This window comes from Pyxidicoccus sp. MSG2, from assembly GCF_026626705.1.
Classification (GTDB): Bacteria; Myxococcota; Myxococcia; order Myxococcales; family Myxococcaceae; genus Myxococcus.
Genome location: NZ_JAPNKC010000001.1, coordinates 4,877,542 through 5,108,227 on the forward strand (window position 1 = coordinate 4,877,542; position 230,686 = coordinate 5,108,227).

At 71.0% G+C, this 230,686-nt stretch carries 188 protein-coding genes and 2 pseudogenes (2 of these 190 running past the window's edge); 93 read left to right on the plus strand and 97 right to left on the minus strand.

Translation table 11 applies throughout. The features are described 5' to 3' along the window. Positions 1-928 carry the 3' portion of an ATP-grasp domain-containing protein gene (locus tag OV427_RS18875; RefSeq protein WP_267857514.1) on the plus strand. It extends 17 nt beyond the left edge of the window, so the window shows 928 of its 945 coding nt (coding positions 18-945); its start codon lies off the left edge, out of view; the stop codon is at positions 926-928. A gap of 3 nt (positions 929-931) precedes the next feature. Here OV427_RS18875 and OV427_RS18880 read toward each other — a convergent pair whose 3' ends face one another. From OV427_RS18880 to OV427_RS18905, 6 genes are all read right to left on the minus strand, one after another. Then, complete coding sequence (locus OV427_RS18880; protein WP_267857515.1) at positions 932-1,117, minus strand: hypothetical protein; 186 nt, start codon at positions 1,115-1,117, stop codon at positions 932-934. Between the two features lie 3 nt (positions 1,118-1,120). Next, on the minus strand, positions 1,121-3,340 hold the full coding sequence (locus OV427_RS18885) for a peptidase domain-containing ABC transporter (RefSeq protein WP_267857516.1): 2,220 nt from the start codon (positions 3,338-3,340) through the stop codon (positions 1,121-1,123). 127 nt (positions 3,341-3,467) lie between these two features. Further along, complete coding sequence (locus OV427_RS18890; protein ID WP_267857517.1) at positions 3,468-4,712, minus strand: MlaD family protein; 1,245 nt, start codon at positions 4,710-4,712, stop codon at positions 3,468-3,470. Next, positions 4,709-5,530 carry an ABC transporter ATP-binding protein gene (locus OV427_RS18895; protein ID WP_267857518.1) on the minus strand — a complete coding sequence of 274 codons (822 nt, stop codon included), beginning with the start codon at positions 5,528-5,530 and terminating at the stop codon, positions 4,709-4,711. Before OV427_RS18895 ends, OV427_RS18890 begins: the two co-directional genes overlap by 4 nt. 6 nt (positions 5,531-5,536) lie before the next feature. Then, entirely contained in the window at positions 5,537-6,343 is an 807-nt protein-coding gene (locus tag OV427_RS18900) for an MlaE family ABC transporter permease (RefSeq protein WP_267857519.1), read from the minus strand. Continuing rightward, positions 6,340-6,837, minus strand: coding sequence for a hypothetical protein (locus OV427_RS18905; protein WP_420718269.1), 498 nt, complete (start codon positions 6,835-6,837; stop codon positions 6,340-6,342). The genes OV427_RS18900 and OV427_RS18905 overlap by 4 nt, the downstream gene beginning before the upstream one ends. Before the next feature lie 308 nt (positions 6,838-7,145). On the opposite strand from OV427_RS18905, the gene OV427_RS18910 reads away from it, so the two are divergent. Then, a complete protein-coding gene (locus tag OV427_RS18910) occupies positions 7,146-7,538 on the plus strand; it encodes a hypothetical protein (protein WP_267857521.1) in 393 nt (130 codons plus the stop codon). 4 nt (positions 7,539-7,542) lie between these two features. On the opposite strand, the gene recF is transcribed toward OV427_RS18910, so the two are convergent. The 5 genes from recF to OV427_RS18935 all read right to left on the minus strand — a co-directional run bounded on the left by recF (position 7,543) and on the right by OV427_RS18935 (position 14,738). Beyond that, positions 7,543-8,682, minus strand: coding sequence for a DNA replication/repair protein RecF (recF, locus tag OV427_RS18915; RefSeq protein ID WP_267857522.1), 1,140 nt, complete (start codon positions 8,680-8,682; stop codon positions 7,543-7,545). A gap of 40 nt (positions 8,683-8,722) precedes the next feature. Further along, positions 8,723-11,185 (minus strand): hypothetical protein, encoded by a 2,463-nt coding sequence (locus tag OV427_RS18920; RefSeq protein WP_267857523.1) that lies wholly within the window; start codon positions 11,183-11,185, stop codon positions 8,723-8,725. Next, positions 11,182-11,994, minus strand: a complete 813-nt coding sequence (locus tag OV427_RS18925; protein ID WP_267857524.1) for a CsgG/HfaB family protein — start codon at positions 11,992-11,994, stop codon at positions 11,182-11,184. Before OV427_RS18925 ends, OV427_RS18920 begins: the two co-directional genes overlap by 4 nt. Before the next feature lie 173 nt (positions 11,995-12,167). Then, entirely contained in the window at positions 12,168-12,611 is a 444-nt protein-coding gene (locus OV427_RS18930) for an OsmC family protein (RefSeq protein WP_267857525.1), read from the minus strand. Between the two features lie 87 nt (positions 12,612-12,698). Next, positions 12,699-14,738 (minus strand): ATP-binding protein, encoded by a 2,040-nt coding sequence (locus OV427_RS18935; RefSeq protein ID WP_324289969.1) that lies wholly within the window; start codon positions 14,736-14,738, stop codon positions 12,699-12,701. A 197-nt stretch (positions 14,739-14,935) separates the two neighbouring features. Between OV427_RS18935 and OV427_RS18940 the strand changes: the two genes are divergently transcribed. Beyond that, on the plus strand, positions 14,936-16,045 hold the full coding sequence (locus tag OV427_RS18940; protein WP_267857526.1) for a DNA alkylation repair protein: 1,110 nt from the start codon (positions 14,936-14,938) through the stop codon (positions 16,043-16,045). 66 nt (positions 16,046-16,111) lie between these two features. After that, a complete protein-coding gene (locus OV427_RS18945) occupies positions 16,112-16,486 on the plus strand; it encodes a hypothetical protein (protein ID WP_267857527.1) in 375 nt (124 codons plus the stop codon). A gap of 15 nt (positions 16,487-16,501) precedes the next feature. Here OV427_RS18945 and OV427_RS18950 read toward each other — a convergent pair whose 3' ends face one another. Beyond that, positions 16,502-16,786 (minus strand): hypothetical protein, encoded by a 285-nt coding sequence (locus OV427_RS18950; RefSeq protein WP_267857528.1) that lies wholly within the window; start codon positions 16,784-16,786, stop codon positions 16,502-16,504. Between the two features lie 76 nt (positions 16,787-16,862). Between OV427_RS18950 and OV427_RS18955 the strand changes: the two genes are divergently transcribed. From OV427_RS18955 to OV427_RS18970, 4 genes are all read left to right on the plus strand, one after another. Next, positions 16,863-17,555: a DUF1990 family protein gene (locus OV427_RS18955; RefSeq protein ID WP_267857529.1), complete on the plus strand. Its 693-nt coding sequence runs from the start codon at positions 16,863-16,865 to the stop codon at positions 17,553-17,555. Continuing rightward, positions 17,548-18,801 (plus strand): DUF1990 family protein, encoded by a 1,254-nt coding sequence (locus tag OV427_RS18960; protein ID WP_267857530.1) that lies wholly within the window; start codon positions 17,548-17,550, stop codon positions 18,799-18,801. The genes OV427_RS18955 and OV427_RS18960 overlap by 8 nt, the downstream gene beginning before the upstream one ends. A gap of 100 nt (positions 18,802-18,901) precedes the next feature. Beyond that, on the plus strand, positions 18,902-22,147 hold the full coding sequence (locus OV427_RS18965) for a type 2 lanthipeptide synthetase LanM family protein (protein ID WP_267857531.1): 3,246 nt from the start codon (positions 18,902-18,904) through the stop codon (positions 22,145-22,147). Between the two features lie 49 nt (positions 22,148-22,196). Continuing rightward, a complete protein-coding gene (locus OV427_RS18970) occupies positions 22,197-22,445 on the plus strand; it encodes a mersacidin/lichenicidin family type 2 lantibiotic (protein WP_267857532.1) in 249 nt (82 codons plus the stop codon). An 18-nt stretch (positions 22,446-22,463) separates the two neighbouring features. Here the strand turns inward: OV427_RS18970 and OV427_RS18975 are convergent, their stop codons facing one another. The 4 genes from OV427_RS18975 to OV427_RS18990 form a co-directional block, all read right to left on the minus strand. After that, positions 22,464-23,657: a hypothetical protein gene (locus OV427_RS18975; RefSeq protein WP_267857533.1), complete on the minus strand. Its 1,194-nt coding sequence runs from the start codon at positions 23,655-23,657 to the stop codon at positions 22,464-22,466. A 208-nt stretch (positions 23,658-23,865) separates the two neighbouring features. After that, complete coding sequence (dnaN, locus tag OV427_RS18980; protein ID WP_267857534.1) at positions 23,866-24,972, minus strand: DNA polymerase III subunit beta; 1,107 nt, start codon at positions 24,970-24,972, stop codon at positions 23,866-23,868. A 95-nt stretch (positions 24,973-25,067) separates the two neighbouring features. Beyond that, positions 25,068-25,643 carry a hypothetical protein gene (locus OV427_RS18985; protein ID WP_267857535.1) on the minus strand — a complete coding sequence of 192 codons (576 nt, stop codon included), beginning with the start codon at positions 25,641-25,643 and terminating at the stop codon, positions 25,068-25,070. After that, entirely contained in the window at positions 25,640-25,888 is a 249-nt protein-coding gene (locus OV427_RS18990) for a hypothetical protein (protein WP_163993950.1), read from the minus strand. The genes OV427_RS18985 and OV427_RS18990 overlap by 4 nt, the downstream gene beginning before the upstream one ends. 122 nt (positions 25,889-26,010) lie before the next feature. On the opposite strand from OV427_RS18990, the gene OV427_RS18995 reads away from it, so the two are divergent. After that, positions 26,011-26,508 carry a DUF6748 domain-containing protein gene (locus OV427_RS18995; RefSeq protein ID WP_267857536.1) on the plus strand — a complete coding sequence of 166 codons (498 nt, stop codon included), beginning with the start codon at positions 26,011-26,013 and terminating at the stop codon, positions 26,506-26,508. A gap of 16 nt (positions 26,509-26,524) precedes the next feature. Here the strand turns inward: OV427_RS18995 and OV427_RS19000 are convergent, their stop codons facing one another. From OV427_RS19000 to OV427_RS19010, 3 genes are read right to left on the minus strand one after another with little or no spacing between them, the layout of a single operon-like run. Next, positions 26,525-27,130, minus strand: coding sequence for a peptidase (locus tag OV427_RS19000; protein ID WP_267857537.1), 606 nt, complete (start codon positions 27,128-27,130; stop codon positions 26,525-26,527). Then, complete coding sequence (locus OV427_RS19005) at positions 27,130-27,939, minus strand: ActD-like protein (protein WP_267857538.1); 810 nt, start codon at positions 27,937-27,939, stop codon at positions 27,130-27,132. Before OV427_RS19005 ends, OV427_RS19000 begins: the two co-directional genes overlap by 1 nt. Beyond that, positions 27,936-28,421, minus strand: a complete 486-nt coding sequence (locus OV427_RS19010) for an RNA polymerase sigma factor (protein ID WP_267857539.1) — start codon at positions 28,419-28,421, stop codon at positions 27,936-27,938. Before OV427_RS19010 ends, OV427_RS19005 begins: the two co-directional genes overlap by 4 nt. Positions 28,422-28,687: 266 nt before the next feature. On the opposite strand from OV427_RS19010, the gene OV427_RS19015 reads away from it, so the two are divergent. The 4 genes from OV427_RS19015 to OV427_RS19030 all read left to right on the plus strand — a co-directional run bounded on the left by OV427_RS19015 (position 28,688) and on the right by OV427_RS19030 (position 32,305). Further along, the gene (locus OV427_RS19015; RefSeq protein ID WP_267857540.1) at positions 28,688-30,214 is read left to right on the plus strand and encodes a sensor histidine kinase; all 1,527 of its coding nucleotides are present in this window, start codon (positions 28,688-28,690) and stop codon (positions 30,212-30,214) included. A gap of 101 nt (positions 30,215-30,315) precedes the next feature. Beyond that, complete coding sequence (locus tag OV427_RS19020; RefSeq protein WP_267857541.1) at positions 30,316-30,807, plus strand: type II TA system antitoxin MqsA family protein; 492 nt, start codon at positions 30,316-30,318, stop codon at positions 30,805-30,807. A gap of 67 nt (positions 30,808-30,874) precedes the next feature. Then, positions 30,875-31,798 carry a DUF2381 family protein gene (locus OV427_RS19025; RefSeq protein ID WP_267857542.1) on the plus strand — a complete coding sequence of 308 codons (924 nt, stop codon included), beginning with the start codon at positions 30,875-30,877 and terminating at the stop codon, positions 31,796-31,798. A gap of 9 nt (positions 31,799-31,807) precedes the next feature. Next, positions 31,808-32,305: a serine/threonine protein kinase gene (locus OV427_RS19030; protein ID WP_267857543.1), complete on the plus strand. Its 498-nt coding sequence runs from the start codon at positions 31,808-31,810 to the stop codon at positions 32,303-32,305. A 72-nt stretch (positions 32,306-32,377) separates the two neighbouring features. On the opposite strand, the gene OV427_RS19035 is transcribed toward OV427_RS19030, so the two are convergent. From OV427_RS19035 to OV427_RS19045, 3 genes are all read right to left on the minus strand, one after another. After that, positions 32,378-32,947 (minus strand): hypothetical protein, encoded by a 570-nt coding sequence (locus OV427_RS19035; RefSeq protein ID WP_267857544.1) that lies wholly within the window; start codon positions 32,945-32,947, stop codon positions 32,378-32,380. A gap of 3 nt (positions 32,948-32,950) precedes the next feature. Then, on the minus strand, positions 32,951-33,409 hold the full coding sequence (locus OV427_RS19040) for a hypothetical protein (protein WP_267857545.1): 459 nt from the start codon (positions 33,407-33,409) through the stop codon (positions 32,951-32,953). A gap of 136 nt (positions 33,410-33,545) precedes the next feature. Beyond that, positions 33,546-36,098: an ATP-binding protein gene (locus OV427_RS19045; protein WP_267857546.1), complete on the minus strand. Its 2,553-nt coding sequence runs from the start codon at positions 36,096-36,098 to the stop codon at positions 33,546-33,548. A 259-nt stretch (positions 36,099-36,357) separates the two neighbouring features. Here OV427_RS19045 and OV427_RS19050 point away from each other — a divergent pair, with 259 nt between their 5' ends. The 4 genes from OV427_RS19050 to OV427_RS19065 are packed head-to-tail and all read left to right on the plus strand — an operon-like array spanning position 36,358 to position 41,304. Continuing rightward, positions 36,358-37,020, plus strand: coding sequence for a cobalamin B12-binding domain-containing protein (locus tag OV427_RS19050; protein WP_267857547.1), 663 nt, complete (start codon positions 36,358-36,360; stop codon positions 37,018-37,020). Between the two features lie 6 nt (positions 37,021-37,026). Next, a complete protein-coding gene (locus tag OV427_RS19055) occupies positions 37,027-37,734 on the plus strand; it encodes a hypothetical protein (RefSeq protein ID WP_267857548.1) in 708 nt (235 codons plus the stop codon). Continuing rightward, on the plus strand, positions 37,731-39,782 hold the full coding sequence (locus OV427_RS19060) for a hybrid sensor histidine kinase/response regulator (RefSeq protein ID WP_267857549.1): 2,052 nt from the start codon (positions 37,731-37,733) through the stop codon (positions 39,780-39,782). The genes OV427_RS19055 and OV427_RS19060 overlap by 4 nt, the downstream gene beginning before the upstream one ends. Further along, positions 39,775-41,304, plus strand: coding sequence for a response regulator (locus OV427_RS19065; RefSeq protein WP_267857550.1), 1,530 nt, complete (start codon positions 39,775-39,777; stop codon positions 41,302-41,304). Before OV427_RS19060 ends, OV427_RS19065 begins: the two co-directional genes overlap by 8 nt. A gap of 25 nt (positions 41,305-41,329) precedes the next feature. On the opposite strand, the gene OV427_RS19070 is transcribed toward OV427_RS19065, so the two are convergent. Further along, on the minus strand, positions 41,330-41,701 hold the full coding sequence (locus OV427_RS19070) for a helix-turn-helix transcriptional regulator (protein ID WP_267857551.1): 372 nt from the start codon (positions 41,699-41,701) through the stop codon (positions 41,330-41,332). A gap of 424 nt (positions 41,702-42,125) precedes the next feature. Here OV427_RS19070 and OV427_RS19075 point away from each other — a divergent pair, with 424 nt between their 5' ends. Next, positions 42,126-43,784 (plus strand): methyl-accepting chemotaxis protein, encoded by a 1,659-nt coding sequence (locus tag OV427_RS19075; protein ID WP_267857552.1) that lies wholly within the window; start codon positions 42,126-42,128, stop codon positions 43,782-43,784. Here OV427_RS19075 and OV427_RS19080 read toward each other — a convergent pair. From OV427_RS19080 to OV427_RS19125, 10 genes are all read right to left on the minus strand, one after another. Further along, positions 43,744-44,061: an imm11 family protein gene (locus OV427_RS19080; protein ID WP_267857553.1), complete on the minus strand. Its 318-nt coding sequence runs from the start codon at positions 44,059-44,061 to the stop codon at positions 43,744-43,746. The two genes, OV427_RS19075 and OV427_RS19080, sit on opposite strands and share 41 nt — an antisense overlap. A 58-nt stretch (positions 44,062-44,119) precedes the next feature. Beyond that, complete coding sequence (locus OV427_RS19085; protein WP_267857554.1) at positions 44,120-44,725, minus strand: pentapeptide repeat-containing protein; 606 nt, start codon at positions 44,723-44,725, stop codon at positions 44,120-44,122. A 10-nt stretch (positions 44,726-44,735) separates the two neighbouring features. Then, positions 44,736-46,208: a hypothetical protein gene (locus OV427_RS19090; protein WP_267857555.1), complete on the minus strand. Its 1,473-nt coding sequence runs from the start codon at positions 46,206-46,208 to the stop codon at positions 44,736-44,738. Positions 46,209-46,360: 152 nt separating this feature from the next. Beyond that, the gene (locus OV427_RS19095; RefSeq protein ID WP_267857556.1) at positions 46,361-47,257 is read right to left on the minus strand and encodes an alpha/beta hydrolase; all 897 of its coding nucleotides are present in this window, start codon (positions 47,255-47,257) and stop codon (positions 46,361-46,363) included. 136 nt (positions 47,258-47,393) lie between these two features. Then, positions 47,394-48,284, minus strand: coding sequence for a cation diffusion facilitator family transporter (locus OV427_RS19100; protein ID WP_267857557.1), 891 nt, complete (start codon positions 48,282-48,284; stop codon positions 47,394-47,396). Between the two features lie 46 nt (positions 48,285-48,330). Further along, positions 48,331-48,672 carry a P-II family nitrogen regulator gene (locus tag OV427_RS19105; protein ID WP_267857558.1) on the minus strand — a complete coding sequence of 114 codons (342 nt, stop codon included), beginning with the start codon at positions 48,670-48,672 and terminating at the stop codon, positions 48,331-48,333. After that, a complete protein-coding gene (locus tag OV427_RS19110; RefSeq protein ID WP_267857559.1) occupies positions 48,669-51,830 on the minus strand; it encodes an efflux RND transporter permease subunit in 3,162 nt (1,053 codons plus the stop codon). Before OV427_RS19110 ends, OV427_RS19105 begins: the two co-directional genes overlap by 4 nt. 11 nt (positions 51,831-51,841) lie before the next feature. After that, the gene (locus OV427_RS19115; RefSeq protein ID WP_267857560.1) at positions 51,842-53,074 is read right to left on the minus strand and encodes an efflux RND transporter periplasmic adaptor subunit; all 1,233 of its coding nucleotides are present in this window, start codon (positions 53,072-53,074) and stop codon (positions 51,842-51,844) included. After that, positions 53,071-54,207, minus strand: coding sequence for a TolC family protein (locus tag OV427_RS19120; protein WP_267857561.1), 1,137 nt, complete (start codon positions 54,205-54,207; stop codon positions 53,071-53,073). Before OV427_RS19120 ends, OV427_RS19115 begins: the two co-directional genes overlap by 4 nt. A gap of 408 nt (positions 54,208-54,615) precedes the next feature. Beyond that, positions 54,616-54,948 (minus strand): hypothetical protein, encoded by a 333-nt coding sequence (locus OV427_RS19125; protein ID WP_267857562.1) that lies wholly within the window; start codon positions 54,946-54,948, stop codon positions 54,616-54,618. Between the two features lie 508 nt (positions 54,949-55,456). Between OV427_RS19125 and OV427_RS19130 the strand changes: the two genes are divergently transcribed. Next, positions 55,457-55,873, plus strand: coding sequence for an EamA family transporter (locus OV427_RS19130; RefSeq protein WP_267857563.1), 417 nt, complete (start codon positions 55,457-55,459; stop codon positions 55,871-55,873). A gap of 9 nt (positions 55,874-55,882) precedes the next feature. Here OV427_RS19130 and OV427_RS19135 read toward each other — a convergent pair whose 3' ends face one another. Further along, a complete protein-coding gene (locus tag OV427_RS19135; protein WP_267857564.1) occupies positions 55,883-57,328 on the minus strand; it encodes an HTTM domain-containing protein in 1,446 nt (481 codons plus the stop codon). Then, positions 57,321-58,544: an imelysin family protein gene (locus tag OV427_RS19140; protein ID WP_267857565.1), complete on the minus strand. Its 1,224-nt coding sequence runs from the start codon at positions 58,542-58,544 to the stop codon at positions 57,321-57,323. The genes OV427_RS19135 and OV427_RS19140 overlap by 8 nt, the downstream gene beginning before the upstream one ends. A gap of 224 nt (positions 58,545-58,768) precedes the next feature. On the opposite strand from OV427_RS19140, the gene OV427_RS19145 reads away from it, so the two are divergent. Both OV427_RS19145 and OV427_RS19150 read left to right on the plus strand, forming a co-directional pair. Continuing rightward, positions 58,769-60,301, plus strand: a complete 1,533-nt coding sequence (locus OV427_RS19145; RefSeq protein WP_267857566.1) for a hypothetical protein — start codon at positions 58,769-58,771, stop codon at positions 60,299-60,301. 119 nt (positions 60,302-60,420) lie between these two features. Continuing rightward, positions 60,421-62,817, plus strand: coding sequence for a TonB-dependent receptor family protein (locus OV427_RS19150; protein ID WP_324289970.1), 2,397 nt, complete (start codon positions 60,421-60,423; stop codon positions 62,815-62,817). Here the strand turns inward: OV427_RS19150 and OV427_RS19155 are convergent. Genes OV427_RS19155 through OV427_RS19165 form a run of 3 tightly spaced genes read right to left on the minus strand, consistent with a single transcriptional unit; the run spans position 62,801 to position 68,381 of the window. Further along, positions 62,801-65,878, minus strand: a complete 3,078-nt coding sequence (locus OV427_RS19155; protein ID WP_267857567.1) for an efflux RND transporter permease subunit — start codon at positions 65,876-65,878, stop codon at positions 62,801-62,803. The genes OV427_RS19150 and OV427_RS19155 overlap by 17 nt on opposite strands. A gap of 18 nt (positions 65,879-65,896) precedes the next feature. Next, entirely contained in the window at positions 65,897-67,072 is a 1,176-nt protein-coding gene (locus OV427_RS19160) for an efflux RND transporter periplasmic adaptor subunit (protein ID WP_267857568.1), read from the minus strand. After that, on the minus strand, positions 67,065-68,381 hold the full coding sequence (locus tag OV427_RS19165) for a TolC family protein (protein ID WP_267857569.1): 1,317 nt from the start codon (positions 68,379-68,381) through the stop codon (positions 67,065-67,067). Before OV427_RS19165 ends, OV427_RS19160 begins: the two co-directional genes overlap by 8 nt. Positions 68,382-68,527: 146 nt before the next feature. On the opposite strand from OV427_RS19165, the gene OV427_RS19170 reads away from it, so the two are divergent. Genes OV427_RS19170 through OV427_RS19185 form a run of 4 tightly spaced genes read left to right on the plus strand, consistent with a single transcriptional unit; the run spans position 68,528 to position 72,344 of the window. Then, complete coding sequence (locus OV427_RS19170) at positions 68,528-69,184, plus strand: response regulator transcription factor (RefSeq protein ID WP_267857570.1); 657 nt, start codon at positions 68,528-68,530, stop codon at positions 69,182-69,184. Positions 69,185-69,230: 46 nt separating this feature from the next. Next, on the plus strand, positions 69,231-70,529 hold the full coding sequence (locus OV427_RS19175; protein WP_267857571.1) for a sensor histidine kinase: 1,299 nt from the start codon (positions 69,231-69,233) through the stop codon (positions 70,527-70,529). A 10-nt stretch (positions 70,530-70,539) separates the two neighbouring features. Then, the gene (locus OV427_RS19180; RefSeq protein WP_267857572.1) at positions 70,540-71,214 is read left to right on the plus strand and encodes a response regulator transcription factor; all 675 of its coding nucleotides are present in this window, start codon (positions 70,540-70,542) and stop codon (positions 71,212-71,214) included. Continuing rightward, positions 71,211-72,344, plus strand: coding sequence for a sensor histidine kinase (locus OV427_RS19185; RefSeq protein WP_267857573.1), 1,134 nt, complete (start codon positions 71,211-71,213; stop codon positions 72,342-72,344). The genes OV427_RS19180 and OV427_RS19185 overlap by 4 nt, the downstream gene beginning before the upstream one ends. On the opposite strand, the gene OV427_RS19190 is transcribed toward OV427_RS19185, so the two are convergent. Continuing rightward, positions 72,259-73,809 carry a glycosyltransferase family 39 protein gene (locus OV427_RS19190; RefSeq protein WP_267857574.1) on the minus strand — a complete coding sequence of 517 codons (1,551 nt, stop codon included), beginning with the start codon at positions 73,807-73,809 and terminating at the stop codon, positions 72,259-72,261. The genes OV427_RS19185 and OV427_RS19190 overlap by 86 nt on opposite strands. A gap of 382 nt (positions 73,810-74,191) precedes the next feature. Between OV427_RS19190 and OV427_RS19195 the strand changes: the two genes are divergently transcribed. After that, complete coding sequence (locus tag OV427_RS19195; protein ID WP_267857575.1) at positions 74,192-74,782, plus strand: hypothetical protein; 591 nt, start codon at positions 74,192-74,194, stop codon at positions 74,780-74,782. A gap of 137 nt (positions 74,783-74,919) precedes the next feature. Then, positions 74,920-75,498, plus strand: a complete 579-nt coding sequence (locus OV427_RS19200; protein ID WP_267857576.1) for a DUF2378 family protein — start codon at positions 74,920-74,922, stop codon at positions 75,496-75,498. A 38-nt stretch (positions 75,499-75,536) separates the two neighbouring features. Here OV427_RS19200 and OV427_RS19205 read toward each other — a convergent pair whose 3' ends face one another. From OV427_RS19205 to OV427_RS19235, 7 genes are all read right to left on the minus strand, one after another. After that, positions 75,537-75,884 (minus strand): hypothetical protein, encoded by a 348-nt coding sequence (locus OV427_RS19205; RefSeq protein ID WP_267857577.1) that lies wholly within the window; start codon positions 75,882-75,884, stop codon positions 75,537-75,539. Positions 75,885-75,948: 64 nt separating this feature from the next. After that, positions 75,949-77,253 carry a TolC family protein gene (locus OV427_RS19210; RefSeq protein WP_267857578.1) on the minus strand — a complete coding sequence of 435 codons (1,305 nt, stop codon included), beginning with the start codon at positions 77,251-77,253 and terminating at the stop codon, positions 75,949-75,951. Then, the gene (locus tag OV427_RS19215; protein WP_267857579.1) at positions 77,253-78,485 is read right to left on the minus strand and encodes an ABC transporter permease; all 1,233 of its coding nucleotides are present in this window, start codon (positions 78,483-78,485) and stop codon (positions 77,253-77,255) included. Before OV427_RS19215 ends, OV427_RS19210 begins: the two co-directional genes overlap by 1 nt. Next, positions 78,482-79,231, minus strand: a complete 750-nt coding sequence (locus OV427_RS19220; protein ID WP_267863445.1) for an ABC transporter ATP-binding protein — start codon at positions 79,229-79,231, stop codon at positions 78,482-78,484. Before OV427_RS19220 ends, OV427_RS19215 begins: the two co-directional genes overlap by 4 nt. A 153-nt stretch (positions 79,232-79,384) precedes the next feature. Then, the gene (locus OV427_RS19225) at positions 79,385-80,707 is read right to left on the minus strand and encodes an efflux RND transporter periplasmic adaptor subunit (protein WP_267857580.1); all 1,323 of its coding nucleotides are present in this window, start codon (positions 80,705-80,707) and stop codon (positions 79,385-79,387) included. Between the two features lie 58 nt (positions 80,708-80,765). Then, the gene (locus OV427_RS19230) at positions 80,766-82,274 is read right to left on the minus strand and encodes a HAMP domain-containing sensor histidine kinase (protein ID WP_267857581.1); all 1,509 of its coding nucleotides are present in this window, start codon (positions 82,272-82,274) and stop codon (positions 80,766-80,768) included. Further along, positions 82,271-82,999 carry a response regulator transcription factor gene (locus tag OV427_RS19235; protein WP_267863446.1) on the minus strand — a complete coding sequence of 243 codons (729 nt, stop codon included), beginning with the start codon at positions 82,997-82,999 and terminating at the stop codon, positions 82,271-82,273. The genes OV427_RS19230 and OV427_RS19235 overlap by 4 nt, the downstream gene beginning before the upstream one ends. A 336-nt stretch (positions 83,000-83,335) precedes the next feature. Here OV427_RS19235 and OV427_RS19240 point away from each other — a divergent pair, with 336 nt between their 5' ends. Further along, entirely contained in the window at positions 83,336-83,866 is a 531-nt protein-coding gene (locus OV427_RS19240; RefSeq protein WP_267857582.1) for a hypothetical protein, read from the plus strand. A gap of 207 nt (positions 83,867-84,073) precedes the next feature. Here the strand turns inward: OV427_RS19240 and OV427_RS19245 are convergent, their stop codons facing one another. Both OV427_RS19245 and OV427_RS19250 read right to left on the minus strand, forming a co-directional pair. Continuing rightward, positions 84,074-84,199, minus strand: coding sequence for a hypothetical protein (locus OV427_RS19245; protein ID WP_267857583.1), 126 nt, complete (start codon positions 84,197-84,199; stop codon positions 84,074-84,076). Beyond that, positions 84,177-84,893: an SDR family oxidoreductase gene (locus OV427_RS19250; RefSeq protein ID WP_267857584.1), complete on the minus strand. Its 717-nt coding sequence runs from the start codon at positions 84,891-84,893 to the stop codon at positions 84,177-84,179. Before OV427_RS19250 ends, OV427_RS19245 begins: the two co-directional genes overlap by 23 nt. Before the next feature lie 74 nt (positions 84,894-84,967). Here OV427_RS19250 and OV427_RS19255 point away from each other — a divergent pair, with 74 nt between their 5' ends. Further along, positions 84,968-85,843: a LysR family transcriptional regulator gene (locus OV427_RS19255; protein WP_267857585.1), complete on the plus strand. Its 876-nt coding sequence runs from the start codon at positions 84,968-84,970 to the stop codon at positions 85,841-85,843. Positions 85,844-85,851: 8 nt separating this feature from the next. On the opposite strand, the gene OV427_RS19260 is transcribed toward OV427_RS19255, so the two are convergent. Both OV427_RS19260 and OV427_RS19265 read right to left on the minus strand, forming a co-directional pair. Next, positions 85,852-87,369, minus strand: coding sequence for an acyl-CoA synthetase (locus OV427_RS19260; RefSeq protein WP_267857586.1), 1,518 nt, complete (start codon positions 87,367-87,369; stop codon positions 85,852-85,854). Between the two features lie 84 nt (positions 87,370-87,453). Beyond that, positions 87,454-89,061 (minus strand): LVIVD repeat-containing protein, encoded by a 1,608-nt coding sequence (locus tag OV427_RS19265; RefSeq protein WP_267857587.1) that lies wholly within the window; start codon positions 89,059-89,061, stop codon positions 87,454-87,456. A 206-nt stretch (positions 89,062-89,267) separates the two neighbouring features. Here OV427_RS19265 and OV427_RS19270 point away from each other — a divergent pair, with 206 nt between their 5' ends. Continuing rightward, complete coding sequence (locus OV427_RS19270) at positions 89,268-90,683, plus strand: serine hydrolase (protein ID WP_267857588.1); 1,416 nt, start codon at positions 89,268-89,270, stop codon at positions 90,681-90,683. A gap of 67 nt (positions 90,684-90,750) precedes the next feature. Then, positions 90,751-90,957: a hypothetical protein gene (locus OV427_RS19275; RefSeq protein ID WP_267857589.1), complete on the plus strand. Its 207-nt coding sequence runs from the start codon at positions 90,751-90,753 to the stop codon at positions 90,955-90,957. Positions 90,958-90,965: 8 nt separating this feature from the next. On the opposite strand, the gene OV427_RS19280 is transcribed toward OV427_RS19275, so the two are convergent. Further along, positions 90,966-92,003, minus strand: coding sequence for a synaptic vesicle VAT-1 family membrane protein (locus OV427_RS19280; RefSeq protein ID WP_267857590.1), 1,038 nt, complete (start codon positions 92,001-92,003; stop codon positions 90,966-90,968). A 149-nt stretch (positions 92,004-92,152) separates the two neighbouring features. Between OV427_RS19280 and OV427_RS19285 the strand changes: the two genes are divergently transcribed. Beyond that, entirely contained in the window at positions 92,153-93,190 is a 1,038-nt protein-coding gene (locus OV427_RS19285; protein WP_267857591.1) for a lipase, read from the plus strand. Positions 93,191-93,460: 270 nt separating this feature from the next. Further along, positions 93,461-93,844, plus strand: coding sequence for a hypothetical protein (locus tag OV427_RS19290; RefSeq protein ID WP_267857592.1), 384 nt, complete (start codon positions 93,461-93,463; stop codon positions 93,842-93,844). Between the two features lie 66 nt (positions 93,845-93,910). Here the strand turns inward: OV427_RS19290 and OV427_RS19295 are convergent, their stop codons facing one another. From OV427_RS19295 to OV427_RS19330, 8 genes are all read right to left on the minus strand, one after another. Then, positions 93,911-95,095, minus strand: coding sequence for an alpha/beta fold hydrolase (locus OV427_RS19295; protein ID WP_267857593.1), 1,185 nt, complete (start codon positions 95,093-95,095; stop codon positions 93,911-93,913). A gap of 2 nt (positions 95,096-95,097) precedes the next feature. Then, positions 95,098-96,753 carry a hypothetical protein gene (locus OV427_RS19300; protein WP_267857594.1) on the minus strand — a complete coding sequence of 552 codons (1,656 nt, stop codon included), beginning with the start codon at positions 96,751-96,753 and terminating at the stop codon, positions 95,098-95,100. A 235-nt stretch (positions 96,754-96,988) separates the two neighbouring features. Further along, positions 96,989-97,615 carry a hypothetical protein gene (locus tag OV427_RS19305; protein ID WP_267857595.1) on the minus strand — a complete coding sequence of 209 codons (627 nt, stop codon included), beginning with the start codon at positions 97,613-97,615 and terminating at the stop codon, positions 96,989-96,991. 93 nt (positions 97,616-97,708) lie between these two features. Beyond that, positions 97,709-99,262 (minus strand): acyl-CoA synthetase, encoded by a 1,554-nt coding sequence (locus OV427_RS19310; RefSeq protein WP_267857596.1) that lies wholly within the window; start codon positions 99,260-99,262, stop codon positions 97,709-97,711. 26 nt (positions 99,263-99,288) lie between these two features. Next, a complete protein-coding gene (locus OV427_RS19315; RefSeq protein WP_267857597.1) occupies positions 99,289-100,284 on the minus strand; it encodes a 3-oxoacyl-ACP synthase III family protein in 996 nt (331 codons plus the stop codon). 12 nt (positions 100,285-100,296) lie between these two features. Further along, on the minus strand, positions 100,297-101,013 hold the full coding sequence (locus tag OV427_RS19320) for a TetR/AcrR family transcriptional regulator (RefSeq protein ID WP_267857598.1): 717 nt from the start codon (positions 101,011-101,013) through the stop codon (positions 100,297-100,299). Positions 101,014-101,143: 130 nt separating this feature from the next. Continuing rightward, positions 101,144-103,261, minus strand: coding sequence for a protein kinase domain-containing protein (locus OV427_RS19325; RefSeq protein ID WP_324290064.1), 2,118 nt, complete (start codon positions 103,259-103,261; stop codon positions 101,144-101,146). A 165-nt stretch (positions 103,262-103,426) separates the two neighbouring features. After that, complete coding sequence (locus OV427_RS19330) at positions 103,427-104,068, minus strand: hypothetical protein (protein WP_267857599.1); 642 nt, start codon at positions 104,066-104,068, stop codon at positions 103,427-103,429. Between the two features lie 151 nt (positions 104,069-104,219). Between OV427_RS19330 and OV427_RS19335 the strand changes: the two genes are divergently transcribed. The 8 genes from OV427_RS19335 to OV427_RS19370 all read left to right on the plus strand — a co-directional run bounded on the left by OV427_RS19335 (position 104,220) and on the right by OV427_RS19370 (position 112,421). Beyond that, positions 104,220-105,686, plus strand: a complete 1,467-nt coding sequence (locus OV427_RS19335; protein ID WP_267857600.1) for a hypothetical protein — start codon at positions 104,220-104,222, stop codon at positions 105,684-105,686. Between the two features lie 61 nt (positions 105,687-105,747). Continuing rightward, entirely contained in the window at positions 105,748-106,311 is a 564-nt protein-coding gene (locus OV427_RS19340; protein WP_267857601.1) for a hypothetical protein, read from the plus strand. Between the two features lie 91 nt (positions 106,312-106,402). Beyond that, complete coding sequence (locus OV427_RS19345; protein WP_267857602.1) at positions 106,403-107,875, plus strand: hypothetical protein; 1,473 nt, start codon at positions 106,403-106,405, stop codon at positions 107,873-107,875. 22 nt (positions 107,876-107,897) lie between these two features. After that, positions 107,898-108,500, plus strand: a complete 603-nt coding sequence (locus OV427_RS19350; protein WP_267857603.1) for a hypothetical protein — start codon at positions 107,898-107,900, stop codon at positions 108,498-108,500. A gap of 54 nt (positions 108,501-108,554) precedes the next feature. After that, a complete protein-coding gene (locus tag OV427_RS19355) occupies positions 108,555-109,496 on the plus strand; it encodes a TraB/GumN family protein (protein WP_267857604.1) in 942 nt (313 codons plus the stop codon). 284 nt (positions 109,497-109,780) lie between these two features. Next, on the plus strand, positions 109,781-110,257 hold the full coding sequence (locus tag OV427_RS19360; protein ID WP_267857605.1) for an Lrp/AsnC family transcriptional regulator: 477 nt from the start codon (positions 109,781-109,783) through the stop codon (positions 110,255-110,257). 3 nt (positions 110,258-110,260) lie between these two features. After that, positions 110,261-111,478: a PLP-dependent aminotransferase family protein gene (locus OV427_RS19365; RefSeq protein WP_267857606.1), complete on the plus strand. Its 1,218-nt coding sequence runs from the start codon at positions 110,261-110,263 to the stop codon at positions 111,476-111,478. Positions 111,479-111,674: 196 nt separating this feature from the next. Continuing rightward, a complete protein-coding gene (locus tag OV427_RS19370) occupies positions 111,675-112,421 on the plus strand; it encodes an SDR family oxidoreductase (RefSeq protein ID WP_267857607.1) in 747 nt (248 codons plus the stop codon). 62 nt (positions 112,422-112,483) lie between these two features. On the opposite strand, the gene OV427_RS19375 is transcribed toward OV427_RS19370, so the two are convergent. Further along, complete coding sequence (locus OV427_RS19375; protein ID WP_267857608.1) at positions 112,484-115,261, minus strand: transglycosylase SLT domain-containing protein; 2,778 nt, start codon at positions 115,259-115,261, stop codon at positions 112,484-112,486. A 308-nt stretch (positions 115,262-115,569) separates the two neighbouring features. On the opposite strand from OV427_RS19375, the gene OV427_RS19380 reads away from it, so the two are divergent. Then, complete coding sequence (locus OV427_RS19380; RefSeq protein WP_267857609.1) at positions 115,570-117,024, plus strand: tail fiber domain-containing protein; 1,455 nt, start codon at positions 115,570-115,572, stop codon at positions 117,022-117,024. Between the two features lie 25 nt (positions 117,025-117,049). Here the strand turns inward: OV427_RS19380 and OV427_RS19385 are convergent, their stop codons facing one another. Together OV427_RS19385 and OV427_RS19390 are read right to left on the minus strand one after the other, a co-directional pair. Then, entirely contained in the window at positions 117,050-117,712 is a 663-nt protein-coding gene (locus tag OV427_RS19385) for a TVP38/TMEM64 family protein (protein WP_267857610.1), read from the minus strand. Between the two features lie 138 nt (positions 117,713-117,850). Further along, positions 117,851-119,083, minus strand: a complete 1,233-nt coding sequence (locus tag OV427_RS19390) for a hypothetical protein (protein ID WP_267857611.1) — start codon at positions 119,081-119,083, stop codon at positions 117,851-117,853. Between the two features lie 220 nt (positions 119,084-119,303). Between OV427_RS19390 and OV427_RS19395 the strand changes: the two genes are divergently transcribed. Beyond that, on the plus strand, positions 119,304-119,696 hold the full coding sequence (locus tag OV427_RS19395) for a RidA family protein (RefSeq protein ID WP_267857612.1): 393 nt from the start codon (positions 119,304-119,306) through the stop codon (positions 119,694-119,696). Positions 119,697-119,778: 82 nt separating this feature from the next. Here OV427_RS19395 and OV427_RS19400 read toward each other — a convergent pair whose 3' ends face one another. The 3 genes from OV427_RS19400 to OV427_RS19410 form a co-directional block, all read right to left on the minus strand. Beyond that, entirely contained in the window at positions 119,779-121,479 is a 1,701-nt protein-coding gene (locus tag OV427_RS19400) for a YtxH domain-containing protein (RefSeq protein ID WP_267857613.1), read from the minus strand. 397 nt (positions 121,480-121,876) lie between these two features. Further along, a complete protein-coding gene (popD, locus tag OV427_RS19405; protein WP_267857614.1) occupies positions 121,877-122,311 on the minus strand; it encodes a PopC secretion inhibitor PopD in 435 nt (144 codons plus the stop codon). A gap of 63 nt (positions 122,312-122,374) precedes the next feature. Further along, positions 122,375-123,799: a S8 family peptidase gene (locus OV427_RS19410; RefSeq protein ID WP_267857615.1), complete on the minus strand. Its 1,425-nt coding sequence runs from the start codon at positions 123,797-123,799 to the stop codon at positions 122,375-122,377. Between the two features lie 600 nt (positions 123,800-124,399). Here OV427_RS19410 and OV427_RS19415 point away from each other — a divergent pair. Continuing rightward, entirely contained in the window at positions 124,400-125,209 is an 810-nt protein-coding gene (locus tag OV427_RS19415) for a prolipoprotein diacylglyceryl transferase (RefSeq protein WP_267857616.1), read from the plus strand. A 190-nt stretch (positions 125,210-125,399) separates the two neighbouring features. Next, entirely contained in the window at positions 125,400-125,978 is a 579-nt protein-coding gene (locus OV427_RS19420) for a class I SAM-dependent methyltransferase (RefSeq protein ID WP_267857617.1), read from the plus strand. Between the two features lie 20 nt (positions 125,979-125,998). Here the strand turns inward: OV427_RS19420 and OV427_RS19425 are convergent, their stop codons facing one another. Then, positions 125,999-126,985, minus strand: coding sequence for a sigma-70 family RNA polymerase sigma factor (locus tag OV427_RS19425; RefSeq protein ID WP_267857618.1), 987 nt, complete (start codon positions 126,983-126,985; stop codon positions 125,999-126,001). 3 nt (positions 126,986-126,988) lie between these two features. Further along, positions 126,989-128,385: pseudogene (locus OV427_RS19430) on the minus strand (phytoene desaturase family protein). 573 nt (positions 128,386-128,958) lie between these two features. Between OV427_RS19430 and OV427_RS19435 the strand changes: the two are divergent. Continuing rightward, a complete protein-coding gene (locus OV427_RS19435) occupies positions 128,959-129,900 on the plus strand; it encodes an alpha/beta fold hydrolase (RefSeq protein WP_267857619.1) in 942 nt (313 codons plus the stop codon). A 72-nt stretch (positions 129,901-129,972) separates the two neighbouring features. On the opposite strand, the gene OV427_RS19440 is transcribed toward OV427_RS19435, so the two are convergent. Next, positions 129,973-130,881: a DMT family transporter gene (locus OV427_RS19440; protein ID WP_267857620.1), complete on the minus strand. Its 909-nt coding sequence runs from the start codon at positions 130,879-130,881 to the stop codon at positions 129,973-129,975. Between the two features lie 76 nt (positions 130,882-130,957). Then, positions 130,958-131,239 (minus strand): rhodanese-like domain-containing protein, encoded by a 282-nt coding sequence (locus tag OV427_RS19445; RefSeq protein WP_267857621.1) that lies wholly within the window; start codon positions 131,237-131,239, stop codon positions 130,958-130,960. Between the two features lie 86 nt (positions 131,240-131,325). Here OV427_RS19445 and OV427_RS19450 point away from each other — a divergent pair, with 86 nt between their 5' ends. Further along, the gene (locus tag OV427_RS19450) at positions 131,326-131,841 is read left to right on the plus strand and encodes a GreA/GreB family elongation factor (protein WP_267857622.1); all 516 of its coding nucleotides are present in this window, start codon (positions 131,326-131,328) and stop codon (positions 131,839-131,841) included. Positions 131,842-131,941: 100 nt separating this feature from the next. Continuing rightward, on the plus strand, positions 131,942-134,506 hold the full coding sequence (locus OV427_RS19455; RefSeq protein ID WP_267857623.1) for an ATP-binding protein: 2,565 nt from the start codon (positions 131,942-131,944) through the stop codon (positions 134,504-134,506). 55 nt (positions 134,507-134,561) lie between these two features. Here the strand turns inward: OV427_RS19455 and OV427_RS19460 are convergent, their stop codons facing one another. Next, the gene (locus OV427_RS19460; protein ID WP_267857624.1) at positions 134,562-136,298 is read right to left on the minus strand and encodes a PAS domain-containing sensor histidine kinase; all 1,737 of its coding nucleotides are present in this window, start codon (positions 136,296-136,298) and stop codon (positions 134,562-134,564) included. A 223-nt stretch (positions 136,299-136,521) separates the two neighbouring features. On the opposite strand from OV427_RS19460, the gene OV427_RS19465 reads away from it, so the two are divergent. From OV427_RS19465 to OV427_RS19475, 3 genes are all read left to right on the plus strand, one after another. Then, complete coding sequence (locus OV427_RS19465; RefSeq protein WP_267857625.1) at positions 136,522-139,389, plus strand: PAS domain S-box protein; 2,868 nt, start codon at positions 136,522-136,524, stop codon at positions 139,387-139,389. A gap of 131 nt (positions 139,390-139,520) precedes the next feature. Beyond that, complete coding sequence (locus OV427_RS19470) at positions 139,521-140,948, plus strand: vWA domain-containing protein (protein ID WP_267857626.1); 1,428 nt, start codon at positions 139,521-139,523, stop codon at positions 140,946-140,948. 16 nt (positions 140,949-140,964) lie between these two features. Beyond that, positions 140,965-142,068, plus strand: a complete 1,104-nt coding sequence (locus OV427_RS19475; protein ID WP_267857627.1) for a hypothetical protein — start codon at positions 140,965-140,967, stop codon at positions 142,066-142,068. Here OV427_RS19475 and OV427_RS19480 read toward each other — a convergent pair. After that, positions 142,065-142,385, minus strand: a complete 321-nt coding sequence (locus OV427_RS19480) for a hypothetical protein (RefSeq protein ID WP_267857628.1) — start codon at positions 142,383-142,385, stop codon at positions 142,065-142,067. The two genes, OV427_RS19475 and OV427_RS19480, sit on opposite strands and share 4 nt — an antisense overlap. A gap of 301 nt (positions 142,386-142,686) precedes the next feature. On the opposite strand from OV427_RS19480, the gene OV427_RS19485 reads away from it, so the two are divergent. From OV427_RS19485 to OV427_RS19500, 4 genes are all read left to right on the plus strand, one after another. Then, the gene (locus OV427_RS19485) at positions 142,687-143,517 is read left to right on the plus strand and encodes a sterol desaturase family protein (RefSeq protein WP_267857629.1); all 831 of its coding nucleotides are present in this window, start codon (positions 142,687-142,689) and stop codon (positions 143,515-143,517) included. A gap of 144 nt (positions 143,518-143,661) precedes the next feature. Then, positions 143,662-144,057, plus strand: a complete 396-nt coding sequence (locus tag OV427_RS19490) for a BlaI/MecI/CopY family transcriptional regulator (RefSeq protein WP_164011083.1) — start codon at positions 143,662-143,664, stop codon at positions 144,055-144,057. Beyond that, on the plus strand, positions 144,054-146,255 hold the full coding sequence (locus OV427_RS19495) for a M56 family metallopeptidase (protein ID WP_267857630.1): 2,202 nt from the start codon (positions 144,054-144,056) through the stop codon (positions 146,253-146,255). Before OV427_RS19490 ends, OV427_RS19495 begins: the two co-directional genes overlap by 4 nt. A 111-nt stretch (positions 146,256-146,366) precedes the next feature. Then, positions 146,367-147,437, plus strand: coding sequence for a 4-hydroxy-3-methylbut-2-enyl diphosphate reductase (locus OV427_RS19500; protein WP_267857631.1), 1,071 nt, complete (start codon positions 146,367-146,369; stop codon positions 147,435-147,437). 27 nt (positions 147,438-147,464) lie between these two features. Here OV427_RS19500 and OV427_RS19505 read toward each other — a convergent pair whose 3' ends face one another. Next, positions 147,465-147,872: a hypothetical protein gene (locus OV427_RS19505; RefSeq protein ID WP_267857632.1), complete on the minus strand. Its 408-nt coding sequence runs from the start codon at positions 147,870-147,872 to the stop codon at positions 147,465-147,467. Between the two features lie 451 nt (positions 147,873-148,323). Between OV427_RS19505 and OV427_RS19510 the strand changes: the two genes are divergently transcribed. Continuing rightward, positions 148,324-148,737: a fibril protein gene (locus OV427_RS19510; protein WP_267857633.1), complete on the plus strand. Its 414-nt coding sequence runs from the start codon at positions 148,324-148,326 to the stop codon at positions 148,735-148,737. Positions 148,738-148,744: 7 nt separating this feature from the next. Here OV427_RS19510 and OV427_RS19515 read toward each other — a convergent pair whose 3' ends face one another. Beyond that, entirely contained in the window at positions 148,745-150,436 is a 1,692-nt protein-coding gene (locus OV427_RS19515) for a DUF885 domain-containing protein (protein ID WP_267857634.1), read from the minus strand. 153 nt (positions 150,437-150,589) lie between these two features. Then, positions 150,590-151,540, minus strand: a complete 951-nt coding sequence (locus tag OV427_RS19520) for a GRAS family protein (protein ID WP_267857635.1) — start codon at positions 151,538-151,540, stop codon at positions 150,590-150,592. Between the two features lie 498 nt (positions 151,541-152,038). Here OV427_RS19520 and OV427_RS19525 point away from each other — a divergent pair, with 498 nt between their 5' ends. Further along, complete coding sequence (locus OV427_RS19525; protein ID WP_267857636.1) at positions 152,039-152,455, plus strand: hypothetical protein; 417 nt, start codon at positions 152,039-152,041, stop codon at positions 152,453-152,455. 334 nt (positions 152,456-152,789) lie between these two features. Further along, positions 152,790-155,498, plus strand: a complete 2,709-nt coding sequence (locus OV427_RS19530) for an AsmA family protein (protein ID WP_267857637.1) — start codon at positions 152,790-152,792, stop codon at positions 155,496-155,498. A gap of 224 nt (positions 155,499-155,722) precedes the next feature. On the opposite strand, the gene OV427_RS19535 is transcribed toward OV427_RS19530, so the two are convergent. After that, the gene (locus tag OV427_RS19535; protein WP_267857638.1) at positions 155,723-157,831 is read right to left on the minus strand and encodes a c-type cytochrome; all 2,109 of its coding nucleotides are present in this window, start codon (positions 157,829-157,831) and stop codon (positions 155,723-155,725) included. 246 nt (positions 157,832-158,077) lie between these two features. Here OV427_RS19535 and OV427_RS19540 point away from each other — a divergent pair, with 246 nt between their 5' ends. From OV427_RS19540 to OV427_RS19570, 7 genes are all read left to right on the plus strand, one after another. Further along, a complete protein-coding gene (locus OV427_RS19540) occupies positions 158,078-159,340 on the plus strand; it encodes an NAD(P)/FAD-dependent oxidoreductase (protein WP_267857639.1) in 1,263 nt (420 codons plus the stop codon). 55 nt (positions 159,341-159,395) lie between these two features. Next, on the plus strand, positions 159,396-160,700 hold the full coding sequence (locus OV427_RS19545) for a sigma-54 interaction domain-containing protein (protein WP_267857640.1): 1,305 nt from the start codon (positions 159,396-159,398) through the stop codon (positions 160,698-160,700). A 250-nt stretch (positions 160,701-160,950) separates the two neighbouring features. Next, positions 160,951-161,649: an MBL fold metallo-hydrolase gene (locus OV427_RS19550; RefSeq protein ID WP_267863448.1), complete on the plus strand. Its 699-nt coding sequence runs from the start codon at positions 160,951-160,953 to the stop codon at positions 161,647-161,649. A 141-nt stretch (positions 161,650-161,790) separates the two neighbouring features. Beyond that, on the plus strand, positions 161,791-162,396 hold the full coding sequence (locus OV427_RS19555; RefSeq protein ID WP_267857641.1) for a rhodanese-like domain-containing protein: 606 nt from the start codon (positions 161,791-161,793) through the stop codon (positions 162,394-162,396). Beyond that, complete coding sequence (locus OV427_RS19560) at positions 162,396-163,265, plus strand: sulfite exporter TauE/SafE family protein (protein ID WP_267863449.1); 870 nt, start codon at positions 162,396-162,398, stop codon at positions 163,263-163,265. Before OV427_RS19555 ends, OV427_RS19560 begins: the two co-directional genes overlap by 1 nt. Before the next feature lie 120 nt (positions 163,266-163,385). Beyond that, positions 163,386-165,041 carry a formate--tetrahydrofolate ligase gene (locus OV427_RS19565; RefSeq protein ID WP_267857642.1) on the plus strand — a complete coding sequence of 552 codons (1,656 nt, stop codon included), beginning with the start codon at positions 163,386-163,388 and terminating at the stop codon, positions 165,039-165,041. A gap of 25 nt (positions 165,042-165,066) precedes the next feature. Beyond that, entirely contained in the window at positions 165,067-166,212 is a 1,146-nt protein-coding gene (locus OV427_RS19570) for a YybH family protein (RefSeq protein WP_267857643.1), read from the plus strand. Positions 166,213-166,294: 82 nt separating this feature from the next. Here the strand turns inward: OV427_RS19570 and OV427_RS19575 are convergent, their stop codons facing one another. From OV427_RS19575 to OV427_RS19590, 4 genes are all read right to left on the minus strand, one after another. After that, on the minus strand, positions 166,295-167,896 hold the full coding sequence (locus OV427_RS19575; protein WP_267857644.1) for a methyl-accepting chemotaxis protein: 1,602 nt from the start codon (positions 167,894-167,896) through the stop codon (positions 166,295-166,297). A 553-nt stretch (positions 167,897-168,449) separates the two neighbouring features. Then, complete coding sequence (locus OV427_RS19580) at positions 168,450-168,944, minus strand: PTS sugar transporter subunit IIA (protein WP_267857645.1); 495 nt, start codon at positions 168,942-168,944, stop codon at positions 168,450-168,452. A gap of 164 nt (positions 168,945-169,108) precedes the next feature. Then, positions 169,109-169,414 (minus strand): hypothetical protein, encoded by a 306-nt coding sequence (locus tag OV427_RS19585; RefSeq protein WP_267857646.1) that lies wholly within the window; start codon positions 169,412-169,414, stop codon positions 169,109-169,111. 210 nt (positions 169,415-169,624) lie between these two features. After that, positions 169,625-170,017: a hypothetical protein gene (locus OV427_RS19590; protein ID WP_267857647.1), complete on the minus strand. Its 393-nt coding sequence runs from the start codon at positions 170,015-170,017 to the stop codon at positions 169,625-169,627. Between the two features lie 267 nt (positions 170,018-170,284). On the opposite strand from OV427_RS19590, the gene OV427_RS19595 reads away from it, so the two are divergent. From OV427_RS19595 to OV427_RS19610, 4 genes are all read left to right on the plus strand, one after another. Continuing rightward, positions 170,285-171,634, plus strand: coding sequence for a sigma-54-dependent transcriptional regulator (locus OV427_RS19595; protein WP_267863450.1), 1,350 nt, complete (start codon positions 170,285-170,287; stop codon positions 171,632-171,634). Positions 171,635-171,812: 178 nt separating this feature from the next. Beyond that, on the plus strand, positions 171,813-172,280 hold the full coding sequence (locus OV427_RS19600) for a hemerythrin domain-containing protein (protein WP_267857648.1): 468 nt from the start codon (positions 171,813-171,815) through the stop codon (positions 172,278-172,280). Positions 172,281-172,430: 150 nt separating this feature from the next. Beyond that, positions 172,431-172,931, plus strand: coding sequence for a helix-turn-helix domain-containing protein (locus tag OV427_RS19605; protein WP_267857649.1), 501 nt, complete (start codon positions 172,431-172,433; stop codon positions 172,929-172,931). Positions 172,932-173,011: 80 nt separating this feature from the next. Next, the gene (locus OV427_RS19610; protein ID WP_267857650.1) at positions 173,012-173,590 is read left to right on the plus strand and encodes a PIN domain-containing protein; all 579 of its coding nucleotides are present in this window, start codon (positions 173,012-173,014) and stop codon (positions 173,588-173,590) included. A 15-nt stretch (positions 173,591-173,605) separates the two neighbouring features. Here OV427_RS19610 and OV427_RS19615 read toward each other — a convergent pair whose 3' ends face one another. The 11 genes from OV427_RS19615 to OV427_RS19665 all read right to left on the minus strand — a co-directional run bounded on the left by OV427_RS19615 (position 173,606) and on the right by OV427_RS19665 (position 188,478). Next, positions 173,606-175,441, minus strand: a complete 1,836-nt coding sequence (locus OV427_RS19615; RefSeq protein WP_267857651.1) for a HAMP domain-containing sensor histidine kinase — start codon at positions 175,439-175,441, stop codon at positions 173,606-173,608. Then, entirely contained in the window at positions 175,438-176,601 is a 1,164-nt protein-coding gene (locus OV427_RS19620; RefSeq protein ID WP_267857652.1) for a sensor protein KdpD, read from the minus strand. Before OV427_RS19620 ends, OV427_RS19615 begins: the two co-directional genes overlap by 4 nt. An 82-nt stretch (positions 176,602-176,683) precedes the next feature. After that, positions 176,684-177,337, minus strand: a complete 654-nt coding sequence (gene kdpC, locus OV427_RS19625; protein WP_267857653.1) for a K(+)-transporting ATPase subunit C — start codon at positions 177,335-177,337, stop codon at positions 176,684-176,686. Positions 177,338-177,349: 12 nt separating this feature from the next. Beyond that, positions 177,350-179,410 (minus strand): potassium-transporting ATPase subunit KdpB, encoded by a 2,061-nt coding sequence (gene kdpB / locus OV427_RS19630; protein WP_267857654.1) that lies wholly within the window; start codon positions 179,408-179,410, stop codon positions 177,350-177,352. Positions 179,411-179,412: 2 nt separating this feature from the next. Then, entirely contained in the window at positions 179,413-181,134 is a 1,722-nt protein-coding gene (gene kdpA, locus OV427_RS19635; RefSeq protein ID WP_267857655.1) for a potassium-transporting ATPase subunit KdpA, read from the minus strand. Between the two features lie 9 nt (positions 181,135-181,143). Further along, positions 181,144-181,233: a K(+)-transporting ATPase subunit F gene (kdpF, locus tag OV427_RS19640; protein ID WP_163993749.1), complete on the minus strand. Its 90-nt coding sequence runs from the start codon at positions 181,231-181,233 to the stop codon at positions 181,144-181,146. A gap of 137 nt (positions 181,234-181,370) precedes the next feature. After that, on the minus strand, positions 181,371-182,486 hold the full coding sequence (locus OV427_RS19645) for a porin (RefSeq protein WP_267857656.1): 1,116 nt from the start codon (positions 182,484-182,486) through the stop codon (positions 181,371-181,373). Positions 182,487-182,673: 187 nt separating this feature from the next. Beyond that, on the minus strand, positions 182,674-183,495 hold the full coding sequence (locus tag OV427_RS19650; RefSeq protein ID WP_324289972.1) for a double-CXXCG motif protein: 822 nt from the start codon (positions 183,493-183,495) through the stop codon (positions 182,674-182,676). Then, positions 183,441-184,157, minus strand: a complete 717-nt coding sequence (locus tag OV427_RS19655) for a TIGR02269 family lipoprotein (RefSeq protein WP_267857658.1) — start codon at positions 184,155-184,157, stop codon at positions 183,441-183,443. Before OV427_RS19655 ends, OV427_RS19650 begins: the two co-directional genes overlap by 55 nt. Before the next feature lie 154 nt (positions 184,158-184,311). After that, positions 184,312-185,709 carry an ATP-binding protein gene (locus tag OV427_RS19660; protein WP_267857659.1) on the minus strand — a complete coding sequence of 466 codons (1,398 nt, stop codon included), beginning with the start codon at positions 185,707-185,709 and terminating at the stop codon, positions 184,312-184,314. 168 nt (positions 185,710-185,877) lie between these two features. Next, entirely contained in the window at positions 185,878-188,478 is a 2,601-nt protein-coding gene (locus OV427_RS19665; RefSeq protein WP_267857660.1) for a right-handed parallel beta-helix repeat-containing protein, read from the minus strand. 223 nt (positions 188,479-188,701) lie between these two features. On the opposite strand from OV427_RS19665, the gene OV427_RS19670 reads away from it, so the two are divergent. After that, positions 188,702-189,379, plus strand: coding sequence for a cytochrome b/b6 domain-containing protein (locus OV427_RS19670; protein WP_267857661.1), 678 nt, complete (start codon positions 188,702-188,704; stop codon positions 189,377-189,379). Then, positions 189,372-190,064, plus strand: coding sequence for a molybdopterin-dependent oxidoreductase (locus OV427_RS19675; RefSeq protein ID WP_267857662.1), 693 nt, complete (start codon positions 189,372-189,374; stop codon positions 190,062-190,064). The genes OV427_RS19670 and OV427_RS19675 overlap by 8 nt, the downstream gene beginning before the upstream one ends. A gap of 7 nt (positions 190,065-190,071) precedes the next feature. On the opposite strand, the gene OV427_RS19680 is transcribed toward OV427_RS19675, so the two are convergent. Then, positions 190,072-190,506 carry a hypothetical protein gene (locus OV427_RS19680; RefSeq protein ID WP_267857663.1) on the minus strand — a complete coding sequence of 145 codons (435 nt, stop codon included), beginning with the start codon at positions 190,504-190,506 and terminating at the stop codon, positions 190,072-190,074. A 31-nt stretch (positions 190,507-190,537) separates the two neighbouring features. Further along, the gene (locus OV427_RS19685; RefSeq protein ID WP_267857664.1) at positions 190,538-191,326 is read right to left on the minus strand and encodes an alpha/beta fold hydrolase; all 789 of its coding nucleotides are present in this window, start codon (positions 191,324-191,326) and stop codon (positions 190,538-190,540) included. A gap of 193 nt (positions 191,327-191,519) precedes the next feature. On the opposite strand from OV427_RS19685, the gene OV427_RS19690 reads away from it, so the two are divergent. Then, entirely contained in the window at positions 191,520-192,266 is a 747-nt protein-coding gene (locus OV427_RS19690) for a DNA methyltransferase (RefSeq protein WP_267857665.1), read from the plus strand. Between the two features lie 41 nt (positions 192,267-192,307). Here OV427_RS19690 and OV427_RS19695 read toward each other — a convergent pair whose 3' ends face one another. Both OV427_RS19695 and OV427_RS19700 read right to left on the minus strand, forming a co-directional pair. Next, on the minus strand, positions 192,308-192,982 hold the full coding sequence (locus OV427_RS19695; RefSeq protein WP_267857666.1) for a hypothetical protein: 675 nt from the start codon (positions 192,980-192,982) through the stop codon (positions 192,308-192,310). 115 nt (positions 192,983-193,097) lie between these two features. Then, a complete protein-coding gene (locus OV427_RS19700) occupies positions 193,098-193,973 on the minus strand; it encodes an EamA family transporter (RefSeq protein ID WP_267857667.1) in 876 nt (291 codons plus the stop codon). 296 nt (positions 193,974-194,269) lie between these two features. On the opposite strand from OV427_RS19700, the gene OV427_RS19705 reads away from it, so the two are divergent. From OV427_RS19705 to OV427_RS19730, 6 genes are all read left to right on the plus strand, one after another. Next, positions 194,270-195,067 (plus strand): hypothetical protein, encoded by a 798-nt coding sequence (locus tag OV427_RS19705; RefSeq protein ID WP_267857668.1) that lies wholly within the window; start codon positions 194,270-194,272, stop codon positions 195,065-195,067. Between the two features lie 101 nt (positions 195,068-195,168). Further along, entirely contained in the window at positions 195,169-195,486 is a 318-nt protein-coding gene (locus OV427_RS19710) for a hypothetical protein (RefSeq protein ID WP_267857669.1), read from the plus strand. Then, positions 195,483-196,832, plus strand: a complete 1,350-nt coding sequence (locus tag OV427_RS19715) for a sensor histidine kinase (RefSeq protein ID WP_267857670.1) — start codon at positions 195,483-195,485, stop codon at positions 196,830-196,832. Before OV427_RS19710 ends, OV427_RS19715 begins: the two co-directional genes overlap by 4 nt. Beyond that, the gene (locus tag OV427_RS19720; protein ID WP_267857671.1) at positions 196,829-197,566 is read left to right on the plus strand and encodes a hypothetical protein; all 738 of its coding nucleotides are present in this window, start codon (positions 196,829-196,831) and stop codon (positions 197,564-197,566) included. Before OV427_RS19715 ends, OV427_RS19720 begins: the two co-directional genes overlap by 4 nt. Further along, positions 197,563-198,438, plus strand: coding sequence for a methyltransferase domain-containing protein (locus tag OV427_RS19725; RefSeq protein WP_267857672.1), 876 nt, complete (start codon positions 197,563-197,565; stop codon positions 198,436-198,438). Before OV427_RS19720 ends, OV427_RS19725 begins: the two co-directional genes overlap by 4 nt. 142 nt (positions 198,439-198,580) lie before the next feature. Then, entirely contained in the window at positions 198,581-198,838 is a 258-nt protein-coding gene (locus tag OV427_RS19730) for a hypothetical protein (protein WP_267857673.1), read from the plus strand. Positions 198,839-198,910: 72 nt separating this feature from the next. Here the strand turns inward: OV427_RS19730 and OV427_RS19735 are convergent, their stop codons facing one another. Beyond that, entirely contained in the window at positions 198,911-200,047 is a 1,137-nt protein-coding gene (locus OV427_RS19735; protein WP_267857674.1) for an aminotransferase class V-fold PLP-dependent enzyme, read from the minus strand. 100 nt (positions 200,048-200,147) lie between these two features. Here OV427_RS19735 and OV427_RS19740 point away from each other — a divergent pair, with 100 nt between their 5' ends. The 6 genes and pseudogenes from OV427_RS19740 to OV427_RS19765 all read left to right on the plus strand — a co-directional run bounded on the left by OV427_RS19740 (position 200,148) and on the right by OV427_RS19765 (position 214,772). Continuing rightward, entirely contained in the window at positions 200,148-203,381 is a 3,234-nt protein-coding gene (locus OV427_RS19740; RefSeq protein WP_267857675.1) for a carboxypeptidase-like regulatory domain-containing protein, read from the plus strand. Positions 203,382-203,584: 203 nt separating this feature from the next. Continuing rightward, positions 203,585-204,838 carry a metallophosphoesterase family protein gene (locus OV427_RS19745; RefSeq protein ID WP_267857676.1) on the plus strand — a complete coding sequence of 418 codons (1,254 nt, stop codon included), beginning with the start codon at positions 203,585-203,587 and terminating at the stop codon, positions 204,836-204,838. Further along, the gene (locus OV427_RS19750) at positions 204,835-208,173 is read left to right on the plus strand and encodes an AAA family ATPase (RefSeq protein WP_267857677.1); all 3,339 of its coding nucleotides are present in this window, start codon (positions 204,835-204,837) and stop codon (positions 208,171-208,173) included. Before OV427_RS19745 ends, OV427_RS19750 begins: the two co-directional genes overlap by 4 nt. 309 nt (positions 208,174-208,482) lie before the next feature. Continuing rightward, positions 208,483-209,616 (plus strand): annotated as a pseudogene (locus OV427_RS19755) (IS30 family transposase). Positions 209,617-209,758: 142 nt separating this feature from the next. Next, entirely contained in the window at positions 209,759-212,950 is a 3,192-nt protein-coding gene (locus tag OV427_RS19760; RefSeq protein WP_267857678.1) for a carboxypeptidase regulatory-like domain-containing protein, read from the plus strand. Positions 212,951-213,203: 253 nt separating this feature from the next. Then, positions 213,204-214,772: a cyclic nucleotide-binding domain-containing protein gene (locus OV427_RS19765; protein ID WP_267857679.1), complete on the plus strand. Its 1,569-nt coding sequence runs from the start codon at positions 213,204-213,206 to the stop codon at positions 214,770-214,772. A gap of 4 nt (positions 214,773-214,776) precedes the next feature. Here the strand turns inward: OV427_RS19765 and OV427_RS19770 are convergent, their stop codons facing one another. Then, positions 214,777-215,562 carry an MBL fold metallo-hydrolase gene (locus OV427_RS19770; protein WP_267857680.1) on the minus strand — a complete coding sequence of 262 codons (786 nt, stop codon included), beginning with the start codon at positions 215,560-215,562 and terminating at the stop codon, positions 214,777-214,779. 98 nt (positions 215,563-215,660) lie between these two features. On the opposite strand from OV427_RS19770, the gene OV427_RS19775 reads away from it, so the two are divergent. From OV427_RS19775 to OV427_RS19815, 9 genes are all read left to right on the plus strand, one after another. Continuing rightward, positions 215,661-216,560 carry a LysR family transcriptional regulator gene (locus OV427_RS19775; protein WP_267857681.1) on the plus strand — a complete coding sequence of 300 codons (900 nt, stop codon included), beginning with the start codon at positions 215,661-215,663 and terminating at the stop codon, positions 216,558-216,560. A 93-nt stretch (positions 216,561-216,653) separates the two neighbouring features. After that, complete coding sequence (locus tag OV427_RS19780) at positions 216,654-217,364, plus strand: lysophospholipid acyltransferase family protein (protein ID WP_267857682.1); 711 nt, start codon at positions 216,654-216,656, stop codon at positions 217,362-217,364. Positions 217,365-217,426: 62 nt separating this feature from the next. Further along, positions 217,427-220,738 (plus strand): carboxypeptidase regulatory-like domain-containing protein, encoded by a 3,312-nt coding sequence (locus OV427_RS19785; RefSeq protein WP_267857683.1) that lies wholly within the window; start codon positions 217,427-217,429, stop codon positions 220,736-220,738. Continuing rightward, positions 220,735-221,583: a phospholipid scramblase-related protein gene (locus OV427_RS19790; protein WP_267857684.1), complete on the plus strand. Its 849-nt coding sequence runs from the start codon at positions 220,735-220,737 to the stop codon at positions 221,581-221,583. Before OV427_RS19785 ends, OV427_RS19790 begins: the two co-directional genes overlap by 4 nt. Before the next feature lie 44 nt (positions 221,584-221,627). After that, entirely contained in the window at positions 221,628-224,351 is a 2,724-nt protein-coding gene (locus tag OV427_RS19795) for a hypothetical protein (protein WP_267857685.1), read from the plus strand. A 114-nt stretch (positions 224,352-224,465) separates the two neighbouring features. Beyond that, a complete protein-coding gene (locus OV427_RS19800) occupies positions 224,466-225,353 on the plus strand; it encodes a cupin domain-containing protein (protein WP_267857686.1) in 888 nt (295 codons plus the stop codon). 145 nt (positions 225,354-225,498) lie between these two features. Continuing rightward, the gene (locus OV427_RS19805) at positions 225,499-226,158 is read left to right on the plus strand and encodes a hypothetical protein (protein ID WP_267857687.1); all 660 of its coding nucleotides are present in this window, start codon (positions 225,499-225,501) and stop codon (positions 226,156-226,158) included. A gap of 84 nt (positions 226,159-226,242) precedes the next feature. Further along, positions 226,243-227,793: a serine/threonine-protein kinase gene (locus OV427_RS19810; RefSeq protein ID WP_267857688.1), complete on the plus strand. Its 1,551-nt coding sequence runs from the start codon at positions 226,243-226,245 to the stop codon at positions 227,791-227,793. A 106-nt stretch (positions 227,794-227,899) separates the two neighbouring features. Continuing rightward, complete coding sequence (locus OV427_RS19815) at positions 227,900-229,708, plus strand: NUDIX hydrolase (RefSeq protein ID WP_267857689.1); 1,809 nt, start codon at positions 227,900-227,902, stop codon at positions 229,706-229,708. Here OV427_RS19815 and OV427_RS19820 read toward each other — a convergent pair. Next, positions 229,687-230,686, minus strand: partial view of a hypothetical protein gene (locus tag OV427_RS19820; RefSeq protein ID WP_267857690.1) — the 3' portion only. Its footprint extends 263 nt past the window's final position; the window shows 1,000 of its 1,263 coding nt (coding positions 264-1,263); its start codon lies off the right edge, out of view; the stop codon is at positions 229,687-229,689. The two genes, OV427_RS19815 and OV427_RS19820, sit on opposite strands and share 22 nt — an antisense overlap.

Consider the following 230,686-nt stretch of genomic DNA (forward strand, 5'->3'; position numbering starts at 1 on the left):
GACGGTGGTGCTCGTGGGCTCCCGCGAGGACATCCACATCAAGGAAGTGGCGCGCCGGCTGGGCGTGGAGGGTGTGGACGCCGTCATCGTGGACACGCTGGCCTTCCCTGACGAGACGACGGTGTCCCTCACGGATGACCTGGCGGGCATCACCGTCGACGGGCGCACCGTGGGCCGGCCCGCCGCCGTCTACGTGCGCGGCCTGCACAGCAGCCCCCTGGCCTATCTGGTGGACGCGCAGGAGGCCATGGACGAGGACTGGCGCACCACGCTCACCGCCTTCCGCGAGAAGGCCACGATGCTCAACGGGCTCGTGGCCCGGTGGGAGCAGCTCGGCGTGCCGCTCTACAATCCCGTCTCCAGCGACTGGACGATGAACAAGCCGGTGCAGCTCGCCGCACTCAAGGCCGCGGGCCTGCCGGTGCCCCGCACGCTGTGGACCAATGACGCGGAGGCCGTGCGCCGCTTCGCCGCGGGAGGGCGCGTGGCCTACAAGCCCATCACCGGCGGCGCCGCCACCCAAGAGTTGCTGCCGGAAGACCTCACCGACGAGCGGCTCGCCGCGCTGTCCGCCGCCCCCGTCACCTTCCAGGAATTGCTGCCCGGGGAGGACATCCGCGTGTACGTGCTGGACGGGGAAATCATCGCCAGCCTGCGCATCGTCACCTCCGCGCTCGACTTCCGTCAGAACGAGGAGCGCCTGGAGCCGTTCGAGTTGCCGCCCGAGGTGGCCCGCGACTGCGTGAAGGGGTGCGAGGTGCTCGGCCTGCGGTGGACGGGGTTGGACTTGAAGCGCGGGCAGGACGGCGTGCTCAAGTTCCTGGAGATGAACGGCTCCGCCATGTTCCTCGGCTTCGACGCGAGCGGCGGCACCGACATCGCCGGCCACTTCACGCGCGCGCTCGCGAAGCACGCGCGGCGGGCGTAGCGACTACCGCCAGAGCGCGGCGAGCACGGTGCGCGAGGCCATCCACGCCAGCGCACCGAGCACCACCACCAGCGCCACGGTGAAGGCCAGCGCGCGGTACGGGCGCGGGTGCATCACCGCGCGCAGCTCGTCGGTGAGGGCGGGGTCGGCGTCCAGGTCGTCGGGAGGCAGGGGCTTGGGAGGCGTCATGGCTCAGCTCTGCTCCATCTGGTTCTCGACGAGCGTGCGGTAGCGCCCGCCCGGAATGGCCACCAGCTCGTCGTGGGTGCCCTCTTCCACCACGCGGCCCTTGTCGAGGACGACAATCTTGTCCGCGCGGCGCACGGTGGACAGGCGGTGGGCCACCACCACGAGGGTGCGGCCCGCGGCCTCGCGCTGGAGTGCCTCCGTAATCGCGCGCTCCAGCTCCGCGTCGAGGTGACTGGTCGCCTCGTCGAGGAAGAGCACACGCGGATTGCGGTAGATGGCGCGCGCCAGTTGCAGGCGCTGCTCCTCGCCGCCGGACAGCCGCATGCCGGCCTCGCCAATCTTCGTCTTCAGCCCGTTGGGCAGCGCGAGCAGCGCGTCCAGGCACGCGGTGCGCGCGGCGTGCTCCAGGCGTTCCCAATCTGGAGTGTCGTCGCCCAGGGCGATGTTCTCCGCGAGCGTGCCGTCGAAGACGTCCGTCTTCTGGAACACGAAGGACACCGAGCGGCGCAGGGCCGTGGGGTCGAAGGACTCAATCGGCCTGCCGTCGTAGAGGACGCGGCCCTGCTCCGCGCGGTACAGGCCGTAGAGCACCTGGGTGAGCGTCGTCTTGCCGGCGCCGGAGCGGCCGACAATCGCCGTCATCTTCCCGGCGGGAATCGTGAAGCTCACGTCGTCCAGGACGGGCGGGTCATTGGGCGAGCCATAGCGGAAGGTGACGCCCTCCAGCTTCAGCTCGGGCGCCTGCGTGAGTGCGCCCGTGACGGGCACGGTGTCGTCGCGCAGCTCGGGCTCGGCGTCGTAGACGATGTCCACGCGGCGCAGGGAGATGAACACGTCCTGCACCTGGTGGATGAACATGACCAGGTTCTGCATCGGCGCCAGCACGAGGCCGAGGATGGCGAGCGTGGCCACCATCTGTCCGAGCGTGAGCTGGCCGGCGAGCACCAGGTGCGCCTCGTAGACGAGGATGCCCGCGTACACGCCCTGGTTGACGAACTGCGCACCGGAGTTGTGGATGGTGTCGTGCAGCCAGATGCGGCGACCGGCCTCCACCTCGCGCGCCTGGATTTTCTCCCAGCGGGCGCGGGCCTGGCGCTCGGCGCCGCACGCCTTGAGCGTCTGGATGCCGCCGAGCATCTGCATCTCCAGGCGGCTGGCATCCGCGGCCGCGCGGAAGCGCTGGTGGTCCAGCACCGTGCGCCGGGGCATCAGCAGCAGCGTCCACACCGTGTACACCGTCGCGCCCGTGAGGAAGATGCCGAAGACGGTGGCGTCGTACAGGAAGAGCACCACGCCGTAGCCCACGAGCATCACCAGGTCGAGCAGCACGGAGACGGACGCGCCCTGGAGGATGCGGCGGATGCGCTGGTGGTCCTCGATGCGCTGGAGCAAATCACCCCGGTGGCGCCGCGCGAAGAAGGACACGGGCAGGGACAGAAGGCGTTTCCAGAACTGCGCCAGCAGCAGCACCGAGTAGCCGCTGGACAGGAGGAAGAGGCCCGCGCCGCGCGCCACCGATACCAGCACCTGCGCCACGAGCAGCACGGCCAGGCCCACGCCCACGGCGGCGAGCAGCGTCACGTTGCGGCCGCCCACCGCCTTGTCCACGAGCCCCTGGATGAGGAAGGGCTGCGCGAGCGCGAGGGCCTGGAGGAGCACCGTGGTGAGGAGCACCTGGAAGAGCAGCAGGCGGTAGCGCAAGAGGCCCCGGCCGAAGCGCCTCAGGCCGCCGAGGCGGTGGGAGGCTTCCGGCGCGCCGGGGACTTCCAGCGGGCGGAAGATGGCGTCGGTGGGCTGGAGCGACAGGAGGATGCCGTTCCAGTGGTCGCCGAGCCGCGCGCGGGGGATGCGGCGCAGGCCCAGCGCGGGGTCGCCGATGATGGCCTCCTTCGGCGTCAGCTTGTAGAGGACGACGTAGTGGTTCTCCTCCCAGTGGATGATGCCGGGGAGCAGGGCCTGGCCTTCCTCGTCATCGAGGTCGGAGAAGTCCTCCACGTGGAAGCCTCGGGCCTGGAACCCGACCTTCTGGGCGGTGGTGAGCAGGTCCACCATGGAGGTGCCGCTCGTCTGGACGTGGGCGAGGTCCTTCAGCGAGGACAGCTCGTGCCGGGCGCCGTGGTACGCGGAAATCATCTCCAGACAGGCGGGTCCACAGTCCGCCTCCTCGAGCTGGCGACGGAGGGGATACGGCTGGAGGGCGACGGCGAGCCGGGAGCGAGGCACGGTCAGTTCGGTATCACGGGAAGGGTGGCGCGTTCATCCCTGATACGGACCGAGCCTCCCATCATGGCAACGGCGCCTCGCGGAGCGTGCGCCTGCCCCGCTGCCTGGCCCTGGCCCGCGCGAGCGGCTATGGCGACGGAGGCACCGCCGGCTGCACTGGAGCCGCCGCCGGAGCCGGTTCCACGGGCGCTACCGCCGCCGGCTTCTCCGCGGGCACCGCCGGCTTCTCCGCCACGGGCTTCTCCACCTTCTGGGGCTCGCCAATCTTCTCCAGGTCCTCGCGGTTGCTCACGGAGAAGCGCACCAACGCGCGGAGGATGCGGTTGCGCTTCACGTTGCCCAGCACCTCGCGCAAATCCTCGTAGACGGTCGGGTCGCTGATGAGCCCGCCCACCGTGCCATCCCCCTTCGCCACCGTCGCCGTAATCGTCTTCAGGTTCGCCGCCGCGCTCCCCAGGTCCGCGAACATCCCCCGCGCATCGCCGTACACCAGCTGGTGCACCGCCCCGTTCGGGCTCTTCTTCGCGTCCTCGATGAGCCCCGCGAGCTGCCCCGCCGCCTCACCCAATTCACTCAGCGCCTTCGCCCCATCCTCACCGTAGATGAGCTGGTGCGCCGTGCCGTCTCCCGCGCGCACCTCGCGCAGGAGCGCCTCCACGTGCCCCATCGCGCCGTCCATCCGCTGCGCCGCCTGGGACGCATTCGCCATCAGCGTGCGCACCTCGCGCCCCGCGCTCTTGTCGTAGATGAGCGCGTGCAGCACGCCGTCGCCCTTCTCCACCTCCTCCAGCAGCCCCCGCAGCGACGCCATGCCCCGCGCCACGTCCTTTGCCAGCGCCGGGTCGGCATACGCATCCACCGCGTCGCGCAGCGACTTGCTGATGGCAATCGAGTTCTCCATCACCTGCCCCGCCCCATTCAGCAGCGCGGAGATGTCCCCTCCCGCCGACGACTTCAGCACCCCGCCCGGCTCCACCAGCGGCGCCGTGGGACTGCCCAGCGAGATGTCCACCGCCTTGTCCCCCAGCACGCCCATGCTCGACAGCACCGCCACCGAGTCCTCGCGGATGCGGTCCGTGTACTTCCGCGACACCTTGAGGTGCACCTCCAGCCGCGCGTCATCCGGGTCCTGGGAGAAGGTGATGCCTGTCACCTTCCCCACCTTCAGGCCGCCAATCCACACCGGCGACTCCTCACCCAGCCCCTGCACGTTGGTGAAGTACGCACGGTACGTGGCCTGCCGCTCGAAGAGGCGCGACTCCTGGCCGATGAAGAACACCACCACGCCCGTCACCGCCAGGCCCATGGCCACGAAGAGCCCCGCGCGCAGCGCCAGCCGGCGCTCACCCGAGGCGGAAGGAAACAGGCTCATGACGCACCTCCAGGGACGAGCTCCGCGCGGCGCGCATCCAGGAAGGCGCGCACCTCCGGCACCTTCGAGCGCCGGATTTCCTCCCGCGTGCCCACCTGCACGATGCGCCGGTTGGCCAGCATCGCCAGCCGGTCTCCCACCGACAAGGCACTCACCATGTCATGCGTCACGACGATGGAGGTCACTCCGAGCTTCGTCTTCATCGAGTTGATCAATTCATTGATGGACTGCGTCGTCACCGGGTCCAGTCCCGTGGTGGGCTCGTCCCACAGGATGACCTCCGCGTCCGTGGCGATGGCTCGCGCCAGCCCCACGCGCTTCTTCATGCCGCCCGACAAATCCGACGGCATCAGGTGCTCCGTGCCCGGCAGATTCACGAGCGCCAGTTTCCGGGCCACGCGCTCGCGCAGCTCGTCCTCGGACATCTCCGGGAAGTGCTCGCGCAGCGGGTACGCCACGTTCTCCCCCACCGTCAGCGAGTCGAAGAGCGCCGCCCCCTGGAACACCATGGCCACGTGCCGACGCACCGGGATGAAGTCCTCCTCCGTGAAGCGCGCCAGGTCATGCCCCTGGAACAGGATGCGCCCCGAGTCCGGCCGCAACAGGCCGATGAGGCACTTGAGCAGCACGCTCTTGCCCGTGCCCGAGCCGCCCATCACCACCAGCGTCTCTCCCGCGCGCACGTCCAGTTCCACGTCGTCGTAGACGCGCTTGGGACCGAACGTCTTCGTCAGGTGCTCGAAGTGGATGAGCTGCTCACCCGGCGTGGGCTTGTGGAACTCGAAGGTGGAAGGCTCCTGGCGGCGGGAAGGTCGCATGGGGCCTCACAGGTACAGCGTCAGCTTGGTGATGAAGAAGTCCGCGAGGCACACCGCGACGGACGTCACCGCCACCGTCTGCGTGGTGGCGCGGCCCACGCCCTCCGTGCCGCCCTCCACGGTGAGCCCCTTGAAGCAGCCCACCAGCCCGATGATGACGCCGAACACCGCGCCCTTGAACACGCCGGAGACGAAGTCCTCCAACAACACCGCGTCCAGCGCGCCCTGGAAGAACAAATCCATCGGCAGTGCGTACTGCAGCTTCACCACCACCGCGCCGCCCACGAGGCCGACGACGTCCGCGAACACGGTGAGCACCGGCATCACCAGCAGGCACGCCAGCACGCGCGGCACCACCAGCTTGCGCAGCGGGTCCGCCCCCAGCGCGCGGATGGCATCCACCTGCTCCGTCACCGTCATGGCGCCCAGCTCCGCCGCCATGCCGCTGCCGATGCGCGCCCCCACCGTGAGCGCGGTGAGCACCGGCGCCAGCTCGCGGAACAGCGTGAGCACCACCACGCGCCCCACCGTGTACTGCACGCCGAAGCGTCCCAGGAAGTAACCGAATTGCAATGAGATGACGAGCCCGGCGAACGTCGCCGTGAGCAGCGCAATCGGCAGCGAGCGCACCCCGAGCGACTCGGTATGGTAGACGAGCGTCTTCCAGTCGTACGGCGGGCGCACCGCGCGGCTGAAGACCTGGCCCGTCATCAGCGCCAGCGAGCCCAGCGACGCCAGGCGCACCTTCGCCCGTGCGACGAGCCCCTCCTCCTCCGGCGGTGCGGCGGCGCCGGCCTCCACCTCGGGCGTCATTTCGGACGCTCCGACTCGAAGCCGGCCATCAGCGTCTCGAAGTCCGCCAGTCGCTCCTCGGCCAGCCCCGGCGGGGACACGTAGGAGAAGTCGAACACGCAGTTGTCCTTCTTCAGCACCACCAGCTCCAATTGCACCGGCACCCCGTCCAGCTTCGCGAGGTAGCGGCTGCGCAGGGCCTCGCGCCCCGCCATGGGGACGAGCTTCGAGGACACCTCCTGCCGCTCCGTGAAGCCCGCGAGCAGGTGGCGGGTGAGCACCGGCAGGGGCGGGTCGTCATGCCCCTCGCAGGTGGCGTTGACGGAGAGCGCGCGGCCGGTGCCCTCCTCGGCGAAGGCCAGGTCGTTGCCCTCCAGCCACACGCGGTGCCACGCGTCCGGCAGCTTGCCCACGCGGTAGCGCACGGCGGGCTTGGTGAGGACCGAGTCCTCGAAGCTCACGCGGTGGCAGCCCACCAGGGGCGCGACCAGCACGAGTAGCAGACTCCACCGCATGGCACCGTTCTTCGTGACGTGCTCCCGGCCCTGTGCTCGGTGAGTCATGCGTCAGCGAGGGCCTGCCTGCAAGGTTTTCCGCGTGAACAAACGTCCACTGTCACACCTCGTTCGCATTCCCGTGCTCGCGCCGTCCGCCAGGCCCCCGGTCGGTCGCGACGTCCAGCCCGCCCAGGGGAGTCCCCCATGTCCGTGCCGGTTCGCATCTTCCCTCCAGGACCCGGAATGAGAATGCGGAGGCGTGCGAGGGGACGAACCGTCTCCCGCCCTCTCCCTCCTGGAGGAATGCTCCGGGCAAGGAGGACACGATGGATGGCGGACTCGCGGTATTCGGCTTTGGTCTCTTCCTCCTCGGAATCGCCAACCTCTACGCGCGCACGTCGTACTGGTTGGCGTGGGTGATGCTCGCCCTCTCGCTGGTGTCCATGGGCCTGGCCTTCAGCGAGTCGAAGCGGCTGCGCGAGGTGTCGCTGGGCATGTCCGTGGTCCTGCTCGTGCTGAGCGGCGTGGCCATGGCCACGGGGGTGCCCTGGTGGCTGGCGCTGGGCGCGTTCCTCTTCGCCGTGGCCTACGGCGTGCTGTGGGCGGAGTTCCGCTTCCCCTTCTTCGAGCACGTGGGGCCCGAGGAGGCCAAGGCCCACTCCCAGGCGCGGCGCTTCCACATGCACTGGCCCTGGCAGCGGCGGCGCATGGTGCCGTGAGGCTTCAGCCGACGGGAGGCTCGGCGGTGTCGTGCACCGCCACCTGCCCCCCGTGGACGGAGAGCCAGAGCGTGTCCTCCGCCGCGGCGGCGCGCACCAACGAGCCGTCCGTGGTGGTGAGGAACACCTGCGCGCCGCTCTTCGCCAGGTAGTTCATCAGGTAGGCGTTGCGCTCCGGGTCCAGCTCGCTCGACACGTCGTCCAGCAGGAGCAGCGGCAGGAAGCCCATCGCGGCCTCCAGGTTCTCGATTTCGGCAATCTTCCAGCCGAGCACCAGCGCCCGCTGCTGTCCCTGGCTCGCGTACGCCCGCGCGCTGCGCCCGCCCAGCGTCACCGACACGTCGTCCGAGTGCGGCCCCACCGACGTGAAGCCCCGGTCCAAATCGCGGCGGAGGCGCTCGTTGAGCGACTCGCGCAGCGCCACCGCGAGGGCGGCCTCGTCCGCCGTGGGGAAGTCGCCGCCCAGGTGTGCCGGGTGGTAGCCATACGTGGCCGGGTCCACCGTGCGGCCGATGGAGGCGAACGTCGCCTGCGCGCGCGGTGCCAGTTCCGCCATCAGCGCCCGCCGCCGCGCGTAGATGCGCGCGCCGGCCTTCGCCAGCGTCTCGTCGTAGGCCTCCAGGTAGGCGGCCTCCACGGTGTGGCCCTCGCGCAGGAGGCGGTTGCGGTTCTTCAGCGCGCGCGCGTACTCGCGGCTCTCGCGGAGGAAGGCCGGGAAGCGGTTGAACACCGCGCGGTCCAGGAAGGCGCGGCGCGAGTCCGGGCCGCCCTTCACGACCTCGAGGTCATCCGGCGTGAAGGCCACCACGGAGACGCCGCCGAAGTACTCCTCCAGGCTGGCCGCCTTCTTCCCGTCCACGAAGGCCTGGCGCGTGCCGCCGCCGACCTCGACGGAGATTTCACGCTCCGCTCCCTTGAGGAGGAAGCGGCCCGTCACGCGCGCGCCCTGCGAGCCCCAGCGCACCAGCTCCGACAGGCGGCCCGCGCGCAGCGGCTTCAGGGTGGCCAGGAAGTAGAGCGCCTCCAGCAGGTTCGTCTTGCCCTGCCCGTTCTGCCCCACCGCAATCGTGGCGTGGGGGCTGGGCGAGAGCTGGACCTGGGGGAGGTTTCGGAAGTCCTGGACTTGGAGCGCGAGGAGGCGCACGGCCCCCTCCGTATAACCTTCCGCGCGCCCCTGCGGGGACCTATCTCGCCGTTGCGAGCCGGTAGACGAAGCCCGTCCGGGTGAAGAGGAGGAGGGCTTGCGTGCCCGCCTCGGTCACCACCTCGATGCGCGCGCCCTTCAAGGCGTCCGCGTCCTTCATGTCCGGGGGCAGCGACGACGGACACCAGCGCAGGAGGAGCCCCCCCGATTCGTCGTCGCTACAGCGCGGCTTCGCGAGGTAGAGCCCCTTCTCGCCCAGCGCCACCGGCCAGCCGGCCAGCGAGGCGTAGTCCACCGCGAAGTCCAGGCGGCTCAGCGGCTGCGTCAGGGGGACGCCCGAGGGCAGCCGCAGCACCTGTCCGTCGCGCAGGCCCACCCGCCCATAGGTGGTGGCCTCGCCCCCGGTACCCGCCTGGCGGCCCCACACCTCCACCGGCTCGCCGTCTCCCAGCGGCAGCGGGGTGACGCCCCACTGGCCTTCGGCGGACTGGTGGTACTCGAAGAGGCTGCGCCCGGTGGACAGCCAGCCGCGGACCTTGGGACCGGTGGTGGCGGTCGCACTCACCGTCCTGTCGCGCGCCAGCGAGCGGATGGGGAAGCCCGGGTCCGGCGTGAGGCGGGGCAGCAGGCCCGGCTGTGCACCCGGCTCGGTCTCCAGCTTCGCGCTGTCCAGCACGTAGAGCTGGTCGTTCGCGGTGAGCACCAGCGACGCCCCCTGTGTCCCCGAGGCGGGGACGCCCTGCCCCAGGAAGGGCCCCGAGGCCGGCGCGCCATTGGGCGCCAGGAGCTGCGGCCCGTAGCTGTTGCCAAGCGACGCGTCCTTCGGGCTGACCTTCACGAGCTGGCCCGACTCCAGCACCACCCAGCCCTGGGCCCCGCGCACCAGCGCCGCCAGCCGGGCCTGCTCCTCGGAGCCGCCCTCTCCCTGCCTGCGGTCCGCCGCCGTCAGCCCCTCCGGCTCGCCAGTGGCCTGCTTGAAGCGCAGCGCGAGGAAGTCCGGGGTGAGCGCGACGAGGGTGTCGCCCAGGACGGGCGCCTCCAGGATGCCCACCTCCAGCGGCGCGCGGTCCAGGAAGAGGGGCCGCAAGGTGCTCAGCGAGCGGCCCCTCCAGAGCTGCCCGTGTATGCCCCCCATGGCCAGCCCGCCCCCGAGCGCATCGTCCACCGCACCCGGCGTCACCCGCCGTCGCTGGGCATCGACGGTGGTGGCGATTTCAGCGAGGTCCATCGGTGCATCCAGCGGCTGGCGCAGGCAGGTGTTCGCGGGAGACGTCACCGACGCGCCCACCACGCGGAAGAGAGAGCGGAGGCCCTTCTCTGACTCGCACAGCACCTCCACGCCCACCGCCCCGTCCGACACGGGGGTGAAGGTGACAAGGCGGCCGTCGGCACACGGCGCGCAGTCGTCCCAGGCTCGCTCCATGCGCGGCCCCTGCGACGTGCGCCGCAGCGTCCAGGTGCTCAGCACGTCGAAGGTCTTCGCGTCGCTGGCGACGGACTCGCGCACGGAGCGTCGCAGGCCCCACACGCTGGCGCCCTCGCCGTGGCGAAGGAGCGGCTCGCCCTGGGTGGCCAGGCCCTCGCGCGACACCGGGTCATCCGGGTTGAGCACCTGCCAGGCCTCGGGACCCGGCGTGCCTCCCGGCTTGCGCCAGAAGAAGAAGTCGCGCGTCACCGTCACCGGTACCAGCACGTCTCCGTCCGGGCTGCTCCGGTTGAGGGTCAGCTCACTGGCCGGGACGGGCCTCGCGTCCAGGATGGGCAGCACCGTGGCGCTGCCGGGGCAACCGGGCAGCGCGCTTCCCGCCACGCACACGCTGCCGTCGGCCTGCACACCGAAGCCGCCGGGGAAGTCCGTGTACGTGCCACTGGTGACGTCCAGCTCGCCGGCCTGCCCCGCCGTACGCAGCACCAGCAGGCTGGTGCCTCCGTCCGGCAGCGTCGAGGCGCGCAAGGCGCGGACATCCCTCAGCGCGGGCTGCACCGCGCTCGTGGTGAGACCTCCGGCCCCGGACTCCAGCGTGCCCAGCGCGAGCGAGGTGCTCCGCGCCTCGGGTCCTCCAGACACCACCTGGAGCGCGACACGGCTGCCCACGAAGGCGGCGCGCTCCACGGTCAGGGTGCCAACGGCGTGGGCGGTGAAGCCGTTGGTGGAAAAGAGGGTGCCACCATCGCCCTGGCCCACGAGGATGCGGCCCTCGCGCGCATCCGCGGCCACGAACCGGGCCTCGCCGGTGAGCTGCTTCGGATAGAGGAGCACGGGGGCGGACGTGTCGGGCGCGGCGCCCTGCGTGGCCGCTTCCGGCACGTCCTCGTGGCAGCGACTGTCGATGCCGCAGCGCCAGCCGGGCGCGCATGCGGTGTCTCGCACCTCCTCCGCCTGCGCATAGTCACACGGGAAGGAATTGCCCTCCTCCACCTTCAGTCCACCCGAGCACGCCCCCATCACGGCCAGCGCGCCCACGGCGGCGACGAAGCCCACGAGTCCCTTGCGCGCGCTCATGGCAGTACCCCCGCCACCGCGAGCCCATTCGTGGAGGGCACCAGCGCCACTCGAGGTCCGCCCTCGGGAGGCGGCATCAGCCACAGCCCCGCACCCACCAGCAGCGCGCCCGCGGCCATGACGCCCACCGCCGCCGTCTTGTCGCGGCCCAGCTTGCGGTCCTGCTCCTGGTAGTACGACAGCGCGCGCAGGTTCTGCCCCGCGCACTGCCCGCCACCCCCAGGGCACAGCTCGTCGTTGAGCACCTTCTGCCGCGACAGGGCAATGAGCCCATACACACCGCCGCCCAGCACCACCGCGCCGCCCCCCGCCAGCAGCGAGTACGGCACCACGCGCGAGGCCGGCGGAGGCAGGGGCGAGCCGCTCGCCTCCGCCACCGCCCAGGGCACCACCTGCCGCAGCGTCTCCACGTCGCGCGCCAGCCGCGTGCTGCGCCCCACCGTGCGGCTCTTCACCGTGTCGAGCACCTGGAGCGACAACTCATACGTGGAGCCCAGCTTCGACAGCGAGCCCGTCATCACGTAGCGCGCGCCCAGCACACCGCCCAGGTCCGAGGCACACGCGGACGCGTCCTCGTCACACGCGCCCAACAACTGGCGCTGCCGCTCCGTGGTCAGCATCGTCTGCACGTCGCGGCGGGAGAGCACCTGGAAGAGGCTGCGCTCCGTGAGCGTCTGCACCACCGCATCCGTGAGCGCCGCCGCGTCGCTGGCCTCCGCGCCCTGCGCCACCAGGTCGGACACCAGCAGCCGCGGCTTGTCGCCCTGCGGGGCCACCGGAGCACCCGCTCCGGCCGGGGGGGGCGGCATCGGTAGACTTCCGCCCGCCTGCGCGAGGGCGGTCAGCCCCCACAGTCCCACGAGGACTCCCACTGTCGCGCGCACGGCCCCTCCCTCTCGTGCCTCCGCCCGAGGACCTCCGGCGGCGGCACACTGGAGCCGGGCATGTTAGCGGGAAGTCCCGGGGGCCGCTGGCCCGCGCCTCAGCGGACCTCTTCGATGACGGGCTCCATCAGCACTTCCGAAGTGATGCTCTGGCCGATGAAGCAATACTTGTGGGCCTTCTCGAACATCTCCCGCACCTTCGCGGCGTCCGTCCCCGGCGCGACGCGGATGGTGGGCGCCAGGCGGACCTTCGTCACGCGCGTCACCTTCTCCACGGTGTCCAGCGACACCGTCACGTGGTCCTCGTAGCCGCGCACGTCCAGGCGCACCTTCTTCGCCAGCGTCAGGAAGGTGAGCATGTGGCACGTACCCAGCGAGGCGCCGAACAGGTCCTCCGGATTCCACCGCGAGTCGTTGCCGGAGTACGACGACGCGGCGCTCACCGCGATGTCCTGCTTGCCCGCGGTGCTGGCCACGGCGTCCCGGGAGAACTCGGAGGCCGTGGAGCCCTCCCAGCGAAGCTGCAGCGGAAACTCGTGCAAGGTCTACCTCCGTGAAGCGAAGGAACGTCGCCGGCAGCTTATGCCGCGCGACGCGCGCTTCACGGGATTCTCTCGGTGACGCTTGCGTCAGGAGCCGGCGGACTGGAGCGCCTGCACCGGAGCCTCGGCGGGCTGGAGCGGCAGCTCCACGACGAAGGTGGCCCCCTCGCCCGGCTGGCTCTCCACGCGGATGGTGCCCTCCATGGCCTCGACGAGCGTGCGCACCACGTACAGCCCCAGGCCCAGGCCGCCGTAGTGCCGCTCGGACACGGCGCGCTCGAACTTCTGGAAGATGCGCGCGTGCGCGGCCGCGTCGATGCCGATGCCCTCGTCGCGCACCCACAGCCGCGCGCGCCCGTCCGCTTCCTCCACGTGGACGTGCACGGGCCGGCCCGCGCCGTACTTGAGCGCGTTGGACAGGAGGTTGGACACCACCTGCTCCATCCGCAGCCGGTCCCAGCTCCCCACGCACGGGCCCGACGGCCGCACGTCCAGCTCGCTCCCGGACCGCTCCGCCTCCGGGACGAAGCGCGCCACCATCTCCTGCACCAGCGCCGCCAGGTCCACCGGCTCGCGGTGGATGCGCAGCCGCCCGGTGCTGATGCGCGACACGTCCAGCAGGCCGTCGATGAGCTCCGCCAGCCGCGTCACCTGCCGCTTCATCGCCGCCACCTCGCGGCTGTGCCGCCGCGACACCGCGGAGTCCGGGTCCGCGTCGATGGCGCGCGACAGCGCATGCAGCCGAAGCCCCAGCGACGTCAGCGGCGTCTTCAGCTCATGGCTGGCCACGGACAGGAACTCATCGCGAGCGCGGATGGCTTCCTGGAGGTGCCGCTCCACCGTCTTCAGGCGGGTGATGTCCTGCAAGGGCATCACCACCGCGGCGGGGTGCCCGTGCATGGCGGGCAGCAACTCCGAGGAGATGCTGAGCACGAACTCGCCCGACTGCGTGTGCCAGATGACCTCCAACCCCTCCAGCTTCTCGCCCCGGGCGGCGCGCGCGGCGGGCATCTCCTCGCTGTCGAGGCGCCGCCCCTTCAGGTCCGTGACGTGGAAGACCTCCGCGTCCTCCGCCGAGGGCACGTCCCTGGAGACGAACTGGCCGTGCAGCCGGTCCGCCGCCGCGTTGGAGGAGGTGAGCTCCCCGGTGCGCGGGTCCACCATCACCACCGGCAGGGGCATCAGGTCCAGCACCGCCTCCAGCCACATGTGCTGGCTCTCCACCGCCTGCCGCGCCAGCACCTGCTCCGTCACCTCGAAGGCGAACGTCACCAGCCCGTCCACCCGGCCCCGCTCGTCGCGGAGCGGCTCGTAGATGATGTTCCAGTACTTCGTCTCCACGCGGCCCTCGCCCGCGTAGTCGACCGCCAGGGGCAGCTCGTTGGCGATGGCCCGCTCACCGGACTCCATGACGGTGCGGTGCAGTGACAGCACGTCGGGCGACACATCCGGGATGGCCTCCGTCAGCGTGCGGCCCACCATCTCCCGTCCGCCCATCAACCGCCGCTGGAGGGGATTGACGAACTCGTAGCGCAGCTCGGCGCCCTGCAGGACGCAGATGGCCACGGGCGCCTGGGTGAAGAGCTGGTGCAGCTTGTTGCGCTCCGCCTTCTCCGCCTCGCGCGCCGCGAGCTCCGCCGTCACGTCCTTGTAGGCAATCGCGATGTGGGTGACGTCGCCGCCATTGGGGGCCAGCGGGAAGCAGTGGCAGGAGATGGCGATGCGGTTGGCCGCCTCCACGTGGACGTGCTCCAGCTCCCGCACGTCGTACCAGAAGACCGGCGTCTGCACCGTCTCACCCGCGAAGGCGCGCCGGATGTATGCGAGGAACCCGAGCCGCTCGAGCACCTCGTCACGGAAGAGGTCGTACTCGGGCGGTGGCTCCGAGCCGAACATCTTCCGGTAGGCGGGGTTGATGAGCAGGCAGTGGCCGTCCGCCGTGAAGACGGAGTACGGCACGGGCGAGTGGGTGAAGAGGCCCTCCAGCAGCGCGAGCGGGTCCGGCACGGAGGCGAGCTGCTCGCGCAGCGGCCTCGTCCCGGAGGACGCGCGCGCGGGACGCCCCGGGCTGGCCCTGCCACGGCCCGAGCCCCGCTTCTGTCCCCGACCGTTGTGCGTCTTCGCCACTCACCATGGCGTACCAGAGCAGGAGGGCCCCTGCCCAGCCCGGGTAGCCAGGGACACGGGCGCCCGCCCTCTGCTCCCAGGCGCATGGAACGGGCGGCCCTTCCGCCGTGGGCGCATGGATTTCACAACGCCGTGCGTCGCGGGACGGTGTCGCCAGGGCTGTCGTCCAGGGGAGCGCATGACAGGATGCGCGCGCCATGGCAGAGCCCCTCAAGACCTTCTTCAATGCCCGGCTCGTCGAGCGCCTCGCGGCGGCGCTGCACGCAGCCCTGCCGTCCTTCCCCCGCGCGGCCTTCGTCCGCGAGGCCACCACCGGACTGGAGGGGCACGAATTGCTCGGTCGCGCGCGACACCTCTCCGGGGCGATGCAGCGCGCGCTGCCCCGGGACTACCCGAGCGCCGTGGACGTGCTGGTGCGCTCGCTGGGGCCGGAATTGGAGCGGACGGAGGGCTCGGGCATGGAGGTGTTCTTCTACCTGCCCCACGTGCTGTTCGTGGCCGAGCACGGCCTGGAGCACTTCGAGGAGTCCATGCGCGCGCAGTACGCGCTCACCCGGCGCTTCACCGCGGAGTTCTCCATCCGCGCGTACCTGGAGCGCCACCCGGAGCAGACACTGGCGCGCCTGCGCGAGTGGGCGGCGGACGAGAACGTGCACGTGCGGCGGCTCGTGTCGGAGGGCACGCGGCCCCGGCTGCCGTGGGCGCCCCGGCTGCGCGCCTTCCAGAAAGACCCACGGCCGGTGCTGGCGCTGCTGGAGTTGCTGAAGGACGACCCGGAGCTGTACGTGCGCCGCTCGGTGGCCAACAACCTCAACGACATCGGCAAGGACCACCCGGACGTGCTGGTGCGGGTGGCGAAGGCGTGGATGAAGGACGCGCCGCCGGAGCGCGAGTGGCTCGTCCGTCATGCGCTGCGCTCCGCCATCAAGCGCGGGGAGCCCGCGGCGCTGGAGGTGCTCGGCGCGCACAAGCCTTCCGGCATCGAGGTGCGAGCGACGGCGCTGCCGAAGCGCGCCTCGGTGGGCGGCACGGTGGACGTCCGCTTCGAGGTGGCCAACCGCTCGCGGAAGAGTCAGGCGCTGGTGGTGGACCTCGCGGTGTACTTCCAGAAGGCGAGCGGCGAGGCACGGCCCAAGGTGTTCAAGGTCCGCGCACTCACCCTGGAACCCGGCCAGGTGGAGGAGGTCGGCAAGCGCGTCTCCTTCCGGCAGCTCACCACGCGCAAGCACTACCCGGGCCCGCATCGGTTCGAGGCCTTCGTGAACGGCCAGGGCCTGCCGCTGGGCACGGTGGACGTCACCGGGTGAAGCCCACACGTGGCGCGCATTCGGGCTTTCGCGCGGGCACTTACGTGGTTACAAGCAGTGCCACGGATGCACGTCCAGGTCGTCAGGCTCGAGCAGGGAGCGGTGGGTCCGCGCGTCGCGCTGAAGACGCCGGGCGGGGTCATCTGGGCTTATTGGCGCGGAGACCCGCCCTCGCGCGGGCAGTTCACCGACGTGGAGCTCGCCGTCACCCGGGTGCTCACCTGGGGCGAGGAGCTGGAGCCGCTGTCCGACGCCACGGCCGGTGAGCCCACGCTGGGCGTCCTCGACGGGACGCTCGAAGTGGTGGACGAGGAGGGCACCGTGACACTGCTCGTGGGCCCCTCGCTGGTCATCCTCTCCGCGAGGGGCACCCCTCCCGCGCCCGGCACCCGCGTCCGGCTGCGCAACTGCGAGATTGCCGCGTACCCGACGCACCTGTAGCCGGACGCACTCGACTCAGCGCGGGCCCAGGGTCTTCACCAGCTTGTTGTAGACGCCCATCACCAGCAGCGGCGCCGCCCACTGCCCCACGAAGCGGGCCGGGCGATCGCGGCCGCCCAGTTCCAGGCCGAGCGATACCGCCATCGAGCAGAGGCTGGCGAAGAGGAACACGTGCGACGGCACCTTGGCCGTCTGCTGCTCGATCAGGCGGGTGAACGAGCCCTCGGCGTGCTCGGCCCGCACCACCGGTGGTGCCACGTACTCCTTCTCCGAAGCCTCACTGGCCGGATTGACGTCCATCCCCATGCTCCCTCCCTGAGCGGGCAGGCAGGCCCGCGTCGGCTTGAAGACCGTCTGTCCTGAGCGCGGCCACACCATGCAGCCGGGCAGAGCGGTCCCCATCATGGTGGGGCCGAGCACGGGAAAGGGCGAGATGGTGAGCGAGTCGACCGACATCGAGAGCAACCCGGCAGCCAACCTCCTGCTCCCCGAGCATGGAGCCGGGCCGCTGCTCCAGCGCGACTACTGGGCGGTCATCAAGGACTGCCATCACCCCCCTTCGACGGTCATGGACTGGGTCGCGCGCCGCTTCCCGGAGTTCGCTCCCGCGGAGCTGTGTGTCTTCGAGCGCAAGGATGAATCCCGCCAGGGTGAGCCGCTGATATTGGGCGACGAGCTGACGGTGAAGATTCAGGGCGCGGGCACTTTCGGCGTGCGTGTCATCCACAAGGACGCGCAGAGCCTCACGCTCGCCACCCTGCCGGGCCACCCGGAGGCGGGCCGCATCACCTTCGGGGCGTACCGCAACGAGCACGGCGACGTCATCTTCCACATCCGCAGCCGGGCGCGTTCCGGCTCGACGTTCCACTACGTGGGGTTCGTCACCGCGGGCGAGGCCATGCAGACCAACACCTGGACGGAGTTCGTGCTGCGCGCGGCCCTCACCGCCGGAGAGGGCGTGGTGGGCGTCATCCACGCCGACACCACCCAGCTGGAGGAAGAGCCCGACGGTGCGGACCCGGAGCACGACCCGACGTTCATCGCAAAGGGAGACCAGGCACATGATTGAGTGGCGGTGGCTCTCCGGTTGGACCGAAGAGGAGCTGGTGCCCCGGCTGGACGAGGCCCGCAGGCAGGGCCGCAACTACGCTGCGGGCGCGGGGGAGATGACGCTGGAGGCGGGCTGGAGCCAGGTGCACTCCGTGGGCCTGCTGGGCCACGAGCTGCCCGGGCCGCCCCACCCCGACGGCATCTTCGAGCGCGCGCGGAAGGTGCTCGAGACCTTCGACTTCTCCGACCCGCGCATCGTCCGCTGGCACTTCTCCGCCGACGAGCCGATGCGGGGCCGCACCGTGCTGCTGGAGCTGAAGTCGCTGGGACAGAAGCTGCGCTACCTGTGCGCGGTGCGCGTGGGCGGCACGCGCCTGGAGCACGACGAGAAGAGCAGCGTCTACGGCTTCAGCTTCGAGACGCTGGACGGCCACATCGAGGCGGGACGCGAGTGGTTCCTCCTGAAGAAGGACCACCAGACGGGCGAGGTGCGCTTCCACATCGAGGCGGCCTGGCGCCCGGGTGAGTTCCCCAACTGGTGGAGCCGCTTGGGCTTCACGATGGTGGGGCGGCGCTACCAGCGCGCATGGCACCGGCTGACGCACGTGCGCCTGCGCGAGCTGACGCGGCGGCGCCCGGACCTGGTGGGGCAGCCGGCGAGCTCGGGGCAGATGGAGCACTCCGGCCACGAGCTGGAGCTGGGGCCCGTGCAGTTCTTCGCGCAATTCGCGCCCGGGCGGCAGAAGACGCAGACCGACGAGGAGGTGGAAGCCGTGCATCGAGGACAATGGTTGACTCCCCTGGGGTTGGGTGTGCTGGCGGGGATGCGGAGCATGAGCGCTCCCACGCTGGTGAGCCGGCGGCTGTCGCAGGCGCCGGGGCCGAGGACGGACCCGCTGGCGCAGGCGCTGTCGAAGCCGTGGGTGCCGAAGGTGCTGGGCGTGCTCGCGCTGGGCGAGCTGGTGGCGGACAAGCTGCCGAAGACGCCGGCGCGCGTGACGTTCCTGCCCATGGCGGGCCGTATCATCACCGGGGTGCTGGCCGGGGCCTCGTCCGTGTCGGGCCAGAAGCGGAGCGTGATGGCGCTGGCGGGAGTGCTGGGCGGCGTGGCTGCGGTGGCGTCGACCTGGGCGTTCTATTCGCTGCGCAAGGTGGCCACGACGCGCTTCAAGGTGCCCAACGTGGCGGCGGCGTTCACCGAGGATGCGCTGCTGGCGGCGCTCGCCTCGCGGCTGATGCCGGTGGTGGAGACGCGCGCGGAGTGACACCGGCCGCGGGTGTCTCCGAGGAGGGGACTCAACCGGAGGGCCGCCGCGCATCTGCTAGCGTCGGCGCTCCCATGTGTCCCCTCCTCGCGCCTTGCACATGAGCCCACCTCCCGCTGGCTGGCCGAGCCTGTCCACCTGGAGCCATGCGCTCTCACTCACGGAGCGCGCCCGCGCGCGGCAGCGCCTGCCGCCGGCCTCCGCGCCACCTCCCGAGGCGCGGGAGCGGGCCGACCGTCTCGCGGCGCGCTGGCACGGGCAGCGGCCCTTCGAAGACCCCGCGCTCTGGCACGCGCGACTCGCCGCGGACGGGCTCGACGAGCCGGGCTGGCGGGAGCTCCTCGTGGCCCGGGAGGACTGGCTTTCCGCGCAGGAGGCGCCACCGTCCTGGCTGGAGCTGCTGCAACGCGCCCATGCGGAAGCCGGGGCCGAGGCCCCCGCTCCGCCCGGGCTGCTGGCCCCCGTGGCGCCGCTGATGCGCTGGGGCCTCCATCAGCTCAGGGATGGGCTGCGGCGGCTCGCGCCCGCCGACGCTCCGCCGCGCTTCGTACCGGAGTCGGTGGAGGCCTCCCTGCTCCGCCTGCTCGAACGTCGCTTGAAGAGCCGGCTGGCCCGCACCCTCGCGCTCGAGCTGCACATCGCCGGACTCGAGGGCCGGCTCACCGGAAACACGCCCGAGGAGCGCTTCGCCAGCTTCGCCGCCAGTCTCGGCACGTCCGCGGCGGCGCTCGAGCTGCTCGGTCGCTACCCCGTCCTCGCGCGGCAGCTCACCGTCTGTGTCGGGGACTGGGTGACCTTCAGCCTCGAGGTGCTGGGGAACCTGCGGCGCGACTGGACCGCGCTGTGCGAGCGCTTCCTGCGGGAGGAGGCTCCAGGCCCGCTGCTCGAAGTCGAGGGCACCGCGGGAGACTCCCATGGAGGTGGCCGCTGCGTGCTCATGCTGCGCTTCCAGGGAGGCTTGCGGCTCGTCTACAAGCCGCGCTCGCTGGCGCTCGAGGCGGGCTTCCACGACCTGGTGCGCTGGCTCGGTCCGGACCTGGAGCCCTCGCTCCGGCCCCTCGTCGTGCTGGACCGCGGAGACCACGGCTGGGTGGAATTCGTACGGGACGCGCCCTGCGACTCCCCCGCCGGGCTGGAACGCTTCTACCTGCGCCAGGGCCTGCTGCTGGGACTCTTCCACTTCCTGTCGGCCACGGACTTCCACTACGAGAACCTCATCGCGGCCGGTGAGCAGCCGGTCCCCGTCGACCTGGAGACGCTGTTCCATCCGGCCGTGCCACGCGCTCGCGCGCCCCCTCCCGGCGATGACGGTATCGAGGAGAGCGTGCTGCGACTGGGACTGCTGCCCCAGCGCATCCTTCCCCTGGGTGGGAGCGCCGGAATCGACATCAGCGGGCTCGGCGCGACCGCGGGCCAGAAGACGCCCATGGACGTGCTCCAGCTCGTCGACGCGGGCACCGAGCGGATGCGCTTCGTCGCCTCGCCCCACCACCTGGGCACGCCGCGCAGCCGGCCCACGCTGCGGGGCGCACCCGTGGAGCTGGCCGACCATGTCGACGCCATCACCCGGGGCTTCACCCGCATCTGGCGCCTCCTCCAGCAGCGGCGGGACGCCCTGCTCGCGGCGGAGGGCCCGCTGGCCGCGCTGGCGGACGCCGAGGTCCGCCTGGTGGCGCGGCCCACGCGCGTCTACGCCAACCTCCTCTCGGAGAGCGCGCACCCGCACCACCTGCAGGATGCGATGGAGCGCGAGTGTCTCTTCGACAGGCTGTGGCTGGGAGCCGCCGACGCCCCCTTCCTCCAGGCGCTGATGGGTCCAGAGAAGGAGGACCTGGAGCGCGCCGACATCCCGCGCTTCTCCACCCGCGTGGGCTCGCGCACCGTCTGGGACAGCCAGGGCCGCCCGCTACCGGTGTCCCTCGGGGAGAGCGGCCTGGAGCGCGTGCGCCGCCGGCTGGAGCGCGCGGACGACGCCGACCTGGAGCGGCAGCTCCACCTCATCCGCCAGGCCGTCCAGTTGGATGCACTGGCGCGGCGGCCCACGCCACGAACGCGCTCGAGCGGAGTGCCCGGCGCGGCGCCCGCCAGCCGGGACGCGCTCCTGGCCGCCAGCTCGGCCGTGGCGGAGCGGCTCGCGGCGCTGTGTTTCCGGGGGCCCAGGCGGGCGCGCTGGCTCGTGCCGCGCCGTCTGGAGGGACGCCACTGGACGCTCGCGGAGGCCGGGGCGGACCTCTACTTCGGACTGCCGGGCATCGCCCTGTTCCTCGGCCAGCTCGGCGCGGTGGGTGGAGAGCCACGGCATCGCGCGCTCGCCGAGGCCGCCACCGTCGCCTTGCGCGACCAGCTCCGCGCCACATCGGGGCGACGGACGTCCGGCGCCCTGGACAAGGTGGGCGCCTTCGACGGCTGGGGTGGCGTCCTCTACGCCTGCACGCACCTGGCGGACCTGTGGCGCGAGCCGGAGCTCTGGACGCTGGCGGAGTCCGTGCTCGAGCGGCTGCCCGAGGCCATCGACGCGGATGGGCACCATGACCTCGTCAGCGGCAACGCGGGCTGTCTGCTCGGCCTGCTGCGGCTCGCGGAGCAGCGCCCCACGTCCCAGGCCCTGTCCCTGGCGCGCAGGTGCGGCGAGCGGCTCCTCGCGGCGGCGCGGCCGGCGGGCGAGGGGCTCGGCTGGCTTCCACTCCGAGGCGCCTCACGCCCGCTCATGGGGCTGTCGCACGGCGCGGCGGGCATCGCCTGGGCACTGCTCGAGCTGGGCGCCGCCACGGGCGAGCCCCGCTGCTTCGAAGCCGTCAGGGGCGCACTGGCCTATGAGCGCGGAGGCTTCTCCCGTGAGCAGGGCAACTGGCCCGACCTGCGCGACGGCGCGCCCGAGGACGAGGCCGCCGAAGGAGGAGCGGCGGGCGGCGGGCATTTCCTCACGGCCTGGTGTCATGGCGCGCCCGGCATCGGCCTGTCGCGGTTGGTCATGCGCAAGCACCTGAAGGACGAGGCCCTGGAGCGCGAGCTCGACGAGGCCGTGGCCACCACGCTTCGCGCCGGCTTCGGCCTCAACCACAGCCTGTGTCATGGCGATTTGGGCAACCTCGATTTCCTCCTGGACGCCGCGCGGGCGCGAGGTGATGAAGCGCTCAAAGCGCGGGTGTATCTCCAGGCGGCGGGAGTGCTCGACGACATCCAACGGCAGGGGTGGCTGTACGGCACGCCCGGGGGAACACAACCCCCGGGGTTGATGGTGGGCCTCGCGGGCATCGGTCATGGGCTGCTGCGGCTGGCGTCGCCGGAGGACGTGCCTTCGGTGCTGAGCCTGGGAGCTCCGGGCAGGGCCGGTTTACGCCGTTGAAGCACAACGGCTACCATGCCCGGGCGGCACCACCTGCACGGAGGACACAATGAAGGAACTCTCCAGGGAAGACATCGTTCGCGCGTGGCGTGACCCGGACGTCTACCGCTCGCTCGACGAGACGCAGCGCGCCGCGCTCCCCGCGCATCCCTCGGGCCTGGTCGAGCTCTCGGATGCCGTGCTCGACGCCGTCCACGGCGGCTACAAGGACTCCGAGGGCACCCACTACTCGTTCTGTGACCCCACGGCCGACTGGTGCGACGACTGCAAGGGTGACGTCAACGCCGCCGCTTCGTGACGTGGCGGGCGGCGGACCTCAGCCCCCACGCGAGGCGGCGTTGCGAGCGGCGTGAACCAGCGCGGACAGGTCCCTGACGTCCGCGCCCACGTCCGCCGCCGGAGGCCGTGCCCGGTCCGGTGAGAACAGGCGCGCGGGCGTCTGGGATTGACCGCGCAGGAGGATGAACAGGCGCAGCGCGTCCCGCAGTCGCTCCACGTCCGGGCCTTCCTCACGACGGGCCTGCTGCGCCGCGCTCCACAGCCGCACCCACGCGGCCTCTTCGTTCCACGCTCCAGAAGGCCGCTCGCGCGCCAGCGCCGCCAGCTCCGCGGCCAGCTCGAACAGGGCCGCGCGTCCCTCACCGAAGGCCGCGCATGGCTCGAGCCGCGCGTCATGTGCGGAGCCCTCGCGAGCCGCCAGCCACACGAGCAGCTCCGGCACCTCCGCATCACCGGGCACCACCGGCGCAAGCCTCGCCTCCAGCAGCGCGCGCAGCCGGGCCCGGGCGACACCCGTCCAGAAGGCCGCGTGCAGCAACAACTCCGGCCCGCTGCGCGGCACCTGCAACGGCACGCGGGACGCGCGCTTCTCCAGGAACTCCTTCACGCGGCCGCTGGTGTCGAAGTGCTCCAGCCGCTGCCACAGCGTGGCCAGCGCCGTTTCCGCCAGGGGCAGCGCGCGCCGCAATTCATCCGCCTCGGCCGAGGTGAAGGGCAGCGGCCCTTCCGGCGCGGGGCGCTTGAAGACGCGCTCGAACACCTCGGCGGCGGCGCACGCGGCGCGCAGCTCCGGCAGGTTGCGCGGCAGCAGCTCCACGGCCCGGGCCCAGGTGCGCCGGCCCAGCAACGGGCCCGCCTCCAGCACCACCTCCTCCAGCTTCAACAGCGCCTCGCCGAGCGACTCCGGGCGCTCCTCCTCGGGCAGCCGCCGGAAGGCCGCGTGCTCCACGGCCTCGCGCAGCCGCTCCACCTCGGCCATCAGCTTCACGGGCGCGGCGTCGGCCGGCCAGCCTTCCGCGGCGGCGCGGCGTTTCAGCGCGGCGAGCGCGGCGTCCACGTCCGGCTGGGCCTGGGCCACCTCGCGGAGCAGCTCGAACTGCGCACGCACCCGGTCCTTCCAGAAGAAGGCGTCCAGCATGCCGCGCAGGGCCCGGTAACGAAGCCGCGTGGCCTCCAGGAGGTCCGCGCGGTCCTCCAGCCGAGCCCGCAGGTTGTCCGGGTGGGTGGCCACGCCCTCACTATACGAAGGCGGCTCGCGGCCGGCAGGCCCCCCCAGCCCCCGGGCCCTCACACGAGTGAACGGTGCGCGGCCTGCTTCCGTTGGCTTGGAGGCGCGACGCGAGCGGGAGGCGCCTCCGGGTACGTCCGTCGAGTTCAGGATGCGGCACGTCCACCCCGCGCGCGGTACGGCGCTCCGGGGTGGACCGCGCGGATCCGACTCAGACGCGCATGGGCATGACGACGGCGGTGAAGCTGCGGTCGCCGGGGGCGTGGAGGACGCCCGGGCTGTGCTCGTCGCCCAGCTCGAAGGAGACCTCATCCGTCTCGGTGACGGTGAGCACGTCCATGAGGTAGCGCGCGTTGAAGCCGATGGTGATGTCGTTGCCCCGGTAGGCCAACTCCAGCACGTCCTTGGCCTCGCCCAGGTCCGGGTTGCTCGCGGTGATGACGAGCTTGTTGTCCTCCAGGCCGATGCGAACCGCGTTGCTCTTGTCCGCCGACAGCAGGGCGATGCGCTTGAGCCCTTCGAGGAAGCGCGTCTTCGGCACGAGGACGACCTTCTCGCCCTGCTTGGGGATGACGCGCTGGTACTCGGGGAACTGGCCGTCGATGAGGCGCATCACCATGGTGAGGCCGGGCTTCTTGAACAGGGCGGAGTTCTCCGCGAAGCCCAGGTGGCACTCGGCGTCGGGGGCCTCGTCGAGCAGGCGCTTGAGCTCCATCAGGCCCTTGCGGGGGATGATGACGCCGCTCTTGAGCTTGAAGTCGCCTGGCACCTCGCGCTCGATGAGCGACAGGCGGTGGCCGTCGGTGGCCACCATGCGGACCTTGCCGTCCTCCTGGGGCTCGAAGAAGACGCCGTTGAGGATGTAGCGCGTCTCGTCGCTGGAGATGGCGAACTGGGTCTTCTTGATCATCTCCAGGAGGGTGTTGCCGCCCACCTGCACCAGGGGCGCGTTCTCCTCCTTGGGCAGCTTGGGGTACTCCTCGGCGGCCATGCCGACAATCTTGAAGTGGGCCGAGCCACTGGAGATGTCGACGTAGTTGTTGGCCAGCTTCTTGAGGGTGACCTGGGCGTCCGGGAGGTTCTGGACGATGTCGAAGACGTACTTGGCGCTGAGGGTGACGGCGCCCGTCTTGATGACCTCGGCGGGGTGCTCGGAGACGATTCCGATGTCCAGGTCGAACGCGGTGACGGTGATGCCGCCCTTGTTCGCGGTGACGAGCACGTTGGCGAGGATGGGCATCGTCGTCTTGCGCTCGACGATTCCCTGCGCGCGGTAGAGGGCCTTCTTCAGCTCGTCGGCGGCGATGCGGAATTCCATCGGAAGGTGTCCTTACGGGTCACGCCCCGGAGGGGCGATCAACGAGGCCGGATGTAGCCCCTGACCGGGGGGACGTCAATGAACGCCGAAGCCCTCTAGCCCGCCAATGTCCGAGCTCGGTCGAGCAGGGCCGTCACCCCAAGTTGCCCTGCCCAGGAGTTCAGGTAATCCACATCCATCTGACCGCCGGTCACCCGGAGGACCTGAACGATATCCCGCCATTGCGTGGTGGAGGTCTCCCCACCCTCACGGAACCACAACAGCTTGCGCAGGACGGAGTCCTCCGGGCTCTTGATGAAGAGTCCCCTTCCGTCCGGGGTCAGCGCCACCCGGCGGCGACGCTCGAACTCGCTCCGGTCGAACGCCCCGGAGCGCAGCAGGAAGAGGTCCACCTTCGTGACGGTGGGGAGGTGGAAGATGTTCCAGGAAGCGCCCTGCCGGACGGCGTCCCGGAGCGACTCTTCATCCACGTCGAAGTCAGCCCCCAGGGCCTGAACGAACGCCGGGAGCTGGGGCAGGCGCAGGTCGATGACGAAGTCGATGTCGTTGGTGGCCCGGGGTTCGCCCTGGAGCGAGCTCGCCAGACTGCCTCCGAGGAAATATCCCACCCCGGCCACTTCCAGCGCATCGGCGCACTGGAGGGCCACGGCGATGACATCCGGCTCGCTCATCCGCGCAGTGCCGGGTGGGGACCGAACAGCCGGGTCGCCACCTCACGCCCGTAGAGCCGCTCTGTGAGCCGGACGCGGACCTCCGTCTCGTCCGCCAGGGGAAACGCCTGGCGGATACCCGCGGTGGCCATCTGCCGCACCGCACGTGTCAGCGCGCCCGCCTTGCGCAGCCGGTCCACCGGGGACTGGGCTCGCAGCAGCTGCAGGTAGCGCTCGCGTCGGCGTGGATCCGTGTCCTGGTCCATGTTCCGGAACATAGTCCGCCCCGCGAGCGTCGCCACTCCGCCGGCCCCTGGAAGCAAGCGCGGACTGGCCCCAATCTCTCAAGAGGAGGACACTGCGCCTCCCTTCCCTTCCGGAGCCCTTCATGAACGTCCGCCCGCTGCTGCTCGCCGCCCTGGCCCTTGGCTTCGCCGCCGGCTGCACCACGCCCTCCTCCTCTCCCACCCCCCCGAGCGAGCCCGGCACCCCGTCCACCGAGGCCGCCCGCCCCGCCGCCGAGGCCGCCCCCAAGGGCAACGAGCCCGGCACCGAGGCCGCCCCCACGCCCCCGCCCCCCGCCGGTGGCGAGGTGAAGCAGGGTGAGAGCACCGTCTACCTCGTCAAGAACAGCGGCATCCGCTGCATCGCCCCGCCCTGCCCCACCTACAACGCCTACCGCGCGGACAAGCCGGACTCGGAGCCCATCCCCGTCCACGAGCTGGACCTGTCCGCCCTCTCCGGCGGCTCCGACGAGCGCGCGAACGAGCTGGAGCTGCAGACGTTCAAGGAGGGCCTGCGCGTGGAGGCCACCCTGGAGACCCGCGCCAACGCCGGCCCCGCCGGTGCCGCCACCGTCCTGCGCGCCAGCCGCATGCTCAAGTGAAGCCGAACCGGGCCGCCTAGATGTGCAGCCCCACCTGGAGCCCGGGCCAGTGCTGCAGGCGCTGGTCCGGCTTCGGCTGGCTCTCACTCGCGGAGAAGCGGGTGATGGAGTCGAAGTCCGGCTGCCCCCAGACGAACCACAGGTTGTAGGTGGGCCCGGCGAACACCGCCAGCCGCGGCAGCACCTGGAAGCCCAGCATCAGCCGCGCCTGCCCCAGCACGTTGCCGCCGTCACCCTCCAGCGGCTTCTGCACCGGCTGCACCGCGCCGCCCGTCACGTCCCCGTCCAGCCAGAGCCGGTGGCCCAGCGTCAGGTGGCCGCCCAGCCCCGCGCCGAAGCTGAAGCGCGCGTCCCGCCCCGGCTCGAAGCCCGACAGCAGCGTGAAGTAGAACGGCCCGCCGCCGAACTTCACGGCCAGGTTGGCGAACTGGATGTCGCTCGCCCACAGCTCCACGTGCACCTTGCCCTTGCGCAGCGCCCGCGAGGACGCGGGCACCTCGCCCGCCGACTGCGCGAGGGCGGATCCACCCGCTTCCGCCACCAGACGGGAAGCCCCCGGAAACTGCCCGGCGACCGCCGCCCCTGCCCACAGCCACGATGCGAGGAGCGCAAAGGAGTTCATCACCTCTGCTTTTCCAGCGTGAACGACACCTGCGTCAAGTCCCCGGGCAAAGACAGGGGGGCCGTCCGGGCGTCCGGGCCCTCCGCAAGGGCCTTGGCCGCGGCCAGCACGGGCTCCAGGGAGAACGACTCCTCCGAGGAGATGAAGAAGAAGCGCTCGAAGTCCGGCGCGTCGTCCAGCTCGTACGCACGGGGGAGCATGTGGGTGCCGGACGGAGACAGCACGGCGGAGTCGCCGCCCCCTTCCGGCGCGTGCAGGGTGACGGCGCCGCGCCCGTCCACGGAGAGGATGACGCCGTGCCCGCGGCCCGCGGCCACATACGCCAGCTGCACCACGTCACCCGCGGCGGCGGGAGCCCCGTCGGTGAGGCGCTCGGGGCCCGCGGCGGCCTGACGGTGGACGAGCAGCTGGGGCGCCAGGCCCTTGATGCGCGTCGTCTCGGCGGAGCCGCCGGATGCCGTCAGGTCCGACCCGGTCACTCCCGAGCCGTCGGGCGAGGTGTCGGGGCGCGCCAGGACGAAGAGGGCCACGGTGGCGAGCGCCGGCACCAGCAGGCCCCATGCCGGTGCCAGGCGCCGCGAAGGGGAGGGCGCCTCCTTCCGGGACGCGCGGGCCGCCACCTCGCGAACGACGCGCGCGGGGGGCAGCCGCTCCAGCGTGGCACGCGTGTCGGCCTCGAGGGCGGCCAGGCGCGCGGGGCCGTCGGGCTCGGCGGAGAGCCGGGCGCGCGCGGCGGCCAGCTCGTCGGGGGAGAGCTCTCCCAGTGCGATTCGCTCCAGCAGCCAGTCGGGTGTGCGGGGGGAGTTCATGCGGCCTCCAGCTCCAGCTCTTGCAGCACGGCGGACAGCGCGCGCAGGCGCTTGCGCACGCCGGACACGGACAGGCCCACCTCCCGGGCCGTCTCCTCCAGCGTCATTCCATCCACCAGGTGCAGCACGGCGATGTCGCGGCTGGACGCGGGCACCCGGCCGAACAGCCGGTCCAGCATCCCGCGCGCCGCGGCGCGTGATTCGGTGTCCTCGGCGGAGGCAATCTGCAGCACCAGCTCGTCCTCCCGGTCCTCCGGCCGCCGCTTCGCCCCGCGCAGCTTGTTGAGGGACACGGTGGTGGCAATGCGGTGCAGCAGGCTGGACGGCGCCTGGTCCTTCAGCGCGCCCTGGTAGCGCAGGAGCTGGACGAACACGTCGTGCATGGCGTCCACGGCCTTCTCCTCGTCACGCAGGAGGAAGCGGCAGCGCCGGAGCACCTGGGGGCCGTAGCGGCGGTAGTAGGCCTCCACATCGATTGACACCGGCGTCGCGCCTCCCTCGTTCGCGGAGGGGAACACCGGCCCCGCGAAGAACTGTTACCGCGCCTTTGCGTCCGTACCCCTTTTTCCCCGGCCGGGCCACCCGCCACCGCGCCATTCCGGCTCTGTCGCACGCCTGGAGCGCGACCTGCCGGCGCCCGGTGCGCCTTCACGCCCGGTGCGTCCGGACCCCGGCTCGGGCCAGTACCCGACATCATGGGGACTCAAGCGGAAGAAAGCGGAAGTAGCGTGGGTAATCCTTCCCAGCGATGGCCACCGACCTCCCCCGCCAGACAGCCCGGCCCGCGCCCGTGATTCTCGTGGTGGATGACCACGAGGCGAGCCGCTACCTGCTCTGCGTCACCCTGAGGCGCGCGGGCTTCGCCACGGTGGAGGCGGAGACGGGCGAGGACGCGCTGCGGCTCGCCCTGGGACAGCCGGACGCCATCCTGCTCGACGTGAAGCTGCCGGACATCCTCGGCTTCGAGGTGTGCCAGCGGCTCAAGCGCGACGTGGAAACGGCCGCCATCCCCGTCATCCAGCTCTCCTCGGCCTTCACCTCCACGACCGACCGGGTGGAGGGCCTGCAAGGCGGTGCGGACAGCTACCTCATCGCCCCGGTGAATCCCGAGGAGCTGCTGGCCACGCTCCACGTGCTCCTGCGCGCGCGGGCGTCCGCGCGCAGGCAGTCCAACCTGCTGGATGAAGAGCGGGCGATGCGCGCCGAGCTGGAGCGGGCCAACGCGCTCCTGCGCGAGCAGGCCATCATCCTCGGCAACGTGCGCGACAGCGTGGTGGTGACGGACCTGCACGGCCGCATCACCCACTGGAACCACGGCGCCGAGCACCTCTTCGGCTACACGTCCGGCGAGATGTTGGGGGAGACCACGGCGCGCCTCTACCCGGAGCAGGACCTCGCCGAGGCGGCACGCGACATCGCCCGCATCCGCGAGGGCCTGGACTACCGGGGCGAGTGGAAGGGGCGGCGCAAGGACGGCGCCACCGTCTGGGTGGACATCCACACCACCCTGCTGCGCAGCGAGCGCGGCGAGGCGCTGGGCTTCATCGGCGTGGCCAAGGACATCACCGAGCGCAAGCGGGTGGAGGACGAGCTGCGCCGGCGCGCGGACTTCGAGCAGCAGCTCATCGGCATCGTCTCGCATGACCTGCGCAACCCGCTCTCGGTGATGCTGCTGTCGGCGTCCATCCTCCTGCGCGGGGAGGACTTCAACGAGCGCACCACGAAGCACCTCACGCGCATCGTCTCCAACGGCGAGCGCGCGAGCCGGATGATTCGCGACCTGCTGGACTTCACCCAGGCGCGGCTGGGTGGGGGAATCGCCCTGGAGCGCACGCAATCGGACCTGCACCGCGTGGTGCGCGGCGTGGTGGAGGACATGCGCGTGGCCCACGCGGAGCGCGAGGTGCGGCTGGAGCTGTCCGGAGATGGCCGGGGACTCTGGGACACGGACCGCATGGCCCAGGTGATGACGAACCTCCTGTCCAACGCGCTCACCCACGGCGCCACGGAGACGCCCGTCACCGTGCGGGCCTGGAGCACGGAGGCCGCCTGGCACTTCTGCGTCCACAACGACGGCGAGCCCATTCCCCCCGAAGTCCAGGCGAGCCTCTTCGAGCCGATGCGCCGGGGACCGAGGACGGGAGACACGACGAACCGCTCGATTGGCCTGGGGCTCTACATCGTCAAGCACCTCGTGGACGCGCACGGCGGCACGGTGGACCTGGACTCCGCCCCCGGCCGCGGCACCACCTTCACCGTGCGGCTGCCACGCTGAGCAGCGTGCCAGTCAGGAGCTGGCCCCGACGGCCGTACCAGGACTGGAAGCCTGGGACTTCGCACGGAGCCGATGGTGGTCACGGCATGGAGGAAGAAGCGATGAAGTGCATGCAGTGCGGTGGGAGCATGACGTCCCGGCAGGAGACGCGGAGGTCCTACGGCGGACTGGAGCGCGTCATCATGGAGGGCGTCCAGGTCCGCCATTGCCCGGACTGCGGGGAGGAGGAAATCAGCTACTCGAACGTCGAGAAGCTCCACACGGCGCTCACGCTGCAACTCGCGTGGAAGGAGGCGGGGCTCACGCCACGGGAGATCCGCTTCCTGCGCACGTACCTTGGGCTGTCGGGCTCCGACCTGGCCCGCCGCATGGGAGTGACGAAGGAGACGGTGTCCCGCTGGGAATGCGTCGACAAACCCCTGTCCATGGGCCCCATGGCGGAGCGACTGCTGCGCCTGATGGCCGTGCGCGAGCAACCCGTGACGGAGTACCCGCTGGAGCGACTCGAGCACGTCGCGACCACCGAGGCCACCCCGCTGCGCGTGCGCCTCAAGCCGAGGAAGCAGGACTGGACGGTGGAGCTGTCCACGTAGAAGTCGGAGTGGCCAGCGCCCTTACGGGTATGTACTTGGAGACATGCCCTGGTAGGTTGTGCGCACCATGCGAGCCCTCATGCCTTGTCGGGCCACCCTGCTGCTCGTCCTGCTGACTTCCGCGGCTGCGGCCCATGAGCGAGAGGACCTCGCGATACGGCCCATCCTCCTCTCGGAGCACCCAGACGACAGCACCCATCGGGTCTACGTGAAGGGACAGGTCGCTACCGTTCTGCGGTTCGAGCAGTCCGTGGTCCGGGACAAGACGAAGATGATGGGGTGGGAAGGCAGATTCGAGCCGCTGGTCGTCGCCGGCGGGAGGGTGCTCCTGGAGCCACTCCACGACCTCGCCTCTGACGAAGCTGTTCCCCTGTTGGTGACGCTCGCGGATGGGACGCAGATTGCCTTCCTGCTGAGACCACCGGACCGTGAGAGTGGAGCGAGGACGGACCAACAGGTCAACGTGTTCAAGGACCGTGAAAGCTACGAGGCCATGCACGCGGCCTTGCTGCGAGCGCTCAAGGACAATCACGTCCTGGGCGAAGAGAACGAACGCCTCCGCAAGGAGGAGACCTCCCCGGACCATGCGCTCGCCGCGCTGCTGGTCTCTGGCTCGGTCAGGCAGACGCCTTTTGTCGTGAGGCGTCGATGGTTCTTCAAAGAGGCGGATGCGGATGTCGAGGTCGTCGTCTTCTCCGGCAAGACCAAGGCCGCTGTCGTCTTCAACATCGTCAACCATGATTCCGAGCAGTCCTGGAGCCTGACGCGAACCCGCGCATGGAGCGCCTCGAGTGGCCAACTCCGACAGGTGGCGGTGAAGGCGGCGAGACCCTCGATTCCTCCTGGCGAGTCCGGCTCTCTCGCCATCGTTGCGGATAGGAGCGCCTTCATGGACACGGAAGGACCGGGGCAGTTGGCTCTGGAGATCTTCCGGCACGATGGACAGAGGCAAGCCTACGTCGTGCTGGATCCCCGTTTGACCCGTGAGTAAGTGCGGCACATGCGCCACAAGCCCTTCGCACTCCTCTGCTGCGCGACGCTCCTCGTGACGGCATCTGGTTGCCCCGGTACCGCCACGGGTGGGGTGACGCTGCGTCCTGATGGAAGCCCGGGACCGGAGAAGTGCCCGGAGAAGGCGCTGGAGACCATGCGCATTCTCAGGCTGTATGTGGGGGACTCCGCGCGAGTCGAGCTGGATGTGAACCAGGACGACACCAGCCCCATCACGCTGTACGAAGGCCCCATCGAGAGCATGGTGGACGAGGACTTCGGTCCTTTCGAATCGCCCACCCGGCTCTACGGCAGGGTCTGGACGGAGGGACCACAGGTGGTCATCCGCTACTACGAGGCGCACCCGCCCCGGGCGGACAAGGTGCCCATCTGCGCGGTCGCCCGCCTCTCGAAGGGGCAGCTCAGGAAACGCCCTGAGTCCAAGCCAGGAACGGCCATCCTCGAGTTCTCCTCGGCCGGCGTCTACATCGTGAACGAGTTCCGCTGACCCGTCGCACTCCCAGGCCAGCCCGGACTGCACGTCACGCCATCCCGTGAGCAGGGCCGGCGCTCCCGCGACTCAGGGCACCCGTGCGGGCTCGCTCAAGAAGAGCGCATGGAACAGGGTGGTCTCCGGAGGCTCCCGTGGCTCCACGATGAGCGGAACGGGAGTATCGGCGACCTCGCGTGGAAGCAGCGTGGCCTCGTACCGCGTTTCGATGTTCCGGGCGATGATGCGCGCGGGCGCCCGCAGCAACTCCGGGAGTGGCTCGAAGAGCACCTCTTCGATTCGCTTCTTGCCACGGTACTCGCGCCTCACTCCATAGACAGTGTAGACGGGCGCCAGGATGCTGAGGCAGCCGACCACGACCCAGCTGAGGGTAGGGTCCTGGCGGTTGGATTCCGGGTAGGCGCCACAGCGGAGGCAGGCGTCACATGTGGACGTGATGTTCCCAATCCTGAAGTCAGTCAACTCCTCCCTGACAGAGCCCAGCAGGGCTCTCCATCGGTCCATCTCTTCAACCGCCCGCTCCCAGCGCTGGTCGAGCCGCTGCGTTTCCGGGCTCCTGTCGAGCCGGAAGTCGTAGTCCTTGTCCGCACGCCAGTGGTCCCGGGCAATCGCCATCAGCTTCTCGACCGAGAGAATCATGAGCTAGAACCCCACCTTCACTGGCGTCGTCTTCTTGTGGCACGTCGTCCTGACAATGGAACCCTGAACAGCCCCGTACAGGGTCTCCTGGTAGGTCTTCTTGAAGCTCTCACACGCCAGCCCTGGAGGCAGCGCGGCCGTGGCGGGACGGAAGACACGCTCTGCTGCCACCGTGGCACAGTCTGCGGCGATTCGCTGCGCAAGCGCTCGGGAGATGGAACCTTCCTGCTCGGTCTCCATCGGCATCTCGACCCCGAACTTGCAAACGAACGACTCCCTCGTCGTCATATTCTCCATGAGTGCGTGAACACACGCCGCCCGCCATCCGTCCGGCCCAAGCTCGGTCTTCTCGACGATGGTGACGAAGTCGAAGTGCCCGGGCTGGAGTCCCCCGGTGGCACAGCCCCAGCACACGGGAAGCAGCAGGGCGACCGCGCAGCCCCAGACGCCGGAAACGGCCATTTCGAGCCCTCCAACCCCATTGCAACAGAGCCAGGAGCGAACGGGCCTCGGCCACAAGGGCCGCTCCGTGTCGGGTGGGCGATGAAATCAGCCACGGCCACACTCGCGGTCTTCGGGTGGCACGCCTCCAACCGGGCTAACCGCCGGACGCCGTGCCCTTGACGTCGCGCGGCAGCCGCACCGTGAAGACGGTGCCCTGCTCGGAGTCCGAGTGCACGTCCACGTGCCCACCGTGCGCACGCACCACCTGGTCCACGATGTAGAGGCCCAGCCCCACGCTGCGGCGGGTGCCGTCCGTGGGGACACCGCGCTGCATGGGCCGGAAGAGGCGCGGCAGGACGTCGGCGGGGATGGTGGCCCCCAGGTTGCGCACTTCCATCACCACCCGCTCCGCCTCGCCGCGCGTCGTCACCGTCACGGGCATATCCGCGGGGCTGTAGTCGAGCGCATTGGAGAGCAGGTTGCCCACCACCTGCGCGATGCGGTCCGCATCCCACGTGCCCCGGCCTTCGCCCTGTTGCTCCACGCGCACGGCGCGCTCCGGGCGGGACACCTGCACCTCGTCCACCACCTGGCGGACCAGGGCATGCAGGTCCATGGGCGCGGGCCTCACCGGAAGCCCGCCCGTCAGGCGCGCCTGGGTGAAGTCGAGCAGGTCGCGAATCATCCGCACCGCGCGCTCGGCCGAGGTCTGGATGCGCAGCGTGGTGCGCAGTTGCCTGTCGCTCAGCTCCTCTCCGCGCAGCACCGCCTGCGCTCCGAGGAGGATGGCGCTCAAGGGATTGCGCAGGTCGTGGCTGACGATGCCGATGAGCTGCTGCTCGAACTCAGCGTTCCGGCGCGCCTGCGCCTCGACCTCCTTGCGCGCGGAGATGTCCATGGCCGTGCCGAGGAAGCGCTCGGGGCGCCCGTCGGCGCCGAAGTACGCGCGCCCGCGTCCCTCCAACCAGTGCAGCGCGCCATCGAGCGTGGCGACGCGGTACTCGGCGGCGAACACACCCGCGCGCTCGCCCCGCAGCGCGGACTCCACCGCCTCACGCACCAGCTCACGGTCCTCGGGGAGGAGGACGGCGAAGACGTCCTCGAGCGCCGGGTCGCCCACCCCCGGCATCGCGAGCAGCTCGCTCGTGAGGGCGTCCAGCCGCAGCCTCCGGGTGGACAGGTCCAGCTCCCAGGTGCCGACGCCCGACGCCTGCTCCACCATGCGGCTGCGCTCCTCGCTCCGCCGCAAGGCGTCCGCGACGGCCTCCACCCGCCGGCGGGCGTGGACCTGCTCCGTCACCTCGAAAGCGAAGACGTCGATACCCTCCACCGCTCCCCCGGCCCCACGCCGCGCCTGGTAGTTGAAGGTCAGGAACACCTCGTCGAGGTGGCCCGTCAGCTGGCGGTCCAGCAGGATGCGCACCTCCTGCCCGACGAAGGGCCTGCCCGTGCGGTACACATCATCCAGCAACTCGACGAAGCCCTGCTCCACGACCTCCGGCAGGGCCTCGGCGACGGGGCGGCCCACCAGGGGGCGCTTGCCGGCGACCAGCTCCAGGTAGAGCGGATTGGCCAGCTCGAAGACGTGCTCGGGGCCCCGCAGCGTGCAGATGACCGCGGGCGCCGCCTCGAGCAGGTTGTGCAGGCGTGTGCGCTCGGCTTCTGCCCGCGCGTGCGCCCGCTCCACCGCCACCAACAGCCGCTCGCGCTCGGCGCCCGCGCGGGCCCGCGCCAGCACCGCGCCCAGCTGGCCGGCGAGCAACGCGAAGAAGTCCTGCAACTCCGGTCCGAACGACAGGCGCGGGCTGCACCCCACCAGGAGCACGCCGCGCACGCCCCCGCCCGCCGGCTCGGGCAACGGCAACACGCAGGCGGTCTGGATGGGCTCGGGCCACAGGCCCGCCACGAGGCCCGGCACGCGCGCCTGCACGTCGTCCACCCACACGGGCCTGCCGGTGCGCACGGCCTCCCAGAGTGGCCACACGGAGTGGGCCTCCAGGGGCTCCACGCGCGGGGGCGTGGCGGGCGAGCGGGGCTCGAGCCCGGTGAGCCCCACCCGCCGCAGGAAGGGGCTGTCGGCCCCGCCCAGGTACACGGCGGAGAAGGGGACGTCGGCCGCGTTGCGGACGAGCACCTCCGCCGCGGCCGTGCCCACGGACTCCTCGTCGCCCGCGTCCAACGCGCTCACGGCCAGGTCCTTGAAGGTCCGCAGCCGGCGCTCGCCGAGCACCTTCTGCGTCGTCTCGGTACAGACGACCAGCACGCCTCCCACGCCGCCGCCGTCGTCGAGCACCGGGCTGTAGCTGAACGTCCAGAAGACCTCCTGGAAGCCCCCATCGCGGTGGATGGGGATGAGCTGGTCCTCGAACCAGACGGACTCGCCTCCCTGGACGCGGCGGATGAGCGGGCCGATGACGTCCCAGATGTCCGTCCAGAACTCACGCCCGCGCGCGCCCAGGGCCTGGGGATGGCGGTCTACGCCGAGGCTCGGCCGGTACGCGTCGTTGTAGAACTGGACCATCTCCGGCCCCCACCACAGGAACATCGGCTGGCGGCAGGTGAGCAGCGTGGAGAGCGTGATGCGCAGCGAGTGGGGCCACGTCTCCATGGAGCCCACGGGAGTCTTCGACCAGTCCAGGTCGCGGGTGAGCGAAGCGAGCTCACCTCCTCCCGGTAGCCATGTCGTGGCAGGAATCGGCACGAACATCGGACTCTCAATCCAGGGCGCGCGGGATGTCCAGCCTCACGAAGGGCCCGGGGCGCGGCGGCGGGTACTGAAGCTCCCATCACCGGGCAGAACGGCAAAATCTACAGGACGGGCAGGCAGCCAGGCCACCATCCGCGGGCCCGCACAGTGTCAGGTTGGCGATGAAAACGGCCCCCGTCCGCTGTAACTGAGAAACGGGTCACCCTTACCCTACCGCTCACCACTACCCTTCGGCACCCTGCCCGCCTCCTCCACGCCCGTGCTCCAACAGACCGAACCCTCCCTCACCACCCTGCGCGAGCAGTACCTCGCCGCGCAGCTCGCCGGAAACCGGCGGGAAGCCCTGCGCCTGTTGGTAGACGAGGGGCTCCTGCGCGGCGTGCCCCTCCAGACGCTGCACCTGGAGGTCATCCAGCTGGCCCAGTACGAGATTGGCCGGCTGTGGCAGGAGAACATCATCTCCGTGGCGCAGGAGCACCTGGCCACCTCCATCTCCCAGCTCGCCCTGGCCCACCTCTACCGGCACCTGCCCAGAGACCCGGACAACGGCAAGCTCGTCATGGTGTCGTGCGTGCAGGGAGAGCTGCACGAGGTGGGCGCGCGCATGGCCAGCGACTTCCTGGAGATGGCCGGCTTCGACGTCCGCTTCCTCGGCGCCAACGTGCCGCCCGAGCACCTGGCGCGCATGCTGCGCGAGGTGCGGCCCGACCTGCTCGCCCTCTCCGTGACGATGACGTACCACCTGCCTCAACTGCGCGAGGCCGTGAACCACGCGCGCGAGGCCGTCCCCGGCATTGCCATCGCCGTGGGTGGACTCGCCTTCCGCTGGGCCCCGGACCTGGAACAGGACCTGGGCGTCAGCTTCTTCGGCAGGGACGCGCGCGAGCTCGTCGCCACCGCCTGCCGGACGCTTGGAGTCTGAACCCCGATGGAGCAGCCGCTGAGCAGACTCGTGGAAGCGAAGGCGAGCCGTCTGGCCACCGCCTCCGTGGCCCCGCTGTATCAGGACCCCTTCTGGGAGGCGCGCTACGGCCAGGAGCGCTCGCGCCGCTTCGGTGACGAGGACGCCGCCTTCCACGTGCGCTACCTCGTCCAGGCGCTCGACGAGCAGCGCCCCTCCGTCATCGAGGGCTACGCGCGCTGGCTGCGCACGCTCCTCGTGTCGCGGGGCATGTGCTCACGCCACCTGGACAGCCACTTCGCGGGCCTGGCCCACGCGCTGGAAGCCGAGGGCTGGGGCCCCGGCACCCTGCCCCACGACTACATGCAGGCCGCGCGCGCGGCGCTGCGCTACACCGAGGGGCCCGCCCAGAAGCTGGAGCAGGACGCCCCCGAGCTGGCCCACGCCGCCGCCGGCAGGCTGACGCTCTACATCCTCCCCGAGGACCGGCCGCGTCTTGAAGAAGAGTTGCAACTGCACCTGTCCTACCTCGCGGACTCGCTGGCGTCGGGCCGTCACGAGCTGATGGGTGACCACGTGCGCTGGTATGTCGGTTTCTGGCCACGGCGTGGCTTCGGATTGCTGGCATTTCCCAGCGTGCTCGGCATGTTGAAGTCCGTGCTGGGCGCCCGGCATCCGGAAGCCCGAACCCTGCTCGCCACGGCGGGCGTGTCCTGGGAGGAGACCCGTTCATGAGGCACCCCGCTGCCCCCGATGGCCGCCTCTTCGACGACCTGAGCCGGGAAATCGCCCTCGTCTGTGACACGCAGGGCACCCTCACCTGGGTGGACGCGCGCGCGCAGTCCGTCCTCGCCGCGAAGCCGGGCCAGAGCCTGCGCAGCCTCGCGGCGAAGGGCGCCGAGGAGAAGGTGGACAAGCTGCTCGTCCAGGCCCGCGACGAGCGGGTGGAGGGCTGGGAGCTCATCCTCTGTCACGAGGACACCCCCACCACCTTCGCCTTCCGCGCACGCCCCGACGGTGACGGCGGCGTGCTGATGGTGGGCAGCCTGGTGCCGCAGGACTACGGCAGCGCCCTGGACCAGGTGAACAGCGCGCTCAGCGAGGTGTCCACCCTCCACCGCGAGACGGAGCGCCAGCAGCGCGAGCTCAAGCGCCGCGCGGACGAGCTGGCCCGCCTCAACCGCGAGCTGGAGGAGTCCAACCGCGGCGTGCGCAGCCTCCACGTCGCCCTGGACGAGAAGGCGGAGAGCCTGCAGCTCGCCGCCGAAATCAAGAGCCGGGTGGTGGCCAACGTCAGCCACGAGTTCCGCACCCCGCTGCACTCCATCCTCGGCCTCTCGAAAGTCCTGCTCAACCCCATCAACGGCGCACTCAGCGGCGAGCAGGAGAAGCAGGTCCAGTTCATCCGCAACTCCGCGGAGGCCCTCTTCGAGCTGGTGAATGATTTGCTGGACCTCTCCAAGATGGAGTCCGGCAAGACGACGCTGCGCCACAGCCGCTTCGTGGTGAGTGATTTGCTGAGCGCGCTGCGCGGCATGATGAAGCCGCTGGTGCCGCCGGGCGCGCCGGTGGAGCTGCGCCTGGTGGAGCCGGAGGAGGCGCTGGAGCTGGAGACGGACGAGTCCCGCTTGAGCCAGGTGCTGCGCAACCTGGTCTCCAACGCGCTGAAGTTCACCGAGGCCGGCCACGTCACCCTGTCAGTGACGCCCGGCCCGCGCGACACCGTCGTCTTCACCGTGCAGGACTCGGGCATCGGCATCGCCCCGGAGAACCACGAGCGCATCTTCGAGGAGTTCTCCCAGGTGGACAGCCCGCTGCAGCGCAAGCTGAAGGGCACCGGCCTGGGCCTGCCGCTGGCGCGCAAGCTGACAGAGGTGCTGGGCGGCACCCTCTCCGTGAAGAGCGCCCTGGGCCAGGGCTCCACCTTCACCGTCACCATCCCCCGCGTCCACACCGAGGTGGCGGAGATGACGGGGCTCACCGCGCGCAGCGAGCAACTGGACCCCAGCCGCGCCCCGGTGCTGGTGCTGGAGGACGACCGGCAGACGCTCTTCCTCTACGAGAAGTACCTGGCGCGCTCCGGCTTCCAGGTGCTGCCGGTGCGCAGCACGGAGGAGGCCCGGCGTGTCATGGAGCGCGTGCGCCCCGCCGCCATGGTGCTGGACGTCATGCTGGAGGGGGAGACGAGCTGGAACTTCCTCGCGGACATGAAGAACGGCGAGAGCACGCGCGACATCCCCGTGCTCGTCGTCACCGTGACGGACCGCGAGCAGAAGGCACGCGCGCTGGGCGCCGACGAGTTCTGGCTCAAGCCGGTGGACGAGGTCCGGCTGCAGAAGAAGCTCCAGACGATGGCCCGCAGCGGGCCGGTGGAGCGGCTGCTCCTCATCGACGACGACGACGTCCACCGCTACCTGCTCAAGCAACTGCTCAAGGATTTGCCCTACGTGCTGCTGGAGGCGTCCGGCGGCAAGGAGGGCGTGCGGCTGGCGCGCGAGCAGGCCCCGCACCTCATCTTCCTGGACTTCGTCCTCCCGGACATCACCGCCTTCGACGTGCTGGACGAGCTGAAGGCGGACCCGCGCACGCGCGAGATTCCCGTCATCCTCCACACCTCGCACGAGCTGCAGGAGAACGAGCGCACGCGCCTGGCGAAGGAGACGGCCGCCATCCTCTCCAAGCACACGCTGAGTCGCGAGGTGGCCATCAACCGCATTCGCGACGCGCTGACCAAGGCGGGCCTCGGCTCCCACGCCTTGCAGGAGGGTAGCCGCCGTGGTTGACCCCAAGCTGGCCACCGTCCTCAACGTCAACGACGACGACGCCAACCGCTACCTCGTCAACCGCATCCTGGAGATGGCGGGCTTCAAGGTGCTGGAGGCCGCCACCGGCATGGCGGCGCTCCTCATGGCGGAGCAGCACCGCCCGGACGTCATCGTCCTGGACGTGAAGCTGCCGGACATCAGCGGCTATGAAGTCTGCGAGCGGCTGCGCGCCAACCCCGGCACCGCGGCCATGGCGGTGCTGCACACCTCCGCCACCTTCGTCACCTCCGACAAGAAGGTGCGCGCCCTGGACGGCGGCGCGGACGCGTACCTCACCCAGCCCTTCGAGGCCTCGGAGCTCATCGCCACGGTGAAGTCGCTCCTGCGCCTGCGCCACGCGGAGCAGGCCGCGCGCCTGCGCGCCGAGGAACTGGCGGAGATGGACCGGCGCAAGGACGAGTTCCTCGCCATGCTCGCGCACGAGCTGCGCAACCCGCTGGCCGCCATCATGACGGCCATTGGCATCCTGGAGCGCAAGCCCGCGGACGACCCCAAGGAGTCGCGCATGCGCGGCATCATCCAGCGCCAGACGCACCACCTGGCGCGGCTCGTGGACGACCTGCTCGACGTGAGCCGGATTACGCGCGACAGGGTGGAGCTGCGCCTGTCCCGGGTGGACCTGCTCGCCGTCCTGCAGCAGGTGCTCCAGGTGGCGCGCCCCATGGCCGAGTCGCGCGGGCTGGGGGTGGAGGTGTCGCTGCCGCGCGAGCCCCTGTGGGTGCACGCGGACGCCACCCGGCTGGAGCAGGTCTTCACCAACCTGCTGGACAACGCCTCCAAGTACACGGACGGCGGCCACATCAGCCTGCGCGTGGAGCACGAGGGCGTGGACGGCTCGGCGAAGGCGGTGGTGCGGGTGAAGGACACCGGCATCGGCATCCCCGCGGACGTGCTGCCCTACATCTTCGACCTGTTCGCCCAGGCGGACACGTCCCTGGAGCGCTCGCGCGGGGGCCTGGGCATCGGCCTGACGCTGGTGCGCAAGCTGGTGCGGATGCACGGCGGCGAGGTGCACGCCTTCAGCGACGGCCCGGGCCGGGGCAGCGAGTTCGTGGTGAAGCTGCCGCTGCTGCACGAGGTGGCCGTCCCCGCCGACAGCGGGAAGGGCACGGACACGCGGCGCAACGGGCGGCGCATCCTCCTGGTGGAGGACAACTCGGACGCGCGCCAGGCCATGCGGGATTTGCTCGAGCTGTGGGGTCACCAGGTGGCGGTGGCGCCGGACGGCCTGCAGGGACTGGCGCTGGCGCTGACGCAGTCACCGGAGCTGGCGCTGGTGGACATCGGCCTGCCGGGGATGGACGGGTACCGGGTGGCGGAGGAGCTGCGCTCGCGGGTGGGGCAGCGCATCCGCCTGGTGGCGATTACGGGCTACGGCGGTCCGGAGGGGCATGACCGCGCGCTGCGCGCGGGGTTCGACCGGCACCTCGTCAAGCCGGTGAAGCCAGACGAGCTGGATCGGCTCATCTCCACGTTGTGAGGGGTGACGGCGGGGGGCGCGCGCTTCAGCGCCGCCCCAGCGCGTTGGCGACCAGGCCCAGCAGCTTCACCTTCGAGGGGTCCAGCTGGCGCACGGTGCGCAGCAGGCGGCGAACCTCGGGCCGCTCCTGGGGAGAGGGCGGCGGCTCGCTGGCGCGCGAGGCGTTGGATGCGCCGTGCGAGGCGGACAGGCCCAGCAGCTCGTCCGCGGAGACGTGCAGCTCGTGACACAGCTTCAGCAGTGTCTGCACGCTGGGGAGCATGCCGCCGCGCTCCAGGCGCCCGTACACCTCGGTGGCCACATCGATGCGCTCGGCTACGTCGGCCTGCGTGAGCTCCAGGCGGGTCCGGGCGGCGCGCGCCGCTGCTCCGATGGTGGTTGCGAGTTTCTTGTCCATGCCTTACCGACCCGAAACGTTTGGCCGCTGGCATAGGACGTATGGAGGCAGACAGACAGAACTTGCCGGGTCAGCCTCAAGTTGTTCACCCGTAGGGTTGCTGCCCACGAGGTGGACTCTCGGGGTTCGGATGGGCGCTTTCTGAGCGTCCCTCCCTCGGCACCACGCCCCTCGGGGGAAGGGTTCGGGGGCCCTGCCCGCACGCTGGAAGGCCCCGGAACGCGGGTGACCTATAACGTTGGACGGCGACTTTCCTACGGCTCCGGCAAGTCCTGCGACCGGTTCCTCCCCCCAGGGTTGGACGCGCGCGAGGGGTTTCGGGGCCTCGAGGAGCAGGCGGCCGGACGGCCAGGCGAGGCCAGCCAGGGAGGCGAGCCCCCGAGCCTGCGCGGTGTAGTCCCGCAGGGGCTACGCTCGCGGGTCGATGTCGCTTGGACGGCAAAGCCTGCTGGTGAAGCTCTGTGTGGCGATGGGAGTGGTGGCGCTACCACTGCTGCTCGCCATCCTCGCCTACGTGCTGCCGCAGCTTCGGGCGCAGCTCCACGAGGACCGGGTGCGGGGCCTGCGGCAGGCGGTGGAGACGGCCTACGGCATCCTGGAGTCCTACGAAGCGCGCGAGCGCGCCGGGACGCTGACGCGGCAGGAGGCGCAGGCCCAGGCGGCGGCGCTGCTGCAGGGGCTGCGCTACTCGGGGGTGGAGTACTTCTGGGTCAATGATTTGGACACGAAGCTCGTCATGCACCCGCACCTGCCGGCGATGCTGGGCAAGGATTTGACGGGCTACCGGGACGTGCGCGGCCGGCCGGTGTTCGTGGACATCGTGAAGCTGGCACGCGCCCGGGGTGAGGGCTCGGTGGCGTACGAGGCCACGCGGCCGGGCTCGCCGGACGCCATCCCCAAGGAGAGCTACGTGAAGCTCTTCCCGCCGTGGGGGTGGGTGCTGGGCACGGGCGTGTACGTGGAGGACATCGACCGGGAGGTGGCCGAGGTGCGCCAGCGCATCCTGGTGGCGGTGGGTGGCGCGCTGGTGCTGGCGCTCTTGGCGGGCGCGTACGTGTCGCGGCGGGTGGTGCGGCCGGTGCGGGCGCTGGCGGACGCGGCGCACCGGGTGTCGCGGGGAGAGCTGGACGTGCGGCTGGCGGTGCCCTCGGCGGACGAGGTGGGCCGGCTGACGGAGGCCTTCAACGGCATGGTGGCGGGGCTGCGCGAGGTGGTGGCCGCGCTGGTGGAGGCGGCGGGGGCCACGGCGGCGGACGCCGAGCGAATCCGGGTGTCGGCGGACGCGCTGTCACTCACCACGCGGGAGCAGTCGGAGTCGCTGCAGCGCGCGGCGGAGGCGGTGCAGGGAATGAGCGCGCGGGTGTCACAGGGCGCGGAAGCGGCGCGCACGGCGGCGGAGACGGCGGCGGACAACGGCGAGGTGGCGCGGGAGGGCGGCACGGTGGTGGGCCACGCGTCGAAGAAGATGGCGGAAATCGTGGAGGTAGTGGAGCGCTCGGCGCAGACGGTGGCGCGGATGCAGGCGTCCGGGCGGGTGACGGGGGACATGCTGCGGCTCATCCAGCAGGTGGCGGACGAGACGCAGATGCTGGCGGTGAACACGGCGATTGAAGCGGCGCGCGCGGGCCAGCACGGCAAGGGCTTCTCGGTGGTCGCGGGCGAGGTGCGCAAGCTGGCGAACCGCACGCGCGACGCCGCGGGGCAGGTGCAGTCACTGCTGGGCCAGAACGAGACGGACACGGCGGCGGCGGCGGAGCTGATGCGGCAGGGCACGGCGAAGGTGCGCGAGGGCCTGAACCTGTCCTCCGCGGCGGGAGACGCCCTGGCGCGGCTGGTGGCCGGGGTGCGGGAGATTGGCGAGCACGTGGAGCGGATGGCGGAGGAGAATGCGCGCCAGTCCGCCTCCGGGGAGAGCATCGCCGGGCGCATCCAGCAGCTCTCGGTGCGCTCCACGGAGTCGGTGGCCGGCGTGCAGCAGATTGCCCGCTCCGTGGAGGACCTGCAGTCGCGGGCCTCGCGGCTGAAGGAACTGGCCGCGCGATTCACGGCGCGGGTGGCTGGGGGCAAACCTCCTCGAACCTGACGCCCGAGGCGCCCAGGTGGGCCAGTGCTGCGGCCCTGACCTCGTCGGACACGATGAGGGAGAGGGTCCATCCCCAGGGACGGAACACCCGCGTGGCGCCGACCCTGATAGGGTCGATGCGCATGCCGTAGACAGCGCGGTACTGCCCCGTCTTCTCCGGCCGCCCATCTTCCGGCGTCCAGTACCTCACCTCTCTCGACGCCCGGTCATCGATACACTTCACGACCTGGACGGCGTTCAGGATGGAGTAGACGTCGGGCTGCCCCTGGATGCGCACCGGAACGAGCTGTACGTCCGCGGGCGCGAGCTCCCTGGGCCCGGAGTACGGGAGCGCGTCAGAGAATCACGCCAGGGAGGGTGTCGAGGACGGCGCGGATGGCTTCCGGGGTGGTGTCGTTGCGCTTCGCCACGGCGGGGGCGAAGTACGTCACGGCGAGGGTCTCCGGGAGGTCGTCCGTGAAGGACTCCACGTTGATGCGCATGGTGCCGGGCCACTGGCGGGCGAGCAGCTCGCTCTTGCGTCCCACCGGGTCGAGCACGGTGAAGCAGGGCCAGGAAGGGAGCTTCATGCGACTGAGGTCACAGTCGACGAAGCGGCATGCATCCAGGCGCGCATCGGTGAAGTCGCAGTCTTCGATGCTGCCCCGCTCCGAGTCCTCGTCAAATGACCAGCGGCCAAAGTCACTTCCGGTCATGGCCCCCGTGAATCTGCAGCCCTTCAGATGGGCGTGAGTCCAGGGGAAGTTCTTGAGCTCCCTCTTGACCTCAATGGTGCAGTTGATGAGTCGCGGCTGGATGAGAATCAGGTTTCTCGCAGCCACCTTCAGGAGCAGGGTGCAGTTGCGGAGTGTCAGGTTGGGACCCAGGAAGCAGACATTCCCAGCATCGATTTCGAGTCGCTGGTTCTCGATGTCCTGGTTCTCGATGTTGAGCTGGCCCATCCCGTGCGCCTCAGAAGGTAATCATCCGGAAGAGGTCCCTGACCATGCGTGTGCCATGCAGGGCCAGGTTCGAATCTGTCCCGGAGAGAAGCTCGTATTTGTACCCGGTTGAGGGGTCAACCGCATCGACCCCCTTGGGGCTCCATCTCAGTTGAGGAAACTGCCTCCGAAGAACCTTCTCCAGGAATCGGCCTCGTGCCTGACGCTCCAGGAGGCGCACCAGCCATTGCTCGCCCCGAGCCGCGGCTTTTCCGATGGCATCGCGCTCTTGCCGCGTGAGCCGATGGGGGCCCCATTCCCCAGCGACACGAGTCGCCGCCGCTTGGAGTTGGTCTCCCACGGGATCCGCCGTCGGGATGTCCTTGAGCGGCTTGTTCGTGGGCACGTGCCAGCGCTGGCCGTTGGTGAGTACCTGCCGGTTGCCACCCTGGTGCCGGATGATGGTGGTGGCCGCGTCCTCTGACTCCGCTGCTGCCGCGCCCGCCTGTCTCCCCGGGCTCTTCATCAGGACGGAGAAGGTGCCCTCGGACGAGACGGCCACCGACTCCACCTCGGCCACCGACGCGAGCCGGAGTCCTCCCTGTGCCTCAGCCTGCACCGCTGCCTGCGTGAAGCCGGGCAGCTTCGGCATCAGCTTCGCCAGCTTGGGCATCGCGCCACCGAGTGCCGTCGTGGCCACCATCACCAGCACGCGCGCGGTGTTCTCGCCCATCACCCGGCCGAACGTCTCTCCGGCCTCGCTCAGCTCGTCGAAGGTGGTGGCCCTGTCCGAGTCCTCCACCAGGCACACCCAGCCGCGCATCAGGCTCCACAGGGTGTCCACGCCCAGCCAGCCCAGCAGCAGCACCGTCATCCCCGCCGCGATGGTTTTGGAGAGCGGGTCGGGTAGTGCCCACAACAGCAGGTAGACGACGGCCGTCCACACCAGCAGGGACAGCACGGCGGACGGCTGCACCATGCCCTTGAGGGCCTGAGTCGTCTCCGCCAGCACGGAACCGAGTGAAATCGCCAGGGCCAGCGCGTACCTGTCGTCACCGCGCACGGTGGGCCCGTCCACCAACAGGCGCAGGCAGTCACCGCCGCCCTGCATGCGCTGGCACCAGCGCAGGTACTCACGCGTCAGCTCCGCTTCCGCCCGCGACGCAGCGGCGCTCACGTTTACGGGCGCCAGCCGGATGACGCGTTCGCCGTCGACTCGTGCCTGGGCCTCACGCGTCTCCGCGAACAACCGCCGGGCCTCCGCTTGAGGCTGCGCCACGGGACGCGCTTCACGGGCCAGCTTCGCCACCGCCTCGGTGAAGTCGTCCTCGTCCACCTCCACCGGCTCATCCGACACCGTGCGCGCAGAGAAGACGCTCAGCCCGTACCGTGCCGCACCGGCTCCCACCTCACCGTCATCCAACGAGGCGCGCGTGACGCGGGGCACACCACTGCAAGCGGCCAGCAGCATCAGCATGACTGCACCGACTTGTCGCGGTGTCATGAGGATTCTCTGGACGTGGGGCGCGCGAGTTGAGCGGCCTGCGCCACCAGCCCGCCCATGGAATGGAGGTGCTTGAAATACGGGCGCGGCGTCAGATTCTTGTACTGCTCGTCCGCCAACTCGACTGACGCAATTGCATCAGCCGTCCCCGCTCAGGGCGTCGCGGAGGTGGAGGGGGCAGCCTCCGCCGCGGGCGGCTCCGGGGGCACGGGCAGCAGCTTGCGCAGCGCCGTGAGCGCGGCCGGGTGGAAGATGGTGTGGTGGTACTCGTTGGGCATGGGCTCGTAGTGCCACTGCAGCCCCTCGGGCGTGTGCTCCTTCAGGGCGGCGACGAAGACGTCCAGGCCCTGCTGCATCTCCGGCATCTCGCCCCCCTCGTTGCCCATGGTCAGGAAGAGCGTGCGCGGGCCGGCGGGCTGCGCCCGCAGGAGCGCGGGCGCCTCCTTCGAGAGTGACTGATTGCTCCACCACAGGCTCGGGCTCACGGCGATGTAGCCGTTGAAGAGGTCCGGCTGGCGCAGGAACGTCTCCACGATGAAGAGGCCCGCCAGGGACTCGCCGATGAGGAAGGACTCGCCGCTCGTGCGGTAGCGCGCCTCCACCCACGGCTTCAGCTCGCGGGCGATGAACTCACGGAAGGCCGCGGAGCCTCCAGTCGTCGGCAGCGCCTTCTTCTCGTCGGGCACCGAGGTCGGGTAGGTGAAGTCCCGCCTGCGGTCCGTCTCCTCGATGCCCACGACAATCATGTCCCGGATGGTCTGGCTGAGGCTCCCCAGCTGCGCGAGGCCGGCGATGTGCGGGAAGTCCTCCTTCTCCCCACCGTCCAGCAGGTACAGCACGGGCGGGCGGGCCTTTCCCTCCGTGTAACCCGGCGGCAGGTACACGTTGATGCGCCGGGTCTCCTTCAGCACGCTCGACTCCAGCGTGTACGAGCGCGCGATGACGATGGGCCTCCCCTCCTCCACCTTCGCGGTGACTCCGGTGGACTCACGCGTGCCCGCGCACGCCGTCACCAGGCCCAACACCCCTGCCACGATTGCTGCCCGCATCCGCACCTCGCGTGTACTCCGTCCAGATGGTTCCGGGGCCCAGGATGGCATCGCACCGCGCACGGAGCTACCCGGAGACACACCGCCCGGAGTCATGGCCGATGCGTTCTACATCAAGCCGGCCAGCCCCCTGCTCTCAGAGGTGCACCTCGGTGGCCTCACATCCTCGGGCCTCCACCTGGACGGTGAGGTGGGCCACCTCGAAGCCGGAGCGGACGCACGTCTGGACCGCGTGGAGGACTTCATCTGAAAGGGAGGCGTCGCGGCGGACGACGTGCACACTCATGGCGTTGACCCCCGAGGTGAGCGACCAGACGTGCAGGTCATGGACGCTCTCGACGCCGGGGACGGCTTGGATCGCCTCCCGCAGCGCCATGAGGTTCACGGTCGCGGGCGTCCCCTCCAGGAGCACGCCCACCGCCTCGCGCAGGAGCCTCCAGGTGCGTGGGAGGATGAAGAGGCCGATGGCCGCGGAGATGAGCGGATCCGCGGAGTACCAGCCCGTCACCCACATCACCGCGCCCGCGAGGAGGACCGCCAACGACGCCAGCAGATCCGAGAGCACCTCGAAATAAGCCCCCTTCATGTTGAGGCTCTCGGTGGTGCCGCCGCGCAGGATGAGCAACCCCGCGATGTTCACGACGAGGCCCAGGGCCGCCACCCCCACCATCTCCGCGCTGGCGACGGTGGGAGGGCTGCGGAAGCGCACCCAGGCCTCGTAGACGACGTAGAGCGAGATGCCGATGAGCACCACGGCGTTGGTGAGGGCCGCGAGGATTTCGGCGCGATGGAAGCCGTAGGTGCGCTCCGGCGTCGCGGGCCTTGCAGCGAACTTCATCCCCATCAGCGCGAGCGCGATGCCGCCCGCGTCGGTCAGCATGTGTCCCGCGTCCGCGAGCAGGGCGAGGCTTCCCGTCCAGAGGCCCCCCACCACCTCCGCCGCCAGGTAGAGGGTGGTGAGGATGAGGACGAGTCGAAGCCGGCGCTGGTTGTCGGTGGTGCGCTCGTGAGCATGGCCGTGACTCATGCGACCTCCGCCCGCCGGCTGGCGTGAAGTCCGAGGGAAGACTTCTTCACAGCGCACCTCCTCCGCGGGCGCCCGTGCGGATGCGCAGGGCATCCTCGACCGGCAGGACGAAGACCTTCCCGTCCCCCGGGTTGCCCGTATGCGCGTGCTTCTCGATGGTGGCGAGGACGGACGCCACCACGTCGTCCGGCACCGCGAGGATGAGCATGACCTTCTGCGTGTAGTTGACGGAGCCGCGCGCGGGCCGCTCCAGGCCGTTCTGCCCGCGCTGGTGCCCGAAACCCCGCACGTCCAGGGCGGTGATGCCGCCCACACCGGGGATGGCCTGGAGCGCGTCGGTGACAGCGCTCAGCTTGAAGGGCTGGATGATGACCTGAATCTCCTTCATGACACGCCTCCTTCAACGACACGGGGATGGGCCGCTCCGCCTGGAGCGTCTTCCGGAGGCACGGGGACCGCGGCCGGCCGGTCCCGGTCGAACCAGGTGTAGACGGTAGGCAGCACCAGCAACGTCAGGAGGGTGGAGCTGAGCAGCCCGCCGATGACGACGGTGGCCAGCGGCTTCTGCACCTCCGCCCCCGCCCCGGAGGCGAAGGCCATGGGGATGAAGCCCAGGCTGGCCACCAGCGCCGTCGTGAGGACGGGCCGCAGGCGCAGGTGCGCCGCGTCGCGGGCAGCTTCCGCCGGGGCGCGCCCCTCCTGACGCAGCTGCCGCATGTAGCTCACCAGCACCAGGCCGTTGAGGACGGCCACGCCGAAGAGGGCGATGAAGCCCACGGCCGCGGAGATGGAGAGCGGCATGCCGCGCACCAGCAGCGCCAGGAGTCCGCCCGTCACCGCGAAGGGGATGTTGAGGTAGATGAGGACCGCGGGGCGCACCGCGCCAAAGCTGCTGTAGAGCAACACGAAGATGAGGAAGAGGGTGAGCGGCACGACGATAGCGAGCCGCCGGCCCGCGGACTGGAGGTTCTCGAACTGGCCACCCCATTCGAGCCAGTAGCCGGGCGGCAGCGGCACCTCGCGCGCGACGACCGCCTGGGCCTCGGCCGCGAAGCCCTGCAAGTCGCGCCCGCGCACGTTGCCTTCAATGGTGAGGCGGCGCTGGATGTTCTCCCGGCTCACCTGGGCCGGGCCCTCCTCCACCACCACCTTCGCGAGCTCGGACAGCGGGATGAGCTGGCCCGACGGGCTGGCCACCTTGAGCGTCCCCAGCCCCTCCACCGTCGCCCGCGCCTCGGGCTTGAAGCGCACCTGGAGGGCGAAGCGCTTCTGGCCCTCCAGCACCGTGCCGACTTCCCGGCCGCCGATGGTCTCAATGGTGTCCAGCACCTGGCGAACGTTGATGCCGTAACGGGCAATGGCCTGGCGGTCCACCTGGATGCGGGCCACCGGCAAGCCAGCCACCTGCTCCGCCTTGACGTCGGCCGCGCCGGGCACCTTCGCGAGCGCGGCCACCAGCCGGTCTCCCGTCTTCTTCAGCACGTCCAGGTCTTCCCCGTAGAGCTTCACGGCGAGGTCCGAGCGCACGCCGGAGATGAGCTCGCTCACGCGCAGCTCGATGGGCTGGGAGTAGCTGAAGACGCTCCCGGGCACCTCCTTGCGCAGGGCCTCGTCCATGGCCGCGATGAGCCCCTCCCGGTCCTTCGCGGTCGTCCACTCCTCATGAGGCTTGAGCATCACGAGGATGTCGGAAATCTCGACGCCCATCGGGTCGGTGGCGATCTCCGCCCGCCCCGTGCGAGAGACGGCCGTCACCACCTCGGGGAAGCGCTTGAGCACCCGCTCGATGAGGGTCGTCTGCCGCACGGACTCCTCCAGCGACACGGAGGGCACGCGCCATGCCTGGAGCGCGAGCGCCCCTTCATCCAGCCGGGGGATGAACTCCGCCCCCAGGAAGGGCACGGTGGCGAGGCTCAGCGCGAGGACGCCCACCGCGATGCCCACCACCGCCTTGCGGCGCCGCAGACACCAGGCGAGCGCAGGCTCGTACACCTTGCGCGCCCCGACGATGAGGAAGCTCTCCTTCTCTTGCACCTTGCGCGGCAGGGCAAGGGAGGCGAGCGCGGGCACGAGGGTGAGGGAGAGAACGAAGGCCCCCGCGAGCGCGCAGATGACCGTGATGGCCATGGGGCGGAACATCTTCCCCTCGATGCCGGTGAGGCTGAGGATGGGCAGGTAGACGACCGCGATGATGCCCACGCCGAAGGAGGCGGGGCGAACCATCTCGATGGCGCTGCGGTACGCCACCTCGTCCCGCTCCTCACGGGTCAGGGCCCGGCCGAGCTGGTGGTTCTTCTCCGCGATGTGCCGCACCGAGTTCTCGATGATGATGAGCGCACCGTCGACGATGAGGCCGAAGTCGATGGCCCCCAGGCTCATCAGGTTGCCGGAGATGCCCAACTCGCGCATGCCGATGAATGCCGTCAGCATGCAGAGGGGAATCGCGCTGGCGACGATGAGCCCGGCGCGCAGGTTGCGCAGCATGAGGAAGAGCACCACCACCACCAGGAGGCCGCCCTCGATGAGGTTCCGGGCCACCGTGTGGATGGTTTTGCGCACCAGGTCCGTGCGGTCGTAGAAGGTCTCCAGCGTCACGCCCTGGGGCAGCGTGGGGCGGATCTTCTCGACCACGACCTTCACGTCCTCCACCACGGCGCGCGAGTTCTGGCCGATGAGCATCATCACGATGCCGGTGACGGCCTCGCCCCGGCCGTCGCGGGTGACCGCGCCCTGGCGCACCTGGGGCGCGAACTTCACCTCCGCCACGTTTCGGATGAATACGGGCGTGCCCTGCGCGGAGGTGGAGACAACGATGTTGGCGATGTCGTCCAGCGACTCGACGACTCCCTCGCCGCGAATGAGGACCTGCTCCTGGGCCCGCGCGATGTAGGCGCCGCCGGCGTTGGCGTTGTTCTCCTCCAGGGCCTGGAAGACCTGCTCCAGGGACAGCCCGTAGGCGGCCAGTTGTGCCGGATCCAACTGCACCTCGTAGGTCTTCAGCTCGCCGCCGAAGGCGTTCACCTCCACGACGCCGGGGACGCCGCGCAGGCGCGGGGAGATCTGCCACTCCAGGATGGAGCGCAGCTCCATGGGGCTCTTGCCCTCGCCCCTCACCTCGAACTGGTAGATTTCACCCAGGCCGCTGGAGATGGGCCCCATCTCCGGCGTGCCGTAGCCCTCGGGGATGCTCTCCTTCGCGGTGGTGAGCCGCTCCTGGACGAGCTGGCGGGCGAAGTAGATGTCGACGTCGTCCTTGAAGACGACGGTGACGACGGAGAGGCCGAACTTGGAGACCGAACGGATCTCCTCGGTGTCCGGCAGCCCGCTCATCGCCGTCTCCACGGGGACGGTGACGAACTTCTCCACCTCCACGGGGCCCAGCCCGGCAGAGGTGGTGAGGACCTGGACCTGCACGTTGGTGACGTCCGGGACGGCGTCGATGGGCAGGCTCTTGAGCGCGTAGAGGCCGAAGCCGATGAGGACCGCTGTCAGGACGAAGACGAGGAAGCGGTTGCGGATGGAGAAGTGGATGATTTTGTCGAACATGGGCGGAGGCCTCAGTCGTGCTCGCCCATGCTCTCCTTGGAGAGCTCGGACTTGAGGATGAACGCGCCCTGGGAGACGACGTCGGTGCCGGCTTCGAGGCCCGAGAGCACCTCCACCTCCCGGGCGGAGCTCGCGCCGACGCGCACCTTCACGGGCTTGAACTGGTTGTCCTTCACCGGGACGAAGACGAACTGCTCCTCGCCCACCTTCTGGACGGCCTCACGGGGGACCACGAGGCGCGAGGGCTCCGCGCTTCCCGCGTCTGCCTCCGCGCGCTGCGTGGTGAGGACCTCGGCCTGGGCGAACATGCCGGGCTTGAGGGCCCCGTCGGCGTTGGGGATGACCACCCGCACGGGCACCGAGCGCGTCTTCTCGTCGACGACGTCGCCGATATAGGCCACGCGGCCCTCGAAGCGCCGGTCGCCGAGCGCGGCGACGGTGAGGGCCACCGGCTGGCCCGCCTGGACGCTGCGCAGCTGGGACTCGAAGACGTCCAGCACCCCCCAGAGCTCCCGGAGGTCCGCCACGGTGAACAGCGGCGTGGCCGCATCCACCGTGGCGCCCACGACGCCGCCCATCTCCACCACCGTGCCCTCCAGCGGGGCGCGGGCGGGGAAGCGTGAGCTGTAGTGCTCATCGGCCTTGAGGGCGCGAATCTCCGCGTCGTTGAGGCCGAGCGCGTGCAGCCGTCCCTCCGCGGCGTTCATGTCCGCCTGGGCGGTGGCGAACTCCGCCTCCGCCTGGCGCGCCTCGCGCTCCGAGGAGATGCCCTTGCCCAGCAGCTCCTTCTCGCGCCGGAAGTTCTCCGAGGCCACGCGCGACTTCGTCGCCGCGGAGAGGTAGTCCGCCCGCGCCTGGCCCAGCTCCGGGCTCTCCAGGAAGCCGAGCACCTGGCCCTGCTTCACCTTCTGCCCGAGCGTGACTTCCAGGCTGGCGATGCGGCCGGGGACGCGCGCGGCGACCCGGGCGAGGCCCTGCTGGGTGAAGGTGATGCGAGCGGGGGCGGAGAGGCCCTGGGTGAGCGGCATCATCCGCGCCCGGACGCGTTGCAACTGGGCGTTCTCCAGCGCCTCGGGCGTGAGGGTGATGAGCTCTGAATGGCCCTCACCCTCCTCATGGGGCGCGCCCTTCTTCTCTCCCTCCTCGGCGGGGGGCTTCGGGCCCTGGGAAGGCGTTTCCTCCTTGCGAGAGCAGCCGGACAGGAGGACGCAGAGCGACAGGCACAGCAGTGCGGAACGAGTCATGGAAGGCTCCCGATTGCGCGGGTGAGTTGTGCGTCCGCGGCGGCGAGCTCCCGCACCGCGTCGATGTATCCGCGCCGCGCGTCCAGCGACTCGCGGCGGATGACCAGCAGTTGCAGGAAGTCCACCTTGCCGGCCCGGTAGGCTTCGTTGACCAGCTCCAGGTTCTGCTGGAGCGCCGCGAGGACGTCCGCGCTGTAGACGTCCGCGGCGGCGCTCGCGGTGCGGTAGCGCTCCAGCGCGAGGGCCACCTCGGAGCGCACCAGCTGCTCGACCGCGCGGAGCGTGCCCTCGGCCTCCACCCGTCGCGCGGCGCTCTCGCCCCGGGCGGCCTGGTTGCGATTGAAGAGGGGCAGCTCGATGCCCAGGGTGCCCTGGATGATGGTGGCGTCCTCCTCCCGGCTGTAGGTCGCGCCGAGGCGAGGGCTGGGCAGCACTTCCCGCGCGGCGAGCCGCCCCGCCGCGCGCGCGGCCTCGACCTCGGCGGCCGCGGCCTGCACCTCTCCCCGCTGCGCGAGGGCCTTCTCCTGCAGGGCCGCCAGCAGGGGCGCCTCCTTGCGCTCCGTGTCCTGGCCTCCCTCCAGCGTCAGCGCTTCGGTGGGCTCCAGGCCCAACAGCAGCCGCAGCTGGGCCAGGGCGCTGGAGCGGCGCTGGAGGGCCAGCGTGCGCTCCCGGGTGGCCCGTCCCTGTTCCACCCGCGCGGTGTTGACCTCGATGAGGGACGCGGCGCCGGCGCCCCGGCGCTCCTCAGCGGCCTGGAGGGCCTGCTCCGCCAGGGCACGGCCCTCCTCGGCGAGGAGGGCCTCCTGCTCGGCGGCGCGGGCCAGGGCGAAGGCCTCCCGGACGTCGGCGGCGAGGTCGATTCTCGCGGTTGCCAGGCGCGCGTCACTGGCCGTCAGCTCCGCGCGCGCGACGTCCTTGCGCGCGGCACGCTGGCCGAAGACCTCGAGCCGCTGGCTGACCCCCAGGCCCAGGTCGACGGAGTTACCCCCGGGGCGCGTGCGAGGCCCCACCGCGGCACTCACCTCCGGGTTCTGTTGGAAGAGGAGCCCGGCCCCCTCGACACGTGCCCGGGCGGCGGCGGACTGCGCGCGGACGGAGAGCAGATGCGGGCTGTGCTCCAGTGCGAAGGCCACCGCGCTCTCGGCGGTCAGCGTGCGTTGCGCATGGGCGACGGTTGGAAGAAGCCCGATGAGGCAGGGCAGGAGGAGTCTGCGTATGGGTTGAGTCAGACAAGGAGACATGGGGCATCCGCCACGGAGGCCGCACCGGGACACCGGCGGACGGCTTCCGCGAGGACAGCGAGGACGTGCCAAGGCCGACCCTCTCCACATGGCGCGAGGCCGGGCGGGAGGGAGCCGCTTCAAGGGAAGAAGGGCGGCAGCGCGCGCAGGCAGGCCCCGGGCGTCTCCGAAGTGATTCGCGGGAGAACCGAGGGCACTGACGAAGGCCGAAGGCCTGTCAGGGCATCACATGCCTCGATGATGAGCTCCCGCGTGGACACACGGGGGCCCTTGAGGGCAGGGGACGCGCGTGCGCGGAGCCTAGGCGGCTATGGGAGGACGCAGGAGGCGCCGGTAGGCCCCCAGCGCGAGGCGCTGGGTGGGGCCGAGGATGGCGCCGTCACCGGAGGGCGGCAGTGGCGGTGTGGCGCTCGCCACCTGGGTGGGAAGCACGGACTGGCTGGCGCAGCAGCCGCAGTGGTGAGCCACGGGACCGCAGCCGTGTTCCTTGTTCCCAGTGTCCAGATCCTTCTCGCCAGGCTCGAAATGCGCCAGATGGCCCGACGTCGCGTAATGCACCACGAACTCGACCGCTTCCCCGAGGGAGGGCACGAGGCCGTGGAGCAACACGATGACGAGGAGAAGACGCAGCACCGTGAGGCTGCTTAACGCACACGCCGCGTTACCGCAACCGACCCACCTCAATCCCAGGAGAAGCGGCCTGCCAACCGTTGCCGCGGAGACCGTCCACCGGGAAGCTGTCGTCCTCGACTGTCGGGAGTGCGGCGAGGCCTTCGCCGTCCACCGGCGCTGCCACAGGGGGCAGGCGTACAGCCGGCCGTGGTGCCGCTGGCTGAGTCGAGCCCGGATGACTCGCAGGGCTCGCACGAGGTTGCGACGCTCCGAGGTAGATGTTCGCCAGCCGAGGCGACGCTGGCGTGCTCGACGCCGAACACCTGCGGTCGCGGATTGACCGGCTCGAGCGCGGGAAGCGACACAGACAACGGGCCTCGAAGAGGGTGGCACGAACGATGACCCTCCAGGGCTTCGCGACATCGCCACCGATTAGCCGCCGGGGTATGACGCTGCGCTCGTGCTCGCTCCAGACGGCAATGACGTGGAAGCGGTCTTCCGCGAGCGCTGAATCCCAGGAGTCACACACATGACGTGGTGGATCTACGCCCTGGCTTCCGCGGGTTTCGCCGCACTGACCGCCATTCTCGGAAAGGTGGGCGTGGAGGGCGTGCCTTCCACGCTCGCCACCGCCCTGCGCACGGTGGTGGTGCTCGTCTTCGCCTGGACCCTCGCGCTGGCCCGGGGAGAGGGGGCCGCCCTTCCCACGCTCCGCCATCGCACGCTCCTCTTCCTCGCACTCTCCGGTGTGGCCACGGGCCTGTCCTGGCTCGCCTACTTCCGGGCGCTCCAGCTCGCTCCCGCCTCGCGGGTGGCTCCCATCGACAAGCTCAGCCTGGCCCTCACGCTCGTCCTGGCGTGGGGTCTGCTGGGAGAGCCCATGTCGTGGAAGCTCGTCGTGGGCGTGGGGATGATGGTCTGCGGCGCGCTGCTGACGCTGGCCTGACGGCCGGAGTCAGGCGCCGGGGCCGCCGCCCCGCGTCGGGCGCAGATGCACCGGAGGCCCCTCGGGCGAGGGGAGAATCCAGGCCTTGGGCCCCAGGCCGTCTTCCTCCTTTGCCAGGTCCACCGCCGGGTCCACCAGCGGCTCCGCCATCCGGCCGTTCAGGGACACCCGCACGTCGGCCCGTACCTCCATGGGGTGGTGCGTGGTCGCCTCGAAGTCCCGGGCAATCCGGTGGGCCAGTTGCAGGATGAGGTCCGGCTGTACCGCCATCTCCCGCTCCTGCAACCGCGTGAGGTACTGGCTGGGCGGAACGTGCCACTCGCGGCCGGTGACGCTGTCACGCACCATGAACGTCGCGCTCCCGTTCTTCTCCCGCGTCATCACCCGCCACGAGAAGCGCATCCCCTGCTCGTGCCAGAGCACGTTGCCGCCATACACGTGCGTACGCAGCGGCAGCGCGACCTGGAGGAACGCGTAGGCCAACGCCGCCCCCAGCGCCACCCGGCCCTTCCAACCCGGCGCCGCCGGGAGCGCCCCTGCGCCTGCCGTGAAAGGACGCACGGCGGCGGGAAGCCGCCGCACCCGGGCGACGAGCGCGCGCGGCCACGACGGGTCGAAGAACACCAGCGCCGCCGTCACCATGATGAAGGGGAACATCCCGATGGGGAACAGCACGAACGTCACCGCGTGGAAGCCCAGCACCACGACGTACGCGAACGGCCGCGTGCGGCGCCACAGCAGGAACAGCACGATGGTGCTGTCGAACAGCATCCCGCTCCAGGCCGCCGCGTACGCCACCCAGCGCTGCTCCAGCAGCGGCCCCACCCACGGAAGCCCCGTGCGCGCGGCCAGCCAGATGTTGAGCGGCTGCGCGTGCACCAGCCAGTCCGTGGTGACCTTCGCCAGCCCCGCGAACACGTAGACGACCGACACCTGGAAGCGCAGCAGCACCGTGCACCACGCGGGCAGCCAGTCCCGCCGGAGCGCCGGCCTGCGCCACGCGTCCACGGAGAAGGCCCGGTGCGCAGGCACGAAGCACATCAGCGCCAGCAGCAGGCTCACCAGGTAGTAGTGGTTGAGGTAGTTCGTCACGTCGAGCAACTGCACGTAGGCGAACACCGCGAACAGCAGCACCACCGTCACCCGGTAGAACAACCCCACCATCAACAGCGCGCCCAGCACGCCCAGGGCCACGAAGAGCGCGGGCATCCACGGGCCGGGGAGGACGGGCACCCAACCGAACCCCCAATAGGAGAAGCGGAACCGGGGCTGAGCGAACAGCACGCCCACCCAGCCGTAGGCCAGGAAGCGCACCGCCGACACGGTGATGAGCAGCCCCAGCGCCACCCGGAACGCCGCCAGCGCGGCGATGTCCCGGGGCGCCAGCAGCCACGCCCACAGCCATGCCATGGGACGCGGGGACGTCCCGCCCCCACCGCCGGCCACGTCAGTCATTGTCTCCCTCGAGGCCCGCGGGCGGCTCCAGGTCCAGCGTGGTGATGAAGTCCGTCTTCAGCAGGTCCGTGATGCCCTTGAAGTCGTTGTAGACCGCCTGCACGGACGCCTTGTCCTGCACCAGCGCCTGCTTGAGGTCGTCCTCCTCCACCGCGACCAGCGCCGCGTCGGCCTCCACCACCTCCTTGCGCAGCCGCGTGGCCACCGCTTCCGCGCCCGCCGCCACCAGCACGTCGTCGAAGCCCGGGCCGGTGAAGTCCGGACCGCAGCCGTCCACGATGCGCCGGAAGCCCACGAGGTTCTGACGCAGGTTCTGCTTCGAGCGGCCCGCGAACTGCGACTCCAGCAACTCCGGGCAGATGTCCGACGCGCAGTCGCGCAGCGCCAGCGGACGCGCCAGCTTCTGGTCCTTGCCCTCGCGCTCCACGTAGAAGAGCGCGTCGCTCATCGCGTTGAGCGCCACCTGCGTCGTCGGGAACACCGTGTTGCCCGAGCCCGCCGTCGCCAGCGTCTTCAGGAAGTTGCCGCCTTCCGGCGCCCACGCGTCCACCAGGGCCTGCGCGCGCATGCGCACGTCCGCCCCCACCACCGCCGCGTAGGCCCGCTTGCGCGCCGCCCGCTCGTCCGCGGACAGCGCCGCCCACGTCCCCTGCGCCACGATGGCGGAGTTCGGTCCGCACGCCGTCTCCGCGCCCTCGTAGAAGAGCAGGTACTCCAGAGCGAGGAACCCGCGCCGCGTCACCAGGCTGGAGGAGAAGCTGGCCGACTCGTAGCCCTTGGAGACGAGCTGCTCCTCGATGGAGCACCGGTTGTAGAGCGGGAACGAATGGATGTTGTCGCGGATCTCCGCGCCGCCCGGGCTGCTGCGCGGCGCCGCCGGCCCCACCTGCATCGCCTCCATCACCTGCCAGACGTCCATCGCCTCGTGGAACGCCGTGCGCGCCGCCGCCTGGGCCGCCGCGTCCGGCGCGTCCCGCAGCGCCGCCGTCGCCGCCTGGAGCGCCGCGGCCCTGGGCAGGAAGTCCCGCGCCGTCCCCAGGATGCACTCGCCCGCCGCGCTCAACAGCTGCGCGCGCACGTCCGTGCCGTCCCCGGGGGGAGGATCCACCGGCTTGGGCTTGCTGTCGCTGCACGCCACGCACAGCACCGCGGTGAATGCCAGGGCCCTCACTCCCAGCCATGAGGGCACTTCAGGACGGGCTTTGAAGACAGTCATGACCCTCGCAGTATCAATCCAACTTGAAACTGACAATTATTATCGAAACCAGGGTGGCACCTTGACTTCGAGTGTTTCGCGGTCTACTCAGGCGCCGCGTTGCGAGTCTGAAAATGAGAATCGTTCTCATATTCGACCACCGTAGATGAGAGCCATTCTCATGTGTGGTCACCAAAAATGAGAACCCTCTCATATTCACTCATCACCCATCCCGAGGGTTGAACATGACGAATCAGAGAAAACACCGGAGCTTCGAGAAGCTGCTGACCAGCATGCTGGTCCTGGGGGTCGCCGTGACCTACCTGGGCGGATGTGGCGAGGACGAAGAGCCCACTCCCACGCCCGACGCGGGCACCCAGACGGACGCGGGCACCGACGCCGGCACCCAGACGGATGCGGGCACCGACGCCGGCACGGATGCGGGCACCGACGCCGGCACCGTCACGCCGGACACGGACCTGGCGTTCGTGCGGCTCAACGCCAACGGCACGGTGGACAACAGCTTCGGCGCGAGCGGCAATGGCATCTCGCGGGTGAACCTGGGCACGGGCTCCGGCACGGTGCGTGACTCCATGTGGGGCATCAGCCGCGCCGCGCAGGACCGGCTGGTGGTGTTCGGCACCAAGAAGGCGGACGGCACCCGCACGGACACCGACCGCGTGGTCGCTCGCCTCACCGCCAACGGCGCGCTGGACGAGACCTTCAACGCGACCCCCGCCGCCAACGCGCGCAAGGGCTTCTACGCGCTGGACATCGGCGGCCTGGGTGACTCCGCGCGCCACGGCTTCGTGCAGGACGACGGTAAGATCATGTCCGCCGGTTACCTGCCCCAGCCCTCGGGCGTGGGCGCGCAGTCCTCCAACCGCATCGTGCTGCTGCGCCTGGACGAGGCGGGCACGCTGGACAACACCTTCGGCTCCAAGGGCGTGCTGAACTCGGCGCCGTTCGCCACGACCGACCCGACCAAGGAGTGGGGCGTCTCCGAGGCCTATGCCGCCGTCCGGCAGTCCACGGGCGCCTACGTCACCACCGGCTACGGCCGCGCGGCGGGCGTTTCGGGCACGACGGTGGACCTCATCTCGTTCCGCTACAGCGCGGCGGGCCTGCTCGACACGACGTACGGAACGAACGGCTCGTTCATCCTGAACCTGGCCGGCGACAACGACCGCGGCCGTGACGCGGTGGCGCTGAAGGACGACCGCGTGTTCATGGTGGGCAGCGGGACCCCGACGGCTGGCAACATCGACGCCATGGCGGTGCTGCTGACGGCGAACGGCCAGCCCGCGACGGCGGACGGCTTCAACGAGGGCTTCAAGCTCTACTCCTTCGACCGTCCGGACGAGGCCTTCTTCGACGTGGCGAAGGCCGACGTGAACAGCGATGAGTACGTGGCGGCCGCAGGCTACCGTGCCGGTGGCGGACAGGACGACGACGCCGTGCTGCTCATCCGCAACGTGACGACGGGCGCGGAGTTCGTGGGCGCGGTGCCCTTCTCCGAGACGGAGAACGACCGCTTCTGGGGCGTGACGTTCGGCGCGGACAACAAGGTGTACGCGACGGGCTTCGTCACCGAGGGCGGTGACAACCGCTTCGCCATCGCGCGCTTCAACCTGGATGGCTCGCGCGACACCACCTTCGGCACCGGTGGCATCGTCACGGTGAACGTCATCGCCGGCAAGCTGGACGAGGCCGCTCGCGGCGTCGCCGTGCAGTCCGACGGCAAGATCGTCATCGCGGGCGCCGCCGAAGCGCAGTAGTCATTCACGCAGTCGCGGTCGGCGGCGGTCTTCCGAGACTGGCGGAGGGGTTCCACTCCTCCGCCGGTACGGTCGACCGCCGCATCTCTTCGCACGTTCCTCCGGGAGTCTTCGTCCTCATGGGTGCACCGACCTGGGCAGTCGCCGTGGTTTCCTTCGTTGTCTCCTCGTCGGCCCCGGCCCAGACGCCGCCGACACCGCAGGAGGCCTCCCCGGCACCGGCCGAGGCTCCGCTGGCACCGCCCCCGGCCGCGTCCGAGCCCCCGGCCGCGGAGCCCGCGCCCGAGCCGGCCACCGCCGCGGAGCCGGCCGTCTCCGCCCCCGTCACCAGCCCCACGCCGTCAGAGCCCGCGAGGATGGAGCCCGCCGTGGCGGGAGCCGCTCCGGCCGACGCGCCCCTCGACGGGACGCCGCCCGCCGACAACCGCCGCTTCGAGAGCGTCGTGGTGGGCACGTCCGAGGCGAAGACGAGCGGCTCCATCCACATCCTCAAGCCGGAGAAGCTCCAGCGCTACGAACTGGACGACCCCCAGGCCATCCTCCAGTCCGTGCCGGGCGTGTACGGCCGTGGCGAGGACGGCTTCGGCCTGCGGCCCAACCTGGGCCTGCGCGGCGTCAACCCGGACCGCAGCAAGAAGGTCACCCTGCTGGAGGACGGCATCCTCTTCGGGCCTGCGCCGTACTCCGCGCCCGCCGCGTACTACTTCCCCCTGATGACCCGCATGCAGTCGGTGCGCGTGCTCAAGGGCCCCTCCTCCGTGCAGCAGGGCCCGCAGACGGTGGGCGGCTCGGTGGACCTCATCACCCGGGACGTCCCCGCGCAGGAGTCGTTCGGCCTGGACGTCGCGGGTGGCCAGTACCTCTACGGCAAGGCGCACGGCTTCTTCGGCGCCAGCACCGAGCGCGCGGGCTTCCTCATCGAGGGCATCCACCTGCGCAGCAACGGGTTCAAGGACATCGACAACAGCGACAACTCCACCGGCTTCCACCGCAACGAGTGGATGGCCAAGGCGCGCTACCGGCTGGTGCCGGAGGGTGAGCTGCGCCAGACGCTCCAGCTCAAGCTGGGCTACTCCGACGAGGGCTCCAACGAGACGTACCTGGGCCTGTCGGACGCGGACTTCGCGGCGAACCCGCTGCGCCGCTACAAGGCCAGCGAGTTCGACCACATGCAGTGGCACCGCACCCAGGCGGTGCTCAGCCACGTGCTGGAGGGGCACGACATCGCGGTGACGACGTCGCTGTACCGCCAGGACCTGGACCGCACCTGGCGCAAGGTGAACAGCTTCCGGGGCGTGTCCATCTCCGACGTGCTCGCGGACCCCACGAGCGCGCGCAACGCCATCTACTACGGCGTGCTCACCGGGGAGCTGGACTCGTCCACGCCGGGAGAGACCATCCTCATCGGGCCCAACCACCGCGTCTTCGTCAACCAGGGCATCCAGAGCGTCGCCCGCTGGACGATGAAGACCGGCCCGCTGTCGCACAACGCCGAGTTCGGCGTGCGCTACCACTACGACAGCATCAACCGCCGCCACACGCAGGACGGCTACCTCATGGTGGGCGGCGAGCTGGTCGCCGAGGGCGGCACCACCGAGGTCACCGCCGACAACAAGGACTCCACGCACGCGCTCGCGCTGCACGCGACGGACGCCATCGCCTGGGGTCCGCTGGTGGTGACGCCGGGCGTGCGCCTGGAGGTCATCCGCTCCAAGTCCGTGGACAAGATGGAGGGCACCACCCAGAACGGGTCGCTGGAGGCGCTGATGCCGGGCCTGGGCGTCTATGGCGCGCTCAACCCCGCGCTGGGACTGTTCGCCGGTGCCTACCGGGGCTTCTCCCCGCCCGCGCCGGGCCAGCCCGAGGCCGTGGGCCCGGAGAAGAGCGTCAACTACGAGGCCGGCGCACGCTGGTCGCGGCGCGGTGAGCGCTTCGAGGTGGTGGGCTTCTTCAACGACTACTCCAACCTCACCGACGTCTGCACCTTCTCCAATGGCTGCCTCAACGAGAACCTGGACCGCCAGGTGGACGCGGGTGCGGCGCACATCTACGGCCTGGAGGCCTTCGCGGAGAAGACCTTCCGTCCGGGCGGCGGCCTCACCTTCCCGCTGACGGTGGCGTACACGTTCACCCGCACGAAGCTGCTGGAGGACTTCCGCTCGTCGGACCCGCAGTTCGGCAACGTGATGGCGGGGGACGAACTGCCATACGTGCCCCACCACCAGCTCTTCGCCTCCATTGGCGTGGAGGGCGCGCGCTGGGGCGCCTTCGTCAGCTCCACCTTCCTGGGCAGCATGCGCGAGGAGGCGGGCCAGGGAGAGATTCCCGAGGGCCTGAAGACGGGCGCCCTGCTGACATTCGACGTGAATGCCAACTGGAACATCACCCGCTGGGGGCAGCTCTACGTGAGCGCTCGCAACATCCTGGACGAGGCCGTCATCGTCGGCCGCCGTCCGTACGGCGCGCGCCCCAACGCGCCCCGCACGCTCATCGCCGGCTTCAAGGTCCAGCTCTAGCGCCGCTGGCGGCTCCCCTCCCGAAGCGCAGGTACAGGGAGGGGACGAGCAGCACGTTGAGCACGGCGGAGGAGAACAGCCCCCCGAGGATGACGACGGCCATCGGGTGTTCAATCTCCTGCCCGGGCTTCAGGCCCCCCGCCACCAGCGGGACCAGCGCCAGGGCCGTCGTCAGCGTCGTCATCGCCATGGGCTGGAGCCGCTCCAGCGTTCCGCGCAGGACGAGCTCGCTTCCGAACGGGACGCCCTCGCTGGCCTCCAGGTGGCGGTAGTGGCTCACCAGGAGGATGCCGTTGCGCGCGGCGACGCCCAGCACGGTGACGAAACCCACGAGTGAGCCCAGGGAGACGACCCCGCCGGTGAGCAGCACGCCCACCACCCCGCCCACCAGCGCGAAGGGCAGCGTCCCCAGGGTGAAGGCCACGAGCCGGCCCGACTGGAAGTCCAGGTAGAGCACCAGGGCGATGCCCAGCACCGCGAGGACGGAGAAGCCCAGCAGCCGCGCCCGCGCGCTCTCGCGTTCCGCGTACTCGCCCAGGACCTCCGCGTGGTGGCCGGTGGGCCAGTCCAGGCCAGAAAGCGCGGCCCGGATGTCGGTGACCACCGCGCCCAGCGCACGGTCCCGGGCGTCGCAGGTGATGTCCAGCCGGCGCGAAGCGCCCTCGTGCTGGATGATGTTGGGCACGGACGCAATCTCCACCCGCGCCACGTCGCCCAGCCGGTAGGGCATGCCCGAAGGGGCCAGCAGGCGCAGCGCCCTCACCGCGGCCACGTCCTGGCGCAGGGAATCCTCGCCCCACACGACGACGTCCAGGGTGCGCTCGTCGCGGTAGACCTCACCCACCTTCGTGCCTTGCAGCAGCGTGGCCACTGCCCGCTGCACGTCTCCCGGCGTCAGTCCCAGCCGGCGTCCCGCCTCCGGTTCGAGCCGCACCTGGAGCTGCGGCACCAGCACCTGCGGCTCCACCTTGAGGTTCACCACGCCGGGAATGTCCCGGAGCTTCGCTTCGATATCGCGCGCCTTCGTGCGCAGCGTGTCCAGGTCGGGCCCCGAGGCGCGCACCACGATGGAGCCGCTGGCGCCGCTGAGCACCTCCTTGATGCGCTCCTGGAGGTACGTCTGCACGTCGCGGTAGAGGCCGGGGTAGCCCTCCACCACCTCGTGGATGCGCTGGACGGTGGCCGGGTAGTCGTCCACGGCGTCCAGGCTGATCCACAGCTCCGCGAAGTTGGGGCCCACCACCTCGTCGGCCACCTCCGCCCGGCCGATGTGCGCGCCGAAGTGACGGACACCCGGGATGGCCCGCAGCTCCTCGCTGGCCCGCAGGGCCGTGCGCAGCACCGCGTCGCCGGACGTTCCCGGCTTCGCCACCCAGTGCATGAGGAAGTCGGACTCCTGGAAGTGGGGCAGGAAGCCCTCGCCCAGCATCGCCGCCAGGATGCCTCCCCCCAGCAGCACGGCGAGGACGCTCCGGACCGCCACCCGGGGCCGCTCCATCATCCAGGCCACGAGCGGGCGGACGCGCTCGCGCAGCCAGCCGCCCAGCCGGGGCGTCCGCGCCTCGCCCTTCCCCGCCAGGAACAGGAGGCACAGCACCGGCGTCAGCGTGAGCGCGACCGCCATGGAGGCGCCCACCGCCAGCACGTAGGCCACCGCGAGCGGACGGAAGAAGGCGCCGCTCACCCCCTCCAGCAGGAACACCGGCAGGAAGACGAGGACGACGATGACAGTCGCATAGACGACGGCGCTGCGGACCTCGAGCGACGCGTCGAGCACCACCTGGAAGGCGGAGCGGGGATGGCCCAGCGCCCGGTTCTCCGCCAGGCGCCGCTGCACGTTCTCCACGTCGATGATGGCATCGTCCACCACCTCGCCCAGTGCCAGCACGAGCCCGGCGAGCACCATGGTGTCCAGGGTGGCCCCCACCAGCCGCAGCGCGACGATGGCGCCCACCAGGGACAGCGGAATCGCCACGAGGCTGATGGCCGCCGTCCGCACGTCCTGGAGGAAGGCGAAGAGGACGACGATGACCATGACGCAGCCAAGCAGCACGGCATGCCGGAGGTTGCCCACCGCGGTCTCGATGAAGGTCGCCGGCCGGAAGATGCCGGGCACCACGGTGACGCCCTGGAGTGCCGGACGCAGTTGTTCGAGCGCGGCCTCCACCTGTTCGGTGACCTCCAGGGTGTTGCCCCAGGGCTGCTTCTCGATGATGAGCAGGATGCCGGCCGTGTCGTCGACGATGCCCTCGCCGATGGGCGGTGGATGTCCTTCCCGCACCGTGGCCACGTCCGCCAGCCGGATGGACGCTCCGTTGCGGAAGGCCACGGGCACCTCCTCCAGCGCCGCCAGCGTGGTGGAGCCCGGCAGGCTGACCGCCAGTCGCTGGTTGGGCGTGTCGATGAAGCCACCCGAGGACGGAAGGCTCGCATCGCGCGCGGCGCGGAGGACGTCATCCAGGGTGACGTTCGCGGCGCGCAGCCGCTCGGGGTCCACCTTCACCTGGAACTGGCGGTCCCGCTGTCCCCAGATGGCGACGTTCGCCACGCCCGGTATGCCCATCAACCGGGGGCGGAGGGTCCACCGCGCCACGTCCGACAGCGCCATCCGGTCCAGCGTGTCGGAGCGCAGGCCCACCTTGAGGACCCGGCTCGTCGCCGACACGGGGGAGAGCATCACCGGTGGGCGCGCCACGGAGGGCAGCGTGGGCGCCAGGCGCGCCAGCCGCTCCTGCACCAACTGCCGCGCCCGGAACAGGTCCGAGCCCCGCTCGAAGATGAGCACCACGGACGACAGGCCCAGCACGGACTTGGAGCGCAGCGTCTTCAGCGCGGGCACGCCCGCGAGGCCGTTCTCCAGGGGCGTGGTGACGAGCTTCTCCACCTCCAGGCTGGAGAGGCCGGGGACCTCCGTCTGGATCTCCACCAGCGGCGGCGCGAACTCGGGGAAGACATCCAGCGGCATGCCACGAAGGCTCGCGTAGCCGAGGATGAGCAGCAGGACCGCCGCGGCGATGGGGATGAGTCGGAAGTGGAGGCAGGCGGAGATGAGCTTGTGCATGTTGGAATCAGGTCTTCCTCAGTGGCCCGCGCCGAACTCCGTGCCGAACAGCTCCGCCGCGCCCACCGCCACCACGGGGGTGCCCTCCCGTGGGCCCCGCCCGAGCAGCAGGTCCGTGCCCTCCAGGCGCACGACGTCCACGCGGTTGCGGGCGTAGACGTGCTCCGCCTCCCGCACGTAGACCCAGGCCCCGCCCAGCGCGTCGTAGACGACGGCGGACGCCGGCACGGCGAGGAGCTCGTCTTCCGCGTCGAAGCGCAGCGACACTCCGACGCGCTGGCCCGGCGCGAAGCGCGCGGACGTGGGCAATTCGTAGAACCGGTCCACCGTGGCGGAGACCGGGTCCGCGCTGGGCGGTCCCATCACCGGCAGCGCTTCCACGCCCTCGTCCTGGCCGGACAGGAGCGCGTGCACGCGCACGGGCGCGTCCGGCTTCACGCGGTGGACCTCGTCGACGAAGAGGGGCACGCGCACCCAGTTCGCGGTGACTCCCACGACCTCGAAGAGGGGGGCTCCCGCGGTGACGGACTGTCCGGGCGCGACCGACACCTGGCGCAGGACGCCATCTCGCGGCGCGAGGATGCGCATGCTGACGTCCGACTCCAGCGGTGAGCGGCCCACCAGCTCCAGCCGCTTGCGCGCGGCCTCCAGCTCCGACCCGGCGACGGCGCGCTCGGCCCGGGCCTCCTCGACGGCCCGCTCCGTGCCCGCGCCATCCTCGAGGAGCCGTTGCGTGCGGGCGAGCCGTCCCGCCGCGGCCTCGTCGCGGGCACTGGCCGCGTCCACCGCCCTGCGGGCCTGGGCATGGAGGTCCCGGTCCACGGTGGCGAGCGGCACCAGCCGCAGCAGCACGTCGCCCCGCTTCACCGTGGCCCCGGGACGCAGCGCGGTGGCGCCCTCCGCCACGACGCCGCCCGCCACGGGCGCGGTCACCACCAGGGCATTGCCGGACGGCACCACGACCTCGCCGCCCAGCAACTGCCGCCGCGCCGCACTGCGCTTCAGCACCGGCTGGACGCGCAGGGCCAGCCTGGCTTCCGCCTGGGGCTGGAGCGTCACCGTCGCCAGCGAAGCCTCTGCCACGTGGGAGCTCACCGCCGCCGCGGGTGGCGGCGCCGCGGGCTTCTGCTCCCGGCAGGACAGCGACGGAGCGACGAAACCGGCGACAGCGACGAGCCGGACAAACCTATTCATGAGCCACTCCCTGTTTGCCCAGACCGCGGTCCAGTTGGGCGAGCGCGCGGCGCAGGTCCGCTTCGAGGTCAAGGGCGCGGAGCCGGGCGTCGGCCAGCCGGCGCAGGGCATCCAGCACCCACACGAACGGCGCATCTCCGGCATCGAAGGCCTTCCGCGCGCCGTCGCTCGCGGCCGTCAACGCGGGGAGGATGTCCGCCTGGAAGGCCGCGAGCGACGTGGACGCCTGGAGCACGCGCTCCCGGGCCACGAGGACCTCGTTCGCGACCTGCTGCCGCAGCAGCACGTAGCGGGCGGAGGCGCGCATCAGCTCCGCCTCCGCGCGGCCGACGCCACCGGGGTTCCAGTTGAAGATGGGAACGTCCAGCTGCACGCCCGGGACCCACAGCGCCTGGGGCGAGCCGTTCGCGGACGTCGACGGCTTCACGTCCAGCCGCGCGAGCAGGTTGACGATGCGCGCCTGCTCCCAGCCCAGCCGGCTCCCCGCCGCCTGGATGCCCAGCTCCGTGGCGAGCACGTCGGGCCGGGCGGCCTGCGCCAACTGGATGAGGTCGGGGAGCGGACGCAGGGCGCGCGACTCGCGGGGGGACTCCCTGGGGAGGGCCTGCGCGAACAGGGGGCTCTGGACCACGCCCATCAGGAGCCGCAACCGCTCTCGGGCCAGCAGCACCTCCGTGCGCGAGCGCCGGGAGGCGTCCTCCGCCAGCAGCTTCTCCGCACGCAGCGCGGCCACCTCCATGCGGCTGGCATCCCCTGCGGCCAGGCGCGCCTCGGCCAGCTCCAGCGTCCGTGACCACAGGCCCGCGAGCTCCTCCAACGCCCCGCGCCGCCCTTCCGCGAGCACCCAGTCCGCGTGGGCGACGCGGACATCCCTGGCGACATCCAGGCCGTTCTGCACGAGTCCGCGAGCAACCTGCTCCACCTGCGCCTTCGCTGCGGCGACGCGGGCCGGGCGCTGCCAGAGAGCGAACAGCGGGAGCAGCAGCGAGGACTCGATGGTCCGGGGGCCCACGGGCAGCAGCAGGGAGAACGTGGGATTGGGAAGCGCTCCGGCCTCGGCCAGGTCGGCCCGCGAGACGCCGAGCTGTGCCATGTCCGCCTGGAGCGCGGCGCTGTTCCAGAGGGCGACGGCGACGGCCGTGCCTTCATCCAGGGTCGCCGCGTCCGCGAGGCCTGGCGGCAGGGAGGGGGCCCCATCCGCGCCGGGGCCCAGGGGGGCGGCACGCGCCGCGAGCTCCGAGGACACCCACGCCCGGTCGTAGGGCGAGGTGGCACAGGCCGTGGCCAACAGCAGCCACGTGAGCATCATCAGGCGAACATCGGGTCTTCGAAGCCTGCACCGCGAAGGCATGCGGCGACCCTGCCAGCCGAGGTTGAACGGCGGCTGAACGGCGCCGGGAGCCCCCCGGCAGGAGCCTTCCCGCCAGTGGTATAGCTCTGGCCGGGAAGCCCGCCATGCGAGTCCTCGTCGTCGATGACCACCAGGAACTGCGCGCCCTCGTCGCTCAGGCGCTGGAGCGCGACGGCCATGTCGTCCGGCAGGCCGGCGACGTGGAACAGGCGCGGCAGGCGCTCCTGGACGCGGTGGACGTCATCGTGCTCGACATCGGGCTACCGGATGGCTCCGGGCTCTCGCTCTGCCGGGAGCTGCGCGCGGACGGCGTCCAGACGCCCATCCTCATCCTCACCGCCCACAACCGCGTGGCCGAGCGGGTGGAGGGGCTGGACGCGGGCGCGGACGACTTCCTGGGCAAGCCCTTCGCCATCGCGGAGCTGCGGGCGCGGGTGCGCGCCATTGGACGGCGGAGGGAGCGGGCCAGCACCGTCCTCGTCCAGCTGGGCGACGTGGTGCTCGACTTCGGCCGGAGGGAAGCGCTCCGCGCCGGCCGTGCCGTGCCCGTCACCGCGCGGGAGTGGGCCATCCTGGAGACGCTGGCCGCGCATGGAGACCGCGTCGTGGGCCGGGACGCGCTGCTGGAATCCGTCTGGGGCGAGGTCTCCAGCGGGGCCGCGAGCAGCCTGGAGGTCCTGGTCGGGAGGATCCGCCGCAAGCTGGGCGAGGACGTGGTGCGCACGCTGCGCGGCGAGGGGTATGGCCTTGGAAGCGGCTGACGGCGGGCGCCCCAGGGCGTCGATGGTGCACAGGCTGACGCGCGCCATGCTGGCGGTCACCCTGGCCGGCAGCGCGCTCACGGCCGGAGCCACCGGGCTGATTGCCTACCGCCTGCTGCTGGCGGGCGAGGACCGGCGCCTGCGGGACGCGGCGGTGGACCTGGTGGAGGAGTCCGCCAGGATGACAGCCGCGGAAGCGGCGGCCGCGGCCCATGACGAGCAGAAGGAGCTCTCCGCCTTCGGCATCCACATCGCCCTGTTCTCGGGGAACGAATGGCTGGGCGGCACGCCCGGCGTCCCCGTCCACGTTGGCTGTGATTGGTCCCGGCTTCCGGGCGAGTCGGGTGTGAGGCTTTGCGGCGTGCCGGGCCACGGGCGGCTGGCGGTGGCGATGGAGCGACTCGAAAGCATCCCCCTCTTGCGGCTCGCCCTCCCGCTGGCCGCGCTGATTGCCGCGGGCTGCTCGGCCCTGCTGAGCCTGTGGGTGAGCCGGCGCGTGGCGCGCTGGGCGGCCCGGCCCCTCACGGAGCTGAGCGAGGCGCTTTCGCGCATCGAGCCCGGCGGTCCCCTCCCCGCCCCCCTCCATGCCCCGGCCCGCTACAGCGAGGTGAACGCCGTGCGCACCGCGCTGGTGGACCTGCTCACGCGCCTCCATGAAGCCCTGGACCAGTCGCGCCGCTTCGCCGCCAATGCCGCGCATGAGCTCCGCACGCCCCTGACCACGCTGCGGGCGGAGCTGGAGCTCCAGGCGGAAACCCCACAGCCCACGGACACCGCACAGGCGCTGGAGCGGATGCTCCGGACGGTGACGTCGCTGGGGGTGCTGGTGGAGCGGCTGCTGGTGCTGGCGGATGGGACGCGGGGCGCGCTCGAGCTCTCCGAGCCGGTGAGCCTGTCGGACATCGTGGAGGACGTCTTGCGCGCCCTGCCCGAAGGCGAGCAGCGCCGCATCGAGGTCGAAGCCCTTACCCGGGGCATCATCCCAGGGGATGGCCATCTCCTGCGGCAGCTCGTCGACAACGTGGTGGAGAACGCGCTCAAGTTCTCCAACGGCGGGCGCGTCCGCGTGTCCCTCCAGCAGACCGGGGAAGCCACGCTCCTCGAGGTGCGCGACGAGGGGCCGGGCATCGCGCCCGAGGACTCGATGCGCGTCTTCGAACCCTTCTACCGAACGCCGAACGCCCGCGCCGGGAAGCAGGGCCATGGAATCGGCCTGTCCCTGGTGGCCCTCGTCGCCCAGGCCCACCGGGCCCACGCGGAGTTCCTCCCCTCGCCGCGGGGAGCCCACCTGCGGTTGTCATTCCCCCGGGACGGCCACCCCGGTGCCCCCGGGCCTGGTTGCTAGGAATCCCATCGTGTCCATCCTCATCGTCGAAGACGAACTGCGGGTCCGCGCCTTCATCTCACGGGGCCTCACGGAAGAGGGCTTCCGCGTGCGCGAGAGCGTGGACGGCGCGCAGGCCCAGGAAATGATGCGTCACGAGCGCTTCGCGCTCATCATCCTGGACTGGATGCTGCCGGGGCTGTCCGGGCTGGACCTGCTCCGGGCGCTGCGTGCGAAGCAGGACACCACGCCCATCCTCATGCTCACCGCGAAGGACGCGGTCGCGGACCGCATCAGCGCGCTCAATGCCGGCGCGGACGACTATCTCATCAAGCCCTTTGCCTTCGAGGAGCTGCTGGCGCGCATCCGCGCCATCCTCCGCCGCGTCGACAACCGCGCCACGCCACTGCTGAGCCACGAGGACCTGACCATGGACCCCACCACCCGGAAGGTGGTCAGGGCCGGCGTGGAGATTCCGCTGACCACCCGGGAGTACGCGCTCCTGCAATTCATGCTCGAGCACGCGGGCGAGGTCCTGTCCCGGACCCGCATCGTGCAGGCCGTGTGGGAGCACGACTTCGAGACCTTCTCCAACGTCGTGGAGGTCTACATCCGCTATCTCCGGGCCAAGGTGGACAAGCCCTTTCCCACCAGGCTCATCCACACCGTGCGCGGCGTGGGCTACGTGCTCCGGAGCCGCGCGTGAGGCGTCCGCGCACGCTCCGCGAACAGCTGACCTCCTTCTTCGTCGGCGCCGTCCTGGGAACCACCCTCCTCTACGGTGTGCTGGTGACGGCGGTGCTGGCCACCGGGGAGTACATCGAACACTCCGCGGACCCCAGCCAGGGGCTGCACGAGGGAATCTTCGACGAAGCCCTGCAGGCCCTGGGCGCCATCCTCCTCAGCATGCCGTTCGCGGTGCTGGGGTCCAGGGCGATTGGCGGCGCGCTGACCCGCAAGGCGCTGGCACCGCTGCGTGAAGCAAGAGACCGGGTCCGCGCCGCGCGGGCCTCGGAGCTGGACCTGTGCCTTCCCGACGGGGGAACCGGGGACGAGTGGGACACGCTGGCAGCGACCCTGAATGAGCTCCTCTCGGATGCCCGCGCGTCGCTCGCACGCATCCGTGCCTTCACCTCCGACGCGGCGCACGAGCTGCGCACGCCGCTCACCATCATCCTGGGCGAGACGGAGGTCAGCCTGCGCAGGGAGCGGACGCCTGAGGAGTACCGCCACACGTTGGCCATCGTGCTCGATGAGACCCGCCGGCTCACCCACCTGGTGGACGCGCTGCTCCAGCTGGCGCGCTCGGATGCCGGCACCCAGGTGATGACCGTGGAGCCCGTGGACCTGTACGCCCTGGCGCGGCTGTCGCTCCAGCGCACGGAGCAGCACCTGGCGGCGCAATCCCGGAGCCTGACGCTGGAGCTGAAGGGCGGCCCCACGCAGGTCCGGGGCAGTCCGGTCCTGTTGACCCACGTGCTGGACAACCTGCTCTCCAATGCACGCCGCCACGCCCGCGAGCGCATCCGCGTGGAGCTGGACGCGACGGACACGGGCGTCCACGTCACCGTGGGGGATGACGGCGAGGGTGTGGACGCCGCCTTCCAGGCCCGGCTCTTCCAGCGCTTCGCCCGGGCGGACCCGTCGCGGCAGGGCGACGGCACCGGCCTGGGGCTCGCGGTGTCGCGGACCCTCGCCGAGGCACATGGCGGGACGCTCGACTACGCGCGGGTCGACGGCGAAAGCCGCTTCACCTTGCGCCTCCCGAAGCCGGAAGCGTCTGGCGCGCCGCCACTTCCGGCCGGGCATGCCAGCCCTGACAGGACCACATCTTGAAGGTCGTCACCGGCCGGTCGCCGCGGTGCACCGTCACAGGGGGCAGCTCGCGCACCGCCGCGCAATGCGCCTCCAGCCGCACCGCCGCGTCGCGCAGTGGCTGGCGCAGGTCCGCGACGACGAGGGCGTCCGCGCCGGGACGCACCCGGTCCAGCCAGAAGTCATACGCCAGCCCGTCGCCGCCCAGCGCGGAGTCGGACTGGGTCTCCGGGCGGTCGGGCAGGTAGTAGGCCAGCTCGCTCGCCGTCTTGTAGCCCCATCCCACCACCAGCGGTGCGGGCGTGCCGGCAGCCTCGCGGTGCCGTTGCACGGCTTCGGCCAGCTCACGCCAGCCGCTCACCAGGTTGTCGCGCTCGCGAAAGGGAATCCACGGGCAGAGCGGCATCAGATACATGCCTGTCATCAGCACCGCGCCCAGGCCCACGCTCAGCGCCGCGTAGCCGCGCACGGCCCGGTGCTGGCGCAACGCCCACGCCCCCGCGGCGGCGGCCACCATCAAGCCCAGGTACGCGGGGGCCACCCAGTTCATCTTCACCCAGTGCAGGGGGCTCATCAGGGTGAACAGGGCGAGTCCTGGCACGCTGGCGAATGCCAACAGCCGTGCGCGGGCATCTCCCCTCCACGCCTGGCGCACGAGGACGCCCGCCGTCAGCAGCAGCGCCAGGTAGAGCAGCGGCCCCACGGCCAGCGCCTGCAGTCCCACGTAGCGGCCAACGAGATAGCCATGGAAGCCATCCACCGTCCGGGCGCGACCGGTGGTCTGGAACGCGAAGGACGCCCAGTCATGCGCCTGGTTCCAGAGCAGCACCGGTGAGAACACCGCGAGCATGAGGAGGCACGCGGCGTAGGGATGCGGGGTGCGCAGGGCCTCACGGCCCCGCCGTGTCACCAGCGCCGTCCCCAGCACCTGGAGCGGCAGCAGCGCGGCGGTGTATTTCGACAGCAGCCCGCCCCCACAGAACACGCCCAGCAGATACCAGCGCCATCCAAAACGCCCGGGGCCCTGGCCATCGGGCAGCACCAACTCGCAGAGCACGCGCAGCGCGGCGGCCCAGAACAGCACGAGCGGGACATCCGGCGTCATCACCACCGCTCCCAGGCCGAAGAGGACCGTGGCATTCGCGGCGATCGCCGCCAGTACCCCGGCCGCGGGCGAGTACAGCCGCTTGCCGAGCGAATACAGGACCCCCCCGAGTGCGGCCGAGGACAGGATGGCGGGCAGGCGCAGGGCGAGCTGCGAGTCGCCCAGGAGCCGGACGGACAGCGCCATCCACCAGGCGCACATCGGAGGATGGTCCAGATAGGACAGGTCCAGGTGGCGCGTGTATTGCCAGTAATAGGCCTCCTGCGGCGCCAGCTCCACCTGCCCCGCGTAGAGCAGCCGCACGAGCACGAGCCCCAGGGTCGCCCCCAGTCCCCATGGCCACCCAGGGCGATGGGCGGCTCCTCCGACCGTGCTCGGCATCTGGCATCCTTTCGCCCCCGACGACACCTGGGCATCCGTGCTCCGAGGCGCGGGGGGCTTCCGAGTCATGCCTGATGCGGGAGGGCCGTGTCCGCGAGCCAATGTCTCTCTGAGAGACTTTTCATCGCCGCTTCATCTTCGCGTGGGATTCGACGGAGGCCAGACACTCCGCCAGAGGGCGTCGCTGCATTCCGTGACGCGCGCCATCCATCCCATGGCCCGCACCGCGCTGCCCTGGAGTCGGTGAACGTGTCAGGCCGGCGTCTCATCCGCCCTGATACTGGCAGGGCGCAGCTTGCGCTTCGCGTGCAAGCGCCAGCGAATGAGAATTCTCTCATCCCTTCCCCATGCGGTTCTCATCGGCGCTCCTCAAGATGCCCTCATGCAAGAGGTGGAGCTCAAGAGCGTCGTGGACGACCTGCCGCTGCGCCGCAGGCGCGTCGAGGAAGCAGGCGGAAGACTGCGCTTCGCCGGACCGATGGTGGACCGGTACTACAGGCTCGAGGCATGTCCAGACGAAGGCGCCGGGCGGCTGCGGGTCCGCACCTACGAGGCACCGGCGGGCGGCTGGACGGAGTTGACGTGGAAGGGCGGCGCCCGCCTGGAGCACGGATACAAGGTGCGAGAGGAGCTGACCACCCGGGTGGAGGATGAAGCCCCGCTGCGGGAAATCCTCGAGCGCACGGGTTTCGCGGAGAGCGAGTGCCTCAGGAGGGAGATCGCCTGGTATGTGTTCGGCGATGCCACCCTTCGCTTCGAGCAGTTCCCACGCATGGACCTGCTCCTCGAAGTGGAGGGCGCCTCCGAGGCCATCGAGCACGCCATCCATGCCACGGGGATTCCCCGCGAGCAGTTCACCGCCGAGCCGCTGAAGGAATTCATCCGCCGCTTCGAGGCGCGGACCGGCACGAGCGCCCTGCTGGAGTGGCCCGTGCCTGCCGTCCGCGATTCCGCCGCCCCCCGGTTCTCCTGACACGGTGATGATGGCGACTCTGGAGCGAGCACGCCGACATCTCCCGAAACACAACGGCAAGGCACTGAAACAGACGCCTTGCTATCCATGAGCCTCGCAGCGGGTGCACCCAGCTCCCGAGCCGACAGAGGTGGCGGATGGAAACGGTGACGGCGCAGCCCGTGGGTCGTGAGCCGGTGGTGTTCGGACATGCGCTGGAGGCACTGCTGGCGGCGGCGGACCCGCTGACTCCGGCCAGGCTCGCCGCGCTGGAGCAACTGGGACTCAACACCCACCGGCCGCTGCTCGCCGCCTACCCCTTCGCGGTGTGGCCGGAAGCCATCCGCCTGCTCGCGGGCACCGAGGCCGGGCAGTACGCCCTGGGCCAGCGCTTCCTGGAGTGCGTCCAGCAGTCGAAGGTGGGCGCCGCCCTGCACGACTTCGCGAAGGTGGTGGGCGCGGAGCGGATGCTGCTGCGCATGTCGCGCAACATCCGCTCCTCCAACAACGTTCTCGACGCCCTGGTGACGCCGCGAAGCGAGGACACGGGCTGGGAGCTCCTCGTGCGCCCGCTGGCGGAGTTCACCCACGTCCCGGGCCTGCGCGCGGAGCCACCGCACTTCGTCCGGGGCCTGCTCACCTCCGCCTTCCAGCAGGCCGGCGCGCGCCTGGCGAGGGTGGAGCTCCTCCGCCACGACGCGGCCTGCGCCACCAGCACCTTCCACGTCACGCTCTAGCGCGCACGCTGGGGTGGAGGCTCGTGGTAGCGCGAGCGTCACGGACAGTCCCTCCCCTGCCGCCTGGCACACCACGTCCCCCACCACCGTGGGCGCCTCGCGCGAGCCGAGCTGCTCGCCGGGTAGCGCTCGCGGGTGGTGCCCTCGGGGCCCTGCTTCTCCTTCCAGGTGGTGACGAGCTGCCCGGGGTTCCGCGCCTCCTCCAGGGAGAACCCCTTCTCCTCCAGCACCTGGCGCGCGGTGGCCAGCGTCGTCTGCACGGGGACCTGGAGCGCCTGCGCGAACCGCATCGGCACCAAGGCCTCCGTGCGTGCGGCGTGCTGCGCGCACCCGGACAGACTCACAGCGAAGGACAGACCCAGGACGAAGCGCGAGAAGAAGGACATCAGGGCTCCTTGCAGGAAGCGTCCCCTCAATGCCGGAACGCCTCCTGCATATCGCCCCGCCTGCTCAAGGGACCATGGCGACCACCGAGTGGGGCTGGGTTCCCAGCGCCCGGGCCAGCGTGGCGCGCGCGGTGGCCAGGTCGTACGTGGCCTGCACGCGCTGGGCAGCGGCGTTGGTGTACTCCACCTGCGCGTCGCTCAGTTCGATGATGTTGCCCACGCCCGCCTGGTAGCGCCCCTCGGCCAGCCGCAGTCGCTCGCGCGCATTCACCAGGGCCTCTTCCGCCGCGGAGAGCGCCTCGCGCGAGGCCGTCACCGCCAGCCGCGCCTGCTCCACCTCCAGCCGCACCTGCTGCCGGAGCACGTCCTGCTGGGCCTGCGTGTCCCGGAGCAACGCCCGCTGCTCGCGCACCTCCGCGCGAGTGCGGCCGCCTTCGAAGAGGGGCCAGCTCAGAGACAGCCCACCGCTCACGTTCCACGTCGCGTCCGCCGGGTCCGTGCCCGTGTCGTTGGCTCCCGCCGTGGCGCCGAGGCTGGGCCAGAAGTCGCTCCGCGTCGCGCCCACCTGCGCCTCCTGCGCACGCACCTGGAGCTCGCGCGCCTTCACGTCACCGCGCGCCGCCAGGGCCCGCTCCACCAGCACGTCGGTCGCCGCGTCCTCACCCTCCACGGGCGCCACCGACACGTCCTCCACCGTGTATTCGGTGGAGCCCTCCACGCCCATCGCCTGGTTGAGCACCGCCTTCGCGGTGGCCTCCGCGTTGCGCGCCTGGATGAAGCGCACCTGCGCGTTCGCCCGCGCGGTGCGCTGCTGGAGCAGGTCGATTTCCGGCCGGTTCCCCACCTCCACCGCGGCAGTCACCTGCCGCAAGCGCTTCTCTTCGCTCTCCAGCGTCTCGCGCGCCACGTCCAGCAGCGCCCGCTGGGTCAGCGCGTCGAAGTAGGAGGCGCGCACGTCGAGCAGCACGTCCTCCAGCGTCTGGGCCTGCGTCGCCTCCTGCGCCTCAGCGGAGCGGCGCGACGCCGTGAGCCGTCCGGACGTGCGGCCGAAGTCGTAGAGGAGCTGATTGGCGTTGAGGCCCGCGCTGAAGCGCCGCGCCGTGCCGCCGCTCACCACTCCGCCGGACGTGCCCACGCGGTTCGTCCCCACGTCGTAGCTCGCATTCCCACTCACCTGCGGCAGGAACCCCGAGCGCGCCTGGTCCACCCGGGCCCGCGCCGCGTCCGTGCCGGCCCGCGCCGAGCGCAACTGCGGCTGCTGCTCGCGCGCGGTGACTTCCGCCTGCTCCAGCGTGAGCACCCGCGAGGGCTCCGCCGCCAGCGCACCCGCGCTCCATCCCAGCACCACCACCATGGCCAGCGTCCGCATCACTCGTACCTCAGTGCATCGATGGGGTCCAAAAGGCTGGCCTTGCGCGCCGGGTACAGGCCGAAGCCCACGCCCACCAGCGCGCTGAAGCCCAGCGCGAGCACGACGACGTCCGGGCGCACCAGCATGGGCCACTGGAACTGCGCGGCCAGCACCTTCGCCACGCCCACGCCCACCGCCGCGCCCAGCAGTCCGCCGAGCATGGACAGCGTGAGCGCCTCCACCAGGAACTGGGCCAGGATGTCCCGGGGGCGCGCGCCCAGCGCCACGCGCACGCCAATCTCGCGCGTCCGCTCGGTGACGCTCACCAGCATGATGTTCATGATGCCGATGCCGCCCACCACCAGCGACACCGCGGCGATGGAGGCCAGCAGCAGGCTCAGCGTCTGGGTGCTCTGCTGCTGACCGCTGGCCAGCTCCGCCAGGCTGCGCACGTCGAAGTCATCCGCCTCGCCCTCGGCCAGCCGGTGCCGCTCGCGCAGCAACTGTGTCACCTCGCTCTGCGCCTGCTCCGTCTGCGAGGACGACGTCGCCTGCACGAAGACCACGCCGGAGATGTACGCCCCCAGGCTCTGCGCCTGCACCGAGCGCAGGAAGCTGGTGGAGGGGATGAAGGCGGTGTTGTCGTAGTCCTGCCCCATGGGGGACTGGCCCTTGCGCGCCGTCACGCCCACCACGGTGAAGGGCGTCTTGTTGATGCGCACCACCTGGCCCACGGGGTTGGCGCCCGCGCCGTACAGGTTGTCCACCACCGTCTGTCCCAGGACGACGACCTTCGCGCCCGCCTCGTTGTCGGGCTCGGTGAAGGCCGCGCCCTTGGCCATGGTCCAGCTGCGCACCTCGAAGAAGTCCGGTGTGGTGCCCACCACGGTGGTGGACCAGTTCTGGTCCTCGGAGAACACCTGGGTGTTGGAGCGCAGCTCCGGGGCCGCCGCGCGCACGGCGGGCAGCTCGGTGCGGATGGCCGCCAGGTCGTCCCACGTCAGCGTGGGCTGGCTGCCGAAGCCGCCGCGCGCGCCGCCCGCGTTGGACGAGCCGGGCAGGATGATGAGCAGGTTGGTCCCCATGGAGTCGAAGACCTTCTGCACGCTGGCGCGCGCGCCGTCGCCAATGGCCACCATGGCGATGACCGCACCCACGCCGATGATGATGCCCAGCGCGGTGAGCACCGAGCGCGTCTTGCTGCGCAGGAGCGCCCGTGCCGCGAGACGAAGCGTTTCGAGGAGATTCACGACACCGCCTCCTCTTCTTCCGGGAGCGGCACCGCGGCCTGGGGCGCCTGCTTCCGGTCCGCGACGATGCGGCCATCGCGCACCACCACCACGCGACCGGCATACGCGGCGATGTCCGGCTCATGCGTCACCACCACCAGCGTGAGCCCCTCGCGCTGCAACTCCTGGAAGAGCGCCATCACCTCCACGCTGGTGCGCGAGTCGAGGTTGCCGGTGGGCTCGTCCGCGAGGATGAGGCGCGGCCGGCCCACCAGCGCGCGGGCAATGGCCACGCGCTGCTGCTGTCCGCCGGAGAGCTGCTTCGGGTGGTGCTCCAGCCGCTCGCCCAGCCCCACCCGCTCCAGCGCGGCGCGGGCTCGCAGGTGGCGCTCGCGCGTGGGCACGCCCGCATACAGCAGCGGTAGCTCCACGTTCTCCAGCGCGGTGGTGCGCGCGAGCAGGTTGAAGCTCTGGAAGACGAAGCCCAGCGTGCGGTTGCGCACGCGCGCCAGCCCGTCCCTGTCCAACCGCGCCACGTTGCGCCCGTCCAGCAGGTACTCACCCGCGGTGGGCTTGTCGAGGCACCCGAGGATGTTCATCAGCGTCGACTTGCCGGAGCCGCTCGTCCCCATGATGGCGACCAGCTCACCCGGTTGGACGGCGAGGTCCACGCCTCGCAGCGCGCGCACCTCCACGTCTCCCGTCCGGTACACCTTGCTCACCCCGCGCAGCTCCACGAGCGGCGGGACCTCACGTACGACCTCCATGTCCCTGCGCTCCTCGCCGCCCTGAAAGGCCTTGCCCGCACCGCCCGACTCACCGAGCGGCGGGGCTTCGCGTCCTGTGCGCATGCCCATGTTCTCCTCGCCGCCCTGAAAGGCCCTGTCTCGCGCGTCCATGTCCCCGTCCTCCACGCCGCCCTAGAAGGGCCCGCCCCGTCCCGGTGGCCGCATGCCACCGGGCCGCGCGCCCGCGGCTCCACCTACCGGTGGCGCCGCTGCAGTGCTCGCGGTGACGGCCTGCCCCGTGACGACGGTGTCGCCCGCGTGCAAGTCGCCCTGCGCCAGCTCCGTATAACTGCCGTCCGTCAAACCCGTCCGCACGCGAGCGCGCACCGGCCCCAGCGCTCCCGGACGCAGCACGTACAGCACACGGCTTCCGTCCTCCGCGCGCTCCGGGGCCGCGGCCTCCTCGGAGGCCCCTTCGGGAGTCGCGGGCCGGAAGCGCAGCGCCGCATTGGGCACGGCGAGCACGCCGTCCTTCTGCGCGGTGACGATGGTGACGTTGGCCGTCATCCCCGGCTTCAACTTCAGGTCCGGGTTGGCCACGTCGATGACGGCGTCATACGTGACGACGTTCTGTGTCGTCGTGGCCGCGTTGCGAATCTGCCGGATGGTGCCGGTGAAGCGCTCCCCGGGCCACGCGTCCACGGTGAAGGTGGCCGTCATCCCCGGCTGGAGCCGGCCCACGTCGGCCTCGGCCACGCTGGTGTTGACCTGCATCTTCCGCAGGTCCTCGGCGATGGTGAACAGCTTCGGCGCCTGGAGGGACGCGGCCACCGTCTGCCCCACATCCACGTCACGCGAGATGACGATGCCGTCCGTGGGCGAGACGATGGTGGCCTGCTTCAGGTTGACCTCCGCCTCGGACAGCGCGGCCTGGGCCTGCGCGAGCTGCCCCTCCATCGCGGCCACCTCGGCGCGCGCGCTGTCGGCCGTGGCCTCCGCGCTCTCCAGGTCGGCCTGCGAGATGAACTGCTGCTGGCGCAGCGTGCGAGCCCGCTCCGCCTGCTTGCGCGAGTTGTCCGCCATCACGCGGGCCTTGGTGACGTTGGCGCGCGCCGCCAGCTGGTTCGCCTTCGCCCGGTCCACGGCCGCCTGGACGAGCTGCGGGTCCAGCCGCGCGATGACCTGGCCCTTCTTCACCTCGGAGTTGAAGTCGACCAGCAGCTCCTGGATGCGGCCGGACACCTGGCTGCCGACCTCCACCGTCACCAGCGCGGAGAGGGTGCCGGTGGCCGTCACCTTCGTGGTGATGCGCCGGGGCTCCACCTTCGCCGTCTGGAACGCGGCCGCGGGGTCCACCGGGCGACTCCGGGCGCGCCACAGTCCCACCGCGCCCAACACCGCCACCACCAGCAGCGCCCAGCCCCACCACCGCACCCGGCGCTTGATGTCTTCCACCTCGGGAGCCGCGGGAGCGAGAACTTCGAGGCTCCGCGGTGCTTCAGTCGCGACCTTCATGCCCCCAGATGTACGGGGCTCTTCATTTCATTGAATGACGGCCGGATTACCGCCCGTGTCACCCGGCTGAAGAGGCGGACTCCGCCTGCCCGCCCGGCTGCACCTCGGGCGCGGCGGCAGGCAGGGTGATGCGGGCCGTGGTGCCCTCGCCCGCGCGGCTCTCGAGTGCCAGCGTCCCGCCGTGCGCGTCGATGATGCGCCGGGCCAGGGTGAGCCCCAGCCCCACGCCGCCCGTCCTCCGGGCGCGGCTGCGGTCGGTGCGGAAGAACGGCGTGCCCACGCGCGGCAGGTCCGCCGCGTCGATGCCGATGCCCTGGTCCGCCACCTCGAACAGGAGCCCCTGTCCGGTGGACCGCGCGCGCAGGCGCACGGTGGTGCGTGGCTCGGAGTACTTCCCCGCGTTGTCGAGCAGGTTGTCCAGCACGCGCCGCAACATCACCGGGTCCGCCTCCAGCACGGGCAGGGACTCGTCCACGCTCACCTCCAGCGTGTGCGTGGGACGAGCGATGCGGAAGCGGCCCGCGGCCTTGTCCACCAGCGCGTGCGCGTCCACGCGCTCCAGACGCAGTGGGGGCGTGCCGCCGCTGGAGCCCCCGTTGGCCAGGTCCAGCTTCGCGGCGGTGAGCACGTCCTCCACCAGTCGCTCCAGCTCGGACAGGTCCTCGGTGATGTCGGTGAGCAGCTCGCGCGCGGTGGCGGCGTCGCCCTCGGCGGCGATGTCCAGCGCCACGCGGATGCGCGACAGCGGCGTGCGCAGCTCGTGGGACACATTGGCCAGCAACTCCTTCTGCGAGCGCAGCAGGTGGGTGATGCGGCCGGCCATCTCGTCGAAGGCCTCCGCCACCTCGCCCAGCTCGTCGTGGCGGCGGAAGCCGGTGCGCGTGTCCAGCTTCCCCGCGCCGAACTCCCGCGCCACCTGCGCCAGCCGTTGCAGCGGCCCCGCCAGCGTGCGCGCGAAGACCAGCGACGTAATCGCCGTGCACACCAGGACCGCGGCCACGATGAACGTCGTGTTCTCCGACGGCGGAGTGGGAGGACGCATGAGGATGGAGACGTACGCCTCCACCGGCCCTCGCTCGGGGATGGGCAACGTGAGCACCGGGAGGGGCGGCGGCGGATCCGGAGGCGACACGCCTGGCAGGGGCAGTCCGCCGGGTCCTCCGGGTCCTCCCCGTCCTCCTGGCCCGCCCCGTCCCGGCCCCCCCGGTGGACCGGCTCCTCCCGACCGGGAGAGCGCCTCGAGCTCGGCGGCGCTCAGCGGCGGCAGGGGCGTGGACGTGTTGCTGGCGATGAGCTGCCCGGACGCGTCCCGCACCGTCACCTGCGCATCAATCATCCGCGCCGCGCGGTCCAGCGAGGCCTGGAGCGCCGCCGGATTGTTCCGCAGCTCCCCCCACTCGCGCACGTTGTACTGGAGGTGCCGGTTGAAGCCGTGCCGGAAGGGCTTCTCGACGATGAGCGAGCGCGCGAGGAACAACACGACGCTGACGAGCACGAGCTGCGCCAGGCCCACCAGGTAGATGCGCAGCAGCAGCCGGCCGGGACGCCGGAAGGAGAACCCGCTCAAGTCTCGTCCCCGGTGGCGAGCATGTAGCCCGCACCACGCACCGTCTTGAGCAGCATGGGGTTGCGCGGATCCTCCTCCAGCTTCTGCCGCAGCCGGAAGATGTGCACGTCCACCGAGCGGTCGAACACCTCGTCCGCGCTGCCCTTCACCAAATCGAGCAACTGCTCGCGGCTGAGCACGCGCCCGGCGCGCTCGGCGAGCACACGCAGCAGGCCGAACTCGTAGGTGGTGAGGTGCAGCACCTTGCCGTCCAGCGTGGCCTTGAGGCTGCGCGGGTCCAGCGTCAGGCGTCCCACGTGGACGGGCTGGGTGGCGGGGCCGGCCTTGCCGCGGGCGCGCCGCACCTGTGCACGGATGCGGGCGAGCAGCTCGCGGGACGAGTAGGGCTTGGGCAGGTAGTCGTCCGCACCCGTCTCCAGGCCGAGCACCCGGTCGGCCTCCTCGCCGCGCGCGGTGACCATGATGATGGGCACGTCACTGCGGCTGCGCAGCTCGCGGCAGACCTCCAGGCCGTCGCGGCCGGGGAGCATCAGGTCCAGGAGGACGACGTCGAAGGAGTGGCGGCTGGCCTCCGTGAGCGCTTCGGTACCGGAGTACGCCACGGTGACGACGACACCGTGCTCCTGGAGGTAGCGGCTGGTGAGCCGGGCGAGTCGCTCGTCATCTTCGACGAGGAGGACCTGGACGGTGCCTTCTTCCGGGGCCGGGGGAATGGGCTGCTCCATGAACTGTGTCTCCCGCATCTCGAGCTCCCGGAAGGGTAACAACGAAAAGGTGTGGTCCGGAGGCCTTGGAGGGGTCTGGTCTCGTCTTGAGGGCGAGTCGAAAGACTTTACCGCCGGGCCACGACCGTAAGCTGTCACCCTCCCATGTCCGTAACACTTCGAGGCGATGACGAATTGTTACGGCGGCCTCCGGGGCCTTTCGACACATGCCGTAATGGACGGTTCATCTTCAGGACATGGGGCGCATCCAGATTGCATCGTGGAAGAGCCAGGGGACCTGCCGAGCAGGCAAAGGACGGCAGGGCCGCCCGGGCTCAGGTGCAACGGAGGAAGCCCATGTCGTTCCTGAAGAAGTTGCCCGTGGTGATGATGCTGGCCTTCCCGGTGCTGGCGTGTGCGCAGGATGCCCAGGCGCAGCGCGGCTCCGGTGGCGGGGAGATGATGCGCCGGCGCCCCCCGTCGTCGCTGCAGCTGCTGCTGGAGAACCGGGAGACGCTCGCCCTCACGCCGGAGCAGGTGGGCACGGTGAGCGGGCTGCAGGCGGCGCTGGAGGAGAAGAACGCGCCGCTCATCGAGAAGCTGGAGGCCCTGAGGCCACCGCACCCGCCCCCGGGCGCTGGCGGCCGCGCGAATGGCGGCCCCCCGGCGGGCGCGCCGCCCGACGCGGCGACGATGGAGGCGCGGCGGCAGCAGTTGGAACCGCTCTTCCAGGAGGTGCGCGCCAATGACGACGCCGCGTACGCGCAGGCGGAAGCGGTGCTGAGCGACACGCAGAAGACGCGGGCGCGCGAGCTCATCACCCAGGCCCGCGAGCAGGAGCGCAGCCGGCACGAGGCGATGCGCCAGCGGATGCGGGGCGCGCAGTGAGCCCGTGGCTCTGGCTGTGGTTCCTCGCGCCCCCATTGGAGGCGGCGAGGCAGTCCCGGCGCGCGGTGGACCCCACGCCCCCGCGTGCCCGGAACCGGGAGCGTGCGACTCCCAAGCGGGCCCATCCACCGGAGATGCGGGTCGCGAAGGCGAAGAGCAGCCGCTGAGCGGCGCAGGCCCGGGTAGCCATGCCCGGGCGCGCCCGTCTCACACGCGCGTGTGCCCGCCATCGACGTTCAGCACCTCGCCGGTGGCGAAGCGCAGCCACTGAGCAGTGCAGACCCGGACGGCCATGCCCGGGGGCACCATCTCATACGAGCTTGTGCCCGCCATCGACGTTCAGCACCTCGCCAGTGATGAAGCCATTCCCCATCAGGAAGAGGACCGCGCTGGAGGTATCCGCGGTGGTGCCGATGCGCCCGACGGGAAGCCGGCGCGCGTGCTGCTCGAAGCGCTGCTGCTTGGCGGCCCCCGCCACGACATCCCACGTCGGCGTGTCAATCCAGCCGGGAGAGATGACGTTGACCCGCACCGGCGCGAGCTCCAGCGCCAGCGCTCGAACGAGCGACACCAGCGCCCCATTCACAGCGGCAATCACGGACCCGCCCGGCCCCGGCCGCTCCGCGGCGATGCCACCCGTGACGGTGAACGAGCCCCCGGGCGCGAAGTTCGCATGCTTCGCGACGTGGAGCGCCGCCACGAGCTTGGAGTCGATGGTGCGGCGTGCCTGCGCCAGGTCCAGCTGGCGGATGGGCTGGTAGTACGGATGCACCGAGGTGAGGAGTACGTGGTGCGCGGGCGGGCGCGACTGGAAGAGCTCGCGCACCTGGGCCTCCTCGGTGACGTCGGCGGTGAAGGTGCGCACGCGCTGCCCACCGCCCAACCGTGTGGCGGCGGCGTCGAGCCTGTCGGGCGCCCGGCCCACGAGCGTCAGCGAGGCGCCGGCCTCCAGGCACGCGCTGGCCACTCCGAGTCCGATGCCCGACGACCCACCGATGATGACGACATGCTGGTCTTGAAGGTTCATGCCCCAGAAGTAGCGACAAGCGGGCCTCGCTGACCATGGGATGCCGTGGCAGGCTCCATCCCATGGATGGAACGATGCCCCTGGAAGATTTGCGGCTCTTCGCGGCGGTGGCGCGTCACCTGAGCTTCGTGGAGGCGGCGCGGCGGCTCGGGGTTCCCACCAGCACGCTGAGCCGCAGGGTGGCGCACCTGGAGGAGGCCCTGGGCGCCCGCCTGCTCCAGCGCAACTCCAGGCGGGTGGGGCTCACCGATGAGGGCGAGCGACTGCTGGAGCGCGCCGGGCCGCTGATGGACGAGCTGGCCTCGGTGCTGGACCGGACGGTGGACCGCGAGGAGGAGCCAGCGGGACGGCTCCGCGTGACGGCGCCCGTGCTGACGGGGAGCCAGCGCATTGCCCCCGCGCTGTTCGCCTTCGCCGCGAAGCATCCGCGCATCACCGTGGAGCTGACCCTCACCAACACGGTGGTGCCCCTGGTCGAGGAGGGCTACGACCTGGCCTTCCGGATGGGCCCCATCCTGGACGCGGAGCTGGTGGCGCGGCGCATCGCGTTCGTGCCCTTCGCCGTCGCCGCGTCCCCGCGCTTCGTTCGCGAGGTGCTCCACGGCCGCACCCGGCTGGACCGCGACACGCTCGCCTCCGTGCCCGCGGTGGTGAGTCGGCCCGGAGGCACCTGGCAGCTCCGCCGGAAGGACGGCTCGCTCGATGAGCTGCGACCCAACGAGCGGCACACCGTGAATGACCCGAGGGTGGCGATTGCCGCGGCGGTGGAGGGCCTGGGCGTGGTCTGCGCGCCGCTGGACGCATTCACACCGCAGGGTGACAAGCTGGTGCGGCTCACGGTGGTGGGACGCACCGTGGAGCCGCGCGAGCTGTTCGCCGTGTATCCGTCACGGCGGCTGCTCCCCCGGCGCGTGCGCCTCGCGCTCGACTGGGTGAGGGAGCACTGCTGACCGTCGTCTCACGGCGCTCCATGCGCGGCGCTGAGCGCGCGCCGGTCCACCTTGCCGGGTGACGTGCGCGGCAGGGCGTCGATGAAGCGCACGGACTTCGGCGTCTTGTACCGGGCGAGCCGCCCCTCGCAGAACGCGAGGAGCGCCTCCGCCGTGGGCTTCGTGCCGGGACGGGCGACGACGAGCGCGCGCGGCGTCTCCCCCCACTTCGCATCGGGCACGCCGATGACGGCGACCTCGGCCACGTCCGGGTGGCCGGCGAGGACGCTCTCCACCTCGGAGGGATAGATGTTCTCTCCACCGGAGATGATGAGGTCCTTGCTGCGCCCGACGATGCGGAAGCACCCGTCCGCGTCACGGCTCGCGAGGTCGCCGGTGTGCAGCCAGCCTCCGACGAAGGTGCGCGCGGTGTCCTCGGGCCGGCGCCAGTACCCCGCGCACAGGTGGGGCCCACGCAGGAGCAACTCGCCCACGTCGCCCGGCTGCTGCTCGCCGTCAATGCGGGCCTCGACATGGAATAGGGGCACCCCGACAGCGCCCGGCTTGCGGCGCACGTCGCTCGGAGGCAGCCAGAAGTTGTTGGGCCCCGCCTCGGTGAGCCCGTAGCCCGTCTTGAAGTCCACGCCCCGGGCGAAGAAGCGCTCGAACACCGGGCCCGGGCACGGCGCGCCGCCGCTGATGAGCAGCTTGAGGCGCGTCAGGTCCACCGACTCGAAGCGCGGGTGGCGCTGCATCTCGATGAACATGGTGGGCACACCGAAGACGAGATTCACCACGCCCCGGTGCACCAGGTCGAACACGCCCTCCACGTCGAAGCTCCGGCACACCACGGAGGCGCCACCCACGTACACCAGCGGGGTGGTGAAGACGCTCAAGCCGCCAGCATGGAACAACGGTGCGTTGAGCAGCGCCACGTCGCTGGAATTCAGCCCCCAGCTCACCACGGTGTTCGCGGCATTGGCGGTGATGGAGCCATGCGTGAGCACCGCGGCCTTGGGCACGCCGGTGCTGCCGCCCGTGTAGCAGAGCACCCACGGCGCATCGGCCTCCAGCTCCAGCGGCGGGAGTGGCGCGGACGGGGCGGCGTCCCGCTCGGAGAAGGCGCGCTCGCCGGGACCGGGAGACTCCAGGCACAGCCAGTGCCGCACGAAGGACGCGCGGGCGCGGACGGTGTCCACCTGGGCGCGGAACTCGGAGCCGAAGACGAGGACGGAGGGTTCTGCGTCCGCGAGGAGCGCACCCAGTTCCGCGGGACTCAGGCGCCAGTTGAGCGGCTGGAGGATGGCGCCCAGCTTGGCGCACGCGAAGACGAGGTCGAGGAACTCGACGCAGTTGTACGCGAGCACGGCGACGCGGTCGCCCCGCTGCACGCCGAGCGTGTGGTGCAGGAAGGCGGCGGTGCGTGACGCGGCGGCGTCCCACTCGCGGAAGGAGATGCGACGCTCGCCGTGGTTGGCGTCGATGAGGGCGGTGCTGTCGGGGTCGAGCGCGGCGCGCCGGGCCAGCCAGTCATGGACGATGGGCATGGCCCCGCACGCTAGCCGACCCGAAGGGGTGAGTGCCCGGCCGATGCACACCGGGGCCGGGCACACCCGCTCCCGAGGTGACGGCTACGGCTCCGGGAAGATGAGCAGGCCCCGCGACGTGTCGACGACGTAGACATAGCCGTCACCGGGCACGCGCATGCCGATGGCGCCGTCATGGAACATGTTGCCCCGGGCCCGGTCGCCCTCCCGCCAGGTCTGGTAGTAGGCCACCTCCTTCGGGTGCTTGGGCTTGGACACATCCAGCACGCGCACGCCGTGCTGGTAGTGCGAGAGGTAGAGCCGGTCGCCCTTCAGCTCCATGTTGTGGATGGAGACGCCCGGGGTGAGGCCGTACTCGCCGATGCGCTCCACATTCGCCGGGTCGGTGATGTCGAGCACGCGAAGGTGGGCGCCCCAGTCCTCGCCGCCCTCGAAGGCGATGACGCGTCCCTTGAAGACGCCCACGCGGTGGGTGTGGCTCGTGGCGCGAGGGTACGTGTACTGGCCGAGCTTCACGACGTTGAGCGGGTCGCTCACGTCGAGGATGAGCAGACCGGCGCGCCAGTGGTTGACGTAGAGCCGGTCGCCCTGAGCGGTGGCGTCATGGGGGAAGGTGGCGACAGTGGGGTCGACGCTGGGGTCCTGGTGCCGGTTGAGCAGCACGGGCTGCTTCGCGTCCGTCACGTCGAAGATGAGCGTCTGCGGCGTGGGCGCGGCGGACATGGAGTAGAGCCGGTTGCCGTCGACGTAGAGGGTGTGCGCGTTGAGATAGCCATTGCCGGGCACCGCGCGGAGGAACGCGGGGGCCGCGGGGTTCGAGATGTCGAAGACGAGGACGCCGCGCACGCCGCTGGCGACATAGAGGGCATCGTCCTTGGCCCACACGCCGTTCCAGTAGCTGTCACCCGGGAAGAAGATGGACTTCACGAGCCGGGGCGAGGTGCGGTCTGCCAGGTCATACACGTAGAGACCGCCGGGCCCGAAGAGCGGGTCCTCGAGCGCGACGACGTACGCATGGCCATGGGTGACGAAGACGTCCGCGGCGATGCCGCGCGGCACGATGCCCTCTCCGACGAGCGACAGGCCACCGGAGGACTCGCCTTCACCGGGGCGCCGGGAGACCTTCTCCGCCTCGAAGGTGGCCTTGTACGTGGCGTTCCCCCCGAGGCAACTCACGTAGCAGCCCGTCACGCGCTTCGACCCGCGCGCCTTGCAGCCCACGAAGGACGAGCGGTACTTGCGACCATCCCGGAGCGTCCCGGAGTTGGAGAGGAAGAATGTCCCCGCGCCCACGCGGGCCTCGCCCACGGCGTAGCCGTCCCAGAAGACACGGCCATCGGCCTCGAAGCGGAGGGCGGAGATGGACTGGTCGTTGTCGTTCTCCAGGATGCCGTCGCCGACGAGGTGGAGCGTGAAGGGGCCCTGGGCGTCCAGCGCATCCAGGCTCTCGGTGTCACAGCGGGACAGGTCGAAGGCCTCGGGAGTGCCACACTCGGCGGTGGAGCTGCCGTCGGTGATGGGCCGACACGCGGCCAGCCGCTCTGGAGTCCAGTCTCCCTCGTCCTGCTTCTTGAGCTCCTGCGCGGGGGAGGGGGTCGGAGCGGCCTCCTCCACCGGTTCGGAGCCACAGCCCAACAGCGACCACGCTACGGCCAGGACTGGCGCCATGGCGCCACGGAACCACGTCTTCATGCGGTCCTCCTCGACTTCGTCTGAAATGCCCGTGGCCTCGCGAAGAAGGCGGCAACAGGCAGGCGGCCCCTGAAGGGAAATCGCAACGCGCGGGCAGGCCTGGCATATCGACGTGCCTCCGTTTCATTGCGCGAGGGTGGACCTCGGCATGGAATGCCGGGGACGGACGGAAGCGACGACGCGAAGCGGCATCAGGGAGCCAGCACATGCGGGATTCGGCACGGAGCGTCTTCATCGGAATGACGGGAGCGCTGCTCACGGTGTCCCTGGTCTGGGGCCCCGAGGCGAGCGCGGCACCCCGCAAGGCACCGCGAGAGAACACGCAGCGGGTCAGGAAGGCCTCCGCCTCGCTGGAGCGGGAGCTGCTCCGAACAGTGACGGAATCCGGCTTCGACCAGGTGCTGGACTTCAAGCGCAACGGGGAGCGCATCGCGCACGTGCCGAACGTGGACGTGGCAGTCATCGAGCTGGACGCGGAGGGCCGGCCCGTCGCTGCGGCCAACGTGCTGCTGTCACGCGACTACCCAAAAGGCGTGGGGGTGCCCATCGACCCGAAGACGTGGGGCACGACGGCGGTGCGCTACACGCGGTGGGATTTGGAGCGGTGGGACGGGCAGAAGGGGTGGGCTGACGCGACGGCGGAGGAGGACGTGGTGCCGGGGCGCGAGAAGGCAAAGCTGCGCTTCATGGCGCCCTACCCCGCCTCGCTGTTCAAGCTGATGATTGCCTTCCGGGTGATGCGGCTGGTGGACCGGGGCGTGGTGACGCTGGCGCAGCCGTGGCGCTTCCTGCGGGACACGGAGGACAAGGGCGAGCGTCCGGTGTGGCGGTGGATGGAGCCGATGGTGACGGAGTCGGACAACGGCTCCACCGAGGCGCTGGTGAAGCTGCTGCACGAAAAGGGGGAGCTGGCGGGACTGAACCAGGAACTGGCGGAGCTGGGGCTGGGGACGTTGCAGGTGAATGGCACGTCACCGGTGACGGGGCGGAGCTGGAACCCGGGCAGCATCCACATGACGGCGCTGGATACGGCGCGACTGCTGTTGCTCATCGAGGGTGGGCCGGGAGTGCTGTGGCGCACGCCGGCCGGCCGCGAGGTGACGGCGGCGGAGCTGTCGTCCGCGTCGCGGGTGTACTTGCAGTCGCTGCTGGCGGACCAGGCGCTGCACGAGGCGCTGTCGTCGACGGTGCTGTGCGGAGACCCGAAGGCGGAGCCGGGCATCCCCGCGGCGGAGCCGGCGCGGTGGGTGGACCCGAAGGACGGCACGGTGACGGCGGCGGAGACGGCGTTCGGCAGGGACACACGGCCATGCAACGCGGCGGCGCAGGTGACGTTCCTGCACAAGACGGGGCAGACGGAGAACTACGGGAGCGACGGCGGCATCGTGCGCTCGCTGCCGGGAGCGTCACCGCGTCACTACATCGTCGTGTTCCTGTCCAACCTGGGCAACCGCTATTACGACGCGTCGGTGGCGAGCGCCGCGGACCCGTCGAAGGGCGAGGACGGCTTCCCCTCCGTGAGCACGAAGATCAGCTACACCCAGCGCATCCCCGCGCTGGGCCGCCGCATCGACACGCTGATGAAGGAGCGGCAACGGAAGCAGGGCCGTGCGGGCCAGTAGGTGAGGTGACGCGCCCGGCGCAAGTCGCTACCTTTCGAGCATGGCATCGCGAGCAGAAGCCAGGAACGTGAAGGACGAGCTTGGCCGCCGCCTTGCCGGCACCCGCTGGCTCCGAGGCATCGGGCTTGCCTCCGAAGGTGGCGACTACCACGTGAAGGTCAACGTGGAGGCGCTCACCCCGGAAGTCCGCGCGGCCGTCCCCCGTCAGTGCGGCTCCGTCCAGGTACGCATCGAAGCCGTCGGAGACCTCCATGCTGGGGGCCAGGAGCCCTGAGCCGCCGCTCACGGCACCAACACCAGCTTGCCCACCGTGGTGCCCGACTCCAGCGCCTTGTGGGCCTCCGCCACCGCGTCCAGCGGGAAGGGCGTCACGCGCGGTGACACCAGCTTCCCCTCCTCCACCCAGCCCAGCAGCCGCGCCATGGACTCCGCCAGGACGTCGCGCTGCTCGAACAGATAGGACAGGTTGAACGCGAGCACGCTGGTGTTGTCGTTCGTCAGCGTGAGCGGGTCGAAGCGCGGCGTCCGCAGCCAGTCCCACGCCAGCTTCGCGTAGTTCGGCTTCCCACCCGTGCGCGGCAACATGGAGTGGAAGCCGTAGATGACCAGCTTCCCCGGCGACGACAGGTGCTTGTAGCTGTCGCGCAGCGTGGACGGCCCGTTCGCATCCAGCACCACGTCATACCCCTTGGGCGACGCGCGCTCCGCCGCCGCCCACAGGTCCTCGCGACTCTTGTCGATGACCACGTCCGCCCCCAGCTCGCGCGCCGCCTCCACCTTGTGCGTCCCGCCCACCACGCCCACCATCCGGCACCCGGCGATGCGCCCCAACTGCAACAGCGCGCTCCCCACCCCACCCGCCGCCGAGTGCACCAACACATTCGCCCCGGGCCTCGGGCGCGCCAGTTCGAGCAGCGCGTAGTACGCCGTGAGGAACACCGCGGGGAACCCCGCCGCCTGCTCCATCGTCAGCCGCGACGGCAGCGCGAACACCTGGTGCCGGGGCACGGCAACGTGCGTCGAATACCCACCGAAACGTGTGACACCGAAAACCCGAGCCCCCACCGCCAGGTCGGTGACGCCTGGGTCCACGGAAACCACCGTTCCTGAGAATTCGAAACCCGGGGTGATGGGCCACCCGACGTACTCCTTCGCCGAGGCGTACAGCCCCATGCGAATGACGCAGTCCGCATAGTTCACTCCGATGGCTTCCGTGGCGACCACCACCTCGCCCGGCCCAGGTGAAACCTGATTCAGGTTTTCAACATGGAGCCGTTCGTACCCACCCGCTTTTGAAATCACGACCTTGCGTGCGCGCATGCACACGTGAGTATCACGCAACGCAGCGCGACAACGTGCGTGCACGTCCACTCGACTGACGACGCGCGCATGAACTGTCATTACACTGTGTATCGCGCTCGAGGACTCTTCCGTTCCGCGCGCACCCCCCAACAATCGAAGGAGAAGTCATGCGACTGCGGCATTCGCTCTACCTCGCGGGCACGCTGCTTTTCGGTGTCACCACTGGCTGCGGTGAGGGCCTCGAGCCGGACTCCACCCTCCCGGAGACGCCCGCCGTCGAAGCGCCCGCGGGCGAGCAGCTGGGCACCGCGGAGTCCGCCGCGGTCACCACCGGTGTCACCACGCACTTCAGTCAGTGGCTCGGCGCCAACGGCTACAGCAGCTATGACTTCGTGCGCGCGGACCTGTCCGGCGGCAGCTACGGCGGCAAGGCCAGCGGCACGGACACTGTGGTGAACCAGCCCGTCATCTTCATCCACGGCAACTCGGACAAGGCCATTGGCACGGGCACCGTCGGCCAGACGGGCTGGTCCGCCTCCGTCGATTACTTCCTGGCCAATGGCTACAAGACGAGCGAGCTGTACGCCACGACGTGGGGCCCGGCCAGCGCGGCGATGTCCGCGTACCAGTACCACTCGAAGGCGAACGTGATGAAGGTGCGCAAGTTCATCGAGGCGGTGAAGGCGTACACCGGCGCCTCCAAGGTGGACATCGTCACGCACTCCATGGGCGTCACGCTCGCGCGCAAGGCCATCCTGGGTGGCTGGGCGAACGACCTGGCCGACGGCGGCGACTACTACGTGGGCGCGCCGCTCACCGGCTCGGTGGACACCTTCGTCGGCATTGCCGGCGCCAACCTCGGCCTCACGTCCTGCTACCAGACGGGCCCCGGCACGCCCACGTGCGGCTCCACCAACGGCCTGTACCCGGGCTACCTCTACTTCGGCTTCGTGACGGGCCGCTCGACGTACCTCAATGATTTGCTCGCCTCGAGCGGCTACGAGGGCGCGTACCGCTACAGCATCTACTCCACCGCGGATGAGGTCATCGGCTACAGCGGCATCGTCTACGGCAGCTACACCTCCCGCATCCCCGGCCAGACGGGCGAGAAGGTGTACTCGGCGTACCCGTACGGGCACTTCAACTCGAAGGACCTGACGGCGGCCGTGCAGTACAGCATGGTGCGCAACCACAGCATCCCGTAGCCCGGCACGGGCCGCGCCGCGCCGACATGTCGGAACCCGACACGACCTGGGGTGCCCGACACGTCGGCCGGCGGCGCGCGAAGCCCGAAGCGACACAGCCGACGCGCAACCTCGCGGAACGAGGCCGGACGACCCGCGCACGCGCGCTGGCACCCGCCTTGCTCAACCCCGCTGCGACCCTGACAGCACGGTCGCCCGCTTCCGATTCACGGCGGCGGGCACGTCCAACGCGCACGGCGCTTCGCCGTGCGCGTGTCCGCGAGGTTTGCCATGTCCACCAACCCGAAGAAGATGACCCCCGCCCAGGCCGCCCAGATTCTGCGCAACCACCCCATTGAAGCGAAGGGCTCAGTGCGCGCGGCGGACGCCAGCTACAACGTCTGCCTGGGCTATGAGGACGGCGAGTTCACCCTGTCCTGGTCCGCGACGTCCGTGGGCAAGTGGGACTGGGTGGGGCTCTACACGGACTCCTCGCAGCCCAACGACGACAAGGTCGCCTGGCAGTGGGCGAGCGACGGCAACTCCTACGGCACCGGCGAGAAGGTGCAGCCCGGCTTCCAGGCCCGCTACCTCAGCTGGGACACCACCAGCGGCCAGTACGTCGTCGTGGCGCAGACGGCGGGCTTCCCCAACACCACGGTGTGCTCGTCCTGACGACGAAGGCCCCCACCCTCGCGCAGGCGAAGGCAGGGGCCTCGGGAACTTCATGGCCTCACGGCCTCACGGGTGCGGAGCGTTGGCCGGCGCTGGAGTGCCCTCCTGGCTCGGCGTGGGTGGAGGCAGGCTCTCCGGCGCCGGCGTTCCGGACGGGGGAGCTTGCGGCTTCGGAGCCTCGGGCTTCGGCTCCGTGCCCTCGGGCACCGCGATGCGCCCCTGGGCCGCGTCGCGGAGGAAGGGCAGCACCACCTCGTTGAAGCGCGCGGGGCAGTCGAGCTGCACGGTGTGGCCGCAGCCCTTCAGCGGCACCAGCTTCGCGCCCGGAATGCGCGACGCGCCGTACTCCATGATGTCGCGCGTCTCGCCGCCGTGGAGGAACGGGTTGGGGATGAGCCGGTCATCCGTGCCGTAGACGATGAGCGTGGGCACGGTGATGTGGTGGAGGCTGTCGCGCACGAAGTCGTTGTGCGCCAGGCCCTTCACCGTGCGCACGTTGGCGTAGGCGTACGCGTCGAACTCGGGCGACTTCGCCACCCGGACGCGCTCCTCGACCAGCCACTCCAGCTCCGGCCGCCAGTTCATGAAGTTGCCCTGGCGCACGCTGCCCCAGATGGCGGACTCCGGCGCGCCCTTGATGAACTCCGTGCTCATCACCCGCTCGAACCAGGCCTTCTCCTTCCAGGAGAACTTCTCGAAGCCCGCGGGCGACACCAGCACCAGCGCGCTCAGGCGCTCCGGGTAGCGGATGGCGTAGGAGAGCGACGTCTGCCCGCCCATGGAGTGCCCGGCCAGAATCGGCTTCTCCACGCGCAGCGCGTCCGCCACCTCGAGCACCACGTCGGCCATGGCCTCCATGGTGTACGGGAAGGTGCCCGGCTTGTCGGACTTGCCGAAGCCCGGCAGGTCCACCGCGACGACGTGGTAGCCCTGCTGGTGGAAGGCGTCGAGCTGCGAGCGCCAGAACTTCAGGTACGAGCCCAGGCCGTGGACGAAGATGACCGTCTTCGCGTCCGGCGAAGCGCCGGGCATGTCCACGTAGGCCACTTCGGGCACGGTGGGCATGCCGTACTGCGCGGCGGTGCGCGGCAGCGGCATCCGCTGCACGGGCCAGGGCTGCTTCGTGCCCTCGGCGGTGTAGTCCAGGTCCTGGAAGGAGATGGCGGACTGGCCGGCGAACGAGCGCACGCAGCCAGCGGAGGACAACCCCGCCGCGAGGAGCAGGGCGGTGAAGGCGCGGGAGGTGCTCATGGTCAGAACGCGTACCAGGTGAAGGTGGTGAAGGCCGCCCACGGGTTGCTCCGCACGGTGGGAGCACCGTCGTAGAAGCTGCCGCGGATGAGGTAGCCGGCGTGCAGGCCGGCCGTCATGAGATAGCGGATGTGGTAGCGCAGCTCCGCGTTCACCTCGGTGCCGATGAAGCGCCCGCGCCGCACCTCCGGGTTCCACCGCGTGGGCGTGGCGCCCGTGTTGGCGATGCCCGTGCCCACCTTGAGGTTGAGCTTGTTGGGGACGATGTCCCACGCCGCCGTGGCCATGCCGGCGCGCAGGCCGTAGCCCTGGTTGGAGATGTCCGACACCGCGCCCGTGTAGTTGTTCACGGTGCTGGTGAAGGGGAACAGGATGAGCATCTTGTGGTTGAACCACACCGCGCCGGGGATGCCGTACTGGTTGAGGGTGAAGGCGCCGGTGTAGCGCTCGTCCTGCGTGTTGCTGTCGCCGGTGGTGAACATGCCCTCCAGCGTGAGCAGGTCCGCGGGCCCGCGGCCCCACTGGTACATCAGCTCCAGGTTGGCGGAGAGGCCGGAGATGCTGAGCGAGTCCAGCACCGACGTCTCCGGGTCGTCGCTGGTGTACTTGCCGCCGTTGTACATGACGAAGCCGGACGCGCCGAGCCGGCCGTTGCGCAAGTCGATGTTGTGGTTGAAGTGCGCGCCCACCCAGACCACGTCGCCGGTGGGGCGCTCAATCGGAAAGCGCGCCGTGCCCACGAAGCCGGGGAGGCCGGTGGAGGACGGGCCGCTCTTCACCAGGCCCTCGAACGCATACGCGTCGCCCTTGGTGTTGTCGTTGAGGTACCAGAACGACAGACCCACGTTGGTGTTGGGCCGGACCGGGTAGACGTAGTCCGCCATGGCCAGCCAGATGTACTTCAGCCGGGGGTCGTTCTGCTCCGCGCGGTCCGACTGCGCGCTGCCCAGCGGCAGCAGCGTCAGGCGCGCCTGGCCCTTGTAGCTGCTGAAGAGGGACAGGCCGGTGGCGTCGCTGCCGAGGAAGGCCAGCTTGTAGCCGGTGCGGACGATGTCCGACAGCGGCGTGCGCGTCGGGTCGAACGGGGTGTCGTAGACGGGCTGCGTGCCGATGAGCAGCGTGAGCTGTGCGGGGATGCGCGTCGGGTAGATGGCGACGTTGACGTTCTTCGTCTGGATGTTGACCTGGTCGGCATTGAAGCCGCCGCCCTCGTTCTGGCCAATGGTGTTGGCCGAGCGGCCCCAGAGGAAGTCCACCTCGAACTGCGCGCGGAACGAGGCCAGCCCGTCGACGAAGTAGGGGCTGTACTCGATGACGGGAATCCAGCGCTGCTCGACGAAGTACGCCGAGCGCCCGGGCTCCACGCCCACCACGCTGCCGACGGGTGAGCCGATGGGGCCCAGCGCCACGCCGCGGAGGCCGGCCGGGTCACCCACCTGGTTCGTCAGCGACAGGCGCGTGAAGAAGTAGTTGATGAGGATGAACTCGCGAGGCTTCGCGTCCTCGTCGCGGTCCTTCTCCTCCAGCCAGTCGCCGTAATAGAGGCCGGGGACCGGCGTGCTCTGCGCGGCCGCTGGCAGTGCCAGTCCCGCGAGCCCCAGCGCGAGCGCCACCGCGCCGCGCCGCAGGGCGCGTGCTTCAAGCCACCTACCCGTCATATCCACCTCGGCCCCGAGCAGGGGGCGCCCCGGGCTCACCGGGCTCAGATGTCATCGTGCGTGCTGCGGATGCGTGCGCCGGGGCCCTTCATACCTCGCCAGGAGGAGGGGACGGGCGGTGCGGCGGTACTCCAGACCACCACCACCGGGATGACCCCCATGCAGGGCGCCCACCCGGCCCGTCACCGGAAGGAGAGAGGAGCACGCCCTCCTGCCGGGACGGAGGGAGTACGACCTACGGGAGGACGTAGGTCTGCACCGCGTTGCCGGAGAACGGCGCCTTGTTCAGCGTCACCGTGCCGTCGGCGCCCACCGCGCCGTTGGCGCACTTGCTGCCCGTGGCCTGGCCCTTGAAGAAGAGCTCCAGCTTCAGCTGCTTGCGGTCCGCGGAGAAGCCACCACGGCCCTCCTGCACGAGGCCGCCCGGGAAGTTGAACGTCACGTCGAAGCAGCTGCCGTCCGCCGCCACGTTCTCCATGACGAGCGTGGTGGAGGTGAAGGACAGCGGGTTCTTCGCCAGGTCATGGTTGCAGGTGCCGCCCGGCTGACCGACGCCCGGCGAGCCCTCGATGGTGCCGGGGATGCTGTCGACCTTGAAGTTGCCACCGGCCACGCTCATGGTGACGCTCTTGTAGCACTGGGTGGCGGCGCCGTAGTCGATGTCCTCGTTGTAGCCATTCGGGTGGCTGGGGATGTTGGCCCCGGTCATCTGCAGCGACTTGCCGTCGAGGAACGCGAGGATGTTGGCCTGGCTGTCCAGCTTGGGCGTGTTGTCCGGCGGGTCGACGACGGGGTCGTCCTCACCGCAGCCAGCGAAGCCCAGCGCGCACAGCACCACCGCCGACAGAATCTGCTTCTTCATGGGGTTGCTCCTCTTCCTCCGGCGGCACCGCCGGGATGACGTGACAGTCGATAGGAGAGGGCCGCCAGCGTGGGGCCCTCCCGACACCTGCATTCAGCGGGCTTCGCCGTCGGCGGCGATGGCCGCCTCGCGCAGCTCGCGCTTGAGAATCTTCCCCGCCGCGGAAATCGGCAGGCGCTCCACCACGTCCACCCGCTTGGGCACCTTGAAACGCGCCACCCGGCCGCGCAGGTGCTCCAGCAGCGCGTCGGAGGAGGCCTGCTCCCCCGGCTTCAGCACCACGAAGGCCCGGCCAACCTCGCCCCACTTCGCATCGGGCACGCCCACCACCGCGCACTGGCCCACGGCGGGGTGCTCGTAGAGCGCGGACTCCAGCTCCAGCGGGTACACGTTCTCCCCACCGGAGATGAACATGTCCTTCTTGCGGCCCGCGATGAAGAAGAAGCCGTCCGAGTCGCGGCGCGCCAGGTCGCCGGTGTGGAGCCAGCCGTCCGCGTCGATGGCCTCGCGCGTGGCGGCCTCGTCCTCGAAGTAGCCCGAGCACATGGACGGGCCCTTGAGCACCAGCTCGCCCACCTCGCCCACGGGCACCTCGCGGCCGTCATCGTCCACCAGCTTCGCGGCGATGAAGTAGTTGGGCCGGCCGATGGAGCCCGCCTTGGACACGGCGAACTCGGGGCCCATGCTGAACAGGCCGGGGCCGAACTCCGTCATGCCGAAGCCCTGCTTGAAGGGCACCGGGTGCACCGCCTGCCACGCCTGGATGAGGGGCACCGGCAGGGCCGCGCCGCCGCTGGTCATGAAGCGCACGGTGGAGAAGCTGGTGGACTTGAAGCGCGGCGACTCCTGGAGCTGCTGGTACTGCGTGGGCACCGCGAAGAAGAGCGTCACCTTCTCGCGGGGGATGAGGTCCAGCAGCGCCTCCGGGTCCCACCGGCGCATGATGACGACGGTGCCACCCACGGTCAGCAGCGGCACCGTGTACACGAGCAGCCCGCCCGTGTGGAACATGGGCGTGTGCGTCACCGTGACGTCGCCGGGGAGCACCTCGTGCACCAGCGTGTTGAGCGTGTTCCACGCCACCATGCGGTAGCTGACGCGCGCACCCTTGGAGCGGCCGGTGGTGCCACCGGTGAAGAGCAGGCAGAGGATGTCCTCCTCCGCGACATTGTCGTTCGTCACCGGCGAGGCGGGCACGTGCGCCAGCGCCGTCGCGTACGCGTCCGCCCCGGGCAGCCCATGCGACTCCAGGGACACGAGGCGCACGGAGTCGCCGATGCGCTCGCGCACCTGGGCGACGCCGTCGCGGAAGTCGTCACCGAAGAGGAGCACGCGCGGGCGGATGGAGCGGACCAGGTCGGTCAGCTCGGCGGCGTGCAGGCGCCAGTTGTAGGGGACGAAGATGGCGCCAATCTTCCCGCAGGCGAAGAGCGCGTCCAGGTACTCCACGCCGTTGTGGGCCACGAGCCCCACGCGGTCGCCGCGCTTCACCCCGGCCACGTCGCGCAGCCAGGCGCCCAGGGCCTCGGCGCGGGCGTTGAGGGCGCGGTAGGTGAAGCGGCCGGCCTCACCCTTCGCGGTGTCCACCACCGCCACGTTGTCGGGCCAGTACAGGGCGCCCCGGCCCATCCAGTCTCCGATGAACATGCGCGTCCCCTCCCCAGACATCCGGCTCAGGCCGTCCAACGATAGAGGGCGGAGGCCATGGCGAGGCCGCCGCCGCTGGCACAGAAGGCCACCAGGTCCCCACGCCGCACCTTGCCCTGCACCACCGCGTCGTCGAGCGTCATGGGGATGCAGGCCGAGCCCGTGTAGCCCCACTTGTCCATGGTGTAGTGGGCCTTCTCCATGGGCTGGTCGAGCGCCTTCATGGTGGCCTCAATCGTGCGCAGGTTGAGCTGGGTGAAGACGAAGAGCTTCACGTCGTCCAGCGTCTGGTTCTGCCGCTTGAGGAGCTGGTCCAGCAGCATGGGCCAGCGCTCGGTGTTGAACGTCGCCGGGAACTTGCGGACGAACTGCACCGAGGGCTTGCCGTTGGTGAGCAGCAGCGTCTCGGGGGTGGCCGGGCGGTGGGTGCCGCCGGTGTAGATGCCGAGCGCGTCGTGGTACTCGCCGTTGGCCAGGAGCTTCGCGCCCATGAAGCCGGGCTTCTCGCCCGCGCCCAGCACCACCGCGCCCGCACCGTCCGCGAACAGGGTGCAGGTCTTCTTGTCCTTCCAATTCACATAGCGCGTCATGCCGTACGCGCCGACGACGAGGATGCGGCGGTAGCTGTCATCCGCGGCAATCGTCTTCGAAGCCACGTCCAGCGCCGTCACCCAGCCCGCGCAGGCGCAGTTGAGGTCATACGTGCCGGCATTGGGAGCACCCAGCTTGGCCTGCACCACGGAGGCGGTGGCGGGGCTGAGGTAGTCCGGCGTGTCGGTGGCGATGACGATGAGGTCCAGCTCCTCCGGCTTCGTGCCGGAGCGCTCCAGCGCCTGGCGGGCGGCGGCGACGCAGAGGTCACTGGTGGCCTGGTCGTCCGCCATGACGTGGCGCTGCTTGATACCCACGTTCTGCTGGAGCCACTCGTCCACCTTCTCGCCGAGGATGTTCTCGATGTCGGCGTTGGTGAGGACCTTCTCGGGGACGTAGCGGCCGGTGGCCAGAATCTGGGCGTATCGCATGGCGGGTGTTCTTCAGCTCCGGGCGCCGCGCGCGGGACGGCGCGTGGGGCGCAGGGTGTTCTTCTTCGGTTTCTTCGAGGCGGCGGAGGCCGCCTTCACGGTGTTGCGCGCGACGGGAGCACGGGTGTCGATGCCGTGCTGGATGAGGCTCATGGCGGTGTCGAGCACACGCTCCAGGCCCGGGTCCTCCTCCCAGAGCACCCAGCGCATGCCGAGGAAGTCGCCGATGCCCATCAGGCAGTAGGCGAGCGCCTCCGGGTCCATGCGGCGCACCTCGCCGTCCTCCATGGCGCGGGTGAGGCCGGTGACGTAGCCCTTGGCGAAGCGGTCGTAGTAGCGGCGGTAGCAGGCGGCGTCGACGAACTCGGCCTGGCGCACCACGCGGTAGAGGTTGGGGTGCTGGCGGACGAACTGGAAGAAGGTGCGCAGGCCCTCGCGCTCCACGTCGACGCGGCCGGTGCAGGCGGCGGTGGACTCGGCGATGAGGCGGCGCAGGCGCGTGCCCAGCTCGTCCACCACTTCGACGAAGATGGACTGCTTGTCCGGGAAGTAGACGTAGAAGGTGCCCAGCGCCACGCCGCCCTTGCGGGTGATGTCGGCGATGGAGGCACGCTCATAACCCTTCTCCCCGAAGACCGACTCGGCGGCCTTCAGCAGCTTCGCACGCGTCCGTTGCCCTCTGGGCGTCACGGGTCCGGTGCGGTCTGGAGAAGTTGAAGGGCGATTCATGTTTCACCTAGCGGTAGCACCCGGCTGATGGGCTTGTCAAAGCGCGGAACTTGGCTCCGCGCGTCATGAAATTGGCGCAACGCGGAGCGTCAGCGCTGGCAGTGGAATGCGATGAGAGCACGGGCGGGGCTCAGGGACCAGAGTCGGTCTTACCGGACCCATTGAGGACCCGGTCCACGTAGTCACGGATGGTGGAGGCGGGAATGCACAGCTTCCTGCTCCGACTCTTGTCCGTGGGCGCGAAGCCGCTGTGGACGAGCCCCATGACGGAGCCTGCTTCGTCGAGGACGGGCCCTCCCCCCAGCGTCCCGTCATTGCGCTCGACCTCGATGAGGAACCTGCCATCCGGGGCCTCCACGGAGGGGAGGACCCGCCCCACGAAGCGCGTCAACCGCGACTCCACCCTGCCCGGGTATCTGGGCAGCTGACGCAGCTGGAGTCCCTCCACGAGGATGGGCCTTCCCTCCATGACGGAGGCCCAGGAGGCGAAGCGGTCGGGGCGCAGGTCGGCCTTCAGGAGCGCCAGCCCGAGCTTCTCGTCCACGTCGATGCGCTGGACGTCGTACCGCATCCCGTCCAGGAGCTCGATCTGCGCGCGCTCCCTGGAGCGGCCCTCGTCGAAGACGTTGCTCGCCGTCACGAGGTGGCCCCGGGCCGTGACGAAGAAGGCGGTGGCGAACATCCGGTCTCCGATGAGCAGCCTGGCGGCCACCTGGGGTGCGTCCTTCATGCCGGGCGGGAGGCTGTCCCAGGCGGAGGTGGCGCCGTCCGGTTCGCTCGGGCCTTCTCCTGTTTTCGGCGGGGCGTCACTCGCGAGCCGGAGGAGGCCTTCCCGCACGGGAGCGGCCAGGGGCAGCAGCATGAGGACGACGGCTGTGAGCGTGACGGCGACGGAATACCGGCCGAATGCGCGCCCATGCCTCCGAGCCCCCATCCTCGCCCAGCCGGCGAGCCGCGCGGGCCCCCTGGAGTCGCGCACGCGCTCCAGCGCCTTCCTGAACGCGCCCATGTCCGCGTGCCGCTTCTCCACGGCATCCCACGTGGCGCCCAGGAGGACCTCCCTCAGCAGGGCCGAGCACTTCAGCCCGTGGATGACCGGCTCTCGGGCGACGCCGGACGGCGGGAGGTGGCCCCCGTTGAGCGTGAAGAGGAGGGTCATCCCCAGCGAGTACACGTCGGCGCGCGCATCCGGCTCGGCCCTGCCGTCCAGCACCTCGGGCGCGGCGAAGCCGTACTTGCCCATCATCCGGCCCTCGTGCGTCGCCGCCGTGGTGTCCTCGGCGCGCACCAGGTCGAAGTCCGACAGGTGCGCCACGCCCGCCTCGTCCAGGAGGATGTTGTCGGGCGACACGTCGCGGTGGAGCAGCTTGTGCTGGTGCGCGAAGGCGAGCGCGTCGCAGACCGCCAGCGCGATGCCCAGCACCGCCTGCTCCCCGGAAGGGGCGCGCTGCTTGAAGTCGCCGCCCTTCAGCAGCTCCATCACGTAGTAGAGGTGGCGGGCTCCGTCGTCCCGCTGCTCCTCTCCCTTCTTGAGCAGCACCTTCACGATGTTCGGGTGCGAGAGCTGGGACATCTTCTCCGCGCCGCGGAAGAAGCGGTCCACGCGGGTCGGCTCCCTCACGAGATGCCCGTGCAGGACCTTGATGGCCACGTAGCGCTCGCGGCCATGGTCCCAGGCCTCCCAGACGGCGCCATATCCGCCCGAGCCGAGCAGCTCCAGGAGCTGGTAGCGCCCATCCCCCAGGAGGTCTCCCGGCTGGAGCTCCACGCCCGTCGCCGCGCGGCGCTTGAGGCGGCGGATGGCTTCGAGCAGGGCGCCCGTGTCCTCGCCTCGCCCCAGCGCCGCCGCTCGCTGTTCGTGGAGGAGACGAAGCTCCTCGCTCAGCCGGGCATCCCGGGGAGGCGTGTCTCCCCGGGCGACGCGCGCGGGCCCGCTGGAGAGCTCCTGGAGGCAGCGCTGGAAGTGCTCGGCCACCTGCAGCGCGCGACTGAGCTGCCAGGCGCGCTGCAGCCACTGCATCAGGGGAACCGACCCATCCGCGAGTCGCTCGATGCCGTTGAAGCGGAAGAGCGTCGCCATCAGCGTGGCCGCCGGAGACACGCCCACCGGAATCGAGGCGACACACCCGGGGTCGATTCCTTCCAGGAGCGCCAGCTGGGTGCCCTGCCCCGCCAGGTCGCAGTTGAGCGCGACGTCGTGCAGCTCGAGGATTCGCTCGTCGGGCAGGTGGCGGAAGTTGGGTACCAGGAGTCACCGCACCGGGCCTGTCGCTTCGAAGGCCGCGAAGAGCGCTGGAGCATAGCCGCTCGCCCGGGTCCCCTGAACGGGGCCTTTGTAGGAGACCTGCTCCGTCACTCCAGCCTCGTGTGCGCCTCCGGACAGAAGCGACGGCCCAGGTCTTCGCCCACCCGGTCAGCGTGTGAGGAACGTGGCGGCGGCGTGCTCGCGCAGGGGGGCGAAGGACTGGAGCGCGTCCGGGCGCCAGGCGTCGAGCGCCCTCGGCAGGCGCTTGAGGCGCTCACGCTCGGTGCGCTCCTTCGTCGCGCGCAGGGTGACTTCGAGCGCTGACTCCAGGGCGCGCTGGGGTGAAAGGCGCGGAGCCTGGGCCAGCTCCTTCGCGGAGAGCGCGAGGAGCCACTGCTCCTGCGCGTAGGAGGCGTGCCGGAGCCAGGCCTGCTGCCGCACGGGGAGGAGGCGGGGCACCTCGGTGGCGATGGAGCCTGGCGCGGCGCGGATGAAGCGCGTGTCCGCCAGGAGCCGCTCGCCCACCACGCGAGCGATGTGCATGGGCGGTGGGCCCTGGGTGAGGAAGCGTGGGTCGATGGGGCCGTCCTGACAGCAGACGAGGGCGTCCGCGAGGCTGGGGAAGGCCCACAGTACGCAGCCTCCGGACTTGCGGCGTTCCTCGGCCAGGCGCAGGCCGCGCACCTCGTGGACGGAGAGCCTTCCCGCACGCTCCAGCTCCAGCCGCAGCTCCGCCAGGGCAGGAGCCTGGAGGCCCGTCACCGCCGTGGACGGGAGGGCTTCGGGGAGCAGCAGGAAGTGTTCCTCCATGGGCCGCATGCTGTGGGCAGTGGAGCACGGCGCGCCAGTGTCACGGTGAGGTTGTCGGTGGGTGATCGGCGGTGAGACGGGACGCGTGTTCCATGCACCAGCGCAGCATCCCCGCATAACGTGGAACCCTCTTTGGGTCCGAGGGTTCCCCATGCCGCTCCGTCAGGCTGGCGCCGTCCTGCTGATGCTGCTGACCGCTTGCAGTGGCGTACCTCGAGTCACGCGTGCCTCGGCGGATGACGGTGCGGTGGGAGCCGGTGCGGCACGGTACGGGCTGAGCGTCTTCTCTCCGCGCACGGTGTCGGGCGAGCCGGTGGAGGTGAACGAGGACGACTTCACGGAGGCAGTGGCGAGACTGGCCCGCGAGGCACGTCCCGTGGCGCAGCCCCAGGCAGAGGCCCGACAGTTGTTCGCGGAGACGCGTGAGGCCCAGGCACGGGGCGAGCGTGTCATCCGCCTGGCACCGGTGAACGTGAGTGGCACCGCGTCGCGGGCCGAAGCGGAGCTGACGCGCGAGTACCTGCGCTGGTGCCAGCGCACGCAAGGCGGCGGTGACTGCCTGCGCCTGCTGGTGGACGGGCCCACCGTGCGCGGTGACGACAGGTACGCGCTGGCCCTGGCGATTTCATTGGGCTCGGTCATGGCGGAGACGACTCAGGCCCTCAAGGGCATGGTGCAGCCTTCCGCCGTCCTGGCCCTGCTGGTGTGGACGGCGGTCGTCTACCTGCTGCTGTGGGCACTGCCCGACCCACTCTCCAAGAGCATCGCAGCGGGGATGACGGTGCTGCTGCTGGGCTGGCTGGGCGTGGACACCCTGTGGAGCCTGATGCGCGGCTGGGTGCGGCTGGTGGAGGACGCCGACCGGGCCTCCACCTTCGACGAGCTGAGCGAGGCCGGAGAGAAGTTCGGCCGGGTGATGGGCGAGAACACCGCGCGCGTACTGGTGATGGTGGCCACTGCCGCCCTCGGTGGCGCTGTGCCCAAGTTGACGAAGCTGATGCCGAAGCTGCCCGGCTTCACGCAGGCAGCGGTGCAGGCCGAGGCACAGGGAGGACTCCGACTCGCGTCGGTGGCCGAGGTGGAGTCGGTGGCCGCCTCGTCCGAGGGCACCTTCTCCGTCTTGATGAAGAGCCCGGGAAGCCGGGCGGGCGCGGCGGCCGCGGAGTCAGAGGCCGCAGCCACCACCATCATCCGGCACCAGGGCGGCAACCGGCAGGTGCTCACTGGCGGCCAGCGCTGGCACGTGCCCGCGAACAAGCCGCTCAAGGACATCCCGACGGCGGACCCGGTGGGAGACCAACTCCAGGCGGCGGCGACCCGTATCTCCGAGGAATGGGGCCCCCACATGCTCAGGGCGCAAGAGCGTGAAGCCATCAGGCAGGCCACCGCACAAGGAGACCACTGGCTGGCACGTCTTCTGGAGCGACAGGCCCGAGGTCGCTTCGTGGAGAGCCAACTGAACGAACAGTTCCGGGGACTGAAGTGGAACAGGACCGGAGTCGATGCAATTGACCCTGTGACGGGCTACAGGTACGAGATTCTCTCCGGCACGGTTTCGAACCTGGCACTTCATGGCCAGCGCATGGCGGGCGTCCTCTTCCGCATGATCACCTTCTGAGTCGACCGGCAGCCGGTGACCCATGATTCAGTTCAGCGACCGGGAAATCGCAGGTGAACGCTTGGAGCTCGATAGCAAGACCGAGCTCTATTACCTGGGGCACGACCTGTCCCTGAGGGACTGCACCCTTGTCATCCGCGTGCCTGCAAAAGCCCTGGTCATCAGCAAGGCCCAGCTCATCAACTGCACCATCGAGGCAAAGCGGGAGCTGAAGGGCTACCGCTGGCACAGCGCCATCTTGAAGGGCTGCAGATTCTCGGGGGCCTTCAGCGGCTGTGAGTTCGGCCGCTGGCCCTATGCCAGGGAACCCGAGCTCGGTGGCATCGAGGACTGTGACTTCAGCGAGGCCCGGCTGGAGGCATGCGTTTTCATGGGCTGTGACGCCCGCACCCTGAAGTTCCCCTCCTGGCCCTGCTTCACCTTGCTCGACCCCGTGCGCCGCAAGGACGAGCTGCTCGCCCTCCAGTGGCCCGGCACCATGCGCATCACCGTGGAGTCCTTCGTGGAAGGCCCGCCGGAGACCGCCGCCGTGACGTACTTCGCCCCCACCGTGGCGAAGCGTACTGGCACCACCCCGGAAGCCATCCGCGCCGTCCTCGATACCCTCCCCGGCGTGATTCTCTGACGCCGCACCCGTACTCCGGGCACCTCGACTCCACGGGTGGGCTGGTGGCGCATGCCGCTCAACACTCACGCCTCACGTCCAGAAAATCCCCATGACGCTCCGTCAGGTTGGCGCCGTCCTGCTGATGCTGCTGACCGCTTGCAGTGGTGTGCCTCGAGTCACGCGTGCCTCGGAGGATGACGGTGAGGTGGGAGCCGGTGCGGCACGGTACGGGCTGAGCATCTTCTCTCCGCGCACGGTGTCGGGCGAGCCGGTAGAGGTGGACGAGGACGACTTCACCGAGGCGCTGGCGAGACTGGCCCGCGAGGCACGTCCCGTGGCGCAGCCTCAAGCGGAGGCCCGGCGGTTGTTCGCGGAGACGCGTGAGGCCCAGGCGCGAGTCGCCGGCGAACGTGTCATCCGCCTGGCCCCCGTGAACGTGAGCGCCGCGACGTCGCAGGCCGAAGTGGACCTGACGCGCGAGTACCTGCGCTGGTGCCAGCGCACCCAAGGCGGCGGTGACTGCCTGCGCCTGTTGGTGGACGGGCCCACCGTGCGCGGTGACGACAGGTACGCGCTGGCCCTGGCGATTTCACTCGGTTCCGTGCTGGTGGAGACGACTCAGGCCCTCAAGGGCATGGTGCAGCCTTCCGCCGTCCTGTCCCTGCTGGTGTGGACGGCCGTCGTCTACCTGCTGCTGTGGGCACTGCCCGACCCGCTCTCCAAGAGCATCGCGGCGGGAATGACGGTGCTGCTGCTGGGCTGGCTGGGCGTGGACACGCTGTGGAGCCTGATGCGTGGCTGGGTGCGCCTGGTGGAGGACGCCGACCGGGCCTCCACCTTCGACGAGCTGAGCGAAGCCGGAGAGCAGTTCGGCCGAATAATGGGCGAGAACACCGCGCGCGTGCTGGTGATGGTGGCCACGGCGGCCCTCGGTGGCGCGGTGCCGAAGCTGGCGAAGCTGATGCCGAAGCTGCCCGGCTTCACGCAGGCAGCGGTGCAGGCCGAAGCCCAGGGAGGACTCCGGCTCGCGGCGGTGGCCGAGGTGGAGTCGGTGGCCGCCTCGTCCGAGGGCACCTTCTCCGTCCTGATGAAGAGCCCGGGAAGCCGGGCGGGCGCGGCGGCAGCGGAGGCGGAGACTGCGGTCACCACCATCGTCCGGCATCAGGGCGGCAACCGGCAGGTGCTCACTGGCGGCCAGCGCTGGCACGTGCCCGCGAACAAGCCGCTCAAGGACATCCCGACGGCGGACCCGGTGGGAGACCAACTCCAGGCGGCGGCGACCCGTGCGGCACAGCGGTGGAGCTCAAGAGGCCCAAAGCCCCAAGAGCAAGAAGCCATCAGGAAAGCCGCTGCCCAAGGCGACCACTGGCTCGCGCGACTGCTCGAGCGACAGGCACGAGGCCGCTTCGTGGAGCAACAGCTCAAGAACGAGTTCAAGAACTTGAGGTGGAATCCGAGGGGAGTCGATGCGATTGACCCGACCACAGGCTACAGATACGAGATTCTCTCAGGGACGGACTCGAACCTGGCCCTGCATGGCCAGCGCATGGCGAACTTCTTCTTCCGGATGGTCACCTTCTGAGAACAGTGCCCCTCAACGCGCCATGATTCAGTTCAGCGACCAGGAAATCACAGGTGAGCGGATGGAGCTCGATAGCAAGACCGAGCTCTATTACCTGGGGCACCACCTGACCTTGCGAAATTGCACCCTCATCCTGAAGGTGCCCGCGAGAGCGCTGGTGGTCAGCAAGACACGGCTCATCGACTGTACGATTGACGCAAGGAAAGAGCTGAAGGGCTTCTCCTGGGACCATGCACATCTGAAAGGCTGCCGATTCACAGGCACCCTGAGCGGGTGCGATTTCGGGCGCTGGCCTGATGAAGAAGCGGACCAGATTGGCGGAATCGAGGACTGCGACTTCACTGGGGCACGGCTGGAGGCGTGTCGCTTTCTCCAATGTGACTCCCGCACCCTGAAGTTCCCCTCCTGGCCCTGCTTCACCCTGCTCGACCCCGTGCGCCGCAAGGACGAGCTGCTCGCCATCCAGTGGCCCGGCACCATGCGCATCACCGTGGAGTCCTTCGTGGAAGGCCCGCCGGAGACCGCCGCCGTGACGTACTTCGCCCCCGCCGTGGCGAAGCGTACTGGCACCACCCAGGAAGCCATCCGCGCCGTCCTCGACACCCTCCCCGGCGTGATTCTCTGACGCGCACTCCAGGGACCTCGACTCCGCACGCGCGCCGATGATTCGATGCGCCCCATGAAGCGCCTGTCCCTGCTGCCCTCCCTGCTCCTCACCGCGCTGCTCGGTGTGGGCTGCGCCTCCACGCCCCCGCCGAAGCCGTACGTCCCCGTCGACACCGGGCACGCCTTCCTCTGGGAGGTGAAGGACGGCCACGGGCGCGGCGGCACCGCCTACCTCGTCGGCTCCATCCACATGGGCAAGACGGGCGAGCTCGCCCTCCCCCCGTCCATGGAGGCCGCCTTCGCGAAGTCCGACGCCCTCGTCGTCGAGGTCGACGTGAACAAGGTCGACCCCGCCGCCATGCAGAAGCTCGCGCTGGAGCTCGGCCGGCTCCCCGACGGCCAGCGCCTGTCCCAGCGGCTGGACCCCATCACCATGACGCTGCTCGGCCGCGCCGCCCAGCGCATGGGCCTGCCCGTCTCCAACCTGGAGCCCCTGCGCCCCTGGCTCGTCGGCATGGTCCTCAGCGTCACCGAGCTGCAGCAGGCCGGCTACAAACAGGGCGAGGGCATCGACCGCGCCTTCCTCGCTCGCGCCCATGACGCCGGAAAGAGCATCGTTGAACTGGAGACCGCCGAAGGCCAGCTGCGCATGCTCGCCGGCACCCCGGACGAGCTCCAGGACCTCATGCTCAGAGACCAGCTCCGCCGCACCACCGCGCCCGGCACCGTCCTGGACCAGCTCGTCGCCGCGTGGAAGGCCGGGGACGCGGACGGCATGGCCTCGCTGGTGCTGGATGGCGCCAACGAGCCCACCTACCTCCCCGTCTACGAGCGCATCTTCTTCGAGCGCAACGTGCAGATGGCCTCTGGCGTGGACGCCCTCCTCGCCCAGCCCAGCACCCACTTCGTCGTCGTGGGCGCAGGCCACGTCGTAGGGCCCAAGGGGCTCGTCGCCCTCCTCCGGCAGCAGGGCCACACCGTCCGCCAGCTGGACCGCAACGCCGCCGCCGAGTAGCGCCCCGCCTCCTCGCCCGCTGTCCACTCGCGCACACCGCACGGCGGCGACTTCGCCCCGCAGGGCAGGCCTCCTGCCCGCGGTGGTGCATTTGCTTCCCACTTCTCTCGGAAAAACCCGCACGGACCGTCCCACGTGACGTGCCCGCGATGGCACCGCCCGTGCAATCCGTCCTGGGGAGTCCGCAACAGAGGCGGAAACCTCCAGTTGCATCCTTGGAACATCAAATTTAAATTAACTGCCGAAACCTCGAACGACCTATAAAAATAAGGTCCCTCCGAACCATGCCCCTGGACGAGCTCGACATCCGCATCGTCGACCTGCTGCAGCGCGACGGCCGCGCCACCCAGCTGGAGCTGTCGCGCTCGGTGGGGCTGTCGCAGCCGGCGGTGGCCGAGCGCATCCGGAAGCTGGAGGAGCGCGGCGTCATCACCGGCTACACGGCGCGGGTGGACGCGTCGAAGCTCGGCAAGGACATCACCGCATTCATCGGCGTGAGCATCGAGCACCCCAAGTACTTCGAGGGGTTCGCGAAGAAGGTGCTCTCGCTGCCCGACATCCTGGAATGCCACCGCGTGGCCGGCCAGGACTCGTACATCCTCAAGGTCAAGACGGCCAACACGAAGACGCTCGACTCGCTCCTCGTGGAGACGCTGCGCACCATCGCCGGTGTCACCCGTACGCAGACCACCATCGTCCTGTCTTCCATCAAGGAGGACACGCACGTGCGTGTCCCCCCCGAGCTTCTGAAAGGAGAGTGAGAGATGAGCGCCGACGCCATGAGCGCACCCCTTCCCCCGCCGCCGGTCTGGAGACTGGCCCAGCGGATGGCCCGGACGAAGACGTCCGCGGTGCGCGAAATCCTGAAGATCGCCGAGCGGCCCGACATCCTCTCCTTCGCGGGAGGCCTGCCGGCCCCGGAGCTCTTCCCCCTGGACGCCATCGCCGAGGCGCACGCCGAGGTGTTCGCCACCGAGGGGCGCGCCGCGCTCCAGTACAGCACCACCGAGGGCTTCGGCCCCCTGCGTGAGTGGATTTGCGGCCACCTCCAGAAGCGCGGCCGCGTGGCCACCACGGACCAGGTGCTCATCACCAGCGGCTCGCAGCAGGGCATCGACCTGGTGGCGAAGGTGCTGTTGGACCCGGGTGACCTCGTCATCGTGGAGAGCCCCAGCTACCTGGCGGCCCTGCAGACGTTCGGCTCCTACGAGGCGCGGTTCGCCACCGTGGGCAGCGACGACCAGGGCATGCGCACCGATGACCTGGAGCGCATGCTGGCCACGCACCGGCCCAAGCTGGTGTACGTGGTCGCCAACTTCCAGAACCCCAAGGGCACCACCCTCTCGCTGGAGCGCCGGCGCGAGCTGGTGCGGCTGGCGCAGAAGTACCGCTTCCTCATCCTCGAGGACGACCCGTACGGCGAGCTGCGATTCACCGGCGACCACCTGCCGTCCATGGCCGCGTTCGACGACGAGGGCGTGGTGGTGTCGCTGGGCACCTTCTCCAAGACGCTCGCCCCGGGCCTGCGCCTCGCCTGGGTGGTGGGCCCGAAGGACTTCGTGCGCAGCCTCACCATCGCCAAGCAGGCCACGGACCTGCACACCGCCACGCTGGCCCAGCGCGCGGTGTCGAAGCTGCTCACCCGCTTCGACTACAACGCCCACCTGGACGCCCTGCGCCCCGTCTACGGCCAGCGCGCCAACGCGATGCTGGACGCGCTCAAGCTCCACATGCCCGCCGGCACGAAGTGGACGACGCCCGAGGGCGGCATGTTCCTGTGGGTGGAATTGCCCGAGGGCCTGAGCGGCGACGCGCTCCTGCCCAAGGCGATTGAGCAGAAGGTGGCCTTCGTGCCCGGCAGTCCCTTCTTCGCCACCAACCCGCGCCCGGAGTTCATGCGCCTCAACTACTCCAACCGCCCGCCCGACCTGATTACCGAGGGCATGCGCCGGCTGGGCGCCGTGATTTCCGCGGCGATGTAGGCCGAAAGAGCACCGCGCCGCGCCGCCTTCCGGGGTGGCGCGGCGCTTTTGCATTCAGTGAAGTTGAAGGATGATTCAGTTTTCAATTCTCTCGCCGCTGGCCAGCGCGGCCGGGGTTGCGTAGCCTGCGCCCACTTTTCCAGGTGGCGCGGGCTCCCCCGGGGCTTCGCGCCGCCGCAATCCCGGAGAGAGACACATGCAGCTCAAGGACCTCAAAATCATCGTCACCGGCGGCGCCCAGGGCATGGGCGCGCACTTCGCGCAGCGCCTCCAGGAGGCCGGCGCCCAGGTGGCGGTGGGTGACGTCAACGAGGAGCGGCTCGCCGCGCTGCCAGCGGGCATCCACCGCCGCAAGCTGGACGTGTCCTCCGAGGACGACATCGTCTCCTTCGTCACCTGGGCGCACGGGGCCATGGGCGGCCTCAACGGCCTCATCAACAACGCGGGCATCCTCCGCGACGCGCTGCTGGTGAAGAAGGACCGGACCACGGGCCAGGTGAAGAAGCTGTCCACCGCGGACTGGAATGCCGTCATCGGCGTCAACCTCACCGGCGCCACCCTGATGGTGCGCGAGGTCGTGACGAAGATGGCGGAGACGGACACCAAGGGCGGCGTCGTCGTCAACATGTCGTCCATCGCCCGGCACGGCAACCGCGGCCAGTCCAACTACGTGTCCGCGAAGGCCGCGCTGGCCGCCAACACCGTCACCTGGTCGCGCGAGTTCGCGCCCTTCGGCATCCGCGTGGGCTCCGTGGCCCCGGGCATGATTGAGACGCCGATGACGCAGGGCATGAACCAGAAGGCCCGTGACGCCCTGGTGTCCAACATCCCCGTGGGCCGCATCGGCGTGCCCGAGGACATCTGGGTGGCCGTGAAGTTCATCATCGAGTGCGACTACTTCAACGGCCGCACCATCGACGTGGACGGCGGCCTCAACTTCTAGCGCGCCGTCCTCGCGGGGCCCGCCGACGCGCGGGCCTCGCGAACCGGGAGCACTGACGGCCACTACCTCACGCTGACGTCGTCCACGCGGAGGTTGCGCAGGACGGCGGGCTCATTGGCGTAGAGGAGCTTGTAGGCGCTGTAGCTGCCGAGCACCTTCTTCACGTAGCCGCGCGTCTCCTCGAACGCGATGTGCTCCACCCACTCGTCCAGCTCCGCCTGGGGCAGCGCGTGGCGCCAGCGCTCCACCGCTCCGGGGCCCGCGTTGTAGGCGGCCACGGCATACGCGACGTTGCCTCCGAAGTGCTTGAGGAGCTGGCCCAGGTACGCTGCGCCCAGGCGCACGTTGTCCGCGGGCTGGAGCAGGGCGGCTTCGCCCACCGGGGGCAAATCCAGCGAGTCCGCCACCTGCCGCGCCGTAGCCGGCATGAGCTGCGCCAGGCCCAGCGCTCCGGTGGAGGAGCGCGCGCGGGGATTGAAGCGGCTCTCCTCGCGGATGAGCCCTTGCAACAGGTCCGGGTCCACGCGCGAGGCCCGCGCATAACGCTCGATGAGCGCGCGGTAGGCCCGGGGCCAGGTGGCCTCCCAGATGGGCCGGGTCGACGCGCTCAGCGGGCCGTGGATTTCCTGGCCCAGCGCCGAGCGCGCCACCTGCCGCGCGAGCTTGCGACGCCCGGTGCGCAGCACCGTCTGGTACAGCAGTCGCGCCGGTGCTTCCGGCAGCACGCGGCCATCCACCGCGAGGAACTCGTCCACCGCGCCGGGGAGGCCCAGACGCAGCAACTCCACGCCCGCCGCGAAGCGCGCGTCGTGCTGGAGCGGACCGGGAGCCAACGGCCAGACCTCGGCCGGCTCACCGAGCTCGACGGGCTCGGTGGCGGCAACAGACTTGGAAGCCGCGAGGTTGAGGGTCCCCTTCGACAACACGGGCTTGCCTTCCTCGGGGGCGGACCGCGTGAGCACGTCGATGGGCCCACCGGAGTTGCTGGCCGCGACGATGATTCCCGCAGGCGCACCGGGCTTGCCGGCCACAGAGGAGGACTCGCGCAACCCTCCGACGGCCCCGGACCATGTGCCAGTCACGGTGGCAGACCCGCCACGCACTCCGGCCATTCCCGGCAAGGTGCCAGCCACAGCGGCAGACCCACCGAGCACACCGGCGATGCCGGGCACCATGCCGGACACCGGAGCGGAGCTCGTGAGCCCACCAGCCCCGAGCGAATTGCCGGCGGCGGCGGTGGAGCGCGCGAGCGCACCGGCACCACTCGCGACCACCTCGCCAGCACCACCCGCGCTGCCAGAGCCGCCCACGCCTTCGAGAGACGGACGCAGGCGCGCCACCCGCGCTGGAGCGAGCAGCGCCAGCCGCGAGCGGGCCAGCATCCCGTACCAGCCGGCGGGACGCTCCATGGCGATGTGCTCGTAGCGGGCCATCGCCTCCGGCCTGGTGGCCTCGCCCTCCAGCATCCGCGCGTGCCAGTACCTCGCGCGCCAGAGCGCCTCGTCCGTGCGCGCCGCCTCGGGCAGCTTCTCCACCGCCGTCAGCGCGGCCAGTGCGGCCTCGGGCTCCTGGCGGCGGGTGTGCAGCCAGAAGGCGCGGAAGAGCGCCTCCGAGGCGAAGTTGCCGGACGGGTAGCGCCGGGCCGTCTCCTCGTACCGCGCCATCGCCGCGTCCGTGTCCCCCGTGCGCTGGAGGAACCACGCCGAGAAGAAGAGCGCGTCGTCCGCGTACCCGTGCTCGGGGTAGTCACGCGCGAGCGTCGCATACGTCGTGATGGCCGACTTCGGGTCCACCACCGACTGCGAGTAGCCCAGCACGTACAGCGCCTGCGGCCGCTGCTCCGGCGAGGTGCACTGCTCCACCATCGACGTGAGCACCTGTATGGCCCGGCGGTGCTGCCGCTCCTTGCGCAGCGCCCGGCCGTAGGTGAGGTGCGCGCGGCACGCCAGCTCGTCGGGGAGCTGCACGTGGGGCAGCACGCCATTCAGCAGCTCCATGCCCGAGTGGTTGCGGTGCAGCTCCACCAGCGCCTCGGCCCGGCGCACCCGCCACTTGGTGGGCAGCGGCAGCCCCTTCAGCCGCTGACCGGCGCGTTGCGCCTCGCGCGACAGCGGGCTCGTGGCCCAGACCTCCAGCAGCGCGCGGTGCTCGACGTTGTACTGGCCCTGGACTCGCGCCAGGTCGCAGATGGCCAGCAGCGCCTTCATCCGGAGCGCGTCCGGCCCGCGCGACTGGCGGCTGTCGATGAGCTCCTGCAGCGCGGCCAGCGCCCCGGCGACGTCTCCCCGGCGCTGGAGCACCTTCGACAGGCTGAAGCGCGCCACCGGGTAGAGCGGCGAACCCGGGCTCACGTCCCGGTACTGACCCACGGCCAGCTCCCACCGGCGCACCTTCTCGTTGGCCTGCGCCGCGCGGAACAGGCAGTGGTCCCTGAGCGGGATGTAGTCGTTAGCCAGCGCCGCGAACTCGTCCGCGGCGACGGTGAAGTCCCGGGCCTGCAAGGCGCTCTGCGCCTGGAGGAAGCGCACCGGCAGCGTGGGCTTCTCCTGCGCGAGCAGCGCCCGCGCGCGCCGATAGCGGCCCCGGTTGAACTCCGCGCGCGCCTTCGCCAGCGTGCCTTCCGCGAAGTACGGCGCGAGCTGCTCCGGCCCGAAGGAGGGCGTGGCCCCTTCCGCGCTGTCCGGCTGCGCGGTGGGAGAGTCGAGCAGCGCCTCCAGCTGCTCCTCCGAGAGCACCTCGCCCGGGGTCTCCTCCACGGCCTCCTGTGCCCACGTGGGGCTCGCTCCCAGCACGCTCGCGCATGCCAGGAACACCACCGCTCCCGTTCGCAGCCCGTCCATCGCAGCCCTCTTCTGAAGTCCTGGGGCCAAGATGGATTTGCACGCTCCGTGTGAACGGGACTGGGTCAACTCACGCCGCACGCACGCACGTCGTCCAGGCGATACCGGCGGCGGCGCCACCCCCGACGGTCTGCACGAAACCCGACGGCCTTCAGAACTGACGCGTAGGCGCTCCTGCGACAGGGTGGTGGAGGCGACCACCTGCCCTGCCCGGGATGGGTCCACGTCGGGGTGCCGGACCCCTCCCGGAGAAGATTTCGGGCGCTGTCCGTTCATCCCGCGCCGCTGTGCAACCGAGGAGACCCCACATGAAGGTCGGAATAGTGTTGGCCGCGCTGGGATGCATCGCCGTGAGCACGGGAGGCTGTGGCTCCGAGGGCGCCGATGGAGCCCAGGGCCCCGAGGGCCTCCAGGGCCCCCAGGGGCCTCCGGGAGCGAAGGGCGAGCCCGGCCAGACGTGGGCGGTGGGGAGCGGACTCCAGCTCGACGGAAACGTCCTCAGCGTCCAGTACGGGAGCGGAGAGAATGCCGCCGTGCAGGGCAATGACTCGCGGCTCAACGACCCCCGTTTTCCCCTGCCGGGCAGCGGCAGCTACATCCAGAACGGGAGCACCGTACAGGACGCCTCGTTCTCCGTCGGAGGGACGGGCACCACGAATGGCCGGCTGACGACGAAGGCGGACCTGCGCGTCGAAGCGACGGCGGCGGTCGTGACACCGGTGCCACTGCTGCGCGTCGAGAACACCGCGACGACTCCCACCTGGAACGGCTTCCCGCTCTTCACCGTGGACTCCGCGGGTGGCCTGGTCGCGCGCGGCGAGCTGGGCAATGGAGCCATCCCCATGACGGGCAAGGGGTACAGGTTCATGTGGTACCCGAACAAGGCCGCGTTTCGCGTCGGCTATGCCGACACCCAGTGGGACGACGCGAACGTGGGCTTCTACTCCTGGGCGGGCGGCAACCTGACCACGGCCAGCGCGTACGGCTCCTTTGCCTTCGGTGACCAGTGCACGGCGAGCGGCACGGACTCGGTGTGCTTCGGGTCCACCAACGTCGCCAGCGGGACGGTGGGCTTCACCACCGGCGCCTCCTCCACCGCGAGCGGCTTCGCGTCCGTGGCCCAGGGCTACACCAACGTCGCCAGCGGCCAGGGCGCCGTGGCCATCGGCTACCGCGTGTCGGCGAACTCGGACTACGGCATGGCCCTGGGGCACCGGGTGACGACGGGGGGCTTCGACGGCGCGTTCATCTGGGGAGACCAGTCGACCACCACCGTGGCCGCCAACACCGCCAGCAACCAGTTCATGCTGCGCGCCTCGGGCGGAGTGCGGCTGAGGACCAACTCCACGCTCACCACGGGGTGCGATCTGCCCGCGGGCTCGGGCGTGTTCTCGTGCACGTCGGACCGGAACCAGAAGGAGGCCTTCCAGCACATCGACGGGGAGGAGGTCCTCGCGAAGGTGGCCGGGATGCCCGTCCAGAGCTGGCGCTACAAGGACGAGAGCCAGGGCGTCCGTCACGTGGGCCCCGTCGCGCAGGACTTCCGCGCGGCCTTCGGCCTGGGGACGGATGACAAGAGCATCGGCCTGCTCGACATCGACGGGGTGAACATGGCCGCCATCCAGGCGCTGGAGCGACGCACCCAGGAGCTGCGCGCGAAGACGGCCGAGGTGGATGCCCTGAAGGCCGAAATGGCGGAGCTGAAGCAGGGCCTGTCCCGGCTGGAGGCGACCGTCCAGGCGCAGCGCCCCGCCGCGCGGTGACGTCAGGACGTCACCTCCGGCACCTTCAGGCCGTCACCTCCGGTGACTCGGCGAGCCGGCGCTTCGCCCACGCGGTGAGGCCCACGGCACTCAGCGCGGTGAGGGCCACCGTCACCCAGAGCCCCGCCGCGCCGCCCGAGCCCTGCACCATGCCCGCCGCGCCGTGCCCCAGCACGAGGAAGAGCACCGTGGCCGGAAGACTCCCCACCAGCGTGCCCGCGAGGAACGAGGCCGGACTCACCCGCGTGAGTCCCAGCGCGTAGTTGAGCACTCCGTAGGGCGCCAGCGGCGAGAGGCGCAGCAGGCACACCACGCCGAAGCCGCCGTCCTTCATCGCCGCGTCCAGCCGCGCGAGCCCCGGGAAGCGCTGTCGCAGGCGCTCGAAGGGGCCTCGCGCGAAGCGGGCGAGCGAGAAGGCCACGAGGTCCACTCCGAGACTGAGGAGCATCAACAACGCGCCTCCACCCCACGGCCCGTACAGCGCGCCCGCCACGAGCGCGAAGGGCGTGGTGGGCAGCAGGAGCAGCGTGGACACGCTGTACACCGCGCAGAAGAGGACCGTGCCCGCCGGGCCCGAGCCGCGCACCAGGTCGAGCGCCGGCAGCGCTCCCGAGGCGAGCGGACGCAGCATGAGCAGCGTCGCCACCAACCCGAGCAACATCAACAGCACTGGCAGGTGGCGCTTCATGCGTGCTCCTTGAAAAGGTGAAGGGCCGTCCACATCGGCGGCCTCCGCGGCACCGGCAGGGGGCTCCTCACTTGTGCTCCTTGAAGAGGTGAAGGGCCGTCCACATCGGCGGCATCCGCGGCACCGGCAGGGGGCACCTCACTTGTGCTCCTTGAACGGGTGACGGGCCGCCCACTTCGGCTGCACCAGCGGGAGGAGGCTGCGGGCCAGCGGGTACAGCAGCGGCTCGCGGTGACGGGTGAAGAGGTTGAGGCTCAGCGGCTCCGCGCCCAGCGCGCTCTTGCACTCCAGCGAGGTGCGGCCGAACTGGATGCGCTTCGCGCCGGTGACGATGCCGAACTCCACGTCGTCCAGCAGCGCGTTGAAGTAGAGCGCGAGCCGCTCGTTGTGCGCGTAGTCGATGCCCAGGTAGTAGCTCTCCGACTCCTCTCCGGCGCGCAGGCGAGAGTTGAAGGCGCGCAGCTCCCCGCCCTCGAAGTAGCCGAGGAAGTCGAAGGCCGCGCCCAGCGACTCCTTCAGGTGCACGAAGTAGGAGGCGCTCACGCGCGAGGGCCGCAGCCGCGAGCGCTGGTGGACGGCGCCGTACAGCGCTTCCACCTGCGGCGCGAGGTCGGCGATTTCTCCCGCCGTCAGACTCCGGCGCTCCACGCCCGCGAGCTGGCGCCGCGAGCGGCGGGCATTGGCGCGGTACTTCGTGGTGAGGTCCGCGAGGTAGTCATCGAAGCTGTGCCACGTGGGGCGCACGGTGAGCACCATGGTGGGGTCCACCTGCACGCGGTCCAGCCCCGCCCGTTCCAGGGCCCGCGTGGCCCCGAGCGCCTCGGGCGCCAGGTCCTTCACCAGCACGAAGGTCAGGTTGCGCTCCTGCGCCTGGAGGGCGTCCACCGCCTCGGCCAGCGCGGACCACGCGCGCTCCGCGTCCAGCTCTAGCCGGTGCGCGAAGCCGTGCGGCCCGCAGACGAAGAGGTTGCCGCACACGAGGACGCGCACGCGCATGCGCTCCAGCACGCGCTTGAGCTGGGCGCGCACGAAGAAGGACGCGCCCAGGGCCTCCTCGGGCGGCATGCCCTCCGGCAGCAAGTTGGGCCCGAAGCCGTCCATGCCGAAGTCCACGCACTGGAAGCTGGCGACGGCCACGGGGCGGCCGTGCTCACGGAAGAGCGCGTAGAAGAACGTCATGCGCTCGGGGCGGCTGCGCTCCAGCGCGCGCAGGTACGTGGGCTGGAGGAAGACGTGTCCGGCGTCCACCACCGCGCTCCAGTCCGCGTCGGGGAGGGCCTCGGCGGTGGAGAACAGCTCGAAGTGCAGACCGCTCGCGCCGGGGTGCCGCGCAGATCGTGCTACCGGGGAGGACTTCCGCGCCACTTGCATGGATGGGCTCCGTGAGGGTGACCGCTGACGGGAGCCCTCCAACGCAACCTCCGTGCCTCCTCGCTCCAGTGCGCCAGGTACGCGGTTTTGCTGGGACTGTGCAGCCAGGAGCCTCCTCACGTGTGCAGCGGAGCGCACAGTGCGCGGTGGAGGTGGCACGTGAGGTGCGCCCCGCCCGCGCCTTCGCTATGCCTGGGCCTCTCTTCGCCAGGAGAAGCCCGTGACGTCAGCGAAGCACCAGCCCATCGTCTCCCCCAACCTGCCCAAGCCCGCGGGGCCGTACTCGCCCGGCATGCAGTTGGACCGACTGCTCTTCATCTCCGGACAGGCCGCCAGGGACCCGGCCACCGGCAAGCAGGCCGAGGGAATCGAAGCGCAGACGGAGCAGGTGCTGCGCAACCTGGAGCGCATCCTCGTGGCCGGTGGCTCCAGCCTCCAGCACGTCCTGCGCTGCGGCGTCTTCCTCGTGGACATGAAGGAGTTTCCCCGCATGAACGCCGTCTACGAGCGCGTCTTCGCCGGACACCGCCCCGCGCGCACCACCGTGCAGGTGTCCGCGCTCCCCGACGACGGCCTGCGCGTGGAAATCGACTGCATCGCGTACGTGCCCTGAGCGCGACGGAGGCTCCGTCTCACTCGGCCCGCTGGCGCATGGAGCACCGGCGGGCCGCCCTCCAGCCCTCGCGCTTTCCGCGTCAGCCGCGCACGCCTCCGAGGTAGCGGCCCACGGAGACCTGCTGGTTCAGGGAGCTCTGCAGCGGGTTCCCCCCGCCGCTCTGCTTCCAGTCGCGAAGGGCGGCGCCGGCCTGCTTCCCGTTCCCCTTGAACGAGAAGGCGGGCACGTCGGCCATGTCCGTGCGCTCCGCGGTGAGGGTCGCCTTCCCGCCGAAGCCCATGATTTTCAGCTCGGGAGAAGCATCCACGCCGGTCTTGTCGAAGCTCCGGATGGTCGCATCCACCTGCGCGGCCTCACCCGTCGACTCCAGCGCCTTGTCGAACTGGCCCCGGAGCGCGAAGTCGAGCGCCTTGCCGTCCATGAGCTTGTCGCCCTCCATCGTCACCGACAGCTTCGCCTCCTGGCCGCCGCCGTTCTTGCCCGCCGTCCCCTCCGACTGCACCTTCACCGTGGTCTTCGTCTCCAGGGACTTCAGCTCCTTCAGGCCCGCTTCCTTCAACGTCCCGAGCGGGTCCTTCGCCAGCTTCATGGGGTCCAACCCCGGAGGGAGGTCGAACTTCGCCTCCGTCGTCACGGAGCCCTTGACGCTGGCCCCGGCCTGAAGGCCTCCGTTCGCCCCGGTCTGCTCACCACGGCGGCCCTTGGTGTTGTTGAACCCGAGCTCCCCGCCCGCCTCGACCTGGCCGGACATCTCCGTCTTGAAGACCAGCGACGGCTTGCGGTTCTCGTCGAATTCGATGCGCGCCGCGTACTCCATCTTCACGCCGCCCTCGGCGAACAGGCTGGCGCCCGCGGTCTTCTTCACGCCCAGGCCCACGTCAGCGGCGAGCTGCGCCGCCTGGTTGCCGCCCACCTCGACGGCGGAGATGTGCTTCGCGGCGAACTCGAGGTCGGCCCCGGAAGGAGCGCCCCCCTTCAGCGCCGCCACGGCGGGGCTCGACATGCGCACCAGCGTGTCCGCCGCGCGCTTCGCCTCCTCGGCCGAGGCGAACTTCATCTCCACCTTCCCGTTGAAGCCCGCCGTCAGCTCGCCCTCCACCTTCGCCCGCGCCCCCACGGAGCCACCGGCGCTGGCATACAGGCCACCGCCCAGCTCTCCGTCGGCGGAGACGACGTACTCGCCCTTGTCGTTGCAAGTGACTTCCAGCGTCCCCTTCCCGTACGCCTTCGCTCCCTCCATGCTGACGTCACCGCCGACCGACAGCGTGTACGTGTCGCCCGGGCCCAGCTTGTCGATGTTCTCCTCGTAGTCGAGCGCCTCGGTCCACCCCTTGCCGAAGTCCTTGGCCTTGTCGACGAGCTTGCCGCCCTCCTCGAGGGCCTTGTCCTTCACCTCGACGGCCGTGTCCTTCACGTCGCCGAGCGCGTCCTGGGCCTGGTCCTTCACCTCGACGGCCTTGTGCTTGAGGTCGCCGACGGCGTCCTTCGCCTTGTTCTTGAGGTCGCTGCCGCCGTCCTTCAGCTTGTCGAAGAAGCCCTTCTTCTTCTCCTCCGTCTTCTCCTCCGTCTTCTTCGGCGCGGGGGGCGGCGGAGGCGGAGGGGGCGGCGCCAGCTCCACGCTGGCCGAGAGGCGCGAGCCGCCCCGGCCGTCGAACCCGTCGGCCCGCGGCGGGCGCTGGGGAGATGCGGCGGCAGGCGTCGCGGGAGCCTTCGGGGCCGCCGGGGCGGGGGCGGGCTTCGGCGGGGTGACGACGGGACGGTAGGCGTCGAGAGGTCGCATGGACTTCACTCCGAATTGGGGCAGTGGGGGCACTGGCTACAATCAGGAGGAGCCGGGCAGGCGACGCACCGTCCCAGAAAAGAGGATTTCCCCTCGAATTTCGCCGCTCTGTACGAGGAGTCCCCGGCCGCTCGGTGCGCTGCGTCGACCGCCCGACGCTGACCCAGGACCTTTGGCCGTCTGGCCAGTTGGCAGGACAATCCCGAGTTTCTAAGTTAATCAGGAAGAAGCGGCCCTGACGTCGGTTCACCGTGGCGGGAACGACGGAACCGGGGCCTCTTCTCCGAGGGTGGCGCGCTCAGCGCCGCCGGAGGGTGGCCGCGAGGCCACCAGGGCAGCCCTCCTCACGCACGGAGGGAGTCCCAGACCAGGGGTGCACGGCGAGGGGCACCCACTGCTAGATGAGGTCGAGGGGCATCATCGCGCCCGCTTCGAACTCCGGCGCACGGCGCAGCTGGTCCAGCACGCGCGGCGCGCAGCGCAGGTGGAGCATGGGCATGGAGCCCGGCTCGCTCACCGAGCGCACGGAGCCCAGGAGGTGCTTCTCCTCGAGCCATCGCATGAAGCTCTGGTGGAAGCGTGCGCTCTCGGCCAGGCCGGACTGGTGCACCTCCGCGCGCGAGCGTGGAGGAGGCGGCGGCCGGGCGGGCATGCGCGCGCGCGACGGCACGGATGCCTCCCTGGGCATCACCGTGATGTCCACCCACTCGGGATGCGTATCCGGACCTGCCTGCGAGCTGCTCGCGGCGCCCGGCAGCGGACGCACGTTCGAGGAAAGCCGGGGCGCACCTTCGGCGTACATGTCCCCCGGCCCGCCATTCTTCCTGCTCATGGCCTCATCCTCCCCCAGGTCCGGCGCTCAGCTGGCGCCGACCCTGGTATCAACCCACCACCGTCACCTGAACACAGCCAGGCCCTTGCCCGTCCGGTGTGTCGCCGAGCGGGGAAGCTTGACCGCATTGGCCAGGATCAAATCCCTCACCTCAACCGCCGTCAAGTCAGGGGCACGGCAGCGATACAGTGCTGCAATACCCGCTACATAAGGCGCCGCCATGCTGGTGCCACTCATTCGCTCGTAGAACGCCTGGTTGTTGCAGCGACGCTCCGTGGACGAATACACGCTTACTCCGTAACCCATGACGTCGGGGACGATGCGCCTACCCACCGTCCCGCTGGCGGAGAAAGTGGCCACGTTGCGCTCGAAGTCGACTGCGCCAACCGCCAGGGACTCCGGAAAGGCGGCTGGATAACCAACCGTGTCGGGTCCACTGTTGCCTGCCGCGACAACAGGCAGGACATTGCTGTCGAGCAGGCGACGAATCATCGTCTGGAGCGCGCGCAGGTTGAGGTTGTAGTCGGCCTCGGTGATTCCGGGCGGCGGGCAGAGCGGGAAGCCAAGCGACAGATTCACGACAGCCGGGCGCAGGGAGTTTTCAGGGCGGCTGAACTGGTGCAGCAGCCACTCCATGCCGGCGGCGACGCGGCCGAGGCTGGTGCGGATGGTCTCCGATTCGATGACGGATGCGACGTAGAGGTCCACCTCCGGGGCGACGCCGTGGTGCACGCCCGCGGCGATGCCGCACACGTGCGTGCCGTGGCCGTCCGGGTCGAAGCCGCGGATGTCACGGGCGGGGTTGTGCGGCGAGTTGGGGAACAGCGACACGTAGCGGAACTGGATGACGCGGGCGGCGTGCTCGGGGTGGTCCGCGTCCACGCCGGTGTCGAGGATGCCCAGCATGACGCCCGCGCCGCGGATGCCCTGCGCGTGGGCGATGGGCACGCCGCTCTCCTCCGGCCACTCGCGCTTGGCGAGCGAGGACATGCCGACGTTGCGCGGCCCCGTCTGCCCCGCGGACACAGGGCCGGGGAAGGACAGGGGCACCACGTCGGGGATGAACTCGAAGTCCTTCTCCAGGTCGGCGCGCGCGGCCTTCTCCGTGGCGTCCTCGTAGAAGTGGGCCATGGTGGCGCCGACGAGCGGCATGAAGCGGTAGCTGCCCGCCTCCGCGCCCGTCTGCTCCGTCACGGGTGCGCCCGGCAGTGGCACGGTGCTGGAGTCGGCGCCGCGCGTGCCGGGCTGCTGCTTCGCGCCCTTCTTGCCGCGCTTGCGCGGCTCCTGGCCACTCACCTGCGGACGCACGCCGGGCAGCGTGGCCGAGCGGAGGCCGAGTGCGGACAGCGCGTCGGGTGCCTTGTTCGCCACGGCGAAGCGCAGCGCGGTGGTGCGCGGCAACACGCGCTCGCCCTGCTGCGTGCCGCGAGGCCCCACGTGCGCGTGCGTCTCGATGGACTCCTTTGGAACCAACAAATAGGACTTCATGGTTGGTGTACTCCTTGGACGACCTTGCAACGCCAGCCGCGTGAAGAGAGGGCTGCCGGCATCAGTGGAGCACCCGTCGCGTGCGGAGCCTCTCGCGTGCGAGGGGGGCAATGGGAGCGCGCTCGTGGCGACGTGCCCCCGACAGAAGTGGCCCGCGTCCGTGGCGGCGCGTCCACCGTGGTGGGTGAGGCTGACATCCCCGCGGGGGCACACACCGGCCTCGCGCGTGGCGGCGCGCCCGGTGTGTGGTGGCTGTGTCCCCGCTGCGTCATCCCGTCACTCCTCCTTGGAAAGCCCCGGCCCACGGTGCGATTGGAACGGATGGGCCTGACAAAAAACCAAGGATTTCCTGTAGTAGACGCGTGAGACCCCCTGATTCGGTCCTGACGGGTCTTCCCTGAACGTCTGGAAGTGGGAGTGATTCCCTCCCGGGTACGGTAGGAGTGCCAGGGGGCGCACAGGGACTGTGTCGTCCAGCGGACCCGTTGAGTCATCTGGGCGCGGCTTCGTCGGGAAAGTTCGCGTCCCCACAAATGTTCGCCTCCGTCCCTCCGCCCGGATTAAGGGAGGGACGTTCGCCCGGTCCTGGAGCTTCAGAACGTGATTCCCTACTGGCATGCCCCCTCGATTCACCTGGGGCCCCTCACCATCGAGCCCTTCGGCATCTTCGTGGCGCTGGGCATTCTGCTGGCCGCTCGCCTGCTCGTCCGCAATGCCGAGCGGCAGAAGCTGGACCCGAACCCGCTGGCCGACTACGCGATGTGGGGCGTCATCGGCGGTGTCGTCATGGGCCACCTCGTGCACCTGCTCTTCTACCATCCGGAGGAGCTCTCCAAGAGCCCATTCCAGATTCTGAAGGTGTGGGACGGGCTGTCGTCCTTCGGCGGCCTGCTCGGCGGAATCCTCGCGGCGGTGGTGTTCTTCCGGATGCGGAAGCTGCGCTTCAACGACTACTCGGACTCGTTCGCGCTGGGCGTGGCGCCGGGCTGGGCGGTGGCGCGGCTGGGGTGCTTCGCCGTGCATGACCACCCGGGCGTGCACACCGACTTCTTCCTCGCGGTGGCCTTCAAGGATGGCCCGCGACATGACCTGGGCATGTACGACGCCATTGCCCTCTTCGCCATCAGCGGCCTGCTGTACGCGCTGCGCGACTCGGAGAAGCTGAAGGGCCGGCTGCTGCCGCTGCTCGCGCTGCTGTACTCCTTCTGCCGCTTCTTCTTCGACACGCTGCGCGCCACCGACCTGTCGTACGTGGATGCGCGCTACTTCGGGCTCACGCCCGCGCAGTACGGCTGCATCGCGCTGGTGGCGTACGGCCTGTGGGGCCTGCTGCGCAAGCGCGCTCCCGGAGCGTCCACGGTGCCTCCGGCCTCGTCGGGGCCGGGGAAGACGGTCGGCGCGGCACGGTAGGCGCGCGGCGGCCGGGAGGGCCTTCGCACTCCCGGGCGGCGTGAAGGCAGGGAGTTTCAGCATCGGCCCGGTGTCACTGGCGAAGCGCCGGGGGCTTCCGGGCCGAGTCGTTTCCAGCGCGGGTCGAGCACCTTGCCAGGGCTTGCGGCCCGACGCCCCTGGCGCGGTGAGGAAGCAGGGAGGGTTCGGAATGAAGGCACTCGCCTACGACGCGGTGATGGCGCCCCTGGGGTGGATGGGACTGACGGCCGCCCGGCGGAAGCTGGTGAGCGGGGTGTCCGGCCGCGTGCTGGAGGTGGGCACCGGCACCGGACTGGCGCTTCCGGGCTACCCGGACACCGTGACGTCCGTCACCGCCATCGACGTGGATGCCGAGGCGCTCGAGCGGGCGCGCGCGCGTCGCCCCGACGTCGAGGTGCTCCAGGCCAGCGTGGAGGAGTTGCCCTTCGCCGAAGCGTCCTTCGACACCGTGGTGTCCAGCCTCGTCTTCTGCAGCGTGGAGTCCCCCGGACGCGGGCTGGCGGAAATCTTCCGCGTGCTGCGCCCCGGAGGGGAGCTGCGCATGCTGGAGCACGTGCGCGCGCCGACCTCCGGGCTGGCCACGGCGCAGGACCTGCTCACCCCCGCGTGGCGGATGATGACCGGTGGATGCCGGCTCAACCGGGACACGTACCTGCTCGTGCGGCAGACCGGCTTCGACGTGGTCCGCCGCGTCCAGCGCCTCCACGGCATGAGCGAGCTCATCATCGCCCGCAAGCCAGGCGGCTGAGCAGAGAGCGCTTTCCCCGCTCAGGCGGGCGTCGGCAGGCGCAGCCCCGCGAGCTTCCGGTCCGTGAGCACGGAGTGAATCCGGGTGATGCGCCCATCCCCGTCGACATCCACCCGCATCACCGCGTGCGACGCATACATCGGGTCCTCCGCTTCCGCGAACGCGAACACCAGCGCCGGCAGGCCGTTGAGCATCTGGATTTCGAACGCGACCGGCGCGCCTCGCAGCTCCATCAGCCGCTGGAGGAACGTGAGCACCCGCTTCGCGCCCACCACGGGCACGTGGGCCGCCCGCACCTGGCCGCCTCCGTCCGTCAGCGCGCGCACGTCGGAGGACAGGAGCGCCTCCGCGGCCGCCACGTCTCCCGACAGCAGCGCGCCCATGAAGCCCTCCAGCGCGGCTCGCGCGCGCTCCTGCAACGCCCGCGTGGGGACGCAGCGCGCGCGGTCATACGCCTCCATCGCGGCGCGGGCGCGGTGGTGCACCACCTTCACGTTCACCTCGCTCATGTTCAGCGCCTCGGCCACCTCGCGCACCGAGTAGTCGAACACGTCGCGCAGCAACAGCACGGCGCGCTGCTTCGGGGCCAGCGCCTCCAGCGCCAGCAGGAAGGCGTAGGAGACGCTCTCCAACAACTCATAGCGCCCCTCCGTCGAGCCGCCTCCCGGCAGCCGGGCCTCCACTCCAGGGGGCGCGTCGAGCTCGGTTGACGCTTCCGGGGCCGTGGCGTCTCCCGTGTCGAGCGGCGACGGCAGCCACGGGCCCACGTAGCCCTCGCGACGGCGGCGGCGCAGGTGGTCCCTCGCGAGATTCACCGCCACCCGCGTCAGCCAGGGGCGCAGCGACTCCTGGTGCTCGGGCGGTGAGGCCAGGGCCCTGGCGAACGTCTCCTGCACCAGGTCGTCCGCGTCCGCCGCCACGCCCGTCATGCGGTAGCAGAGGCCCCAGAGGAAGCGCTCGTGCTCACGCGCCGCCTCCTCCACCGCGCCGTGTCCCTGCCACTCCATGCGTCAGGCCCCCACCGCGCGGCGCGGCTCCTGGTGCTGCGTCTGGACGAGCGCTCGCGCCACCGACTCGGCGCTCGCGAAGGCCGCGTCCGCGAGCATGCCCTCGGGCCCACCCAGTCTCCCACGCGGAACAGGCCACTCACATGCGGCACCCGGGCCGTGGGCCGCCCGGAGAGACCACCGGCCTTCGCGCCCGGCAACAGGTGACTCACCGTCAGGTTGGGACGGAAGCGCCGCGCCACCACGTGCGCACGCCAGCCGGGCTGGAGCGCATCCATCACCGCCTCCAGTTCGGCCTCGCGCGCCTCGGCGTCCGCGCCGCCCAGGTACTTCATCACGTGCACCATCGCGCCTCCCTCCGGCGCCAGCCGCGCGGACGCCGAGTGCACCGACGCGTACCACGGACCGTCGATTCCGAGCGCGAACAGCGCCTCCGGCCTCGGCAGGCCGGACAGTCCGAGCTCCAGCGTGGCCGCCTTCACCGGCACCGCCTCCGCCGCCTCGCGCGCGAGCACCGCGTCCCCCGGCACCAGCGCCGCCACGTCCCCCGGACTTCCCGCCAACACCACCGCGTCCACCTCGTGCACCGTCCCGTCCGCGAGCCGGAGGCCGTACACGCGAGCCTCCGCCTCGTGTCCGTGCTCGGACCGGGGGCCGTACAGGTGGGCCTCGGCCTCGTGTCCGTGCGCGGGCCCGGGTTGCGCGCTCGCGCCGACTTCGTGCGTTTGCGTCCGGACCACGGACTCCACCCTCGCGGAGATCTCCAGCCGCACCCCCGCCTCGCGCGCCCGGGCCTCCAGCGCGTCCACCAGCGTGCTCCAACCTCCGTCGAGGTAGAGCACGTTGGCCGCGAGCGCGAACTGGAGCTGGGATACCGCCACCTCCGCACTCAGCGCGTCGTGGTCCGCGCAGTAGGACGCCACCCGCGTCAGCGCGCCGACGAGCGAGCGCGAGTCCTCGCGGGACAGGCGCGTGTCCAGCCACTCGCGCATCGACAGGCGCGCCAGGGAGCTCGCATCGATACGGGGCAGCCCCGCGAGCAGCCGCGCCAGCTCCAGCTTTCCAGCCAGGGTGAGCACATCCGTCGTCATCAGCGACACGGCCCCGCGCGGCAGCGTGTGCAGGCGACCCGCTCGCAACGCGTACGCGCCCGCGCCCGGGATTCCTCCTTGGGGCTTCACGCCCAGGCTCCCGAGCACCCGCATCGCCGCCCCGCCCCGGTACAGCGCGTGGGGCCCCAGGTTGAAGCGGAAGCCCTCCACCTCCGCCGTCTGTGCCCGCCCGCCGAGGTGCTTCGCGCGCTCGTACAGCGTCACCTCGCAGCCACCGCGCGCCAGCAGCGCCGCCGCCGTGAGTCCGCCCAGCCCGCCGCCGACCACCGCCACCCGGTTTGCCCGCATGTCCGTCCTCCGTCTGTGCACCCGGGAAATTCCGGGCATCCAACGGCTCCACGAAAAAGGGGCGCGAAAGGTTACAGGACCTCGCGAGAGTCCCGCGAGTGGCCGGTCCGGGGCCGCCCGCCGCGACCGTCGCGGTGGAAGGAACATTCCTTCCACGAAGCAGCACCCGGCCGCCCGCCGCGACCGTCGCGGTGGAAGGAACATTCCTTCCACGAAGCAGCACCCGGCCGCCCGCCGCGACCGTCGCGGTGGAAGGAACGTTCCTTCCACGAAGCAGCACCCGGCCGCCCGCCGCGACCGTCGCGGTGGAAGGAACGTTCCTTCCACGAAACACCCGCCCCCGCCGGGCCCCCGTCGCCGGGACACGCGTGTCACACCGCATCAGTCCCGCGAGAACGTTCCACCAACAGCGCGGGTCAATCACGCCTCACAAGGCCGTGCAGCGCTTGCATTGAGGAAACGAATTCCTGACAACCCTGAGAGTTGCTCTGCGCCAGGCAATGTCAGAGGTAGTCGTATGATGATTCACACAGCGGCGGAATCTCCCGCCGCGCACGTCAGAGGCATCCCCGCATGAGAAGACTCCTCGTCGCCCTGCTCGCACTTCCCCTCTTCGCCGCCTGTGGTCCCGCGCCTGAGTCCGACGCCACCACCACGGACGCACAAGCGCAGGAGGTCCAGTCCCAGCCGGACACGCAGGAACTCTCGTCCGCCCCGCGCGAGCGCTCCGTCACCCTGAGCACCGGAGTGACGCTGCGCTATGTGGAGCAGGGCTCGAAGAACGGTCCCGTGGTCGTCTTTCTCCATGGCTACACGGACTCGCACCACACCTGGGATTTGAACCTGCCCATCTTCCCGCGCAGCTTCCACATCTATGCGCTGGACCAGCGTGGCCATGGTGACTCGTCCCGTCCGGGCTGCTGTTATACGCAACAGGCCTTCGCCGCGGACGTAGTGGCCTTCCTGAATGCCATGGGCGAGCGCAAGGCCATCCTCGTCGGCCACTCCATGGGCAGCTTCATCGCGCAGCAGGTGGCGCTCGACTCCCCCAGCCGCGTGGAGGCGCTGGTGCTGGTCGGCTCGGCGCCCACCGTCGCGGGCAACGAGGTGGCGCTGTTCCTGAAGTCCATCGTCGACACGCAGGTGGGCACGGTGGACCCGGACTTCGTCCGCGAGTTCCAGACGAGCACCTTCACGCGCCCGGTGCCGCAGTCGTACATCGACACGCTCGTGTCGGAGAGCCTCAAGGTCCCCGCCCGTGTATGGCAGGCCACCCTGGACGGGCTCATCGCGGAGGACCACTCGGCGCGCCTGGGCCGGATTCGCGTGCCCGTGCTCGTGGTCGGCGGCGACCAGGACGGCTTCTTCCCCGTCGAGCAGCAGCAGGCGCTGGTGGACGCACTTCCCAACGCCACCTACGTCCTCTACCCGGACACCGGCCACGCTCCGCACGCGGAGTTGCCGCACGCGTTCGTGCATGAGGTGCAGCGCTTCCTGAAGTCGGTGACGAAGTAGCGCGAAGCACGCGCGGGTCCGGAGCGCGGCGGCTCACCGTCGCCGCTCCGGGTCCGGCTTGCCGTGGGACGGCTACCCGGGCGCCGGTGTTCCCGTGCTCGTCGGAGGCTTTCGCGAGGGGTCCGGCGCATCGGACCACGCCAGCATCACCGCGGCGGTGAGGATGAGCAGTCCGCCCACTCCCTGCCGGACGCTGAGCCGCTCGTCCAGGAACAGCGCGCCCAGCAACACCGCCGTCAGCGGCTCCATGGTGGATACCAGGGACGTATTCACCGGGCCGATGCGCGCCATGCCCACGAAGAAGAGGAGCACCGCGGCCACGGTGGACACCAGCGCCAGCGCCACCACGGCGCCCCAACCGGTAGGGGTGGTGGGGAAGGCCGGGCCCCGCGCCAGCACCACGAGCCCCAGCGTGGCGCCCGCGGAGCCGAGGATGACGGTGCTGGAGACCAGCGGCCCCGCCCGGCCCGCGACACGTGCACTGATGACGACATAGCCGGCGTAGAGGAGCGCGGACAAGAGCCCCAGCATGATGCCCAGCGGCTTCGCGCCACCCTGCTCCACGTCCGCCGTCAGCGCCGTGCCGCCCAGGGCCAGCGCCACGGCCAGCCACTTCACCCGGCCCAGCCGCTCGCCGAAGACGACGCGCTGGAGCAGCGCCACCAGCGCGGGGAAGGAGTAGAGCAGCAGCGCCACCAGGCCCGCGGGGGCGTGCTGGAGGGCAATGAAGTACGCCGCCGCCTCCGACACGTAGCCCACCGCGCCCAGCAGTATCAGGGCCAGCATCAGCTTGCGCTCTGGCAGGGGCTGGCGGCGCACCACCATGACGCTGGCCAGCACCGCCCCGGCGAGGGTGAAGCGAAGGAAGAGCAGCGACGGCGCGTCCGCGCCCGCCGCGTAGGCGAGGCGCCCGAAGAGGCCGAGCGCGCCGAAGCACGCCCCGGACAGGGCCACGATGAAGAAGCCAGCGGTGCGGTTCATGGCGGGAGCGCGCGCACCCTGCTCCAAGCGGGCGCCCGTGTCACGCGTCACGCGGCTCCTGGCTCCCGCCAGCGGCCTACCAGTAGTTGACGGACTTGAGGTCGAAGACGTCCGTGTAGCCACCGGCGCGCAGCAACTGCACGGCCTGGGCGCTGCGGCCGCCCGCGGCGCAGTAGACCACCACGCGCGTGCCGGGCGGGCCCACCTCCGAGAGCCGTCGGGGCAGCTCCTGCACGGGGATGTTGCGCGCGGCGTCGGGGTGTCCCTGCTGGAATTCCTGCGGCGTGCGCACGTCCAGCAGCACCGCGCCTTCCGCGACGAGCTGCCGGGCCTTCTGGGAGAGCTCCTGAGGCGTCATGGCTTCATTGTAGGCCCACGCGCGCCCGGTGGCGCTGGCCGAAAACTGGAGCTGCCTCCGGCCGACGCTACAGTCCTGTATCGACCATGCGACTCGACAAGCATGCACTCCTCACCCAGCTGGCCGACCGCCTCCAGCAGTCCGACCGCCTCGCCCACCGCGCCGAGGCCGAAGCCCGCGAGGCGGCCCGCAGCCTGGCCACGGAGTCGGAGAAGAAGGAAGACGGCCGCGCCGCCATCGAGTTCGGCAGCCTCGCCACCGGCCAGGCCGCTCGCGCCCGCCGCGTCCAGGAGGAGCTCAAGGCGCTCTCCACCTTCGGCCAGGGCGAGCTGCCGCGCTTCCCGCGCCAGGGGCCCGTCGCGCTGGGCGCGATTGTAGACATGAGCACCGAGGACGACGACGGCTTCGCCGAGCGCACCTTCTTCGTGTTGCCCGTGGGCGCCGGCACCGAGCTGACGGGCCCCGGCGGCGACGGCTTCCTCTCCGTCATCACCCCCGCGTCCCCCGTGGGCCGCGCCCTCATGGGCCGCAAGGCCGGCGACGTGGTGGAGGTGACACTGGCGGGCGAGGTACGGGAATGGACGGTGCTCGAGGTGGCGTGAGGCCGGATGTGCCTCGCCATGCGCACGCGATGTCGTGCCCCGGACGTAAGCCCTCGGGGCAGTAGAACCGCCTGGCCCGCTCGCGCGTGAATCCGGGAAGATGTTTTCTTCCCTTTCTCCGCAAGCCGAGGCGCCGGCCCCGCCTCCACTCCTTCCGCTGACGTGGCCCGCGGCCCTGGTGGGACTGCTGTTCGGCGTGCTGATGGCGTATGTGCCGTACGAGTTCCGGGTGGCCTCCTTCCGGCCGCTCTATCCGTATGTGCGCGTGCTCGGCCTCGCGTACCTGGCTGGCAGCATCTCCCTCATGGGTGCGCTGCTGTACCCGCACGCGCCCCGCTGGTTGGACCGGGGCGCGCGGCTGACGCTGGGCGCGGCGATGGCGCTGTACTGGTGGGTGCTGAATGTCCTGCCCGGCAGCCTCACCGGCATCGTCCTCTATCCGCTCCTCTTCGGCGGCATGGTGCTGGAGGCGTGGCCCTCCATGCGCCGGCGGCCCGTGCTGCGCGCCTTCCTGTCCCTCACCGGCACCGCCTTCGGCGTGGCCATGCTCGCCGCGCCCGAGCGCTTCCCGCTGTCCGTGTATGCGCACCTGGCGCCGCTGCGGCCGCTGGTGGGCGCCCTCTTCACCCTCATGGGCCTGGGGCTGCTGCTGCCCGCGGGCCGGCTGCACACGCGGCTGCCCAACCTCCTCATGGGCGTGCTGGCCGTGCCCTTCGCGCTGCTGGCATACGCGCTGGGTCGGGGCGCGTCGTGGCTCGGCGCCAGCGTGTACGCGGTGCTCACCCTGGCGTGCGTGGCGCAGGCGCTGGAGTGGCGCCCGCGCGCACCGCGCACGGTGGGGTGGAAGCTCCTGCGCGGGCTGGCCTTCGCGGGGCTGGTGCCGCTGCTGGCGCTGGGTGGCCTCGCGGCCTTCCTCGCACAGCGCGCAATCGAGCAGCAGGTGCGTGACGACACGCAGCGCGCCGCCGCGGGCGAGGCGGACTTCCTGCGCCGCTACCTCGACGACTCGCGCGAGTCGTTGGACTTGATGCTGGAGTCGCCGGGCTTCCGCGCCGCCTTCGTCACCGGCGAGCGCGCCGCGCTGGAGCCGTACCTGCGCAACCTCGCCGCCCAGGCGCGCGCCTTCGACGCGGCGCTCGCGGTGGATGCCTCCGGCCGCGTGCTGGCCACTTCGCCGGGCGTGGAAGACTGGCACCTGCCCGCGCACACCGTCCTCTCCGAGGCGCTCGCGCACGGCGGCACCGAGGTGTCCCCGGCCTTCATCCGGCCTCCGGACCGGCCGCTGGTGGCGGTGGCGCGCCCCTTCGAGCACGACGGGGAGCTGCGCGGCATGCTGGTGGGCCTGCTGTCGCTGGAGCGACTGAGCGACGCCACCACGCCCGCGTCGCGGCGCTTCCGCGTGCAGGTGCTGGACAGGCGCGGACTCAAGGTGCTGCGTGACACGGCGCCCGGCGCTCCGCTGCTGGGCGAGGCCCACCTGCCGACGGAGATTCACGACGAGCTGCTGCGCCCCGGCAGCGGCGTCATGGAGGCCTTCGACGTGGCGGACCGCCGCATCCTCGCCGCCGAGGCGCCGGTGGAGGACACCCAGTGGAGCGTGCTGGTGACGCAGGAGCTGGTGGTGGCCTACGCGGCGATTACGCGCATGAGCGCCGCGGTGGTGGGCCTCGTCCTGCTGGGCGTGCTGCTGACGCTGGGCCTGTCGCAGCTCGTGGCCCGCGACGTCATCCGCCGCCTGGACGAGCTGCGCGAGGCCACCGCCGCGCTGGCCGCGGGTGATTTGGAGCGGCGCGTGGAGGACGACGGGGAGGACGACGAGCTGGGCGAGCTGGCCCGCAGCTTCAACGAAATGGCGGCACGCACCGGCGCCGCCCAGGCGGAGCTGAAGGACGCGGTGCGCGCGCGGGAGGAGTTCATCAGCGTGGCCAGCCACGAGCTGCGCACGCCGCTCACGCCCCTCAAGGGCTTCGCCTCGCTCACGCTCCAGTGGTTGGAGAAGAACGGCGACTTCCCGGAGCGCGAGCGGCTGCTCAAGGCGCTGCGCTCCATGGCCCGGCAGACGGAGCGGCTGGCGCGGCTGGTGGACGATTTGCTCGACACCGCCCGGATTCAAGGCGGCCGCTTCGAGCTGGAGCGGCAGCGCGTGGACCTGGTGCCGCTGCTGAGGGAGGTGCTGGAGCGCTTCGAGGTGCGCGCGGAGAGCGGCCTCGCCTTCGAGTTGCACACTCCCGGCCACACCGTGGAGGGCGACTGGGATGCGCCCCGGCTGGACCAGGTGCTCACCAACCTGGTGAGCAACGCCGTGCGCTACTCCCCACAGGGCGGCACCGTGCGCATGTCGGTGGAGGAGGAGGCCCACCACATCGTGGTGCACGTGAAGGACGAGGGAATCGGCATCCCTCCGGAGAGCCTGCCCGGCCTGTTCCGTCCCTTCGCTCGTGCATCCAACGCGCAGGCGCGCCACTACGGCGGGCTGGGGCTGGGCCTCTTCATCTGCCGCGAAATCGTGGAGCGACACGGCGGCACCATCTGGGCGGAGAGCGCGGGCGCGCAGCGCGGCAGCAGCTTCCACGTGAGGCTGCCCCGCTTCATCACCAGCCCCGTACCCGCGCCCGGGCCCACCGCCAATGCGCCAGCCGAGTCCTCGTCCGTGCACGCGGCCTGAGGCGCCGTGAGGCGCCGCAACGAGGCGCCGCAACGAGGCGCCGGGCTCGGAAGCGCTATGCGGCCGGCGGTCCCGAAGTGCCCGGCACGCTCAGCCACTCCTCGGGGATGTCGCCGCGCGGCAGCTCCAGCACGAAGGTGGAGCCCTGGCCTGGCTCGCTGGTGGCCGTCACCGTGCCGCCGAAGGCCTCGACAATCTGCCGGGTGATGTAGAGCCCCAGGCCCAGGCCGCCGTAGTGCCTGTCACTCACCGCGCGCTCGAAGCGCTCGAAGATGCGCGGCAAATCCTCCGCGGAGATGCCGATGCCGCAGTCCTGCACGGTGAGCCGCGCCAGCCGCCCGTCCGCCTCCACGCGCACGCACACCGGCTTGCCGGCGCCATACTTCAGCGCGTTGGACAGCAGGTTCGTCACCACCTGCTCCAGCCGCTGCCGGTCCCACCGGCCCACCACCGCCATGGGTGCGTGCAGCTCCAGCGTGCAGTTGAGCTGCGCGGCGGACGGAGCGAAGCGGTAGAGGATTTCCGCCGCCACGCTCGCCAGGTCCATCTCCTCCAGCTCCAGCTTCAGCCGGCCCGCCGTGATTCGCGACACGTCCAGCAGGTTGTCCACGAGGCTGGTCAGCTTGCGCACCTGGCGCTGCACCACCTCGAGCGTCTCCGACACGCGCTCGGCGGACACCGGCTCGCCCCGGGCCGCGAGCAGCTCCACCTGCTTGTGCAGCAGCTGCACCTTGAGGTGCAGCGGCGTCAGCGGCGTCTTCAGCTCGTGGCTGGCGATGCCCAGGAACTCGTCGCGCAGGCGCACCGCCTCGCGCGCCTCGCGCAAGAGTCGCGCGCTGTCCACGGAGAGCGCGGTGCGGCGGGCCAGCTCCTCCGCCAGCCGCTCCTCCTCGTCGGTGAAGTCGTGCGCCGTGTCCCCGCGGAAGAGGGCGAGCGCGCCAATGACGCGCCCGCGCGCCACCAGCGGCACGCCCAGGTAGCAGCGCAGCTCCAGCGCCAGCGCCAGCGCCGCTTCCGGCGCCCCATCGGCCCCGGCGCCCTGCGGCTCCGCCAGCAGCCGCCGCTCCGTCTGACCGGTGTCGCGCAGGGACAACAGGCTCCCCGGCACCAGCGAGTCCGCCGCCGGGTGCTGGCGCAGCAATTCCAGCAGCAGCACGTGCCGCTCCGGCGCCGCATGCACCGCCGCCACCGCGCGCAGCGGCTCGCCGGGCGGGCCCAGGTAGAGCACGCCCGCATCCGCCAGCGCGGGAACGAGCAGGCGCAGCAAGGGCTCCACCCGTCCCTCGGCATCCAGCGCCGCGCCCAGCAGCGCGCCCGCCTCCGCCAGGAGCCGCGCGGCGCTCGCCGCGTCCATTCCCAGCCGCGCCTCCTCGCGCATGCGCAGCAGCACACCGGCCGCGTGCCCGTCGCGCACGCCCAGTGGCACCACGGAGCCCCGCAGCTGCGCCACCGTCCCGTCCGGCCGGCGCAGCCCCCAGCGCCCCTCCTTCACCCACTCGCCCGCCAACGCTCGCGTCAGCGGTGACTCGTCCAGCGGACGTGACGTATCCTCCGCACGTACCCAGACGCACCCGGGAAACCAGCCGTGCTCGATTCGCTCGGGGCGGGGGATCCGAAACTGGCGACCTGCCTCACTATTGAAGGCGAGGACGCGGCCCTTCACGTCCACCAGGACGAGCGCATCTCCTGCCTGCTCGAGGAGCAACCGAAGCACCGCATCGTTCAGGGTGGCCTCTGCACCCTCCTCGGGGTCCTGTTGAATCATCGAAGGCCAGGCGTTTCCAGAAGACATGAGGGACTTCCCGGCACGCAGCCATGGTGGCACCCCCGCCCATCCGGAAGGAAGCCGGGCGGAGTTCCCCGTGTCTCGCACAACAGCGGAAGAGGCGCCGCCGAAATCCCGGGGTCATCGCGGCCCTCTTGCTTGCCCGGGCAAAAAATCCAGAATGGTTATGAAATTGTGAAACGCCCGGACGCCCCCGCCCGGGCAGGCGTTCTCTTCCTCGAGTCTCATCATGCAGACGCCGCACTCCAGGCCTGACTGGACCGCCAGCGAGCGCCGCTATCGCCTGGTCCTCGACAACCTCAAGGAGGTGGTCTTCCAGACTGACACCCTGGGTGTCTGGACGTTCCTCAACCCTGCATGGACGGAGGTGACCGGCTTCACGGTGGACGAGTCGCTGGGCAAGCCCTACCAGGAGTTCCTCCACCCGGACGACCGGCCTCGCGCGCAGGAGCTGTTCGTCGCGCTCGTGGAGCGGGATTTGGAGTTCGCCCGCACGGAGGTGCGCTACCTCACCCGCCTGGGCGGCGCCGTCTGGGTGGAGGTGTTCTGCCGGCCGATGCTGGCGGAGGACGGCACCCTCCTTGGCATGTCGGGGACGCTCATCGACGTCACCGAGCGCAAGGCCGCGGACGGCGCACTGGCGAGGCGTGAGCGCTACCTCACCGCGCTGGTGGAGATGCAGCAGCGGCTGCTGACGACACCCGAGGGCAGCGACCTCTACGGGCCCGCGCTGGCGCCGTTGGGCCAGGCGTCGGGCGCCAGCCGCGTATACGTGTTCGAGATGCACCGCGGAGAGGACGGGGCGCTCATGTGCAGCCAGCGCGCGGAGTGGTGCGCGCCGGGGGTGAAGCCGGAAATCGACAACCCGGACCTCCAGAACCTGCCCATGGACCCCATCCTCACCCGCTGGACGGAGGCGCTGTCGCGCGGCGACGTCATCGATGGGCTGGTGGCGGACTTCCCCGAGGGTGAGCGGGCGCTGCTGGACCCGCAGGGCATCCTGTCCATCCTGGTGCTGCCCATGCGCGTGCAGGGCGTGCTGGCGGGCTTCATCGGCTTCGACAACGTCGCCGAGGCGCGCGCGTGGGACCGGCTGGAGGTGGACCTGCTGTCGGCGGCGGCGGGCGCCATCTCCGTGACGCTGGAGCGGCGCGAGTCGGAGCGGGCGCTGCGCGAGCGCGAGCGGCGCTTCCGGCAGCTCGCGGAGAACGCGTCGGACGTGTTGTACCTCTACCGGCGTGAGCCGCCGCGCGGCTTCGCCTACGTGAGCCGCGTGGCCCACGCCAAGCTGGGCTACGGCCCGGTGGAGCACTACGGCGAGCCGGACCTCTGGTACCAGCGCGTGCACCCCGAGGACCGGGCGCTGCTGGAGCAACTGCTGGAGGCGCCGCAGCCCTTCCAGGGCGCGCCGGTGGTGGTGCGCTTCCTCCACCCGGACGGGCGCACGCTGTGGCTGGAGCACGTGGTGGCGCCGGTGACGGACGCCTCCGGGCGCGTGGTGGCGGTGGAGGGCCTGGCGCGCGACATCACCGAGCGCCGCGAGGCGGAAGAAGCGCTCAAGCTGTCCGAGGCCAGCTTCCGCGCGCTCCTCGAAGGCGTGCCGGACGCGGCGGCGATCGAGCGAGACGGGCACATCGTCTACGCCAACGCGGCGCTCGTCTCCACGCTGGGCTTCGAGCGCGCGGAGCAGCTCACGGGCCAGCGCTTCGGCGACTTCGTGAAGGACATGCGCGGGCCGGAGGCGGTGCGGGCCGGGGCGCTCACGGGAGAGCGGCGGCTGGTGCGGCGCGACGGGCGCACGCGGGTGGCGGAGGTGGTGTCGCTGCCGCTGCGCTTCGACGGGCAGCCGGCGGTGGTGTCCATCGCCCGCGACGTGACGGAGCAGCGGCAGTTGCAGGCGCGGCTGACGCTGGCGGACCGGCTGGCGTCGGTGGGTACGCTCGCGGCGGGCATCGCCCACGAAATCAACAACCCGCTGGCCTTCGTGCTCTCCAACCTGGGCTTCCTCGCGGACGAGTTCCGCCACCACCTGCCCCCCGGCGACGGCGCGTCGGCGATCCAGGCACGGATGAAGGGCGAGCCCGACGTGGCCGAGTGGCACGAGGTGCTCAACGAGGCGTGCGAGGGCGCCGAGCGCGTGCGTCAAATCGTCCGCCAGCTCAAGACGTTCTCCCGGCCGGACGAGGAGCGCGTGTCGCCGCTGGACATGCACTCGGTGCTGGAGTCCGTGGCGATGATGGCGGCGAACGAAATCCGCCACCGCGCGCAGCTGCGGCGGGACTACGGCGACATCCCCCCCGTCATGGCGAACGAGGGGAAGCTGAGCCAGGTGTTCCTCAACCTCGTGGTGAATGCGGCGCAGGCCATTCCCGAGGGCGCGGCGCACCGGCATGAAATCCGACTGGTCACCCGGCGCGACGGGCACGGCCGCGTGGTGGTGGAGGTGCAGGACACCGGCGTGGGGATTCCGCGCGAGGTCATGGACCGCATCTTCGACCCGTTCTTCACCACCAAGCCGGTGGGCGTGGGCACGGGGCTGGGGCTGTCCATCTGCCACAGCATCATCAGCGGGCTGGGCGGCGACATCACCGTGGAGAGCGAGCCGGGCCGGGGCACCGTCTTCCGCGTGCTGCTGCCCACCACGGAGCCGAAGCCTCGCCCCGTACCGGTGGTGGCCGGGCCGAAGCAGGCCCGGGGCGCGCCGCGCGGCCGGGTGCTGGTGGTGGACGACGAGCCGGCGGTGGGCCGGGTGCTGCAGCGCATCCTCCGCGAGCACCAGGTGGAGGTGGCCAACAGCGGGCGCCAGGCGCTGGAGCTGCTCGAGCGGGGCCTGGAGCCGGACGCCGTCCTGTGCGACGTCATGATGCCGGACCTCACCGGCCGTGACGTGTACGAGGCGGTGCGGCGCGAGCACGCGGGGATGGAGGGCCGCTTCATCTTCGTGTCGGGCGGCGCCTTCACCACCGGCGCGCGCGAGTTCCTCGCCAGCATCCCCAACCTCCTCCTGGAGAAGCCCTTCGACGAGGGCCGCGTGCGCAACGTGGTGGATGAACTGGTGCGGCTGCGCCAGCCGGCCGTGGCCCCCAACGGGGTCTGAGCGGGGCGCCGAAAAGACCTCGGGCAGCCATCGGTCATCGGGAGGACCCTCCTCCCACTGACCGATGCGCCGGAGGTGGCAGGCAGGCGAACGTGGCCTTGCACGCCCTTCCTCCACCCCCGAGGCCCTGAATGAACCGCACCCTGTTGCTGGTGTCCGCCGCCGGACTGCTCGCCCTCGGCGCGCTGATGGTGGGCAAGCCCACACCGCCCCCGCCTCCGCCCGTCACCGACACCAGCCACACGGTGGCGAGGCCGGACGAGCCCGACGCCACGGTGACGCTGCCGCTCGTCACCTCCACCCCCTCGGGCGGCGCGCTCACCCTGTCCGGCAAGCTGTCCGGCGCGTACGTGCAGACGGGCACCAGTGAGGTCTTCGCGTGGCTGGAGCTGAAGGCCCATCCGGCCGAGGCCGGCCGCCGCGTCCCCGTCAACCTGGCCCTCGTCATCGACCGCTCCGGCTCCATGTCCGGCCAGAAGCTGGCGGACGCGAAGCGCGCCGCGGCGGAGCTGGTGAGCCGCCTCACGTCCGAGGACCGGCTCGCCTTCGTCGACTACGGCACGGACGTGAAGGCCCTCCCCAGCCGCCCGGTGACGGAGGAGGTGCGCGCCGAGCTGCTGCGGACCATCGCCGACCTCCGCGACGACGGCTCCACCAACACCAGCGGCGGCCTCGCCGAGGCGGCGCGCGCCCTGCGCCCGTACCTGCGCGAGTTCCGCGTCAGCCGCGCCATCCTCCTGAGCGACGGCCAGCCCACCACGGGAATGGTGCGGGAGTCGGAGCTGTACGCGCTGGTGCGCGGCATGCGCGACGAGGGAATCACCGTGAGCGCGCTGGGCGTGGGCGGAGACTTCAACGAGGCGCTGATGCGCGGCATGGCCGAGCAGGGCGGCGGCTTCTCCGGCTTCATCGACGACTCGGCGAAGCTGGCCGAGGTGTTCTCCCGCGAGCTGGACCAGGCCACCAGCACCGTGGCCCGGCGCGTGGAACTGGAGCTGCGGCTGCCCGCGGAAATCCAGACCGTGGAGGTCATGGGCCTGCCCGCCACGCGCGAGGGACAACTGGTGAAGGTGCCACTGTACGACCTGGCCGGAGACCAGAGCGTGCGCGTGGTGGCGAAGCTGACGCTCGCGACGGGGGCCGCGAGCGGCGTGCTTCAGGTCTTGGACGCCCGGGTGCGCTACGTGGATGTGGGCAGGGACGCGGTGGCGGACACGGGGCTGAAGCTCGCCGCGGCGGTGACGGCCGACGCGACGGTGGTGCGGGCGAACCTGGACAAGGACGTGCGCGTCCATGCGACACGGGCGTTGGGCACCCAGCACATGCTGGCCGCGGCGGAGGAGATGAAGCGCGGCAACCGGCAGGCGGCGCGTGGGCTGCTGGACAACGCCCGGAGGATTTTCGGCACGTCCGCGTCGGCGCTCTCGGGGGAGCTTGCGGAGCTCGACCAGACAGAGGCAGCCTATGGGAGCGCGTCCGACGAGGAAGAGGTCCGCCGGGAGTCGCGGAACCTCTACAAGAAGACGATGAAGAACTTCGGCACGAACAACGCGTACTAGCCAGGACGGTGCACCGATGGGCCTCTCCATGCAGTTCCTCCACCGCGAGGAGTTCGAGTCGCGCACGCTCCGCGCGCTGGGAGGCGCCGCCTGCATGGGCATCCTCGGGGCCGCCGCCCAGCGGCTGCACTTCCCCCTGGAGCCGGGCTACTTCGCGGTGGTGGCCGCCGCCATCGCCGGCGCGAAGGCGCTCCCCCGCAACGCCATCAGCCTGCGCATCGGCCTGGCGCTGCTGCCGGCCGTGCCCTTCTTCCTCGACCTGGATGATCCGCTCCCGCAGGGCCTGGCGGCGGCCGTCGCCGCCGCGCTGGTGGCGTGGCTGGGCAACGGCCGGGGCGAGTCGGGCCGGCCCTTCTCCGTGGCCGCGAGCGCCGCCGCCGCGGGCGTGCTCGTCCCGCTGTCGCTGTACGTGAGCGAGGTGCTGCAGGCGCGCTTCGTCGGACACACGGGGCTCTTCCCGGTGCTGGTGGGCTTCCTCACCGTGGCCCTCTTCTGGAGCATCGGCACGCTGCCGGCCAACGTGGTGATGGAGCTGGACGCGGTGGAGGCACGGGGCCGGCTGCTGGAGGACTCGCTCAAGGGCGAGGCCCGCGTGCTGGCCGTGCGCGCGCTGGGGCTCTACCGCCAGTGCAAGGACGTGGTGCGGGGCATGCCGGCCAGCCCCGGGCGCCAGGAGCTGCTGGGCGTGCTGGAGAAGATGGCCGGGGAGAGTTTCTCCCTCGCCGAGGCCCACGCGGGGCTGGAGGCGCAGCTCGGCTCGGTGGTGGCCAACGACGTGGACGCGCAGGTGCGCGAGCTGCGCAACCGCGCCTCCACCACGCAGGACGCGGTGGCCCGGCGCCAGCTGGAGCTGGCCGCGTCGTCGCTGGGCGAGGAGCTGAACCACCTGGACGCGCTGTCCCGCCGCCGCGAGCGACTGCTGGCCCAGCTCCACGCCCAGGTGGCGCTGCTGGAGCGCGCCCGCGTGTCCTTCGTCGGCGTGCAGGGCAGTGAGATGGGCGCCAAGGGCGCGCAGGCGGCCCAGCTGGCGCGCAGGCTCAAGAGCCTGGGCGAGGACCCCTCCGCGCCCCCCGCCGAGGACGCCGCGCCGGTGTCCGCCCCCCAGGGCACGCGCGTCTAGTGCTTCCTGGCGGCGCGGCCACCGCTCCGCTTGCGCGTCGCGTGCGTCTTGTGGACGACACGCGGCGTGTGGAGCTGGTCGGCAATGCGCTTCTCGATTTCCTCGCGCGTGCTGCGGGCGATGACGAGCGCGGCCTCGATTTCCTCGCGCACCCGCGAGGCCTGCTCCTCGGCGGCGGCGCGGTACTCGGACGTCGTGCGGCGCAGCGCGATGCTGCCCCGGTCCGCGGTATTGCCCCCGGCCCGGCTCACACGGGGCGCCGTGCGCCGCGCACGACTCTTGGTGCCACTGCTCTCCTGTTGTTGCTTCTCCGCCATCGGCGTCCCCCTGGAAGGTCGTTTCGCTTCCCGGAAGGTGGGGTGCGATCGGGCGCCAGGGAAGTCCGTCCCTGAGTCGCATGCCGGGCAGACGGGGGGACAATCGCCCTGCCCTCCAGCAGCGGCCCTTCTCACCGCCCCAAGAAAAGCGCTATAGGCCCCGATGCCGTAACGGAGCTTTTCCAGGAGCCCCTGCTAGTGACAGTGGCGCCGTTCACCCCCAGGCCGGCGGGGTGCGGCGCGGGCTCAACGCCGCTCCATCTGCCCCGACCGGGGGCAGCGGCCACCTGCGAGGGATACCGTGTCAGTCAGCGCACCCTTCTCTTTCTTCAAGAACCGCAAGCACAACCTGGACCGGATGACGCTGGGCGATCTGGTCTACTCGTTCTTCACCTACTACGCCGTCGTCGCCTACATCGCGGTGGGCATCACCAGCTTCGTGCTCGCGGTGAAGTGGCTCGACAACCCGGTCCGCATGCTGCTGACCATGCTCGCCACGAGCCTGGCGTTCCCGCTGGGCTGGTACCTCGTGCACCGCAACATCCTGCACGGGCGCTTCCTCTACAAAAGCCCGCTGACCGCGGCGATGTGGAAGCGCGTCCACTTCGACCACCACCAGGACCCCAATGACTTGCGCGTCCTCTTCGGCGCGCTGGGCAACACGCTGCCCCTCATCAGCGTGGTGATTGTCCCCATGGGCTGGCTCATCGGAGGCAGGGCCTCGGCCGCCGCCGGGCTGGGCTGGGCGATGGTGAATATCTGCTTCTACGAGTTCTGCCACTGCATCCAGCACCTGAACTACACGCCGAAGCTTGGCTTCCTGAAGGAAATCAAGCGGTTGCACCTGTCACACCATTACCACAACGAGCAGGGCAACTACGGCATCACCAACTACCTCTGGGACCGGGTCCTCACCACCTACTACGCGAAGGCCGGTGACGTGCCCAAGAGCCCCACCGTCTTCAACCTCGGCTACACCGCCGAGGAGGCCCAGAAGTACCCCTGGGTGGACCGGCTCTCCGGCGGCACCCGCGGCGACGGCCACCCCCGCCGCTTCTGGGAGGGGAAGAACCCCGACTCCGTCCAGACGGTGGCGGAGGAGCCCGCCCGCGCCGCCAGCGGCGAGCACTGACAGCGGCCCACCTCCACGGCGCCGCACACCAGGCCCCCTCCTTCCCTTGCCGGGAGAGGGGGCTTTCTTCCGACACCTTCTACGAAGACCTTCGTTGACATCTACGAACGGGTTCGTAATATAGCCGTGTCGAGAGGGAGCGTGATGAGCGAGACGAAGCTGCCGCGTCCGACGGATGGGGAGCTGGCCATCCTCCGGGTGCTCTGGGAGCGCGGAGACAGCACGGTGCGTGAGGTACACGACGCGCTCACCCGGCATGAGCCGGAGGGCACCGGGTACACCACGGTGCTGAAGCTGATGCAGATCATGACCGAGAAGGGGCTCGTGGAGCGCGACGAGTCCCAGCGGGCGCACGTTTACAGGCCGAGGGCCACGGAACAGCGCACGCAGCGGCAGCTGGTGACGGACCTGGTGGACCGTGCGTTCGGCGGCTCTCCTGCCCGGCTGGCGATGCAGGCGCTCTCCTCGAAGAAGACGAGTCCCGGGGAGCTGGCGGAATTGCGCCGGCTGCTCGACACGCTGGAAGGAGCGGAAGAATGAGCAGCCTCCTGATGGAGTCCCTGGGTTGGGCCCTGCTGCACTCACTCTGGCAGGGGGCGCTGGTGGCGCTGCTGCTCGCGGTGGCGCTCGCCACGGTGGGCCGGCGTGCCGCCCATGCGCGCTATGCGTTGGCTTGCGGTGCACTGTTGCTGTCGTTCGCGCTGCCGGCCGTGACGGGCTGGCGGCACGCCTCGGAGGCGCGCGGCGCGGACGTCCTGCCCGTGGAGCGCGGGGCGTCGGTCCGGGTAGATGCGCGGCAGGCAGTGATGCCGGGGGCGCGCGGCGCGGCGTCCGGGCGCGTGTCGTCGCTGGAGCGGACACTCGGCGCGGCGGACACGGGGACACGCGTGTCGGCGTTGGAACGGGGGCGCACGGGTGCGCGCGTGGAGGCGCCGGAGCGCGTTTCTCCGCTGGAGTGGCTGCGCTCCACGGTGGCGGCCCACCTGCGGTGGCTGGTGCTGGCGTGGGTGGCGGGCGTGGGGCTGTGCTCGGGGCGGATGACGGCCGAGTGGGTGAAGCTGCGCCGGCTCGCGGCCCGGGCCCGGCCCGCCCCCGTCGAGTGGCAGGAGCGGCTGGACGCGCTGGCGGCGCGGCTGGGTCTGGGACGCGCGGTGCGGCTGCTCCAGTCGGCGTCGGTGGACGTGCCGGCGGCGGTGGGCTGGCTGTCCCCGGTGGTGCTGCTGCCGGTGTCCGCGCTGTCCGGGCTGTCCACGCGCCAGCTGGAGATGGTGCTCGCGCACGAGCTGGCCCACATCCGTCGCCATGACTTCGCCGTGAATCTGGCGCAGGTGCTGGTGGAGACGCTCCTCTTCTACCACCCGGCCGTGCGCTGGGTGTCCCACGTCATCCGCGTGGAGCGTGAGCACTGCTGTGACGACGTCGCCGTGGGCGCCAGCGGTGGTGCCCTCTCCTACGCCCGCGCACTGACGGCGCTGGAGGAGCTGCGCGTGCTGCCCACGGTGCAGGGCCCGGCGATGTCCGCACTGGGTGGCTCGCTGCCGGAGCGCGTGCGCCGGCTCGTCACCACGCCCGCCGCGCGGTGCTCCTCGAAGTGGGTGGCCGGAGCGTCGGTGCTCACCCTGGCCAGCAGCCTCGCGGTGGCCGCGCCGCTGACGTCGCTGGTGCTGGGACGCGCGGAGACGGAGCCGTCCTCCGAGACGATGTCCGCGGGCTCGCTCACGCAGGACCGCGAGGCTTCACGGGGTGAGCCGCGCTCGGGGGTGACTGCCGCCCCGAGCGGTAGCGTCCGGGGGCTCCCCGCCGCTCCGCCCGCGCCCCCTGCTCCTCCCCAGGCCGTCCCCGCCGCCCCGCCCGCGCCTCCCGCCGCCGGGGTCGCCTCCTCGGCGGTGAAGAATGCCCTCATCGCCCCGGTGGTCATCGCGCCGGTGCCGGGCGCCGTGGCCGCGGCGCCTGCTCCGGCGCCCGCCCCGAAGCCGAACCCGCGTGACTCCGACGACGACGATGGCGACGCGGACGAGCGCACGCAGGTGGGCGTGGGGCAGCCGCTCTCCGTGGACCAGCTGGTCGCGCTGAAGGTCGCGGGCGTCACGCCGGCCCGCGTGCAGGAGCTGGTGGCCATGGGCTACACGCCCACGGTGGCCAATCTCGTCTCCATGGGCCACGCGGGCGTCACCCCCGAGTACGCGAAGGACATGAGCGCCCGCTTCGGCCGCAAGCTGGACGCGGATGACCTGGTGCAGATGAAGCACCTGGGCGTCACCCCGGCGTACATCGAGGCGCTCAAGGCCGCGGGCTTCACCACCAACGACCCGGACGACCTGGTGCAGGCGCGTGCGGTGGGCGTCGACGAGGCCTACGTCCGCGAGCTGAAGAACGCCGGCTACACGGGCATGTCGCTGGAGGACATCTCCGAGCTGCGCGCGGTGGGCGTGGACGCCGGCTACATCCAGGCCCTGGGCCAGCGCGGCCTGTCGAAGCTGGCCGCGGATGACCTGCAGCAACTGCGCGCCGTGGGCGTCACGCCCGAGTGGCTGGACCGCATGCGCGAGGCCGGCGTGCAGACGAAGGACGCGGAGGAGCTGACGGAGCTGCGCGCCCTCGGCGTGGACCCGGCCTTCCTCCGTGAGCTGAGCGACGCCGGCCTGAAGGACCTCTCCGTCGACGAGCTGGTCCGCCTGCGCTCCGGCGGCGTGGACGCCGACTTCATCCGGAAGATGCGCGACTCGCGGCAGAAGTAGGCCCGCGCGCCGTCCAGCAGTCCCCACCGTTCTCTCAATCTCCCCCACCCTCACGGCCGCGTCCCACCGGATGCGCGCCGCACGGGTGGGGTCTGTCCGAAGGAGCCCATCATGCGTCGCCTGTCGTCCCTTCCCCTCGTGGCCGTGCTGCTCGCGGCCTTCTCCGCCACCGCGGCGCCCGAGCTGCGCGGCACCTGGACCGCCCAGCCCCGGAGCAACCGCGACGGCAAGGAGCTGCAGCTCCAGCTCCACCGCCAGGACGAGCACGGCCAGATGGGCTTCAGCGAGCCCCTGTCCGCCTTCCAGGGCCTGTCCACCAACGACGGCCCGGTGTCCTTCACGATGCCGCGCGAGGCCGGCACCTTCAGCTTCGAGGGCCAGTTCAAGGGCGGCGAGGGCGCGGGCCACTACCGCTTCGCTCCGAGCGACACCTACGCGAAGGCCATGGCCGGGCTGGGCTACCCGAAGCTGTCGCCGGAGGACCACTTCAAGCTCGCCGCCACGGACGTCACCACCACCCGCATCAAGGACCTGGCGGCCATTGGCTACAAGAACCTGTCGATGGACGAGCTGATGCAGGTGGGCATCTTCGACGTCACGCCCGCCTATGTGAGTGAGCTGGCGAAGGCCGGCTACCCGGGGCTGACGATGGAGCAGCTCGTGGCGGGCCGCATCCACGGTGTCGACGCGGCGCGGGTGCAGGGACTGGCCTCGGCCGGCTTCACGAAGCTGGACTGGGACGACCTGCTGGCCATGTCCATCCACGGCGTCACGCCCGAGTTCATCAAGGAAGTGCGCGCCCTGGGCTTCAAGGACCTGGACGGCGACGAGATTGTCGCCTTCCGCATCCACGGCGTCACTCCGGCCTTCGTGAAGGAGATGCGCGACGCGGGCTTCAAGGACGTGGACGCCGACGGCTTCACCGCCTTCCGCATCCACGGCGTCACGCCCGCCTTCGTGAAGGAGATGCGCGAGCTGGGCTTCCCCAACATCACCGACGAGGAGCTCGTCGCCTTCCGCATCCACGGCGTCACCCCGGACTTCGTGAAGCGGATGCGCGCGGCGGGCTACACCCGCATCACCCCGGACGAGCTGGTGTCGCTGCGCATCCACGGCGTCGATGAGAACTTCATGCGCGCCATGTCGGGCACCGGGGACGGCGGGGCGGCGAAGAAGAAGTAGACAGTGCGGCGGCGCCCGCTCCCGGGCTCAGTGGGCGCCGCAGGCATTGGTGATGGCGGTGCGGGCGCCATTCACTGCGGCGGAGTGGACGGACGTCAGCTCGCTGAACATCACCAGCCCGACGCCCGGAAGGCCCGCGTCGGTGCCAGCGTCCGGGGGCCCCTGCCCATTCTGCTCGGCGGCCTGGGCCCAGGCCTCCGCGAGCCGGTCGATGCTCAGGTGGTAGCGCTGCACGGCGGCCCGGAGGCCCGCGTCCTGGATTTCGAGGGCACGCAGCCCCGCGCTGACCTCGCGCAACCGCCGTGAGTGGAGGACGATGGACTCCGCGTCGCTGAAGTGGTCATGCAAGCCGTCCACGACGCGCACCTCCTCCATCACATGGGCCTGCACCGTGGCGCACTCGTCCTGCCTGCGCGGCTTGCACGCGAGCGCCATCCCGAGACACAGGAGCCATCCCCGGGCTCCGAGGCCCCACGGCGAGCGAAGGCCGGCTCGCCCATGCCAGCCCGCGGGAGGAGATGATTGCCATTGTCTGACGAAGTTGAAAGGCACCCGCCAACGCTGGCCGCGCGCGCCTTCCCTGTCAAATCCAGACATGCCAATGAGGAGCATTCCTCCTCCAACCGTCCTGAACCCTGACATGGCTCGCACCGGAAGCGCGGTCAGGGAGTGCAAGGCTTTGCGGCCCCGTGAAGCGGCCCGGGGCGAAGGCCTTGCGCGGGACGGAGGCAGGGAAGCGGAGCGGAGGCGCGGGCCCGGCGCGGTGACTGCACGGCAGCGGGCACTCCGGGCGTTGTCCGGAGAACGAAGGGAGGGCAGGCGGCGTGCACGGACGCGGGTGCGGCAACAGCTTCCCCGCAGGTCGATGGTGGGGGTGGAGGGTCGAATGTTCGCGCTTCGCTTTGCCTGCGCAGGGCTGCTGTTCCTGACGGCGTGTGCCTCATCCAACAAATCCGTGGCACCGGTCCGCGAGTCACGCGCCCCGGTGCGGGAGGGAGGCGCCTATGGCTTCGGACCGGAGGACCCGGTCCGGGTGGGCTGGGGGAATGAGGGGATGATGGCCTTCCTCGAATTGCTCCGCGGCCCCGAGGGCCAGCGGGTGGCCTGGCGCCGCCTGGGCCCGAGCCAGGGGCTGGAGGTGTTCGAGGTGACGTACGAGGGCCTCGCCGCGCCCGTCCAGCTCTACCTGGACCCGCTCAACAGCGGCGCCATCCGCGCGCCCTCGGGCTTCAGCATCGAGGGCCTCACGTCCCGCGAGCCCCTGCCGCCCGAGGAGCGGCCCCAGGTCATCGAGCTGTAGCCGCGAGTCACTCCAGCGACGGCGCGGTGTCCCCGGGGATGAGGACGCCGCGCGCGAGCGACACGGGCAGGCCGAGCCGCAGGAAGCGGTCGTGGAAGTCCTTCAGCACGAAGGGCTGCCCTTGCGCCTCCAGGTGGCGGCGGTAGTCCTCACGCAGCTTGAGTATCTGCATGCGTCCGACGGCGTAATAGAGGTACGTCGGGTTGGACGTGCCGCGCTCCACCTCGCGCAGCGCGGGGAAGGGCTCGAAGTACGCAATCTCCGCGTAGCGCTTCGCCACGGCCTCCAGCGGCTCGCCGTAGACGTGGAGCGCCAGGGCCGCGTACCAGCGGGCGTGGCGCTGGAGCGCGCGGCGCAGCTGCCCCAGGCGGATGCGCGGGTCTCCGTCACCCAGGCCCTCGTCCACCATCATCTGCTCGGTGTAGTGGGCCCAACCCTCGACGACGGACGTGGGGGAGAAGACCTTGCGCACGTCGGTGGGAATCTTCGACTCGTAGAGCAGCTGCACGAAGTGGCCGGGGATGGCCTCGTGCACGGAGATGCCGAGCAGGCCCGCGCGGTTGAAGTACGTCAGGTGCTGCGCCCGCTGCTCCGGCGTCCAGCCCGACTCCGCGGGGGTGATGTTGTAGAAGGCCTCGGTGGCCTTCGTCTCGAAGGGGCCCGGCGTGTCCATGGACGCGAAGCCCAGCCGTGCGTACGGCGGCGTCTCGCGCACGGTGGGGAGCCGGTCGGACGGCAGCGTGAGGATGTTCCGCTCGCGCACGAAGCGCTGCAGCTCCACGAGCTGCGCGCGGGCGGTGGGGATGAGCTGGTCGGCGGTGGGGTGGTCCTTCACCAGCTCGGCCATCACCTGCTCGGGCGTCTTCTTCGGGTCCACCTTCGCGGCCTCGCGGGCGACCCAGGCCTTGTACTCGCGGATGGAGCGCTCGTTGATGTCGCGGAGCTGGTCCGCGCTCAGCGTCACGTGCTCCTCCAGCGCGAGCTTCTTCTCGAAGCGCTCGCGGCCCAGGCGGAAGTCGCCGTCCGCGCGGGGCAGCACCTCCTGCTCCAGCCAGGTGGCGAAGGACTCCAGGTGTTGCGCGGCCTCCTCGCGGGCGGCGGTGAAGGCCTCGCGCTCGGAGGCGTCCACCCGGGCGAAGCCCTGGGCCTCCATCGCCCGGGGCAGGTCCCCGCGCAGGTAGGACGCGATGCCCCGGGCATCGCGGTGGGAGAGCCGGGCCCACAGCTTCGGCACGCCACGGAGGTTGGCCTTCGCCGCACCGAGCACGGCGGGGATGTGCGCCATGCGCGAGCGCAGGGAGTGCATCCGCTCGGCGACGGGGGCGAACTCGCGGGAGGAGAGGTTGGACAGGCTGCTGGCGATGAGGCCCACGTAGAAGCCGGGGTTGTTCTCCCAGGGACGCTGCTCCTCCAGTTCCGCGAGGTCCGCGCGGATGGCGTACTCCAGCACGCGCACGTCGACGGCGGAGTCTCCGGCGAGGGCGGCGCGGTCCAATGCGTCCAGTCGCGTGAGCCAGTCCTGGAGGGCCTTCGACTTGCGTGCCAGCGCGGCGGCGGAGACGTCCGGGAGGCGGGCGTCGTGCTGGTGGAAGCCGAGCGACGTGGCGCGCGTGGGGTTCGCCTCGAGGTACCAGTCGAGGTACTCGCGGGCGAGGCGGGTGTACGCGGCCTCGGCCGCGGACGAGGAAGCGGTGGACATGGCGGAGGTCTCCGGCACGGTTCGCGAGCGTGGGGCGCAGGCGGACACACAGGCCAGCAGGACGAGGGCGGAGCGCAAGAGCATGGGGGCTCGAAGCATGGCGGGGCCCTCAGTGTCGGCGCTCGGGAGCGATTCGGGAAGGGCGAACGGCGCTCAGAGGGAGTGGGCGTCTCGTGCCGCCGGAGTGGCGCACAGCACGGCGACGAGCGTCTCCTCACCCACGTCGAGGCCCACGTACCCCGGGTAGCGGCGCGGTTGCATCTGCGGGTGCGTGCCCAGGTCCAGGGTGGAGGGGACGTCGTCGCGCGAGAAGCCCGCGCGGGCGAGCCTGCGCCACCAGCCGCGCACGTGCTCGAACCGCTTCGAGCGGGAGTCGTCGGAGTCGTCGATGACGGCCTCGAGCTCGCGCACGAGGAAGCGCCGGATGGCGTCCCGGTCCTCCTGGGGGAGCGAGAGGCGGTCCATCAGCTGGAACGTGAGGCCGAAGTAGCGCCAGCCCTGACGGAAGCGCAGCTCCGGGTCCGAGGTGGAGACGTCCAGGCTGGGCTCGGTGAGCACGAGGGCCTTGGGCTCCAGCATGCGCAGCCGGCGCAGCACGCCGTCCCGGGCCTCCTCGCCGGCCGCCTTCCCGCGGACATGGTGCAGCGCGAAGGCCGAGTGCACGAGCAGCGTCCCGGGCATCGCCGCCACGAGGGGCCAGAAGGACGGGTCCAGCTCCTCCACGAGCGAGTGGAAGGCCATGACGTGGACGTCGAGTCCGTAGGCCTGCGCGGCCTCGAGGAGGTTGTGCCTGGCGGTGCGGAGACTGACGGCATCGGGCTCGACGGCGATGATGGTGAGGTGGCGGGGACGGTCCGCGCGAGCACCGAGTCGCCGCAGCAGGTCCACGCCCTGGCGTCCGGTGCCGGGGCCGATGTCGAGGAGCACGGCCTCGTCGAGGCCGGCGAGGTGGTGACACAGCCACTCATTGGCGATGTGTCCCGCCATGGCCACGGTGGGCAGCGCTTCCGAGACACGCTCCGCCAGCGCCTGACGCGAGCGCGTCTCTCCATGCCCCGCGAGCCCCGAGAGGAAGGACGTGAGACGTTGAAGGTTCTGGCTCAAGACGACGGTCCCCCCGTGGCTCATCCGAGAATACGAAGACTGACGCATTTCCTGGCTGACCGGGTACTGTGCCCCTGGAAAAACCGAGACGAGACAGGATGTGGCCATGAAGGGGATGACCTGTTGGGGTATCTCCGCCGGCCTGCTGCTGGCATGTGCCTCCGCGCCGTCGCAACGAGCAGGCGTCCTTCGGGATGGCTATCCACGCGAGCCGGGAAGCTTCTGCGCGCTGAACCCTGAAGGGTGCCCTCCAGCAGCCGCCTCTCCCTGGCGCGAGTCCGAAAAGGATTCCGAATCTCCAGCGAACAAGCAGACCTGCCTGGCTGCCTGTGATGCTGAAGGAGAAGTGCTCGCGGCATTTTGCCGACGGCTCCGGAATCCCAGAAGGCAGGCCCTGTGCTGGGGAGCAGCAGAGGGCTCCAAGCGCGCATGCCATGGCATGTGTTACGCCATCTACGAATGCGGTGACTCTGACGATTGCCCTGCGGAGGATGAACCATGAAGGACTGGCGCCCGCGGCTCTCCTCCATCAAGGACCCCATCGCTGAAGACTACTGGCACTACATGACCGAGGACGGGACTCAGCGGACCTCCCAGATCATCATTGGCCGACCCGCTCTCGCACCGGATGGGAAGACCTGGTACTGCCCCCTGTTCTTCGAGCACGTCGCCCGAGGCATCAAGTACTCCTACGGCGTCGGGCCCGTGGATGCGCTGATGAACGCGATGTACTTCGTCCGCAGGCGCTTCTACGAGTTCGACGAAGTGACGCCTGGAGCGAAGCCTCCGCGGGCAAAGTCCCCTGCTGCCACCTCGAAAGGGCGTGTGAAGAAGCAGGCAGCGTCCTCCTCCGCCTCAAGACCTCGCGCGAAGAAGCGGGTGGCTTCGCGGAAACCCTCGCGTCAGCGGTCCTGACGAGCCCCATCCCACCCCGCCCCCCTTCCCATCCGCCCCCGCCGTGTACAAATCCGGGAACTGTCGGGTGGCAGGGGGCGCCATGAGGGCCGGCTGGCGCCCCCGTTTTTCCCGCTCCCGGGGCAGCCGTGCGTCCTCCGACTGTACGACGCCGTGCATTTCTCCAGGCCCGTGCCGTCTGTTCCCGTGAAAAGTCTCTCTGCTGCCCCCGAAGCAGTCCCACAGCGTCTGGGACGTGCGAGCGGACCGAGGCTGAGCTAAGCGTCTGCTTGCTCCCCGGGCCCCGCACCGAGCCATCCGCCCGTGGCCTGCTCGCTGGAGGAGGTACCAAGCGATGTCCAACACCGCCGTGCAGAAGAAGCGCCGCTGGCCCTACGTCCTGGGCGGCATCCTCGCGCTCCTCGTCATCATCGTCGCCGTCGCCCTCTGGCGGCTCGACGCCATCCTGCTCAAGACGGCCCGAGACCAGGCCGCCACGTACTCGCAGAAGCTCGGTCGCCCCATCGAGATTGGCGACATCTCCACCAAGCTCTTCCCCACCATCGGCGCGGAAGTGGAGAACGTCACCGTCGGCCCCGCCGAGGGAGAAGAGCTCCCCCTCGCGCAGCTGGCCTCGATTGACATCCGCGTCGCCGCCGGCCCCCTGCTGTCCTCCAGCGGCAAGGACATCCAGGTGAAGAACGCCGAGGTGTCCGGCCTCACCGTCAACGTCGTCCGCTTCCCCGACGGCACCACCAACATCCAGCGCCTCATGAAGCGCCTGGAGGAGCAGTCCCCCAAGGAAGAGGAGAAGCCCGAGGAGGAACAGCCCCCCACCGACCTCTCCGGCGTCCACGTCGAGCGCGCCGCCCTCACCGACGGCACCATCCGCTTCGTGGACCGCTCGGCGGGCGCCCAGGCCCGGGAGCTGGCCGTGAAGGACCTCGACATCGAGGTGAAGGATTTGCGCGTCGGCAAGCCGCTCGTCATCGACCTCGCCGCCGCCGTCCTCGCCGACAAGCAGAACCTCAAGATTGCGGTCAACGCCGCGCCCCTGCCCCCCACCCTCATCCCCACGCCCGAGCGCGTGACGCTCAAGGCCGAGCGCATCGACCTCGCGCCCCTGGGCCCCTTCCTCCCTCCCGACGTGGGCCTCCAGGCCGGCACCGTGGACGCGGACTGGCAGGCGGACCTCGGCGGCGCGGTGCCCGGCGGCAAGGGCCCCACGCGCCTCGTGGGTGTCGTCAAGGCGCTCGGCCTGCGCTTCGCCGGCGCGGAGGGCGGCAAGGCGCTCGACGTGGTGCTCGACACCGACGTGACGGGCGACGTGGCCGTGGGTGACCTGGCGCTCGACAAGCTCAACCTGGACGTGGGCCCCGCGAGCCTCACCGGCAAGGGCCGCGTGAAGGGCCTGCTCACCGAGAAGCCCTCGGTGGAGGGCTTCGAGCTCTTGGGGAAGAACCTCGACCCGGCCGCCATCGCCGAGTACTACCCGCCGCTGCGCAAGCAGCTCAACGGCATGATTGCCGGCCCCATCGGCCTCGCGGTGCGCGGCAGCGGCACGCAGGACGCCCAGGCCATCGACATCGACGTGGACCTGACGCCCGTGCGACTGCGCGTGCCGGCCCAGCTCACCAAGGACGCGGGCGCGAGCATGAAGCTCACCTCCCGCCTCACCGGCGCGGCGGCCAGCGGCGGCGCACTTCGCTTCACCGCCGACGCCAACCTGGACGGCGTGGACCTGCGCCCCGGCCTCCTCGTGAACAAGGCCCCCGGCCAGCGCATGCAGGTGAGCGCCGCCGGCACGTACACGCCGAGCAAGAGTGGCTCCGGCATGAAGGTGGACCTCCCGAAGCTCACGGCGAATCTGCTCGCGGACACCGTGACGGGCAGCGCGTCCTTCGCGCTCGCCGGCCAGGGCAAGAAGCAGACGACGACGTTCGCCGCGGACGTGAAGAGCCAGAAGCTGGACGCGGACGCGCTGCTGATGAACGAAGAGGAAGTCATGGCCCGCACGGGCGGCGCGCCGGTGCCCCCGCCGCCGGATGACCCGACGCGCTTCAACGGCTACCGCGGCGACATCCGCTTCGCGATTGGCGCCCTGCGCTACACGAAGATGGACCTGAGCAACGTGACGGGCGTGGTGAAGATGACCGACGACCTCATCACCGTGGAGAAGTTCTCCTCCGGCCTCTACGGCGGCAAGGTGACGGCGGACGGCACCACCGTGCGCCTGGGCCCGCTGCCGGAGAAGCGCCCCTTCGACGCGAAGGTGAAGGTGGAGGGCGTGGAGATGGCCGAGGCCCTCACCCAGTTCACCCCGCAGAAGGTGATGACGGGCAAGTTCAACGGGAACGTGGACGTGAAGGGCGTGGGCTACACGCCGGACCAACTCCAGCAGACGCTGCTCGGCGCCATCAACGGCAACATCCTGGGCGGCACGCTGCTGGGCAAGGACCTGGTGGCCGCCGTGTCCGAGCCGCTCGCCAAGGCGCTGCCCTTCGCGGCCAAGAGCCTCAAGAGCGACCAGGTGACGTCGCTCGGTGACAACCTGCCCTTCGGCGTGGAAATCAAGAACGGCGTGGCGCAGCTCGAGCGGCCCCTGTCGTGGACGCGGCCCGAGGCGGCGCTGAGCTTCAGCGGCGGCATCCGCCTGGATGGCACGCTGGATTTGACGGGCGGGGTGTCGCTGACGCCGTCCACGGTGAAGACGCTGACGCTCGGGAAGGTGACACCGCCGGAGGCCATCCCCGTGGGCATGAAGGTGACGGGCAAGGCGTGGAAGCCCGAGGTGACGGGCGTGGACGTGAAGCCGGCCGCGACGACGATTGCGAAGCTGGCGGCCTCGTCGCTCGCGGGCAACCTGATTGGCGGCGAGCGCGGCAAGCAGGTGCAGGCCGTCATCGAGGGCGGTGAGGAGAAGGCCCGCGCCGAGGCCGAGGCGAAGAAGAAGGAGCTGGAGGAGAAGGCCGCCGCCGAGCGCGCCCGCCTGGAGGCCGAGGCCAAGAAGAAGGCCGAGGACGAAGCCAAGAAGCGCCTGCGCGGCATCTTCGGCGGGAAGTAGTCCACGTGCTCGGCGCTGGAGCCGGTCGCCACCGTGCGGCCGCTCCGGCGCGGTGCGGGAGCGTGCTGTTCGGAAATGTCGGGACATTTGCGGGCGCCGCGCAAAACCCCCGACATTTCCGAACAGGACGCCGCACAACCGGCTCCGGAGGCCCGCCCCGGCGCTGAGTCACCCTCCCCAGGCCTGAGCGGAGCAGTGCGTCGATGAGCGCGGCCCGAGGCGGGTCAGCGCGTGCCGCCGTCGCCCCTGCCCGGCCGGGGCTGTGAGTCGATGAACGCGGCCACGTCCCACGCCTCCTCCACCGTCAGCAACCCGCCCGAGCCCAGCGGCATGTTCGCGTGGACGAACGGCGCGGACAGGCTCGGGTTGCCCATCCCCGCCTGCGCGTTGAACGAGTTCGGCCCCCACAGCGCCGGCCGGTAGTACGTGCCGTCCGGGTAGCGCCCCTGCCCGTCGCTGCCGTGGCACACGGCGCACTTCTGCTGGAACACGCCCCGGCCCCGGCTCGCGTCTCCGGTGAGCGTCGGAATCGCCGGGTAGCCGCGCGGTGGCGTCTGTGTCCCGTGCCGCTCTGCCCACTGCTCGTCCAGCCACGTCATGTACGTGAGCAGCGCCTGCATGTCCGCGTTGCTGTCGCAGCTCCCCGTGCCGCCGTCGCCGGGCGTGCACAGCGCCTTCCCATTCTCACTGTGCTCGAAGCACGAGTTGATGCGCGCCTGCAGCGCCGGCCCGCCGTCATAGGCCTCGTGCATGCCCACCCACCAGGCGGCATCCGGGTCTCTGCCCTCGCTCAGGTGGCAGCTCGCGCAGTGCAGCTTCGCGCGGGTGTATTGCGGCAGCAGTTCGTAGGTCTGTGCCGCGATGGCCTGCCCGCGCAGCACCTGGGGCCAGTGCTCGCGGTCCCACTGCGTCTGGGGCGACTCCGGCGGCGGGAGCGTGGTCGAGGCGTCCGGCTTCGGCCACGCGTTGTTCAGCGAGAAGGTGAAGTCCGCCGAGATGAACGCCTCCTGCTTCAGCGTCCGCGCCGTGGAGTGGCAGCCGATGCAGGTGGAGGTCTCCTGCACGAAGGTCTCCATGGTGGTGTTCGCCAGCACGGGCCGCGAGACACCGAACACCGTCGTCGGCTGTGGCGCCGCGTACGGCGAGGCCACCGGCACCTGCGTGTCCACCAACTCGTAGTGCTGGAAGACGGAGCCCGCGTCGGCGAGCGCCGCAATGAGGTCCTCGTTCAGCCGCACCACGTCGTCCTTGAACGCGGTGCCTGCGTCGCAGTCCGGCGCGGACGACGGAATCGGCGTCACCCGGACGACCTGGTTGGGCACTCCGGGCTTCGTCTGCCGGTTCGGTACGCAGTCCCGGCACTTCGGGTCGAAGAAGGAGGCGGGCTGGCCCTCGGACTCGCGCACGTTGGCGCGCTGCTCGAAGGTGGACCACACCCACGCCGGGGCGCTGGGCGTCTTCTGCGTGACGTGGAAGCCCACGAGCCCCATGCGCTCGGGATGACAGCCCGTGAGCCGGCCGCCGTCCTCGCCGTCGCAGACGCACGCCGTCACCGTGTGGAAGTACGGCGCTTCCGCCGCGTCCACCGGGCGCCAGGCTGCCTTCACCAGGATGCCGCCGTTCGGGAAGGACACCAGCGTCGCGTCCACCTGCCGCCGCCCGTCATAGAGGCCGTTGTCCAGGATGTGCTCGAACATCGGCCGGTTCATCCGAATCTCGTAGCGCACCAGGTGCCCGCGCCGGTCCGTGAGCGTCGCCGGCAGCCGCCCGTCCGACGCCGCGGCCTGCAACGCGCTGTCCGTCACGTCGTCGATCTTCTCGTCGCGCGTCAGCAACTTCGTCGCGTCCGCGCCACACCCCGAGGGCAGTGGCTGCGTGTCATTCCATCCAGGCGGGCGGCGGCCGTCCGGCAGATAGACTTCGTATGTCTCCTTCCACGTCTCCCAGACGCGCGGGCCCGGCGCGCCCAGCGGCTTGCTCCGGTCCGGCACGCCGCGCTCCGTGTCGCTCGCGGGCCAGTTGAGCGCGATGAACTCCTGCCAGGAGAAGAGGTCCGCCGAGCGCTGCACGGTGGAGGCGGGCTCCTGTTGCACACCGCCCTGAAGGTCGGAGGGCAGGTAGCAGGACAACTGCGGCGGCGTCAGCGGCGTGCACGAAGCGCCGGTCAGCGCCACGCCCGCATCCGGATTCCAGCAGAGGACGGCTGCATGGGCCTGCGCGGTGCCCGGCGGGTGCTCGGGAGTCGCGGCCGGTGTGTTGCGCAGGCACGCGGCCGCCGCGCACAGCACGGCCACGGTGGCCAGGATGGACAGGCTGCGGTGGTTGCTCGGCATCGTCCCCTCCGTCCCGCGTCCGTGGGTGCGACTCCGCCCAGGCGCGGCTCCACCCGGGACAGTAGCCGAAACACCCACCCGGCCCTGCCTGCTTCAGCCTCGAAGCAGCCGGGCGTTTCTGAAACACCATGAAACGCGGGAGAAACACCGTGTCACCCCGAGCACCGGGAGCCAACCCCGCAGGACGAGTGTGGCACGCCCCCTGCTAAGGCCTTGTTCATGTTTCACGTTTCGCCAGGAAGCCCCATGAACACGAGCGAGGATTGCGGCTGCGTGGACCCGGTGACCACGTCCATGTCCGGCGTCGCCTCGCGGCAGGAGCGCCACCGCGTGCTCATCATCGGCGGAGGGACGGCGGGCATCGCCGTGGCCGCCCGGCTCGCTCGCGCGGGGCAGAAGGACGTCGCCGTCCTGGAGCCCTCGAAGCACCACTACTACCAGCCGCTCTGGACGCTGGTGGGCGCGGGTGAGGCCCGCGTCGAGGACTCCGTGCGCGACGAGGCGAGCCTCATCCCCCGGGGCGTGAAGTGGCTCCAGGACGCCGCCGTGGAAGTGGACCCGGTGCGCCAGGAGGTCCGCACCCGAGGGGGCCTGCGCATCGGCTACGACTTCCTCGTCGTCGCGCCCGGCATCCAGCTGGACTGGGACAAGGTCGCGGGCCTGCGCGAGGCGCTGGAGACGGAGCACGTCAGCAGCAACTATGACGTACGGCTCGCCCCGAAGACGTGGCAGCTCATCCAGCGCTTCCAGGGTGGCACCGCCCTCTTCACCCACCCGTCCACGCCGGTGAAGTGCGCCGGGGCGCCGCAGAAAATCATGTACCTGGCCGCGGACCACTTCCGCCGCACCGGCATCACCGAGCGCGCGCACGTGGTCTTCGGCTCGGGCGCCAAGACCCTCTTCGGCGTGAAGCCCTTCGCGGCCGTGCTGGAGGGCGTGGTGAAGCGCTATGGCATCGACGCGCGCTTCGAGCACAACCTCGTCGCCGTGGACGGCGCGAAGCGCGAGGCCACCTTCGAGACCTCCCAGAAGGAGCGCGTCACCGTCTCCTACGATTTGCTCCACGTCACGCCGCCACAGAGTGCGCCGGACTTCATCAAGCGCAGCCCGCTGTCGTGGCGCGAGGGCCCGTGCGCCGGGTGGGTGAAGGCGGACAAGTACACGCTCCAGCATCCGGACTTCCCCAACGTCTTCGCACTGGGCGACGCATCGGACCTGCCCACCAGCCGCACCGGAGCCGCCGTGCGCAAGCAGGCTCCCGTGTTGGTGGACAACCTGCTCGCTGTCATGGCCGGACAGCCGCTCCCCGGACGCTATGACGGCTACGCGTCCTGCCCGCTCACCACCGGGTACGGGAAGCTGCTGCTCGCCGAGTTCGATTACGACGGCAAGCCCACGCCGAGCTTCCCGCTCATCAACACGATTCAGGAGCGGCGCGACATGTGGCTGATGAAGAAGTACGGCCTGCCGCGCCTCTACTGGTCGCTGATGATGCGCGGGCTCGCTTGAGGACATGCCCCTCGGCGTGAGGCCGGGCTATGCATGTCCCGCCCCGGCCGCACCGATGCCCCACTCCCGCCCTCCCTCCACGTCCCGACTCGTCCTGCCCGCCCTGGATGCGCTCGCGGGCCCCGTGCTCCTCGTCGACGGCGAGAGGCGGGTGGCCGCGCTCACCCCAGCGCTGGAGGCGCAGCTCGGCGGCACCGTGCGCGCGGGCACGCCGCTGGCGGAGGTGCTCGCGCCCCACGGTGGCAGCGTGCAACTGGAGACCCTGCTGACGGAGGGCCGCGAGACGGCCGCCCGGCTGCGCGCGGGAGGCCGGGTGCACGGGGTGCGGGTGCGCGCGGTGGCGTTGGCGGAGGGCGCACGGACGCTCGGCCAGGCGCTGCTCGTCACCCTGGACCCGGCGCGCGACTCGGCCAACCCCGCCGAGTTGTTCCACGGACTGTGGACGCAGGACCCCGAGCTCCGGCGCCTCTTCCGCATCGTCGAGAAGGTGGCCCGCACCGAGTCCAGCGTCCTGGTACGCGGCGAGTCGGGCACCGGCAAGGAGCTCATCGCCCACGCGCTGCACGCGCTGTCGCCTCGCAGCAAGGGCCCGTTCCGCGCCATCAACTGCGCGGCGCTCCCTCCGACGCTGCTGGAGAGCGAGCTGTTCGGCCACGTGCGCGGCGCCTTCACCGGCGCGGTGCGCGACAGCCCGGGGCACTTCCGGCTGGCCAACCGCGGCTCGCTGTTCCTGGACGAGGTGGCGGAGATGCCACTGGACCTCCAGGCGAAGATGCTGCGCGTGCTGGAGACTCGCACCGTCATCCCCGTGGGCGGCCGCGAGCCGGTGCCCGTGGACGTGCGCATCATCGCGGCCACCCACCGGGCCCTGCGGCGCGAAGTGGAGGCCGGCCGCTTCCGCGCCGACCTGATGTACCGGCTGCGCGTGGTGCCCGTCTTCCTGCCGTCGCTGCGAGAGCGCCCGGGGGACATCCTCCCGCTGGCCATGCGCTTCCTGGACGAGCTGCACCAACGCGGCCCCCGGCGCGTGGAGCGCTTCTCGCCCGGCGCCCGCCGCCTGCTGGAGGGCCATGCCTGGCCGGGCAACGTGCGCGAACTGCGCAACGTCATGGAGTACGCGTACGTCATCGGTGAAGGGCCCGTGGTGCGCGAGTCCGACCTGCCGCCCGAGTTCTCCGAGCCGCGTGCCGGCGCGCCCATGAGTCCCGTGAGCACCGAGGCCTCGCTGGACCCGGAGCGGGTGCGTGAAGCGCTCGCCCGGGCGGGGGGCAACCGCTCCGAGGCCGCGCGCCTGCTCGGCATCAGCCGCGTCACCCTCTGGCGCCGGCTGCGTGACCTGGGAGAGGGTGGCACCCGATGAGCGGGGACTGTTTCACCGCGGTGTTTCAGCCGTTACACCCGGCCACGCGCGGCACCGTGGGACGGTGGGCCGGACCGGCCGCTCCGCGCCCACGGGCGGGAGTCGCCGGAGACACGCACCTCCCTCTGGACGGAGCGCGTGTGTGGCTCGCGATGAAGGGTAGCCCTCGCGCCCCATCTCATGTCTTCTCCGTGTCTGGCACGGTGCTGGCAATCCGAGCACAGGACTCAACCCAAGCATGAGGTGGACCATGCTGTTCCGGCAGCTCTTCGACGCCGAGAGCTCGACCTACACGTACCTGCTGGCGGACGAGGCCACGCGCGAGGCGGCACTCATCGACCCGGTGCTGGAGCAGGTGGAGCGTGACTTGCGGCTGGTGGAGGAGCTGGGGCTGAAGCTCGTCCTGGTGCTGGAGACGCACGTCCACGCCGACCACGTCACCGGCGCGGGCCTGCTGCGGGAGCGGACGGGCGCCACGGTGGTGGCCTCGGCACGGGGCGCGCCGTGTGTGGACAGGCAGGTGGCCCATGGGGACGGGGTGCACCTGGGCCACCTGGAGCTGAAGGTGCTGGAGACGCCGGGGCACACCGACGACAGCCTCAGCTACCTGTGCGAGGGCCGGCTCTTCACTGGTGACGCGCTGCTCATCCGCGCCACCGGGCGCACCGATTTCCAGAATGGCGACCCGGGCCAGCTCTACGACTCCATCACCGACCGCCTCTTCACCCTGCCCGAGGACACCGTGGTGCACCCGGGCCACGACTACGCCGGCCACGCGCTGTCCACCATCGGCGAGGAGAAGCGCCACAACCCCCGCCTCGCCGGCAAGACGCGCGACGCCTTCATCGCGTTCATGAAGAGCCGCCAGCTCCCTCCCCCGAAGAAGCTGGACGTCGCGGTGCCCGCCAATCGCGCGTGCGGCCACACCGGGCCCCAGCCGAGGGTCTGAAGCCGCCGAGCAAGCAGGCCCTCCACGCCCGCGCGGGAGCGTGAATCCCGCGCCGCTCCTTCCGGCTCTCACCGGAAGGGGCACCGACCCTTCATCCACCACCGGCTCGCGCCTCTCCGAGGACGCGAGATGGAGCCTCTCATGCCTACTCTCTACGACAGCGCCACTCCGAACCCCGCCGGCTACCGCGACGTGGACGTGCGCCAGCTCGCGGCGCTCCCCGCCACGGCCCACCTCCAGCGGGTGGACGTGCGCGAGCCCTCCGAGTTCGACGGCCTCCTCGGCCACCTCGACGGCGCGCGCCTCGTGCCGCTGGCCACCGTGCGGCACGCGGCCGCCGAGTGGCCGCTCGACGCGGACGTGCTGCTGGTGTGCCGCTCCGGGGGGCGCTCGGCGAAGGCGGCCGCGCAACTGGTGGAGCTGGGCTTCACGCGGGTGATGAACCTGCGCGGCGGCATGCTCGCGTGGAACACCGTGGAGCTGCCCGTGGTGCGGCCGACGTCGGGCCCACCGCCCGCGCTGACGCGGGTGCTCGATGAATTGCTCGTGGGCCTGCACCGCGCCATTGCTCCGGAGACACCCGCTCCCATCTACGGGCAGGGCCCGTCACGGGAGGCACTGACCGCCCTGCTCGACACGCTCCAGGCCTCGCCCCCACGGACGGTCCGCGACACCGAGGGCTTCGAGCTACTGCTGCGAGAGTGCCGGGATTTGCTCGCCGTCGCGCGGCCGGAGGGCCGGCATTGATGCTGTACGTGGGCATCGCCGCATCACTGCTCGTGGGGGTGTTGCTGGGGTTGCTCGGCGGTGGAGGCTCCATCCTCACCGTGCCGCTGCTGGTGTACGTGCTGGGCGTGGAGCCCCGGACGGCCATCGCCATGTCGCTGGTGGTGGTGGGCGTCACCAGCGCCAGCGGCGCCGTGCTCCATGCGCGGGCCGGACGGGTGCGGTGGCGCACGGCGCTCGTGTTCGGCGCGGGAGGCATGACCGGCGCATTCCTGGGCGGGCGACTCAACCCGCTCCTCCCCGCCGCCGCGCTGCTGCTGCTCTTCGCGGGCATCATGGTCGCCGCCGCCACGGCGATGCTGCGTCGCAAGGAGGCGCCTCCCTCATCCGCGAGCACCGCCACTGCCGAGGAGCCCACGTTGCCGGTGGCGCGCATCCTCGCCCAGGGCCTCGCGGTGGGCCTGCTGTCGGGCCTGGTGGGCGCGGGCGGTGGCTTCCTCATCGTCCCCGCGCTGGCGCTGGTGGGACTGCCCACCCCGGTGGCCACCGCCACGTCGCTCGTGGTCATCGCCCTCCAGTGCGCCGCGGGCTTCGTGGGACACCTGGGCCACGTGCAGCTCCCGTGGGCCCTCACCGGCGCGGTGCTCGTGGCGGCGATGACGGGCAGCCTCGTGGGCGGGCGGCTCGCGGGGCGCGTGTCGCCGGCCTCGCTGCGCAGGGGCTTCGCCGTGTTCGTGCTCGCCACCGCCGCGTTCCTCCTGGTGGCGCAGGCGCCGGCCCCGATGCGCGCCGCGCTGGCACAAGCGGGCGCCTGGCCATGGCTGGTGGCCGGCACCGGCGTGGGCCTGCCGCTGACGCTGTGGCGCCTGCACCTGGCCCGGCAGCGCTAGGAGTGAGCAGTCCCTCCCCTCCTGTGCCAGGGCCGGGAGGGCCCGCCGTCCGCCGTTGAAGGCGACACCTCGGGCACCACAATCGTTGACCCGTGCCCGCGCCGCGCGGAGAGTCGCGGCATGACGCTGAGACCCATCGCCGAAGTGGGCGCCGAGCTGGGCCTGTCCCAAGACCACGTGCTGCCCTGGGGCACGAACCGCGCGAAGGTGTCGCTGGACGCGCTCGGGAAGCAGGGCGGGAAACAGGGCCGCCTGGTGCTCGTGTCCGCCATCAACCCCACGCCTCCGGGCGAGGGGAAGACCACCATGTCCGTGGCCCTGGCCATGGGCCTGCGCAAACGCGGGCGCCGCGCGGTGGCCGCCCTGCGCGAGCCGTCCCTGGGCCCCGTCTTCGGCGTGAAGGGCGGAGGCACCGGCGGCGGACAGGCCAGCCTGGAGCCCGCGGCCGACATCAACCTGCACTTCACCGGCGACCTGCACGCGATTACCAGCGCCAACAACCTGCTCGCCGCGCTGGTGGACAACGCCGTGTATTACGGCCAGCCGGTGGCCATCGACTCCACGCGCGTGCGCTGGCGGCGCGCCATGGACATGAATGACCGGTTCCTGCGCAACGTCATCGTCGGCCTGGGCGGCAAGGCGCACGGCGTGCCGCGCGAGGCCGCGTTCGACATCACCGCCGCCAGCGAGGTCATGGCCATCCTCGCCCTGTCCGACGGGCTCAAGGACCTGGAGACGCGGCTGGCCCGCATCGTCGTGGGCCACTCGCCAGACGGCAAGCCGGTGCGCGCTCGGGACGTGGACGCGGCGGCGGCCATGGTGGCGGTGCTCAAGGACGCGCTCATGCCCAACCTCGTGCAGACGCGCGAGGGCGGACCGGCGCTGGTGCACGCGGGGCCCTTCGGCAACATCGCGCACGGGTGCAGCTCCGTGCTGGGCACGCGGATGGGCCTGGCCTACGCGGACGAGGTGGTGACGGAGGCCGGCTTCGGCTTCGACCTGGGCGCGGAGAAGTTCCTCGACATCAAGTGCCGGACCGCGGGCATCTGGCCCCGGGGCGTGATGCTGGTGGTGACGCTGCGCGCGCTGAAGCACCACGGCGGTGCGGCCGCCGCGCGCGTCGCCGAGCCCGACCGCGAGGCGCTGGTGCGCGGCTTCGCCCACCTGGAGAAGCACCTGGAGTCGGTGGCGGCCTTCGGCCTGCCGGCCGTCATGTGCGTCAACCGCTTCCCGCAGGACACGGAGGCGGAGCTGGATGAATTGCGCGCCTTCGGCCGGGAGCGCGGCGTGGAGATGGCCGTGTGCGAGGGCTTCTCGCGCGGCGGTGACGGCTCGCTGGAGCTGGCGGACCGCGTGCTGGAGATGCTGGACCGCACGGACGCCGCTCCGCCTCGTCCGCGCTTCCTCTACGAGCTGACACAGAGCCCCGAAGAGAAGGTCCGCGCGATTGCCCGCACGGTGTACGGCGCGGACGACGTGGCCTTCACGGCGGGGGCGATGAAGGACTTGCAGATGGTGCGCGAGCTGGGTGGCGCGGAGCTGCCGGTGTGCATGGCGAAGACGCACCTGTCGCTGTCGGATGACCCGGCGAAGCCGGGGCGGCCTCGCGGCTTCACGCTGACGGTGCGCGAGGTGCGGCTGTCCGCGGGCGCGGGCTTCATGGTGGCACTCACGGGCGACATCCTCACCATGCCCGGCCTGCCTCGCGAGCCTGCGGCCCGCCGCATCACCGTGCACGATGACGGCCGCATCACCGGGCTGATGCAGGGCGAATGAGCTTGAAGACACCACGGAGGAAGTCATGAAGCAGCAGCTCGCGGGAGCCGTTGTCCTCGTGTCACTGGTCACCACGGCCTGCGCCGGTCCGGGAGCTTCCGGACGCGCGCCGTCCACGGAGGAAGCACCCGCCGCCACGGCGAAGGCGGCGTTGTCACCGGCCGAGGCGCGCGAGTCGCTTCGCGCCGCCGAAGCCGCGCTGGCCGACGCGATGGCGAAGAAGGGGTCCGCGGAGGGCATCGCCGCGTCCGCCGCCCCAGATGCATTGCTGCTGCTGGAAGGGCAGTACACGCTGCGCGGTGTCGACGCCATCCGCGCGAAGCTCTCCGCCGAGCCGCTGGAGCGGGACGGCGTCCTCAGCGCGGAGGCCCTGGTCTGGGACGTGAGCGCGGACGGACGGATGGGGTACGCGGTGGGCCAGGTGCTGCTCGACTCGACGGGTGGCGCGGCGGGAGGTGCCGCGGCTCCAGGAGCGGCCGGAGCGACAGCAGCGCCCGGTGCCACAACCCCTCCCGCGCCCGGCGTCTCCTCTCCTGGAGCGCCCGCCGCACCTGGAGCCTCTGCCGCGCCAGCGGCCCCTGGAGCGCCCGGAGCGCCGCCCAAGATGAAGCCCGGCAAGCGCTACCAGCGCTACCTCACGGTGTGGACGCGGACGCCGGAAGGCCCGTGGCTGCTCGCGGCCGCCGTGCTCGGCAGGGCTCGCGGTCCGCTCGCCGTGCCGCCTTCCTTCTCGGCGGGGTCCACCGACACGGCGCCCATCGCGTCCGCGGCGTCCTCGGACGTGCTCGCGGAAGTGTTCGCCGCCGACTCCGCCTTCTCCGAGCAGTCCGCGCGCGACGGCATGGGCCAGGCCTTCGTCACCTGGGCCGCGCCCAACGCGGTGATTCCCGGCGGCCCCAGCGGCCTCTTCGGCCACGAGGCCATCAAGGAAGGCTACGGGCCCATCCCCCGAGAGGTGAGTCTGCGCTGGGAGCCGAAGCTCGGCGGCGCCGCCAGCTCGGGTGATATGGCCTACACCGTGGGCCGCGCCGTTTCCGTCTCACCTGGCCCGGACAAGAATCCGGAAACCCACTACGTGAAGTACCTCTCCGTCTGGCGCCGGCAGCCCGACGGCCAGTGGCGCTACGTCGCCGACAGCGGCAACGGCAACCCGGGCCCGGACGGCCCGTGATTCGTCGGTAGCGCCCTTCAGAGCCCGAAGCAGGCCGGGGCGCCACCTCCACGGTGGCGCCCTCACGGCCGCATTCAGCAGCTCAGACGCGGAACGTTGTCGACAGGTCCTTCAGCTGACCCAGCGACGTGTTGATGGACATCACGGCCTCCTCGGCCGTCATCGTCGCCGTCACCACGTCCGCCATCATCGTCGACAGCTGCGTCATCACCTCGGTCATCTGCGCGATGCCGGCGTTCTGCTGGGTGACGGAGGCGACAATCTGCCGGGCGGCCTGGCTGCTCTCCTGCACCACCGTGGTGATGTCCTTCAGCGTGTTCGCCGAAGAGAGCACCTGCTCGATGCCCTCCTCCATCTTCTGGCTGTCACCCTCCGCGATGGACACCGTCTGGCGGATGGCCTGGTTGATTTCGAGGAGAATCTTGCCGATGCGCTGCGTGCTCTGCAGCGACTGACCGCTGAGCGAGCGCATCTCGCGCGCCACCACCGCGAAGCCCCGGCCCTCCTCGCCCGCGCGCGCGGCTTCAATGGCCGCGTTCAGCGCCAGCACGTTGGACTGGTCCGCCAGGTCCTTCACGCTGCTGATGATTTCACCCGCGTGCACGGCCTGGTCGCTCAGGTGCGCGATGCTGCCCACCAGCGCGCCCACCCGCTGGCGAATCTGCTGGAGCCCCTCTGCGCTCTGCTCAATCGACTGCTGGCCCGAGGAGCTGAACGCGTCCGCCTGCGCCGCCACCTTCAGCACCATCTCCGCGCGGCTGGCCGCCATGCTGGACGTCTGCGCGATTTCGGCAATCGTGGTGCTCGCCTCGGTGAGGCTGCGGGACTGGTTGGTGAGGAAGTTCACCTGGTCCTGGCTGGCCTGTGTCAGGCGCCCGGCCGCCGCGGACAGGTCCGTCACCACCGAGGCGATGGTGCTCGGCACGCTGCGCAGCCGGTCCACCATCACCTTGAAGCCGCGCGCCAGCTCGCCCACCTCGTCCTGCGCGCTCGTGTCGATGGCCTGCGTGAGGTCACCCTCCTGCGCAATCCGCGTGGCCACCGCCGTCAGCTTGCCCACCGGCACCGTCACCTCGCGGTGCAGCCAGAGCGCCAGCAGCACCGTCAGGGTGATGCCCGCCACCACCAGCACGATGACCAGCACCTGCATGGTGATTTGCAGCCCCTTCAGCTCGTCGTACGCGACGCCGATGGTCTGCGCGTCCTCCTCCGCGGCCTGCTTGAACGCGCCGTGGAGCGACTGGTAGGCGGCCTCGAGCTTCGCGCGCGCGGCGTCCGCCTGCGCGTCACCCTTCACCGCGAGCGCCAGGGCCTGCTCGGCATCCGCCCAGTACGCCGTCAGCGCGCCCTTGAGCGCGTCGGCCCGCTCCACCTTCGCGCCCGACACCTCGCGCGCCAGGTCGAGCTTCACCTGCAGCTCCTTCAGCTCCGTGCGCAGCGGCTCCAGCCCGCCCTCCGCCTTGCGCGTCACCTCGGCCATGACGCCGCGGTGGAGCCCCGGGTAGCGGAGGTTCACCTCACGGCTCAGCTCGATGGTGGGCACGTGGGAGGAGTTGATGCGTTCGTACACACGGCCCGACAGCATGCCCAGCGTGACGAAGGCCACGAGGATGGCGACGAGGAACACGCCGGCCACCGCGGGCACCACCATCATCTTCTGCATCAACTTCAGCTTCAGACGCACCGGGCGCCCTCCCTACCGTGAGCGGTCCCCGGGCCTTCCAAGCTCTCGCCATTCCCGGCCAGAGCCCGGCAATTGAAGCGGGGCCCCGAGCAGGGCCTGCTGCGCCAGCACATGTCGCCTTCCTTCCGCGGGCCCCAAATGAGTGGGGCCCCCCGATGCCCGGGCGGACCGCTGATCCGCCGCGCGCCGTAGGATACCGGACTCAGCGCCCCGCTGCTAAGCCCCTACGCCCGGTACCACCCCGGGGGCACGTCAAGTCAAAGCGTCGTGGGGGGCCTCGCCTCCCGAAGCGGGGCGATCAGCCGGATGCGGCCAGGGCGTGGCACCCCCGCGACGGGGGTACGGGCAGGGTGGGGCTCCATCCGGCACCTGCTTCCGGGAGCGACCGTCGGGCGGGCAGCGCGGCGGCGGCTCCTCTGCCCGCCCGGCGGTCCGACAGGCTCGGGGCCGTCACGGCACGCCATCGTCACCGGGGGGCTCGCGAGCCTCGGGCCTCGGGGACGGACGGCCGTGGGCCCCGGACCTCGACCCCGGCTCGCACCCACCGGAGGCTTCACCTTGCCTGGGCCGCCTCCGCCCGTGAGGACACGAGGGCCTGCTCGGATTCCACCAGCAGTGCGTGGACCGCGGTGGCCGAGGGCGCCCGCAGCAGCGCTTCACGGAGGGATGCGGCGTGCAGCATCCCGGCGATGCGGGCCAGGACGTTGAGGTGCAGGCCCGCGGTGTCCGGCGGCGACACCAGCCCCACGAAGATGCGAATCAGCCCGTCCTCGGGCTCACCGAAGGCCAGCCCGCCCCGATGGAACCCCACGCAGGTGATGATGCCCGGCACCCGTGCAATCCGGCAGTGGGGGACGGCCACACCGCCCACCATGGCCGTGCTGCCCAGCTGCTCACGCTCCAGCAGCCGCGCCGCCAGCTCCCGCACGGGCACCCCCGCGCGCGGCGCCAGCAACTCCGCCAGCTCCGCCAGCACCTCGTCCCGGTTGCGAGCCCGCAGCGACGGGCGGATGGCGTCCACTCCGAGAAAGTCCGTCCACCGCAACATGGCTTGCCTCCCGTGGCGGCGTCCGCCGCCCGTGCGAAAAGATGTGTCTCGGGCCTCCGCGCGGCACGCGTCTTCTCTGGAGCTCAGACGTCAGGTGCCGTCCGCTCACGCCCGAAGAGGACGATGCATGCGGCGAGCACGCGCGGGGTGAAGCGGTCCCCTCTTCAGCGGAGTGCACGCGTGCGCAGGCGGGCCTGCTCGAGGCAGGCGCCCTGGCACTCGGGGAAGAGCAGCAGGAAGCGAGCCTGGTCATGGCAGCGGTCGAGGAACGCGTCCGAGGGGTCTTTCAGACAGAGCTGCTCGAAGCCCTTCCACGACTGCTGGAAGAGGGCCTCGCGGGCGGCCGGCTCCATCGAGTGGATGGCGCGACGCTCGGAGACCCACCACCCGGAGATGGCGAACAGCAGCGCGCCCAGCACGAGCGCCCCCAGCACGCCCGCCCCCCAGCGGCGGGACGGGCCGCGAGTCACCTCCCTTTCATTCGGGAGAGGGCTGCGTGTGGAGGGCTCGGATTCGACCAGATGGGGACGCATTCACCCCGTCCACAACGCAAGCCTCGTGCCGCGGGTACGGCCCCGGCTTCACGAGGGAGCTGCTCCCGACGGGTGTCCCGCGGCCGTGCAAACGGCAAGGACTGTCCGCCCGACGCCGTGCATCCTCCACGTCCCGCGAGGGTCCGCCTAGCGAGTGGGTTGCGGCAGCATCGGAGCGACCTCCTGCTTGCACGCCTCGTCGCATTCGGGGAAGCGGACGAGGAAGTCGGCCTGCTTCGCACAGCGTCCCTGGAAGGCCTTCTTCACGCCCGCGTCGCTCAGGCACATCAACCGGATGCTGTCTCGCGTCTCCTGGAACAAGGCCGCCCGCTGCGCGGGGGACATGGCGTTCAGGGCCCGGTTCTCTCCTCCCTGGAGGTACAGCCACACCGCGCCGAGCACGAGCAGCACCACGCTCAGCACCACCACCTGGCGGACCCGCTTCTCCCCTTCCGAGGGCGGACGGTCCCTGGTGAAGATGTTGTCGTCGCCACCGTCTCCCGGCGGGGTGCCGCCGGCCATCATCCCATTCAGACGCATACCCCTCCTGTTTCACTGCAACGCGGCGACCAAAGCCAGCACGCTCCCTCCCGGGTGTGCACGAGCCGTCATCCGCCAGGGGATTGCGAACTGCAAGCACCGAGGCCCCGGCGGTTGCGAAGTGCGGTGTGCGCGGCGCGGGCGACACCGGGCTGCCCTCGGGAGCACCGCCGCCGTGCAGACCGCACGGCGGGGCGCGCGTCCTGCATCTAGGATTGACCCATGGATGCACGAACGGACGCGACGCCCGCCGTGGGGGAGCGCCCCATGCGGGTGCTGGTGGTGGATGACGAACGCAACATCCGCGCCACCCTGAGGGTGTGCCTGGAGGGTTTCGGGTGCGAGGTGCGCGAGGCGGCGACCCCCGAGGCGGCCCTGGCGGCGCTCGCCCAGGGGCCCGCCGACCTGGCCTTCGTGGACCTGCGGCTGGGCACCTCCAGCGGGTTGGACCTGCTGCCCCGGCTGCTCGCCGAGTCGCCCAACCTGGACGTGGTGCTCATCACCGCCTACGCGACGTTCGACACGGCGGTGGAGGCGGTGCGGCGAGGCGCGCGCGACTACCTGCCCAAGCCCTTCACCCCGGCGCAGATTCGCCACGTGCTGGACCGCTCACGCTCGCACCGCGAGCTGTCGTCGCAGCTGGAGAGCCTGGAGGGACAGCTCGCGCAGGCCGTGCCGGAGGCCACGCTGGAGACGGCCTCCCAGGCGATGCACGCGGCCATCGGGCTCATCACCCGCGCGGCGGCGTCCGACGCGGCGGTGCTGCTGCGGGGCGAGAGCGGCACCGGCAAGGGCGTGCTGGCGCGGGCACTGCACTCCATGAGCGCGCGGCGGCGCCGGCCCTTCGTCACCGTCAACTGCCCCACGCTGTCCGAGCAACTGCTGGCCAGCGAGCTGTTCGGCCACGTGCGCGGCGCCTTCACCGGCGCGGTGAGGGACCAGCCCGGGCGGGTGGAGCAGGCGGAAGGAGGCACGCTGTTCCTGGACGAAATCGCGGAGATGAGCCCCGCGCTCCAGGCGCAGTTGTTGCGCTTCCTCCAGGAGAAGCAGTTCGAGCGGCTGGGCGAGGGGCGCACGCGCAAGGCGGACGTGCGGGTGGTGGCGGCCACCAACAGGGATTTGGAGCAGGACGTGGCGTCGGGGCGCTTCCGCGAGGACCTGATGTACCGGCTGAACGTCATCGAGGTGAAGCTGCCAGCGCTGCGCGAGCGGCCGGAGGACCTGCTGCCGCTGGCACGCAGATTCGTGGCCTTCTTCGCGAAGGCGGCGCAGCGGCCCGCGCCGGAGCTGTCGCCCGCCACGCAGAAGATGCTGCTGGCGTACGCCTGGCCGGGCAACGTGCGCGAGCTGCGCAACGCCATGGAGCGCGCGCTCATCGTCTGGCCGGCGGACGTGCTGGAGCCGCAGGCCTTCCCGGAACGCATTGCCGCGGCGGGCGGCTCGGTGATGACGCTGGGCGGGCCGCACACGCTGGAGGAGGTGGAGCGCGAGCACATCCTGCGCGTCATGTCCTCGGCGCCCACGCTGGACGAGGCGGCGCGGGTGCTCGGCATCGATGCGTCCACGCTGTGGCGCAAGCGGAAGAAGTACGAGGCGGGTCCTTCCGGCGAGGGGTGAAGCGCCGCGGGCCCCGGGCAGGCAGACCTTGGTCCGCTCGGTGGAATATCCGCGGAAAGGCCCCGTGCATCGGGGGTGGGGAGCATGCGAGGCCCCGCGCGCCCGTGCCAGTGATTGCGACGCCCAGCGGTCGTGCGGACGTTGGATGGGACAGGACCCCCAGACAAGGAGCGCATCCGTGGACGTCATTGACCTGTTGATTCAGCAGCACCGCGAGGTCGACGCGCTGTTCGAGGCCTTCCGGAATGCCCAGGACGACGCGAGCAGGAAGGAATTGTGCATCCAGCTCGCGGAGGCGCTCACGCTGCACTCCACGATTGAAGAGCGGTGGATCTACCCCGTCGCGCGCCGGGTGATTGGCGAGGACAAGATTCAGCACTCGGTGGACGAGCACGGCGAGATGAAGAGCATCATCGCCGACATGCTCCGCGCGCGGAACGACGTGAACGGGCTGGCGGCGAAGGTGGGTGAGTTGGAGAAGGTGGTGAAGGCCCACGTGGCCGACGAGGAGAAGAACGTGCTGCCGCAGTTCGGGCAGAAGGTGACCGAGAAGGAGATCGGCATGTCGTGTAACGACATCGTCCGCACCGCCTCCGCCGTCCGCCGCGAGGAGATGAACAAGCTGGAGGGACAGGCCAACGCCTGAGGATCTGAGCGGCTCTAGAAGCCCCGGATTGCGCTTGAGACGGATGTCGTGGACTTTTCAAGTCCACACTGGGATGGGCACTTGCAGTTGCGTCGTTTGTGCCCATCCTGTACAGCATGACTCATCCTGTTGAGCGCTCCCGGAGTTCCCATGTCCCCGCCCGAGTCCGACGCTCCATCCACCGTGCTCGCGCATGTCTCGGAGCCCATCGCGGCAAATGAGGCAAGCCTGGGGCAGGTACAGCAGCTCGCGAAGCTCATCACCGAGACGCTTCAGGGCCAGGGCACCCAGCCGCGCTTCTCACTGCTTGGGCCCAACCACGAGGCGCTGCCGCTCCCCAGGGACGTGCTGACACTGCTCCAGCAACTCCTGGCCGTCCTGGCTTCGGGCGATGCCGTCTCCATCGTCCCCGTCCACAAAGAACTCACCACGCAGCAGGCCGCCAACCTGCTCAACGTGTCGCGCCAATACCTCGTGCAGCTCCTCGACGAGGGGAAGATTCCCTTCCACCGCACGGGCACGCACCGGCGCCTCCTCACCCAGGACGTGCTCGCCTACCGCACCAGGCGGGATGCGGAACGCCGCGCCATCCTCACGGCGATGGTTCAGGAAACGCAGGAGGCAGGAGGCTACCCCGAACTCGAAGAGTAGTATCCTCGGCATGTGACCCGTGAGGTCACCTCGCGGAGCAGCATGGAGCTGCACGTCGAGTGGTCGTCCTGAGCCCATCCGTGCTCCATGCCCCCTTCCCGGTCATCCTCGATGCGAACGTCCTCCTCCCGCTGGGCCTGTGCGACACGCTGCTGGGAGGGGCTGAAGCAGGGCTCATCCAGATCTACTGGACGGAGCACATCCTCGATGAGGTTCAACGCAACCTCGTGAAGGAGCTCGGTCTGACCGAACGCAACGCCGCCCGTCGTGTCGCGGCCATGCGAGGTGCGTTTCCCGAAGCGATGCTCACGGGCTACGAGTGGCTCATCCCGGTCATGCGGAACCATCCGAAGGACCGGCATGTCCTGGCCGCGGCCGTGCACATCGGCGCGCAGACCATCGTCACGAGCAACCTGCGTGACTTCAAGGCCGAACACCTGCCGAAGCACATGCGAGCTCGAGCCCCGGACGTCTTCCTCCAGAACCTGTTGAGCCAGGCTCCAGAGGTCATGCTCGACGTGCTGCACCGTCAGGCCTCGAGGTTGAAGAACCCGCCCATTTCCTTCGAACGATTGCTGGATGGACTGGCCCGTTCCGTACCCGGGTTCATCAAGGAGGTTCGCGGCCTGCTGCCGCCTCCTCCCTTCACGCAGCAGTGAAGCGGACCTCTGCCCTCACACCGGCCCCGTCGGCTGCGGCAGGGTGAACCAGAACGTGCTGCCCTGCCCCGGCGCGCTCACCACGCCAATGTCCCCGCCGTGGGCCTGCACGATTTCCTTCGCAATCGACAGCCCCAGCCCGGCGCCGCCCGCGGGCGCGCCGGGCGCGCGGTAGAACTTCTCGAAGATGCGCGCCTGCTGCTCCGGGGCAATCCCCTCCCCGGTGTCCCGCACCTCGAAGCGCACCCGGCCGTCCTCGCGAGACACCCGCACCTCCACCTCGCCCCCCGCGGGCGTGTGCTTCACCCCGTTGCCCACCAGGTTTCCCAGCACCAGTCCCAGCCGGTCCGGGTCCACGTCCACCGTCTCCACGTCCAGCGCCACCCGCCGCGACAGCCTCACCCCGCGCTCCTCCGCCGCCGCCCGCTGCGCGTCCAGCGCCGCCTGCACCAATTCCTCCGCCGGCACCACCCGCACCTCCAGCCGGAGCTGCCCCGCCTGGATGCGCGACAGGTCGAGCAGGTCATCCACGATGCCCTGCAGCCGCTCGCAGTCCTCGCGCGCCGCGGAGAGCAGGTCCGCCTGCTTCTCCGTCACCGGCCCCACCACGCCCTCCGCCACCAGGTGCACCGCCATGCGCAGCGACGTCAGCGGCGTGCGGAACTCGTGCGCCACCGTGGCCACCAAATCGTTCTTCAGCTCGTCGAAGCGCCGCAGCCGCGTCACGTCCTGGAGGATGACGGTGGCGCCCACCACCTCGCCCGTCTCGCCGTACACCGGGCTGCCCCGGGGCAGCAGCCACCTGTCGCCTTCCGGCAGCGCCACCCGCACCGCCTCCTCGTAGCCCCTCGGTTGATACGCGCCCCGCCCGCCCAGCACGTACGCGCGCACCCGCTCCAGCACCTCGCGCGCCTCGGGCGCCACGCGCCCCAACACGTCCCCACCCTCCTCCAGCGACAGCCGCAGCACGTCCTCCGCCGAGCGGTTGACGTTGAGCAACCCGCCCCCCGCGCCGAACACCACCACCGGGTCCGGCAGGCTGTCGATGGCCGCCTGCGACGCGGACTGCGCCTGGAGCAGCTCGCCCAGGCTGCTCTGCCGGTACTGCTGGAGCGCCTCCGCCATGGCGTTGAAGTCCTGGCCCAGCTGCGCGATTTCGTCCTTCCCCCCCACCACCGCCCGCGCCGCGTAGTCCCCCTTGCCCAGCCGCCGCACCGCCTGCGACAGCACCGACACCGGCCGCAGCGCCCGGTGCGTCAGCGACGTGGACGCGAACAACCCCATCACGAAGGCCGCCAGCACCACCGTCACCATCAGCGTGTTCACCCGGCTGCTCTGCCGCCGCAGCGCCTCGCTCTTGCGCACCATGGCGTCCTGGTTCAGCGCGAGAATCGCCGCCGCCGCCGCCTTCGCCTCGCTGAAGGCCGGCCCCAGCGCCTGGAAGTACGCCCCGCGCGCGGCCTCCGGGGTGGGCAGCGCGAGGAAGGCGTCGTACTCCGTCACGTACCGCCGCCACGCCTCGACCATGCGGCGGGTGGCCTCACCCTCGCCCGCCTCCGTGACGTTGCCCTCCTGCACCCGCAGCTCCTCGGACAGTACCGGCCGCTGCGCTGCCTGCTGCGCCACGCCCCGCTCGCGCTCGCCCGCGACGATGAAGAGCGCGGCGCTGTCCATGCGCTCCAGTTGCTCCGTCATCCGCTGCATGGCCAGCACGCTGCGGTAGTTGTCCTGGAGGATTTCCTGACCCGAGCGTCCCAGGCGCGACAGCGTGGCGACAGCCACCACGCCCACCAGCACCAGGGCCAGCGCCAGCGGCGCCTGCGCCAGCAACAACCGCTCCCGCAGCGTCATGGGCGGCGCTCCTCCTGCGGCGACTCGAAGGACACCACGTGGATGTCGAAGCCCTCGCCCTCGCGCAACAGGCGCATATCCGCCGCCCGCCCCAGCAGCCGCCTCCACCACGGCTGGTGCGAGCGCCCGACGATGATGTGCCCCACTCCGTGCGAGCGCGCGAAGTCGAGAATCGCCTCCACCGGGTCCTTCGAGCGCAGCCGCACCACCTCCGCGCCCAGCTCCTTCGCCTTCTCGATGTTGGCCAGCAGGTGCCGCTGCGCCTCCGAGTCGATGAGGTGCGGGGCCTCGCGCGGCGTCTCCACGTAGACGACGAACCAGTCCGTGTTGAGCCGGCCCGCCATGCGCGAGCCCCGCCGCAGCAGCGTGGCCGCGCGCGGCGGGTAGCTGGAGAGGGCCACCAGCACGCGGCCCCACGCCGCGCCCTTCTGCTGGGAATCGTCCCCCTCGCGAGGCGACTGCCCCGAGGTGGCGCGGTCCAGGCTCTCCGCCACCTCGCGCAGCGCCAGCTCTCGCAGCGTGGACAGGTTCTCGCCCTTGAAGAAGCGCTCCAGCGCGTGGGGCACCTTGTCCTCCGCGTAGATTTTGCCCGCCTTGAGCCGCTCGTGCAGGTCCTCCACCGCCAGGTCCAGGTTCACCACCTGGTCGGCGTCCTTGAGGAAGCTGTCCGGGAGCGTCTCGCGCACGGTGACGCCGGTGGTGCGCTCCACCAGGTCATTGAGGCTCTCCAGGTGCTGCACGTTGAAGGCGCCAATGACGTTGATGCCCGCGTCCAGCAACTCCTGCACGTCCTGGTAGCGCTTGCGGTGGCGGCACACGGGGAGGTTGGTGTGGGCCAGCTCGTCCACCACCGCCACCTGGGGCCTGCGCGCGAGCACCGCGTCCAGGTCCATCTCCTCCACGGTGACGTCGCGGTAGGTGTACGGCTTGCGCGGCACCACCTCCAGGCCGTCCACCAGCGCCTGCGTCTCCTTGCGGCCGTGCGTCTCCACGAAGCCGAGCACCACGTCCACCCCGCGCCGCTTCAGCGCGTGCGCCTCCTCCAGCATGCGGTACGTCTTGCCCACGCCGGCCGCGAAGCCGATGTAGAGCTTGAGCCGGCCGCGCCGGCCCCGCTCCACCAGCTCCAGGAAGTCCTCCGCGCGCGTGCGCCGCGTCATCGTCACCCTCGGGCCCCACGGAGCAAGGCCGGGCCGAGGATGCCCGCGAGGCGGGCGGAATGCATGGAAAGACGCGTCCGGCTCACCGCGCCCCCGGCCCCACGGGAGCCGGGGCCCCTCCAACATCCGCGCCCGTCCCGCCCGAGGGCACCGCCGACAGCCGGCCGAACTGCCGGTCCATGGCCAGGTTCAACAGCAGCACGTTGACGCGCGGCTCGCCCAGCACGCCCAGGGTGCGCCCCTCCACGTGCGAGTCCAGCAGCGCCAGCACCCGCTCGGGTGCCACGCCGCGCGCCTTCGCCACCCGGGGCGCCTGCCAGCGCACCGCCTCCGGGGACAGGTGCGGGTCCAGGCCGGACGCGGAGGCGGTGACGAGCTCCGCCGGCACCAGCCCCGGCGCGTCCGGGTTCTCCAGGCGCAGGCGCTCGGCGTCGGTGGCCACGCGGTCCTTCAGCTTCTGCGACGTCGGCCCCAGGTTGCTGCCCGAGGACGCCGCGCCGTCGTAGCCGCTGCCGGCGGCGGACGGGCGCGGCTGGAAGTAGCCCGCGCGGGTGAAGCCCTGGGCGATGAGGCCGCTGCCCACCACGCGGCCCTGCTCGTCCTTCACCAGCGAGCCGTTGGCCTCGCCGGGGAAGAGCAGCTGCGCCACTCCGGTGACTGCCAGCGGGTACAGCACGCCCGTGAGCACCAACGTGACGACGCAGGCGCGCAGGGCGGTGACGAGTGCGGAGACCATGATGGATTCCTTTCAGACCAGGCCCACGACGCCGAGCAGCACGTCGATGACCTTGATGCCCACGAAGGGGACGATGACGCCGCCCAGCCCGTAGATGAGCAGGCTGCGCCGCAGAAGCGCCGCCGCGCCCAGCGGGCGGTAGCGCACGCCGCGCAGCGCCAGGGGGATGAGCGCGATGATGATGAGTGCGTTGAAGATGACGGCGGACAGAATCGCGCTGAACGGCGACGCCAGCCCCATGACGTTGAGCGGGGCAATCTGGGGGAACACGCCCATGAAGAGCGCCGGGAGGATGGCGAAGTACTTCGCCACGTCGTTGGCGATGGAGAAGGTGGTGAGCGTGCCGCGCGTCATGAGCAACTGCTTGCCCACCTCCACCACCTCCAGCAGCTTGGTGGGGTTGGAGTCGAGGTCCACCATGTTCCCCGCCTCCTTCGCCGCCTGGGTGCCGGTGTTCATCGCCACGCCCACGTCCGCCTGGGCCAGCGCGGGCGCGTCGTTGGTGCCGTCACCCGTCATCGCCACCAGCTTGCCCTTGCCCTGCTCGGTGCGGATGAGGGCCAGCTTCGCCTCGGGCGTCGCCTCCGCCAGGAAGTCGTCCACGCCGGCCTCGCGCGCAATGGCCGCCGCGGTGCGCGGGTTGTCGCCCGTAATCATCACGGTGCGGATGCCCATGGCGCGGAAGCGGTCGAAGCGCTCCTTGATGCCGCCCTTCACCACGTCCTTCAGGTGGATGATGCCCAACAGCCGCGGCCCGTCCGCCACCGCCAGCGGCGTGCCGCCCGCGTCGCCGATGCGGCCCGCCGCCTGGGCCAGCTCCGCCGGCACCGCGCCGCCCTGCGCCTGCACGTGCTTCACGATGGCGTCCACCGCGCCCTTGCGGATGCTGCGCGGGTGCGGGTCCACCAGGTCGCAGCCGCTCATGCGCGTCTGCGCGGTGAAGGGCACGAAGGTGGCGTGGTGCGCCTGCAGCTCGCGCGGCCGCAGCTTGTACGTGTCCTTCACCAGCGTGACGATGGAGCGTCCCTCGGGCGTCTCGTCCGCCAGGCTCGCCAGCTGCGAGGCCTCCGCCAGCTCCTCCATGCGGATGCCCGGCATGGGCAAGAGCTCCGTGGCCATGCGGTTGCCCAGGGTAATGGTCCCCGTCTTGTCCAACAGCAGCGTGTCCACGTCGCCCGCGGCCTCCACCGCGCGGCCGCTCATGGCGAGCACGTTCTTTCGCAGCAGCCGGTCCATGCCCGCGATGCCAATGGCGCTCAACAGGCCGCCAATCGTCGTGGGGATGAGGCACACCAGCAGCGCCACCACCGCCGTGCCCGACAGCGGCACGCCCGAGTAGAGCGCCAGCGGCACCAGCGTCACGCACGCCAGCAGGAAGACAATCGTCAGGCCCACCAGCAGGATGTGGAGGGCAATCTCGTTCGGCGTCTTCTGCCGGGCCGCGCCCTCCACCAGGCCAATCATCCGGTCCAGGAAGGACTCGCCCGGGTTGACGGAGATGCGCACGACGATGCGGTCCGACAGCACCTTGGTGCCGCCCGTCACCGCCGAGCGGTCGCCGCCGGACTCGCGGATGACGGGGGCGGACTCGCCGGTAATCGCGGACTCGTCCACGCTGGCGATGCCCTCCACCACCTCGCCGTCACCGGGGATGAGGTCGCCCGCCTCGCACACCACGAGGTCGCCCTTGCGCAAATCCGGCGCGGGCACGCGCGCCTCCTTCCCATCCACCAGTCGCCGCGCGGTGGTGTCCTTGCGCATCTTCCGCAGGGCGCCGGCCTGGGCCTTGCCGCGTCCCTCCGCCACGGCCTCCGCGAAGTTGGCGAAGAGGACGGTGAACCACAGCCACAGCGTCACCGACACGGTGAACCACAGCGGCGCGGCGTCCGTGCGGGGCGCGACGAGGTCCTTCACCACCAGCACCGTGGTGAGGAGGCTGCCGGCCCACACCACGAACATGACGGGGTTGCGGGCCACGTCGCGAGGGTGGAGCTTCTTGAGGCTGTCCAGCAGCGCGGGCTTGAGGAGGGATGCGTCGAGGAGCGACGCCGGCTTGGAAGCAGCGGAGCTCATGGTCAGTAGACCTTTCCGGCCCCGGCGAGGAAGTGCTCGACGATGGGACCGAGGGAGAGGGCGGGAAAGAACGTGAGCGCGCCGACGATGAGGACCACGCTCACCAGCAAGCCGGTGAAGAGGGTGCCGTTGGTGGGGAAGGTGCCCGGGCCGGCCGGGACGACCTTCTTGCCCACCATCGAGCCGGCGATGGCCAGCGCCGGCACAATCATCAGGAAGCGGCCGCCGAGCATCGCCACGCCCAGGGTGATGTTCCAGAAGGGCGTGTTGGCGTTGAGGCCCGCGAAGGCGCTGCCGTTGTTGGCCGTGCCGCTGGTGTATGCGTAGAGGATTTCCGCCAGGCCGTGCGGCCCCGCGTTGTTGAGCGAGGACACACCCTGCGGAATCACCGCCGCCACCGCCGACAGCCCGAGGATGAAGAGCGGGAAGATGAGCACGTACAGCATGGCGAGCTTCATCTCCTTCGCCTCTATCTTCTTGCCCAGGTACTCGGGCGTGCGGCCCACCATGAGACCGGCGATGAAGACGGACAGCACGACCATGATGAGGATGCCGTAGAGGCCGGCGCCCACCCCGCCGAAGATGACCTCGCCCAGCTGCATGTTGACGAGCGGCACCAGGCCGCCCAGCGGGTTGAAGCTGTCGTGCATGGCGTTGACGGCGCCGCACGACGCGTCCGTCGTCACGGTGGCGAAGAGGGTGGAGGCCGCGACGCCGTAGCGCACCTCCTTGCCCTCCAGGTTTCCGTCCCGCGCCACCTGCGCCACGGAGGCCACGGCCGCGTTGGGCTGGGACTCGGCGGCGTAGGCGGCGGCCGCGCCCGCGAAGAAGAGGACGGACATGGCCGCGAAGAGGGCCCAGCCCTGCTTCGTGTCACCCGCCATCTTCCCGTACGTGTACGTGAGGGCGGCGGGGATGGCGAAGATGGAGAGCATCTGCACCAGGTTGGTGAGCGGCGTGGGGTTCTCGAAGGGGTGGGCGCTGTTGGCGTTGAAGAAGCCGCCGCCGTTGGTGCCCAGCATCTTGATGGCCTCCTGCGAGGCCACCGGGCCCATGGCCAGCGTCTGCTTGCCGCCCTCCAGCGTCACCAGGTCCTGGTACGCGGAGAAGTTCTGCAGCACGCCCTGGGACACCAGGAAGAGCGCGTAGACGAAGCAGATGGGCAGCAGCACGTAGAGGGTGCCGCGGATGAGGTCCACCCAGAAGTTGCCCAGCGTCTTCTGCCCCGCCGGGCCCGGCCGGCGGGTGAAGCCGCGCGCGAGCGCCAGCGCCACGCCGATGCCGGCCGCCGCGGAGGTGAAGTTGTGCCACGCCAGCCCGGCCATCTGGCTGAGGTAGCTCATGGTGGACTCACCCGCGTACGACTGCCAGTTGGTGTTGGTGGTGAAGCTGGCGGCCGTGTTGAAGGCCAGCTCCGGCCCCACCGCTGGCAGGCCCCGCGGGTTGAGCGGCAGCACGTGCTGCAGGCGTTGGATGGCGTAGGTGATGAGGACGCCGAAGAGGCTGAAGGCCAGCAGCGCCACGGAGTACTCCACCCAGGTCTGCTCACGCCGCTCCGCCGCGCCGCACAGGCGCAGCAGGCCGCGCTCCACGGGCCCCAGCACGCGGGGCAGGGGCTGCGTGTCCCCCTCGAAGACGCGGAAGAGGTACGTGCCCAGCGGCTTCGTCACCGCGAGCACCAGTCCGAAGAACAGCAGGATCTGCAACCAACCGATGAGAGTCATGGCATGCCCCTAGAACCGCTCCGGGCGGAGCAGGGCGTAGACGAGGTAGACGGTGAGCAGCACGGACAGCAGCGCGCCGGCGGCGTATTCGAAAGTCATTGCGGGTGCCTCACAGGCGCTCGCAGCCGTGGGTGTAGGCCCACGCGAGCGCGAAGAAACCGACGGTGACGAGGACGAGGACGAGGTCCATTCAGGGCTCCGTTGAGCACGACGCGGCCCGAGCCGCGTGGAAGGGGTCAGAAGTACGCGACGGCTCCGAGCACCACGAGCGTCTCGGCGTCCTCGAGGACGGGTGAGCCGTCGACCTCCGTGTCTCGGCCGGAGAAGACGTCCTGCGTGGAGCGGTCGTGCCGGGCCTCCAGCTTGAGGGTGAGGTGGTCCGCGGGCTTCACCTCGAGGGTGAGGGTGCCCCCCGTGAGCGTCTGGGCCACACCGGTGATGAGGCCGTCGTCGTCGCGGTAGGCCTCCACGCGCGCGGCCACGGCCACCGGCTCGGAGAGCTGCACGCGGACGTTGAGCCCGGCGGCGTACCAGAGCGCCGAGTCGCCTCCGGGGACGTCCTGGGTGCCCACGTCCGCGGTGGCCGCGAGGCTGAAGGCGTCCGTCACCTTGTAGGTGGCCACCCCGTCCGCGAAGAGGCGCAGTCCGTCGCTGCCTTCGGCGCCCTCGTTGCCGACGAAGGTATTGAAGGCCGCGGACAGGCGGTCGCCTGAATAGGCCACCTGGGTGCCCAGTGCCTTGCCGTGGTTGTTCTCGCCAAGCGTCTGCCAGCCGTTGATGAGGTGGAGCTGCGCGCTCCAGGCGTCATTGAACTTCCACGTGCCCTTGAGGCCCGCCTGGTAGTAGGGCGACAGCTCGCCCATCCACGAGCGCGTGTACGTCCAGTTGAGCTGCGACTGGAACGACTCCAGGCCGATATGGCTGGGGTAGAGACCGGCCTCCAGCGTCAGCGGGCCGGTGGCGTAGGACAGCGAGGCCTGCTGGAGGAAGCGCCACACGTCCGGGCCCACCGCGGTGCCCTCCGGCTCCGCGGCGTGCAGCACGTCCATGGCGGTGCCGAAGCCCAGCAGGACGCGGAGCCCCACGGGTGCCGGGTCCACGCTCACGCCCAGCGAGGCGAGGTTGATGGACGCCTCGTTGTGGCGCTTCGCCGTGGTGCCCGTGCCGGGAATGAAGTTGGCCGAGTCCACGGGCCGGTTGAAGTTGTAGCCGTAGTAGGTATCGACGCCGCCCTCGAGCTTCAGGCGGGAGAGGAAGCCTGGCGCCTCGGGCTCGGCGGCTTGCTGGGCAGCCGGCTCCGATTGGGTGAGCAGCATGGAGACGAGGACGGACGAAAGTTCGGAGGACGGCATGGCGGTCTCCGGGAGATGAGCACTCGCCGTACCAACTCGGGCCGCACGCGAAGCTAGGAGTTCCAGGAGGTTGCGGACATCCGCCGTCAACGCGGGTTGCAGTCTGCATGACGGCCCCGTGGGGCTCGTGCAGGTTGAAAACCCGGCGCTCCTGCCGCGGCGTGAGCTGCCTTCTCGTCGGGTGCCGCTACCTGCGAATGATGATGGCGGCGTTCGAAACGTCGAGTCGCTTGAGCGGTTTGACGCCTGGAGGCCTGGACGTCCCCAGAGGTGACAGGGTGACGTCGCTGAGCTCGAGTCGGCTCAATGCGTCCGCGAACCGTTCCGTCACGACCACCACGGTTTGAGCGTCCTCCAGCCTGAACACGTCCAGGTCATCGGGTAGCGATGTCGGGTCCAGCCAGCGATGCGTTGGCAGGTGCCAATCGTCTCGCCCACAAACAGCGCAGGGGTCGGACCGCTCTGGCGGCAGGCAGTCGGGGTGCAGTCGTCCCCGTGGGAGCACCTGCAGCTCCGCAACACGGAGCGAGGGAGGGCGACGAAAGTGGGGCCAGACGGGCACAATGCCGCGCAGCTCCAGCAGAACCTGGAGGGCATCCTCACGGACGAGCAAGTCGTCCATCTCCAACGTGAGAGGGCCCCACTTGCCACGCGTCGAGCCTTCCAGTGGGCCGAACGCTGTACCTGGCTCCAGAAGGGCTCCAGGCGGGCAGTACGGCCGAACGAGTTCCCGGAGGCGCGAAAACTCCTCGAACGGCGCCGGGCGGTGCTTCCGCAGCTCTCTGGCCTCCTTGAGCTCTGAGAGGTCCACCGCCGGATAGGCGAGGCCGCCGGACCAGGTTGCTCGGCAACCCGGGCAAGTCTCCAGTCCCGGCAGAGACCAGCGTCGCCTTGCGCGGTAGGTGGCGCTCCAGCGGCCCTCGGCGGCGGCGCGCGTCAGCTCGTAGAATCGGCTCATGGGGACGGCAGCGGGGGGAGCGCCTGCCAGTAGGTGATGGGCAGGCCCCATAGGTTGTACTTCTGGATGAGGTACGAGGCGAACTCGAAGTGTTCGCGCTTACTGGCCTTCCATCGGGTCCGCTTTCGCCAATCCTTCCACTCAGTGTTCCAGGGGCCTCTATCCGCCTCCTTGTGCAGGCGCGCATGCACGCCCGCATCGATGACCAGCACCCACTCGTGAACGTTGATGCCCTTGTCGGTGAAGTAGTCCGTCAGAGCCTGGGGGAAGATGTGGTGCCGCTCATGCGGTCGCTTCCGCCATTCGTCCAGGCGTCGCTCGAACTCCTTTTGGCTGGGCAGTTCCTCCGGGCGGTGCCACTGGAAGACCAGCACCGGCAGCGCGTCACCGGGGAGCTCCTGGCTACTGCCCCAGTTGCGCTGGCTGTTCGCCGGCGGGCGCACAGCCGCCACTCCGCGGGTTCGTACGATTCGGCCTGGCGCGAGGTCTTCGCAGCGGTAGAGGCCACACCCCGCCGCCGTGCAGGCGGGCGTCAGGCACCTGTCGTCGGCGGCGTCCTCGCACTCGCCATCGCTGGCGTCGGCCGCCTCCCACGTAGCGGTGGAGCCATACAGGTCTGCATGGCCCGGCGTGGTCGCACATGCCTGCAACCCTGCGAGGACCAGCAGCAGCCAGCAACTCCGCATTCGGTTCTCCCGGTGACGTTCCGACATCTTGCCGGTAGGTCTCGGGGCACTGCATCGTGGGAGTCCCGTAGGGGCGTAAGCCTTTGGTCCTGCCCAGGTCGTGGTCGAGCGCCGCGTGCCGCACGGTGCGCGGCATGTCCATGAGGCTACGTCGGTTCCCACCGGGGAGTGCCGTTCAGCCTCAATCCCCGGTGAGGTCCGACAGCTCCACGATGAACGTGGCTCCGTTCCCGGGCTCACTCTCGACGCGGATGACGCCACCGTGGGCCTCTACGACCTGCCGGCTTATCCAGAGCCCAAGCCCGAGCCCGCCATAGTTGCGTGAGGACACGGCGCGCTCGAACCGGTCGAAGATGCGCGCCTGGTCCTTGAGCGGGATGCCAATGCCGTGGTCCCGCACGGACAGCCGCGCGCGGCTCCGGCTCGTGCTCACCCCCACCTCCACGGGACTGCCAGCGCCATACTTGAGCGCGTTGGAGAGCAGGTTCGCCATCACCTGCTCGAGACGGAACCGGTCCCACCGTCCCGTCACGCGCGGCTCCAGGTTCATCTGGAGCTGGCACTGCGCCTGGGCCACCGTTTCAGTGGAACGTTCCAGCACCTCGTGCACGAGCGCTGACAGGTCGCACTCCTCCAGCCGCAGCGTGAGCCGACCCGCGCTGAGACGCGCAACATCCAGCAACTCATCCGTGAGCGTGGTGAGCCGCGCTGTCTGCCGCCGCGCCCTTCCCAGCTTCTCCTTCAGCGGCTCGTCCCCCCGCTCCTGCGCCATGACCAGGAGGGAGTGGACCTGGAGCTGGAGCGCGGTGAGTGGCGTCTTCAGCTCGTGCCCGGCGATGGACAGGAAGTCATCGCGCAGCTTCAGCGCCTCCAACAACTCCTTCTCGACGCGCTTGCGATGCTCGATTTCTGCTTCGAGCGCCTGGGCACGCTGCTGGAGGTCGGAGACCTCGCGCAGGCGGGCATTGGCGGACTCGGCGCATGAATACTTCTCGGTGGGGACGACATGGGAGTGCGCGGAACAGACGGCCTGGAACGCCCGCGCATCTTCCTGCGTGCGGAAGTTTCCCATCGAGTAGGCGCACAGCAGGCTGAAGGAGTGCTCCTTGCCGAGCTCGTTCCACTGCTCCTCCAGCAGGAGCGCGGCCCGCGGGTTTCCGTCCTTCCAGAGCAGGTCCACCATCTCGCCGTAGGCACGGACACACGCCTCCCCGGCACCCCGATGGGTCTGCTGGAGGACCGGCCCGAGGACGCTCTTGAGCCGATTCCAGTCGGGCAGCCCCTCCACCATGAAGCCGTTGAGCGTCCTGCGCGCGTCGAGGAGGACGAGCCGCCCCTCCTCGCAGCTGCGCTCCACGTCGACGCCCCGGGCCTTCAACCGCTGCGCGAAGCTCGTCCGGTGGGCCTCCGTGGCGATGACGACCGCGGGTTCTCCGAGCTGGAACCCCGCGTCGAGGAACTGGACCACCACGTCTGAGAGGAACGCGGAGTCCTCGTAGAACTGGACGACATGTTTTGCAGCGGCCCGCCGCGGATGCTGCCCCTGGTCGTGTGCTGAACTTCCAGGTGCGGAGGTCATGTCGCAACCTTACCGCCGGGAGATGGCCGCTCATCCCCTCCGCGTCCCTTTTGCCGTCCGGCAACGGAGGCACGGACACTTTTCAGCCGTCAGGTTCAAGCGCTGTTGGTCATCCGACGCTGAAGTGCCCTGGAGACAGAGCAGCGCTCACAGGCCCGGACCCGCCGCTCACTCCACCGTCTGCGCCTGCGACGCGCTCACGCCGTCCCCCGTCACCGACACCGTGACAGCCCCCGCCTGCGCGGCGCGGAAGTAGAACACCGCCTCCTGGTGCGGCGCCTCCAGCCGCACTTCCGCCCCCGCTCCCGAAGCCGGCAGCGCCTGCGTACACGCCGCGTCCGCGTAGAACGTCACCCCCGCCGTGCCCTGCGCCACCAGCGCGGGCGCCGCCAGCGCGGACAGGTTGCCCACCGTGTCCTGGCTCTGCACCACCAACGCCCCCGAGCACGTCCCCGTCGCCACCGTCTGCGCCGCCGTCAGGAAGGCCACGCGCGACGCCGTCCCCGCCACCACGTCCACGTCGAAGGTCGCCCCCGGCGACGTCGCCCGGTCATACCCCGCGCCACTGATGTGATTGCGGCTGATGAGGTTGCCACCGCCGTAGTCCGAGATGGCCGCCTGGTACGGATACACATTCGTCAGCGCCGCGCTGCTCAGCGTGTTGTCCACCACCTGGATGTTCGTGGACTCCGGCAGCGGCCCGCCGTCCGCCGCCGCCTGCGACAGGTTGATGCCCACGTCGTTGTCCTCCACCGTGTTGCCCCGGACGACGACATCCCGGCTCAGCGGCACGCCGAAGTACGGCCCGCCCACCACCAGGATTCCGGAGGCCACATAGCCCGGCCCGCTGTACGCGTTGCCCGTCACCGTGTTGCCCGTCACGCGTCCCGTCGCACCGGAGCTCACCTGGATGCCATTGCGCGCAATCGCCGCCACCGGCCCGCCGCCCTCCACCGTGTTCGCCTCCACCCTCAGGTCCACCCTGCCCGAGCCCAGGATGCCCACCTTCTGGTAGCCCGCCACCCGGTTGCGCAGCACGTCCACGCGCACCACCGAGGCTGCATCCAACGCGTTGCGCACCTCGATGGCCGTGCCCTCCTGGCACCCGCCATTGCCGCCCTGCTGGTGCAGGTCCATCACCTCGCAGTCGACGATGGAGCCGCTCGCGCCCTCCAGCCGGATGCCGCTCAGCGCGTTGGCACCGTCGTCACACTTCCCCGCCCCCGTCAGCGCGCGCCCTTCCACCTTCACACCCCGCACGTCCGCCGACGTGCCCCGGTTGCGCAGCACCGCGCCCAGGTAGCGCGCTCCTTCCGGGTCCACCGCCGTGAGCACGTGCCCCGCCCCATCGAACGTGTACCCGTCCGGGATGAACACCGTCCCCTCCGTGGTGCAGTCCGACCGCAGCGTCACCTTCGCGTCCTCCAGTGTCACGTCGCACGGCGGGTGCTGGCCACACCGCCCACCGCCCCACTCCACCGTGAAGGTGTGCGAGTCACTCAGCCCCGACCTGTTCGTGACGGTGAGCTGCACCGTGGGCACCACGTCCGACGGCAGGCAGGACAGCGCGGCCCAGTCCACCTCACCCGTGCCCCCCGACTTCGCCGGAGGCCCCAGCAGCCCCGTGTTCGTCGTCCACGTGAAGGTGAGCGGCTCGTGCTGCGGGTCCTCCGCCGTGGCCAGGAGCCGCACCAGGTCGCCCGCCACGGCCCCCGGCGAGGACTGCGAGGTCGACACGATGACCGGCGGCAGCTTGCGCACCACGCACAGCTCCACCGTGCCCTCGCGCTCGCCGCCGAACCCGTCCCGCACCGAGAGCGTCAGCGTGCAGTTGTTGCACGTCCCCGCCGGCAGCGCGGTGGGCGTGAAGCTCGCCCGGGCCGCCGTCGCGTCGTCGAAGGTGCCCTCGCACGAGGCCTTCCACTCGAGGCTGAGCGCATCCCCATCTTCGTCCACGCTCACCGACTGGAGCGACACCGGGCTGCCCTCGCTCACCTCCGGCGACGGCTCCGCCGCCAGCTCCGCCAGCGAGGGCCAGCGGTTGAAGACGGCCTGCGCGTCCACCATCCCGCCCCCACGGTCCACGCCCACCGCGAAGTCCAGCGTCGCCGCCGCGCCGTGCGAGTCCGTCACCTGGAGCGTCAGCGTGACGGCCCCCGGCTCCACCGGCGCCGTCCACACCGGAGTGGAAGACGTATCGCTGGAGAAGCTCCCGCCCGTGGCCCGCCACGCGTACGACAGCGCGTCCGCCGTGTTCGGGTCATGCGCGACGGCGCGCAGGGTCAGCTCCGCTCCCGGCTTCACCCCCGGCGCCGAGGCCACCACCGCGTCGATGAAGGGCGCCGCGTTGCCCGCGGGCTCGCCCGGGGACGTCGCCTGTGGCACCAGCACGAGCAGCTCCGAGTGGTGCCGCTCCAGCGCCACTTCGGAGACCTGCGCCAGCGCCACCGTGCCGCCCTGCGCGTCGAACACCGCCGCCGCCACCGTGGCGCCCGCGCCCGAGCGCACCCCGCGCAGCCCGCCCTGCCACTGCGTGCCCTCGCCGGACAGCTCCTGGGTGACGGGCGTGCCTCCGGCGGGCGTCGCCGTGGCCACCACGCGCGACACCGAGGCCACCGGCAGCGAGCGCGGAAGCGCCACCACCACCCGCGCCGACGCGGACGGCTCCAGGTCGATGGGAGTCGTATCCTCCAGGTGGCAGCCCGCCATCGTGGCCAGCACCCAGGCGCCCGCCAGCAGGGTCAGGCGCGTCGTGTCGACTCGGTGCATGTGCATGTCCTCTGTGCGGAGGGGCAAGCCCGCAAAATACCGGCAAGTCCCCATCGTCCCAAGCAACCGCCCTCCGCTGCGAACGCGCCAGCCCGCTCTCCGGCGTGGCGCCCTCCAGAGCAACACGGGCGTCGGGTGCAGGACGCACGTGAAGCCCCGGCGTCCGCTATCGGTCGGTGCGCTCCCAGCCGCGCTTGCTGGCGCCGACGCATGCGGGCGCGCGGTGCTCTCCTGGGCCGCCGTGCACGCCCCAGAACATCGCCGGCCGCAGCCGTGGCCCATCCGCGTGAGTCATTGGCTCAACGTGCCGCTGCTCGTCATCATGGCGGCCAGCGGCCTGCAGATTCTCGCCGCGTACCCCATGCAGGGCCCACAGGGCCGGCCGTACGGCTGGTATCCCTTCCAGGGCATGACGCCGCCGGAGTGGAGCCGGCTCGGAGACTGGCTCGCTGGCGCCCGTCACTGGCACTTCGCCTTCGGCTGGTTCCTCGCCCTCAACGGCGCGGCGTACGTGCTCTACCTCGCCATCAGCGGGGAGTGGCGCCGCCGCCTCTTCCTGCCCCGTCGAGACCTGCGCAACGCGCTCGACACACTCGCCTTCTACGTGCGCCTGCGCAAACACGCCCCCGAGCAGGGGCTCTACAACGGCCTCCAGCGGCTGGCCTACACGGGCACGCTGGTGCTGGGCACCCTCTCCCTCCTCACCGGCCTGGTGCTCTACAAGCCCGTGCAGCTCGGGGCGCTCACCCGCCTGTTCGGCGGCTACGATTCGGCGCGCGCGCTCCACCTCATCGTGCTCGCGGCGTTCGTCCTCTTCACCGTGGGCCACATCGTCCTGGTGCTGCTCCACCCGCGCACGCTGGGGGAGATGGTGACGGGCGGGAGGAAACCGGATGCGTAGGCTCATCACCCGGCGCACCGTCCTGCTGGGCGCCGCGGCGCTCACCACCAGCGCGTGCGACAGCAGCCGCCCCCGCGAAGGCTTCCTCGGCGCCATGGAGCGCTTCAACGCGCGCTTCCAGTCCTCCCTCTTCGATGAGGATCAGCTCGCGCCCGAGTTGCCGCCGTCGGAAGCCACGCCGCCCGGCGCCTTCCCGCAATACTTCATCTCCGACGCCGTGCCGCTCGCCCCCGCGGGCTGGGCCCTCAAGGTGGGCGGCCTGGTACAGCGCCCGGGCGTCATCTCCCTGGAGGATCTGCAGCGCCTGCCGCGCACGGAGTACCGCATCCGCCACCACTGCGTGGAGGGCTGGAGCGCGGTGGCGTCCTGGCATGGCGTGCGCCTGAGAGACCTCGCCGGGCACGTGGGCGCGGACCCTCGCGCGGGCTACGTGGAGTTCCGCTCGTTCGACGCGGGCTACTACTCGTCGTGGGACAGGCCGAGCGCCTTCCACGCGCAGACGATTCTGGCCTACGGGATGAACGGGCAGCCGCTGCTTCCGGAGCATGGCGCGCCGCTGCGCCTCTACTCGGGGGTGAAGCTCGGCTACAAGATGGTGAAGTACCTCACCGAGGTGAGCTTCCTGCCCGAGCCCACCGGGGGCTACTGGGAGGACCGCGGCTACGAGTGGTACGCGGGCGTGTAGCGCCCGTTCACGCCTTGCTGGGCGTGAAGCTTCCGCCGAAGGGCGAGAAGCCCCGCTTGCGCAGCGCCTCGCGCTCGGCCTGCAGCGCGGCGAGGGCCTCGTCGCGCGTGGAGTAGTGGTTCACCGCCGCGCCGTTGATGGCCCCGCTGGTGAGCACGAACATGCGCGTCATCTCGTCCCCGCCGAAGCGGTACGAGCGGTGCGTGTAGCGTTCGAGCACCTCGCGCCGCTCCTTGCCGAAGACGCGCCCGGCGGTGAACTTCACCACCAGCCCGTCCAGGTTGATGAGCAGGTCCACCTTCCCCGGGTACTTCGAGAACTGCTCCTCCACCTCGCGCCGCCAGCGGAGGACATCCGCCTCGTTGCTCAGGATGCAGTCGGTGAAGTGCGCGGTGACGACGTCGTGCTGCGCGTCGTACTCGAAGTTCATGCTCCAGGCCATCGTGCTGCCTCCTGCAATGCCTTGGATGCCGCTATGCCGGCGAGGAGCCGGCGAGGAAGGCGGTCAGCATCGCCGCGGCCTCCACGGGGCGCTCCACCTGCGGGTAGTGGCCGGGGCCCGGCAGGTACGCCAGGCGCGCGCGGCGGATGGGTTTCACGACGGCTTCGCGCAGGAAGTCGGGCGGCAGGAAGGCGTCGTCCGTCGCCACCACCAGCGTGGGCGCCGTAATCGCGGAGAGCTTGTCGGCGAAGCCGCCCTTCGTCCACGCGTCGAAGATGTTCTCAATCGCCGGCGCGGACGTGTTCGCCGCGTCCTTCAGCATCGTCTCGAGGATGTCCGTGCCGCCGAGCAGCTTGCAGGACAGGTTGATGATGGTCGTCTGCTTCTCGCGGTTGCCCGCCGACGTGCGGAACAGCCCCGCCGCGTCCGGAGGCAGCGGCAGGCCCGCCGCCGGCACCGGGTTGAGCAGCATCAGCGCCTCCACCCGCGAGGGCTCCTGCGCCGCCACCCACTGCGCCAGCTGGCCACCCATGCTGTGGCCCACCACCGAGAAGCGCTTCGCACCGGCCGCGTCCGCCACCGCGAGCACGTCCTGCGCGAGCCCCTGCAGCGTGTAGCCCCCGGTCGGCTTCCCCGACTGGCCCGTGCCACGGCTGTCCGGAATCACCAGGCGCAGCCCCGTCAGGTCCATCCGCTCGACCAGCGAGTTCCACACCGCGCCGGACACCATCCACCCGTGCACCAGCACCACCGTGCGCGGACCCTCACCGATGACGCGATAGTGCAGCGAAGTCCCGTCAGATGCGGAAGTCGTGGGCATGCAGCCTCCTCTGAGCAAAAGGATAAAGCAGTGCGGGAGAAATGTGCAGGACTGAAAGCAAGCCACGAGCTTGAGACATGCGCCATGGAGGCCCATGTAGGAGCGCGCGCGGAGTGAAGAACTCCCTCACCGGGCTGACGGGAGGACGGGCGTCGTGGTGGTGAAGGGCCGCTCTGGCAGACTCCGCGCCCTCATGGCGGATGAACGGGACGGGACGGGCGGCGCTCCGGTGGAGCCCCGGCGCACGGTGTACTGCGAGGACGCACTCGCGTGGCTTTCGGCGCGGCCGGTGCTGGAGGGGTGCTCGGCCATCGCCTCGCTGCCGGACGTGTCCGAGTTCCCCTCGCTCACGCTCGCGGAATGGAAGGCGTGGTTCCAGCGCGCGGCGGGGCTCGTCATCTCGCGCGTGCCGGCGGACGGCGTGGCGCTCTTCTACCAGACGGACGTGAAACAGGACGGCGTCTGGGTGGACAAGGGCTACCTGGTGGCGCGCGCGGCGGAGGAGGCCGGGTGTGAGTTGCTCTTCCACAAGGTGGTGTGTCGCCGGCAGCCGGGGACGGTGACGTTCGGCCGGCCCGCATACTCGCACCTGCTGGCCTTCTCGCGGGGCGTGCGTGTGGACCTGGGGAAGTCCACCGCGGACGTGCTGCCCGACGCGGGCGAGGTGACGTGGACGCGCGGCATGGGCGTGGAGGCGTGCCTCGTCGCATGCCGCTTCATCCTGGAGCACACCGCCACGCGCACCGTGGTGGACCCGTTCTGCGGCCACGGCACCGTGCTCGCCGTGGCCAATGCGCTCGGGCTGGACGCGGTGGGCGTGGAGCTCAGTCGCAAGCGGGCTCGCAAGGCGCGCAACCTGCGCGGCGAGTGGACGGGTGGGAAGCTGGTGCTCGCCGGGGCGGGCGGGACGGGCGCGCCGGAGGACTCCGGCGGGGAGTGAGCGACCCGGCTCGGTTCGCCAGCTCGCCGTCGTGTCGAGGCCTACTTCACCGCGCGGGCCGTCCGGGCCTCGTCGCCCTGCGTCGCGGTGAAGGGCAGCGCGTCATGGCTCGGAGTGGACAGCTCGCGGGCGACGGCCGCCTCCAGCTCTCCGATGAAGGCGCCGAAGAGGCGCTCCTCCAGCGCGAGCGCTTCGTCCAGCGAGGCGCCTACAGCGGTGAGGCGTGCCACGCACGCGTCCTCGATGGTGCGCCGGTGGCTCTGCTCCTCGGTGACGACGCGGCCCAGTTCCTCACGCACGCCGGGGTGGCGCGAGGCGGCCTTGTAGAGCGGGTAGAGCACCATGGCCCGCCGCTCAATCGCCGTCGTGGTGAGCAGGTAGTGGAGGTACATGTCCGGCGCGCCCGTGTAGGCCGTGGCCCAGGTGGCCAGCTCGTGGTCCAGCGCCTGGAAGTAGCGGCCCGCGGCCTCCGGGCAGAGGAAGGCCGTGATTTCGGCGCCGGCCACCTCCGCCGACAGGCGCTTGAAGGCGAAGGCGTGGCGCGTCTCGTCCGCGAGGTGACCGAGCACCTCCAGCGAAGGATGCCGGTCCGCAACGGTGCGTGAAATCTTCCGCGCTCCGATGAACTCCATGAGGGACACGGTGTGCAGCCAGCGCGCTTCGAGCTGCGGTATCTGGGCAATCTGGCGGAGCACGGCCTGGATTCGGTCTCGCATGGCGCCGCCGTGTAGCGCGCCGGGCGTCAGCGTGCGAGCACGAAGACGCTCGGCCGGATGCACGGGGGAGGGCGCGGGCGTGGCGGAAGACACGCAGTGAGCGGGTGCTACCGGCTCACGATGCCGCCGCCGGCCGTGACGTCGCCGCGCTGCCCGCGGACGCGAGGATGACGCAGCCGATGGCCACCCACTGCAACACGGTGAGCTGCTCGCGGAGGAACAGCAGCCCCGCCAGCGCCGCGAGCGCCGGCTCCAGGCTCATCAGGATGCCGAACGTCCGCGTCGGCAGCGCCTTCAGCGCAATCATCTCCAGCGAGTAGGGCAGCGCGCTCGACAGCACCGCCACGCCCAGCGCCACCGGCCACAGCGACACGTTCAGCAGCTCCCGCCCCGCGTGCGCCACGCCGAACGGAAAGGCCAGCAACGCCGCCGTCACCATCCCCAGCGACGTCGCCGTGCCGCCGTGCACCGCCGCGCCGGCCCGCTGCCCGAAGAGGATGTACAGCGCCCAGCACATGCCCGCGACCAGCGCCAACACCACGCCCACCGGGTCCAACGCCTGGGACGCCTCCGACAGCGGGAGAATCAGCAGGATGCCCGCCACCGCGAGCAGCGCCCACACGAAGTCCAGGGCCCTGCGCGTCGCCAGCAACGCCACCGCGAGCGGGCCCGTGAATTCGATGGCCACCGCGATGCCCAGCGGAATCCGCTCCAGCGCCAGGTAGAACGTCAGGTTCATCACGCCCAGCGCCGCGCCGTACACCATGACGACGCGCAGCTCGCGGCCGGTGAGCTTCGTCCGCCACGGACGCCAGACGGCCAGCAATATCAGCGCGGCGAAGGCCAGCCGCAGCGCCGTGGCCCCCTGCGCGCCGACGGCGGGAAACATCCCCTTCGCCAGCGAGGCTCCGAACTGGATGGTGCTCATCGCCGCCAGCACCGCCAGCACCGCCATGCCTACCGGGCCAGTCTTCGTCCTCGTTCCAGACATGCGCGGCGCACCTTCGCACGCAGACAGCGCGCGCCCTACGCCCATCCGTCACCCGGCCGCGCCCGCGAAGTCACCCCGCCCCTGTCCACTGCCGGGCACCCACCTGCCCTCGGGGGCAGCACCAGGCCGCTGGACAACAGTCCCCTGACTCATGGGTTTGACGCGACTCGCGTGGGACCGCTTAGCTCGCCGTCAGGAGAAAGTGCGGTGGTCGGCGCTGCATGGCACCGCGAGGCAACATCCACGTCGGTGACTGGTTCCCGGGGGGGGCGACCAGCATGAGGCCTCAAGAAGGATTGTTTCATTCACCCGGCGACTTCAGCGCCCTGGCCGTCTGGCGGTTGAGCCGCTCCAGCGCCGCGTCGCAGGTGCGTGAGGCCGCCGCCGATGCCTACGCGGAGCTGCGCCGCGCCGGTGACATCCAGGCCGTGCTCGCCTTCGACGCCTCACTCGTGTGCCTCCATGCCGAAGCGGAGGCAGGCCCGCCGCTGCTCCCCCGCGTCACCGCCCACGCGCGCTTTCCCTCCACCCAGGCCCAGGTGCTGGTGCAGCTCGCCGCCCGCACCCGCGAGCGCCTCCGCTGGGCCCTGCGCCTCACCGCCGCCCGCGTCGCCGGAGTCCTCGTCCCCGAGGAGGAGGTCCTCGGCGGCCGCATCGGCGAGGGGCTCGAGCCACTGGGCCTCCGCGACTCGGGCCGCGCGCCCTCCCGCGACGAGGTGCGCAGGAGCGCCATCGTCGCCTCCGGCCCGCTGTCCGGCGCCGCGTGGGTGCTCTACCTGCGCTTCCAGCAGGACGTGCCCCGCCCGCGCATGCGCCTGGTGCGCGACGCTCCCGAGGACGCGCGCGACGCGTCCGCCCTTGGAGACTTCATCCACCGGGGCTTCCCCTTCCAGCAGGCCGGCGGGGCGGGACTGGCCTTCCTCGCCGCCTCCTCGGACCCGACGCGCTTCCACCCCGCGCTCGACACAATGCTCCGCACGCCCCACGTGTCGCCGCGCCTCGCCACACCCGTGGGAGGGGGTTTGTACCTTGCACCCTCGCGGGACTGGCTCCAGGACGTCAGCGGAGACCCATTGCGCGAGGCCGCGTCATGACAGCCCCGGAGGCGGACGCATGGGCGGGGAGGCGACTCGGGCCGGGCGAAACATGTACAACCACGATGGGGGCCTGGAGACGGGCCCGGGGGGGAATCTCAGTGGACGGCAACGACACCACCAACACACCTCGCATCGTCAACGTCACCGTGGCCAGCTCGATGGGCGCGTACCTGCTGCGCACCCAGGAACTGGGAGCGGTGGAGGGACCGGAGGGCTCACTCGCGCTCCACCCGGCGCTGCAGCCGGTGCTGGAGGCGCTGCACCACGTCCTCGCCGGAGGCGAGGTGGCGGTGCACGTGCTGCGCAGCGGCAACCCGGACATCGTCGCGGAGCTGGACCGCCGGGCGGCGTACGCCACCCAGGAAGCCAACATCCTCAACAGGGTCTCCGGCTCCTCCCTCACCACCACGGTATGAGCGCTCGCAACACCGTCACGGCCGCCTTCCGCCGGTGGACCCGCTCCCAGGACGCGGCCGAAGTGCTGGCCGCCGCGGGCGTGGGCCCCTGGCTGGGTCTCACCGTCTTCGTGGTGGGCCTGCTGGCCGTGGCGGCGTGGGCGCCGGGCGCGCGGCTGTTCTTCGGCATTCCCTTCGGCACCGCGCTGCTGTGCGCCGCGCCCATGCTGGCCAGCGGCCTGCTCTTCTCCGCTGTCCACCGGCGCCGCCGCCGAATCGAGCCGTGGGGCTGGCTGTGGCTCGCCCTCGGCGTGGCCACCGTGCACTTCTTCGTGGCCGCCCTCATGGCGCTGTCCGCGCGGCCGGGCGCCGCCGTCCTCGCGTCCCTCTTCCTCTTCACCACCGCCTTCCACGGCCGGCTGCACCGCGTGACGCCGCGCCAGCCCTTCCTCGCCCTGGGCACCGCGGTGGCGCTGCTCGCCGCATTCCAGCTGCGGGTGAGCGACGAGCACCTGGCCCTCTTCGGCGTCATCGGCCCCGCGGCGCTCGCCGCGCAGCTCTACCTGGGCACCTTCGCCGTGCAGCATGACCGGGCCCGCGCGGACGCGGAGCGCCTGCGCGCCGCCGTGCACGCGCAACTGCTGGAGCAGCAGGAGCGCGACGTGGGCCGGCTGTCCCAGGCGCTGGGGGAAATCCTCGGCTACCACCATGACCTGGACAACGCGCTCCTGTCGGCGGGCAGCGCGGCGGACATGCTCACCGTCATGGGCGTGCAGCGGGGCGCGCTGGGCCGCATGGAGTTCGAGGAGCTGGTGAAGAAGCTCCACGAGAGCCTCGCGCAGATAAAGGAGATGGTGACGGAGATTCGCGCCAAGGGCCGGCGCTACGCGGGCGCCGAGCCGGAGCCGGTGGAGCTGCCTCCGCTGCTGGAGGCGGTGCAGGTCAGCGTGGGCCTGCGCTTCCCGGACGTGGACATCCAGGTGGAGGTGGAGGCGGAGAAGGACGCGCCCCTGAGGGCCCTCATGCGCGGCGGCGCGTCCACCCTGCGCCGGGTGGTGGAGAACCTGGTGCTCAACGCCTGCGAAGGAGACGGCGAGCAGAGCGCCGCGGAGGTGCGCATCCGCGCGCGCGTGGAGCCGCTCAGCGGACGGCTGGAGGTCGTCATCATCGACGACGGGCCGGGCTTCCAGACCGCGCGCCTCACCGGCCCCACCGAGGAGCTGTACACCACCAAGCAGCAGGGCACCGGGCTGGGCCTCTACACCAGCGAGTGCCTGCTGCGCGCCAGCGGCGGCATGCTGCACCGGCAGAACGCGCCCGGCGGCGGCGCCCTGCTGCGCATGCTCATTCCAAGGGAGTACCGATGAGCGGCGGGGCCCTGTACCAGGAATCACTGCGACTGCTGCGGCGGCTGGAGCTGCCGGAGGTGTCCGAGCGCGACGTGCTCGCCGCGCTGGAGGCGGCCCAGCCCGGGCCCCTGCCCCTCTTCTACGAGGCGGGCGCCGAGGCCGGGCTGCCCCGGGACATCCTGCTGGCGCGCGGCGCGGGACTGTTCTTCAGCTTCTGCGCGGGCAACCTCGCGGACGACCTCATCGACGGCGACTGCACCTACCACGAGGCGCCGCTGCGCGTGGGCCCGTGCGTGCAGTTCCTCCTGCAGAACCTGGCCTTCGCCACGCTCGCGGGAGAACAGGCGCGGGTGCCCGCGCCCGCGCTGGCGGAGGCCGCGCTCATGCTGGCGAAGGCGGCGGGCCCCCAGGCGCTGGAGGTCCGCGCGCGCGAGTGGACGGCGCCGTTGTTCCGCCAGGTGGCCGAGGGCATCGCCGGCCAGCAGTGGGCGGCGTACCTGCGCGTGCTGTGGGCGGGCACGGTGCTGGAGGAGCGCGCGGCGGTGGCGGGCCGGGCACTGGGCGTGGCCGCCCACGTGGTGGAGGACATCCGCTCGCGCGACGCGCGCTTCACCAGCATGCCGCGCGAGGACCGCAACGTGGTGGTGGGCTGGGCCCGCACCGCCACCGAGTCACTTCGGCGGCAGGACCTGCGCTGCCTGGATGCGGCGCTGCGCCGCATCGAACCGATTCTCCCGGAGGTGGAGTCATGAGGGCCGAAGCCCCGAAGGTCGACGCGTGGCGTGAAGAGGTGGCCGGGTACTACGACGAGAAGACGGAGCGCATCCTCCGGCGGTACGGGCCGGGGCCGCGCGTGCACTACCACGCCGGGCTGGTGGACGCGGTGCCGCCGCCCGGCTCGCCGGAGGACGTGGTGCGCGCGCAGGTGCACGGCGCGCAGGAGTCGCTGCTCGCGGAGCTGGCGCGCGCGGTGGGCCGCTTCCCCGACGGCGGCGAGGTGCTGGACGTGGGCTGCGGCCTGGGCGGCGGCGCGCTGTACTGGGCGGCCGAGCACCGCGCGAGGGTGACGGCGGTGACGAACGTGCCCTCGCACGTGGAGCTGGTGCGGGGCTTCGCGGAGACCGCGGGCCTGGGCGCACGGGTGCGGCCGCTCTTGTGTGACGCGCTCGCGGTGCCGGGCCGCGCATGCTTCGACGCGGTGGTGGCGGTGGAGAGCGCGTGCTACCTGCCACGCGCCGACTGGTTCCGCCGCGTGCGCGCGCTGCTCAAGCCCCGGGGCGTGGTGGCCATCGCCGACTGCTTCCTCGGCCGGCCCGAGGCGGCGGTGCCCTTCGACCGGTACTGGCGCACGCGCATCGGCTCCATGGCCGAGTACCTGTCGGCCGCGCACGCCGCGGGGCTGGAGTTGGAGGTGCGCGACGACGTGTCCGCGCGCGTGGTGGGCTTCTGGTCCCTCACGCTGGAGTTGCTGGCGCACGAGCGGGCGCACCTCGGCGGCCCGTACCCTTCGCGTGGCGCCTCCTTCGCGGGGCGCGAGTCCAGCCGCGAGCACCTGCGGCTCCAGCAGGCGCTGATGGATGGCGGACTGGAGTACGCGCTGCTCGTGCTCCGCCGCGTGGGGTGAGCCGCTCGAACCCCGTGAGATGACAGGCTCGCCTGCCCGGCCGCTGACGGTCCGAGCAGCGGGCATCCAGGCCGCGAGGACAGGTGCCGCAGAGCGTCAGCGCCCCCAGCCTTTGGCCAGTCATCTCATGGGAGGCGTCTCGATGAAGACTTTCAAGCGATGGATGGTGCTGGGCACGGTGGCGGCGGCCATGACGGTGGCGGCCTGCCGGGAGAAGAACCGCGAGCAGGAAGGCGCGGGCATGGAGGGCACGGGTGGCTCGGGCTCCAGCGTCATGGAAGGCGAGGGCCAGGGCACCGGCGGCAGCGGCAAGATGAAGAAGGCGGATGCCGGCACGAAGATGGACGCGGGCACCGGTGGCTCCGGCAGCGTGGACACGGTTCCTGAAGACACCGAGTAGTCATTCGCTCGCAACGGCATGAAGGCGCCGGGTTCCGGGAAGCGCCCGGGACCCGGCGCCGCATGCGTGCGTCTACAGCAGCGGCGTCAGCGCGGCGAGCAGCCGGTCCACGTCCTCCGGCGTGTTGTAGAGGTGCGGCGACACGCGCAGGTTCTCCCCGCGCACGCTGACGTGGAGGTCCTGCGCCGCCAGTCGCTGCGCCACCCCGGGCGCGTACCCGCCCCGGCGCCGCAGGCCGATGAGGTGCCCCACGCGGTGCGCCTCGGGCGTGACTTCCAGCCGCAACCCGGTTGCACCCCGGGCGATGCGCTCCGTCAGCACGCGCAGCGTGCGCTGGATTTCGTCCACGCCCCAGTCCAGCAACTGGGCCAGCCCGGCCGCGGCCATGGGCACCAACTGGAAGTTGCTGCGCTCGCCCACGTCGAAGCGGCGCGCGCCGGGCTGGTACGCGTCGCGGTAGTCCACCAGCCGGGCGAAGTCCTCGCTGCCCTGGCGCATCAGCCAGTTGTGCTCCAGCGGCTGGCCCTCGCGGTGCTGGGGCGCCACGTAGAGGTAGCCCTGGCTGTAGGGCCCCATCAGCCACTTGTAGCCGGCGACCACGAGGAAGTCCGGCCGCACGGTGCCCACGTCGAAGGGCAGCGCGCCCACCGACTGTGTGCCGTCCACCGCCAGCGCGGCGCCCACCTCGCGCGCCCGCTCGCCCACGCGCACCAGGTCCACCCACGCGCCGTCCGTCCAATGGCAGTGCGGCACCGCCACCACCGCGCAGCGAGAGTCCACCTGCGCCAGCACCGCGCGCGTCCAGTCGCCGTCCGCCGGGCGCGCCACGGTGAGGACTTCGGCGCCCGCGCGCCGCGCCGCCTCGTGCCACGGGTAGAAGTTGGAGGGGAACTCCCCCGCCAGCACCACGATGCGCTGGCCCTCGCGCACGCGCACGTTGGCCGCCGCCACCCCCATGCCGTAGCTGGCCGACGGCACCAGCGCCACGCCGTCCGCGTCCGCGCCGACCAGGCGGGCGAAGAGCCCCCGCAGCGCTTCCGAGTGGGTGAAGAAGTCCGCCGACGTCAGGCGCCAGGGCTGCGCCTTCATCCCCAGCGCCGCCTCGCCCGCCGCGCGCACCGAGCGCAGCTGCGGGGACATGTACGCGCAGTTGAGGTACGTGACGCCGTCGGGAATCTCGAACAGGTGTCGCTGGCCAGGCAGGGGCATGGTGGCGGGAGTCTACGGCCGCGCGGCTCGGAGAGTGGCGCTTTCGGTGGGCCGTCGCATGGCCCTGCTATCGTGTCGCCGCGACTGGAGGCGCTCGAGCATGCGTCGGTGGATAGCGGGTTGGGTCATCGCCGGGGCGCTCGTGCTCGGAGTCCTCGGGCTGCTTCGCGCGGCCGGGAGCCCCGACACGTCCGCCCCGGAGCAGGCCGCGCCCTCCACCGTCATCCCGCGCGCGTCCCGTGCCTCCGCCGTCGCAGCTTCGCAGCGCCCCGGCGCGGGCCTGCGCATCCGCGGCACGGTGGTGGACACGCACGGTGCGCCCGTGGCCGGGGCGCGCGTCTCCGCCTCGTGGCCGGAGCCCGGGCAGACGCTCTCCGAGCTGCCCTGCCCCGAAGGCGCGGTGGAGCCCTACGAGGACCCGAGGGACCCGAGCACCCGGGGCCGGAAGCTCCCCGAGTGCATGAGTCATGTCACCGCCCTCGTCCTGGAGCTCGTGGGCGCGCGCGAGGGCGAAGCCCCCGTCTACGCCGAGGCCACCACCGGCGCGGAAGGAACGTTCCTTCTCGACGCGCTGCCCGAAGGCCCGCTGACGCTCTGGGCGCTCGGTGAGCACGGCGCGGTGATGCGCGCCGGCATCCCCGCCGGCTCCGAAGGCGTGGAGCTGGTGCTGGACGAGGGCCTCACGCTGGAGGCCACCGTCGCAGGCGACGACGGCGCGCCGCTCGCCGGCGCCACGGTGACGGTGCTCAACGCGTGGCACACGCGCTTCTTCGACACCACCACCGGCGCGGACGGACGCTTCCGCGTGGGCCCGCTGCCGTACGGCGGCTACTTCGCCTTCGTCGCGAAGGACGGCTGGCTGCCGGCGCTGGAGGAGCTCGGCCGGGAAGAGCAGGAGGTGACGCTCCACCGTCCGAGCCGGCTCTCCGGCCGGGTGCTCTCCGAGGGCGCGCCCGTCCCCGGCATCGAGGTGCGCGTGACGTCTGGCGAGGACCTCCCCGGCGGCACCGCGCGGAGCCTCACCACGGACGCGCAGGGCCGCTTCTCCCTCGTGCTCCCCGCCGGCCCGCACGTGCTCAGCGCCTCGCGCGACGGCCGCTACGCGCTCGCCCATGTGACGGCGGGCACCGGGCCGGCGGAGGTGGTGCTGGAGCTGGGCAGCGCGCTCCACGTCGAGGGCCGCGTGTCCGACGACGCGGGGCGGCCGGTGGCCGGGGCGCGGGTCATCGCGAGCTCGCGCAGCCCCTCCGAAGCGGACCTGGAGGCCCTCACCGGCGCGGATGGGAACTACCGCCTGGGCCCGGTGGAGCCCGGCCCCTGGCGCTTCCGGGTGGAGGCGGCCGGGTACCTCGACCTGCGGGAGGACGCGGTGCGCACGCTCGGCGCGGCCCCGGAGCGGCTGGACTTCACGCTCACCCGCGCGGCCTCCGTCACCGGGCGCGTCACCGATGCGGAAGGCCATCCCCTGCCGGACCTCCAGCTCACCTTCCTGCGCCCCGGCAACGCAAAGACTCCCGGAGAGGGCGAGCCGCAGGAGGGGGCCTGGACGGACGCGGAGGGACGCTTCGTCCTGGACGCGGATGCGCCAGGGAACTACCGCATCGAGGTCACCGACGCGCCCTTCCTCGACGCGACCTTCCCCGTCCGCGCGCCCTCGCAAGACGTGCACCTCACGTTGCACGCGGGCGCGTCGGTGGAGGGGAGCGTAGCGGACGCCCACGGCCTGCTGATGGAGGACTTCCTCGTGGAGCTGCAGGACCCGGAGGGACGTGAGGAGCTGCCCTCGCGGCGCGTTGCCTTCACCGATGCGAAGGGGCACTTCCTCCTCCAGGGCGTGAAGCCCGGCCGCTACCTGCTGCTCGCCTCATCCGAGGAGCGGGCCCTCACCCGCCGGGCCTGGCGCGAGGTGGAGCTGCGCGACGGCGCGCGGACGCAGGTGGAGCTGCGGGTGGAGCCGGAGCGCACCCTGTCCGGCCTCGTGGTGGACGGCACGGGCACACCCGTGAAGGCCGCCTTCGTCCGTGCCCATCCGCCCCAGGAGGACGCACCGGCCTGGAAGAGGGAGGGCCGGCACAGCCGCCATGGGCCGCCAGCGGGCGTCGCGACGGACGCGGACGGGCGCTTCACCATACGCGGGCTGACGGAGGCCGCGTACGACGTGCGCATCGCGAAGGCGGGCCATGAGCTCGACACCGTGCGCTCGACGGGTGGGCTCGCCGGGACGGACAAGGACTCGCTGCGCGTCGGCGCTGACACGGCCGAGGTGCGCGTCGTCCTGGCGCGCCAGCCGCACGTCGTCGGGCGGCTCATGGACCCCGACGGCGCACCCGTTCGCGCCTTCCGGATGAACGGTCAGCCCGTGGAGGACGCGGAGGGAGCCTTCGCCCTGCCCATGGAGTACCTGGGGGAAACGGGGCTCGTCTTCGAGGCCGACGGCCTTGCCCCTCGGGTGCTTCCCGTGAAGCCGCGCCAGGAAGGGGGGGACCTGGACCTGGGCGTACTGCGGATGAGCCGGGGCCGCACGCTGCGCGGCCGGGTGGTGGACGCCGAGACGGCCTGGCCCGTCCCCTTCGCCCAGCTCATGCTCACCCCCCGGTCCTCCAACCCGGAGGAACACGCCCCCACCCTGCCCGTCGAGGGTGCCGGAGAGGACGGCACCTTCACGCTGTCCCACCTGGACCCGGACACCTTCACCCTCACCGTGAACCGTCCGGGCTACCGGCAACTGCGGCTCACCGTGAGCTCCGACCAGGAGGAGGTGACCCTCCGCCTGGAGCCGGGCGCCCGGGTGGAGGTGTCGGTGAAGGACCGGCAGGGCCGCCTCCGCGCCGCGCGGGTGCAGTTCCGTGGGGACTCGGGCAGCTTCGAATCCGTGTTCGTCGAGAAGGGCCAGCACGTCCAGCGCGGCCTGGAGCCGGGGCCCTACACGGTGCGGGTGGAAGCGGAGGATGAGCGCCTCCCCGTCTTCCTCCCCCAGCGTGTGGTGGTGCCCGCGCGGGGCCTGCTCCAGGTCCCCTTCCAGGAGCAGGAGGGTGGCATCACGGTGAAGCTGAGCGTGCCGGGCGGCACCAGCTCGTACATCATGCTGTGCCCCGGCGGCATGCCTCCGCCCTCGCGCAAGGCGGAGGTGGCCCGCGTGTTCGGACAGTCGCACCCGGGAGAGCAGAACGGAGACGACGCCACCTTCCAGCACGTGCCCCCGGGTCCAGCCACTGTCGTCTTCATTCATCCCTACGAGTCCACGCGGTACCACTGGGAGCAGCTCGACATCCCCGAGACGGGCACGCTGTCCCGTGTGCTGTCCCCGGTGTGGCGCACGTTCGACGCGGACTGACCTCCGGCGGAGTCCTTCCACGGGGGTGCCGCCCCACGGCCCGGGTTGGCCCCTTCACGGGGGAGCTGTCACCCCGTCTACACCTGGTATGGCAGTCAGCCGACGCCGCCTCGTCGCCAAGGGCAGGTCGCTGTCCTCCAGCCATCGGCGCCGGGCCGGAAAATCGGGCCCTCGCACCGCTTCGGGTACGGTGGGAGGCGTCCATGCCCTTCAAGTTCGTCCATGCCGCCGACCTGCACCTGGACACGCCGTTTCGGGGGGTGGCCGCGCCGGGGCCCCTTCCCGGCCGCTTCCAGGAATCCACCTTCCGCGCGCTCACTCGCATCGTCGACCTGTGCCTCCGCGAGCGCGTGGCCTTCCTGCTGCTCGCGGGAGATTTGTTCGACGTGAAGGACCGCTCGGTGCGCGCGCGACTCGCGCTGCGCCGCGAGCTGGCCCGGCTGGACACCGCGGGCATCCAGTCCTTCATCGTCCACGGCAACCACGACCCGCTGAGCGGCGACACCGGGACGCTGGGCCTGCCCGCGTCCGTGAAGGTGTTCGGCCCGGACTGGGAGGAGACGGACGTGGTGCGCGAGGGCCGCCACCTGTGCCGGGTGCAGGGCATCTCCTACCCCGACGTGGAGGTGCGGGAGGATTTGTCCTCGCGCTTCCGCCGCACCGGTGACGGCTTCAGCGTGGGGCTCCTGCACGCCAACCTCGGCGGCGCGGAGGGCCACGCCAACTACGCGCCGTGCACGGCGGCGGGCCTGGGCGCGCGCGGGCTGGACTACTGGGCGCTGGGCCACGTGCACACGCGGGCCGAGCATGCGCTCCCCGGTGGCGGCGTGGCGGTGTACCCGGGCAACCCGCAGGGCCGGCATGCCCACGAGTCCGGCGAGCGAGGCTGCGTGCTGGTGGAGGTGGAGGACGGCGGCACGCGGCGGCGCTTCGTGCCGGTGGACGGCGTGCGCTGGCACAAGCTGGAGCTGCCGCTGTCCGGCGTGGGCACGCTGGACGGGCTGGTGTCCACGGCGCTGGAGGCGGTGGAGGCTCGGTGCGCGTCGGAGCTGGACGGGCACGCGGTGCGGCTCACCCTCACCGGCCGTGGCCCGCTGCACCGCGAGCTGGCGCGGCCCGGCGCGCTGGCGCAGGTGGAGACGGACTTGCGCGAGCGCCTGGCCCAAGGCCATCCACCCGTGCTGCTGGAGTCGCTGCGGGACGGCACCCGTCCGGAGCTGGACGTGGAGGCGCTGCGCGCGGCGGGCGGCTTCTCGCGCACGCTGCTGGACGAGGCGCGCTTCCTCGCGGAGAGCCCGGAGGAGCTGGCGCGACTGTGGGAGCAGGAAGCGCTGGGCAGCCTGGGCCAGCGGCTGAAGCGGCTGGGCGTGGACGTGCTGGCGACGCCGCGTCCGGAGTGGGTCGTCGGAGCGGGACTGCACGGGGCGGAGTCGCTGCACGAGGAGGACGCGTCATGAAGCCAGGGCTGCGCATCGACGGGTTGCGCGTGCAGGGCTTCGGCCGCTTCTCCCAGCTCCACCGCGAGCTGGGGCCGGGGATGCACCTGCTGTACGGACCCAACGAGGCGGGCAAGAGCACGCTGCTCGCCTTCCTGCGCAGCATGCTGTTCGGCTTCGAGAAGAACGGACACCCGGAGCGCTACGAGCCCCGGGACGGCGGCACCTTCGGCGGCGAGCTGCGGCTGACGACGGAAGTGGGGCCGCTGCTGGTGCGGCGCGTGGCGGCGAGCCGGAAGTCCAAGGGCGAGCCCACGGTGCTGGGGCCGGACGGGCAGCCCCTGCCATGGGAGCGCGTGCAGGACGCGCTGGGCCACGTGTCGCGCGAGCTGTTCTTCGACGTCTTCGCCTTCCGCCTGGAAGAGCTGGCCGGCTTCGAGCGACTCACCGAGCAGCGCGGCGCCTCCGAGGCCCTCGTCGCCGCGAGCATGCGCGGCGCGCGAAGGCTGCCGGAGGTGGTGGCGCAGTTGGAGAAGCGCGCGGGCGGCCTCTACAAACCGAACGGGCAGACGCCGCTGTTGAACGAGGCGCTGCGGGCCCTGGAGGACGTGCAGGCCCGCTTGCGCGAGGCGGGAGACCGGCCGGCGCGGTACTTCACGGAGAAGGAGCGGCTGGCCGCGCGAAGTGAAGAGCAGCGCGTGCTGGAGGCGGAACTGCACGACGCGGGCCGCGAGCTGGAGCGGCTCGGGCGACTGGAGGCGGCGCTGGCGGACGTGTCGGCTCTCGCGGAGGCCCGGGCGGAGCTGGCGTCGCTGCCCGAGCTGGAGCACTTCCCCGAAGGCGGCGAGGCCCGGCTGGAGGACGCGCTGCACCGGCGCAGGAGCTACCGCGCGGAAGGGGCGCGGCTTGCGGAGAAGCTCTCCACGGTGGACGCGGGGCTGGAGCGGCTGGACGCGCCGTCTCCCGTGCGTGGGCGGGAGGAGGCGCTGCACCTGGCGCTGGCCGCGTACACGGAGCGCTCGGGGTTGTTGCGGGCACTGCCCGCGCGGCGCGCGGCGGTGGAGGAGAAGCGCCGGCAGGTGGAGCGCGAGCTGCGCGAGCTGGGGCTGCCGGTGGATGGGCCCGGGCTGCTGGCTTTGGATTTGAGCGCGAGCGTGCGCGCGGCGCTGGAGGAGCTGGCCACTCGGCTCACGGCGGTGGAGACGGAGCGCCGCGAGGCCACGGGCGCGCGGATGCGGGCGCGCTCGGAGCGGGAGCGACTGGACGGCGCGGTCGTGCGCGCGCGCGCGGAGCTGGCGGGGCTGCCGGACTTGCGGCCCGCACAGGTGCGCCAGCAGCAGTCCGGCCTGGGTCGGCTGCGCGGGGTCCGCGGTGAGCTGGACCGGCTGGGCGAGCAGCGCGCCGAGCTGCGGCGACAGTTCGAGAGCGCCCGCGCGCAGGGAGAACCGACTCCGGTGGAGGTGGTGCTGCCCATGTGGTGGGTACCCGCCGTCGCGGGAGTGACGGTGGCGCTCGCGGTGGTGGCGTGGCTGCTGGCGGGGACGGCGGCCGGGGCGCTGAGTCTCGTGGGCGGCCTGCTGCTGACGGGCGTGCTGGAGGTGGTGAGGCGCCGCGTGGAGGCCGCGCGCGACGCGGGACTGGAGGCACATGCGGCGCGGCAGCGCGGGAGGCAGCAGGAGGAGGAACGGCTGCGCTCGGCGATGGCGGGGCTGGCGGCGCGAGAGGAATTGCTGCACCGGGATTTGCTGTCCGCGGCGGCGGAGTCCTGCATGACGCCGGTGGCGACGGCGTCGGACGTGGCGGCACGGGAGGCCCTGCTGGCGGAAGCGCTGGAGCAGGCGGGGCGGCGCGAGGTGCTCCTGCGAGATGAGGAGAAGCTCCGGGAGGTGCATGGCGCGGCGGTGCTCGAGGAGCAGCGCGCGGAGGAGACGCTGCGCGAGGCCGAGGCGCGACACGGGACGCTCGCGACGGAGCTGGCGGCGCACCTGTCCGCGCGGCACTTCCCCGCCACGCTCCCGGCGTCGGCGGCCCTGACGTTGTGGCGGGATGCGGCGGCGCTCCGGCAGCGGCTGCTGGACGTGGGCACGGAGGAGGCGGCACTCGCGGTGGATGAGCGGGCCTGCGCGCCCGTGGCCCTCAAGCTCTGGGAGGAGGCCGAGGCGGCGGGACTTGCTTCGGGATTGGTGGCCTCGGAAGCAGCGCGGGTGGCGGTGGAGTGGTCCACCGGCACCCCGCGGCCCATGACGGCGGCACCGTCTTCGAGCGCACGGGAGAGCGTGGCGAAGCGTGCAACCGCCATCATGGCGACGCTCCCGCCGGGCGCCTTGGAGACTGTCGCCGCGCGAGTCGCCGCCGCGCTGGAGACGGCACGCGAGGAGACCGCCGAGCGCCGGGTCCTGGAGGAGAGCCGCCGCGAGCTGCTCGCGGAGAAGGCCCGGCTGGACGGCCTGTCCCATGAGGAGGAGCTGGCGCTCGCGCTGCTGCTGGCCGAGGGCGGCGGCACCCACGAGGAGTCCTTCCGCCGCCGCGCAGCACAGGCCCGCCGCTACGCCGAGCTCACGCACCGGGCACGCGAGCTGTCCCAGCGAATCGAAGCACGCACCGGCCTGACGGAGGCCCACGTGCGCGACGCCCTCCGCGAAGTGGGCGGAGAGGAAGGACTGCACGCCTCACTGGGCACCCGGCGCGCGAGGCACACCGAGGCCCAGGAGCGGAACAAGGCGGTGCTCACGGAGCTGGGCGCCCTCAGCAATCAGCTCGAAGCCTGGGAGAACGACGACGAGCTGGCGCGGCTCCGCATCGAGGAGGAAGCGCTGCGCGCCCGCGTCGCGGAGCTGGCCACGCGCTACGCCGCCGACCGGCTGACGCTGGCCCTGCTCGCCCGAGCCCGACGCCGCTTCGAGGAGGAGCAGCAGCCACGCGTGGTGCAGCTCGCCTCCGAGCACTTCGCCGCCCTCACCCAGGGCCGCTACCGCCGCGTCTTCATCCCCACAGGCGAGGAGCGCGAGCTGCGCGTGGGAGACGGCGAGCGCGACTGGAGCGCGGCACAGCTCTCGCGGGGCACCCGGGAGCAGCTCTACCTCGCCTTCCGGCTCGCGGTGGTGCGCGACTTCGGGGAGACGCGCGGCGCGCTGCCGCTCATCGTGGACGACGTGCTGGTGAACTTCGACCCGGAGCGGGCCCGTGGCGCCATCCGCCTGCTGGCCCGGCTCTCCACGCAGCACCAGGTGATTGCCTTCACCTGCCACCCCTGGCTGCGCGAGGCCTTCGCGGCCGAGGGCGCTCGGGTGCAGGAACTGGACTCCACCATGAGCACTGTGCAGCCCGTCCCCGTCCCCGAGCTCCAGGCCGGCTGACGGACGCCACGGGGACGCGCCGCGTGTCCGAGCGCGGCGTCTCGTAGCCAACGCGTGTCGCGCGCGTCCGCCGCGACCACCCGGTCCCTGCGCAACAGCGACTCGAACCCGCCTGCATGCCGTAGCTCCGGCCCGGTGCTGCCGTCCTCCGGGGAGGTGGGGTCCGACGGCGCGAGAGACCGTCCTGTTCGGAAATGTCGGGGGTTTTGCGGGGCGGTCTCAACCGGTGAACGCACCAGTCGGGATGCACGGCATAGCGGCGTGCATCCGGGGAGGTGTCCGGTGCAGAGGCGAGGCAAGCTCGGCAGGATGAGTGCAGAGGACTGGCTGGCGGTGCGGCGCTCGGTAGCGGCCGGGCAGACGCTGGAGGCGGCAGCGCGGGCGGCAGGGGTGAGTGAGCGCACGCTGCAGCGGCTGCGCCCTGGGGCGGGCAGCATGATGCAGAGGGCCCACGTGCGTTCCGCTTTGCAGCTGTCGGTGCAGGAGCGCGAGGAAATCTCGCGGGGGCTGCGGGCGGGCGACTCGCTGCGTGCCATCGCGAGGCGCCTGGGCCGGGCGGCCTCCACGCTCAGCCGTGAAGTGGCCCGTACCGGTGGGCGCAAGCGCTACCGGGCGTGGCGCGGCGAGCGGGGCGCAACGCACCGGGCACGGCGTCCCAAGCACACGAAGCTGCAGGAGTACCCACGGCTGCGCCAGGAGGTGGAGCGGCGGCTGGAGGAGTGCTGGAGTCCTCAGCAGGTTGCCGCCAGTCTCAAGCGAGACTTCCCGCACTGCCCCGAGCTGCACGTGTCCCACGAAACCCTTTACCGCAGCCTCTACGTCCAGACGCGCGGCGCCCTGCGCAAGGAGCTCACCGCGTGTCTGCGCACGGGCCGCACCCAGCGCCGGCCCCAGGGGCGCACGGACCTACGCGGCCAGTTGCCGGACAAGCTGATGCTGAGCGCGCGTCCACCCGAAGTCGAAGACAGGGCCGTGCCAGGCCATTGGGAGGGTGACCTCATCCTCGGTAAGCAAGGCAAGTCCGCGGTGGGCACGCTGGTGGAGCGCCACAGCCGCTACGTCATGCTGCTGCACCTGCCCGAGGGCCGCACCGCGGGCCACGTGCGCCAGGCCCTCACCCACAAGATTGGCCAGCTGCCTGACGCCCTGCGCCGCAGCCTCACCTGGGACTAGGGCAAGGAGATGTCCGAGCACGTGCGCTTCACCCTCGACACCGCCGTGCAAGTCTACTTCTGCGACCCGCACAGCCCCTGGCAGCGCGGCAGCAACGAGAACACCAACGGCCTGCTGCGCCAGTACATGCCCAAGGGCATGGACTTGAGCCACCTCTGCGCGCAGCAACTCGATGCTATCGCCGCCCAACTCAACAGCCGCCCGCGCCAGACACTCGACTGGCACACCCCCGCCGAGGTATTCGCCCGAGCCGTTGCGATGACCGGTTGAGACCGCCCCACAAAACCCCCGACATTTCCGAACAGTACGCCGTTACCCCATCCCCCTGCCCATGCGTGGATGCACCGGACGCTTCCCCCGCCCGAGCCACCACTCCGCGCTGCTACACTCGCGGGCGATTCGCGGAGGGAGCATGCGCAAGGGGACGGGGCTCGCGGTGGCCACGGGAGTACTGGCCATGGCGGTAGGACTGGGCATCGCCCTGAGCCGGCCGACGACGCCTTCGGCACCGGAGCAGGTGACACGCCCTGCCCGCGAGAGCACGGGCTTCGTCCTGGCAGCGCCTTCACCGCGCACGGACGGCGACCTGCGCATCCGTGGCGTCGTGCTTGGGGGCGGTGGCCCGCTCGCCGGAGTGCACGTCTTCGCCACGAGGCCCCAGCCCGGGCAGACGCTGTCGGAGCTGTCCTGCGGCGAAGTGCTCCAGCGGCGCGAGTGGCGCCAGAAGCTCCCGAACTGCATGAACGAAGCCGCGAGCGCAGTGGTGGACTTCGTCCTCGGGCGCGAGGGCGAAGCCCCCACATATGCGGAGACCTCCACCACGGAGGACGGCACCTTCTCCCTCGACGGGCTGCCCTCCGGAAGCTTCGCGCTCTGGGCGGTGGACGCGCGCGGCGCGAGCATGTGGCCGGACGTCGCGGCCGGGAAGGAGGGCCTCACCCTGACGCTCGGCGAGGGCCTCACGCTGGAGGGCACCGTCTCCAGCGAGGACGGAGCCCTGCTGGCCGGGGCGCGGGTGACAGCGGTGCACACGGAGCACACCCGCTTCTTCGACACGGAGAGCGGGGCGGACGGCCGCTACCGCCTCGGCCCGCTGCCGCTCGCGAGCTACCGCGTCGCCGTCTCGAAGGAGGGCTGGACTCCGGAGCTCGCGCAGGGGACCGAGCATGAGCAGGTGGTGCTCGACCGTCCGCGCCGTCTCATCGGCCGCGTCCTGAGCAACGGCCGGCCCACGCCCGACGTCCAGGTCCGGGCGGAGCTCTGGCCCGAGCTCGACGACGGCAAGCAGAATGGAGTCCACCCGGATCGCCTGACCACCACGGACGCGGAGGGCCGCTTCACCTTCGACGGGCTGTGGTCCTCCTCCGCGTACCTGCTCACGGCCACACGGGGCGGACAACACGCCTCGCTCCAGGTGGAACAAGAAGCGTTTCCACCCGAGGTCATCCTGGAGCTGGGCAGCGCGCTGCTCGTGGAGGGCACCGTCCGTGACGAGGCCGGTCACCCCGTTTCCGGAGCATTCGTGGCCGGCAAGGGGTACGAAGCCTCCACGGACGCCGAGGGCCACTACCGGCTCGGCCCCATGGAACCTGGCCCCATCAGCGTCAGGGTCAGCGCATCCCGGTATCGCGGTGACTCCCAGCGCGTGGAGTCCGGGCCAGGGAATGTCCGCGTGGACTTCACGCTCGCGGCCACCGTCCCCATCGAAGGCGTGGTCGTCGACGATGAAGGCCATCCGGAGGCCAACGCCGTCCTGAAACTCGAGCAATACGTCGAGGACGGAGACGGCGAGACCTACAGCGTCGGCTTCACCATTTCGGACGAGGAGGGCCTCTTCCGGATGGAGGCTCCCGCGCCGGGGGCCTTCAACCTCGACGTCCGGACCGGGGACGAGCTCATCCGCGAGCAACAGCTCGTCACGGCCCCGTCGTCGAACGTCCGGGTGGTGCTGCCTCGCAAGACCCGCGTGTCGGGGACGCTCACCGACGAGCGGGATGCGCCCATCCCCGGTGCCCGGGTGGAGCTGTGGCGCGAGGGACAGAGCGTGAGGTCCATGTACCTGGACACCACGGACGCACGGGGGCACTTCTCAATCCGGAGCCTGGAGCAGGGCCGCTTCGTGCTCGAGGCAACGCACGTGTCGGGCGGGGTGGAGCGCTCCACGTCCCGACCCATCGAGCTGCGCGAGCGCGAAGCGGTGGAGGTGTCCTTGCGGCTGGAGGCGGGGTGGACGCTCACGGGGCTCGCGGTGGACGAGACCGGCCAGCCCGTGGCCGGAGTCAGCGTGCACACGAGGCTTCCCCAGGGGGCCACGCCCGCATGGCGGCGCGGCGATGAGTTTGGAGGGCTGCCTCCCTTCACCCTCACCGGGGCGGATGGCCGCTTCACGCTGCGGCACCTCCAGACAGAGGAGGTCTGGCTGGAAGTCCTCGCGAACGGCCTTCGCTTCGCGCCCTCGCGCTCGGAGGGAGGTCAGCCGGAGCTCAAGCGGCTGCTCGTACGCGCCGGAGCTCCCGAGGTGCGACTCGTGCTGGAGCACCTGGGCCGCATCCATGGACGGCTCACCGGTCCGGACGGCGCGCCGCTGACGCGCTTCAGCCTGAACGGGAAGGAAGCAGCGGACCCGCACGGAGTCTTCTCCCGTCCCATCGAGACGTCGGGCACCTGGCGCATGGAGTTCACCGCGAAGGGAATGGCCACGGTGCTGCGCGAGGTGGAGGCGCAGGCGGGCACCGACGTGGACCTGGGGGAGATTCGGCTGGGCGCGGGCCGCCGGGTGTCGGGCCGGGTGCTGGACGCGGAGACGGGCGAGCCCCTGGAGGGAGTCAGTGTCCTCGCCACCCGCGCACGAATCAGCACCGTGCCCATCGAGCGGCACCGGGGCGCGGTGACGACGGATGCGGACGGAAACTTCTCACTGCCCTCCGTGGAGCCCGGCCCGCTCCAGCTCTTCGTGGAAGCGGACCACTACCGCTCCCAGCGTCTCGACCTCGGGGCGGGCGACGAGGAGGGACTGACGGTGCGTCTCGACCAGGGCGCCAGCGTGGAGGTCTCCGTCCGTGACGCCCAGGGAAAGCCGATGGACGCCAACCTCTACCTGGACCGGCGGGGAGAGCCCCTGACGATGCGCCCCTACTCGATTCCGAATGGCTCGGGCATCCACCGCGGCCTGGAGCCCGGGAGCTACCGGGTGTACGCCTTCGCTCCCGGCATCCGGCGAGGCTCCACCGTCTTCGACCCTCAGGACGTGCAGCTTCCCGCCAGCGGCCAGGTGAAGCTCGACCTGGTGGCGCGGAGCACGGGGGCCACGCTGGAGCTGCGCGTGGACGACTCCGTGAGGTTCAGCATCCTGTTCCCGGGCGTCGCGCCTGCCCCCCGCCTGTTCCGGGACTTTCCTCCCGTGGAGGCCCGCGCCTTTCCGTACGAGGGAGTGCTCCCGGGCACCGTGACGTACCGGAACCTGCCGCCGGGACGGGCCACGCTCTTCCTCGTGGAGCGCTCGCTGCAGGCCTTCCACCGCGAGGAGATTGACCTTCCCGCGGAGGGCCACCTGGTGCGTGAGGTGACGCCTGCCTGGCAGCTCTTCGTGTTCGACGGGTTCTGAGGGACGCCGGCCCCCCGCGTCGCCCGCGCACGCTCGCGCGTCCTCCAGCAACGCGGCCGGGCCCATCCCACGGGTCGGCGTCGCCCACGCACGCGCCCGCGTTCCCTCCCGACGCACACGGGCCCCCCTCTCCGTCGTCCTCCCCACACGGCTGGAACGGTTTCCCTCGGGAATCCCTACCCGTCACAGCGCGCCCGGAGCATGGCCGCGCGATTGCACAAGGTGCCCGCCAGCAGAGCCGGGAGGAGCCGCCATGCCCCGTATCGCGAGCACCGAAATCATCGTCCCCAAGTCCCTGTCCCTGGAGGCCCGGGCGCGCCTGACGGACGCGCTGTACGCCGTCCACCAGCAGATCTTCGACGGCGTGGAGCGGGAGTCGTTCGCGAAGTACGTGGTGGAGTCCAAGGCGGAGCAGACCTGGATTCAGGTCCACAAGAACGAGGCGGGCGACATCGTCGGCTACTTCGCGATGCACGTCTTCGAGAAGCCGCTCAACGGCGTGACGACGGCGGTGTTCCGCGCGGAAGCGGGCTCGCTGCGGGCGTACCGGGGGGCGAACACCAACACGCGCTTCGGGCTGTCGCTGGTGCTCAAGTACATGCTGCGGCACCCGGGCCGGCCCGCGTACTACATGGGCTCGCTGGTGCACCCGTCGAGCTACGCGCTGTTCGCCAAGTACTGCGGCGAGGTGTGGCCGCGCCGCGAGCAGCCGGTGCCGCCGCAGCTGCTGGCCTTCATGGACGGGCTGGCCACGGAGTTCGGCCTGGAGAAGGTGGACGCGGCCAACCCGCTGCTGCGCGAGGTGGGCTGGCGCACGCGCGAGTCCGAGGTGGAGCGGGACTACTGGCGCCAGTGCGACAAGCCGGCCGCGCGCTACTTCATGGAGGCCAACCCCGGCTACGTGAACGGGCACGGGCTGGTGACGCTGGTGCCGGCGACGGCGGCCAACATCCTGAGCGTGCTGAGCGTGCTGGTCGGCCGCTCGCTGCGCAAGCCGATGGACGCGCTGCGGGCCCTGGCGCGGCGGCTGCCCGGCGGCGCGAAGCTGCGGCGCTCGGAGGTGGTGCGGCAGCTGAGGGCGTCCCCGCTGTTCGCGCGCTTCGGCACGCAGGCGCTGGAGTCGCTGGCCGCGAGCGCGCAGGTGATGGAGCTGCCCGCGGGCCGCTACGTGTTCCGCAAGGGTGACGCGAGCGACGAGCTGTACCTGCTGGCGCGGGGCGCGGCCTACGTGCTGGCGGAGAACGGCGGGGGCGAGGAGGGGGTGGTGAACCAGCTCGGCAGCGGGACGGTGTTCGGGGAGATTGCGATGCTGGGGGGCGAGCGGCGCTCGGCCTCGGTGCGCACGGCGGCGGCGTCCACGCTGGTGCGGATTCCGCGCGCGGCGCTGCTGCCGCTGCTGGCGGCGGACGCGGGGCTGCGGCGCAGCGTGTGGGGCACCTTCGCGGAGCGGCGCTTCGACGACCTGGTGCGGGGGATGGACCGCTACGCGAAGCTGGGCCGCAAGGCGCGGCTTGGCTGGCTGCAGCGCGGCGAGCAGGTGGAGCTGGCGCCGCGGCAGGAGCGGCTGCTGGAGCCGGGCTCGTACCTGTTGGTGCTGGCGGGCGCGGTGGAGCTGACGCACGCGGCGCCGAGGATGACGGCGCGGGGCACGATGCTGCTGGAGGTGGAGCGCCCGCTGCGCGTGGTGGCGCAGGAGAGCACGCAGCTCGTCGTCCTCCCCCGCCTCGCGTCGCCGGAGCTGCTCCTCGCGGTGGAGACGAGCCTCCCGCAGGCCCTGCCCCTGCCGCGCGTCGTCCTGGAGCAGCCCCGCGCGGCGGCGTGACCCCTCACGCCCACAACCGCCGAGCCACCACCTCGTCCAGGTTCCGCGAGTGGAAGAACATCTCGAAGTCACTGCCCCGCACGTCCGCCGGCAGGCACGCACCCAAGGGAATCCCCCGCACCCGCTCCGGCACCCCACGGGCCCCACGCACCGCGCCCTCCAGTGCTCGCAAGTAGTGCCGCGCCGAGCCCAGCGTCCTCGGTGACACCACCCCGCCGTGCCCCTGGATGACGCGCGAGCGTCCCCGCGCCTCCGAGCGCCCCAGCGCCGCGTCGATGGCCTCCGGCACCCCGTACGCGATGTACGCCATGTGCCCCACCGCCGTGTCCGCGGAGAACAGCAGGTCCAGCGAGGGCACATCGATGTTCAACGTGCTCGCCGTGTGCCCCGCATTCGGGAACACCTCCAGCGCATACCGCCCCCACCGCAGGTGCATCGGCCCACCGAGCCGCAATTCCGGCGCCCGGAAGAACCGCGACTCCTCCTCCGAGCGGAACCGCTCCGCCTGGAACGTCTCCTCGAAGCGCTCGTGCGCAATCACCAGCGCCTCGGGGAACTCCTGGAGCGCCGCCAGGTGGTCACTGAACCCGTGCGTGCACACCGCCAGCCGCACCCGGGCATTCAACTCCTCATGGACGAAGCGCCGCAGCGCCAGCGCGTCCGCCCGGCTGCCGAGCGCATCCACCATCAGCACGTCGCGCCCATCCAGGAACAGGGTGGCATTGGAGGCATACGTCTCCCCGATGACGACCAGGACATCCGGGGCCAGGGACTGCGTCTTCAGGCTCATGCAGGGCACCTCGAAGCGAGGGAACGCGTCACTTATCCCCAACCTACCCACATGCATCCAGCGCATCGTCCGCATGAATCCATGACAGAATCGAATGGATGGTCCTGGACGTCAGACACCTGCGACTCGTGGCGGCGGTGGTGGACACCGGCTCCGTGACGGCGGCCGCCCGCGTGCTGCACCTGTCGCAGCCCGCGCTGAGCCACCAGCTCCGCGACGTGGAGGAGCGCCTCGGCGCCGAGCTCTTCCAGCGACAGGGCCGCCGCATGGTCCTCACCGGCCCCGGCAAGCGCGTGCTGGAGGCCGCGCGCAAGGTCGTCGCCGAGGTGGACGCCGCCGAGGCCGAGGTCTCCCGCCTCTCCCAGGAGTCACGCGGCCTCTTGCGCCTCGCCACCGAGTGCTACACCGCCTACCACTGGCTGCCCTCGGTACTGCGGCGCTTCTCCGCGAAGCACTCCGGCGTCGAGGTCCGCATCGCCGTGGACGCCACGCGCCGTCCCGTGGAAGCGCTGCTCGCGGGAGAGCTGGACCTGGGCATCGTCAGCGAGCCCGTCCGCCACCGCCGCCTCACCGGCGCCCCGCTCTTCGAGGACGAATTGGTCGCCGTCATGGCCCCGGACCATCCGCTGGCGAAGAAGCGCGTGCTGCACGCGGAGGACTTCGCCCGCGAGCACGTGCTGCTCTACAGCATCCCCCTCACGCACAGCACCCTCTTCCAGCAGGTGCTGGTGCCCGCGGGTGTCACTCCGGCGCGCGTGTCCCGCGTGGAGCTGACGGAGGCCATGGTGGAGATGACGAAGGCCGGGCTCGGCGTGGCGGTGCTCGCGCGCTGGGCCATCGCTCCGGAATTGGCGCGAGGCACGCTCGCCGCGGTGCGGGTGACGCGGCAGGGCCTGCGCCGCCACTGGCACGCGGCCTGGCCGCGCACGGTGCGTCCCGCGCCGTACCTCACCGCCTTCGTGGACCTGCTCGCGAAGGCCGGGCCGCCGGGGCCCTGAGGCATCAACTCCTCTTCCCTCCCGCGCGCACGGCTGTGGCACACTGCGCGCGCCATCCGACTCCTACTCTCCATCCTCTTCTGGTCGTTCCTGGTGCTCTCCAGCACGGTGCTCTTCGTGGGGGCCGTGCTCATCTGGCTCGTCACGCTTCCGTTCGACCGGGACGGGCGGGTGTTGCACCTGTATTCGTGTTTCTGGGCGCAGCTCTACTTCTACGTGAATCCGCTGTGGCGCCTGCGCGTGGACGGCCGCGAGCGCCTGCCCTGGCGCGGGCCCGCGGTGCTGGTGTCCAACCACGAGTCGCTCGGCGACATCCTCGTCCTCTTCGGCCTCTACCGCCCCTTCAAGTGGGTCTCCAAGGCGGAGAACTTCCGGCTGCCCCTCATCGGCTGGAACATGCGCCTCAACCGCTACGTCCCGCTGATTCGCGGGGACAGGGTGAGCATCGCGAAGATGATGCGCGGCTGTGAGTACTGGCTGTCGCGCGGCGTGCCCATCCTCATGTTCCCGGAGGGCACGCGCTCCTTCGACGGGCAGGTGAAGCCCTTCAAGGACGGCGCCTTCGTGCTGGCCATGAAGATGAAGTGTCCCATCATCCCCGTGGTCCTCACCGGCACCGCGCGCACGCTGCCCAAGCACGGCTGGGTGCTGGACACCCAGTCCCACTGCCACGTGCAGGTCATGCCTCCGGTGGACCCGTGCGCCTTCCCCGACGTGCCCACCCTGCGCGAACACGTCCGGGACCTCATCATCGCGGAGAAGGCCCGGCTGGAGTCGGGAGTGTCCGCTCCCTCGCAGGCGTAGCCTGCTCGCCTGGCGACCCGGTGCCACCGGGCCTGCTACCGTAGGCCCTCCGGGAGGGCGCCATGCGGAAGCCGTCGGCGGTGGTCATCGCACTCGGCGTGCTCGCGCTGGGCGTCGCCGTGGCGCTGCTCCAGTTCCGCGGTGGCACCGCGACGGAAGTGCCCGCCCCCACCGTCACGCGCCCCACGTCCCGCACGCTCCCCGGCCCCAGCGTCCCCACCCCGCCGCCGCGCGGCGCGCTGTCCCTGCGCGGGCGCGTCGTGGACAGGGAGGGCCAGCCCGTCGCGGGCGTCCAGGTCTCCGCCACCCAGGCGCTGCCCGGCGAGTCGCTGTCCCGGCTTCCCTGTGACGAGGAGTCCCCCGAGCTGTCGCTGACCTCTCCCGACTGCGGCAGCGAGTCCAGCGCGCTCGTCCTGGACCTCATCGCCGAGGAGCGCGGCGGCGCGCCCATCCTCGCGCGGGGGACCACGGCGGCGGACGGCACCTTCCAGCTCGATGCGCTGCCCGAGGGCACCGTGGCCCTCTGGGCGCTCGGCCCGCGCGGCTCCGCCATGGAGCCCGAGGTGGCGACGGGCCGCGACGACGTGGTGCTGGCGCTGGACGAAGGGCTCTCGCTCGCGGGCCGCGTCGTGGCCGAGTCCGGCGCACCGCTGTCCGGCACGAAGGTGACGCTCTTCCACCAGGCGCACTCGCGCTACTTCACCGCCACCACCGGCGCCGACGGCCGCTTCTCCTTCGGCCCGCTGCCCGACGGCGACTATGGCCTCGTCGCATCCAGCCCCGGCCTGATGCCGGCCTATGTGCCGGACACGGCCTACGAGGAACTGGACCCCCTCGTCCTCCACCCGCCCCGGCAGCTCACCGGCCGGGTGCTGCTCGCGAACGGCACGCCGGCCCCCGGCGCCGAGGTGCGCGTCCCCGCGGCATCGCTCGTCGGGGTGACAGACGGTGAGGGCCGCTTCGCCTTCGGGCCGCTCGCGCCCGGCGACTACGACGTGCTCGCGGAGCGCGACGGTCAGCACGGCTTCGCCAGCGTGAGCCTCTCCGAGGGGGGCCCCGACGCGGAGGCCACGGTGCACCTGGGCACGCTCGTCTTCGCCGAAGGTGTGGTGCTGGACGAGGCCGGGCAGCCCATCTCCGACGCGTCCGTCACCGCGCACTCGGAGGCGAAGGCCCCCCCATTCGGAGAAGCCACCACCGGGCCGGATGGCCGCTTCCGCCTGGGCCCCATTGCCCCGGGCACGCACACCTTCGGCGTGGATGCGGAGGGCTACCGCGAGCTGGAGACGCAGGGCGTGCAGGTGTCCACGTCCCCGTCGCCCCTGTCCTTCACCCTCCAGCGCGCCCACGTCCTCGCCGGCATCGTCACCGACACGGAGGGCCGCCCGCTGGAGGACATCGAGGTGGAGGCAATGCGCCCCGCGGCCCGCGCTCCCCGCCTGCTCCACCACGGCATCCCCATTCCCAGGGAGGAGAGCGCGAAAGACACCGGGCCCGATGACGACGTGGAGCTCTCGGGCGAGTCGTCCAGCGTGTTCACCGACGAGGAGGGTGGCTTCCTCATCGAGCTGCCCGAGCCGGGGCGCTACACCCTCACCGCCAGCGGCGACAGCTTCCTTCCGGCGCGCATGGAGGTGGACGCGCCGGCCTCCGGCCTCCAGCTGCGGCTGCGCGGCGGCGGCACGCTGGAGGGCGCGGTGACGGACGCCCGCGGCAAGCCGCTCGAGCAGGTCGAGCTGACCGTGCAGCTCGGCCCGGACGCCCAGGGCCGGGTGCTGGAGACGACGAGCGAGGAGCGGGGCCGCTTCACCCTCGGCGGGCTGCCTCCCGGCACCTACGTGTTGCATGCGTCGCTGGACATGGGCGCGTTCGTCCACAGGGCCTCGCGCACCGTGTCCGTCCGGGGCACGGAGACAGTGGAGGCGTCGCTGCGGATGGACACGGGGAAGTCCGTGTCGGGCGTCGTCGTGGACGAGCAGGGCCGCCCCATGCCGGACGCCGAGGTGGAGGCGTACACCGTGCGCGAGCAGTCCGAGGACGACGAGGGCTACTCGCCCTCCACCGCGAAGACGGGCCCGGACGGGCGCTTCACCGTGCACCACCTGCCAGAGGGCCCGTGCGTGCTGAGGGCGGAGAAGCCGGGCTACATCTTCCAGGAGCCCGCGACGGAAGAATCCCCGCTGCGGCCGGGCGTCGTGTCTCGCGCGGGCGAAACGGACGCGCGGCTGGTGCTGCGCTACCAGGGCTATGTCGTCGGACGCGTGGTGCACCGGGACGGCACGCCCGTCGTGCGCTTCACCGTCAACCAGGAGGACTTCCGCAGCCCCGACGGCGCCTTCCGCCTCGCCATGGAGCGCTCGGGCGCGTTCCAACTGCACTTCGACGCGCCCGGCCTCACCCTGGCCGTGCGCGAGGTGGACGTTCCGCCCGGCAGGGATTTGGACCTGGGCGACGTGCGGCTGGAGCCGGGGCGCCATGTGCGCGGCCGCGTGCTGGACGCGCAGACGTCCCAGCCTCTCGCCGCAGTGGTGGTCCGGGTGGTGTTCCCGGGTGATGAGACGGGGATGGGCCAGCGCGAGTCCCTCGTCATGGAGACCACCGCCGCGGACGGCACCTTCACGCTGCCACTGCTGGAGGCGCGTCCCCTGGAGCTGGTCCTGTCGCGCGAGGGCTATCCGCACCAGCGCCAACACGTTGGAGCGGATGACGAGCTACTGGAGGTGCGCCTCTACCCCGGAGCGAGGGTGGAGGGCACCCTGACGGACGCCGAGGGCCGCCCCGTGGACACGGGCGTCATGCTGGTGCCCCTGGGCGCGCAAGACGGCAACCCGGTGGAGCTCGTGGCCAACGGCTCCACCTTCTCGGCCCAGGTCTCCCGGGGCCGCTTCCACCTGGACGCCCTGCCCCCCGGGGACTACGGGGTGCACGCCTTCGCGAAGGAGACCGCGGAGGGACGCCAGATGGAGTTCCTTCCCCAGCGCGTGCGCCTGCCCCCCGGGGGGCGCGTGACGGTGGCCCTCACGGAGCGGGCGGGGAGCGCCTCCCTCCAGCTGCGCTTGCGGGTGGACGCGCAGGAGCGCATGCAGCGGCGGCTGAGCTACCGGCTCGTCCCCGGCACCGTGCCCCCCACGACCACCCGCCTGGAGCTGCGCTCCCTGGTGTACCTCACCATCCCGCGCACGGGCTTCGGCCCGGACGGCGCTCTCTTCTACGAGCGCCTCCCCTCCGGGCACTACACCTTCCTCCTCCTCAGCCAGCTCAAGCCCGAGCAGTCCGAAATCCACCGCGAGGAGCTGGACGTGTCCGAGGGGGAGAGCCTCGTCCGGGACGTGGCTCCCGTGTGGCGGCCGGTAGCGATAGAATCGCAACCATGAGCAACAAACCCAAGCTCGCGGACACCCAGGAGCTGGAGCTGGACTGGGGTGGCCGCGAGCAGCGCTCGCCGTCGCCCTCGGGGGACGTCGCCACGGCGGACGCCGCGCTCCTCGCGGAGGTGCCGGTCGGGGAGCCGGGCAAGGGGCCACCGGGAGACCCGCGCTACATGAGCCACGAGCTGCGCATGCAGCTTGCGGGCATGTTCGAGGCCCCCGAGCTGCGCATGCGGCAGATGCGCGAGCTGGCGGAAATCCTCATCGGCTGGGAGTCGAAGAACCGCTACGAGGTCTGCGACCCGACGGGCCGGCCGGCGGTGTACGTGGGCGAGACGGGGAGCGGCTGGGGCTCGGCGCTGGTGCGCAACTTCTGGCCCTTCTACAAGGCGCGGCTGGAGTGCATGACGCTGGGCGGCACGGTGGCGCTCGCGATAGAGCGGCCGTGGAGCTTCCTCTTCTCCCGGGCGAACGTGGAGGCGTGGGACGGGCGGCCGCTGGCCACCATCCAGCAGCGCTTCACCTTCTTCGGCCGGCGCTTCGACGTGGTGACGCCGGGCGGCGCCGTCATCGCCACGGTGGAGGGACCGCTGTTCCGGCCCTGGACGTTCCGCATCCTCCAGCGCGGCGTGGAGGTGGCCGTCGTCCGCAAGCGGTGGAGCGGCCTGCTGCAGGAGACCTTCACCGACGCGGACACCTTCACCCTGGAGTTCAAGCCGGACTGCGCCGACGCCCGGCTGCGGCAGATGGTGCTGGCCGTGGCGCTCCTGGTGGACCTGACGTACTTCGACAACCGCAGCCGCAAGTCCAGCTTCGGCGCCGGCTTCGACATCTTCGATTTCTGGAAGTGAGGGTGAGGCACGCCCCCGGAAGGCTGTGCTAAGTCCCCAGGATTATGTCCACGAGCGATGCGCTGAGCGCAGCAGACCTCGAGCGGCTGGTCCGGGCCGAAGCGCCCGACCTGGCCGAGGCCGTCATTGCCTTCCTCGGCCAGCCCGAGAAGGCCTCCGAGACGCCACTGCCGAAGGATGCCTTCACCTTCGACAAGCTGCTCCAGTCGCTGCAGCAGGCGCAGGCGCGCTACAACTCGGAGGGCCGGCGCACCGCCTCCACCGAGGCGTGGCAGCGCTTCAACTCCCAGAAGGACGTGCCCCGCCCGCCCCGGCTCGCCCTGGCGGACCTGCTCGTCGGCCTCTACGACAAGGGCACCGAGGCCTCGCGCGCCGCGCTGATGGAGCTCATCCGCCGCGCGGACCTGCGCTTCGGCCTGTGGGGCGGCTTCAAGCGCATCTACAAGCTGGCCGAGGCCCGCCACGACGCGGAAATCTTCGGCATCCTCGCCTGGCGCTTCGACGTGGAGCGCGGCCGGGGCGGCTACAACCGCGAAGTCTCGGGCGGCACCCTCACCTACCTGCGCCGCCGCGCGTGGCGCTACCTGCGCCACCTGGGCGCCGCCGTGCCGGAGCTGTACCCGCAGTTCGCCGTGGAAGTCCTCCGCCACTACGAGCAGGACACCTCCTGGTACGCCGTCTGGGTGGCCCACCACACCTGGGCGCACGGCACCAACAACTACACGGCCACGTCCTTCTCCATCCAGCCGCCCGCGGACATGGTGAAGCACCGCGCCTTCCCGGACGCGTGGAAGCGCTCGCCGGACGCGCTGATGCGCCTCTTGGACACCTGCCAGTCGGACCCCGCCGCACGCTTCGCCATCCAGGGCCTGCGCAAGGACTTCCCGGAGGTGCTGCGCAAGGTGACGCCCGCGTGGCTGGACAGGCTCGCGCGCCGGCCGCTCGCCAGCGCCCACGACTTCCTCGTGGAGACGCTGCAGGGCTCACCCGAGTTCCACCAGGGCCGCCTGCGCGCGCTCGGCCTGCACGAGGCGGTGCTCGCGCTGCTCATGTCGCCCAGCGACAAGGCCCGCGCGTATGCGATTGAGTACGCCCGCGCCCACGCGCAGGACTTGCCCGCCGAGCGGCTCGCGGAACTGGTGGCCCAGGGCGCCAATGACGTGAAGGCCTTCGCCGCCGCCACGCTGGAGAAGCGCAACCCGCGCGAGCTGGGCGTGGAACTGCTGGGCCGGCTGCTCGTGTCCAAGCCGACGAATGCCTTCGCGGCGAAGTCGCTGGAGCAGTCCTTCGACCGCGCCGAGCTGTCCCACGGCTTCCTGCGCGACCTGTACCTGGGCGCCAGCGAGCAGCTCAACTGGGTGAAGGGCTACGTCGCGTCCAAGTACCCCGGCACCGAGCTGCCCGTGGCCTTCTGGAAGGAGCTGCTGGAGGACCCGCGCCTGGAGAAGAAGCCGCACCCGGTGGAGGGGCTGGCGGTGAAGGCGCTCGGCGCGTACCCGCCCTCGGCCATCGGCCCGGAGTGGCTGCTGGACAAGGCGTCGCACCCGCGCATCAGCGGTACGGTGAGCAACTGGCTCACGCGCGCGGACAGCCTGCCCGGGCTGGACGTGGAGCGGGTGAAGGGGCTCGTCTTCAGCCGGAAGCACCGCGACGTGGCGCTGGCCCTGCTGGGCAACCGCAAGCTGTTCAGCGCGCGCCAGCTCACCGTGCCCTGGCTGCTGGCGCTGGCCCGGCGCGCGGACCCGCAGCTGCACGGCTTCGCGCACCGCTACCTGCTGGAGAACGTGGCGCCGGCGGACTTCAGCGACTCGGGCGACGCGGCCGCGGGCCTGGAGCGCCTGTTCGAGCTGGCGCTGGGTGCGAAGCAGCCGGTGCAGGTGCGCGGCTTCGCGCAGACGTACCTGCGCTGCCACCACCCCGTCATCGGCCCGGAGCAGCCGGAGTCGAAGTCGTACGAGCTGAAGCCGCGCGCGCCGCGCAAGGCGTACACGCCGGAGAAGCTGTGGCCCGCGCTGTTCGACGCGCGCGACGACGTGCGCCGCTTCGCCCTGGCGATTACCCGCGCGGAGCTGCGCGCCTGGGGCTGGCACACGCGCGTGTACGAGCTGGCCGAAGCCGAGGCGAAGGAGGTCCGCAACCTGGCCTATGACGCCCTCTTGAAGGCGGGCGAGGAGGGCGCGGACTCGCGGCACGTGCTGCACCCGGAGGAGCTGGACCCGGTGAAGGTCTTCTCCCTCTCGGAGAGCGCCAAGCGCAGCACGCGCGAGGTGGCGGTGGAGCTCATCCGCCGGCACTACGCGCGGCTGGGCGGCGCGGAGCGGCTCGCGTGGCTGATGCAGAGCGCGGACCGCGAGGTGGGCCTGTTCGCCGTGCGGCTGCTCTGGGAGAAGCACCGCCCCACGCACCTGCCGGAGGGCTGGAAGCCCGCGGGCGCGAAGGAGGCTCCCGTGGGCCCCACCGAGCGCTTCCCCAACGTGGAGGCACTGCGCACCTTCCTGCGGAAGATGCTCTTCGGCCTCCCGCCGGGCCGCGCCAAGGAAGCACGCGAGGGCGAGGTGCAGAAGCGCCTGTCCGCCAGCGTGGCCAAGCGCCGCGTCATCGAGCTGGTGCGCGACCTCGGGCTGGAGGACGAGGCCTTCGCCCGCGTGGTGGCGCCAGTGCTGGGCGAGTTCACCGGCTCGGTGGCCAAGGGTGAGTGGCAGAGCTGCCTCGCGTCGCTGGTGCAGCTGCGGGCGGCACATCCGCAAGCGCAGCTGGGTGGACTCTGAGACGAGGGGGCCCGCGGTGAGCGGGCCTCCCTTCGTCACCTGATAAGCATCCCTGGCGGGTGACACCGACGGGCGGCCCGTGCGCCTGCCCGCGTGCGGCTACGCTGGCCTCGCATGCTGCTCGAAGAACTGCTGAACGACTTCCCCCGCGAGCGCTTCCTGCGCGAGCACTATCAACGCAAGCCCTTCTCCGGACGGGCCGCGGCGGAGCGCCTGCGCGAGCTGGGCACCTGGAGCGTCGTCGACGAGCTCGTCGAGAAAACGGAGTGCGACCTGCTCCTCGCGCGGCAGGGCGTGCCCTACACCGGCGAGCGCCCCTCCACCGCGAAGCAGGCCCGCGAGCTGTTCGCGCAGGGCTACACGCTGGTGCTCCGCCAGCCGGACCAGCACCACGCCGGGCTGGCGCAGCTCGCGCGCACCTTCAGCGCGGAGCTGCACGGCCGCATCAACCTGCACCTCTACTGCACGCCCGCCGGCCACCACGGCTTCGGCTGGCACTGCGACCCGGAGGAGGTCTTCATCCTCCAGACCGCCGGCCGCAAGGACTACCTCCTCCGGGAGAACACGCTCCACCCCGTGCCGCTCCCCGACGCACTGCCGAGCGGCGCGCTGGCCGCGCAGGAGACGACGCCCGTGGAGACGCGCACCCTGGACGCCGGGGACTTCATCTACATCCCCGCCGGCCACTGGCACATGGCCCAGGCCCCCGAGGACGCGCTCTCCATCTCCATCGGCCTGCTGGCCCCCACGCTGCTGGACGTGCTGGACGCCGTGCGCGCCAACCTCGCCAGCAACCCCGTGTGGCGGCGGCGCCTGCCCGCGCTCGGGTACGCGTCCGACCTGGATGACATGAAGAAGGTGGAGGTCCTCCGCGCCCTCTTCACCGGGCTGGGTGGCGAGCTGCAGCGCGCCCTGTCCGACCCGGGACTCCCGCTGCGGTTCCTCGCGCAGACGGCGCGCTTCTACCTGCGCTCGGCGGGACTCCGGGGCGACCGGCGCTGAGGCCGACCGTATCGCACAGTGTGCGCAATCCCGGCGCTCTCATCCCATTTGCAGTTTCCACAACATCAAAGAACTCCCCGGAAACTTCAAAACGGCTCACACCCATAATCCCAGTGGCACAAGGTGCGTGCCGCCGAGGTGTCCCGTGAAGATTGCCGGACCGCGTCACAATCCCGCCCCGTCGCCGAAGTCCTCCAAGACGTCGGAGCCCGCGGACCGCGAGGTGCGCATCGACATCTCGGGGCTCGACCCGAACCAGCGGGACGGGATTGGCCGGTCGATGCGGACCGGGAGCTCGCACTCGGACAACACCCAGATGGTCTGCCAGAAGGTGAAGCCGGACGGCTTCGACCCGGCCGGCAAGCTGCGCGGGCGCCTCAACCCCGACGTGTTCAAGCCCGGGAGTGGCTCCGAGGGCCCCAGGGGGCCGGTGTGTCACGCGCAGCGTGGCCCCGGCTCCGGGAGCAGGGACCACGGAGACAACGTCCTGCTGGGCAACGACAGGTCCCCAGGCGGAAACGGCAATGGCGGGTTCAACCCCAAGCCGGGGCGCCCCTGGAACAAGCCGGGCATCTTCGAGCGTCCGGGGACCGTGCCGCCGGGGAAGTGGCACCCCATCAAGCCGGGCGGGAGCAGCGCCGACAACATCTTCAAGGGCCCCTTCCCGGAGCAGGGCTCGTCACTCAGGCCGCCCTCGTTGCCCATCCGCCGCCTGGTGGAGTTGCTGTCCCAGTGGCTCGACGCGGGACGCGGGCACACCGACAACGTCCTCATCCGGGACGAGGCCTCCCGGCGGCGCGGGTAGGGACACGCCCGTCACGCACCCCTGGCGGCTCCCCGGGCCACGGGGGAGACCCGTGGCGGGCTCCGGAGGTAGCCTCCGCGACTGATGGGGAGCATCGAGCGCTTCGGGACGTACCGCATCCTCCGCGAGCTGGGCGCGGGAGGCATGGGACGCGTGTCCCTCGCGGAGCGCGCGGACCTGGAAGGCCCCGTCGTCGTCAAGCGCATCAACGCCGAGCTGGCGGCGGACGCGCGCTTCCGCCGGCGCCTGCTGCGCGAGGCGGAGGTGGCCGCGGACCTGCAGCACCCCAACGTCGTCCGGGTGCTCGACACGGGCGTCATCGACGACCAAGTCTACCTGGCCATGGAGTACGTGCCGGGCTCCACCCTCGCCGGAGTCCTGGCCGCCAGCCGCCCCGAACCGCTGCCGCTCGTGCCCGTGCTGCACGCGGTGGCGCAGGCGTGTGACGGGCTCGCGTACGTGCACGCGTTCGCCGAGCCGCGCACGGGGAAGTGGATGGAATTGGTCCACCGCGACGTGTCGCTGGACAACCTGCTGGTGTCGTACTCGGGCGAGGTGAAGCTCGCGGACTTCGGCATCGTGAAGACGGCGGACGGCACGCAGACCACGTCCGGCGTCATCATGGGCAAGCTGGGGTACATGTCGCCGGAGCAGCTCCGCGACGAGACGCTGGATGCGCGCAGTGACGTGTACTCGCTGGGGGTGTGCCTCTTCGAATTGGTGGCCGGCAAGCGCCCGCTGCCCACGCACCGGGCGCGCTCGGTGATGGAGGCGGTGCTGTACGACGCGCCTCCGTCGCTGGAGCAGTTCCGGCAGGACGCGCCGCAGCAGCTCGTGGCGTTGGTGGCGCGGATGCTCGCCAAGGAGCGCAAGGCGCGACCCGGCTCCTGCGCGGAGGTGGCGAAGGAGCTGCGCGCGGTGCTCGCCGGACGGCAGGAGTCGCCGCTGTTCTCCTCGCGGCTGTTGGATGCACCGCCCCGGAACCGCGCACGGCTCGCGCCGGCCGAGCTCGAGACGGAGGTGGAGAACCTGTCCGCCACGAAGCCCCAGCGCCTGCAAGGGCCCAGGGTGGAGCCTGTTGCTCCCCGCGGGCCGGCGCCCACTCCGGGTGCTGAGGCGCTCAGCCCGGCACCATCGCCTGGAGCAGGTGCGCGCAAGCCCACGCCCGCGCCTGGAGTCGGTGCACGCGTGCCGACGCCGATGCCCGAAGCCGGTGCGCACAAGCCCGCGCCGATGCCCGAAGCCGCTCCGCGCAAGCCCGCGCCCGAAGCCAGTGCGCGCAAGCCGGTGCCGATGCCCGAAGCCGCTCCTGCCCACTCCCCCGAGGCCCGCGCGCCTCACCGCCCGACGCCGCCGCCGACTCCCGAAGACCCGGTGTTCTCCGTCCCCACGCGCGCACCCTCCGCGCCCACCGAGGCCGAGCACTCCGTCTTCTCCGTCCCCACGCGCGTGCCGTCCGCCTCGCTGCACTCGCGGCCCACGCGCGTGTCGGCGCCGAGGCCCGAGGCCCCCGAGGAAGAAGCACAGCAGTCCACGCGCCTGCTGACCCCGCCCCGCCAGCGACCTCGGCTGCGGTGGGTGGCCCTGGGAGGGCTCGCACTGCTCGGCGCCGCCGCATACTGGTGGTGGACCTGATTCACGACGCGGGAAGACGTGTCCCCATCGGACGGTGGACTCGCGAAACAGGCGCGGAGCCGGAGCCGTGGGGAATACGCATGGGCCCGTGGCAGTCTTGCGCGCCATGCGACTCCCCCACGCAGTAACGCTGGCCCTCGCGGCCCTCGCGGCGCTCACGGCCCCCGCCGCGCAGCCCGCCTCCCCCACCCTGCCCCCGGGCTACTGGCCCGAGGAGAAGGTGGCGGAGATTCTCGCCAAGACGGAGGAGGTCCGGCTCGCTCCCGACCTCTCGCGCCTCACCCCTGACGAACAGGCGGCGGTGAAGGACCTGCTCGAGGTCGGCCAGCTTCTCCAGGGCATCTACGAGGCCTCGCGCCACCATCAGGCGCTCGCGTCGTACGCGCGCCTGCAGGCACTGGACAAGAAGCTGGGCAGCCCGAAGCGCACGCAAGAGTTGCTCACGCTCTACCGCCTGTACCAGGGCCCCATCGCCAGCACGCTGACCAACGCGCGCGAGCCCTTCCTGCCCGTGGACCCGCAGGTGCCCGCGCGCAACGTCTACCCGCCGGACGCCACGCGCGCGGAGGTGGACGCCTTCCTCGCCGCGCACCCCGAGCAGCGCGACACGCTGATGGACGAGCTCACCGTGGTCCGCCGCGCCACCGCGGACAACCTGCGCCAGGACCTGAAGGTGCTCCAGACGTACCCCGTGCTGGACACGCTGCAGCCCGGGCTGCGCGAGAGCCTCCAGACCCGCGCGAAGCGGCCGGATGCGAAGAGCCTGTACGCGGTGCCGTACTCGGTGGCCTACGGGCCTGAGTTGATGAAGGCGTACGGGCTGCTCATGCGCGCGGCGGGGCGGCTGGATGCGAGCGACGCGGAACTGGCGCGCTACCTGCGCAACCGCGCGCGGGACTTCCTCAGCAATGACTACGAGAGCGGCGACGCGGCGTGGGTGACGGGGCGCTTCAAGCACCTCAACGTGCAGCTCGGCCCGTACGAGACGTACGACGACGCGCTCTACGGCGTGAAGGCCTTCCACAGCGTGTCCGTGCTGCTGCTGAACGAGCAGGCGACGACGGAGCTCCGCAAGCGGATGAATGGCCTGCAAGGCATGGAGGACGCGCTGCCGTACCCCGCGAAGAAGCGCATCCGCGAGGACATCCCGGTGGGCGTGTACGAGGTGGTGGCGGACTTCGGCCAGGCGCGCGGCACCAACACCGCGACGATTCTGCCCAATGACCCGCTGTACTCGCGCCGCTACGGCCGCACCATCCTGCTGCGCGAGAACATCATGAAGAACCCGGACCTCTTCGCCGCGGACGAGCGCATCTGGCGCACCGCCACGGCGGACGCGCACGCGAAGGACCTGACCTCCGAGGGCAACTTCCAGCGCACGCTCTGGCACGAGGTGGGGCACTACCTGGGCCCGGACCGAGACGCGAAGGGCCGCACGCTGGACGTGGCGCTGGAGGACTACGCGGACGCGATGGAGGAGATGAAGGCGGACCTCGTCAGCCTCTTCGCGCTGCACTCCTTCCAGAAGAGCGGCGCGCTGGATGCCGCCAGCCTGCGCGCGGTGCAGGCCTCCGGCATCCGCCGCACGCTGCAGAACGTGCGCCCGCGCGAGGACCAGCCCTACCAGCGCATGCAGTTGGTGCAGTTCAACTGGTTCCTGGAGCACGGCCTGATTCGCGCGGACCCGAAGACGGCGCGCCTCACCATCCAGTACGACAAGTACCTGGACACCGTCAGCTCGCTGCTCAAGGAGGTCATCACGCTCCAGCACACGGGCGACAAGGCGGCGACGGCGAAGTTCTTCGAGCGCTGGAGCACGTGGACGCCCGAATTGCACGACGTGCTCGCCGCCCGCATCCGCGAGGCCCAGGGCGCGCGCTTCCGCGTGGTGCGCTACGGAGCGCTCGGCGAGTAGTGACGGAGGAAGCGCTGGAGCTCCGCCGACTGGAACCGCGCCTCCGGGCGTGAGGCCAGTTGGCGGAGCAGCGCGTGGACCTGGTCGATGAAGGGCCGGTACGGGTCGGACTCCACGCCAGCAAGCGACCAGCGGCGGAAGCCGTAGCGCCCGCCGCGCAGGTAGAGCTCATCCGCGTACTCATGGTTGATGTCGCGGAGGAAGAACCACACGTCTCCGCTGTGCGGGGCCAGCGCGCGCAGGGTCCCGAGCACGTCCCTGTCGTAGCGGCCGGGGACGCGGTCCCCGTACTGGGACACCTCGATGCGGAAGGGAGGCTCGGGCTTCCGCGCATCGAAGAGGCGGACGCGGCCGACGGGGTCATGCAGGGTGAAGAACGGGTCGCTGTCGAACTCGTACGGCTCGGGGCAGTACGCGCCTAGCGGGAGGGCGGCGCCGCTGTCACCCGGCTCGGGTGAGACCTCCATGATGTTCCAGAGCTGCATGCGCTCGGACAACTCCGCCGGCAGCACCGGCAGCGTGGGGCGCGGTGGGGCCACGAAGGGCTGGAAGAGCGGGTCGAGGGTGAGGACGTTCCACAGCTCCGGCCACTCGCGGGTGGAGATTCCCAGCGCGTCCTCCACGGTGTCTCGCACCGGGCTTCCACTCCGGACCGCGAGCACCGCCGTCCACAGCGCCACCGGAGGCTCATGGGGAAGGTAGCGCGGGCCCACGTCGACGTCCGGCACCGGTGCCTGCTTGCGGTCCTCCTCGAAGAGCCAGTTGGACTCCGCCCACCGCGCGGCACGGGCCGCGTCCAGCGGTGGCGGCCGGGCGTCGAACCTCGCGGCGAGCAGCCAGTCGAAGGCGTCCGACGGCGGCAGCACCACCGGCTCCCAGCCTCTCAGCTTCGACAGCCAGGACGTCTCGAAGGCGAGCAGCGGATCCTCGCTCCGGTTCCAGGCGTCGACGAGGACGCGGCGGGCCTCGATGTCTCGT

Bases quoted from the DNA above. Each gene is read 5' to 3' on its own strand.
- OV427_RS19475 (WP_267857627.1), top strand. From the start codon at position 140,965: ATGGGCCTCTCCATGCAGTTCCTCCACCGCGAGGAGTTCGAGTCGCGC.
- OV427_RS19235 (WP_267863446.1), bottom strand. From the start codon at position 82,999: ATGGAGCAGCCCATTCCCCCGGCCCCGGAAGAAGGCACCGTCCAGGTC.
- OV427_RS19380 (WP_267857609.1), top strand. From the start codon at position 115,570: ATGAAGGTCGGAATAGTGTTGGCCGCGCTGGGATGCATCGCCGTGAGC.
- OV427_RS19770 (WP_267857680.1), bottom strand. From the start codon at position 215,562: ATGAGCCTGAAGACGCAGTCCCTGGCCCCGGATGTCCTGGTCGTCATC.
- OV427_RS19255 (WP_267857585.1), top strand. From the start codon at position 84,968: ATGCCCCTGGAAGATTTGCGGCTCTTCGCGGCGGTGGCGCGTCACCTG.
- OV427_RS18985 (WP_267857535.1), bottom strand. From the start codon at position 25,643: ATGAGCGAGCCGGATGTCATCGCCGTGGCCCTCCAGTGCGCCGATGCG.
- OV427_RS19480 (WP_267857628.1), bottom strand. From the start codon at position 142,385: ATGGCGGAGAAGCAACAACAGGAGAGCAGTGGCACCAAGAGTCGTGCG.
- OV427_RS18955 (WP_267857529.1), top strand. From the start codon at position 16,863: ATGCAGCCGGGCAGAGCGGTCCCCATCATGGTGGGGCCGAGCACGGGA.
- OV427_RS19715 (WP_267857670.1), top strand. From the start codon at position 195,483: ATGAGCGCTCGCAACACCGTCACGGCCGCCTTCCGCCGGTGGACCCGC.
- OV427_RS19570 (WP_267857643.1), top strand. From the start codon at position 165,067: ATGAAGCAGCAGCTCGCGGGAGCCGTTGTCCTCGTGTCACTGGTCACC.
- OV427_RS19110 (WP_267857559.1), bottom strand. From the start codon at position 51,830: ATGTTCGACAAAATCATCCACTTCTCCATCCGCAACCGCTTCCTCGTC.
- OV427_RS19775 (WP_267857681.1), top strand. From the start codon at position 215,661: ATGGTCCTGGACGTCAGACACCTGCGACTCGTGGCGGCGGTGGTGGAC.
- OV427_RS19150 (WP_324289970.1), top strand. From the start codon at position 60,421: ATGGGTGCACCGACCTGGGCAGTCGCCGTGGTTTCCTTCGTTGTCTCC.
- OV427_RS19695 (WP_267857666.1), bottom strand. From the start codon at position 192,982: ATGCGAGACCGAATCCAGGCCGTGCTCCGCCAGATTGCCCAGATACCG.
- OV427_RS19260 (WP_267857586.1), bottom strand. From the start codon at position 87,369: ATGCCCATCGTCCATGACTGGCTGGCCCGGCGCGCCGCGCTCGACCCC.
- OV427_RS19115 (WP_267857560.1), bottom strand. From the start codon at position 53,074: ATGACTCGTTCCGCACTGCTGTGCCTGTCGCTCTGCGTCCTCCTGTCC.
- OV427_RS19165 (WP_267857569.1), bottom strand. From the start codon at position 68,381: ATGATGCTCACGTGGCTGCTGTTGGCCACGGCCTGTGCCACCTCGCCC.
- OV427_RS19560 (WP_267863449.1), top strand. From the start codon at position 162,396: ATGCTGTACGTGGGCATCGCCGCATCACTGCTCGTGGGGGTGTTGCTG.
- OV427_RS19595 (WP_267863450.1), top strand. From the start codon at position 170,285: ATGCGGGTGCTGGTGGTGGATGACGAACGCAACATCCGCGCCACCCTG.
- OV427_RS19130 (WP_267857563.1), top strand. From the start codon at position 55,457: ATGACGTGGTGGATCTACGCCCTGGCTTCCGCGGGTTTCGCCGCACTG.
- OV427_RS19685 (WP_267857664.1), bottom strand. From the start codon at position 191,326: ATGCCCACGACTTCCGCATCTGACGGGACTTCGCTGCACTATCGCGTC.
- OV427_RS19460 (WP_267857624.1), bottom strand. From the start codon at position 136,298: ATGTCTTCTGGAAACGCCTGGCCTTCGATGATTCAACAGGACCCCGAG.
- OV427_RS19490 (WP_164011083.1), top strand. From the start codon at position 143,662: ATGAGCGAGACGAAGCTGCCGCGTCCGACGGATGGGGAGCTGGCCATC.
- OV427_RS18905 (WP_420718269.1), bottom strand. From the start codon at position 6,837: ATGCGGTGGAGTCTGCTACTCGTGCTGGTCGCGCCCCTGGTGGGCTGC.
- kdpF (WP_163993749.1), bottom strand. From the start codon at position 181,233: ATGACTTTCGAATACGCCGCCGGCGCGCTGCTGTCCGTGCTGCTCACC.
- OV427_RS19040 (WP_267857545.1), bottom strand. From the start codon at position 33,409: ATGGCCGTTTCCGGCGTCTGGGGCTGCGCGGTCGCCCTGCTGCTTCCC.
- OV427_RS18940 (WP_267857526.1), top strand. From the start codon at position 14,936: ATGGCAGAGCCCCTCAAGACCTTCTTCAATGCCCGGCTCGTCGAGCGC.
- OV427_RS18965 (WP_267857531.1), top strand. From the start codon at position 18,902: ATGAGCCCACCTCCCGCTGGCTGGCCGAGCCTGTCCACCTGGAGCCAT.
- OV427_RS19305 (WP_267857595.1), bottom strand. From the start codon at position 97,615: ATGAAGAAGCAGATTCTGTCGGCGGTGGTGCTGTGCGCGCTGGGCTTC.
- OV427_RS19590 (WP_267857647.1), bottom strand. From the start codon at position 170,017: ATGCGTCTGAATGGGATGATGGCCGGCGGCACCCCGCCGGGAGACGGT.
- OV427_RS19335 (WP_267857600.1), top strand. From the start codon at position 104,220: ATGCCGCTCCGTCAGGCTGGCGCCGTCCTGCTGATGCTGCTGACCGCT.
- OV427_RS19700 (WP_267857667.1), bottom strand. From the start codon at position 193,973: ATGTCTGGAACGAGGACGAAGACTGGCCCGGTAGGCATGGCGGTGCTG.
- OV427_RS19145 (WP_267857566.1), top strand. From the start codon at position 58,769: ATGACGAATCAGAGAAAACACCGGAGCTTCGAGAAGCTGCTGACCAGC.
- OV427_RS18995 (WP_267857536.1), top strand. From the start codon at position 26,011: ATGAACGTCCGCCCGCTGCTGCTCGCCGCCCTGGCCCTTGGCTTCGCC.
- OV427_RS19175 (WP_267857571.1), top strand. From the start codon at position 69,231: ATGCTGGCGGTCACCCTGGCCGGCAGCGCGCTCACGGCCGGAGCCACC.
- OV427_RS19515 (WP_267857634.1), bottom strand. From the start codon at position 150,436: ATGTCCACCGCTTCCTCGTCCGCGGCCGAGGCCGCGTACACCCGCCTC.
- OV427_RS19350 (WP_267857603.1), top strand. From the start codon at position 107,898: ATGATTCAGTTCAGCGACCAGGAAATCACAGGTGAGCGGATGGAGCTC.
- OV427_RS19210 (WP_267857578.1), bottom strand. From the start codon at position 77,253: ATGCGGACGCTGGCCATGGTGGTGGTGCTGGGATGGAGCGCGGGTGCG.
- OV427_RS19530 (WP_267857637.1), top strand. From the start codon at position 152,790: ATGTCCAACACCGCCGTGCAGAAGAAGCGCCGCTGGCCCTACGTCCTG.
- OV427_RS19245 (WP_267857583.1), bottom strand. From the start codon at position 84,199: ATGGCGGGCACAAGCTCGTATGAGATGGTGCCCCCGGGCATGGCCGTC.
- OV427_RS19205 (WP_267857577.1), bottom strand. From the start codon at position 75,884: ATGTCCTTCTTCTCGCGCTTCGTCCTGGGTCTGTCCTTCGCTGTGAGT.
- OV427_RS19615 (WP_267857651.1), bottom strand. From the start codon at position 175,441: ATGACGCTGCGGGAGCGGTTGTTGCTGGCGCAGGCGCCGCTGGCGCTG.
- OV427_RS19090 (WP_267857555.1), bottom strand. From the start codon at position 46,208: ATGACACCGCGACAAGTCGGTGCAGTCATGCTGATGCTGCTGGCCGCT.
- OV427_RS19760 (WP_267857678.1), top strand. From the start codon at position 209,759: ATGCGCAAGGGGACGGGGCTCGCGGTGGCCACGGGAGTACTGGCCATG.
- OV427_RS19650 (WP_324289972.1), bottom strand. From the start codon at position 183,495: ATGGGGCCTGCCCATCACCTACTGGCAGGCGCTCCCCCCGCTGCCGTC.
- OV427_RS19140 (WP_267857565.1), bottom strand. From the start codon at position 58,544: ATGACTGTCTTCAAAGCCCGTCCTGAAGTGCCCTCATGGCTGGGAGTG.
- OV427_RS19470 (WP_267857626.1), top strand. From the start codon at position 139,521: ATGAACCGCACCCTGTTGCTGGTGTCCGCCGCCGGACTGCTCGCCCTC.
- OV427_RS19500 (WP_267857631.1), top strand. From the start codon at position 146,367: ATGCGTCGCCTGTCGTCCCTTCCCCTCGTGGCCGTGCTGCTCGCGGCC.
- OV427_RS19540 (WP_267857639.1), top strand. From the start codon at position 158,078: ATGAACACGAGCGAGGATTGCGGCTGCGTGGACCCGGTGACCACGTCC.
- OV427_RS19720 (WP_267857671.1), top strand. From the start codon at position 196,829: ATGAGCGGCGGGGCCCTGTACCAGGAATCACTGCGACTGCTGCGGCGG.
- OV427_RS19450 (WP_267857622.1), top strand. From the start codon at position 131,326: ATGCGACTCGACAAGCATGCACTCCTCACCCAGCTGGCCGACCGCCTC.
- OV427_RS18900 (WP_267857519.1), bottom strand. From the start codon at position 6,343: ATGACGCCCGAGGTGGAGGCCGGCGCCGCCGCACCGCCGGAGGAGGAG.
- OV427_RS19435 (WP_267857619.1), top strand. From the start codon at position 128,959: ATGAGAAGACTCCTCGTCGCCCTGCTCGCACTTCCCCTCTTCGCCGCC.
- OV427_RS19565 (WP_267857642.1), top strand. From the start codon at position 163,386: ATGACGCTGAGACCCATCGCCGAAGTGGGCGCCGAGCTGGGCCTGTCC.
- OV427_RS18920 (WP_267857523.1), bottom strand. From the start codon at position 11,185: ATGAGCGCGCGCAAGGGACTCGTGGGCTTCGTCGCCGCCGTGGGCGCG.
- OV427_RS19495 (WP_267857630.1), top strand. From the start codon at position 144,054: ATGAGCAGCCTCCTGATGGAGTCCCTGGGTTGGGCCCTGCTGCACTCA.
- OV427_RS19105 (WP_267857558.1), bottom strand. From the start codon at position 48,672: ATGAAGGAGATTCAGGTCATCATCCAGCCCTTCAAGCTGAGCGCTGTC.
- OV427_RS19280 (WP_267857590.1), bottom strand. From the start codon at position 92,003: ATGCGCGCACGCAAGGTCGTGATTTCAAAAGCGGGTGGGTACGAACGG.
- OV427_RS19365 (WP_267857606.1), top strand. From the start codon at position 110,261: ATGAGCGCCGACGCCATGAGCGCACCCCTTCCCCCGCCGCCGGTCTGG.
- OV427_RS19605 (WP_267857649.1), top strand. From the start codon at position 172,431: ATGTCCCCGCCCGAGTCCGACGCTCCATCCACCGTGCTCGCGCATGTC.
- OV427_RS19000 (WP_267857537.1), bottom strand. From the start codon at position 27,130: ATGAACTCCTTTGCGCTCCTCGCATCGTGGCTGTGGGCAGGGGCGGCG.
- OV427_RS19555 (WP_267857641.1), top strand. From the start codon at position 161,791: ATGCCTACTCTCTACGACAGCGCCACTCCGAACCCCGCCGGCTACCGC.
- OV427_RS19045 (WP_267857546.1), bottom strand. From the start codon at position 36,098: ATGTTCGTGCCGATTCCTGCCACGACATGGCTACCGGGAGGAGGTGAG.
- OV427_RS19510 (WP_267857633.1), top strand. From the start codon at position 148,324: ATGTTCGCGCTTCGCTTTGCCTGCGCAGGGCTGCTGTTCCTGACGGCG.
- kdpB (WP_267857654.1), bottom strand. From the start codon at position 179,410: ATGAGCTCCGCTGCTTCCAAGCCGGCGTCGCTCCTCGACGCATCCCTC.
- OV427_RS18990 (WP_163993950.1), bottom strand. From the start codon at position 25,888: ATGGACCAGGACACGGATCCACGCCGACGCGAGCGCTACCTGCAGCTG.
- OV427_RS19330 (WP_267857599.1), bottom strand. From the start codon at position 104,068: ATGGAGGAACACTTCCTGCTGCTCCCCGAAGCCCTCCCGTCCACGGCG.
- OV427_RS19795 (WP_267857685.1), top strand. From the start codon at position 221,628: ATGTCCACGAGCGATGCGCTGAGCGCAGCAGACCTCGAGCGGCTGGTC.
- OV427_RS19265 (WP_267857587.1), bottom strand. From the start codon at position 89,061: ATGAAGACGTGGTTCCGTGGCGCCATGGCGCCAGTCCTGGCCGTAGCG.
- OV427_RS19505 (WP_267857632.1), bottom strand. From the start codon at position 147,872: ATGGCGCTCGCGTGCAAGCCGCGCAGGCAGGACGAGTGCGCCACGGTG.
- OV427_RS19005 (WP_267857538.1), bottom strand. From the start codon at position 27,939: ATGAACTCCCCCCGCACACCCGACTGGCTGCTGGAGCGAATCGCACTG.
- OV427_RS19750 (WP_267857677.1), top strand. From the start codon at position 204,835: ATGAAGCCAGGGCTGCGCATCGACGGGTTGCGCGTGCAGGGCTTCGGC.
- OV427_RS19790 (WP_267857684.1), top strand. From the start codon at position 220,735: ATGAGCAACAAACCCAAGCTCGCGGACACCCAGGAGCTGGAGCTGGAC.
- OV427_RS19740 (WP_267857675.1), top strand. From the start codon at position 200,148: ATGCGTCGGTGGATAGCGGGTTGGGTCATCGCCGGGGCGCTCGTGCTC.
- OV427_RS19345 (WP_267857602.1), top strand. From the start codon at position 106,403: ATGACGCTCCGTCAGGTTGGCGCCGTCCTGCTGATGCTGCTGACCGCT.
- OV427_RS19225 (WP_267857580.1), bottom strand. From the start codon at position 80,707: ATGAAGGTCGCGACTGAAGCACCGCGGAGCCTCGAAGTTCTCGCTCCC.
- OV427_RS19455 (WP_267857623.1), top strand. From the start codon at position 131,942: ATGTTTTCTTCCCTTTCTCCGCAAGCCGAGGCGCCGGCCCCGCCTCCA.
- OV427_RS19300 (WP_267857594.1), bottom strand. From the start codon at position 96,753: ATGACGGGTAGGTGGCTTGAAGCACGCGCCCTGCGGCGCGGCGCGGTG.
- OV427_RS19370 (WP_267857607.1), top strand. From the start codon at position 111,675: ATGCAGCTCAAGGACCTCAAAATCATCGTCACCGGCGGCGCCCAGGGC.
- OV427_RS19060 (WP_267857549.1), top strand. From the start codon at position 37,731: ATGAGGCACCCCGCTGCCCCCGATGGCCGCCTCTTCGACGACCTGAGC.
- OV427_RS19320 (WP_267857598.1), bottom strand. From the start codon at position 101,013: ATGAATCGCCCTTCAACTTCTCCAGACCGCACCGGACCCGTGACGCCC.
- OV427_RS18925 (WP_267857524.1), bottom strand. From the start codon at position 11,994: ATGCCGCCCCCCCCGGCCGGAGCGGGTGCTCCGGTGGCCCCGCAGGGC.
- OV427_RS19620 (WP_267857652.1), bottom strand. From the start codon at position 176,601: ATGACGCGGCGCACGCGCGCGGAGGACTTCCTGGAGCTGGTGGAGCGG.
- OV427_RS19785 (WP_267857683.1), top strand. From the start codon at position 217,427: ATGCGGAAGCCGTCGGCGGTGGTCATCGCACTCGGCGTGCTCGCGCTG.
- OV427_RS19800 (WP_267857686.1), top strand. From the start codon at position 224,466: ATGCTGCTCGAAGAACTGCTGAACGACTTCCCCCGCGAGCGCTTCCTG.
- OV427_RS19030 (WP_267857543.1), top strand. From the start codon at position 31,808: ATGCGCCACAAGCCCTTCGCACTCCTCTGCTGCGCGACGCTCCTCGTG.
- OV427_RS19015 (WP_267857540.1), top strand. From the start codon at position 28,688: ATGGCCACCGACCTCCCCCGCCAGACAGCCCGGCCCGCGCCCGTGATT.
- OV427_RS18970 (WP_267857532.1), top strand. From the start codon at position 22,197: ATGAAGGAACTCTCCAGGGAAGACATCGTTCGCGCGTGGCGTGACCCG.
- OV427_RS19810 (WP_267857688.1), top strand. From the start codon at position 226,243: ATGGGGAGCATCGAGCGCTTCGGGACGTACCGCATCCTCCGCGAGCTG.
- OV427_RS19730 (WP_267857673.1), top strand. From the start codon at position 198,581: ATGAAGACTTTCAAGCGATGGATGGTGCTGGGCACGGTGGCGGCGGCC.
- OV427_RS18950 (WP_267857528.1), bottom strand. From the start codon at position 16,786: ATGGACGTCAATCCGGCCAGTGAGGCTTCGGAGAAGGAGTACGTGGCA.
- OV427_RS19270 (WP_267857588.1), top strand. From the start codon at position 89,268: ATGCGGGATTCGGCACGGAGCGTCTTCATCGGAATGACGGGAGCGCTG.
- OV427_RS19310 (WP_267857596.1), bottom strand. From the start codon at position 99,262: ATGTTCATCGGAGACTGGATGGGCCGGGGCGCCCTGTACTGGCCCGAC.
- OV427_RS18895 (WP_267857518.1), bottom strand. From the start codon at position 5,530: ATGCGACCTTCCCGCCGCCAGGAGCCTTCCACCTTCGAGTTCCACAAG.
- OV427_RS19765 (WP_267857679.1), top strand. From the start codon at position 213,204: ATGCCCCGTATCGCGAGCACCGAAATCATCGTCCCCAAGTCCCTGTCC.
- OV427_RS19420 (WP_267857617.1), top strand. From the start codon at position 125,400: ATGAAGGCACTCGCCTACGACGCGGTGATGGCGCCCCTGGGGTGGATG.
- OV427_RS19680 (WP_267857663.1), bottom strand. From the start codon at position 190,506: ATGGCCTGGAGCATGAACTTCGAGTACGACGCGCAGCACGACGTCGTC.
- OV427_RS19355 (WP_267857604.1), top strand. From the start codon at position 108,555: ATGAAGCGCCTGTCCCTGCTGCCCTCCCTGCTCCTCACCGCGCTGCTC.
- OV427_RS19295 (WP_267857593.1), bottom strand. From the start codon at position 95,095: ATGAGCACCTCCCGCGCCTTCACCGCCCTGCTCCTCGCGGCGGGGTTG.
- kdpA (WP_267857655.1), bottom strand. From the start codon at position 181,134: ATGACTCTCATCGGTTGGTTGCAGATCCTGCTGTTCTTCGGACTGGTG.
- OV427_RS19285 (WP_267857591.1), top strand. From the start codon at position 92,153: ATGCGACTGCGGCATTCGCTCTACCTCGCGGGCACGCTGCTTTTCGGT.
- OV427_RS19735 (WP_267857674.1), bottom strand. From the start codon at position 200,047: ATGCCCCTGCCTGGCCAGCGACACCTGTTCGAGATTCCCGACGGCGTC.
- OV427_RS19035 (WP_267857544.1), bottom strand. From the start codon at position 32,947: ATGATTCTCTCGGTCGAGAAGCTGATGGCGATTGCCCGGGACCACTGG.
- OV427_RS19385 (WP_267857610.1), bottom strand. From the start codon at position 117,712: ATGAAGCGCCACCTGCCAGTGCTGTTGATGTTGCTCGGGTTGGTGGCG.
- OV427_RS19360 (WP_267857605.1), top strand. From the start codon at position 109,781: ATGCCCCTGGACGAGCTCGACATCCGCATCGTCGACCTGCTGCAGCGC.
- OV427_RS19445 (WP_267857621.1), bottom strand. From the start codon at position 131,239: ATGACGCCTCAGGAGCTCTCCCAGAAGGCCCGGCAGCTCGTCGCGGAA.
- OV427_RS19410 (WP_267857615.1), bottom strand. From the start codon at position 123,799: ATGAAGTCCTATTTGTTGGTTCCAAAGGAGTCCATCGAGACGCACGCG.
- OV427_RS19535 (WP_267857638.1), bottom strand. From the start codon at position 157,831: ATGCCGAGCAACCACCGCAGCCTGTCCATCCTGGCCACCGTGGCCGTG.
- OV427_RS19160 (WP_267857568.1), bottom strand. From the start codon at position 67,072: ATGAATAGGTTTGTCCGGCTCGTCGCTGTCGCCGGTTTCGTCGCTCCG.
- OV427_RS19100 (WP_267857557.1), bottom strand. From the start codon at position 48,284: ATGAGTCACGGCCATGCTCACGAGCGCACCACCGACAACCAGCGCCGG.
- OV427_RS19815 (WP_267857689.1), top strand. From the start codon at position 227,900: ATGCGACTCCCCCACGCAGTAACGCTGGCCCTCGCGGCCCTCGCGGCG.
- OV427_RS19055 (WP_267857548.1), top strand. From the start codon at position 37,027: ATGGAGCAGCCGCTGAGCAGACTCGTGGAAGCGAAGGCGAGCCGTCTG.
- OV427_RS19465 (WP_267857625.1), top strand. From the start codon at position 136,522: ATGCAGACGCCGCACTCCAGGCCTGACTGGACCGCCAGCGAGCGCCGC.
- OV427_RS19545 (WP_267857640.1), top strand. From the start codon at position 159,396: ATGCCCCACTCCCGCCCTCCCTCCACGTCCCGACTCGTCCTGCCCGCC.
- OV427_RS19070 (WP_267857551.1), bottom strand. From the start codon at position 41,701: ATGGACAAGAAACTCGCAACCACCATCGGAGCAGCGGCGCGCGCCGCC.
- OV427_RS19525 (WP_267857636.1), top strand. From the start codon at position 152,039: ATGAAGGACTGGCGCCCGCGGCTCTCCTCCATCAAGGACCCCATCGCT.
- OV427_RS19195 (WP_267857575.1), top strand. From the start codon at position 74,192: ATGCAAGAGGTGGAGCTCAAGAGCGTCGTGGACGACCTGCCGCTGCGC.
- OV427_RS19190 (WP_267857574.1), bottom strand. From the start codon at position 73,809: ATGCCGAGCACGGTCGGAGGAGCCGCCCATCGCCCTGGGTGGCCATGG.
- OV427_RS19220 (WP_267863445.1), bottom strand. From the start codon at position 79,231: ATGGAGGTCGTACGTGAGGTCCCGCCGCTCGTGGAGCTGCGCGGGGTG.
- OV427_RS19155 (WP_267857567.1), bottom strand. From the start codon at position 65,878: ATGCACAAGCTCATCTCCGCCTGCCTCCACTTCCGACTCATCCCCATC.
- OV427_RS19660 (WP_267857659.1), bottom strand. From the start codon at position 185,709: ATGACCTCCGCACCTGGAAGTTCAGCACACGACCAGGGGCAGCATCCG.
- OV427_RS19690 (WP_267857665.1), top strand. From the start codon at position 191,520: ATGGCGGATGAACGGGACGGGACGGGCGGCGCTCCGGTGGAGCCCCGG.
- popD (WP_267857614.1), bottom strand. From the start codon at position 122,311: ATGAGCAGGAAGAATGGCGGGCCGGGGGACATGTACGCCGAAGGTGCG.
- OV427_RS19645 (WP_267857656.1), bottom strand. From the start codon at position 182,486: ATGCCGTCCTCCGAACTTTCGTCCGTCCTCGTCTCCATGCTGCTCACC.
- OV427_RS18880 (WP_267857515.1), bottom strand. From the start codon at position 1,117: ATGACGCCTCCCAAGCCCCTGCCTCCCGACGACCTGGACGCCGACCCC.
- dnaN (WP_267857534.1), bottom strand. From the start codon at position 24,972: ATGGAATTCCGCATCGCCGCCGACGAGCTGAAGAAGGCCCTCTACCGC.
- OV427_RS19290 (WP_267857592.1), top strand. From the start codon at position 93,461: ATGTCCACCAACCCGAAGAAGATGACCCCCGCCCAGGCCGCCCAGATT.
- OV427_RS19580 (WP_267857645.1), bottom strand. From the start codon at position 168,944: ATGTTGCGGTGGACGGACTTTCTCGGAGTGGACGCCATCCGCCCGTCG.
- OV427_RS19400 (WP_267857613.1), bottom strand. From the start codon at position 121,479: ATGCGACCTCTCGACGCCTACCGTCCCGTCGTCACCCCGCCGAAGCCC.
- OV427_RS18910 (WP_267857521.1), top strand. From the start codon at position 7,146: ATGGATGGCGGACTCGCGGTATTCGGCTTTGGTCTCTTCCTCCTCGGA.
- OV427_RS18960 (WP_267857530.1), top strand. From the start codon at position 17,548: ATGATTGAGTGGCGGTGGCTCTCCGGTTGGACCGAAGAGGAGCTGGTG.
- OV427_RS19095 (WP_267857556.1), bottom strand. From the start codon at position 47,257: ATGCGGGCAGCAATCGTGGCAGGGGTGTTGGGCCTGGTGACGGCGTGC.
- OV427_RS19200 (WP_267857576.1), top strand. From the start codon at position 74,920: ATGGAAACGGTGACGGCGCAGCCCGTGGGTCGTGAGCCGGTGGTGTTC.
- OV427_RS19075 (WP_267857552.1), top strand. From the start codon at position 42,126: ATGTCGCTTGGACGGCAAAGCCTGCTGGTGAAGCTCTGTGTGGCGATG.
- OV427_RS19250 (WP_267857584.1), bottom strand. From the start codon at position 84,893: ATGAACCTTCAAGACCAGCATGTCGTCATCATCGGTGGGTCGTCGGGC.
- OV427_RS19135 (WP_267857564.1), bottom strand. From the start codon at position 57,328: ATGACTGACGTGGCCGGCGGTGGGGGCGGGACGTCCCCGCGTCCCATG.
- OV427_RS19390 (WP_267857611.1), bottom strand. From the start codon at position 119,083: ATGCAAGTGGCGCGGAAGTCCTCCCCGGTAGCACGATCTGCGCGGCAC.
- OV427_RS19425 (WP_267857618.1), bottom strand. From the start codon at position 126,985: ATGGAGTGGCAGGGACACGGCGCGGTGGAGGAGGCGGCGCGTGAGCAC.
- OV427_RS19655 (WP_267857658.1), bottom strand. From the start codon at position 184,157: ATGTCGGAACGTCACCGGGAGAACCGAATGCGGAGTTGCTGGCTGCTG.
- kdpC (WP_267857653.1), bottom strand. From the start codon at position 177,337: ATGGTCTCCGCACTCGTCACCGCCCTGCGCGCCTGCGTCGTCACGTTG.
- OV427_RS19085 (WP_267857554.1), bottom strand. From the start codon at position 44,725: ATGGGCCAGCTCAACATCGAGAACCAGGACATCGAGAACCAGCGACTC.
- OV427_RS19725 (WP_267857672.1), top strand. From the start codon at position 197,563: ATGAGGGCCGAAGCCCCGAAGGTCGACGCGTGGCGTGAAGAGGTGGCC.
- OV427_RS19170 (WP_267857570.1), top strand. From the start codon at position 68,528: ATGCGAGTCCTCGTCGTCGATGACCACCAGGAACTGCGCGCCCTCGTC.
- OV427_RS19315 (WP_267857597.1), bottom strand. From the start codon at position 100,284: ATGCGATACGCCCAGATTCTGGCCACCGGCCGCTACGTCCCCGAGAAG.
- OV427_RS19375 (WP_267857608.1), bottom strand. From the start codon at position 115,261: ATGGACGGGCTGCGAACGGGAGCGGTGGTGTTCCTGGCATGCGCGAGC.
- OV427_RS18890 (WP_267857517.1), bottom strand. From the start codon at position 4,712: ATGAGCCTGTTTCCTTCCGCCTCGGGTGAGCGCCGGCTGGCGCTGCGC.
- OV427_RS19665 (WP_267857660.1), bottom strand. From the start codon at position 188,478: ATGCACCGAGTCGACACGACGCGCCTGACCCTGCTGGCGGGCGCCTGG.
- OV427_RS19745 (WP_267857676.1), top strand. From the start codon at position 203,585: ATGCCCTTCAAGTTCGTCCATGCCGCCGACCTGCACCTGGACACGCCG.
- OV427_RS19440 (WP_267857620.1), bottom strand. From the start codon at position 130,881: ATGAACCGCACCGCTGGCTTCTTCATCGTGGCCCTGTCCGGGGCGTGC.
- OV427_RS19025 (WP_267857542.1), top strand. From the start codon at position 30,875: ATGCGAGCCCTCATGCCTTGTCGGGCCACCCTGCTGCTCGTCCTGCTG.
- OV427_RS18945 (WP_267857527.1), top strand. From the start codon at position 16,112: ATGCACGTCCAGGTCGTCAGGCTCGAGCAGGGAGCGGTGGGTCCGCGC.
- OV427_RS19550 (WP_267863448.1), top strand. From the start codon at position 160,951: ATGCTGTTCCGGCAGCTCTTCGACGCCGAGAGCTCGACCTACACGTAC.
- OV427_RS19240 (WP_267857582.1), top strand. From the start codon at position 83,336: ATGTCGTTCCTGAAGAAGTTGCCCGTGGTGATGATGCTGGCCTTCCCG.
- OV427_RS19020 (WP_267857541.1), top strand. From the start codon at position 30,316: ATGAAGTGCATGCAGTGCGGTGGGAGCATGACGTCCCGGCAGGAGACG.
- OV427_RS19675 (WP_267857662.1), top strand. From the start codon at position 189,372: ATGCGTAGGCTCATCACCCGGCGCACCGTCCTGCTGGGCGCCGCGGCG.